This is a genomic window from Patescibacteria group bacterium, from assembly GCA_028710985.1.
Taxonomy (GTDB): Bacteria; Patescibacteriota; Patescibacteriia; order JAHJFT01; family JAHJFT01; genus JAQTTB01.
In genome coordinates this window covers 202,534-433,219 of the sequence record JAQTTB010000001.1, presented here as the reverse complement: position 1 = coordinate 433,219, position 230,686 = coordinate 202,534, and the positions used below count along the sequence as shown (strand labels likewise).

199 protein-coding genes, 19 tRNA genes, 3 rRNA genes and 1 other RNA gene (2 of these 222 running past the window's edge) are annotated in these 230,686 nt (G+C 49.9%); 98 read left to right on the top strand and 124 right to left on the bottom strand.

Annotated elements, in window-relative coordinates; genetic code table 11:
* The 6 genes from PHW53_02080 to trpS form a co-directional block, all read left to right on the top strand.
* Positions 1 to 1,248, top strand: the 3' portion of a protein-coding gene (locus PHW53_02080; GenBank protein ID MDD4995231.1) for an ABC transporter substrate-binding protein. The gene continues 642 nt to the left of window position 1, outside the view; 1,248 of the gene's 1,890 nt are visible here — the last part of the coding sequence; its start codon lies beyond the left edge, outside the window; it ends in the stop codon at positions 1,246 to 1,248.
* Positions 1,249 to 1,401: 153 nt separating this feature from the next.
* Positions 1,402 to 1,487: transfer RNA gene (locus PHW53_02075), tRNA-Leu, on the top strand.
* Positions 1,488 to 1,604: 117 nt separating this feature from the next.
* Positions 1,605 to 1,847, top strand: coding sequence for a GIY-YIG nuclease family protein (locus PHW53_02070; GenBank protein ID MDD4995230.1), 243 nt, complete (start codon positions 1,605 to 1,607; stop codon positions 1,845 to 1,847).
* Position 1,848: 1 nt separating this feature from the next.
* Complete coding sequence (locus PHW53_02065) at positions 1,849 to 2,445, top strand: hypothetical protein (protein ID MDD4995229.1); 597 nt, start codon at positions 1,849 to 1,851, stop codon at positions 2,443 to 2,445.
* A 50-nt stretch (positions 2,446 to 2,495) separates the two neighbouring features.
* The gene (locus tag PHW53_02060) at positions 2,496 to 4,226 is read left to right on the top strand and encodes a ribonuclease J (GenBank protein ID MDD4995228.1); all 1,731 of its coding nucleotides are present in this window, start codon (positions 2,496 to 2,498) and stop codon (positions 4,224 to 4,226) included.
* A 46-nt stretch (positions 4,227 to 4,272) separates the two neighbouring features.
* Positions 4,273 to 5,208, top strand: a complete 936-nt coding sequence (gene trpS / locus PHW53_02055) for a tryptophan--tRNA ligase (GenBank protein MDD4995227.1) — start codon at positions 4,273 to 4,275, stop codon at positions 5,206 to 5,208.
* Positions 5,209 to 5,243: 35 nt separating this feature from the next.
* On the opposite strand, the gene PHW53_02050 is transcribed toward trpS, so the two are convergent.
* Both PHW53_02050 and PHW53_02045 read right to left on the bottom strand, forming a co-directional pair.
* Positions 5,244 to 7,223, bottom strand: coding sequence for an adenylate/guanylate cyclase domain-containing protein (locus tag PHW53_02050; GenBank protein ID MDD4995226.1), 1,980 nt, complete (start codon positions 7,221 to 7,223; stop codon positions 5,244 to 5,246).
* Positions 7,224 to 9,305, bottom strand: coding sequence for a DUF5667 domain-containing protein (locus PHW53_02045; protein MDD4995225.1), 2,082 nt, complete (start codon positions 9,303 to 9,305; stop codon positions 7,224 to 7,226).
* An 81-nt stretch (positions 9,306 to 9,386) separates the two neighbouring features.
* Here PHW53_02045 and rnpB point away from each other — a divergent pair.
* From rnpB to PHW53_02025, 4 genes are all read left to right on the top strand, one after another.
* Positions 9,387 to 9,760: RNase P RNA component class A (gene rnpB / locus PHW53_02040), an RNA gene on the top strand.
* Between the two features lie 68 nt (positions 9,761 to 9,828).
* Positions 9,829 to 11,256, top strand: a complete 1,428-nt coding sequence (locus PHW53_02035) for a sugar transferase (GenBank protein ID MDD4995224.1) — start codon at positions 9,829 to 9,831, stop codon at positions 11,254 to 11,256.
* Between the two features lie 27 nt (positions 11,257 to 11,283).
* Positions 11,284 to 12,402 carry a glycosyltransferase gene (locus PHW53_02030; GenBank protein MDD4995223.1) on the top strand — a complete coding sequence of 373 codons (1,119 nt, stop codon included), beginning with the start codon at positions 11,284 to 11,286 and terminating at the stop codon, positions 12,400 to 12,402.
* The gene (locus PHW53_02025; GenBank protein MDD4995222.1) at positions 12,386 to 13,483 is read left to right on the top strand and encodes a glycosyltransferase family 1 protein; all 1,098 of its coding nucleotides are present in this window, start codon (positions 12,386 to 12,388) and stop codon (positions 13,481 to 13,483) included. The genes PHW53_02030 and PHW53_02025 overlap by 17 nt, the downstream gene beginning before the upstream one ends.
* Before the next feature lie 10 nt (positions 13,484 to 13,493).
* On the opposite strand, the gene PHW53_02020 is transcribed toward PHW53_02025, so the two are convergent.
* The gene (locus PHW53_02020; GenBank protein ID MDD4995221.1) at positions 13,494 to 13,958 is read right to left on the bottom strand and encodes a hypothetical protein; all 465 of its coding nucleotides are present in this window, start codon (positions 13,956 to 13,958) and stop codon (positions 13,494 to 13,496) included.
* A gap of 85 nt (positions 13,959 to 14,043) precedes the next feature.
* Here PHW53_02020 and PHW53_02015 point away from each other — a divergent pair, with 85 nt between their 5' ends.
* The 6 genes from PHW53_02015 to PHW53_01990 all read left to right on the top strand — a co-directional run bounded on the left by PHW53_02015 (position 14,044) and on the right by PHW53_01990 (position 20,988).
* Positions 14,044 to 15,186, top strand: a complete 1,143-nt coding sequence (locus PHW53_02015) for a glycosyltransferase family 1 protein (protein MDD4995220.1) — start codon at positions 14,044 to 14,046, stop codon at positions 15,184 to 15,186.
* Positions 15,187 to 15,188: 2 nt separating this feature from the next.
* On the top strand, positions 15,189 to 15,665 hold the full coding sequence (locus tag PHW53_02010; protein MDD4995219.1) for a WxcM-like domain-containing protein: 477 nt from the start codon (positions 15,189 to 15,191) through the stop codon (positions 15,663 to 15,665).
* 119 nt (positions 15,666 to 15,784) lie between these two features.
* Complete coding sequence (locus PHW53_02005) at positions 15,785 to 18,439, top strand: DUF4012 domain-containing protein (protein MDD4995218.1); 2,655 nt, start codon at positions 15,785 to 15,787, stop codon at positions 18,437 to 18,439.
* Position 18,440: 1 nt separating this feature from the next.
* Positions 18,441 to 20,411: a hypothetical protein gene (locus tag PHW53_02000; protein MDD4995217.1), complete on the top strand. Its 1,971-nt coding sequence runs from the start codon at positions 18,441 to 18,443 to the stop codon at positions 20,409 to 20,411.
* 112 nt (positions 20,412 to 20,523) lie between these two features.
* Positions 20,524 to 20,670, top strand: a complete 147-nt coding sequence (locus tag PHW53_01995; GenBank protein ID MDD4995216.1) for a hypothetical protein — start codon at positions 20,524 to 20,526, stop codon at positions 20,668 to 20,670.
* A 21-nt stretch (positions 20,671 to 20,691) separates the two neighbouring features.
* Positions 20,692 to 20,988: a hypothetical protein gene (locus PHW53_01990; GenBank protein ID MDD4995215.1), complete on the top strand. Its 297-nt coding sequence runs from the start codon at positions 20,692 to 20,694 to the stop codon at positions 20,986 to 20,988.
* 108 nt (positions 20,989 to 21,096) lie between these two features.
* On the opposite strand, the gene PHW53_01985 is transcribed toward PHW53_01990, so the two are convergent.
* Together PHW53_01985 and PHW53_01980 are read right to left on the bottom strand one after the other, a co-directional pair.
* Complete coding sequence (locus tag PHW53_01985; protein MDD4995214.1) at positions 21,097 to 21,393, bottom strand: hypothetical protein; 297 nt, start codon at positions 21,391 to 21,393, stop codon at positions 21,097 to 21,099.
* Between the two features lie 216 nt (positions 21,394 to 21,609).
* Positions 21,610 to 21,681, bottom strand: a tRNA-Arg gene (locus tag PHW53_01980).
* A gap of 119 nt (positions 21,682 to 21,800) precedes the next feature.
* Here PHW53_01980 and PHW53_01975 point away from each other — a divergent pair.
* Positions 21,801 to 22,235, top strand: coding sequence for a hypothetical protein (locus PHW53_01975; GenBank protein ID MDD4995213.1), 435 nt, complete (start codon positions 21,801 to 21,803; stop codon positions 22,233 to 22,235).
* Between the two features lie 120 nt (positions 22,236 to 22,355).
* On the opposite strand, the gene PHW53_01970 is transcribed toward PHW53_01975, so the two are convergent.
* The 8 genes from PHW53_01970 to PHW53_01935 form a co-directional block, all read right to left on the bottom strand.
* Positions 22,356 to 23,405 carry a PilT/PilU family type 4a pilus ATPase gene (locus PHW53_01970; GenBank protein ID MDD4995212.1) on the bottom strand — a complete coding sequence of 350 codons (1,050 nt, stop codon included), beginning with the start codon at positions 23,403 to 23,405 and terminating at the stop codon, positions 22,356 to 22,358.
* A gap of 24 nt (positions 23,406 to 23,429) precedes the next feature.
* The gene (rnc, locus tag PHW53_01965) at positions 23,430 to 24,125 is read right to left on the bottom strand and encodes a ribonuclease III (protein ID MDD4995211.1); all 696 of its coding nucleotides are present in this window, start codon (positions 24,123 to 24,125) and stop codon (positions 23,430 to 23,432) included.
* 19 nt (positions 24,126 to 24,144) lie between these two features.
* On the bottom strand, positions 24,145 to 24,633 hold the full coding sequence (gene nusB / locus PHW53_01960; GenBank protein ID MDD4995210.1) for a transcription antitermination factor NusB: 489 nt from the start codon (positions 24,631 to 24,633) through the stop codon (positions 24,145 to 24,147).
* A 21-nt stretch (positions 24,634 to 24,654) separates the two neighbouring features.
* Positions 24,655 to 24,921 (bottom strand): 50S ribosomal protein L32, encoded by a 267-nt coding sequence (rpmF, locus tag PHW53_01955; GenBank protein ID MDD4995209.1) that lies wholly within the window; start codon positions 24,919 to 24,921, stop codon positions 24,655 to 24,657.
* Between the two features lie 117 nt (positions 24,922 to 25,038).
* Positions 25,039 to 27,483: a DNA gyrase subunit A gene (gene gyrA, locus PHW53_01950; protein ID MDD4995208.1), complete on the bottom strand. Its 2,445-nt coding sequence runs from the start codon at positions 27,481 to 27,483 to the stop codon at positions 25,039 to 25,041.
* 57 nt (positions 27,484 to 27,540) lie between these two features.
* Entirely contained in the window at positions 27,541 to 28,215 is a 675-nt protein-coding gene (locus tag PHW53_01945; protein MDD4995207.1) for a hypothetical protein, read from the bottom strand.
* A gap of 1 nt (position 28,216) precedes the next feature.
* The gene (locus PHW53_01940) at positions 28,217 to 28,870 is read right to left on the bottom strand and encodes an MBL fold metallo-hydrolase (protein MDD4995206.1); all 654 of its coding nucleotides are present in this window, start codon (positions 28,868 to 28,870) and stop codon (positions 28,217 to 28,219) included.
* 86 nt (positions 28,871 to 28,956) lie between these two features.
* Positions 28,957 to 29,631, bottom strand: a complete 675-nt coding sequence (locus PHW53_01935) for a hypothetical protein (protein MDD4995205.1) — start codon at positions 29,629 to 29,631, stop codon at positions 28,957 to 28,959.
* A 141-nt stretch (positions 29,632 to 29,772) separates the two neighbouring features.
* Between PHW53_01935 and PHW53_01930 the strand changes: the two genes are divergently transcribed.
* The 4 genes from PHW53_01930 (at position 29,773) to PHW53_01915 (ending at position 35,691) form a co-directional block, all read left to right on the top strand.
* Positions 29,773 to 30,963, top strand: a complete 1,191-nt coding sequence (locus PHW53_01930) for a S1 RNA-binding domain-containing protein (GenBank protein ID MDD4995204.1) — start codon at positions 29,773 to 29,775, stop codon at positions 30,961 to 30,963.
* A gap of 82 nt (positions 30,964 to 31,045) precedes the next feature.
* Positions 31,046 to 32,893, top strand: a complete 1,848-nt coding sequence (gene ftsH / locus PHW53_01925) for an ATP-dependent zinc metalloprotease FtsH (GenBank protein MDD4995203.1) — start codon at positions 31,046 to 31,048, stop codon at positions 32,891 to 32,893.
* 54 nt (positions 32,894 to 32,947) lie between these two features.
* Positions 32,948 to 33,976, top strand: a complete 1,029-nt coding sequence (locus PHW53_01920) for a hypothetical protein (GenBank protein MDD4995202.1) — start codon at positions 32,948 to 32,950, stop codon at positions 33,974 to 33,976.
* Positions 33,977 to 33,978: 2 nt separating this feature from the next.
* On the top strand, positions 33,979 to 35,691 hold the full coding sequence (locus PHW53_01915; GenBank protein MDD4995201.1) for a GspE/PulE family protein: 1,713 nt from the start codon (positions 33,979 to 33,981) through the stop codon (positions 35,689 to 35,691).
* Here the strand turns inward: PHW53_01915 and tsaE are convergent.
* A complete protein-coding gene (gene tsaE, locus PHW53_01910) occupies positions 35,681 to 36,121 on the bottom strand; it encodes a tRNA (adenosine(37)-N6)-threonylcarbamoyltransferase complex ATPase subunit type 1 TsaE (protein MDD4995200.1) in 441 nt (146 codons plus the stop codon). The two genes, PHW53_01915 and tsaE, sit on opposite strands and share 11 nt — an antisense overlap.
* Entirely contained in the window at positions 36,118 to 37,164 is a 1,047-nt protein-coding gene (gene tsaD / locus PHW53_01905) for a tRNA (adenosine(37)-N6)-threonylcarbamoyltransferase complex transferase subunit TsaD (protein ID MDD4995199.1), read from the bottom strand. The genes tsaE and tsaD overlap by 4 nt, the downstream gene beginning before the upstream one ends.
* Before the next feature lie 231 nt (positions 37,165 to 37,395).
* Here tsaD and PHW53_01900 point away from each other — a divergent pair.
* The 8 genes from PHW53_01900 to PHW53_01865 all read left to right on the top strand — a co-directional run bounded on the left by PHW53_01900 (position 37,396) and on the right by PHW53_01865 (position 43,030).
* Positions 37,396 to 37,470 (top strand) — tRNA-Glu (locus tag PHW53_01900).
* Between the two features lie 351 nt (positions 37,471 to 37,821).
* On the top strand, positions 37,822 to 38,313 hold the full coding sequence (locus PHW53_01895; GenBank protein ID MDD4995198.1) for a hypothetical protein: 492 nt from the start codon (positions 37,822 to 37,824) through the stop codon (positions 38,311 to 38,313).
* Between the two features lie 134 nt (positions 38,314 to 38,447).
* Positions 38,448 to 39,215, top strand: a complete 768-nt coding sequence (locus tag PHW53_01890) for a hypothetical protein (protein ID MDD4995197.1) — start codon at positions 38,448 to 38,450, stop codon at positions 39,213 to 39,215.
* Between the two features lie 156 nt (positions 39,216 to 39,371).
* Positions 39,372 to 39,779, top strand: coding sequence for an Hsp20/alpha crystallin family protein (locus PHW53_01885; protein ID MDD4995196.1), 408 nt, complete (start codon positions 39,372 to 39,374; stop codon positions 39,777 to 39,779).
* On the top strand, positions 39,772 to 40,008 hold the full coding sequence (locus PHW53_01880; GenBank protein ID MDD4995195.1) for a DUF3006 domain-containing protein: 237 nt from the start codon (positions 39,772 to 39,774) through the stop codon (positions 40,006 to 40,008). The genes PHW53_01885 and PHW53_01880 overlap by 8 nt, the downstream gene beginning before the upstream one ends.
* Positions 39,992 to 41,932 carry a VanW family protein gene (locus PHW53_01875; GenBank protein MDD4995194.1) on the top strand — a complete coding sequence of 647 codons (1,941 nt, stop codon included), beginning with the start codon at positions 39,992 to 39,994 and terminating at the stop codon, positions 41,930 to 41,932. Before PHW53_01880 ends, PHW53_01875 begins: the two co-directional genes overlap by 17 nt.
* Positions 41,933 to 41,951: 19 nt before the next feature.
* Positions 41,952 to 42,644, top strand: coding sequence for a hypothetical protein (locus PHW53_01870; GenBank protein ID MDD4995193.1), 693 nt, complete (start codon positions 41,952 to 41,954; stop codon positions 42,642 to 42,644).
* Positions 42,645 to 42,673: 29 nt separating this feature from the next.
* Positions 42,674 to 43,030 carry a hypothetical protein gene (locus tag PHW53_01865; protein MDD4995192.1) on the top strand — a complete coding sequence of 119 codons (357 nt, stop codon included), beginning with the start codon at positions 42,674 to 42,676 and terminating at the stop codon, positions 43,028 to 43,030.
* Between the two features lie 466 nt (positions 43,031 to 43,496).
* Here the strand turns inward: PHW53_01865 and PHW53_01860 are convergent, their stop codons facing one another.
* The 4 genes from PHW53_01860 to PHW53_01845 are packed head-to-tail and all read right to left on the bottom strand — an operon-like array spanning position 43,497 to position 46,481.
* Positions 43,497 to 43,796, bottom strand: coding sequence for a hypothetical protein (locus PHW53_01860; protein ID MDD4995191.1), 300 nt, complete (start codon positions 43,794 to 43,796; stop codon positions 43,497 to 43,499).
* A gap of 45 nt (positions 43,797 to 43,841) precedes the next feature.
* Positions 43,842 to 44,858 carry a hypothetical protein gene (locus PHW53_01855; protein ID MDD4995190.1) on the bottom strand — a complete coding sequence of 339 codons (1,017 nt, stop codon included), beginning with the start codon at positions 44,856 to 44,858 and terminating at the stop codon, positions 43,842 to 43,844.
* 9 nt (positions 44,859 to 44,867) lie between these two features.
* Complete coding sequence (clpP, locus tag PHW53_01850; protein MDD4995189.1) at positions 44,868 to 45,476, bottom strand: ATP-dependent Clp endopeptidase proteolytic subunit ClpP; 609 nt, start codon at positions 45,474 to 45,476, stop codon at positions 44,868 to 44,870.
* 42 nt (positions 45,477 to 45,518) lie between these two features.
* Positions 45,519 to 46,481, bottom strand: coding sequence for a DHH family phosphoesterase (locus PHW53_01845; protein ID MDD4995188.1), 963 nt, complete (start codon positions 46,479 to 46,481; stop codon positions 45,519 to 45,521).
* 81 nt (positions 46,482 to 46,562) lie between these two features.
* On the opposite strand from PHW53_01845, the gene PHW53_01840 reads away from it, so the two are divergent.
* From PHW53_01840 to PHW53_01820, 5 genes are all read left to right on the top strand, one after another.
* Entirely contained in the window at positions 46,563 to 48,806 is a 2,244-nt protein-coding gene (locus PHW53_01840; protein MDD4995187.1) for an AAA family ATPase, read from the top strand.
* 76 nt (positions 48,807 to 48,882) lie between these two features.
* On the top strand, positions 48,883 to 49,392 hold the full coding sequence (gene rpsP, locus PHW53_01835; GenBank protein ID MDD4995186.1) for a 30S ribosomal protein S16: 510 nt from the start codon (positions 48,883 to 48,885) through the stop codon (positions 49,390 to 49,392).
* A 141-nt stretch (positions 49,393 to 49,533) separates the two neighbouring features.
* A complete protein-coding gene (locus PHW53_01830) occupies positions 49,534 to 49,857 on the top strand; it encodes a KH domain-containing protein (protein ID MDD4995185.1) in 324 nt (107 codons plus the stop codon).
* Positions 49,858 to 49,929: 72 nt separating this feature from the next.
* A complete protein-coding gene (gene trmD / locus PHW53_01825) occupies positions 49,930 to 50,583 on the top strand; it encodes a tRNA (guanosine(37)-N1)-methyltransferase TrmD (GenBank protein ID MDD4995184.1) in 654 nt (217 codons plus the stop codon).
* Between the two features lie 443 nt (positions 50,584 to 51,026).
* The gene (locus PHW53_01820; GenBank protein MDD4995183.1) at positions 51,027 to 51,377 is read left to right on the top strand and encodes a hypothetical protein; all 351 of its coding nucleotides are present in this window, start codon (positions 51,027 to 51,029) and stop codon (positions 51,375 to 51,377) included.
* Between the two features lie 424 nt (positions 51,378 to 51,801).
* Here the strand turns inward: PHW53_01820 and PHW53_01815 are convergent, their stop codons facing one another.
* Positions 51,802 to 52,047, bottom strand: coding sequence for a hypothetical protein (locus tag PHW53_01815; protein MDD4995182.1), 246 nt, complete (start codon positions 52,045 to 52,047; stop codon positions 51,802 to 51,804).
* Between the two features lie 721 nt (positions 52,048 to 52,768).
* Between PHW53_01815 and PHW53_01810 the strand changes: the two genes are divergently transcribed.
* From PHW53_01810 to PHW53_01750, 13 genes are all read left to right on the top strand, one after another.
* Positions 52,769 to 54,736, top strand: a complete 1,968-nt coding sequence (locus PHW53_01810; GenBank protein ID MDD4995181.1) for a MopE-related protein — start codon at positions 52,769 to 52,771, stop codon at positions 54,734 to 54,736.
* Positions 54,737 to 54,849: 113 nt separating this feature from the next.
* Positions 54,850 to 55,086, top strand: coding sequence for a hypothetical protein (locus tag PHW53_01805; protein ID MDD4995180.1), 237 nt, complete (start codon positions 54,850 to 54,852; stop codon positions 55,084 to 55,086).
* Positions 55,087 to 55,170: 84 nt separating this feature from the next.
* Entirely contained in the window at positions 55,171 to 55,611 is a 441-nt protein-coding gene (locus PHW53_01800) for a hypothetical protein (protein MDD4995179.1), read from the top strand.
* A 257-nt stretch (positions 55,612 to 55,868) separates the two neighbouring features.
* Positions 55,869 to 56,348, top strand: a complete 480-nt coding sequence (locus PHW53_01795; GenBank protein MDD4995178.1) for a hypothetical protein — start codon at positions 55,869 to 55,871, stop codon at positions 56,346 to 56,348.
* 301 nt (positions 56,349 to 56,649) lie between these two features.
* Positions 56,650 to 58,147 (top strand): 16S ribosomal RNA (locus PHW53_01790).
* A gap of 188 nt (positions 58,148 to 58,335) precedes the next feature.
* The gene (gene speD, locus PHW53_01785; protein ID MDD4995177.1) at positions 58,336 to 58,716 is read left to right on the top strand and encodes an adenosylmethionine decarboxylase; all 381 of its coding nucleotides are present in this window, start codon (positions 58,336 to 58,338) and stop codon (positions 58,714 to 58,716) included.
* A gap of 15 nt (positions 58,717 to 58,731) precedes the next feature.
* Entirely contained in the window at positions 58,732 to 58,989 is a 258-nt protein-coding gene (locus PHW53_01780; GenBank protein ID MDD4995176.1) for a GIY-YIG nuclease family protein, read from the top strand.
* Positions 58,980 to 59,056, top strand: a tRNA-Ile gene (locus PHW53_01775). Before PHW53_01780 ends, PHW53_01775 begins: the two co-directional genes overlap by 10 nt.
* Positions 59,057 to 59,076: 20 nt before the next feature.
* Positions 59,077 to 59,148, top strand: a tRNA-Phe gene (locus tag PHW53_01770).
* Between the two features lie 187 nt (positions 59,149 to 59,335).
* Positions 59,336 to 59,411 (top strand) — tRNA-Pro (locus PHW53_01765).
* A 143-nt stretch (positions 59,412 to 59,554) separates the two neighbouring features.
* On the top strand, positions 59,555 to 60,544 hold the full coding sequence (locus PHW53_01760; GenBank protein MDD4995175.1) for a D-alanine--D-alanine ligase: 990 nt from the start codon (positions 59,555 to 59,557) through the stop codon (positions 60,542 to 60,544).
* Positions 60,545 to 60,676: 132 nt separating this feature from the next.
* Positions 60,677 to 60,748, top strand: a tRNA-Gly gene (locus PHW53_01755).
* Positions 60,749 to 60,926: 178 nt separating this feature from the next.
* Positions 60,927 to 61,616, top strand: coding sequence for an AAA family ATPase (locus PHW53_01750; GenBank protein ID MDD4995174.1), 690 nt, complete (start codon positions 60,927 to 60,929; stop codon positions 61,614 to 61,616).
* 75 nt (positions 61,617 to 61,691) lie between these two features.
* Here the strand turns inward: PHW53_01750 and galT are convergent, their stop codons facing one another.
* The 5 genes from galT to PHW53_01725 form a co-directional block, all read right to left on the bottom strand.
* On the bottom strand, positions 61,692 to 62,615 hold the full coding sequence (gene galT / locus PHW53_01745) for a galactose-1-phosphate uridylyltransferase (protein MDD4995173.1): 924 nt from the start codon (positions 62,613 to 62,615) through the stop codon (positions 61,692 to 61,694).
* Positions 62,616 to 62,620: 5 nt separating this feature from the next.
* Entirely contained in the window at positions 62,621 to 63,109 is a 489-nt protein-coding gene (ruvC, locus tag PHW53_01740; protein ID MDD4995172.1) for a crossover junction endodeoxyribonuclease RuvC, read from the bottom strand.
* Entirely contained in the window at positions 63,099 to 63,806 is a 708-nt protein-coding gene (locus PHW53_01735) for a YebC/PmpR family DNA-binding transcriptional regulator (protein MDD4995171.1), read from the bottom strand. The genes ruvC and PHW53_01735 overlap by 11 nt, the downstream gene beginning before the upstream one ends.
* A 107-nt stretch (positions 63,807 to 63,913) precedes the next feature.
* Positions 63,914 to 67,795: a DNA-directed RNA polymerase subunit beta' gene (gene rpoC / locus PHW53_01730; protein MDD4995170.1), complete on the bottom strand. Its 3,882-nt coding sequence runs from the start codon at positions 67,793 to 67,795 to the stop codon at positions 63,914 to 63,916.
* Positions 67,796 to 67,806: 11 nt separating this feature from the next.
* Positions 67,807 to 71,217, bottom strand: a complete 3,411-nt coding sequence (locus PHW53_01725) for a DNA-directed RNA polymerase subunit beta (protein MDD4995169.1) — start codon at positions 71,215 to 71,217, stop codon at positions 67,807 to 67,809.
* 1,273 nt (positions 71,218 to 72,490) lie between these two features.
* Between PHW53_01725 and PHW53_01720 the strand changes: the two genes are divergently transcribed.
* From PHW53_01720 to recA, 6 genes are all read left to right on the top strand, one after another.
* Entirely contained in the window at positions 72,491 to 72,880 is a 390-nt protein-coding gene (locus PHW53_01720; GenBank protein ID MDD4995168.1) for a hypothetical protein, read from the top strand.
* A gap of 165 nt (positions 72,881 to 73,045) precedes the next feature.
* Positions 73,046 to 74,017 (top strand): hypothetical protein, encoded by a 972-nt coding sequence (locus PHW53_01715; GenBank protein ID MDD4995167.1) that lies wholly within the window; start codon positions 73,046 to 73,048, stop codon positions 74,015 to 74,017.
* Positions 74,018 to 74,270: 253 nt separating this feature from the next.
* The gene (locus PHW53_01710) at positions 74,271 to 74,561 is read left to right on the top strand and encodes a hypothetical protein (GenBank protein ID MDD4995166.1); all 291 of its coding nucleotides are present in this window, start codon (positions 74,271 to 74,273) and stop codon (positions 74,559 to 74,561) included.
* 515 nt (positions 74,562 to 75,076) lie between these two features.
* Positions 75,077 to 77,563: a DNA translocase FtsK 4TM domain-containing protein gene (locus tag PHW53_01705; GenBank protein ID MDD4995165.1), complete on the top strand. Its 2,487-nt coding sequence runs from the start codon at positions 75,077 to 75,079 to the stop codon at positions 77,561 to 77,563.
* A gap of 42 nt (positions 77,564 to 77,605) precedes the next feature.
* A complete protein-coding gene (locus PHW53_01700; protein MDD4995164.1) occupies positions 77,606 to 78,292 on the top strand; it encodes a helix-turn-helix domain-containing protein in 687 nt (228 codons plus the stop codon).
* A 16-nt stretch (positions 78,293 to 78,308) separates the two neighbouring features.
* Positions 78,309 to 79,337 (top strand): recombinase RecA, encoded by a 1,029-nt coding sequence (gene recA, locus PHW53_01695; GenBank protein MDD4995163.1) that lies wholly within the window; start codon positions 78,309 to 78,311, stop codon positions 79,335 to 79,337.
* 74 nt (positions 79,338 to 79,411) lie between these two features.
* On the opposite strand, the gene efp is transcribed toward recA, so the two are convergent.
* The 6 genes from efp to rpsF form a co-directional block, all read right to left on the bottom strand.
* A complete protein-coding gene (gene efp, locus PHW53_01690) occupies positions 79,412 to 79,978 on the bottom strand; it encodes an elongation factor P (protein MDD4995162.1) in 567 nt (188 codons plus the stop codon).
* Between the two features lie 132 nt (positions 79,979 to 80,110).
* Complete coding sequence (locus PHW53_01685) at positions 80,111 to 80,479, bottom strand: four helix bundle protein (protein MDD4995161.1); 369 nt, start codon at positions 80,477 to 80,479, stop codon at positions 80,111 to 80,113.
* 7 nt (positions 80,480 to 80,486) lie between these two features.
* Positions 80,487 to 81,563 carry an EF-P lysine aminoacylase EpmA gene (gene epmA / locus PHW53_01680; protein ID MDD4995160.1) on the bottom strand — a complete coding sequence of 359 codons (1,077 nt, stop codon included), beginning with the start codon at positions 81,561 to 81,563 and terminating at the stop codon, positions 80,487 to 80,489.
* A 49-nt stretch (positions 81,564 to 81,612) separates the two neighbouring features.
* Positions 81,613 to 81,840: a 30S ribosomal protein S18 gene (gene rpsR, locus PHW53_01675; protein MDD4995159.1), complete on the bottom strand. Its 228-nt coding sequence runs from the start codon at positions 81,838 to 81,840 to the stop codon at positions 81,613 to 81,615.
* 6 nt (positions 81,841 to 81,846) lie between these two features.
* Positions 81,847 to 82,260, bottom strand: a complete 414-nt coding sequence (locus PHW53_01670) for a single-stranded DNA-binding protein (protein ID MDD4995158.1) — start codon at positions 82,258 to 82,260, stop codon at positions 81,847 to 81,849.
* Between the two features lie 17 nt (positions 82,261 to 82,277).
* Complete coding sequence (gene rpsF, locus PHW53_01665; protein MDD4995157.1) at positions 82,278 to 82,766, bottom strand: 30S ribosomal protein S6; 489 nt, start codon at positions 82,764 to 82,766, stop codon at positions 82,278 to 82,280.
* 338 nt (positions 82,767 to 83,104) lie between these two features.
* Between rpsF and PHW53_01660 the strand changes: the two genes are divergently transcribed.
* Positions 83,105 to 84,292, top strand: coding sequence for a DNA methyltransferase (locus PHW53_01660; protein MDD4995156.1), 1,188 nt, complete (start codon positions 83,105 to 83,107; stop codon positions 84,290 to 84,292).
* Between the two features lies 1 nt (position 84,293).
* Here the strand turns inward: PHW53_01660 and ychF are convergent, their stop codons facing one another.
* From ychF to PHW53_01635, 5 genes are all read right to left on the bottom strand, one after another.
* Entirely contained in the window at positions 84,294 to 85,373 is a 1,080-nt protein-coding gene (gene ychF, locus PHW53_01655; protein ID MDD4995155.1) for a redox-regulated ATPase YchF, read from the bottom strand.
* An 88-nt stretch (positions 85,374 to 85,461) separates the two neighbouring features.
* Positions 85,462 to 86,049 carry a transposase gene (locus PHW53_01650; protein ID MDD4995154.1) on the bottom strand — a complete coding sequence of 196 codons (588 nt, stop codon included), beginning with the start codon at positions 86,047 to 86,049 and terminating at the stop codon, positions 85,462 to 85,464.
* Between the two features lie 134 nt (positions 86,050 to 86,183).
* Positions 86,184 to 86,256 (bottom strand) — tRNA-Ala (locus PHW53_01645).
* A gap of 190 nt (positions 86,257 to 86,446) precedes the next feature.
* Positions 86,447 to 88,954: a tetratricopeptide repeat protein gene (locus PHW53_01640; GenBank protein MDD4995153.1), complete on the bottom strand. Its 2,508-nt coding sequence runs from the start codon at positions 88,952 to 88,954 to the stop codon at positions 86,447 to 86,449.
* A gap of 122 nt (positions 88,955 to 89,076) precedes the next feature.
* Positions 89,077 to 89,445, bottom strand: a complete 369-nt coding sequence (locus tag PHW53_01635; protein ID MDD4995152.1) for a four helix bundle protein — start codon at positions 89,443 to 89,445, stop codon at positions 89,077 to 89,079.
* Between the two features lie 130 nt (positions 89,446 to 89,575).
* Between PHW53_01635 and PHW53_01630 the strand changes: the two genes are divergently transcribed.
* From PHW53_01630 to PHW53_01615, 4 genes are all read left to right on the top strand, one after another.
* A complete protein-coding gene (locus tag PHW53_01630) occupies positions 89,576 to 89,920 on the top strand; it encodes a hypothetical protein (GenBank protein ID MDD4995151.1) in 345 nt (114 codons plus the stop codon).
* Positions 89,921 to 90,163: 243 nt separating this feature from the next.
* Positions 90,164 to 91,270: a hypothetical protein gene (locus PHW53_01625; GenBank protein MDD4995150.1), complete on the top strand. Its 1,107-nt coding sequence runs from the start codon at positions 90,164 to 90,166 to the stop codon at positions 91,268 to 91,270.
* A gap of 126 nt (positions 91,271 to 91,396) precedes the next feature.
* A complete protein-coding gene (locus tag PHW53_01620) occupies positions 91,397 to 92,623 on the top strand; it encodes a hypothetical protein (GenBank protein MDD4995149.1) in 1,227 nt (408 codons plus the stop codon).
* Between the two features lie 230 nt (positions 92,624 to 92,853).
* Positions 92,854 to 93,912: a hypothetical protein gene (locus PHW53_01615; GenBank protein MDD4995148.1), complete on the top strand. Its 1,059-nt coding sequence runs from the start codon at positions 92,854 to 92,856 to the stop codon at positions 93,910 to 93,912.
* A gap of 141 nt (positions 93,913 to 94,053) precedes the next feature.
* Here PHW53_01615 and PHW53_01610 read toward each other — a convergent pair whose 3' ends face one another.
* The 7 genes from PHW53_01610 to PHW53_01580 form a co-directional block, all read right to left on the bottom strand.
* Entirely contained in the window at positions 94,054 to 110,484 is a 16,431-nt protein-coding gene (locus tag PHW53_01610) for a hypothetical protein (GenBank protein ID MDD4995147.1), read from the bottom strand.
* Between the two features lie 227 nt (positions 110,485 to 110,711).
* A complete protein-coding gene (locus tag PHW53_01605) occupies positions 110,712 to 113,450 on the bottom strand; it encodes an Ig-like domain-containing protein (protein ID MDD4995146.1) in 2,739 nt (912 codons plus the stop codon).
* A gap of 31 nt (positions 113,451 to 113,481) precedes the next feature.
* A complete protein-coding gene (locus tag PHW53_01600; protein ID MDD4995145.1) occupies positions 113,482 to 113,826 on the bottom strand; it encodes a four helix bundle protein in 345 nt (114 codons plus the stop codon).
* Positions 113,827 to 113,925: 99 nt separating this feature from the next.
* Positions 113,926 to 116,241 carry a hypothetical protein gene (locus PHW53_01595; protein ID MDD4995144.1) on the bottom strand — a complete coding sequence of 772 codons (2,316 nt, stop codon included), beginning with the start codon at positions 116,239 to 116,241 and terminating at the stop codon, positions 113,926 to 113,928.
* Between the two features lie 13 nt (positions 116,242 to 116,254).
* Positions 116,255 to 117,211 carry a hypothetical protein gene (locus PHW53_01590; GenBank protein MDD4995143.1) on the bottom strand — a complete coding sequence of 319 codons (957 nt, stop codon included), beginning with the start codon at positions 117,209 to 117,211 and terminating at the stop codon, positions 116,255 to 116,257.
* A gap of 80 nt (positions 117,212 to 117,291) precedes the next feature.
* Complete coding sequence (locus PHW53_01585; GenBank protein MDD4995142.1) at positions 117,292 to 118,338, bottom strand: hypothetical protein; 1,047 nt, start codon at positions 118,336 to 118,338, stop codon at positions 117,292 to 117,294.
* A gap of 278 nt (positions 118,339 to 118,616) precedes the next feature.
* A complete protein-coding gene (locus tag PHW53_01580) occupies positions 118,617 to 119,540 on the bottom strand; it encodes a hypothetical protein (protein MDD4995141.1) in 924 nt (307 codons plus the stop codon).
* 721 nt (positions 119,541 to 120,261) lie between these two features.
* Here PHW53_01580 and PHW53_01575 point away from each other — a divergent pair.
* Together PHW53_01575 and rpsT are read left to right on the top strand one after the other, a co-directional pair.
* Complete coding sequence (locus tag PHW53_01575) at positions 120,262 to 121,302, top strand: DNA recombination protein RmuC (protein MDD4995140.1); 1,041 nt, start codon at positions 120,262 to 120,264, stop codon at positions 121,300 to 121,302.
* Positions 121,303 to 121,340: 38 nt separating this feature from the next.
* Complete coding sequence (rpsT, locus tag PHW53_01570; protein ID MDD4995139.1) at positions 121,341 to 121,613, top strand: 30S ribosomal protein S20; 273 nt, start codon at positions 121,341 to 121,343, stop codon at positions 121,611 to 121,613.
* Positions 121,614 to 121,705: 92 nt separating this feature from the next.
* Here rpsT and PHW53_01565 read toward each other — a convergent pair whose 3' ends face one another.
* The 4 genes from PHW53_01565 to polA form a co-directional block, all read right to left on the bottom strand.
* Positions 121,706 to 122,080, bottom strand: coding sequence for a four helix bundle protein (locus PHW53_01565; GenBank protein MDD4995138.1), 375 nt, complete (start codon positions 122,078 to 122,080; stop codon positions 121,706 to 121,708).
* A gap of 39 nt (positions 122,081 to 122,119) precedes the next feature.
* Positions 122,120 to 123,061: a DNA polymerase III subunit delta gene (holA, locus tag PHW53_01560; GenBank protein MDD4995137.1), complete on the bottom strand. Its 942-nt coding sequence runs from the start codon at positions 123,059 to 123,061 to the stop codon at positions 122,120 to 122,122.
* A 94-nt stretch (positions 123,062 to 123,155) separates the two neighbouring features.
* On the bottom strand, positions 123,156 to 125,237 hold the full coding sequence (locus tag PHW53_01555) for an O-antigen ligase family protein (protein ID MDD4995136.1): 2,082 nt from the start codon (positions 125,235 to 125,237) through the stop codon (positions 123,156 to 123,158).
* 21 nt (positions 125,238 to 125,258) lie between these two features.
* Positions 125,259 to 127,925, bottom strand: a complete 2,667-nt coding sequence (polA, locus tag PHW53_01550) for a DNA polymerase I (protein MDD4995135.1) — start codon at positions 127,923 to 127,925, stop codon at positions 125,259 to 125,261.
* A gap of 298 nt (positions 127,926 to 128,223) precedes the next feature.
* Between polA and PHW53_01545 the strand changes: the two genes are divergently transcribed.
* Positions 128,224 to 128,295: transfer RNA gene (locus tag PHW53_01545), tRNA-Cys, on the top strand.
* 192 nt (positions 128,296 to 128,487) lie between these two features.
* On the top strand, positions 128,488 to 131,307 hold the full coding sequence (locus tag PHW53_01540; GenBank protein MDD4995134.1) for a transglycosylase domain-containing protein: 2,820 nt from the start codon (positions 128,488 to 128,490) through the stop codon (positions 131,305 to 131,307).
* 335 nt (positions 131,308 to 131,642) lie between these two features.
* On the opposite strand, the gene dnaN is transcribed toward PHW53_01540, so the two are convergent.
* The gene (gene dnaN / locus PHW53_01535; GenBank protein ID MDD4995133.1) at positions 131,643 to 132,779 is read right to left on the bottom strand and encodes a DNA polymerase III subunit beta; all 1,137 of its coding nucleotides are present in this window, start codon (positions 132,777 to 132,779) and stop codon (positions 131,643 to 131,645) included.
* Between the two features lie 241 nt (positions 132,780 to 133,020).
* Positions 133,021 to 134,397, bottom strand: coding sequence for a chromosomal replication initiator protein DnaA (dnaA, locus tag PHW53_01530; GenBank protein ID MDD4995132.1), 1,377 nt, complete (start codon positions 134,395 to 134,397; stop codon positions 133,021 to 133,023).
* Positions 134,398 to 134,741: 344 nt separating this feature from the next.
* Here dnaA and rpmH point away from each other — a divergent pair, with 344 nt between their 5' ends.
* Genes rpmH through yidD form a run of 3 tightly spaced genes read left to right on the top strand, consistent with a single transcriptional unit; the run spans position 134,742 to position 135,470 of the window.
* Positions 134,742 to 134,879, top strand: a complete 138-nt coding sequence (gene rpmH, locus PHW53_01525) for a 50S ribosomal protein L34 (protein MDD4995131.1) — start codon at positions 134,742 to 134,744, stop codon at positions 134,877 to 134,879.
* Positions 134,880 to 134,883: 4 nt separating this feature from the next.
* Entirely contained in the window at positions 134,884 to 135,222 is a 339-nt protein-coding gene (rnpA, locus tag PHW53_01520; GenBank protein MDD4995130.1) for a ribonuclease P protein component, read from the top strand.
* The gene (yidD, locus tag PHW53_01515) at positions 135,219 to 135,470 is read left to right on the top strand and encodes a membrane protein insertion efficiency factor YidD (protein MDD4995129.1); all 252 of its coding nucleotides are present in this window, start codon (positions 135,219 to 135,221) and stop codon (positions 135,468 to 135,470) included. The genes rnpA and yidD overlap by 4 nt, the downstream gene beginning before the upstream one ends.
* 343 nt (positions 135,471 to 135,813) lie before the next feature.
* On the opposite strand, the gene PHW53_01510 is transcribed toward yidD, so the two are convergent.
* The 4 genes from PHW53_01510 to tig form a co-directional block, all read right to left on the bottom strand.
* On the bottom strand, positions 135,814 to 136,044 hold the full coding sequence (locus PHW53_01510) for a DUF167 domain-containing protein (GenBank protein ID MDD4995128.1): 231 nt from the start codon (positions 136,042 to 136,044) through the stop codon (positions 135,814 to 135,816).
* Positions 136,034 to 136,660: a hypothetical protein gene (locus tag PHW53_01505; protein ID MDD4995127.1), complete on the bottom strand. Its 627-nt coding sequence runs from the start codon at positions 136,658 to 136,660 to the stop codon at positions 136,034 to 136,036. The genes PHW53_01510 and PHW53_01505 overlap by 11 nt, the downstream gene beginning before the upstream one ends.
* An 82-nt stretch (positions 136,661 to 136,742) precedes the next feature.
* Entirely contained in the window at positions 136,743 to 137,531 is a 789-nt protein-coding gene (locus tag PHW53_01500) for an inositol monophosphatase family protein (GenBank protein MDD4995126.1), read from the bottom strand.
* A 48-nt stretch (positions 137,532 to 137,579) separates the two neighbouring features.
* Positions 137,580 to 138,863: a trigger factor gene (gene tig, locus PHW53_01495; GenBank protein ID MDD4995125.1), complete on the bottom strand. Its 1,284-nt coding sequence runs from the start codon at positions 138,861 to 138,863 to the stop codon at positions 137,580 to 137,582.
* Between the two features lie 80 nt (positions 138,864 to 138,943).
* On the opposite strand from tig, the gene PHW53_01490 reads away from it, so the two are divergent.
* Positions 138,944 to 139,135 carry a hypothetical protein gene (locus tag PHW53_01490; protein ID MDD4995124.1) on the top strand — a complete coding sequence of 64 codons (192 nt, stop codon included), beginning with the start codon at positions 138,944 to 138,946 and terminating at the stop codon, positions 139,133 to 139,135.
* 54 nt (positions 139,136 to 139,189) lie between these two features.
* On the opposite strand, the gene PHW53_01485 is transcribed toward PHW53_01490, so the two are convergent.
* The 4 genes from PHW53_01485 to PHW53_01470 all read right to left on the bottom strand — a co-directional run bounded on the left by PHW53_01485 (position 139,190) and on the right by PHW53_01470 (position 144,029).
* Positions 139,190 to 140,695 carry a hypothetical protein gene (locus tag PHW53_01485; protein ID MDD4995123.1) on the bottom strand — a complete coding sequence of 502 codons (1,506 nt, stop codon included), beginning with the start codon at positions 140,693 to 140,695 and terminating at the stop codon, positions 139,190 to 139,192.
* Positions 140,696 to 140,998: 303 nt separating this feature from the next.
* On the bottom strand, positions 140,999 to 141,685 hold the full coding sequence (locus tag PHW53_01480) for an HD domain-containing protein (protein MDD4995122.1): 687 nt from the start codon (positions 141,683 to 141,685) through the stop codon (positions 140,999 to 141,001).
* Positions 141,673 to 141,912 carry a hypothetical protein gene (locus PHW53_01475; protein ID MDD4995121.1) on the bottom strand — a complete coding sequence of 80 codons (240 nt, stop codon included), beginning with the start codon at positions 141,910 to 141,912 and terminating at the stop codon, positions 141,673 to 141,675. Before PHW53_01475 ends, PHW53_01480 begins: the two co-directional genes overlap by 13 nt.
* A gap of 113 nt (positions 141,913 to 142,025) precedes the next feature.
* Complete coding sequence (locus PHW53_01470; protein MDD4995120.1) at positions 142,026 to 144,029, bottom strand: sodium-translocating pyrophosphatase; 2,004 nt, start codon at positions 144,027 to 144,029, stop codon at positions 142,026 to 142,028.
* Positions 144,030 to 144,381: 352 nt separating this feature from the next.
* Between PHW53_01470 and PHW53_01465 the strand changes: the two genes are divergently transcribed.
* Positions 144,382 to 145,629, top strand: a complete 1,248-nt coding sequence (locus tag PHW53_01465; protein ID MDD4995119.1) for a peptidoglycan DD-metalloendopeptidase family protein — start codon at positions 144,382 to 144,384, stop codon at positions 145,627 to 145,629.
* Between the two features lie 86 nt (positions 145,630 to 145,715).
* Here PHW53_01465 and PHW53_01460 read toward each other — a convergent pair whose 3' ends face one another.
* The 13 genes from PHW53_01460 to PHW53_01400 form a co-directional block, all read right to left on the bottom strand.
* Positions 145,716 to 146,555: a hypothetical protein gene (locus tag PHW53_01460; protein ID MDD4995118.1), complete on the bottom strand. Its 840-nt coding sequence runs from the start codon at positions 146,553 to 146,555 to the stop codon at positions 145,716 to 145,718.
* A 4-nt stretch (positions 146,556 to 146,559) separates the two neighbouring features.
* Complete coding sequence (locus tag PHW53_01455) at positions 146,560 to 147,378, bottom strand: glycosyltransferase (GenBank protein ID MDD4995117.1); 819 nt, start codon at positions 147,376 to 147,378, stop codon at positions 146,560 to 146,562.
* Positions 147,379 to 147,395: 17 nt separating this feature from the next.
* Positions 147,396 to 147,785, bottom strand: a complete 390-nt coding sequence (locus tag PHW53_01450; GenBank protein ID MDD4995116.1) for a four helix bundle protein — start codon at positions 147,783 to 147,785, stop codon at positions 147,396 to 147,398.
* A 59-nt stretch (positions 147,786 to 147,844) separates the two neighbouring features.
* Positions 147,845 to 149,368, bottom strand: a complete 1,524-nt coding sequence (locus PHW53_01445; GenBank protein MDD4995115.1) for a YifB family Mg chelatase-like AAA ATPase — start codon at positions 149,366 to 149,368, stop codon at positions 147,845 to 147,847.
* Positions 149,358 to 149,870: a signal peptidase II gene (locus PHW53_01440; GenBank protein MDD4995114.1), complete on the bottom strand. Its 513-nt coding sequence runs from the start codon at positions 149,868 to 149,870 to the stop codon at positions 149,358 to 149,360. The genes PHW53_01445 and PHW53_01440 overlap by 11 nt, the downstream gene beginning before the upstream one ends.
* Positions 149,840 to 150,211 (bottom strand): TraR/DksA C4-type zinc finger protein, encoded by a 372-nt coding sequence (locus tag PHW53_01435; protein ID MDD4995113.1) that lies wholly within the window; start codon positions 150,209 to 150,211, stop codon positions 149,840 to 149,842. Before PHW53_01435 ends, PHW53_01440 begins: the two co-directional genes overlap by 31 nt.
* Positions 150,212 to 150,817: 606 nt before the next feature.
* Positions 150,818 to 152,200 (bottom strand): hypothetical protein, encoded by a 1,383-nt coding sequence (locus PHW53_01430; GenBank protein MDD4995112.1) that lies wholly within the window; start codon positions 152,198 to 152,200, stop codon positions 150,818 to 150,820.
* Between the two features lie 11 nt (positions 152,201 to 152,211).
* Positions 152,212 to 154,473, bottom strand: a complete 2,262-nt coding sequence (gene pnp / locus PHW53_01425; protein ID MDD4995111.1) for a polyribonucleotide nucleotidyltransferase — start codon at positions 154,471 to 154,473, stop codon at positions 152,212 to 152,214.
* Between the two features lie 3 nt (positions 154,474 to 154,476).
* Complete coding sequence (locus PHW53_01420) at positions 154,477 to 155,067, bottom strand: NYN domain-containing protein (GenBank protein MDD4995110.1); 591 nt, start codon at positions 155,065 to 155,067, stop codon at positions 154,477 to 154,479.
* Between the two features lie 136 nt (positions 155,068 to 155,203).
* Complete coding sequence (gene rpsO / locus PHW53_01415; protein MDD4995109.1) at positions 155,204 to 155,464, bottom strand: 30S ribosomal protein S15; 261 nt, start codon at positions 155,462 to 155,464, stop codon at positions 155,204 to 155,206.
* 225 nt (positions 155,465 to 155,689) lie between these two features.
* Positions 155,690 to 156,034, bottom strand: coding sequence for a hypothetical protein (locus PHW53_01410; GenBank protein MDD4995108.1), 345 nt, complete (start codon positions 156,032 to 156,034; stop codon positions 155,690 to 155,692).
* Positions 156,035 to 156,240: 206 nt separating this feature from the next.
* Entirely contained in the window at positions 156,241 to 156,954 is a 714-nt protein-coding gene (locus tag PHW53_01405; GenBank protein MDD4995107.1) for a lytic murein transglycosylase, read from the bottom strand.
* Positions 156,955 to 157,174: 220 nt separating this feature from the next.
* The gene (locus PHW53_01400; GenBank protein MDD4995106.1) at positions 157,175 to 157,603 is read right to left on the bottom strand and encodes a hypothetical protein; all 429 of its coding nucleotides are present in this window, start codon (positions 157,601 to 157,603) and stop codon (positions 157,175 to 157,177) included.
* 41 nt (positions 157,604 to 157,644) lie between these two features.
* Here PHW53_01400 and PHW53_01395 point away from each other — a divergent pair, with 41 nt between their 5' ends.
* The 5 genes from PHW53_01395 to PHW53_01375 all read left to right on the top strand — a co-directional run bounded on the left by PHW53_01395 (position 157,645) and on the right by PHW53_01375 (position 160,273).
* On the top strand, positions 157,645 to 158,595 hold the full coding sequence (locus PHW53_01395; GenBank protein MDD4995105.1) for a tyrosine-type recombinase/integrase: 951 nt from the start codon (positions 157,645 to 157,647) through the stop codon (positions 158,593 to 158,595).
* Positions 158,596 to 158,993: 398 nt separating this feature from the next.
* A tRNA-Arg gene (locus tag PHW53_01390) sits at positions 158,994 to 159,065 on the top strand.
* Positions 159,066 to 159,130: 65 nt separating this feature from the next.
* A tRNA-Arg gene (locus tag PHW53_01385) sits at positions 159,131 to 159,202 on the top strand.
* Between the two features lie 204 nt (positions 159,203 to 159,406).
* Entirely contained in the window at positions 159,407 to 160,168 is a 762-nt protein-coding gene (locus PHW53_01380; protein ID MDD4995104.1) for a slipin family protein, read from the top strand.
* 31 nt (positions 160,169 to 160,199) lie between these two features.
* A tRNA-His gene (locus PHW53_01375) sits at positions 160,200 to 160,273 on the top strand.
* A 216-nt stretch (positions 160,274 to 160,489) separates the two neighbouring features.
* Here the strand turns inward: PHW53_01375 and PHW53_01370 are convergent.
* Positions 160,490 to 161,194 carry a hypothetical protein gene (locus PHW53_01370; GenBank protein MDD4995103.1) on the bottom strand — a complete coding sequence of 235 codons (705 nt, stop codon included), beginning with the start codon at positions 161,192 to 161,194 and terminating at the stop codon, positions 160,490 to 160,492.
* Between the two features lie 67 nt (positions 161,195 to 161,261).
* Here PHW53_01370 and PHW53_01365 point away from each other — a divergent pair, with 67 nt between their 5' ends.
* On the top strand, positions 161,262 to 161,483 hold the full coding sequence (locus tag PHW53_01365) for a hypothetical protein (protein MDD4995102.1): 222 nt from the start codon (positions 161,262 to 161,264) through the stop codon (positions 161,481 to 161,483).
* Positions 161,484 to 161,551: 68 nt separating this feature from the next.
* Here the strand turns inward: PHW53_01365 and PHW53_01360 are convergent, their stop codons facing one another.
* On the bottom strand, positions 161,552 to 162,016 hold the full coding sequence (locus PHW53_01360; protein ID MDD4995101.1) for a host attachment protein: 465 nt from the start codon (positions 162,014 to 162,016) through the stop codon (positions 161,552 to 161,554).
* 66 nt (positions 162,017 to 162,082) lie between these two features.
* Here PHW53_01360 and PHW53_01355 point away from each other — a divergent pair, with 66 nt between their 5' ends.
* Entirely contained in the window at positions 162,083 to 162,640 is a 558-nt protein-coding gene (locus tag PHW53_01355) for a VIT1/CCC1 transporter family protein (protein ID MDD4995100.1), read from the top strand.
* Positions 162,641 to 162,702: 62 nt separating this feature from the next.
* Here the strand turns inward: PHW53_01355 and PHW53_01350 are convergent, their stop codons facing one another.
* Complete coding sequence (locus PHW53_01350) at positions 162,703 to 163,683, bottom strand: NAD(P)-binding domain-containing protein (protein ID MDD4995099.1); 981 nt, start codon at positions 163,681 to 163,683, stop codon at positions 162,703 to 162,705.
* A 54-nt stretch (positions 163,684 to 163,737) separates the two neighbouring features.
* Between PHW53_01350 and PHW53_01345 the strand changes: the two genes are divergently transcribed.
* Genes PHW53_01345 through PHW53_01325 form a run of 5 tightly spaced genes read left to right on the top strand, consistent with a single transcriptional unit; the run spans position 163,738 to position 167,937 of the window.
* The gene (locus PHW53_01345) at positions 163,738 to 164,934 is read left to right on the top strand and encodes a cysteine desulfurase family protein (GenBank protein ID MDD4995098.1); all 1,197 of its coding nucleotides are present in this window, start codon (positions 163,738 to 163,740) and stop codon (positions 164,932 to 164,934) included.
* Complete coding sequence (locus tag PHW53_01340) at positions 164,921 to 165,364, top strand: iron-sulfur cluster assembly scaffold protein (protein MDD4995097.1); 444 nt, start codon at positions 164,921 to 164,923, stop codon at positions 165,362 to 165,364. Before PHW53_01345 ends, PHW53_01340 begins: the two co-directional genes overlap by 14 nt.
* Positions 165,365 to 165,366: 2 nt before the next feature.
* Positions 165,367 to 166,515: an FAD-dependent oxidoreductase gene (locus tag PHW53_01335; protein MDD4995096.1), complete on the top strand. Its 1,149-nt coding sequence runs from the start codon at positions 165,367 to 165,369 to the stop codon at positions 166,513 to 166,515.
* Entirely contained in the window at positions 166,505 to 167,560 is a 1,056-nt protein-coding gene (locus tag PHW53_01330) for an SIS domain-containing protein (protein ID MDD4995095.1), read from the top strand. Before PHW53_01335 ends, PHW53_01330 begins: the two co-directional genes overlap by 11 nt.
* Positions 167,561 to 167,571: 11 nt before the next feature.
* Positions 167,572 to 167,937, top strand: coding sequence for a hypothetical protein (locus PHW53_01325; protein ID MDD4995094.1), 366 nt, complete (start codon positions 167,572 to 167,574; stop codon positions 167,935 to 167,937).
* A gap of 55 nt (positions 167,938 to 167,992) precedes the next feature.
* On the opposite strand, the gene PHW53_01320 is transcribed toward PHW53_01325, so the two are convergent.
* A complete protein-coding gene (locus PHW53_01320; GenBank protein ID MDD4995093.1) occupies positions 167,993 to 168,430 on the bottom strand; it encodes a hypothetical protein in 438 nt (145 codons plus the stop codon).
* A 277-nt stretch (positions 168,431 to 168,707) separates the two neighbouring features.
* On the opposite strand from PHW53_01320, the gene PHW53_01315 reads away from it, so the two are divergent.
* Together PHW53_01315 and PHW53_01310 are read left to right on the top strand one after the other, a co-directional pair.
* Positions 168,708 to 169,856 (top strand): hypothetical protein, encoded by a 1,149-nt coding sequence (locus PHW53_01315; GenBank protein MDD4995092.1) that lies wholly within the window; start codon positions 168,708 to 168,710, stop codon positions 169,854 to 169,856.
* 13 nt (positions 169,857 to 169,869) lie between these two features.
* Entirely contained in the window at positions 169,870 to 171,285 is a 1,416-nt protein-coding gene (locus PHW53_01310; protein MDD4995091.1) for a hypothetical protein, read from the top strand.
* Positions 171,286 to 171,521: 236 nt separating this feature from the next.
* Here the strand turns inward: PHW53_01310 and PHW53_01305 are convergent, their stop codons facing one another.
* Positions 171,522 to 171,821, bottom strand: coding sequence for a DUF5698 domain-containing protein (locus tag PHW53_01305; protein ID MDD4995090.1), 300 nt, complete (start codon positions 171,819 to 171,821; stop codon positions 171,522 to 171,524).
* 367 nt (positions 171,822 to 172,188) lie between these two features.
* Here PHW53_01305 and PHW53_01300 point away from each other — a divergent pair, with 367 nt between their 5' ends.
* Positions 172,189 to 172,851: a hypothetical protein gene (locus PHW53_01300; GenBank protein MDD4995089.1), complete on the top strand. Its 663-nt coding sequence runs from the start codon at positions 172,189 to 172,191 to the stop codon at positions 172,849 to 172,851.
* A gap of 120 nt (positions 172,852 to 172,971) precedes the next feature.
* Positions 172,972 to 173,838 (top strand): hypothetical protein, encoded by an 867-nt coding sequence (locus PHW53_01295; GenBank protein MDD4995088.1) that lies wholly within the window; start codon positions 172,972 to 172,974, stop codon positions 173,836 to 173,838.
* A 131-nt stretch (positions 173,839 to 173,969) separates the two neighbouring features.
* Here PHW53_01295 and PHW53_01290 read toward each other — a convergent pair whose 3' ends face one another.
* The 22 genes from PHW53_01290 to PHW53_01185 all read right to left on the bottom strand — a co-directional run bounded on the left by PHW53_01290 (position 173,970) and on the right by PHW53_01185 (position 190,684).
* A complete protein-coding gene (locus PHW53_01290) occupies positions 173,970 to 174,371 on the bottom strand; it encodes a pilin (GenBank protein ID MDD4995087.1) in 402 nt (133 codons plus the stop codon).
* A gap of 28 nt (positions 174,372 to 174,399) precedes the next feature.
* Positions 174,400 to 174,801 (bottom strand): hypothetical protein, encoded by a 402-nt coding sequence (locus PHW53_01285; GenBank protein MDD4995086.1) that lies wholly within the window; start codon positions 174,799 to 174,801, stop codon positions 174,400 to 174,402.
* A 7-nt stretch (positions 174,802 to 174,808) separates the two neighbouring features.
* A complete protein-coding gene (locus PHW53_01280; GenBank protein ID MDD4995085.1) occupies positions 174,809 to 175,192 on the bottom strand; it encodes a pilin in 384 nt (127 codons plus the stop codon).
* Between the two features lie 29 nt (positions 175,193 to 175,221).
* Positions 175,222 to 175,608: a hypothetical protein gene (locus tag PHW53_01275; GenBank protein MDD4995084.1), complete on the bottom strand. Its 387-nt coding sequence runs from the start codon at positions 175,606 to 175,608 to the stop codon at positions 175,222 to 175,224.
* A gap of 1 nt (position 175,609) precedes the next feature.
* Complete coding sequence (locus PHW53_01270) at positions 175,610 to 176,245, bottom strand: pilin (GenBank protein MDD4995083.1); 636 nt, start codon at positions 176,243 to 176,245, stop codon at positions 175,610 to 175,612.
* A 2-nt stretch (positions 176,246 to 176,247) separates the two neighbouring features.
* Positions 176,248 to 177,126: a pilin gene (locus tag PHW53_01265; protein MDD4995082.1), complete on the bottom strand. Its 879-nt coding sequence runs from the start codon at positions 177,124 to 177,126 to the stop codon at positions 176,248 to 176,250.
* A complete protein-coding gene (locus PHW53_01260) occupies positions 177,123 to 178,517 on the bottom strand; it encodes an extracellular solute-binding protein (protein ID MDD4995081.1) in 1,395 nt (464 codons plus the stop codon). The genes PHW53_01265 and PHW53_01260 overlap by 4 nt, the downstream gene beginning before the upstream one ends.
* Positions 178,514 to 179,383, bottom strand: coding sequence for a UTP--glucose-1-phosphate uridylyltransferase (locus tag PHW53_01255; protein ID MDD4995080.1), 870 nt, complete (start codon positions 179,381 to 179,383; stop codon positions 178,514 to 178,516). The genes PHW53_01260 and PHW53_01255 overlap by 4 nt, the downstream gene beginning before the upstream one ends.
* Before the next feature lie 93 nt (positions 179,384 to 179,476).
* Positions 179,477 to 180,811, bottom strand: coding sequence for a TIGR00730 family Rossman fold protein (locus PHW53_01250; protein MDD4995079.1), 1,335 nt, complete (start codon positions 180,809 to 180,811; stop codon positions 179,477 to 179,479).
* A 132-nt stretch (positions 180,812 to 180,943) separates the two neighbouring features.
* Positions 180,944 to 182,080: a hypothetical protein gene (locus tag PHW53_01245; GenBank protein MDD4995078.1), complete on the bottom strand. Its 1,137-nt coding sequence runs from the start codon at positions 182,078 to 182,080 to the stop codon at positions 180,944 to 180,946.
* A 100-nt stretch (positions 182,081 to 182,180) separates the two neighbouring features.
* Positions 182,181 to 182,978 carry a hypothetical protein gene (locus PHW53_01240; protein MDD4995077.1) on the bottom strand — a complete coding sequence of 266 codons (798 nt, stop codon included), beginning with the start codon at positions 182,976 to 182,978 and terminating at the stop codon, positions 182,181 to 182,183.
* Between the two features lie 27 nt (positions 182,979 to 183,005).
* Positions 183,006 to 183,206 (bottom strand): helix-turn-helix transcriptional regulator, encoded by a 201-nt coding sequence (locus tag PHW53_01235; GenBank protein ID MDD4995076.1) that lies wholly within the window; start codon positions 183,204 to 183,206, stop codon positions 183,006 to 183,008.
* Positions 183,184 to 183,585, bottom strand: a complete 402-nt coding sequence (locus tag PHW53_01230) for a DUF2178 domain-containing protein (GenBank protein ID MDD4995075.1) — start codon at positions 183,583 to 183,585, stop codon at positions 183,184 to 183,186. Before PHW53_01230 ends, PHW53_01235 begins: the two co-directional genes overlap by 23 nt.
* 137 nt (positions 183,586 to 183,722) lie before the next feature.
* On the bottom strand, positions 183,723 to 184,208 hold the full coding sequence (locus PHW53_01225) for a hypothetical protein (GenBank protein ID MDD4995074.1): 486 nt from the start codon (positions 184,206 to 184,208) through the stop codon (positions 183,723 to 183,725).
* Positions 184,209 to 184,492: 284 nt separating this feature from the next.
* Positions 184,493 to 186,967, bottom strand: coding sequence for an AAA family ATPase (locus PHW53_01220; protein ID MDD4995073.1), 2,475 nt, complete (start codon positions 186,965 to 186,967; stop codon positions 184,493 to 184,495).
* Positions 186,964 to 187,158 carry a hypothetical protein gene (locus tag PHW53_01215; GenBank protein ID MDD4995072.1) on the bottom strand — a complete coding sequence of 65 codons (195 nt, stop codon included), beginning with the start codon at positions 187,156 to 187,158 and terminating at the stop codon, positions 186,964 to 186,966. The genes PHW53_01220 and PHW53_01215 overlap by 4 nt, the downstream gene beginning before the upstream one ends.
* A gap of 6 nt (positions 187,159 to 187,164) precedes the next feature.
* Entirely contained in the window at positions 187,165 to 188,334 is a 1,170-nt protein-coding gene (locus tag PHW53_01210; protein ID MDD4995071.1) for a DUF262 domain-containing protein, read from the bottom strand.
* 1 nt (position 188,335) lies between these two features.
* The gene (locus PHW53_01205; protein ID MDD4995070.1) at positions 188,336 to 189,454 is read right to left on the bottom strand and encodes an adenine-specific methyltransferase EcoRI family protein; all 1,119 of its coding nucleotides are present in this window, start codon (positions 189,452 to 189,454) and stop codon (positions 188,336 to 188,338) included.
* Between the two features lie 4 nt (positions 189,455 to 189,458).
* Complete coding sequence (locus tag PHW53_01200) at positions 189,459 to 189,656, bottom strand: helix-turn-helix transcriptional regulator (protein ID MDD4995069.1); 198 nt, start codon at positions 189,654 to 189,656, stop codon at positions 189,459 to 189,461.
* Positions 189,657 to 189,892: 236 nt separating this feature from the next.
* A complete protein-coding gene (locus PHW53_01195; GenBank protein MDD4995068.1) occupies positions 189,893 to 190,336 on the bottom strand; it encodes a hypothetical protein in 444 nt (147 codons plus the stop codon).
* A gap of 11 nt (positions 190,337 to 190,347) precedes the next feature.
* Positions 190,348 to 190,437 (bottom strand) — tRNA-Ser (locus PHW53_01190).
* Position 190,438: 1 nt separating this feature from the next.
* The gene (locus PHW53_01185; protein ID MDD4995067.1) at positions 190,439 to 190,684 is read right to left on the bottom strand and encodes a GIY-YIG nuclease family protein; all 246 of its coding nucleotides are present in this window, start codon (positions 190,682 to 190,684) and stop codon (positions 190,439 to 190,441) included.
* A 248-nt stretch (positions 190,685 to 190,932) separates the two neighbouring features.
* On the opposite strand from PHW53_01185, the gene PHW53_01180 reads away from it, so the two are divergent.
* Positions 190,933 to 191,229, top strand: coding sequence for a hypothetical protein (locus PHW53_01180; GenBank protein MDD4995066.1), 297 nt, complete (start codon positions 190,933 to 190,935; stop codon positions 191,227 to 191,229).
* A 9-nt stretch (positions 191,230 to 191,238) separates the two neighbouring features.
* Here PHW53_01180 and PHW53_01175 read toward each other — a convergent pair whose 3' ends face one another.
* Together PHW53_01175 and PHW53_01170 are read right to left on the bottom strand one after the other, a co-directional pair.
* Complete coding sequence (locus tag PHW53_01175) at positions 191,239 to 192,486, bottom strand: O-antigen ligase family protein (protein MDD4995065.1); 1,248 nt, start codon at positions 192,484 to 192,486, stop codon at positions 191,239 to 191,241.
* Positions 192,483 to 193,925, bottom strand: a complete 1,443-nt coding sequence (locus PHW53_01170) for a flippase (GenBank protein MDD4995064.1) — start codon at positions 193,923 to 193,925, stop codon at positions 192,483 to 192,485. Before PHW53_01170 ends, PHW53_01175 begins: the two co-directional genes overlap by 4 nt.
* Before the next feature lie 154 nt (positions 193,926 to 194,079).
* On the opposite strand from PHW53_01170, the gene PHW53_01165 reads away from it, so the two are divergent.
* Complete coding sequence (locus PHW53_01165) at positions 194,080 to 196,011, top strand: SpoIID/LytB domain-containing protein (protein ID MDD4995063.1); 1,932 nt, start codon at positions 194,080 to 194,082, stop codon at positions 196,009 to 196,011.
* Positions 196,012 to 196,057: 46 nt separating this feature from the next.
* On the opposite strand, the gene PHW53_01160 is transcribed toward PHW53_01165, so the two are convergent.
* Positions 196,058 to 196,597, bottom strand: a complete 540-nt coding sequence (locus tag PHW53_01160) for a hypothetical protein (GenBank protein MDD4995062.1) — start codon at positions 196,595 to 196,597, stop codon at positions 196,058 to 196,060.
* A 12-nt stretch (positions 196,598 to 196,609) separates the two neighbouring features.
* On the bottom strand, positions 196,610 to 197,740 hold the full coding sequence (locus PHW53_01155) for an RpiB/LacA/LacB family sugar-phosphate isomerase (GenBank protein MDD4995061.1): 1,131 nt from the start codon (positions 197,738 to 197,740) through the stop codon (positions 196,610 to 196,612).
* Positions 197,741 to 197,833: 93 nt separating this feature from the next.
* On the opposite strand from PHW53_01155, the gene ileS reads away from it, so the two are divergent.
* From ileS to PHW53_01130, 5 genes are all read left to right on the top strand, one after another.
* Positions 197,834 to 200,752, top strand: coding sequence for an isoleucine--tRNA ligase (gene ileS, locus PHW53_01150; protein ID MDD4995060.1), 2,919 nt, complete (start codon positions 197,834 to 197,836; stop codon positions 200,750 to 200,752).
* 180 nt (positions 200,753 to 200,932) lie between these two features.
* Positions 200,933 to 202,483, top strand: coding sequence for a protein kinase (locus PHW53_01145; GenBank protein MDD4995059.1), 1,551 nt, complete (start codon positions 200,933 to 200,935; stop codon positions 202,481 to 202,483).
* A gap of 125 nt (positions 202,484 to 202,608) precedes the next feature.
* The gene (ruvA, locus tag PHW53_01140; protein ID MDD4995058.1) at positions 202,609 to 203,163 is read left to right on the top strand and encodes a Holliday junction branch migration protein RuvA; all 555 of its coding nucleotides are present in this window, start codon (positions 202,609 to 202,611) and stop codon (positions 203,161 to 203,163) included.
* Position 203,164: 1 nt separating this feature from the next.
* Positions 203,165 to 204,142: a peptidoglycan bridge formation glycyltransferase FemA/FemB family protein gene (locus PHW53_01135; protein MDD4995057.1), complete on the top strand. Its 978-nt coding sequence runs from the start codon at positions 203,165 to 203,167 to the stop codon at positions 204,140 to 204,142.
* Positions 204,143 to 204,148: 6 nt separating this feature from the next.
* Positions 204,149 to 204,220: transfer RNA gene (locus tag PHW53_01130), tRNA-Arg, on the top strand.
* Between the two features lie 119 nt (positions 204,221 to 204,339).
* On the opposite strand, the gene PHW53_01125 is transcribed toward PHW53_01130, so the two are convergent.
* From PHW53_01125 to PHW53_01085, 9 genes are all read right to left on the bottom strand, one after another.
* Positions 204,340 to 204,672, bottom strand: coding sequence for a hypothetical protein (locus PHW53_01125; GenBank protein ID MDD4995056.1), 333 nt, complete (start codon positions 204,670 to 204,672; stop codon positions 204,340 to 204,342).
* Complete coding sequence (locus PHW53_01120; protein ID MDD4995055.1) at positions 204,669 to 205,307, bottom strand: hypothetical protein; 639 nt, start codon at positions 205,305 to 205,307, stop codon at positions 204,669 to 204,671. The genes PHW53_01125 and PHW53_01120 overlap by 4 nt, the downstream gene beginning before the upstream one ends.
* 22 nt (positions 205,308 to 205,329) lie before the next feature.
* A tRNA-Leu gene (locus PHW53_01115) sits at positions 205,330 to 205,415 on the bottom strand.
* 26 nt (positions 205,416 to 205,441) lie between these two features.
* Positions 205,442 to 207,196, bottom strand: coding sequence for a DNA polymerase/3'-5' exonuclease PolX (gene polX, locus PHW53_01110; protein ID MDD4995054.1), 1,755 nt, complete (start codon positions 207,194 to 207,196; stop codon positions 205,442 to 205,444).
* Positions 207,197 to 207,251: 55 nt separating this feature from the next.
* Positions 207,252 to 208,208, bottom strand: coding sequence for a permease (locus PHW53_01105; protein ID MDD4995053.1), 957 nt, complete (start codon positions 208,206 to 208,208; stop codon positions 207,252 to 207,254).
* A gap of 70 nt (positions 208,209 to 208,278) precedes the next feature.
* A tRNA-Gly gene (locus PHW53_01100) sits at positions 208,279 to 208,354 on the bottom strand.
* 109 nt (positions 208,355 to 208,463) lie between these two features.
* Positions 208,464 to 208,853 carry a four helix bundle protein gene (locus PHW53_01095; GenBank protein MDD4995052.1) on the bottom strand — a complete coding sequence of 130 codons (390 nt, stop codon included), beginning with the start codon at positions 208,851 to 208,853 and terminating at the stop codon, positions 208,464 to 208,466.
* A gap of 61 nt (positions 208,854 to 208,914) precedes the next feature.
* Positions 208,915 to 209,403 carry a transposase gene (locus PHW53_01090; GenBank protein MDD4995051.1) on the bottom strand — a complete coding sequence of 163 codons (489 nt, stop codon included), beginning with the start codon at positions 209,401 to 209,403 and terminating at the stop codon, positions 208,915 to 208,917.
* A complete protein-coding gene (locus PHW53_01085; GenBank protein ID MDD4995050.1) occupies positions 209,400 to 211,823 on the bottom strand; it encodes a lamin tail domain-containing protein in 2,424 nt (807 codons plus the stop codon). Before PHW53_01085 ends, PHW53_01090 begins: the two co-directional genes overlap by 4 nt.
* Before the next feature lie 287 nt (positions 211,824 to 212,110).
* On the opposite strand from PHW53_01085, the gene PHW53_01080 reads away from it, so the two are divergent.
* The 7 genes from PHW53_01080 to PHW53_01050 all read left to right on the top strand — a co-directional run bounded on the left by PHW53_01080 (position 212,111) and on the right by PHW53_01050 (position 219,507).
* Positions 212,111 to 212,196: transfer RNA gene (locus PHW53_01080), tRNA-Leu, on the top strand.
* A gap of 37 nt (positions 212,197 to 212,233) precedes the next feature.
* Positions 212,234 to 212,307, top strand: a tRNA-Ala gene (locus PHW53_01075).
* Between the two features lie 17 nt (positions 212,308 to 212,324).
* Entirely contained in the window at positions 212,325 to 212,948 is a 624-nt protein-coding gene (locus PHW53_01070) for a class I SAM-dependent methyltransferase (protein MDD4995049.1), read from the top strand.
* A 333-nt stretch (positions 212,949 to 213,281) separates the two neighbouring features.
* Positions 213,282 to 217,095 (top strand): 23S ribosomal RNA (locus tag PHW53_01065).
* A 245-nt stretch (positions 217,096 to 217,340) separates the two neighbouring features.
* Positions 217,341 to 217,456 (top strand): 5S ribosomal RNA (rrf, locus tag PHW53_01060).
* Between the two features lie 319 nt (positions 217,457 to 217,775).
* Entirely contained in the window at positions 217,776 to 218,249 is a 474-nt protein-coding gene (locus PHW53_01055) for a GNAT family N-acetyltransferase (protein MDD4995048.1), read from the top strand.
* Position 218,250: 1 nt separating this feature from the next.
* Positions 218,251 to 219,507 (top strand): endonuclease Q family protein, encoded by a 1,257-nt coding sequence (locus PHW53_01050; GenBank protein ID MDD4995047.1) that lies wholly within the window; start codon positions 218,251 to 218,253, stop codon positions 219,505 to 219,507.
* Between the two features lie 525 nt (positions 219,508 to 220,032).
* Here PHW53_01050 and PHW53_01045 read toward each other — a convergent pair.
* Together PHW53_01045 and PHW53_01040 are read right to left on the bottom strand one after the other, a co-directional pair.
* Positions 220,033 to 220,620 carry an alpha/beta hydrolase gene (locus PHW53_01045; protein ID MDD4995046.1) on the bottom strand — a complete coding sequence of 196 codons (588 nt, stop codon included), beginning with the start codon at positions 220,618 to 220,620 and terminating at the stop codon, positions 220,033 to 220,035.
* A 72-nt stretch (positions 220,621 to 220,692) separates the two neighbouring features.
* Positions 220,693 to 220,765 (bottom strand) — tRNA-Ala (locus PHW53_01040).
* Positions 220,766 to 220,931: 166 nt separating this feature from the next.
* Between PHW53_01040 and PHW53_01035 the strand changes: the two genes are divergently transcribed.
* Entirely contained in the window at positions 220,932 to 221,696 is a 765-nt protein-coding gene (locus tag PHW53_01035; GenBank protein MDD4995045.1) for an MBL fold metallo-hydrolase, read from the top strand.
* 263 nt (positions 221,697 to 221,959) lie between these two features.
* On the opposite strand, the gene PHW53_01030 is transcribed toward PHW53_01035, so the two are convergent.
* From PHW53_01030 to PHW53_00975, 12 genes are all read right to left on the bottom strand, one after another.
* Positions 221,960 to 222,949 (bottom strand): D-glycerate dehydrogenase, encoded by a 990-nt coding sequence (locus PHW53_01030; protein MDD4995044.1) that lies wholly within the window; start codon positions 222,947 to 222,949, stop codon positions 221,960 to 221,962.
* 3 nt (positions 222,950 to 222,952) lie between these two features.
* The gene (locus tag PHW53_01025) at positions 222,953 to 223,930 is read right to left on the bottom strand and encodes a carbohydrate kinase family protein (protein ID MDD4995043.1); all 978 of its coding nucleotides are present in this window, start codon (positions 223,928 to 223,930) and stop codon (positions 222,953 to 222,955) included.
* Positions 223,931 to 224,027: 97 nt separating this feature from the next.
* Positions 224,028 to 224,945 (bottom strand): class II fructose-1,6-bisphosphate aldolase, encoded by a 918-nt coding sequence (fba, locus tag PHW53_01020; protein ID MDD4995042.1) that lies wholly within the window; start codon positions 224,943 to 224,945, stop codon positions 224,028 to 224,030.
* Positions 224,946 to 224,947: 2 nt separating this feature from the next.
* Positions 224,948 to 225,922 (bottom strand): transketolase C-terminal domain-containing protein, encoded by a 975-nt coding sequence (locus PHW53_01015; protein ID MDD4995041.1) that lies wholly within the window; start codon positions 225,920 to 225,922, stop codon positions 224,948 to 224,950.
* Complete coding sequence (locus tag PHW53_01010) at positions 225,922 to 226,887, bottom strand: DUF4349 domain-containing protein (protein MDD4995040.1); 966 nt, start codon at positions 226,885 to 226,887, stop codon at positions 225,922 to 225,924. Before PHW53_01010 ends, PHW53_01015 begins: the two co-directional genes overlap by 1 nt.
* A gap of 10 nt (positions 226,888 to 226,897) precedes the next feature.
* Positions 226,898 to 227,728: a transketolase gene (locus PHW53_01005; GenBank protein MDD4995039.1), complete on the bottom strand. Its 831-nt coding sequence runs from the start codon at positions 227,726 to 227,728 to the stop codon at positions 226,898 to 226,900.
* A gap of 81 nt (positions 227,729 to 227,809) precedes the next feature.
* On the bottom strand, positions 227,810 to 228,031 hold the full coding sequence (locus PHW53_01000) for a DUF1232 domain-containing protein (GenBank protein MDD4995038.1): 222 nt from the start codon (positions 228,029 to 228,031) through the stop codon (positions 227,810 to 227,812).
* Positions 228,028 to 228,594 (bottom strand): PH domain-containing protein, encoded by a 567-nt coding sequence (locus PHW53_00995; protein MDD4995037.1) that lies wholly within the window; start codon positions 228,592 to 228,594, stop codon positions 228,028 to 228,030. Before PHW53_00995 ends, PHW53_01000 begins: the two co-directional genes overlap by 4 nt.
* 3 nt (positions 228,595 to 228,597) lie before the next feature.
* The gene (locus tag PHW53_00990; protein MDD4995036.1) at positions 228,598 to 228,852 is read right to left on the bottom strand and encodes a hypothetical protein; all 255 of its coding nucleotides are present in this window, start codon (positions 228,850 to 228,852) and stop codon (positions 228,598 to 228,600) included.
* Positions 228,849 to 229,883, bottom strand: a complete 1,035-nt coding sequence (ruvB, locus tag PHW53_00985) for a Holliday junction branch migration DNA helicase RuvB (GenBank protein ID MDD4995035.1) — start codon at positions 229,881 to 229,883, stop codon at positions 228,849 to 228,851. Before ruvB ends, PHW53_00990 begins: the two co-directional genes overlap by 4 nt.
* A gap of 75 nt (positions 229,884 to 229,958) precedes the next feature.
* Positions 229,959 to 230,267 carry a hypothetical protein gene (locus PHW53_00980; GenBank protein ID MDD4995034.1) on the bottom strand — a complete coding sequence of 103 codons (309 nt, stop codon included), beginning with the start codon at positions 230,265 to 230,267 and terminating at the stop codon, positions 229,959 to 229,961.
* Between the two features lie 16 nt (positions 230,268 to 230,283).
* On the bottom strand, positions 230,284 to 230,686 hold the end of the coding sequence (locus tag PHW53_00975) for a DUF262 domain-containing protein (GenBank protein ID MDD4995033.1). The gene runs 1,310 nt beyond the window's last position; the window shows 403 of its 1,713 coding nt (coding positions 1,311-1,713); its start codon lies beyond the right edge, outside the window; it ends in the stop codon at positions 230,284 to 230,286.

Genomic DNA, 230,686 nt, shown 5'->3' with positions numbered 1-230,686 from the left:
GTGGAAAAAGTTGATGATCTCACCGTCAAATTCATGCTGGATGAGCCGTTCGCTCCGTTCCTCGTTACTCTCGCCGTTGGAATTTTGCCGCGCCATCTCTGGGAGGACGTACCGACCTCGAGTTTTCAGCTCGCCGAATACAATAAAAAACCGATTGGCTCGGGTCCGTATAAATTCAAATCATTTACCAAGGATAAAAAGGGTCTGATTCATTCATTTAATCTGGAACGGAACGATAATTATTATGGCAAGCTTCCGTATATAGATAAAATTATTTTTAAACTTTATCCGACTTTCGAGGAGGGCGTGAACGCGCTGAACAACAAAAACATCCAGGGCTTGAGCTACCTTCCGAGTGATTCAAGGGATAAAATCCGCGGACGCGGCGATCTCGCCTACTATCATCCTTCGGTGCCGCAATATACCGCTCTGTTCTTCAATCAAAAAAAACGCACCGAACTGAAAGACATTAATTTCCGCCAGGCGCTCGCTCTCGCGACCGACAAAGGAAAAATCGTTTCCGAGGTGCTCAAGAGCGATGCTAAGGTAATTGACGCGCCGATTATTGAAGGTTATCTCGGATATAACCCGGATATAAAAAAATATTCATTGAATATCGACGAAGCCAATAAACTCCTGGACAAAACCGGCTGGAAATTCCTGTCCGAGGGCGATACCTACCGCGCGGTCATGACAAAACAAAATAACGAAAGCGGCGAAGAGATTGAAGTACGGCAGGATCTTACGCTCACAATCACGACAATCGACACCGCCGAAAACACGGCCGTGGCTGAAGCAATTCGCGGCCAGTGGGAACGCATCGGCATCAAAGTTGAAATTGACGCACGCGACCGCACGGATCTTGAACGCGATATAATCAAAAATCAGGATTACGAGATTCTTCTTTTTGGCGAAATTCTCGGTCTCGATCCGGATCCTTACGCTTTTTGGCATTCATCGCAGATCAGCGCCGGGCTTAATCTCGCGCTTTTCGCAAATCGCGACGCCGATAAACTGTTAGAAGAAGCACGGGGTACCACGGACGTGGAAGCGCGCAAGGAAAAATATATTAAATTCCAGAATATTTTGGCCGAAACGCTGCCGGCAATTTTTCTCTACAGTCCAAATTACAATTATCCGGTGACAGACAAGGTCAGGGGCATCAATATCCAGAGAATGGCCAGCCCGGCGGACCGATTCTCCGGCATCCGCGACTGGTACATTAAAACAAAACGCGCGTGGAACTAGGAAGGGCCTATTTTATCCATTCCGAATAGTTGGATGGTAAATTATAATTAGCGATGTCCAAGTTGATTGAGAATCAGGAATCAAGAATCAGGAATAAGGATCTTTTTAAGCAGCGATTCATAATTCATGATTCATAATTCCTGATTCCCGTCTGGGCAAGTGGCGGAATGGTAGACGCGCTGGCTTCAGGAGCCAGTGGGCGCAAGCCCGTGGAGGTTCAACTCCTCTCTTGCCCACCATTCTTCGCTCGCTAAGCGAAGAATGTCCTCCGTAGCTTTAGCGAAGGAGGACTAATAAAAAACTTGGTTGAATAATCAACGGCGCGAGCTACGAATGGCACGGCCATAAAACAATAAATGTACTACGTTTATATCATCCAGAGTCTAAAATTTTCTAATCGGTATTACACTGGTTTTTCCGAAAATGTTCATAAAAGATTGGATGACCACAATAATGGAAAATCAGTCCATACAAATAAGTATGGACCATGGAAAATAATTTTCTACTGCGCATTTGATAACAAAAAGAAAGCCTTGGATTTTGAAAAGTATTTAAAAACAGCATCCGGGATAGCTTTTAGAAATAAAAGATTAAAATAATATGATGGAAAATTTCAAATTTATTCGTGATATCGGTTGGGATGAGGTATTTCAGCATTGGCATGAACGCGAGGGCAGCCGCGAAGAGTGGCAAAAAGTCGCGACCGAAGTCAAAGGCTATCCTGACTGGCAGAGCTGGCGCAAGGCTTCGGCGGACTTTATCGGAGCGGAGGGGCGCAATTGGAAACTTTATGAGATTTTAAATCCCAACGAAGTAATGCCGAAATTTTTAATCGGCCCGTGGCAGAATTGGCAGAAAAATTTCCAAGAAAAAAACAAGCATACTTTTGAAGATCTCATCAGAATGTGCCCGGACTGGGTCAATGCCAATGGAAAAATTCAACAGATAAAAAATAATTTTCCCGAGCAAAATGAATTTATTGGAATTTATTTTAAAGAAAGCGGAAAATTCGTTCTTTTTGAAGGAACACACCGTGCGTCAGCGATCGCCCAGGCCGTAGCCGAGGGCAAGCCGATTGAATTTAAAAATAATCCAATTATCGCAGTGACAGAATTTTCGGAAGAAGAGGCCGAGCTTTTGCGAAAAAAACTGGAACGCGGCACCCAAAATATCTCAAATATAAAATCTCAAATCTAAAAAATAAAAATTAACTACTAACTACTCACTACTAACTACAAACTAACCATATGGAGGTAAGAAAAACAAAACACTTTAAACGGTTCCGGCCGAGAAAGCCCCTGCCGCCCAAACGCGACGGCGGCGGCCGGCTTAAAATTATCTCCCTCGGCGGGCTTGAAGAGGTCGGCCGCAATTGCACGCTGATTGAATACGGCAATGACATTATTATGATTGATCTCGGCTTGCAGTTTCCGGAAGAAGACATGCCGGGCATTGATTATATTATTCCGAATATCACATACCTTCGCGGCAAGGAACGAAATATCCGCGGCGTAATTATCACGCATGGCCACTATGACCACATCGGCGGCATTCCCCACCTGATTCCGCGCCTCGGCAATCCCCCGATTTACGCCATGCCGATTACGAACGCCATCATCAAGAAGAGGCAGGAGGATTTCCAGAACGCCAAACTCAATCTGCATAATGTAACTCTGCAGGATACCCTGACGCTCGGAAAATTCCGCGTTGAATTTTTCCACGTGAACCACAACATCCCGGATTCAATGGGCGTAGTGATCACGACTCCGGTCGGCACGATTGTGCATACCGGCGACTGGAAATTTGACTTTACGCCGGTTGACAACCAGCCGATTGACCTTGGCCACATCGCCCTCGTCGGCCAGCGCGGCGTCTTGGCTTTGCTTTCGGACTCAACTAACGCGTCCCAGCTCGGCTCGCAGATATCGGAAATGGAAATCGGCCACAATCTGGAGCAGATCATCCAGCAGGCTCCGGGCCGGCTGATTATCGGCACTTTTGCTTCGCTCCTCGCGAGAATCAAACAGGTGATTGAATGCGCCGAGCGCCTTGACAAAAAAGTCGCGATTGACGGCTACGGCATGAAAACCAACGTGGAAATCGCCAAGCAAATGGGATACATAAAATTTAATCCCAGGACGATCATTGACGTAAGCCAGGTTGACCACTATCCCCCGGAAAAAATCATTATTCTCTGCACCGGCGCCCAGGGCGAAGAGCGCGCGAGCCTGATGCGCATCGCCAATAACGAGCATCGTTTTGTCCGCATCCGGCCGGGCGACACGATTGTATTTTCGTCGTCAGTGATTCCCGGAAATGAACGCACCATCCAGCGCCTTAAGGATACGCTGGCGCGCAAGGGCGCGGAAATCATCCATTACCAGATGATGGACGTGCACGCCGGCGGCCACGCCAAGGCCGACGACGTGAAGCTCATGGTCCGGCTGGTGAATCCAAAATATTTTATTCCGATTGAAGGCAACCATTATCTCCTGCGGCTCAACGCCAAGGTCGCGATGTCCGTGGGAATGAACCCGAAAAATATTTTGATTGCCGACAACGGCCAGGTTATGGAATTTACGCGCGACAACGGATACCTCACGCAAACCCGCGTGCCGACCGACTATGTGTTCGTTGACGGGCTCGGCGTGGGCGACATTTCGCAGGTGGTGCTCCGCGACCGCCAGGTCCTGGCCGAAGACGGAATGGTCGTGATTATCGCGACGGTTGACGCCAAGACCGGAAAACTTCTGGGCAATCCGGATATCATCTCCCGCGGATTTGTTTACATGAAAGAAAATAAACAATTGATTGAACAGACGCGGCACATGGTGAAAAAACTTGTTCAGGACCGCGATCCCAAGAGCGCGGCGGACAATGATTACATCAAAAATAAAATCCGCAATGAAGTCGGACAGTACCTCTTCAAAAAGACTGAACGCCGACCCATGATTTTGCCGGTGATTATCGAAGTCTAAAGTCAAAAGCCTGCCTGCCGGCAGGCAGGTCTAAAGTTAAAAGTTTATGACTAATCATAAAAAAATAATCGTTTCCGGCATTCAGCCGACCGGCGCGCTGCATCTCGGGAATTACCTAGGCGCGATTAAAAACTGGCTTGAGCTTCAGGAAAAATTTGACTGTTTCTTTTTTATCGCCGACTACCATTCCATCACCATCCCCTACGATCAGGCGGAAAAAGAACGCCAGACGCTTGAAACGGCCAAGGATCTCGTGGCGCTCGGCATCACCAAATCAAAACTTTTCGCGCAGTCGCAGATTCCCGAAGTGACCGAGCTTGCCTGGATTTTCAATTCCATCACGCCGATTGCCGAGCTTGAGCGCATGACCCAGTTCAAGGATAAGGCGAGCCAGCACAAAGAAAATATTAATGCCGGACTTTTTACCTATCCGGTTCTCCAGGCCGCGGATATCCTGATTTACGGCGGCGAGCTTGTGCCGGTCGGCGAAGACCAGATCCAGCACGTGGAACTCACGCGCGTCATCGCGAAAAAATTTGACAAACTTTTCGGCAAGACTTTTCCGGAAACCGAAGCCTATCTTACGAAGATTCCGCGCCTCAAGAGCCTGCAGGATCCGGCGAAAAAAATGAGCAAAAGCCTGGGCGACAAACATTGTTTGTATATTTTTGAAGACGAGGCGAACATCCGCGCAAAAATTGCCAAAGCCGTAACCACACCGGAAGGAATCGCGAATCTCAAACTCATGACCGAAATATTATCCGGCGCGAAAGAAAAATTCGACGAAAAAAACAACGCCAAGAGCAAAGAAAAACTCGCGGACCTGTTTCTCCGATATTTCGCCACGGCCCGGGCCAAACGAAAAATGATTCCGGATTCGGAAATCATTGAAACATTGCGGACGAACGCGGCGCTCGTCCGGCCGGTTGCGCAAAAAACAATTGCCGACGTGCGAAAAAAGATCGGATTGGCGAAAATTTAAAATAAAGTAGGGGTCGCATATATGCGACCCCTACTTTATTTCGTTTCCATTATCCACGTCCCGTCCCAATCATCGGGGGGCGGGAATTTTTTAAATTGTCCGCAGCGCGCGGCAAGATTTTTTGAAGCCGGGTCATCGAGCGCGCCGAGCAGGCCGATCGCCTCATCCCATTTTTTATTCCGATACAGGCCGAGGGCTTTTTCATATTCCGCGGCCGATTGTTTTTGCGCGGCCGGGAGATCGCCGGTAAAACCGACAAGCTCAAAAATTTTTACGCCTTCTTTTTTTCCCTTAACCGCCACCCGATCAATCTCGCGCGTGAAAAATCCTTCGGATAATGCGGCTTTGGTAAATTCGGTGATGATAATGCGCGTGCCGTACTCTTTATTCAGGCCCTCGGAGCGCGAGCCGAGGTTGACCGCGTCGCCAAGCACGGTGTAATCGAACCGCTCGGCTGAACCCATGTTGCCAACGACCATGCCGCCGGTGTTGATGCCGATGCCGATCGCGATTTCGCGGCCGCCGGGCCAGGCGGCGGAACGGTTCAGATCGTCAAGTTTTTTTATCATAAGAAGAGCGGTGCGGCAGGCGCGTTCCGCGTGGCGCGGTTCGGGAAGCGGCGCTCCCCAAAAAGCCATGAGCGCGTCGCCGATATATTTATCAAGCACGCCGTCGCTAGAGAGGACGAGCCGGGTCATCTCGGACAAGTATTTATTCATGAGGCGCGTCAGTTCTTCCGGGCTCAAGCCCTCGGACAGCGCGGTAAAGCCGCGAATGTCGGAAAAAAGCACGGTGAGCTCTTTTTTTTCACCGCCCAGGGAAAGTTTTTTCGGGTCTTTTAAAACCTCTTCAATGACATGCGGCGAAAGATAATAGCCGAACGCGCGGCGCACTTCCCGTTTTTCGCGCTCTTCATGAAGGTAGCGGTAAATTGAGAGCGTGGTAAAGACGGCGATGAGCGCGGCGAACGGATAAATTATGTTGAGAATCGTGCCGAGATCGAAACAAATCACCGCGGCGACGATATAAAAAATTCCGCCCGCCAGCGTAAGCAAGATGTGCCAGCGCAATCTCGCGAAAATTGACGAAAGCGCGAGAAGCAGAGCGAGCGCGAAAATTATTACGACTGTGAGAAACGGCGATGCGGCCGCCAGAAAATTCTTATCAATAATTGTCTGGATAAAACTCGCGTGTACTTCGATTCCGGGCATGGGCTCGGATTTGGCGGTCGGAGTGAGCCACGTATCATGCAAATCCGGCGCCGTCGCGCCGATAAGAACAATTTTATTTTCAAAAATTTTTGAATCAAACTCTTTTTTCAAAACTTCTCCAGCCGAAACTGACGCGAACAAACCTGGTCCGCCGGAAAAATTAACAATTGCCTGGTTATGTTCGTCAATCCTCACAACGCCGCGCTCGGCGCTCGCGAGTTCGGCGATCCGGGCGCCGAATGATTTTATAAAATTACCGTCCGCATCAACGACCTTAACCGGCAGGCGGCGGACGATGCCGTCGGAATCCGGCGGCGTGTTAGTGAGGCCGAGCTCGGCGGACGATGCAATTTCACTTACCGGCGCCAACAGCTTCGTGACGGTGATGGCCTGGCGCGCGCCGGCTTCGGGTATTTCAAGCACCCCCTCGACCGGCAATACGACGGGGAAATCCTGCACCAGAGCCGCCGCTAATACCTGATCTTGATTCGTGGGCTCGGAAAAATTGATATCAATACCCAGAACGCGCGGCCGGCCGGTGGCGATCCGCTCCACCAACCCAGCAACAACCGAGCGGTCCCAGGGCCAGCGTCCGATTGCCTGCAGACTCTGGTCATCAATCGCGACAATTAAAATATCCGAACGGATTTCTCCTTCAAGAAAAAGTTTATCTTCAAACCGTGACTCTAGACTCCCCAGGGCGCCAGTCCAAAAAAGCAGGGAGAGCAGCAAAGCCGCTAACCCCGCTATACCGAGGCTCGTAAATGCGAGCCGGGATTTTTTGTCCATTCCGACGTTAAACATTTATCTTAAATTATAGGAAACTTCAATTGTTTTGGCGTCGCTCTTCGTAACGCCGGCCTCGGTGTACGACGCAGTGATAACCGCGCTTCCGGAACTCGGATTGGCGTGAAAAACGCTTCCGGAAATGTAGCCGACGCTCGGATTTGAGTTGACGCAGCTCACAAGGCCGGTAACATCTTTATCCGAGCCGTCGGAATAATAGGCCCTGACATACAAATTCGCGGTTTCGTAATTATATATGGAGTAGCTACTCGCGGTAAGTTCAATGCGCGAGAGCGTGACCTCGGCGGGCGGCGGAGTTTTGACGGTCATGGTGAAGCTCGCGGTTTTCGTGACCCCGCCGGAGGTGAAGCTCGCTTCAAGGCGCGCCGAACCGGCCGTACTCCCAGCGATGAATGTACCGTTTGTAATTGTGCCGATCGCGCCATACATTGTCCAGGTGGCAACCGCAGCGACATCCTCGCTCGTACCATCGACATAACTCGCGCTAGCGAGAAGATCGGTGGCTCCCTCGGTATAAATCGGATTCGGCAGAGCGGAAACGGTGAGCGAACTCAATACTTTGGTGGAGGCCGGTTCCTCGGTTGCTGGGGGTTGGACCACGACCGGCGGAATAGTGGTTTCCGGTTCAGCCACCGGCGTGAGTTCGTCGCTTGCGAGATTATCCTCCCGGAGCTCTAGTTGAAGGTTGCTTTCAAGATCCGGAGCCACGGACTCCAAAAGCTTGACTTCTTCCTGGAGGATGCCAAATTTTTTGAGGTCATATTCAATTTTATCGGTCAGAATCTGCTTTCTCTCGGAATCGGGTATGGCGCCGACTTCGGTCTCAAGGTTTTCCAGACCCAATTTTGCCACTTCCAGAACATTGGAAATTGTTTCCTTTTCATTAAACTGCATCAATCTCTGCGCTTCGGAAAGGCGGCCTTCAATGGTGATGAGCTTCCAATAAAGTACCTTTTCGGGAATGATGTCACGCGACAAGCCGAGTTCTTCCATTTTTTGCTTCAACCGGTATGAGCGGTCCACGGGCAAAACATCGGCCCAGAATCCCTGATTGAAATACAGAAGGTTGGGAAGGATCATGCCAAGCTTGGCGCGGTTCCGCTCGCCATCATTTTTAATTAGGTTTTCAAAATTGATCAATTCCTGACTTGCGAGTCCGACCTTATCCTGATGCGCGAGTTCGGCGACTTCGGCGAGACGGCGCGACATGAAGAGTTTTTCCAGGGCGGCACGCTTGTCCGGATTGTTTGTAAGCGCCAGACCGGTCCGCTCGGCAAGGCGCTGCAAAACAAAGACCGGAGAATCCGGAAGCGCCTTGATATATTTTCGGAGTTTATCGCGCCGCAATCCCCAGACGCGTTCGGCAAAATCGTTGTCGTCGGTAAGATTCTTAAGAAACCAGTCGCTCTTCATGAGTTCGTCCGGGATCATTGAGGGCTCAGTCTGGAATACGTCCGCCGCTTTGTCAAACTTAATCAAGCTGCCAGCCTCAAGCTTGAGACGGCGCGGCTTGTCCTTGATGATTTCGCGGGTCGTGCTCGAGATACCGTACATCGTGACATCAACCAGGCTTTCGGTTACATCAATCTGGGTTTCACCGTCCTCGTCAACCGCGACCGCAAAGGCGGTACCGCGCACCGTGGCAACGACGGACGATGTTTTGACTTCGTATTTTGAATCAAGATCCAGGAGATTCAGAATTCTTGACCACACGCGTCCGGCAACGACTTCAATTCCAATGTTTTGTTCAAGAAAGTTTTCCTGATTTACATCCAACGCGCTTATGGTGATCTCGGTATTGGCGTCAAGGCGCATGATTGACGAGTCGTAAAAAATAATACTCGCCGCGGATTTATCAAGCGTGCGGACGCGGTCCCCGGCCGAGAGCTTTTCGCCGTCTTTGGCGCGCCGCCAGGTGCCGCCGGACGCCGGCCAGATTTCAACCCCGCCCTGATCGATTTCCAGAATCACTTCCGGAGTTCCCATTTCCGGCGTGGCGGTGACCGCCCGAACTCCCCAGACCGCAAAAGCCGCGGCCGCGATAAAAAGAATAATTGCGATAATTATAAGTTTTTTCATAATAAGGCTATTTTAGCATAAAAAATACCCAATGGACAGAGCCTTGACTTGGCGCCTAAAACATGGTATACTCCCCCTGTCCCAGCAAGCTGGATGACCGCTCCGACATTCCGTCGGAGAGGAAAGTCCGAACACCCCCTGCGCAAGCAGGGCCAAGGGCAGTTGGTAACGCCAACCGGAAGAGTTGAGGCAGCTAGAAGTTCTCGAGACTTTTGTTACTTCGGCGAATTCCAGGGAAAGTACAACAGAAAGTATACCGCCCCGACGCTTCGGTCGGGGTAAGGGTGAAATCGTGAGGTAAGAGCTCACGCGTTTCCCGGTGTGAACCGGGATCTGTGCAAACCCTGCCTGGTGCAAGCGCAAATTTGGTAGCGCGCAAGAGCCCGATAGCAATATCTGGCCCAGAGAGATGGTCATCTGAAAAACTAAATTCGGCTTACAGGCTCGCCGGGACATAAAAGACGCCCATAGATATGGGCGTCTTTTTATTGAAGACGAGCGGTTATTATGATAAAATATCAGTATGAAAAAATTCCAGCTATTCTTCTCCGCCCTGCTTTTGCCGCTTGATTTTTTGATGCTCGCCCTCGCGGCGGCAACCGCCTATTTTCTGCGCTTTCAATCCGCGGCCGTGACCGAACTCCGGCCGGTGATTTATGAACTGCCGTTCCGCGATTATTTCGGAGCGAGCATGATCATTGCCACGGCCTGGCTTTTGATTTTCGCCGCCGCCGGCCTGTATCAAATAAAACGCCGCAAGGTCTCAAACGAATTCGTCAGAATACTCCTCGCCTGCTCAACCGGAATACTCGCGGTGATTGTGCTTATATTTTTCCAGCGCGAACTTTTTTCTTCGCGTTTTTTGGTTATCGCCGCGTGGATTTTTAGCATCCTGTTCGTGGCGCTTGCCCGCCTCATCGTCCGGGTAATCCAGCATACACTCTACCGCGCCGGAGTCGGGCTTAACCGCGTGATCGTCATCGGTTCGGATAAAATCACGGATAATATCATCCATCTCTTGCGCGCCAATCCGGGCCTGGGTTTTGCGGTGGTCGCGAATTTTAACAGTTTTGACACGACGATTGAAAGGGAAATACTTAAAATCCACGGCCGCGAACGCATTGACGAAATTCTTCTTTCTGACCCCAGGGCCGCAAAAGGACTCGCACTTAAAATCCTGAGCTTTGCCGACGAGCACCACATTATTTTTAAATATACGGCCGATCTTTTTGCCACGCAAGCGACAAACATCACGTTTGAAACCCTGGCCGGCATTCCGATTATTGAAATGGCGCGCACGCCGCTCCGGGGCTGGGGCCGGATACTGAAACGCGCGTTTGACATCACCGGGTCTCTCTTTCTCATTGTCATAACTTCACCGCTCCTTACTCTAACTGCCATTATTATTCGCTTAGAATCAAGGGGGCCGATAATTTTTAAAAACGAACGGGTCGGTGTATTCGGAAAAAAATTTTTCACATATAAATTCCGGTCCATGTATAAAGAATACTGCATCGGCGCACAGTTCAAAAACCAGAATAAAGCCTTGGAATTGGAACAAAGACTAATTAAAGAACGCAGTATTAAGGAGGGTCCGGTCTACAAAATCGCCGACGACCCGCGCGTCACGCGTGTCGGCCGTTTTATCCGGCGCTTCAGCATTGACGAGCTGCCGCAATTTTTCAACGTTCTGGCGGGCAGTATGTCGCTTGTCGGACCACGGCCGCACCAGCCCCGCGAGGTAGAAAATTACGCGGCCGAACAGAAGCAGATTCACTTCATCCGTCCGGGCGTCACCGGCCTTGCCCAGATTTCCGGCCGTTCTGACCTTGAATTTGAAGAAGAAGCGCGACTGGACATATATTACATCGAGCACTGGTCTCTCTGGCTCGATATCTGGATTTTACTAAAGACTCCTTTTGTGGTAATACAAAGAAAAGGCGTCTACTAAATAAAATCCAGATACCAAATTTCAAACATGAAGATTGCATTAGTTCATGACTACTTGATCCAAGACGGGGGGGCGGAGAAAGTATTAAAATCATTCCAGCAAGTCTGGCCAGAATCCCCCACATACGTGCTGCTGCACGACCGGGAAAAATCAAACCCGGTGTTTTTGAATAAAGATATCCGCACTTCTTTTTTGCAAAACATGCCGGCGGGCATAAAAAAATATCAGTGGTATCTTCCGCTCATGCCCCTCGCCACCGAACAGCATAATCTAGAGGATTACGACATCGTACTCTCAAGTTCGTCCGCATTTTCCAAAGGCGCGATTACCAATCCGCGCACCCTCCACGTCTGCTACTGTCATACGCCGACGCGCTTCCTCTGGAGCGACATGCATCAGTACATCGAGGATCTGAACTATAATCGTTTTATAAAAAAAATTATTCCGTTCGTCTTAAAAAGCCTGCGTCAGTGGGACATGATGGCCGCCGGCCGCGTCGACCGGTTCGTGGCAAATTCGGCAACCGTGCGTGACCGCATCCAAAAATACTACCGCCGGCCCAGCGATATCATCTATCCACCCGTGGAAACAAAACTCTTTTCAATTTCGCGTCCGGAAAATTATTTCCTGGCGGGCGGTCGGCTGGTCGGATACAAAAGGTTTGACATCGCCATCCGCGCCTTCAATAAACTCGGCATACCACTCAAAATTTTTGGCGTCGGACCAGCGATGAACAAACTCCGCGCTCTTGCAAAGTCGAACATTGAATTTTTGGGCCACGTTTCGGACGAAGAGAGGGCCGGGCTTTATTCAAAATGCATCGCCTACATTCATCCGCAGATTGAAGATTTTGGCATTACAGCCGTGGAGGCAATGGCCTCAGGCCGGCCGGTTATCGCATACGCGGCCGGCGGCGCCATGGAAACCGTGGTGCCCGGACAAACCGGGGAATTCATGGATGAACAGTCCTGGGAAGAGCTTGGCGCGCTCATCATCCGCTTCCAGCCGGAAAAATACAATCCCCAAACCATTAAAGAATACGCGGCGCAGTTCGACGAAGAGAGATTTAAGGCGCAAATCCGAGATTACGTGAATAATAAATGGACCGAATTCGGCCAAAAAAGATTTTATGAAAATCGGTATTGATGCGCGGCCACTCCAGGAACGGAAGAGAAGCGGCGTCGGAGAATACACCTGGCATCTCTTGGACGCCATTTTTAAGATTGATCGGGAAAACGATTATTACATTTTCTCCAATGCGAAAAATCTTGCTGCCGTCCCCCTGCCCGAGGGCGGCAGCAATATTCACGACAAGCATTTTCGTTTTCCGAACAAGACTCTCAATTTGTATTTCAAATCTTTTTGCGCGCCGCGAATTGACAGCCTGATCGGCGAAAAATTGGACGCGTTCATTTTTCCAAATCTGAATTTTTATGCGCTTTCCGCGGGGATCAAAAAAATACTCGTGGTCCATGATTTAAGCTTTTCGATTAATCCGGGGTTTTTTTCACCAAAGAGCCGGGCCTGGCACTGGGCGGTAAATGCCAAAAAAATGTGCCACGCCGCCGACGCGATTACCGCGGTTTCGGAGAACACCAAGCGGGATTTAATCAGTATTTTTGGCATACCGGAGGAAAAAATTTCCGTAATCTATCCGGGCGTGGCGCGCATGGTATACGACCGGGCGTCGCTTGATCGCGTGCGCGAAAAATACAACCTGCCGGAAAAATTTATTCTCTATCTCGGCGCGGTTGAATCGCGCAAGAACCTTCCGGCCCTGATCCGGGCTTTTAAAATAATGAAAAAAAATTCCGGCCTGACTCACGAGCTCGTGGTTGCCGGGCCGCGCGGCTGGGGAGCGGATAAAATCCGCACAATTGACTACGTGGATCCGAACGACAAAGCCGCGCTCTACGCGCTTGCCGGACTTTTTGCCTATCCGAGCTTTTACGAAGGCTTCGGTTTTCCGCCGCTTGAAGCAATGTCCGCCGGAACGCCAGTGGTGGCAAGTCACGCCGGTTCTCTTCCCGAGGTGCTCGAAGACGCGGCCGTTTTTGCGAATCCGGACAATCCGGCTGAACTCGCCGCGGCGATGGAAACGGCGCTCACCGACGAGACACTGCGACAGAATCTCCGGAACCGCAGCGCAGAGATTCTCAAAAAATATTCCTGGGACAAAGCCGGGCAGGAAATGCTCGCGCTTATAAAAAAACGATCCGCTGCATGAGACAGACGGATCAGTTTTGCCGGGAGCAGATGTAGGATAGCGGACGTTCGCGGCGTGGCGACGACGCGACCAGAACTGCCTCGGTCAATATGGCAACAAGACGCTGCCAGACGAACTCGATGGACTCCTCGCGCATGTGCAGACCGTCCTCGGTCCGGGGATCGCCGGCGGTCTTAAAACGGACAATCGCCTTCCAGCGCATCCAGCCCTTATCCGGTGACCTTGGCTGAATCGACTCCTTGTCTACGTAAGTGTTCTCTTGGAGTGCTCGGCGCACCCGTTCACCAACGTTTGGACGCACCAATATTTCCATCCGGAAACATGGTTCAAGCATCCGATAGGCGGGGTTGCCGGTATCTTCTCTGATCTGGAAATCGGCGCGACCGGCCAAATTGGCGGAACGCCTGAATTTTACGCCCAAAATCTCAATGAAAGAACCATCGGGAATGGAAGTGGATGACTCATCAGACGACATAACATCCTCCTATCATGAATCATGAAAGCTTAACACGGAGAGGACGGTTTGTCAAGGGACGAATTTTTAGTTAAAATAGCCGCGTATGAAAATCGGCATTGACGCAAGGCTTTTGGGGCCAAAAACCGCCGGCGGCGGACTGGGCCGCTATATCAAAGAGCTGGTCATCAATCTTCAGCGGATTGACCGCGAGAATGACTATTTTTTATTTTTGCGTAAAAGCAACTGGCACGAGGCGTCAGAAACCGCGAACTTCCATAAGATACTGGCCGATATCCCCTGGTACTCATTCAAAGAACAAACCGAGATGCCGCGGCTCGTCCGAGAGACTGGCTGCGAGCTTGTGCATTATCCGCATTTTAATGTTCCGCTTTTTGACAAAACCCCGTTCGTGGTGACAATCCACGACCTGATCCTGCTTGAACATCCGAGCACGCGCGCGACCACGCTCGGTCCGCTCATCTACGGAATTAAATATGCGGCGTACCGACAAATACTCGGCCACGCGGTTTCGCGCTCGCAGAGTATTATTGTGCCGTCAGAATATGTAAAAGCGAGCATATTGAAATATTTTCCCAAAACCGTGGCGCAAAAAATCAAAGTTGTTTACGAAGGCATGACGCGGCTCGATGAAGCCAGCCTCGGACTGGAGCAGGACGCCGCATTTTTAGCGGAACGCAAAATCCGTGAGCCGTTTATCCTGTATCTTGGCAACGCTTATCCGCACAAGAATCTGGAAATGCTCATCCAAGCTTTTTTACGGCTCCGCGAAACCAAGCCCGAACTCCAGCTCGTGCTCGCCGGGCAAAAAAACTTTTTTTACGAACGTCTGGAGCGCGAAACCCGCGGCCGGGGAATTAAAGTGCCCGAAGAAGTAAATTTTACCGGATTCATTGACGACCGCGACCTGCCGCGGCTCTACCGGCGAGCGAGCCTTTATGTATTTCCTTCGCTCTCCGAGGGATTCGGCCTGCCGCCGCTCGAGGCCGCGAGCTTCAATCTGCCGGTCGCGAGCTCGAACGCGTCGTGTCTCCCCGAGATTCTCGGTCCGGGCGCGATCTATTTTAATCCGCGCGACCCAGATGACATGGCCCGCGCCATTGCCGAAGGCCTGGACAACAAGATATTGCGCCGGACCATCCTGAACGCCGGAAAATTGCATATGCAAAAATACGACTGGCAAAAAATGGCAAGAGAAATATTAGAAATTTATTCTAAAGCACTCTAAGCATGGAAAATATTATCCCCCGCCAGGAAGATCCCATGGATCAATTCTCTCATCCGACAGATAAAAAGGATTATAAACTCGGAACGTTATTTTATATGACGCCGCGACGAAATCCGGCGAAGCCTGGCCGTGAGCTTGTGGTAAATTTCGATGACCGATTTCCAATAATTCCGAGCTTTAAGGCGCACTATTCTTACTATGTCCGATTTCTGGAAGACGGCAATTCGGCCGGCAACCACTATCATCAAAAGAAAAAAGAGCTCTTTATTCCGATCTGCGGAAGTTTTACCGTCACCCTGGAAGACATTGACACAAAAGAACGCGTCCAACTCGATTTGCGCTCGGCTGAAGGTGCGGTGTTTTTCGTGCCTTCGCTCATCAGCCATCGCGTAACCGCAAAAAAGGCCGGCGCGGTTCTCCTAGTAATCGCGACCAGTCCGAACACAGATGACGACGAATTTCATTACGAAATGGCTTAAACAATTAACGCCTTGTCGCATTCGCCGGGCCCGTTGGCCCGGTTTTTAAATTGTGGTTAAAAAGTTTTGTTTTAATGCCCTAAAAATGATATAATTCAAGAACATTTTATTGCAATATCATGGCTCAAGAGAGGAAAAAAATCAAGAAAACATTGGCCGGCAAAAAATCCGCAAAAAAGACAAAAAAACCGGTGAAAAAGACTCTGAAAAAACCGCTTAAGAAAAAGCGGATTTTGCCGATTCGGTCAAAAAAGGCGGCAAAAAAAATATCACGCCGAAAAAAAACGACCCGAAGACCAGCCGCCCGAATGAATATTGAAGTTAAGGCGGCCACGCCTCAAGCCGAAACCGTCCGCATAACCGCAAAAAAACCAACGCATAAAATAATCCCCGTGAAACTCGAAAAAACCGCAAGATCGCCTTTTGTGGTTGATTTGTATTACGAAGATGAACGGCCACCCCGGCTCGAGCGCATGGATTTGACCTCGCCCGAATCGGCGCTCACGGTTGAACAGACGTTCGCCGAACTTCGGGACGGCGGCCCGAATGCCGGACTCAATATCACTGACTCAGAAATCAATATCGAAGAGCTGATGGATGATTTTAAAAAAGAAGATGCCACACCAGTCGGCGAACTCGCGCTTTTTGGCGTGGCGGAAATCGCCGGGCTTGTCCTCTGCAAGCTGGAACGCGGGCTCAATTGGCCATTTTCATTCCTGCGGCCGGCGGCGGATCGCTTCCGCGAAGATTTTATCGAAACTCCCCTTGAGCATCTTGCCGCGCCGATTATTTTTGAGCCGCCCCAGGGCTGGATGCGGGCCATCGTATCGCTCGCCGGGCTCGTGCTTGTCGTCGTGCTCCCGTTCGAGGGATATGCTTATTATAAAAACGTCCGCGACACAAAAGATACGATCGAGCGTTATGGCCGTGATGCCGTGGCCGAGCTCTCGGCCGCAGCCAAAGGCGGAGAAGATCTGACGCGCGCGCTGTTTTCTATCGAACAGGCAAACCGCTCTTTCCGCGAAGCCGGGCAAGAACTCAGCCGCGTGAATCGCCTGCTCATTGAAATCGCGGAACTTACCCCGAGCGCCGGAAAAAAAGTCCAGACCGGAGAAGCGCTTATCGCCATGGGGGATAATCTGACCGCCGCGGCGGTGCTTCTCGCCAAAGGAGCGCAGGGGCTTCTCGCCGAAGACAGCATTAATCTCGTGACAAAACTTGACGCAATGCTTGCTTATGTCCGTCAGGCCGAACCGCTCATAACACTGGCCGAAGAACAGGCCCGGGCCGTGGACCTCGGCGCGCTTCCGGAAGAATATCAAAAAAATTTCTCACTCGCCTACGGCAATCTTACCCTTATCCAACAAAGCCTGAACGACTTTATAAATCTCGGCGAAACCATGGAACTCTTTCTTGGAAAGGAACAAAACCAGCGATATTTATTTATTTTTGAAAATAATACCGAGATCCGGCCGACCGGCGGATTCATGGGATCCTTCGCTCTTATCGACATGGACCGCGGCGAAATTAAAAACATCGAGGTTCCGGGCGGCGGCACCTACGATATGCAAGGCAGCCTGGACACGGATGTCATTCCGCCCGAACCCCTGCGCCTGATTGCCGACCGCTGGGAATTTCAGGACGCGAATTGGTTTGCCGATTTTCCGACCTCGGCCAAAAAAATAATCTGGTTCTATGAGCATTCAGGCGGCCCGACGCCGGACGGCGTGGTGGTCATTACGGCCACGGTGATGGAGCGGCTCCTTGAAATTTACGGGCCCATTGAAATGCCGGCCTACGGCCGAACGTTTACCGCGGAAAATTTTATTGAAGAAACCCAAAAAATCGTTGAACTTGAATATGACAAAACTGAAAACAAGCCCAAGAAAGTCATCGGCGATCTCGCGCCAATCCTTCTTGACCGCATGATGCACGCAAACCGCGAACAATTCATTGAAACCCTCGAGGCTCTGGGTTCGAGCCTCACCGAACGGCAGATTATGATTTATCACCAGAACGCGGCGATTGAGCGGGGCCTTTCGGAGCATGGCTGGACCGGCGAAATCAAAAAAGCGGATCAGGATTATCTTATGCTCGTGAACGCAAATATTGCCGGAGGCAAAACCGACGGCGTCATTTCGCAGAACGTTGATTTAAAAACCGAAATTTCGGAAAACGGCGACATCGTCAATACACTGACGGTGGCAAGAGCGCATGATGGAATAAAAAATCAGGGATTTTCCGGCGTGAACAATGTAAATTATCTACGGGTCTATGTACCGCAAGGCGCCGAGCTTCTTAACGCATCGGGGTTCAATCCACCGGCACCAGAACTTTTTGACGAACCGCGAAAGGGCGCGGGGGTTGATTCGGATCTTGCCGAAATTGAGGGAACATGGAGCTTTCATAATTCCGGCGCCAAGATCAATAACGAATTTGGTAAAACGGTTTTTGGCGGTTGGACACAAACCAAGCCCGGCGAATCAACCCTAATTACCTTTAAATACCGCCTGCCGTTCCGCATCTCATCCGCGGAACCAACCGGACTTTTGGCCACGGCTAAAGAAAAGCTTGGTTTTCCAATCACGCAAACTTACTCCATGCTTTTGCAGAGACAACCGGGCGCCGAAAAAATTGATTTCAGCCAGTCGATTATTTATCCAGCGCGTTATCAGGCGCTCTGGTCCAATGTTCCGGAACTGATGATGGGAAAGCTTGAACAGAAACTGACAACCGATGCTTTTTTTGCAATTCTTCTCGAAAAAAAATTCTGAGATGAAGAATAAAAATAAAAAAGAAAAGAAGATCGCCGGACCGGTTGAGGAGCCGAAAGAAATTGAAATTGTAAAAATTCCCGAGCCGAAAGAAGAGCGTATTATAAAAAAATCCATAAAGCGCTCGGCGGTAAAAACCGACAAAATCACCGCAGAGCTCAAGGAAATCTACGAAGCCGAAGGTGATATGCCGGACATGAGCCGGCTTGAACGCCGGCCAAGGCGATTATGGCTTGCCGGTCTTTTTGTTTTGCTATTCTTGGGAGCCGTGGCGGCGGCAATTTATGCAGGCTGGGTTTTTTGGAAACCGTGGGAACGACCAGACAGGGGCGGCGTCGGGCTTGAAATTGCCGGCCCGAGTCAGGTAATAAACGGCGAACGCGTGATTTACCAAATTGAATATGAAAACCGGAATACGGTTCCGCTCGCCGCGGTGGAGGTTCAGACAAATCTACCGTCCGGTTTCATGGTTATTTCAACCGAACCGGCGCCCACGGACGAGGGAAATGTCTGGCAGCTCGGCAGTATGGACGTCGGCGGCAAAGGGACAATAAAATTTGAAGGATATTTTCGCGATGAAGTTAAGACTTCGCTCAATATCCAAGCTATCATCACCTACCGGCCGGCGAACTTCAGTTCGGATTTCCAGGATATAAAAACTCTTTCCGTTCTCTTGAGCGACAGCCGCGTTGATATGGCGGCCGAGGGGCCGGCCAAGGCAGTGCCCGGCGACGAGGTTGAATATACCGTTAAATACAAAAATACGAGTGAATTTGCCTATGGCGAGACCGAGATTGCGGCCGTATTCCCAGAAAATTTTATTTTTGCAAGCAGTGAACCCGCCGCGACATCGGATGGCGGTGACCGCTGGCGAATCACGGAACTCGCGAGCGGTACCGAAGGAATTATTAAAATAAAGGGCAATTTCACCGCCCAGGGCCAGGGACTCCAAGATATGGTTTTTAAATTCGGATTTATCAACAATAATGAATTCCGCCTGCAAAAAGAAGCAAGGGTTCAGACCGAGGTGCTGGCCGGCGATCTGGTCACCCATCTTTTTATAAATGGCACCGAAGCCAGCCAGAATCTTAATTTTGGCGAAAATCTGCGACTCTCACTCTCGTACGACAATAAGAGTGGCGAAACAATGGAAAATGTTGAGTTTACGGTTCATGTTGAATCTGATCCAAAAATAAACAATGAAACTTTGGTAATCTGGAAGGATTTGAACATGCCGGATGATAAAACCGGGGAAGTAAGAGATCAGACCATCGTTTGGAAAAAAGAAAACTATGATGCCCTGGGTAAAATCGAAAAAGACGCCGGGGAAGCAATTGATTTTTCTATTCCGCTCGTCGCCGAACCGCTTTCTTCCCTTTCCGGAAAATACGAGGTGAAAATCTGGGCGGAATCAAAGGTGGCGAAAATCGGCGATCTCGAAACCAACCGCCTGATTCAGACAACGCCAGTCGTAATCGCCATAAATACCGACCTTGACTTTACGGCAAGCGGCCGGTATTTTAATCCAGATGGAGAGACTCTGGGGTTTGGCCCGATTCCGCCGCGCGTCAATGAGACCACGGGCTATCATGTCTTTTGGACGATTACGAATTCTTTGCACGAAATCCAAGATATCCGCGCCACCGCCACTCTGCCGCAGAATGTTACCTGGACGGGTCGCAAAAATGTGGAAGCCGGTGACATTACTTTTAACGAATCGACAAATATGGTGACCTGGACAATCAACCGCCTACCAACCTCAATGAAGCAAATTTCGGCAAGCTTTGAAGTAAGCGTCAAGCCGCGCGAGGAAGATGTCGGCACATTTATAAAACTCGCGACCGAAAGCAAGCTTGAGGCGCTTGATCAAAAAACAACCGACACGCTAATAATTACGACCGATCCGATTTCCACGGACATTCCGGAAGATGAAACGGCCCGCGGCAAAGGCGTGGTCGTGGCCGGAGAGTAGCTTGACTTTTTGCGCTTTACCTATTAAGTTTTCGTAACTTACAAAGGAGGAAACCGTGCCGAACGACCAAGAGAAAACGGGCGAGCTGCACTGTCAGCCACTTGAAGCAGGGATGGATCGAGCGGGTCATGATCACCGCGAAGCCAATGAGTTCCTGCTCCGAGAACTGGGTCCGGAAGTTTATCACGACCTGCGTTTCAAGCGCGGAAAGATTTCCATGCATGACGCCGAATTGATTCTGAGGCGTAACCGCCGCTGATAAATTAAGGAGGAGGAAACCGTGCCGAACGACCAAGAGAAACGCTATCGGCCGACCGAAGAAGAACTGCGCCGTCCGCTCTCTCCCCTAGAAGATATGAGCCCCGCCGAACGCCGCTTTCTAGAGCGAGCCGGTCCGGTCAGTTTCCACAAGAATCCCTACATCTCCATGTACCCGTTCTCTGGCAAGAACGGGGTGCCGCAAGATGAAGCCGCACTCTCCGCCGAGTTCGAGGGGCACTGGAAGGCGGCCGAAGAGGAGCGCCGTGAGCACCCCGATGCCCCGTCGCACTCCGACAGGGAAGAGGAGATAATGTAGCACCAACCCTTGGTGCACCCCTACGACTACCGAGACTTAACGGTGGTCGTTTTTTTTATATAAAAAATGCAATAAAAAAGCTGGCGGCTAAGAGCCGCCAGCCAGGGATCAGGGGTCAGTCGGTGGTTCGTCGGATGGCGACCCAATCTTCTCAATGACCCTGTTGAGTGCCTCGATCGTCATCCGTTCCTCCGGTCCGGGAATACGGCGAATGTCTTTCATCTTCTTGCGCTGTTCAACTCGCTTTTCCAAGCGCGGAAGGAAAATAAAAATAACGATTGCCCAGACAATTAAAGTCACGACGATTACGATACTCATGTGCACCCACTGCATGCCTGTGACTGCATGCTCCGGCATCGCGACCTCCTTTTTTCTTATTATTTCCAAGGAACGTTTTGCGGACATATTAGCATAGCCGGAGCGGAATGTAAATAAAAAACATCCGCGCTCTTGCCCCGCCAGGATTCGTCCCGACGTTTCGCTTCGCGAAAGTCGGGACGCCCCCGACCGAAGCGTCGGGGCGAACCACGTCAATTACAAAATGCGCCCAGAGGGAATCCTCGCCGAAGGCGAGTGCGCCTCGGGCGCAGAACCCAAAATATTAAAAAACACCCGCGCTCTTGCCCCCGCCAGGATTCGAACCTGAAATTGCAGTTCCGAAGACTGCCGTGATGTCCATTTCACTACAGGGGCACGAGCCTGGATGTTTTGACGTATAATAGCATAAATAAATCAAATATTCAAGGCATTGACAATATACTTTGCGAGAAGTAAGATAGAGAAAAATCGTTTTTTTACAAAGGAGGAGGCGCATGAGTAACTTCCGTCTGGACCTCGCGGAGGCATTCTACTATTTACTGATCGGCGCGGTTCTCGCAGTATGCTACGCATGCTGCGCCGGCGGACCACTCTGGGTCGCGGCGCCGCTGACGCTCGTCGCTCCGATCGTCGCGGGAATAATTATCATTTCCATCATGGTGAGCATCCATGATCGGCACTCTATCCCGGGCAGATTGCCGAAAGTCATTGCGCTCAACGCGGCGGCACTCATACTCGTCAGTCTGCCGGTCATACTGAACGGCACTTCCAGGCTCTGCACACTACTCGGCCATGAAGTAATCGGCAGCGTATTCTATGCGCTGCGCTGGTGGAGCCTGCTCGTTCTTCCGATCCCCGCGGCTGTCTTCATTCTCGTGCTCCGGAAACGCGAACGGCGTGAATCTGCGGAAGAAATTGCCCAAACCTGACCTTGTCTCGTCCCAACCCTGTCCCACCTACCAACTGGCAGGTCGGGACCTTTTTTTATATAAAAAAAGTACGGCCGCAAAATATTGCGGCCGTACGTAAGGGCGATTCATGAATCGCCCTTACTTCAAACTTTCTTCCAGCACGTATGTTTCGGCAATCTCCTGAGTAATGGCTTTTTCCTGAATCAATCTTTTCAGATCCTGGACCAGAGTAACCATGCCCTGCGCCGCGCTAGTTTGAATCACGGATTTTATCTGCGGTACTTTGTTTTCACGAACAAGATTGGCAATGGCCGGATTCATGATCATAATTTCGCGCGCCGCGACGCGACCGCCGCCGATGCGCGGCAGGAGCTGCTGGGAAATTACGCCGCGAAGCGTGAGAGCGACCTGCAGACGAATCTGCATCTGCTGGTGTGGTGGAAAAACATCAATCAGGCGGTCAACGGTCTGCGCGGCCGAATAGGTATGGAGAGTGGCAAGCACAAGATGGCCGGTCTCGGCGAGTGTCAGGGCCGTGGCGATGGACTCAAGGTCGCGCATTTCGCCGACCATGACCACGTTCGGGTCCTGGCGCAAAACGTGCTTCAGACCTTCGCTAAAACTCACCATATCAGAGTGAAGCTGGCGCTGCTCGACGACGCAGTTTTTGGATTCAAACAAAAATTCAATCGGATCTTCAAGCGTAATCACGTGGCCGGTGCGCTCCTCGTTAATGAGATTGAGCATGGCCGCTAGGGTAGTTGATTTTCCCGAGCCGGTCGGACCAGTGACAAGAATAATGCCGTGCGGCAGACGCGTGAGTTCATAGGCAATCTCCGGAAGCGCCACATCCTCCATGGTCGGAATCTGCTCCGGAATGGCGCGCGCCGCAAGCGCCACGTTGCCGCGTTCATAATGTAGATTCATTCTGAAACGCGCGGAATCAATCTGATAAGCAAAATCCAAATCTTTATTGGTTTCAAAATAATCCTTCTGCTCTTTTGTAAGAATTGAATATGTTTCGCTAGCCACATCCGCGGGTGTAAGTACTGGTTCGCCTTCAATTTTCCGCAAAGCTCCGTCAACTCGGATGACTGGCGGATTATTGGCGACGAGATGCAGATCCGAGGCGCTCTCGGAAATCACGAATTTAAGCCATTTTTTTATTCCTGTTCCTTCTTCAGCCATATAATTAATTTTGAATTTTAATTTTTACGACCAGCCTTTTTCCTCAAGAGCGTTTCTCGCGGCTTCAATCTGCGCCTCCTGCTTTGAAGAGCCGTCGCCTTCGGCGACAATATCTTCGCCAATCAGCACGGCAATGCGAAAATGCTTGTCGTGGTCCGGACCGGTTTCGGAAACGACTCGGTAGGTCGGCGTAGTGCCGAATTGCTCCTGCGCCGCTTCCTGAAAACGGCTCTTTGGATCAAGATATAATTTTAATTTTAATATTTCCGGAAGCTTAATCATCAGGCTCTTCATGATAAATTCGTCCGAAGCGTCCCAGCCTTGATCGAGATAAATCGCGCCGATCAAAGCCTCAAAAGCGTTCGCCAAAATATACTGCCGAGCCTTTGACTCGTTGTCTTTTTCCTCACCGCGCGAAAGATAAAGAAACTCTTCGATATTGAGTTCACGCGCCAGAGTCGCGAGCATATGCGCGTTCACCAGTGCAGCCCGCCAATTGGTAAGCTCCCCCTCGGGATTTTGATATGATTCGTAAAGATGTTTTGTAACCACGAGTTCAAGAACCGCGTCTCCTAAAAACTCAAGACGCTCGTTGTGGCCAAGCGGAAAATCCGGATGCTCATTTAAATATGAACGATGCACCATGGCCTGGCGCAAAAAATCTTCGTTTTTAAACTTTATCCCCAGACGCTCCTGCAATTCCGATAAATTCTCATTCATAACACAGACATTCAATTAATTATTGGACCGCCTCCTCGGACTTTTTTTCTTCGGGTTTTGCGGTATCAATTTCTTTCAGTTCGCCCCGGGCCACCATGTCGCGGTAAATCGCGCCGAGTACGCCGTTTACAAATTTGCCCGACGATTCGCCGCCAAATGATTTGGCGAGTTCGATTGCTTCATTGATCGCTACTTTTGACGGAATATTCGGAGAAAACTTCAGCTCAAACACCCCGAGCCGCAAGATATTCCGATCGACAGTGGTAATCTGTTCGAGCGGCCACTCGGGCGCGTATTTGGTAATAAGCGTGTTTATTTCGTCCACATGCTTAACCACGCCTTCAATGAGTTCATCAATAAATCCCTTATCATCAAAATTCGGCGCGAATTCCTCACGATTATGACCGGTTATTTCCTGAATATTTTTTTCCTGGCCAGCGGCTTTCAGAAAATCCCACTGATAAAGTGACTGCATGGCGATGGCACGGGCGAGATGACGATTTGACATAAAGAGCTATTTATTAAAATATTATTTTTTTTCTTTTTTCTCCTCTTTTTTCTCTTCCTTCTTTTCTTCTTTCTCGCGCTTGGCTTTTTCTTTTTCCATTTTCTTGAGGAGCTTGGCTTCAACTTCCAAAACCACGCGTCCACGGTAATATCCGCAATACTGACAGGCGCGATGCGGAAGCACTGCCTTGCCGCAGTGGCTGCATTTGGTAAAACTCGTGCGCTTCAGGGCGAAGTGCGACGCTCTCCTTCTTTTCTGGGACCTTGTCCTCCGTTTCATTTGCACCATATGAAATTCTTTTCTTATTTATAATTATATCAAACTTGTGGAAATTATAACAAAAGAGCGTAAATTAGGCAAGAAAAAGAGGCGGATGCGGTCCGCCTCTTTGAAATATCATATTTTTTAGATCAGGCTCACATTCGCGACCCGGTCTTTGGCTTCTTTAAAGCGCATGATGTGCACCCCTTGGGTGGCGCGGCCGATTGCCGGCACGCTCGCGAACGGCAGGCGGATGACCTGGCCCTTGGCGGAAATAACAATCAAGTCTTTTTCTTCATCGCTTTCTGAAATAAAGCCGCTCACGATTTTGCCGTTTTTGGGAGTAATTTTCGCGGTTTTGACGCCCGAACCGCCGCGACTCTGAACGCGGTATTCCTTAAGATTGCTGCGCTTGCCGTAACCCTGCTCCATGATGGTCGCGATTTCAAGCTTGCCCTTGCGCACAAGTTCGGCATTAACAATATCCATGCCGCGAACCTCGTCCGCTTTTTTGAGGCGGATGCCGCGCACGCCGGCGGCATTGCGGCCCATGGCGCGCACGTGCTTCTCCGGGAACTGAATGGATTGGCCGTTCGCGGTAATGATAACGATGTTATCTTTACCGGTTGAAGGCTTGACCCACTTGAGATTGTCGTCGGGCTTGATTTTTAAAGCAATGAGACCGGAACGGCGGACCTTTTCAAATTCTTTGATATCGGTTTTTTTGACGAGGCCCTTGCTTGTCACCATGACCAGGAATTTCGCGTCGCCGAGATTATCAAGCGGCAGGCAGACCGAGACAAGCTCTCCGGGCGCGAGCTGAAGGAAATTCACCAATGCCTGGCCCTTGGCCGTGCGCGTCGCCGCCGGGACATCGTAGGCCTTAAGCTGGAACACGCGGCCTTTGGTGGTAAAGAAAAGCAAATCCGAATGAGTAGTGGTGGTAAAGAAAAGCTCAACCTCGTCTTCCTCTTTGGTGGTGAGGCCGATGATGCCCTTGCCGCCGCGCCCCTGGGTGCGGAAGGTCTCCGGGGGCAGGCGCTTGATATAGCCGTCGCGCGTAATCATGACCAGCGTCGGCTCTTTGGGAATCAGATCCTCCACTTTGAATTCTTCAACGCCGTGGGGCACGATCTTCGTGCGGCGTTCATCGCCGTATTTTTCTTTTATTGCCAAAAGCTCGCTCTTAATGAGCGCCATAACTTTCTTTTTTGATTTCAAAAGTTCTTCCAGCTCTTTGATAATCTTTTGCTTTTCTTTGAGCTCCTGCTCAACCTTGAGGCGTTCCAAACCGGCAAGCTGCTGGAGCTTCATTTCCAGAATCGCGAGCGCCTGGACTTCGGTGAGGCGGAATTTTTTTATGAGATTGACCTTGGCCTCTTCGCGGTCTTTTGATTTTTTGATGGTGGCAATAACCTGGTCAATTTTCGCAAGGGCAATTTTTAGGCCCTCCAAAATATGAGCGCGTTCGCGGGCGCGCGCCAGATCAAATTCGGCGCGGCGGCGCACCACCTGCTCACGGTGTTTGATGTACTCTTCAAGAATCATCTTCAGAGTGAGAACGCGAGGCTGGATGCCGTCAACCAGGGCAAGCATGTTCACATGGAATGTTTCCTGCAGTTGAGTGAGTTTAAAAAGGCGATTTAAAACTTTTTTGGGGAAAGCTTCTCGTTTGAGTTCAATCACGATCCGAACGCCTTCTTTGGAAGATTCGTCGCGGATATCCTTGATGCCATCAATTTTCTTTTCCTGAACCAATTCGGCGATTTTCTCAAGAAGCGTGGCCTTGTTCACCTGAAACGGAACTTCGTGGACGATGATGCGGAAATAGCCGCTCTTTTCCTCAATGATTTCGGTCTGGGCGCGCATCACGATATGACCCTTGCCGGTGGCATAAGCCTGCTTTATTTCTTTGACATCATAGATAAGTCCGCCGGTCGGAAAATCCGGACCCTTCACGTGCTCGCAGAGTTCGTCGACCGAGACATCGGGATTATCAATAAGAAGAGCAATACCGTCGCAGAGCTCGGTAAGATTGTGGGGCGGAATATTGGTCGCCATGCCGACCGCGATGCCGAGCGTGCCGTTCAAGAGCAGGTTCGGGAGCCGGGCCGGAAGAACTTTGGGTTCTTTCTGCGTACCGTCATAATTCGGCATGAAATCAACGGTTTCTTTTTCAATATCAGTGAGCATTTCTTCGGAGATGGCCGAGAGCTTGGCCTCGGTGTAGCGCATGGCGGCCGCCGAGTCGCCGTCCATGGAGCCAAAGTTGCCCTGACCGGCAATCAGCGGATAGCGCGAAGCAAAATCTTGCGCCAGACGCACCATGGAATCATAGACCGCGGCATCGCCGTGCGGATGGTATTTGCCCAAAACTTCACCGACTACGGTCGCGGATTTGCGGAATTTACCGCTTGATTTCAAACCCACATTCCACATGGCGTATAGAATGCGACGATGAACCGGCTTTAAGCCGTCGCGCACATCCGGCAGGGCGCGGGAAATAATTACGCTCATGGCGTAATCCAAATACGAAGTCTCCATCTCCTCGACGATGGGGAGATTCTCGACTTTGCCGATTGGATTCAAATTTTTTTCTTTGTCAGGCATCTCAACAATTAAAAATTAAAAATGCAAAATTAAAAATTATTCCGTTGTGCTGGACGGGGGTGAAAATATATCGCGCTCCCCGGTCGCGACTTCGCCGGTACTTGAAGAATTTTTTACTTCTTCAATGATCTTTTCAAGAGTATTGTCCTCGATCATAGCCTTAGCAGCATCTTCATCCACCGCGGCCTTTATATCTTCGAGATTGGAATTGACTTCGCGATTTATTTCTTCCATGGTCATGGGTTCATATTCAGCCGCGCTGGACTGGGATTTAAGCCCCAAACTGCCGCCGATGGTTAGAATCCAACCAAAACCGATGACCGCGGCGCAAAGGCTGACCGAAGACCAGAGCAGGACCCGGCGGTAAAGGCTCACTGGTTCGCCCGGGCTGACAAAAATCGTGCCATCTTCATCCGGCTCAAACTCAGCCGGCTCTTCAATGGTATTAAAAATGCTTTCCTCGGGTTTTGTTTCTTCGCCCATCGAAAAAACAGGCTGGTCTTTTACCGCCTCCTGGACAATGAGGCGATCGAGTTCAGCGCGGCCGGCCTCCCCGCTCTCAACCGGAAAATTCGCAACTTCGGCAAGCGGCGCCAGTTTCTCGGACGCGGCTTTCCGGACTTTCAAAATGCGTTTTTTTGGCCGGGGTTTTGCCGCGGGCTTTGCCTCGGCAACGATCTTTATTGATTTTGCTTTTTCTTTCTTGGGCATATTAAGCTTTTTCCAATATAATTACCCGCATGTCTTCCTGGGGCAGATCTTTTTTTGAAATTTTAAATTTATTCGGCCGTTCGGTCTGACAGACGCCGATTTCTTTACAAAACTTGTCAATCTTTTCCAATTTTTCTTTGAGGTTAGGCGAGCCATAATACATGGGCAGCACAATGCGCGGCTCAATCTGGCTCACGAGATTATCGGCCTGTTCGGGTGAGATTACTGGACCGCCGCCGACCGGCAAGGTAAGAATATCGATTTGCCGGAGCTTGGCCAATTCATCGTCCGAAAGCTCGCGATACATGGTGCCGAGATGGGCAATGGTAATGCCTTCCATTTCGATGCGGTAAATGAGCGGGCGCCGGCCCTCTTTTACTCCATTATCGTTTTTGAAGATGTTTATTCCGTAAATAAAAACGCCCCCGATTTCATATTCACCCGGGTGCTTGATGATAAATGGATTGCCGGCAATGGATTCCACGTTATTCTGTTCGGGACGGTTTTCGGAAACGAGCACAGTATCCGCCGACAGGGTTCGTGGGAAACGCAATCCGGTAGAATTTTGATAGGGGTCGGTAACCAGGGTAACATCCTCACCGCCGATCTTAGCCGTGATTTCAAAGCAGGCCAAGCCGTGCCAAGAGATTTGCATAACTTAAAATTGACCTTATTTAATGGAATAATTTTACCATAAAAAAACGGGCGTGTAAAGAGAAAATCAGCCACAAAAACGCCCGATTACTCAAGTCCGATCACTCCCTGCCAATACTCTATCTCATGTTTCAATTGGTCTTCATCAAAGTCGCGTTCAATCGCACTCCAGCCCTCTTCAAATTTTCGCACCTTGGCCATGATTTCTGGTGCCCATTTTTCCGAGGTGCGAGCGATTTCCTTCAGGCTCTCAATCATATTGGCGCAGTCGCGCTGTTTGGACTCGTACCGTTTGACGGATTCATTGTATTCGTCGGAGTTTTCGGCGATCACGGTTTCCATGTATGAATCCAGAAATTTGCGCGCTTCAAAAATCGCATCTTCTAGCCGAGTATACTCTTCCGGCGTAAAGGCCTGTTCCATTTCACGGGTGCGGCGGTAATCGTGCAGGCTGCCGCCGGCGCGGGTAAAATTTTCATATTTGACGCGAAGATCATCATCCAGATTGTTGATAAACTGCTCTTCGTATTTTTCTTTGGCATAAGCGGCAAACATGCCCTCGTAGGCCTTGCGATGCGGCCAGGTCGCCTTGCCGACTTCAACAATCACGGTTTCAATCTCGTCGCGTTTTGTTTCTGGATTAGCCTCAAGCGCGGCCAGGCGGGTTTCAAATTTCGAGCGTTCATCGCGCGAAAAAGAGAACGGCGTCTTTTCAATCGCTATTCTGAGGAGATTAAGTTCGTTTTGGTATTTTTGCGGCATATATTCTATATATATTATATCAACGCGGCCGCCTCTTGCCAAGATATTTAATATAGTATATACTTTTTTTACTTATTTAATATCCCCGTCCCGGGCGACGGGGGCTCATCCCAGCCAAAATGAGCTAAGCTAATTAATAATATGGCAAAAAAGAAGAAAATTGCCGAACCAAAAGACGGCGAACTCAATAAACTTCTCTCCGAGAAGCAATTTTTAAATATACCAAAACCCGGCGACGTGGTGCGCGGCACCGTAATTTCGGCCTCAAAAAACGAAGTTAAAATCGATATCCCGGGATATAACATCGGCGTGGTGCGCGGCCGCGAACTTTTTGAGGACGCGGCGGAATTTGAAAAACTGGTTCCGGGCGCGGAAGTGGAAGCCACGGTCATTGACCTCGAAAACGAGAATGGCGAGGTAGAACTCTCATTCCGTTCCGCCGGCCATCAAAAGGCCTGGCAGACACTCGCTGATCTGCTCTCGAGCCGCGAAATCATCCATGTGAAAGTACTTGACGCCAACAAGGGCGGATTGATCATAAAGCACGCGGGCGTAATCGGCTTTTTGCCGGTTTCCCAGCTTTCTCCGGAGAATTATCCGCGCGTCGCGGGCGGAGACAAAGCCAAGATTCTGGAAAAACTCAAAGAATTTATCGGCAAAGAATCCGAGGTGCGCGTCATTGACGTTGATAAAAAAACCGAAAAGCTCATCGTCTCCGAAAAGGCAGTCTGGGAAGAGCAGCAGAAAGGGCTGATTGACCGCTACAAAATCGGCGATGTGGTTGAGGGAACGATCACGGCGGTTGCCGATTTCGGCGCGTTCGTGAAATTCGACAACCTCGAGGGCCTGGTCCATATTTCGGAAATCGCCTGGCAGCGCATCGATAATCCGCGCGACTTCGTGAAAGTCGGCGACAATGTCAAGGCGGAAATCATTTCAGTCGAGGGTTCAAAAATATTCTTATCCATGAGAAAACTCCTGGCGGATCCGTGGAGCAATGTTAAGGAAAAATACGCTCTCGGCCAGAAGGTCAAGGGCAAGGTCTTGAAAATCAATCCGTTCGGGCTCTTCGTGGAGCTTGACCCGGACATCCACGGCCTGGCCCATATTTCCGAACTTTCGGACAAACCGGTAAAGGATACCAGCGAGCTCGCAAAAGTCGGCGACACCCTGGAATTCACCATTATCTCAATCGAACCGGAACATCATCGCCTGGGCTTGAGCCTGAAACGCTCAGCCAAACCGGCAAAAGAAGAAAAGAAAAAAGATGAGAAGCAGGATGAAAAACAGGAAGAGAAAAAAGAAGAAAAAAAAGAGGCCGTGGCCGAGTAGGGAATGAAAAAACACAGATGGGGACGGTTTAATCCGTCCCCATTTCATTTTTCCGCGAAAACAACTATAATATAAGGTATATATGAAAAAAATTCTAACAAAAAATCTGCTGTGGCTGGCACTCGCCGCTTTGATTATCGCGCTCGTGATGAGCAATATCAATTTTGAATCCGCGAAGAAAATGGATATTTCTGAATTTGTCGCCAAGATCAAGGCCGGTGAAATTACGGGCGTTGAGGTTAAGGGCCAGGAGCTTATCGCGACATTCCAGGATCAGAGCACCGCGGAGATTTATAAAGAATCCGGCGAATCGTTTTCTGAAATGCTTAAAAATTACGATGTTCCGGCCGAACGACTCGCGGCAATTAATGTAAAAGTCAGCGAACCGCAAAGTGACTGGCTCGCCCTGCTTCTCCCCAGCCTGCTGCCGCTTATCATTTTTGGCGTTATCATTTATTTCTTTTTTCGCCAGGTCCAGGGCCAGAACGCCAAGGCGATATCTTTCGGCGAATCGCGCGTGCGCGAAACCGGCAAAAACGCGAAAAACAAAATCACATTCAAGGATGTGGCCGGAGTCACCGAAGCCAAAGACGAATTGCAGGAAATTGTTGAATTTTTGAAAAATCCGAAAAAATTCGTCGCCCTCGGCGCCAAGATTCCCAAAGGCGTTCTCCTCATGGGCGCCCCGGGCACGGGCAAAACCCTGCTCGCGCGCGCCGTGGCCGGAGAGGCCAATGTGCCGTTTTTCCATATTTCGGGCAGTGAGTTCGTGGAGATGTTCGTGGGCGTGGGCGCGGCGCGCGTCCGTGATCTGTTCCAAAAAGCGAAAAAGAACGCGCCCTGCATCGTGTTCGTGGATGAAATCGACGCGGTCGGGCGCCAGCGCGGCGCGGGCTTGGGCGGCTCGCATGACGAGCGCGAACAGACGCTGAACCAGATACTCGTTGAAATGGACGGATTCGATCCGCACATCGGCGTCATCGTGATCGCGGCGACAAACCGGCCGGACGTGCTTGATCCGGCGCTTCTGCGGCCGGGACGTTTCGACCGGCGAGTGATCCTGGATCTTCCGGACATCCGCGACCGCGAAGCAATTTTAAAAATTCATGCGCGCAATAAACCACTTGAGGCGGGCATTGACCTCCGACGCGTTGCCGAGCGCACTCCGGGATTTTCCGGAGCCGATCTCGCCAACCTCCTGAACGAGGCGGCGATTCTCACGGCGCGGCGCAATAAAAATAAAATCGGCCTGGACGAAGTGTTTGAAAGCATTGAAAAAGTTATGCTCGGACCGGAGCGCCGGAGCCATATTTTGAGCGACCGCGAACGCCGCGTCACGGCGTACCATGAAGCCGGGCACGCGCTTACTGCCGAAATGCTCCCGGACGCGGATCCGGTTCACAAAGTTTCAATAATTTCACGCGGACCGGCAGCCGGATACACCCTCAAGCTCCCGACCGAAGACAAATATCTGCATACCAAGGCTGAATTTTCCGCCGACATCGCGGTAATGGTGGCCGGATATCTCACAGAAAAAATGATTTTTGGCGATGTCACGACCGGCGCCTCCAATGACCTGAAACAAGCGACCAAACTCGCCGAGCAAATGGTCAAAACCTATGCAATGGGTTCTGATCTCAGAACCTTCGGACGAAAAGACGAGCTCGTGTTTCTTGGCCGCGATTTCCACGAAGAAAAGGATTATAGCGAAAAAACCGCGGAAAAAATCGACAAGGAAATGGCCGCGTTAATTGAAGACGCGCGCGGCCTGGCGGAAAAAATTCTGACCGAGCATAAAGACAAACTAGAACTCATCGTCAAAAATCTCATGGAAAAAGAAACCCTGGAGCAGGAGGAATTCGAAGCGCTGTTCCGGGATATCGAGGTTCCGAAAAAATCCCACCAACAAAACAAAAAAATTAAAAAATAAGGAGTCTGCCTTCGTCCCGACTGCGGTCGGGGCTTCGGCAAGACAGGGAGGAATATGCATCAACCAATATACCGTGAAGTGCTTCGTGAAGCCTGGTTCTTCGCCTGGCGCAATAAAGTACTCTGGGTCTTCGGATTTTTTGCCGGACTCATGATGAGCGGCGGAATCTACGACCTGGGTGTTAAAATGTTCGGCCGCGTTACCAATCTCGGTTCGGCGTGGCAGGCGGTTAGCCAGGGCATGCCATTTGAATCCGCTCTTGGATTGCCGGATAAATTGAGCGGCATAAAGCAATTATTCACTCTGGAAAACGTTTGGCTGATTACCGCGGTCCTCGTGGCTCTTGCCATCGGACTCGGGCTCATCTGGCTTTCAGTCGCTTCACAGGGCGCGCTCATTACGGCGGCCGCCGGAAAGGCAAAAAATAAGTTAATGCCGGCCGGCGACGCGTTCACGCTGGGGATGCATAAATTCTGGCCGCTTCTCGGCATCAATGTGTCACTCAAGGTTGCGATCGCGCTTCTCGTGATGTTCACCACATTTCCCCTGTTCCTGCTGCTCTCCGCGAATATCGCCCTGAATGCCGCGCTTTATCTTGTATCATTTCTGATATTTATACCGGCGGCGGTAATCGTTTATTTTATCGCCATGCTCGCTTCATGCTATGTGATGCTCCGCAACAAGGGTTACGGCTCGGCCCTGTACCATGCCTGGGAACTTTTCAAACGCCACTGGCTCATCTGCATGGAACTTGGATTTTTGCTTTTCGTTATCTCTTTTCTCATTGGACTTGCGATCGTGCTTATCTTCCTCGTGATCTCACTCCCCATTATGCTGCTCGTTCTCGCGGCTGTAGCACTCGCCTCAAACGCAGCATTCCTCGTGATACTCATCCTCTCGGTGCTGATTTTTGCGGGAGTCATGATTTTCGGAAGTGCGTTTACGGTCACCTTCCAGTACACGGCGTGGGTCATGCTTTTTGAGCGGCTCGCGTCGCGTGGCGGACTTTCGCGACTTGCCCGCTGGGTCCACGGACTCGCGAATTTGCACGAACATAAAAAAATCAGTAAACGAAAAAAATAATTATGGCCAATCAGGGCCCACAATCAATCGAAGACCTCATTCCTTCAAGGCAAAAGAAGGGGGCGACTTCGGCGACCGGAGAAAAACTCAAGGAAAAGATGGGCGAGGTCCGCGAGGCGGAATTGGAGCGCCTTGCCGAGAGCAAGGCCCAGTCTTTGGGCGTTCCGTATATCAACCTCAAGGGCTTTGCCATAAGCCCGGAGGCGCTGGCGCTCATTCCCCGCGAGCAGGCGGAGAAGCTCAAGATTTTATGTTTTCTCTACACCGGACCCGAGCTCCGGCTCGCCGCGCTTGAACCGGCAGACGAAAAAATCAAAGAGGTTCTCTTCCAGCTTGAAGAACGCCTGCACACGGACGGAAAAATTTATCTGGTCACCGAGCAGAGCCTGAACCGGTCGATGAAGCTTTACGATGTATTGCCCGAACCGCGGAAAATCATCAAAGGCGTGGAAATTTCGGCGGATGACCTCTTAAAATTCCAGGAGACGGTGGCTGATTTTAAATCTCTTCAGGCGCAAATCAACAAAGTCTCCACCACCGAAATACTCGCCCTCGCCATCGCGGCCGCGCTCCGGCTCGGCGCCTCCGACATCCATGTTGAAGCCGAAGAACATGCCATAAAACTGCGTCTCAGAATCGACGGCGTGCTCCAGGATGCGGCCGACATTGACCAGAAAAAATGGAAACAAATTATTTCACGCATCAAACTCGTGGCCGGGCTCAAGATTAACGTAACCGACAAGCCGCAAGACGGGAGATTTACCATTTTCATGAAAGACGAAGAGGTTGACGTGCGCGTCTCCGCGATTCCCACGAATTACGGCGAGTCGGTGGTCATGAGAATACTCTCCAAAAAAGCCATTGCCCTTGAGTTTGACGCGCTCGGCATCCGCGGACGGGCGCTTGAGATTCTTTCGGCCCAGATCACGCGGCCGAACGGCATGATCCTCACCACCGGCCCGACCGGATCCGGCAAAACCACCACGCTTTACGCGATTTTGAAAAAAATAAAAAATCCGGAACTCAAAATCATCACTCTTGAGGATCCGATTGAGTACCGGCTTGAGGGAATCAGCCAGAGCCAGATTGATCCGTCCCATGATTACACATTTGCCAAGGGCCTGCGGTCAATTCTGCGCCAGGACCCGGATATCATCATGGTCGGCGAAATCCGGGATCTGGAAACCGCGGATATCGCCATCAACGCGGCACTCACCGGGCACCTGGTGATTTCCACCATCCACACGAATAACGCGGCAGGCGCGATTCCCCGGTTCCTTGCCATGGGCGCCAAGGGGTTTTTGCTCGCGCCGGCCTTAAACGCGGTCATCGGCCAGCGCCTTTGCCGGAAAATTTGTTCAAAATGCAAAGCGGAAATCAAACTCGACGCAGCAACGCAAACGCGCATCCTGGAAGTCATCTCTAAGATTCCGGAGAAAAGCGGCGTCAAGGTTGATATGAAAAATTTAAAATTCTGGAAAGGTGCGGGCTGCGACGCATGCAACGGACTCGGCTACAAGGGGCGGGTCGGCATTTATGAAATTTTCACCATGAATAAGGATATAGAAAAAGCCATCCTCGCCGAAGAGGTGGCTGAATACAAGATGGAGGAACTCGCCGCCGCGCAGGGCATGATTACCATGGTGCAGGACGGCGTCCTCAAAGCCCTGGACGGCATGACTTCGGTTGACGAAGTGTTTCGGGTTACGGAATAACAACAATCCGCTGGTTTGGATTTGCGCCCAGAGAAAATTTAATCCATTTGGTTCTGCCGCGAGGCAGAATTTTTTTAACTTTGTCCGCCCACTCAATCACCGTGACTGTGTCCGGACTCTCAAAAAATTCATCGAGCCCAACGAAAATAAGCTCCTCGCCTTTCTCTATCCGATACGCATCAACGTGGATTAAATTTTGGATTTTGGATTTTGGATTTTGGATTTTTGTCTGGTATGGCTTGAGCAAAACAAAAGTCGGGCTGGTCACGGTTTCTTTAACGCCGAGCGCCCGCGCCAGGCCTTTCACGAATGTGGTTTTTCCGGAGCCCAGATCGCCGGCCAATGCCAAAACATCGCCGGCTCTTAATTTTTTGGCGATATTGCCCGCGAAAGCGTGCATCTCTTGTTCGGAATTAATTATTTTTTTCATAGAGACAGATTGGGATCTACCTCAATCTTCCGCCAATCAATAAAATCTTTCTTAATCGCATGGAGATATCCGGCGGCCGCGATCATGGCCGCGTTGTCGCCGGTATATTTGATTTCCGGAAGTACGAGACCGACGTTAGGCAAAAATTTTGTCACTCCCATCTCGAGCTCGCGCCGGAGCCACGCATTTGCCGAAACGCCGCCGCCGAGCATAATAATCTTGACGCCGGACGCTTGCGCGGCTTTGATGGTTTTTCCGACCAGGGTATCAACAACCGCCTCCTGAAACGAGGCGCAGACATCGGCCATATATTTTTGATTCTTGGTTTTAGATTTATTTTTCATGACTTGGTAAAGCACCGCGGTCTTGAGTCCGGAAAATGAAAAATTGAAATCCGGACGGTCAAGCATGGGCCGCGGAAAGTCAAATGCATCCGTTCTTCCGGATTCAGCCCACCGCGCGACCGCCGGTCCGCCGGGATAGCCGATGTCTAAAATCTTCGCGACCTTGTCAAAGGCTTCGCCGGCCGCGTCGTCCAGTGTCTGGCCGATTTTTTTATACTCCCCAAGGCGGGGCATAAGAAAAAGCTCGGTATGCCCGCCGGATACCACGAGCGCAATCGCCGGAAATCTAATATTTTGGAATTTGTTATTTGGATTTTGGATTTTGCGAATTGGCGCCAGCCAATTCGCCATGATGTGGCCCTCAATGTGGTTGATCCCGACAAGTGGTTTTTTCCAGAGCCAGGCGAGCGTTTTGGCGGTTTCCACGCCCACGCGGAGCGAAGTAACGAGTCCCGGACCGTGAGTGACGGCAATGGCGTCAATTCCCTTCCCATCGCGGCTTCCGAGAGACATCAATAGCTCGGGCATTTTTTCCACGTGCGCCCGCGCCGCTACCTCGGGCACCACGCCGCCGTATTTCTCATGAATCGGGATCTGCGAATAAACCAGGTTTTTAATAACCTTAAAATCCCGGCCGTCGGTCTCCACGACCGCGAGCGCGGTTTCGTCGCAAGAAGTTTCAATGCCCAGAATTTTCATGAGATTATTCTATCATTATAGCCTAAAATAAAAAAGCCCGGTTCATGAATCTTGACTTTTATTCAATTTCCTGATAATATGGCCATAAATTTACGGCCCGTTCGTCTAATGGCTAGCCTGCCTGCCGGTAGGCAGGGACACCACGCTTTTGCGCCTCCGCCAGAGGCGGACAGGCGAGGCGCATCCGCCTTTGGCGGACAATGTGGTAACATATTTAAAAACATATTTCATGGCCCGTTCGTCTAATGGCTAGGACACCACGCTTTCAATGTGGTAATAGGGGTTCGATTCCCCTACGGGCTACCAAGAAACCTCAGACGCGGATAAATGTCTGAGATTTTTTGTATGTTTAATAATATTAAATTTAGGGAATCGAACGGGCGCGAGAGGTCCCGATATACATCGAGATAAACTCCGCGCCCCGGTACCCCGACTTTCGCGAAGCGAAACGTCGGGGCGATTCCCCTACGGGCTACCAGCCCTTCGGGCAATTTTAAATTTTAAGTTTTACCTGCCTGCCGGCAGGCAGGAATTTTAATTCAATTTTAAATTTAAATTTGAGCAATTACGGAATTCCCCACGAGAACCGGGGGATTTTTTGTTTATTGACATTCTAGCAATATTCAGTAAAATGCAGATACTTAAAAGGAGGAAAACATGTCGGCTGAGAATAAGGAACCCGAAGGTCAGCCCTCGGAACAGGACCTTGCATTTGAACTTACACTCATTGATTCGCGGCTCAAGGAAATCCCGATTATCCTCAAAGAGCCGGGCATTCCCGAGAACAAGCTCGAGGAGCTGCGCCGGGAGAAGTCGCGGCTCGAGGCGCAGCAAAACGAAATCAATGAAGCCCGTGTCCGGGCGCGGGAAAAAGAGGCACAGGAGTGGATACATCCTGACTCCGATCCCCGCTCTCACGAGCCGGATGCGCCGTGGGTGTGCGAAAGTTGTAAGTGCGAATTTGCTTACAGGGACCGAAAGACAATCCCCGTGGCCGATGCCGAGGCGCATGTTTGCCCAACATGCGGGTCCGAAGATATCTTCCCCAACCATCCGGCGGCGCAGGCATGGTATGAAGCGGAAAGGCGAGAGAGGGAGGAGGAAGTTTGCTCTCTGCGCCCCCAATACGTGGAAGAGGATGATATATAGTTTAATGACTTATGACCCGAGCAAGTCTTAAAACTGCTCTTTTTTTATTATAAAGGCTTTTTCCTTGACTTTTTAGCATAAATAGGATAGGATTTTTTAATACAAAATGTCCTTTTAAACGAAAGGGGTACGCAATGAACCCATACATCGGCATTACTGATTTTACAAAATTCGAGCAAGTTCAAAGCATGTCCAGGATATTCGCCGCTCATCTGCCAATTGGATCAACGCGCAAGTTGCATGTCGGCGTTATGATGAGCTACAAGACGCTTCACGGCATTCCGAGCAAGTGGCAGAATACTTTTCCGCCGAAGGAAACAGTCGCCGACATCTTCTCTTCGGATGAAGCATACAACTGCCTGCACTACGTGGACTATGGCAACAACTCCGGCCTCTGGAAAAGCCTTGCCGACGCCATCTCTTGCGGTGGTGCCGGCCTGCACGCTCTGCAACTCGACATGACTTGGCCCGATCCGAATCAGATCATAGATGGTGTCCATGCCTCACGCAAGCACATCGAAGTCGTCCTCCAGATTGGAAAAAATGCTTTGAAGGAAGTCAATAATAATCCGCAAGCTGTTATCAAGAAACTTGGCGACTACAAAGGTGCGATACACCGCGTTCTACTCGACAAGAGTATGGGAAAGGGTCTCGGCATGAATGCCGTTGATCTAATACCATTCGCTCGAGCGATCAGGGAACGCTTTCCGATGTTTGGCATCGGGGCTGCGGGCGGACTTGGGCCGGAAACCATTCATTTGGTCGAACCGCTCATCAAAGTATTTCCCGATTTGAGCATTGACGCACAGGCACGACTTCGTCCAAGCGGTAACGCTTTGGATCCAATCGACTGGCATATGGCCGAGGCATACCTCATCAAAGCTCTTCAGCTCTTCACTTAAATCGTGCACACGCGGCTCCTACTTATTATGAGTAGGAGTTTTTTTGCTTTTCACGCGCTACCAAGAAACCTCAGAGCAACAAAAACGTTCTGAGGTTTTTTTGTCAATATCATCTCTTTACAGCCCGGTAAATTACCTCTATAATTAAATAAAATTATGCCAACGCCGATTATCCAACAATTCGGAACGCCGAACGAACAGGAAACATACTTTACCCCGACCGAGGAGGGCCAGCTTGCGGTTGATGTTTTTGAGCAGGGCGACAATATCATCATCCGCTCAACCATCGCCGGGGTTAAGCCCGAGGATCTGGACATTTCCGTTGAAAACGACATGATTACCATCCGCGGCCGCCGCCACGAAGAAGACATGGCCCGCGGACGGAATTATTTTTTTCAGGAATGCTACTGGGGAAGTTTTTCCCGCACCATCATCCTGCCGGTGCATATCAAGGGAGATGAAGCCGAAGCGATTTTAAAAAACGGCGTTCTGACCATTGTCATACCCAGGGCGCACAAAACCGCGCGCGTGGCGGTGCAGGGGCTTGATGAGGTATATGAATAAAGAGCTTTTCAGAAAAGGCGTGATTGACCGGTTTGAAGGCGACAAGGCCGTCATCCGGCTCGATGACGGACAGAATATTATCTGGCCGGTTTCCGACCTGCCGGAGGGCTTAGCCGAAGGCGCGGCCGTGCGGCTCGTGCTCTACACGAGCGAAACCGACGAAGCCGAGCGCGAGAAACTCGCCAAAACAATTCTCAATGAAATTTTAAAAGATGGGGAAAACGAATAAGAAAAACAAACCGGAAATAAAGCGCAATAAATCCTTGCTGCCCCCGGCTTTAGCAAGGATTTTTTCGCATTGGGCCGTGCTCGGCGCGCTGGCCGCGGTTTTGATTTGCGGAATTATCTACGGCACGTCCTGGGCATACGCCAAAAATTATGAAAATAAAATTTTTCCGGGCGTAAAAATCGGATCAGTTGATATCGGCGGTTTAACCCGCGATCAGGCGTCCGAAAAACTGTCGCAGGCGATCCAAGATTTTCTGGACAATGGCTTCACTCTCAAGCACGCGGACAAACAGGTCGCGCTTATGACAAACGAGATTAATGAGCAGAATCCGGAAGCAAGCCGCGAACTGGTAAATTATAATATTGACAGCATGATTTCCGCGGCCTGGAATCTGGGCCGTGAAGCATCCTGGCTCAGTAGAATAAGCAGCCAGGCACGCGCCCGAACGCTTGGCGTTGAGCTTGCGGCAGAATTCGGCATTGAAGAAAATTCGGTTGTCGCATTTATGAAAAACATCTTCAAGGAATACGATTCCCCGGCCGCGAACGCGCGCATTATGATCACCATGGCTGATAATTCCACGAATCCGATTCTCACGGTTGAACCCGAACATTCGGGCCAGACCCTTGATTATGCAGCCGCGCTTTCGGAAATTGAAAAACAGCTCTTGCTTATTGAGTCCGCGCCGATTGAACTTGAATCCGTGGCCGATGAGCCGGAGATTAGTGCCGCGGAAGCCGAAGAGATGCTCCCTGCGATAAGCCAGGCCATGGCGCTCGCGCCGGTCAAAATAAAATACTCGACTGATTTTGAAAATTTCAGCTGGAACATCGCGTCCGAGGATTTTGCCGCGTGGCTCACTCTCAAAAAAGCGGCTGACGGAAATATCCTGATCGGCTTTTTGGAAGAAGGGGTTAAAACAACCCTCGCCGAGGCCGCGAATTTGATTGAGGTTGAACCGCAGAATGCAAAATTTAAAATGGAAAACAACCGCGTTATTGAATTTGCCGGCAGTAACGACGGAATCACCATCGATTGGCCGGCGACAATCGCAAATTTTGAGCAATTACTGCTCACCGACAAACAAAAGGACGCCGCAATCATTGTAAAAATTACCGAACCGGAAATTAAAATCGCGGACTTAAATGATTTGGGCATCAAAGAGCTCATCGGCGTCGGCCGTTCCAATTTCAAGGGCTCGCCGGTCAACCGGCGCCACAATATCCGCGTGGGCAGCGAAAAACTGAACGGACTCTTGGTACCGGCGGATGAGGAATTCTCAACCATCACGAATCTCGCCCCGGTCAACGCGGAAAACGGCTATTTGCCTGAACTTGTAATTAAAGAAAATAAAACCCTACCCGAATACGGCGGCGGCCTTTGTCAGATCGGCACGACCATGTTCCGCGTCGCAATTTCGGCCGGCCTGCCAATTACCGAACGCAATCCACATTCATACCGCGTGGTTTATTACGAACCCGCGGGAAAAGACGCGGCAGTCTATGAAATGCATCCGGACTTGAGATTTTTAAACGATACGGAAAATTATATTTTAATCCAGACGCGCATTGAGGGCGATGAATTGGTTTTTGAATTTTGGGGCACACCCGACAACCGCGAGATTTATCAGTCCGATTCGCGCATCACTAATATCACTTCTCCTCCGGCACTTAAAGAGGTGGAAACTTTAGATCTCGCGCCGGGCGAAAAAAAGTGCACCGAAAGCGCCCATGCCGGAGCCGATGCGGAATTTGATTACAAAGTAACCTATCCGGACGGCAAAGTGAAAGAAACCACGTTTACCTCCCATTACCGCCCCTGGGGCGCGGTGTGCCTTATCGGCGTGGCCGAGCTCTCCACCCCGCCGGTTGATGAAGCGAGCACGCCGGGCGACAATCCGGCCGAACCAGTCATTCCGGAATGAGTAACTAATTTGTTATTTTATGAAAAAGCCGTTAATGATTATAATGCCATTTGTTTTGCTCATAGTGATTTTAGGCATATTGGCGTCATTGAAATACCCGAATAACCAAACCTGCCCGTGGCCCCATAATAAAAACACAACTGAGGAAAACATCGCCTTGATGCGAGCCAACCTTGAAAGAATATCCGGGAGTAACCCAGATTTAGTTGAAAATGGGCATATCTTTCTTAAGGACGATATGCCAGTTGAACGATTCGTGTCAATGACCAAGGATTATGAATTCATTATTCCTGATCGGGAACATGACTACAGACATAAAGAAAGCATCCGGGTTTATTCCGAGCCTCCCGATGACCCTTTAGGTGCCGGCATCGCTGCGGTAAGTCTGGAACCGGAACATTTTGAAATCAATAGTTTTTACGAATGGGCGGAGAATAGTGAATACATGAGGAATACTTCTTTGTCAAGTATTAAAGTTAGGAGTTTTCATGTTCGGGCAACCCTAAAAAATTTTAATAAGCTTTGGAAAGAAAATGACGATGTCATTCGTGGCATTGGTGTTGGCTGTACAGATGTTAATTACTTAGTTAATCCAACCGATCCAGTTATAATGTCTGTGATGTCTTCGTTTGATAGAAAAGTATTTTCGGTAAAATTATTGCTTTCACTGATTATTACACTCGGAGGGGAGATAAAAGAATTTTTTGAATAAAAAATTATAATTAATTAATAATTTATATTATGAAATCACCTGAACGAATGGGGGGATTCCCCGGCTTTCCGGGGGCAAAAGAGACAGAAAAAAAGGAACGGAATTTGAGAGTGTCCATTTCTAAGGACACGACATTCGCCGATCTTTTTAACGCTATCGACGCCGTCGAAAAAAAAGAAGGGATGGGCGAACTACATTTCGAGGAAGAGCTATGGGATAACTTCAGTGCGCAGATCATGGATGATGTTCTTGCTTTTCGAGACGCGAAGGCGAGCGAAGCGGCGACGACCAAAATTCTTGATTTCTTCAAGGAACAAGGTTACTCGCCGAGCGATGTATCCGCGTTTCTTCCAATCGAATTTAAACAAGAACCAAAGAATAAATAGTAAAAAAAAGACACCCCCGCCCGCTATCGGCTACGCCTCAGGCGTGGCGGGCGGGCTCTGTCCCCCTCCTTTACAAAGGAGGGGGAACATCAATTGGCTGAAATACAAAATAAAAAACACCCGCAAAAGTAATCCGCGCTCAAGAAGATCTTATTAAGGCGAGTTCGAGCTTGCGCCAGAAGCTGCCTTGGAAAGATCCCCATGCTTGTCGTGAGAGCGGATTACCCAAATGGGCGTTTTTTTGTATAAAACAAGAGGAAAAAGCATTTTCCCTCCTTCATTAACTCTATATAATAACAGAGTCTGTAACTCTTGTCAAGGGGCTGACAAATTCATTTTTCCACCCCTCTTCCGGACTCTCCTTTATACACCCGGGCCAAAGGCGTGTCAAGCTAAGGATAACGGCAAGAAAAAACAGGCGACCATCAAAAGTATCACCTGTTTTTTAAATTTAATCGATAACCGGCTATTCCTTAGCCAGCAATTCATTGATTATTTTCTTGACGCTCTTGCTATCCGGCGCCGCACCGATTTCTCTAAGATATTCATCAAGCCGATCCGGATCTTCTTGGTTCAATTCATTGAAAACTTCCTTAGTCAGACCGGCCTTTTGCAGCAAGGTGATTCCAAATTTTTCAATTATATAGTCGTACTTGTTGTCATTCAGATGCTGCTGTAAAGCCTTTTCCAACTCCGGACTAAGGCTGACATCTTCGGCGTCTTCTTCTTTTTCTTCGGGAGGCTCGCGCCAGGTTTCTTTTTCCATATTATTTTTTAATAATCGTGCTATGTTTAGCGATGCCTGGCATAATTATCCCGTCACTTCATCAATCAAGTCAGCATCTTCTTCGAAATCCATTATCCCCAAGGCTAAATAGCTTTCTAGGGTTTGATTCAATTTCGACCATACATAACGGTGGAGGGTACCGTGGATGGTTCCCGATCGCTCTTTTGCTTCATCGATCATTTTTTTAATACGCACTCTTGCACCTTCGTGCATGCTAGCCCAAAGTTCAGCATCGGCTGTTTTTAAATCAATCGGATGCTCGGACAAGATGTTCATGGCACTATAAAAAGCCTCTTCGATTTTTGATTTCTTAACTCGACCAATGAAACAATTTCGCAATTCATAAAGCAAAAGATCGTGTTTGAGCTCCTCTACTTTTTGCATCTTGGCATCATCTCCGCTTATCTTCGCCAATTCAGTGGCGTAAGGGCGGACAATATATCCTTTCATTTCGACACTTTTTTCGCTCGCGAATTCCTTGATCAGAATTTCGAATAATTGATCATTGAAATCCTTAATTTTTCCTTCATAGTCTTTTCCCAGATCTGGCTGACCAGATTTCTCAAGATAAGCTTTGATTATTTCATATATTTCAAGAATGTTATTATTCTTTACCTCTTTATCCAGCCTGCTTACCAGACTATCAAAATGTGCGCGGTTAATCTTTCCTTCCTCATCCCACATCTCTAGCAGCTGCGCAACCTCCCGCGCCCTTTTGAACATATTATGCTGCATTGCGAACTGCATTGTTTCCTTTATCGCGGACAAAAGATCTTTTGGTTCATCCCCGTTTTCCCACGCAACTAAACCGCTGAGCGCTCGCTCCGTTTCATCCTCATTCCAGGTTGTACGGTCTTTACTATCCGCAAACGCCTCGAGCTGCCCTCCCAATTTTCGAAAATTTCTCCGACCGAGATCTCCATAGCCCTTCGCCTCATTTGTCGCAGTTTGCCATTTGGTGATTAATTCAAGTGCGCGGGCATCGTCGGATGAAGCCTCTTTTTCAACAACTGGTAATTCTCCGCGCGATTCACTTTCCATAAATATATATTATTTCTTAATCACCTTATCCGCGATGCCATATTTTACCGACTCTTCCGGGGTCATAAAATAATCGCGGTCCGTGTCTTTTTCAACTTTGGCTATAGGCTGGCCGGTGTGCTCGGCAAGGATTTCATTCAGGCGGTCTTTGATGCGCAGAATCCGTTCGGCGCGGATTTTGATGTCCGCGGCCTGGCCTTCCATGCCGCCCATGACCTGATGGATCATAATCTCCGAGTTCGGCAATACGAAGCGCTTGCCCTTGGCGCCGGCGGCCATCAAGACCGCGGCCATTGAAGCGGCCATGCCGACGCAGATGGTGGAAACATCGGGTTTTACAAGCTGCATGGTGTCGTAGACCGCAAGCCCGGCGGTCACCGAACCGCCCGGAGAATTAATATAGAGCTTGATGTCTTTTTTCGGATCCTGTGATTCCAAAAACAGAAGCTGGGCGATAATAATGTTCGCGACATTGTCGTCAACCGGCATGCCTAAAAAGATAATCCGGTCTTTGAGGAGGCGCGAATAAATATCATAGGCGCGCTCGCCATAGGTTGTTTTTTCGATGACGGTCGGTATCAGAATCTGGGATTCGGGTTCACGGTTATTTTTTGTCATACTAAATTTATTAATATTTTATATATAGAATGTAGCATTTTTTTATACGACTGTCCATTGCCCATTAATTTTATCAAGCCGGCCGCGGACCGAAAAACCGGCGGCTTTTTTGTGACCGCCGCCGCCCATGGCTTTGGCAAGGAGCGAAACATCGGCATCGGTGGAGCGCATGCTGCCTTTGACATATCCGTCCTCGGTTTCGCGGAGAACCATGACGAGTTTGACATTCAAAAGCGCGTTCAAAAAATTCGCCACGCCTTCAACCGCTTCGGCTTCGGCCTCAATGCCGGCAAGGTCTTCGCGCTTGATGACCGCAATCGCCATGTTGAACCGCTTGTTTTCTTCAAGCCGCGCGAGCGCCCGTCCCCAGAGGCGGAGCGCATCAATTGATTTGTTCTTAAGCAGATATTTTGAAATATCGTTTGCACGCGCGCCCAAACCCACAAGATCCGAAGCCGCGCTCATTGAACTTACCGTGGTGGCGGGATTGGTGAAATTCGTGGTATCGGTCAGAATGCCGGAAAGCAGGGCGGTCGCCATGTACTTATCAACGCGCACGCCGTTATGCACAAAAAAATTATAAATCACTTCGGCGGTTGACGAAGCGCCGGCATCAACCAGATTGAGCTCGCCGTAATGCTGATTGGTCGGGTGGTGATCAATGTTTATAACCGTAATCTCCGGCGAGAGGCGCGCGAAAATTTCCTGCACGCCGGCGTACATGGCGTCTCCGGAATCCAGGACCACAATGAGATCAACGCCGGGCTGGAAAAAAATTTCCTCATCCGCGGTAATATTTCCGAAACGCGGCAAAAAATCATAATGTCCGGGGGCAGGATCGCGGCAAAACACGGGCGCCGGCCGGCCCGATTCCTCCAGCCAGTGCGCGAGCGCGAGCGCCGAACCGATGGCATCGCCGTCCGGTTTTTTGTGAATCACAAAAAGCGGGCTTTTGGCCCCCATAATGCGGCTAAAAATGCGCTGGCTTGTGATTTCTTGCGTCATATGGCTGAATATTCAATCCGGCATTATAACGCTGGATATTTTCCTTGTCAATAGAGCGGATTTTCGCTATAATCTATCAATATGTTTTTAGAGAGACTGGAGCTCCAAGGCTTTAAAACCTTTGCGCTCAAAACCACCCTGGAATTCCTAGCGCCCGCCGGCGACAAAAAGGGCACCACCGCGATTGTCGGGCCGAACGGCTCGGGCAAATCCAACATCGCGGACGCGGTGCGCTGGGCAATGGGCGAGCAGAGCCTCAAGCTTCTTCGCGGCAAGAAAAGCGAAGACGTGATTTTTTCGGGCACGCCGAAGCGCAGCCGCGCCGGCTTTGCCGAGGTTTCGCTGTATCTCAATAACGAAGACCGCGCCGCGGATATTGATTATTCCGAACTCGTGATCACGCGGCGGCTCTACCGCGACGGCGTGACCGAATACTACCTCAACAACAACAAGGCGCGTCTCCAGGACATCCAGCTCTTGCTCGCGCAGGCAAACTTCGGCCAGCGGAGCTACGCGGTCATCGGCCAGGGCATGGTTGATCATATCCTGGTCGCTACCCCGCAGGAGCGCAAAGAATTTTTTGATGAAGCGGCCGGGGTCAAACAATATCAAATAAAAAGACAGTCGTCGGTTAATAAACTTGAAGCAAGCCGCGAAAATCTGAACCAGGCATTGCTTGTGATGCAGGAAATCGAGCCGCGGCTCCGCTCGCTCACCCGGCTCGCGAAAAGGCTGGAACGGCGCGAAGAAACCGAGGCCGAGCTCGGCGAACTCCAGAAAAAATATTACGGCACATTATGGAAAGATATTTCCGAAAAAATCGTAATCCAGGAACGGAATTACAAAGTGATTGACGAGGAACTCATTGACGCCAAAAGCCGGCTTGAGACCCTGCAGTCCGAATTTTCCAAAATGGAGCGCGAAGAGCCGCGGGGCGACGTGTTCTCCGGCCTGCAGAACGACTACCAGCAGCTCATGAACGAGAAATCCGCTCTGCGCGAAAAGCAGTTTGATCTGCAGAGAAAAATCGAACTCGCGAGCCTCAAGGAAAAAAAGGCGCCGCCCGTGCCCGTGGCCATGATCCTGTCCGAACTTGAAGAGATTGACGCCCTGGGCGAAGAGGCGATGCGCGCGATTGAAGCAGGCGGAGATGCGCCGGAAAAAATCCGGACCCTGGCAAAAAAAATCAAAGACCTGCTCGCCAAACTAAAACAGCCTGACCAGGCGATGGCGCTCGACCCGGGCATGGAAAAAGATCTAAAAGAGATTGCCAAGGGACTCATTGCGATTGACAACAAAATTTCCGCGGTCCAGCAAAAAATTACCAATTTCAATAAAGACGAAGAGGCAAAACGCGGCCGATTTTTTTCCATTCAGCGCGAACTGCAGGAAAAAGGCGTACGCGTGCACGATCTGGAGTCGCGGCTGAACGACGTGAAGATAGAACAAGCCCGCTTTGAGACAAAACGAGAATCGCTTGAACAGGAAATGCGGCAGGATCTGGCCGAGCGCGCCGAAGAAATGAAATCTTACGTGCCGACCGAATCGGTTTCACCCGAAGCGATCTATCCGGAGATGGCGCGGCTCAAACATCAGCTTGACCTCATCGGCGCGATTGATCCCGAGACACTCGCCGAATACAACGAGACGCAGGAACGATTTACATATCTCGAAGGCCAAACCAAGGATCTCTCCGGAGCGATTGATTCGCTCGAGCAAATCATCGGCGAGCTTGACCAAAAAATAAAAGCCCAGAGCGAAAGCGCGTTCCGCAACCTGAACCGCGAATTTGAAAAATATTTTAAACTCCTATTCGGCGGCGGCGAAGCGCGACTTATCCAGGTGAATGAAGAAATAACCGACGAGGAGCCGGAAGAGGCCGAGGCCCCGACTTCCGCGGAGCGGAACGTCGGGGAAGAGGCGCCCGAAGAAATGCCGTTTGAGGAAAAGCCCGCGGCCAAGAAAAAAATCATCACCGGCGTGGAGATTCAGGCCACTCCCCCGGGCAAGCGCCTGAAATCCATCAACGCGCTCTCCGGCGGCGAGCGCGCGCTTACTTCGATTGCCCTGATTTGCGCGATAATGACCAACAATCCGTCGCCGTTTATCGTCTTAGACGAGGTTGACGCCGCGCTGGATGAGTCCAACTCAATAAAATTCTCAAAAATCATTGATGAGCTTTCAAAGAAGACCCAGTTCATCGTGATCTCGCATAACCGCGCGACCATGGACGTGGCGCGCGTTCTTTACGGCGTCACCATGGGCGATGACGGGGTTTCAAAAATGCTTTCCGTGAAGCTCGAGGAAGCCGCGGCCAAGGCTTGACGAAAAACCGGGTTTTATCTATAATAGCCCTGCTGCATAAGTGCTCAAAATAATCAATAAATTTTCATCTTAAATTATGCTTCATATCCGACTTGCGCGAGTTGGCAAGGTAAAACAGCCGACCTACCGCCTGGTTATTTCGGAAAAAAGCCGCGATCCCTGGGGCCGGGTTCTTGAAAATCTGGGAAACTATAATCCCCGCGCCAAAGAAAAAGTCATTAATTTCAATATTGAACGCATCAAATATTACATTGAGCGGGGCGCCCAGACTTCAAACACGGTGCACAATTTGCTCGTGAGCCAGGGAATTATTTCCGGCAAAAAACGCAAGAGCGTTAAAGTATCGGACCGGCGCCGCGCCCGAATTGCCGAAGCCAAAACCAAGGCTGAAGCCGATAAAGCCAAGGCTGAAGCCGCCGCCGCCGCGGCAGTCCCGACAGCGGTCGGGACTCCGGAACCCGAACCGCCCGCTCCGGCAGAGACCCCGGCACCAGTACCGGAAACTCCGACTCCGGCTGCAGAAACGCCCGCTCCGGCAGAAACTCCGGCCCCGGCAGAAGCACCCGCCGAGGAGCCAAAGGCGTAACATTACAAACCAAAACCGGCCAATTGACACAGCGGCCGGTTTTTGATATATTTTTTATAACGGGGCTTGATTCCGCTCAAAATAGCGGAAAAACCGGTCGAAAGTCTCGAACCTTAAAATGCTTACACATAAATTAATGATATGGCGAAATACGACGATCAAGAATTTGTTGAAACAATTGTAAGATGCATCGTCAATAACCCCAAGGATGTTAAGACCGAGCGCACGGTCGACGAGCGCGGCGTCTTAATCACCCTTTTCCTGAATCCGGCCGACATGGGCTATGTTATTGGCAAGCAGGGCCAGACCGCCCGCTCAATCCGCACGCTCCTCAAGATCGTTGGCGCGAAAAACAACGCTCGCGTTAACCTCAAGATCAACGAGCCGGAAGGCGGCCGCGGACCCAGACCAAGGCCAGAAAACGCCGACATCGACACTTCGGCTGTTGACGACCTCAGCATATAATTTCAAACATTTCCCCTTAGTATTGGGGCAAAAACGTGGTATCATGTAGATACCGCGTTTTTTGTTAAAAATATGAAGAAAAAAACAATACAATTTGATTTTATATCGATTTTTCCCGAAGTGTTTGAGCCTTATTTCGAGGTTGGTGTTTTGGGCAAGGCGGTTAAGAATAAATTGATTACAATCAAGGTGCACAATCTTAGAAAATGGACCAGTGACAGGCACCGGTCGGTTGACGATCAGCCTTACGGCGGCGGCGCCGGCATGGTAATGATGGTTGAACCGTTTGACCGGGCGGTTAAAGCAGTAAAAAAACGCGGTAAAAAAACCCGCGTAATATTGCTCTCTCCCCGGGGTAATATTTTTTCGCAAAAAGATGTGCCGCGGCTCATAAATTATGATCAGCTGATATTTTTGTGCGGGCGTTATTCATCGGTCGATGAACGGGTCAGCGAACTCGTGGCGGATGAAGAGCTTAGCGTCGGCGAATATATTATTACCGGCGGAGAGCTGGCTGCCATGATTATTGCCGATGCGGTCGGCCGGCACATTCCCGGGACAATCGGATGCGAGATATCGCTTGAAGGAGAAACCTATTCCAAGAAAGGATATAAAGAGTTTCCCCAATATACCCGGCCGGAAAATTATAAGGGCAAAAAAGTGCCCAAAATCCTGCTTTCCGGCGATCACGCAAAAATCAAGAAATGGCGGGAAAAATCAGCGTGATTTTAATTTTAAATTTTAAGTTTTAAATTTTAATTCAATTTTAAATGAAAAATTTTGAATGCTTTAATGGCGAAGCGACCCGACATTAAGTAATTTATCATTTAAAATTGGGATTTGAGTTAAAATTTAAAATTTACAACTTAAAATTGCCGCCGGCTCGGCCGGCGGCCACTCTTGACAAAATCGCAAAAATATGATATTATACCCCGTTAACAATCAAATATCGGGGAGAGAGAAATATCATAAATAATCGCAAAATATAGCCGGATTTGGCTATATGGGCGAAGTTAGACTGGAAATACTCTTCCCAAGCTGACTTCGCCTTTTTGTTTGAGGCGGGTCTCCCCCTTTGGCCGATGGCAATAAAAAATACTCTCTCCCAGAGTCGTTCTTTACAAGCCATTTGCCAAAGAGGGAGGCATTGCCTCTAGGAAAGGAAGAGCATGCGCGCTTTCTATAGAATTCTCACCATCGCCGCCCTCGTCACCCCACCATGGAACATCATCTGCTGGACCATCGGCGCGTTCTGCATGGGACGCGAGACGACCGACATCCTCGACCGGATATTCCTCGTGTTCCTCGCCCCGGCCGTATTGCCGGTCATGGCCTACAACCGGATTGTAAAACAGTCCCGCCGGCCCAAGCTTCCCAGGCCGAAGAAGTTCGACCCCGAGACCGGCCTTTTCCCCGGCGGTCGGCCATTGCCCAACCCGGGCGAGAGCTACGACGAGCGGCACGTCCAGTGGGCATACAACCGGATTCGCTACGACCGTCTCCGCCGCGGAGACGACTAGTTCTTTCACACCAACTTGCGCGACATAATGATTCATCCCCTGAATCAGTCGCGCACTCACACGAGTCCGCCATCATTGGGATGGTGGGTTCATGAAGAGTACATTCGACAACAAAATCTAACCACAGAAAGGTAGGTATGCCGTGTGCGAGAATCACACTGAAACGCACGGGCATATTTGCCCGGTTTGTGGAGACGAAGACTGCGTGCGCATGCACGAGCCAACACGACGCGAGGGCCAAGGCCAGCCAAAGCCCCGGAGCAAATGTCCGGACTGCAATAATCTGCGAGCGCTAAAATATTTCAATCAAACCGGCGCGCTCGTCTGTCGGCAATGCGCCGGCCTGGAGTCCCACAGGAAAATTGATATTTGCTGCGTCTGCAACGAAAGGAGCGAAATTAATTTTCAACGCATGGACGGCGGCCTAGTCTGCGGCAAGTGTTACCATACGGCCCTTGAAGAATGCGTTCGCTGTCACAGTGTAAGGCCGGTTTTGCAGCGCACGAGCGATGGCCCCATTTGCGCAAGCTGCTACAATAAAACCTACCAACGCCCGGAAGAAGAATGCATTTGTTGCCATAGGGTAAGGCCCGTGGTTCAGCGCACGGACGAGGGTCCAATCTGTGACTGTTGCTATAAATGCCCGGAAGAAGAATGCATTTGTTGCCATAGGGTAAGGCCCGTGGTTCAGCGCACGGACGAGGGTCCAATCTGTGATGCCTGCTACAGAAAGACTCACCTACGCCCTAAAGAAAAGTGCATACTCTGCCATCGGGTAAGAACAGTTAGGAAGCGCTTAGATGACGGCCCTGTCTGTGATAGATGCTACCGAGCGCCTGAAGAAGAATGCGTTCGTTGCCATAAAGAGCAGCCTGTTCATAAACGTACTGATGACGGCCCCATATGCGCAAGTTGCTATTATAAGGCCTACCAACCACCTGAGGAAGAATGCATTTGCTGCCACAAGGTAAGGCCGGTGAATCAGCGGACTGACCAAGGACCTGTCTGCGTAAACTGCTACAAGCGGCCTGAGGAAGAATGCATTTGCTGCCACAAGGTAAGGCCGGTTAATCAGCGGACTGACCAAGGACCTGTCTGCGTAAACTGCTACAAGCGGTCTGAGGAAGAATGCATTTGCTGCCACAAGGTAAGGCCGGTGAAAATACGGAATGACCAAGGACCTGTCTGCGGCACCTGCTACGCGCGTGAACGCCGTGCTAAGAAAAAGGCAGCACAGAATAAATAGATTGCTCTTTCACACCAACTTGCGCGACATAATGATTCATCCCCTGAATCAGTCGCGCACTCACATGAGTCCGCCATCATTGGGATGGTGGGTTCATGAAGAGTACATTGAAACAGCAAGATAGCAACATAGGAGAAAGAAGATCATGAAGAAGACGCTTTGGACGATCGCGACGATCTGGATGCTCACTGGCTGCACCAACGAGCCAATGGGCTGGCCCCCGGAGATCTGCGACGGCGTGGACAACGACGGCAACGGACTCGTGGACGAGATCTGCGATGCCGGAACCGATTCCGACGCACCCGCCCCCGAGATCTGCGGCAACGGCTGGGACGACGACATCGACGGGTTCGTGGACGAGGAGGACTGCATCGGCGGTACGGACGCGGCAACTGATTCTGACACGGCCGCGGACACGACGACCGACACAGGGACCGACGATGCGGCCACCGAGCCGGATACGACCTGCGACACGGCGACTGACACGGCAACCGATACGACCACGGACACGGTTCCGGACACAACTCCGGACACGGCCGTGGACACCGCGACCGATGATTCCCCGCATGGCGGGGAAATCCCCGGCCCGCCTGCCCCAATCGGCACGATCTATGCCGAGTTCCGCGACTGGGTTTCAAACCCCGGCGACGCGGTGGAGTCGCGAATCTACGGAGACATGCTCTCCGGAACGTTCGCCACACTCCCCGGCCGGCCGAGCGCGCTCTGCGCCTTCGGCAGCTGGAACAGCTGGTCAACCACGACCGGTCGGATCTGCAAGACGTGGTCGGAAACGGCCACACCGGGCAGCCTCTGGTACACCCGGGGCGGCGACACGGGCTGGTTCTTCCAGCTCGGTTCGGCGACGTACGAGCTCGATCTTTCCAAGTTCGACTTCGTGAGCACGGAGCCCTGCTACCGTGCGGCCGCCTCGGATGGCGGCACGACCCGGCTCGCACTGCGCTGCCCGGCCCTCCCGGAGATGGATGTCTGCACCGACGGTGCGGATAACGATCACGACGGAGTGACGGACGACGACGACCCGGACTGCGATACGTTCTGGGAGCCGCCGGCCACGCCGGACCAGATAAGCCGGCTCTCCGGGGTCGCAATCGGGTCATGCGTCAACTTCTCCGGCACGTTCTACTTGGACTCGCGCGACGGCTACGGGCTGGTGCGGCCCTTGAATCCGGGCGAGTACATCGACCGGGTCACGGCCTACCATGACGCCACAACGGGCTGCCTGGACAGCGCGTGCTTCTCGCTCGACTACCCGGGCGACGGCGAGCCCATGGGCTTCACGCTCTGCGGGTTCACGCAGGTGAAACCCGCGGTCATCACCTCCTGGGGAGCAATCCTCAAGATGGATGTGACACAGCTCGTGCTCGCCGGCGATCTCTGCCGCACCGCGTCAAACACCGCGCTTACGGCGTGGGGACTCGGCTCCTGCGGAGGTGCAACGCCTCCAATATCCGGAACCGAAATCTGCGACGGCAGCGACAACGATTCCGACGGGCTCACGGACGAGACGTTCACCTGCGTCCGCTACTCAACCCGCACCTGCACGAGTTCGTGCTCAACGACCGGCACCCAGACCTGCGATACTTCGTGCAGCTGGGGGACCTGCGTTCCGCCGGGCGAGTCCTGCAACTCGGCAGATGATGACTGCGACGGTACCGTGGACGAGGGCTGTTCAAGCTCAACGACCTCGGGCACGTACAGCATCACCGGCCGGACCATGTCGGGCTACCGCGAGATTGAGATCCGCGGCACGCTCGAGGCTCATCACGCGGCCGCGTTCAGCGACAACCCCTTTGCCCTGGAAGGGACAGAGGAAATCGGCGCGCTCTGCGTGACCTACGGGTCCGAAGACTGGGACGACCAGGTCTGGGATCCGGACACCTACCACACCGACCCCGCGTTCCCAGTGTGCACGAGCTATGCGAACGACAGCTCGTCATACTTCATCCGGATTCCGGACTGGAATGACGAGTTCCTGGTCTTCGCCATTGGCACACGCGGCACACCGCGGCATCGCGCGTGGATCAACCTCTATGACTCCGGCTGGACATTCACCGGCGTCACGAGAACCTCCACGGGCATCCTGTCGTTCTGACAATCCGCTCTTTCCTACCCACCTAACTGGCATGACATTCTTACGTCATGCCTCCACATGAGACGCTGATGCAAATCGGCGGCTGATGCGGACATAATAACAAGGAGGATTTCATGGAGCTCGTAATCTACGTTGCCATCCTGATCTTTTCGGTCTGGTACACGATCGGCGCCATGGTCATCATCGGCCTGGAGCTCAAGGTCGGCGGCATCCGGCTGCGCGATCTCCCGAACCGGCCGAAGAAGGACAACCTGTTCTTCAAGAGCCTGGGCGCGGCCATGCTGTTCACCCTGCTCTGGCCGATTTCCATCGGCATCGCCCTGGCGAGCCGGCCAAGGCCCGAAGCCTGACCGAACCCGGCGCCCTTGTGCAATTTGGCAATTCGTGCTAGGATTGCTTGATTGCGCTCCAATGCAAGTATCGAGGAGGACAACATGGATATCGAAGTCAGAAGATGCCCACACCGTCTCAGCAATCGGCGGAAGCAGATAGACCATCTCTTCGCTGAGTGGAAGCGGAGAAACTATCTCTTCACTGAAGAGAAGAGCAACGCCGGGCGGAAAAAGTTACACGCGATTCGAAACCGCTACTTCCGCGCCGACCGTCAGTCCGCGCGCGTGGAACTCAAGATGACTGGCCGCGTGGCCCTGGAACAGATGAGCGACGAGGGGGATGAGGATTTCTACGAGTGGTGCGAGAGCATGGAGCCCCACGAGGACAAGGACAAGATCGAAGAGTGCCTGGCATACGAAGAGTACCTGCGTTCTGCTGGCCGTGACACGTCCATTCTGGAGGACACATACAGGGACTGGCAAAAAGAGATGCACATCAAAGACATGTCCGAAGACATGCTCGTCGATGTCTCCGATATCTAGGACATTCCCCGCCACCTCAACCCCAAGCTCCTTCCCACTGGCATGATCGCTTGATCGTGCCTCCACATGAGACGCGAATTAATAATTATCGGTATTGGATGAACAAGTAATTCCGATGGTACAGATGATTCACGGCTCATGCGGAAAAACAGCCAAATGCGGCTGTTTTATTTTTCCATTGACAATAATAAAATATTATATTATACTATTCGGCATCTTGGTTCTTTTCGGGGGGAAACATTTCGCAAGGAGGAGTGATGAGCGAAGAATTCACAGGCGAAATAAACACCGAGGGTTTCAAGCAAGAGGCGATCAAGTGGCGGACGCGCCATCCGACGAACGGGTTCGAGTTCAAGCGCTTTCTCTTTCACCTCGGCATCGACCGCAACCGCTATGAAATGACCTGGTGGAATATTCTGGGACTCACCAATATTCTGCTAATGAATATCCGGGTTCTCGAGAAAACGGGAGACTGGGGACGCCTCGTTGCGCTCGGCGATCGCTGGCAGTTCGGATCGATCGTGGATCAGTGGGCCGAACGCGCCATCGCTTCAGCGATTGACGGCGGACTGCCATCGCAGGCGGCGAAGCTCGTCACGAGCCACCGCGTCAGTCCAACTGCCTACGCCAGCGCCCTCTCAGCCTACGAGATTGACTGCGCGAAACGCAAGTCGCCCTCGGAACTCAGGGTGTTCTGCACTCGGCTCATCTCGGGACTCGGAGCGCGCTTCATCTGACCTTCCGCCCTCCCCCTGTCCTCCGCCCCGCGGAGGACTTTTTTTGCATGGCTCGCATATATGCGACCCATACCATTTTTTGGCTAAAATACGCCTTGGACTTGACCATTTTAAGCTCTTGACATACAATTGCGCTTGGTATATCATATTGGAGCAATTAAAAAAAGCTAAGTTTAGCTCTTTTCCAATTTAGAAAGTGATAGGATTCCTCGAATCTGCCTGACGGCAGATTCACATCACAACAAAATATCATCACTTTGAGCCCAACGAGAATTTCCCCGTAAGCTCAAAGTAACAACATTATCATGAGAGTTTGATCCTAGCTCAGGATGAACGTTGGCGGCGTGTCTAAGGCATGCAAGTCGAACGATTCTTGTTTAGCAATAAGTGAGAATAGTGGCAAACGGGTGCGTAACACGTCGGTAATCTGCCTCGAAGACGGGTATAACTCCGCGAAAGCGGGACTAATCCCCGATGGTAATGGGGGGACATAAGTCATTCCCATTTAAAGATTTATCGCTTCGAGAGGAACCGGCGGCCTATCAGCTAGTTGGTGAGGTAACGGCCCACCAAGGCTATAACGGGTAGCGGGTGTGAGAGCACGACCCGCCTCACTGGGACTGAGACACTGCCCAGACTCCTACGGGAGGCTGCAGTCAAGAATATTCCCCAATGCCCGAAAGGGTGAGGGAGCGACGCCGCGTGATTGAAGAAGCCCTTCGGGGTGTAAAGATCTTTTGCAGGGGACGAATTTGTGACGGTACCCTGCGAATAAGAGGTTGCTAACTCTGTGCCAGCAGCAGCGGTAATACAGAGACCTCAAACGTTATCCGGATTTATTGGGCGTAAAGCGTCCGCAGGTGGCTTGAAAAGTCGCCGGTCAAATCCCGATGCTCAACATCGGAACTGCCGGCGAAACTTTTAAGCTAGAGGACGGGAAAGGTAAGCGGAATTGCCGGTGTAGCGGTAAAATGCGTTAATATCGGCAAGAACACCAAATGCGAAGGCAGCTTACTGGAACGTTCCTGACACTCATTGGACGAAAGCGTGGGTAGCGAAAGGGATTAGATACCCCTGTAGTCCACGCCCTAAACTTTGGACACTAGGTATTGGAAGTATCGACCCTTCCAGTGCCGACGAATCAAGCTAACGCGTTAAGTGTCCCGCCTGGGGAGTACGGCCGCAAGGCTAAAACTCAAAGGAATAGACGGGGACCCGCACAAGCGGTGGAGCATGTGGTTTAATTCGATGGTAAGCGAGGAACCTTACCAGGGCTTGAAATGGCGCTGCACGCTCCGAGAAATCGGAGAAGCCTTCGAGGGTGCGTCATAGGTGCTGCATGGTTGCCGTCAGCTCGTGCCGTGAGGTGTACCGTTAAGTCGGGTAACGAGCGCAACCCCCATTCTGTGTTATATTTTCACAGAAGACCGCCTCGGTTAACGAGGAGGAAGGTGGGGATGACGTCAAATCAGCATGGCTCTTACGTCCTGGGCGACACACGTGCTACAATGGCCAGTACAACGGGTTGCCAAACCGCAAGGTGGAGCTAATCCCTTAAAACTGGTCTCAGTTCGGATCGAGGGCTGCAACTCGCCCTCGTGAAGTCGGAATCGCTAGTAAACGCGCATCAGCCACGGCGCGTTGAATACGTTCTCGGGTCTTGTACTCACCGCCCGTCACGTCAAGAGAGTCGGTAATACCCGAAGTTCGATGTAGGTCGTTCGAAGGTAGGACCGATGATAGGGACGAAGTCGTAACAAGGCATCCGTAGCGGAAGCTGTGGATGGATCACCTCCTTTCTAGGGAGTAAATATCCCAAAGAAGGAAATCCTATCACTTTCTAAGTTGAGAAGGCTTTAAATTATGTATCCACAGGGACAAAGTCTCTTGCGATCCTTACAGAAAATTAATATACTGTAGCTACATAATTTATAGTCTTTTTTATATTGACGGGCCTTTCCGCCGCGCCAATATTGAGGATAAAGAAATGGAACAACTCTATACGCCTCGGCTCTATCATCTTTACGCCGAGTTCTATGGGGTCAACGAACAATTGCTCAATGACCGAAATCTAATCAAAGAAACTCTGACATCTGCCATAAGCAAAGCCGGCTTACATTTGGTAAATTTTGTTGACTACCATCACAAAATTTTCAACGGCGAGCTGACTAAACACCAGGGGGTCTCGGCAGTCGCGATACTGGAAGAATCCCACGCCGCGATTTATACCTGGCCAGAATACGGCTACTGCTCAATCGACATTCTGACCTGCGGCAGCTCGGATACTCCGAATAAAATCAAAGAATACATACAGGACAAATTCAATCCATCCAATATCAATGTCACCCTGGAAACCAAGGGTGCATAGGAGGACTCGCGAATAATGTTTTTTACCTACGTTTTATTAAGTTTAAAAGATAAGAAATTTTATATCGGTTTTACGGATGATTTAAAAAAACGCTGCCAAGAGCATGCGTTGGGCAAAGTGGACTCAACGCGAATACGCCGTCCATTGAAACTGGTATATTATGAAGCCTGCCTGAGCAAAGAACTTGCCCTTAAGCGAGAAAAATATTTTAAGACCGGATTTGGGAGGCGCTTTTTACAAGCAAGAATCAGCCATGACATATTGGGCGCATAGCTCAGCTGGTTAGAGCGCGTCACTGATAATGACGAGGTCCGTGGTTCGAGTCCACGTGCGCCCACCATCAATTTTATAAAGCCCTGGGCCTGGGTAGCTCAGTGGTAGAGCAGTGGACTGAAAATCCACGTGTCGACAGTTCAATTCTGTCCCCAGGCATTTACGGATTTTCAAAAAACCGTTCCGGCAAATTGTCGGAACGGTTTTAAAATGGCTTATCTTAGCAAAAAAATCCAGCCGGGCATCTTGATTTATTTAGTGATTTCTGCTATTATTAGAATAAATTTATCCGGGGCGTGGCCTAGCGGCTAAGGCGCATGCTTTGCCTGCCCGCCATGGCCTGAGCCGGGGATTAGCGCAGTTGGTAGCGCGCCTGCTTTGGGAGCAGGAGGTCGAGAGTTCGAGTCTCTCATCCCCGACCAAGGCGACGGCAGGCGGGGGAGCATGAGATCGTGAGTTCAAATCTCACCGCCCCGACCATCTGTAATAAATAATTCGTAGCGCGTCCCGACGTTGGGTCGGGAAGGTCGAGAGTTCGAGTCTCTCATCCCCGACCAAAGTTTATATGAAAAAAAGAATAGGTTTAATCCTTGGCGGTCCGGGGAATGAATCGGATATATCCATAATTTCCGCGAAGAATATTGCCGAGAACTTTGATTTTAAAAAATACTCACTGGTGTTAATGTATTGGCGGAAAAATGGAGAATTCAATATTGTAAAAAATTTCAATAACCTTTCACGTCTTGGTTTGAAAAAAATTGAATTAAAAGATTTTAAAAAAATTATTGATATTGCATTTCCCATAACGCATGGCCGTTTTGGCGAGGATGGGATATTGCAGGCCATGCTCGAAAATTGCGGCATCAAATATTGCGGCTGCCGCGTTCTGTCTTCGGCTCTTTGCATGGATAAATCTTTTTTTAAAAATTTTATTAAATATAATCGTATCCCTCAAGTCAGATTCGCATCAATTGATTATTCTACTCTTTCAAAAAAAGAAATTGATATTAAATTAAAAAAAATTAAAAAAACCTTTAACTTGCCAATTTTTGTAAAACCTTCAAACTCCGGATCTTCAATCGGAATTTCGAGAGTTAATAGTTTTTCTCAACTGCCAGCGGCGATAAACAAAGCCCGACGGCATGATCAGAAAATATTGATTGAGCAGGGGCTTAAAAATCCGCAAGAAATTGAAGTAGCGGTTATAGGCAATCATGACCCGCTGATTTCTAAACCCGGCGAAATAGTGCCGGTAAATGAATTTTACGATTTTGATGACAAATATAAACTCAATAAAACGCAAATTAATATTCCAGCAAAATTGACTACCTCTCAAGCCTCCATAATTCTAAATTACGCCTCACGCGCTTATCGGCTTTGCGACTGCCGCGGCTTTGCGCGAATCGATTTTTTTATAAATAACAATCGTGTTTATATAAATGAAATTAACACGCTTCCAGGTTTTACAGACATTTCGATGTTCCCACGACTGTTAATCAATGAGGGATTATCATATAAGCAAATCCTTAATCGCATTATTGGATCAGCATTTTAATCGCGAGTGTCGCCTGCCTGCCGGCAGGCAGGTATAATGGCTATTACGTTAGCCTTCTCCCGAAAATTCCCGAAGCGAAGCGAGGTTGAATTTTCGAGGATCCCGCCCGTAAGAGTCCTTAAAAAATTATCAGCGGGCGTCGTATAATGGCTATTATGTTAGCCTTCCAAGCTGAAGATGCCGGTTCGATTCCGGTCGCCCGCTGATAATTTTTTAAACAACCCGATCGGGATCCTCGAAATAGAATGCCGGTTTCCTGCCTGCCGTAGCCCCGAGCTTATCGAGGGGCGAAGGCAGGGATTCCGGTCGCCCGCTTTTGTCCGCCTTTGGCGGGCTCCAAATTAAAATCGACAACTCAAATATTTTACTTAAGATTTACAGTATGGTTCACGAACACAAAAAATTTACACAAAGAGAGCAACGCGCCCAAGAATCTTTCTTGTCAATGCTTAGCGTCAAGAAACGCAAGTCTAAAAAGCCGACCATCGTGGCCATTATCGGCCTCGTCGGTTCTGGCAAGAGCACGGTGGCGCAAGAACTTGCCAAGCACATCGGTGCGACGATTATCAAGGGCGACGACATTCGTATTGAACTTCGCAAACAAAACGAATGCTATGAGCGAGTCCGTGCTATCGGTGAAAATGCCGCGCTTGAAGTTTTAAAACGAGGCGGTAATGTTATCCTCGATTCGGACTTCGTGGATGCGAAGAATCGCGCCAGTGCTCGCGAAAAAGCGCAAAAAGCAGGCGTTCGCCTTGTTTTCGTTCGTACTCATTGCGACATTGATGTCATAGTTGGACGCGTAATTACCGCAACCTACCACGATAGTGCTGACGACTTCTTTGGCGGCGCGAAGTCCAGGTGGCAAGGAAGCGAACAATCGAAGGGCGCTGCCGTGAAGATTCGCGAGATGTGGCGCCGCACTCCCCATCATTATCGTTGGGTTAATCAAGAGGGCGGTAAGTGGATTATTAAAAAGTTTCCATTCCCGATTTTTGCTGAAATTGATACCACGGATTCGAATTCATGGAAGCGAGAAGTGAGAAGGTACGCGAAACTGCTTATAAAATAAACCCTAATCAGAGGCGATCCAGTTTACGCTATATCAAAAAATCCCCCCGCGAACGGGAGGATTTTTCAATTGATTTTAGAATGCTTTTCGGTAGAATTTAGCCGCTTCTTCAGGCGCGACCGGATTGATGATGAGCCCGGAGCCGATTTCCACGCCGGCCCAGACGCTCCCCCGCGGCGTAATCTTCATGTAAAGATGCTGGTCCTCGTCGTAGACAACCTGATGAAAATAAAAATTATATGGTAAGCCGAGTTTGGAAATCTGGCGCAATATTTTCTTGAGGACGCGCGCCCATTCAAGGCGCTCCTTGTCGTTTAGATCGGAAATGTTATCAATGTGGCGGCGGGGCAGTATCCAGACTTCGTAATTGTGCATTGAAGCGTACGGCGCAAAAGCGACAACGTGCCGGCCATGGAAGACGCGGCGCGGTCCGCGCGATTCTTTGCGGATCACGTCACAGAAGACGCACCGGCCATGGCGAAGCTTGTAGTCCTGGACCTTTTGGCATTTGTCTCCGAGGTGCGGCGGCAAAAATTGCGTGGCAAAAATCTGCGAATGGGAGTGCGCGAGCGACGCGCCGGCTATACCGCCGTTATTTTTAAAAATCAGGATGTATTCAATTTTTTTATTCTTGGAAATCGCCTCGGTGCGGTCGGAATAGACCCGGAAAATATCGGCAATCTGGCGTTCGCTCAAGTCCTCAAGCTCAAGTCCGTGGTCCGGCGTTTCGACGATAATCTCCTGTTTGCCGTAGGCGCGGGGATTCGTGAGCGTTACCGCGGGAAATTTATTTTCCAGAACTTTAATCCTCCATTTCCGGCCGCCAACCGTCTGAAAAGCTTTTTCTTTCTCTATCCGCGGCGAACAAAAAGCGCATGTTTTTTTCTTCTGGCTGGAAAGACACTCGGGCGGCGCGATTTCGTGCGGCCGCTTGCCGCGGCGCGGCGCGATAATCACGTATTTTTCCTGGATGTAATCTTTGCGGATTTCTGGTTTCATATTTTTTAATTGAATTTCTTGGTCGTAGCGGCGCAAATCGCGATCGCCAGAGCGTCGGCCGCATCATCGGGCCGCGGAATCTCGGTGAGATTCAGAATGGTTTTCACCATGCGCTGAATCTGAATCTTATCGGCGCTCCCCCATCCGGCGGCGGCCTGTTTAATCTGCGCGGGCGTGAATTCAAGCGGTGTAATTCCGGCGCTCGCGAGGGTGAGCAAAATCGCGCCGCGCGCTTCGCCGACCTGAATTGCGGTTTTTACGTTTTTTGAAAAAAATAATTTTTCCATTCCCGCGATATCGGGCTTATATTTTTTTATAATTTTATCGAGCCTTTGAGATATTTCTAGAAGCCGGCCGGCATGCTCGTCCCGAGAGGATGTTTCGATGCAGCCGTAATCAATTGCCGCAAGTTTACCACTGTCCTCAATCACGGCCCAGCCAAGGCGAGCAAAACCCGGATCGATGCCCAGGATTATTTTTGAATTACGCTTCATTGGAGTACCATTCGTTGACATCATCGTCTTCATCGAGCGAATTATACAATTCTTCAAGTTTTTGCTTGACCGCCGGGTCGCTCACCGCGATACGCTCTTTGGCAATCCATTCCAGGCCCGAATATTCAACCGCGAGATCGCCGAGCGCGGCGAGAATGTTTTTGAGTTTGTCCGGCGCGGAATATATCACGAAAAGCCCGTCTTCCTCGGCAATGTCTTCGGCCCCACCATCAATGAGCTTGAGCTCCGTGGCTTCGCGGTCCGAACCGAGCGAGGCGACACGCGCCACGCCCTTGCGGTCAAATAAGTATTTTACCGATCCGGCGCCGGCGAGCGAACCGCCGTAGTTTGAAAAAATATGTTTGAGATTGGAAACCGTGCGGTTGCGGTTATCGGTCAATGCCTGAATCAAAATCGCGATACCGAACGGGCCGTAAGCCTCATAGAGCACTTCTTCGAGCTGTTCTTTGCCTTCACCCGTGGCGCGGGCAATGGCGCGGTCAACGTTTTCGCGGGGCATGTTGGCCGCGCGCGCCTGCGAAATCGCGAGGCGCAATTGAAAATTCGATGCCGTATCGGCGCCGCCGCGCGCCGCGACCGTGATGGTGCGCGCGATTTTAGTGAAAACCTTGGCCTTTTTGGCGTCCTCGGATTGTTTTCGGTTTTTTATGTTTGCCCACTTGGAGTGTCCGGACATAGAGTATTGTTTAGGATTGACTTAATAGTATCAAAAATCCAGGTAATTTTCAACAAAAAATCGTCCCGACTGAACGAAGTGAACGTCGGGACGATTTTTATGATTTTCTATTGCTTGTGGAATCCGGTGCCGGCCGGAATGAGGCGGCCGATGATAACATTTTCCTTGAGGCCTTCAAGCTTATCAATCTTTCCGGTGACCGCGGCGTTAATTAAGACGCGGGCGGTCTCTTGGAAGGAGGCGGCCGAGAGGAATGATTCGGTGGAAAGCGAAACCTTACTCACGCCGAGAAAAAGCTCATGGGCTTCGGCCGGACGTCCCTTGGTTTTTTCGGCCTTCTCGTTTTCATCAAGCCATTTTGCTTTTTCCACTATATCGCCGGGCAAGAGATCGGTGTCGCCGGCATCTTTGACATAAACGCGCGAGAACATTTGGCGAATGATGAGCTCAATGTGTTTGGAATTGAGCTTCTGTCCCTGCGAAGCGTAAATAAAGAGAATTTCTTTGAGCAGATATTTCTTGACCGATTCGCCGCCGCGGAGGGTATAAAGCTGCTGGAGATCCAGGTCGCCTTCGGTGAGCTGGTCGCCGGCCTGCACTTCGTCGCCATCCTTTACCCAGATGACAACGCCAGGCGGTATTACGTATTCGTGAGTGCTCTTTGTTGAAAAGACAACCCGAACAATATTTTTTTCCACCTTTACCGTGCCTTCACGGCGCGCCGGAATCGCGGCGCCGTCTTTACGCACAATAAGTTCATCGCCTTCAAAAACCTTGGTGCCATCCTTCACCTTGATTTCATCGCCTTCGTCGGCGCGGAATTTTTCTTCGTCCACGCCTTCGTATTCAATTTTGATAATGCGCTGGCCGGGCTGATTCAGGTCAAGATATTTCTGGCCGGTCGGAGATTCAATAATTTTGCGCTCAATGGTTTCAATCCGAATCTTGCCGGTGAAATCCGCGATGATAGCGCGGCGCTTGGGCGGACGCGCCTCAAAGAGCTCTTCAACGCGCGGCAAACCCTGGGTGATATCCTGACCAGCCACACCGCCGGTGTGAAATGTTCTCATAGTAAGCTGGGTACCCGGCTCGCCGATTGACTGCGCAGCCATAATGCCGACCGCGGTGCCGAATTCCACCAGTTTATTATAAGCGAGATCGTAACCATAGCACTTCTGGCAGATACCTCGGTGCAATTTGCAGGTCGCGACGCTCCGGACGCGCACTTCTTCAATCTCAATGCCCTCGAGTTTACGAAGGTGCTCTTCGGTAATCAAGGTATCGCGTTTAATGACAACCTTGCCGGTTTTTGGATTCTTAATATCCGAAAGAGTAAATCGGCCGAGGATACGGGTATTGACGGCTTCACCAATTTCTTCCTGTTCTTTTTTGGTAATCAGAATGCCCTCCGATTCACCGCAATCTTCTTGAGTGACAACGATATCCTGCGCCACATCAACCAGGCGACGAGTAAGATAACCCGCACTCGCGGTACGAAGAGCGGTATCGGAAAGACCTTTTCTCGCGCCATGGGTGGAGATAAAAAATTCAAGCACGTCAAAACCTTCGCGAAAATTCGCCTTGACCGGCAGCTCAATAATGTCGCCAACCGGATTGGACACCAGGCCTTTCATGCCGACCATCTGGGTGAGCTGGCCCCAGGAACCGCGGGCGCCGGATTCAATCATGGAAAATACCGAGCCGTCTTTAGGCAACGATTCGCGAGAGAGCTTGGTAACCCGTTCCTTAATATCCGTCCAGACTTTGATAATCTGGCTGTGGCGTTCCGCCTGCGTGAGTAAGCCCTGATCATATTGTCCCTGAATAAGATTAACCTGATTGTTTCCTTCGGTAATAAGTTCTTTCTTTTTTTCCAAAATCGGCAGATCGCTCATGCCCCAGGAATATCCGGAAAGTGTGATGTGCTTAAAGCCGAGTTCCTTCAAATCATCTAAAAGCTGGGCAGTGCGCTCGTTGCCGTAATATTCAAGGCACAGGCGAACGACTTCGCCAAGTTTTTTTACGCCCATTGTCTCATTGATGTAGGGGATCTTTTCCGGGAAGCAGCGATTAATGAGAAGCCGCCCGACATTAGTTTCAATAAGCTCACCGCCTTGCCTTAACGGAACGCGGATTTTTTCACGAATGCTGATTTTTTTGGAATTGTAAGCGAACAGCGCTTCTTCAATGCCATACAAAGCCCTGGGCTCGCGTCCCTCGGGAGCAACCAGCGTACTCATATAATAACAGCCCCAGGCAACATCCTTATTCGCGGTCGCGACCGGATGTCCGGTGGCCGGCTTCAGGAGGTTGACTGACGAAAGCATAATTTCGCGGGCTTCACGCTTTGATTCAACGGTGAGCGGCACGTGCACAGCCATTTGGTCGCCGTCAAAGTCGGCATTAAAGGCCGAGCAGACCATGGGATGAACCTGAATCGCTTTTCCTTCAATCAAAATCGGGCAGAATGCCTGAATGCCGAGGCGGTGCAGGGTCGGCGCGCGGTTTAGGAGAACCACGGCGTCTTTGATAATTTCTTCAAGAATATCCCAGACTTCGGGACGATCGGATTCAATAAAACGGTTCGCGCTTCTTATATTATGAACGTATTCACGCTCAATGAGTTTGGAAATCACAAACGGCTTGAAGAGCTCAAGCGCCATTTTCTTCGGAAGTCCGCACTGGTGGATCTTGAGCGACGGGCCGACTACGATGACCGAACGGCCGGAGTAATCGATTCTTTTACCCAGCAGGTTCTGGCGGAAGCGTCCCTGCTTTCCCTTGAGTGTGTCGGCGAGCGACTTGAGCTGGCGCTTTTTGCCGGTCGCGGCAATTACGGTTTTGGAATGGCGCGCGCTGTTGTCGATCAGGGCGTCGGCGGCTTCCTGCAGCATTCTTTTCTCGTTGCGCGTGATAACCTCCGGCGCGTTCAGCTCCTTGAGCCTTTTGAGGCGGTTATTGCGGTTGATGACACGGCGATATAAATCATTCAAGTCCGAGGTAGCGAACCGACCGCCGTCCAGGGCGACCATGGGGCGCAAATCCGGCGGAATGACCGGAACAACCGTGAGAATCATCCAGTCGGGCTTGATCCCATTTTTTTCAAGACTCTTCATGAGCTTGATGCGGCGGACAATGCGGTCCTGCTTTGCGGCCTTGGAATTCGCGAGCTCTTCTTCGAGCGCCTTGATGGTCGCCGGAAGATCGATTTTGGACAGGAGATAGTGAACCGCCTCGGCGCCGATGCCGGCCTTAAAGATGTGGCCGAATTTTAGGGAATAATCCTGGTACTCGGCTTCGGAAATAATTTTTAAAACCTTGAGCTCCTTGAGCTCCTTATCCGTAGAGCTGTAATCCTTATCAAGTTCCTTGAGTTTATTTTCTTTAATGCTGTAAAGTTTTTCCAATTCGGTTTGCAGTTCTTTTTCGCCGATATTTTTCTCGGTGGCGTTTTTCTGAGCGCGTTCATAATCGCGCTTATGCTCGTTTTCAATCATCTTGCGCTTGCTCTTGTATTCGGATTTGAGCTGTTCCAGAGTGGCGCGCTTTGCTCCTTCATCAACCCCGGTTATGATAAATGATCCAAAATAAATTACTTTTTCAAGCGCCTGCGCCGACATATCAAGCACGGTGCCGATTTTGGACGGCACGCCGCGTAAAAACCAAATGTGCGATACCGGCGCAGCAAGTTCAATGTGGCCCATGCGTTCGCGGCGCACGATGGAATGCGTGACCTCAACGCCGCATTTATCGCAGACAATTCCTTTATAACGGATTTTTTTATACTTACCGCAATAGCATTCCCAGTCTTTGGACGGCCCAAAAATTTCTTCGGCGAAAAGGCCGCTCTTTTCCGGTTTCTGGGTGCGGTAATTAATGGTCTCGGGTTTTGTAACTTCGCCGTAAGACCAGGAGCGGATCGCTTCCGGAGAAGCGAGCCGAAGCCGCATGGCGTCAAAGTCGGCAATTTTCGTGATTGGTTCTGGCATATGTTTCAATATTATTTTTGAAATGAGTCAGGCCGTTTCGTCACTTCTCCAGAATCAATGATGCTGTCAACCCGCTCACCGTCTTTCAGGAGTTCCACATCCAGACAAAGGCCCTTGAGCTCGCGCACCAATACATTGAATGATTCCGGAATATTGAGTTTTTTGATTTCCTCACCCTTGATAATTGATTCATATGCCTTGCTGCGGCCGGGCACGTCGTCGGATTTGATGGTGAGTATTTCCTGCAGGGTATGCGCCGCGCCGTAAGCCTCGAGCGCCCAGACTTCCATTTCACCGAACCTCTGGCCGCCGAACTGGGCTTTGCCCCCAAGGGGCTGCTGAGTGATGAGCGAGTATGGCCCAATGGAGCGCTGATGAATTTTATCTTCAACCATATGGTTGAGCTTCATCATATATATGTAGCCAACTGTCGGTTTGTTTTCAAATGCGTCGCCGGTGCGGCCGTCAAATACCTTGATTTTTCCGTCGGACGGAAAACCGGCGCGCTTGAGTTCGCTGTGAATAGTTTCTTCCGAGACGCCATCCAAAACCGGAGTCGCAACCTGATAGCCAAGGGCGTTGGCCGCAAGGCCAAGATGAGTTTCCAGAATCTGGCCGAGGTTCATGCGGGAGACAACGCCGAGCGGCGAAAGAATCATGTCAACCGGCGTGCCGTCTTCGAGAAACGGCATGTCTTCAATCGGAACCACCTTGGAAATAACGCCTTTGTTGCCGTGACGGCCGGCGAGCTTGTCGCCAACCTGCACCTTGCGGAGATCGGCCACGGAAACCTGAATTGATTTAATAACGCCGGGCGGCAGTTTGTCGCCGTCCTCGCGTGAAAAAATTTTAATATCCACTACCTTGCCATGTTCACCGTGCTCAAGATAAAGCGAACTGTCGCGCACGTCGCGGGCCTTCTCGCCGAAAATGGCACGCAGGAGTTTTTCTTCGGCCGAAAGTTCGGTTTCGCCCTTGGGAGTAATTTTGCCGACCAAAATATCGCCGGATGTGACTTCGGCGCCGACGCGTACAATGCCGTTCTCATCTAAATTGCGGAGTTTTTCTTCGCCGATATTCGGAATATCCGAAGTAACCACTTCCGGCCCGAGTTTGGTATCGCGCACATCAACCACGCAGTGTTCAATATTCACTGATGTATAACGGTCGTCCTGCACAAGGCGCTCGGAAATAATAACCGCGTCCTCGTAGTTGTACCCTTCCCAGGCCATGAAAGCCACGAAAACATTCTGGCCCAGGGCAAGTTCGCCCTGATCGATGCCCGAACCGTCGGCGAGAACATCTCCAATCTTAATTTTTTGGCCGGGTGAAACAACCGGAGTCTGGTTGATGCAGGTGGAAGCATTGGAGCGCAGAAATTTTTTCATCACATATTCATGCGCGTCGCCGTCTTTCTTCTCAATAATAATGCGGGCGGCGTCAATATATTTCACCACACCGTCTTCTTCGGCCGATATCATATGCCCGGAATCGCGCGCCGCGCGCTCCTCCACGCCGGTGCCAACAATCGGAGCATCGGCTTTAACACACGGCACTGCCTGGCGCTGCATGTTCGTGCCCATCAAGGCGCGGACAGTGTCATCATGTTCCAGGAACGGGATCAAGGCAGTGGCGATACTCACAATCTGCTTTGAAGCAACGTCCATGTAATCAATGGAGTGAACGTCTTCAACGCTCGGCTCGCCGCGTTTGCGGACGCCGACCTGCGTTTCCAGAAAGAATCCTTTTTCGTCGATTGCAGTGGTGGCCGAAGCGCAGATTGATTTTTCTTCGTGAAACGCGTTCAAATATTCAATATCATTGGTGACGCGCGGCTTGAGCGGAATGGTTTCCGTTCCGTTGCCTATAAGTTTCGCAGCGATTTCTTTGGTAATCTTTTCTTCGGCGGAAACAACAATTTTGCCTTCAGCGTCTTTCAAATCATGGCGGGCATATTCCCCGACCGCGGACTTGCCGTCGTTCGGCACATCATGCACCACGCGACGGTAAGGAGATTCAATAAAACCGTATTCATTAACAAGCGCGTAGCAGGAAAGATGGCCCACCAAGCCGATGTTCGGTCCTTCGGGAGTGGCAATCGGGCAGATGCGGCCGTAGTGAGTCGGGTGGACGTCACGGACTTCAAATCCGGCGCGTTCGCGCGATAAGCCGCCCGGGCCCATGGCCGAGAGCCGGCGCTTGTGCTCAAGTTCGGCCAGAGGATTGGTCTGATCCATGAACTGCGAAAGCTGGGATGACATAAAAAATTCGCGCACCGCGCCGATAACCGGGCGGGCGTTGACCAATTTTCCGGAAGTCAGGGCCGAAACATCAATGGTGCTCATGCGGTCTTTGACAATGCGCTCCATGCGCGCGAGGCCGACGCGGAAACGCGCCTGCACCAGTTCTCCGACCGCGCGAACGCGGCGGTTGCCGAGATGATCGACATCATCGGCGTCTCCCTGGCTAATATTCAGCCGGATAATTTCACGGACAATCATGACAATGTCTTCGGGTCGGAGAATGCGATTCTTTTCATCTTCAACGTGTTTTTTTGCCGTATCCAGTCCGAAACGCAGATTGAATTTATAACGACCGACTTTACCCAAATCATAACGATCGTAATTAAAAAACATGGCGTGTATCAAGCTTTTGGCATTATCTGGAGTTGCAAGATCGCCAGGACGAATTCTTTTGTACACCTCGATCAAGCCGCCGTCCTGATCATGCGAAACATCTTTCGCGATGGTTGATTCAATGTAACGATTGGTCGGGTGAATATCCACGTCCTTAAACTCTTTGATAATTTCCTCATCCGTGGAATATCCGAACGAACGCATGAGCGCCGTAACCACGACTTTTCTTTTACGATCAATCTTCACCCAGATGACATTGCTCGCGTCGGTTTCAAATTCAAGCCAGGCGCCGCGGTTGGGAATCAGTTTCGCTCCGTAATACTTGCGTCCGCGGTTGAATTCGGAAGTAAAAAAAGCGCCGGCCGAACGCACGAGCTGGGTGACAACCGCGCGCTCGATACCATTGATGATAAAAGTGCCGCGGTCAGTCATTACCGGCAAGTCGCCGAGATAAATATCCTGCTCGCGCTCTTCTTCGGTGCGGCGGTTCATGAGCTTGGCGCGCACACGGAGCGGCGCTTCGTAAGTAATATTTTTTTCGCGCGATGTCGGCTCGTCAAACTTGGGCTCGTCGAAATAATAATCTTCAAAATATAACTCAAGATCACGGCCGATAAAATCCTTAATCGGCGAAATCTCGTTAAAAAGCTCGCGAATACCGTTTTCAAGAAACCAGCGATATGAGTCCAGCTGGACCTGAATTAGGTTCGGGAGCGGAATCGCCTCGCGCAAGCGGGTAAAATATTTTCTGCCCGGCTCGGTCGGCGCCATTCTTTTAAATATCATAGGGTGTTAATAAATATCTTGCGGAAATTATTTTATTAAGAAATTTTGATAAATTTTTAGGGTCTAAAAATAAAAAATCCCCGCGCCAATAAATGGCTAGGGCAGCCAAAAAAAATTTTGCTACTGATGTGTCATGTTTGAGACTTGTTCCACTCTTAGAAAGTATGACTTTATAGCGGAAAATAAGCCAAAAATCAAACAGCGTGCCCTAATTTTAACAAGACTTCTCAAAACTGTCAAGTTTTGTGGGTATAACTTTGAGCTTGTCAAGAGATGCGATAATATGGCTAAAATAAGCCATTTTTTAATATTTTTTGCTTCGTCAAGCCGGATATTTAAAAAATTATCCCCAAGATTATCCACAGTCACATTAAAATTCGCTTGTTTGCCCTTATATTTTAGTTTTTGACATATTTTGGCTAATCTATGCATAAAAGGCTTAATTTAGCTAAAATATCTGTCAGCAGGTCTTGACAAATCCCTTAGCCTATGGTATAGTTACTTGTTAAAAATCAAAAATCAATAAGTATTTGAACCATACAATTTAATACGAGGAGAGAGAAAATAGGGTCCCGATTACCATTTTGTTATTCGGGATCAAGAAAGAGATTATTTGTTTTGAGATTATACTCTCCGCGACTAAATAATCTCTTTTTTGTTCATCACAATTCAATCGCGGACGCAGATTTGGAGGAGGTCCCGATAACACCTGCCTACCGGCAGGCAGATCGGGATATACAGCAACTGTTTCGCGCCGCCCGTTGAGGAGCGGGCAATGCGAACTGCGGCATCTTCAAGGATCAATCGAGGAGCAATCTTCGTGAATCCTTGTCACAGGGATGCCATTTGCTCGGGAAGACCAATTTATTGGCCATGCCCGGGCGCTGCCTCCAATTCCGCGTCCGCGATTTTTTCCAAGAAAGAAATGGAGGGGTCAACCAACGGCGAGCCCAGTCCCTTTGGGACAAAGCAAGTCGGAGGCGGTTCCAAGGATGTCCGTTTTGGTCTCCGCAAGGAGTTTACTAAAACATGTACATTCGCAGAACCTATATTTGCGGCGCGCCTCGTGCGCAACCCGCAAATAGACACGCCTCCAGTTCTTTCCCGGAAAAATTACCGCCTGCCACATGGAGGGGGTTTAACCAGGCATTCAAATAATTAAGAGCATTTTAGCTCGCCAATTAGTGCCACGGTTCTCCTCCAGCTGGGAAGCGGTGATATAACCCCAAGCAAATCCTCGACCGAGTGTCGAGGTATATAGAAGGAGCTCTGCATGTCGAGCATCATCATGGCCCCCGGTCTGATCCAGATCGTTCCGGTTCTCCCCGCGCCCGAGCCCGCCGGCACGCCGATCACCCGCGAGGGCGTAGCGGTCATCCGACAGAGCATCGTGCTCCGCCGCGCCGCCAAGTGCGACCTGCTCCAGGCCGCGACACCCCAGGCCGTCTCCGCCGCCATCCGCCGGATGGGCGCAGCGTCCGAGGTCATCCGGACCTTCGAGCAGATTCCCGCGGCCAAGGCGGATTACGCCAAGGCGTCGATCGCTGTGGTCCGCGCCCGTTCAGCCTCCGAGATCCTCGCCGCGATCGAGACCGCGAAGCGCGCTTCGGAGCGCCAGCGCGCCGCCGAGGCACTGCTTCGCAAGCACGGCTGCATCCTGTAGCCACTCACCTTTCACAGTTCCAATCCGCTTTTCTCACACCACACGGCACGAACTTTCGTGCCATCACACTAGCCGCGAATCACAATTGGCGGCTGATGCGAAACTTAGTTCCTTAAACCCAAGCCAAGTCCCCCCGCAGTGCGGGAGGCAATAAGGAGTTCAGTCATGAAGGGAAAGAGCATAAGGACCATAGTAAAGATGAGGATCGGCGAGGTCAAGGCTTCGGACGGCTGCTGGTACACGGTCGTGCTCGCGCTTCGCTCGCTCCTCGAGCCCGTGCTCGAGGCGCTCCAGATCCAGGTTAATCTGGACCCCATGACCGAGGGAGAGAAGATACGGGCGCGCTCGGTATTCATCTCGTTCGCCCTGCTCCTTGCCGCCTACCGCGGTAAGGAGAAGATCGCGGTGAACACCAAGGACGGCGGCAAGATCGAGGTTCTCTACAAGGAAGCCGACGAGGAAACCAGAGTGACTCACTACGCCCCGCCCGATGAAAGCGGAACGCCACTCGCTCCGGAGATAACTTTTTATCTCTCGGACGACGTGCTCAAGCGGGCCATGGAGCTTCGCGACCTGCTGCTAGCCCTCCGCGACAAGTCGGTGAAGCTGGGGTTCAACGCCCTGGTAACCATGGCCGAAGTCCGGGGCAGGGTTCCCAAGACCGAAGCCCCCGCTACCAAGAAGTGCCCCAACACCCCGGACGAGAAGAGGGCGGTCCTCAGAGGCCTTTACGAGGGCGGCGTCATCTCGAGAGGATCGTTCGAGGATGAGATGGCGCGAGTCGACGCGGAGGCTGCCAAGGCCCCCAAGGCCGCGCCGGCCGAGGCCATGCCCGCCCCCGAGGCTCCCAAGGCCGCGCCGCGCGAGCCCCTTCTGCCGCCCGAAAAGGTGGCCGAGCTCCGCCCCCAGGTGGAAGCGGACATGGCAAAGAATAGAGCCAACCGCGATGCAACCAAGGCGGCAAAAAAGGCGGCAAAGGCGGAACGCGTAGCCAAGGCGCTCGCCAAGGCCGAGCTCGACAGGACCTCCGGAGGGAACCCGCGCCAGCCGCGACCGAACGGAAAGAAGGCCCGCAAGGCGGCCGCAGGCGCCCAGGGGGAGATCGAGGAGCCCGAAACCGCCAGCTCGGCGGCCTGATCCGGTTCTTCCCACCGTTCACAGTTCTTCCACTTCAACTTGGCACAACATAATGATTCATCCCCTGAATCAGTTGTGCCCGATCATTAGACGCTGATGAAAATCGGCGGCTGATGTGAACTTTTCAAGGTCAAATGTCAAATGTTATATGTCAAAGATGAATCTTAAATCTACAATTTAAGCTTTGACATTTAACATAAGATTTGACATCTAACATCTGACATTTGGCATATAGAAGTAGGAGGTACTAGCCATGTGCGACGAACTCATATATTGCACCTGCGAGACGCACGATCTCGCGGTTGAGGATGAACGGAAGAAAAACCCGGACTTCTCCGAGCCGGTGATTCGCAAGGCCTACCTAGTTCGCTACAACGGAAAGAAACTGTCCTTGCGACCGGTCTGCGAGCTCTGCGAGAACGTGGAGAGGGACAAGGGGCTGATGGACCTGGAGATGGCCATCAAGCACCGGGATCTTTCCCGCGGATATCGGCCAAAACCGCGGCTGGCGATTAGCGATTCAGATCTCGCAAGCCCGGAGTGAGAGCAAGGCTCGTTGGCGAACTCTGCCGACTTTGAGCCTCGCTGGCCTGGTTGAGCGGACGGTTCGGCCATTGTGACCTTGAGCCGTCCGCTCCCGGGCCGCACCCTTTCTCGGCCTGTTGAACCTAAAAAATTCATCAGGCCGGCTATATCCAGCATTCAAAAATCTTGAATCCTGAATATAGCTTGTCGTGAGAATATTCCGCGGTTGACAGAGACCAAAATCTGTATTAAATTAATATTACTAACCGCAGTCCGAGTTCTGCCTTTAAAGCTGCGAAGCGGGGTAAGCTTCTGTCAGATCGGAGTGTTAGAAGCGTTATCCTGACTTTGTCGGGATAAATCTCTCTCCTCTACGCTTTCCAACCTTTGACTCGACAAAACTTGCTTGGCCCCGTGACGCAGCTTCAAATGCAGAACCGCAAAAAACCAGATAGATTATCTGGTTTTTTGTTTATCGTTGACCGAGGGTTGAAAAAATGGTATAATTTATGGGTAAATTAGGCGAAAAATAACATGAAAAAAAGAAAAAAAATCAACGGAAACCGGGGCGAAAAGCACCAAAAATTTCATTGGCATCTGACGCCGGAGACCCGACGCGGCATCGCGATTATCGCGCTCCTTGCAACCACTCTGATTATCGCCCTGAGCATCTTCAACTTAGCGGGCTCTTTTGGGGTAAAAATCAATGATTTTCTGCGTGACGCCTTTGGCTGGGATCGGATTTTAATACCCGTGATCATGGCCGTGATCGCCTATGTGATATTTGCGCCCGGAAAACTCCGCGTCAACGCCACCAACTGGGTGGGCGTTGTTTTATTTTTCCTATTTTTCAACGCACTTGTGCATGTGCTGGTTTTTGGAAACGAAGATTTTACGGCCGAGGAACTCGCCACGGCCGGCGGCATGATCGGACTTTTAGTTGCGAGCCCGTTTCTCGGACTCACCGGCTTTTGGGGCGCGCTCGTACTAACCGTCGCCTTGACCGGGGTTTCAATTCTTTTCCTTTTGAATACCTACATCCAGCATCTCATGGCCGCAGGCACAATCGTGGGCCGGATGTTCACCGCAATTTTCTCAATCTTCAAACCAATCGGTTTTCTTTTCAAACGCTCCGAACGCACGGCTAAATTTTCGGATGAAACCGAATCGGAAATCGGCGCGCCCGAAGTCATCAATGACCAGGGCGAATACGATCCCGGATTCGCGAAAAAAATTATTAAAAATAGAATTGAAAGAATAATAAAGCCCCCGGAAGAGCACTTGCCTTCGGCCGCGCCGACGCGCGTGCGCGCCAAGATCGATATTCCGTTCGATCTTCTTTCGGCCGAAGCCGGCAAACCCACGGCCGGGGACATCAAGGCACGGCAGGAAATTATCCGCAAAACGCTCGCCGACTTTGGCGTGCAGGTTGAAATGGGCGACATCGCGATCGGACCGACGGTGACACAATATACGCTGAAACCGACGGAGGGTGTAAAGCTCACCCGAATTACCGCGCTCACTAATGATCTCGCGCTCGCCTTAGCGGCGCACCCAATCCGCATCGAGGCGCCGATTCCGGGCAAATCACTTGTCGGCATTGAAGTTCCGAACCAAAGCATCGCCACCGTGCGGCTCCGGCAGATTCTTGATACACGCGAATTTCGCGGACGAAAAAGCAACACCTATATCGCCCTCGGCAAGGACGTTTCCGGCGCGCCGCACCTGGCCGACATCGCGCGCATGCCCCATCTTCTAGTCGCCGGCTCAACCGGTTCGGGCAAAACCGTCTGCCTTAACGCCATCATCATGAGCCTCCTCTTTCAGAACAGCCCGGATGAATTAAAATTCATTTTGATCGACCCAAAGCGCGTTGAGCTTCCGGTTTATAACGGATTGCCGCACCTCTTGACGCCGGTTGTCACCGATGTCCATAAAACCGTGAATGCATTCAAATGGGCGATCCGCGAAATGGAAAAACGCTTTGATATTCTTTCCAAGTGCGGCGCGCGCGACATCGGAACTTATAATTCCGGGCATCAGGAAAAACTGCCGTATATTATAATCGTCATTGACGAACTCGCGGATCTTATGACCGCGGCAGCCTCGGAGGTTGAGGCGAGCATCATCCGCTTGGCCCAGATGGCGCGCGCGGTCGGCATCCACCTCATTCTCGCGACCCAGCGTCCGTCGGTTGATGTTATCACCGGCCTCATCAAGGCCAACTTTCCGGCGCGCATCGCGTTTGCCGTAGCATCGCTCATGGATTCACGCACCATTCTGGACACCTCGGGCGCGGAAAAACTTCTCGGCCGCGGCGACATGCTTTTTACATCCGCAGAAATATCAAAGCCGCGTCGGCTCCAGGGCGCGTTTGTTACGGACCAGGAAATCAGGAACGTAGTGTCGTTTATCAAAGAAAAATATGCGCCCGCGTCTTATGATGAAACCGTAACCGAAAAAGGCACCGCCGGCGGCACGATTTTTTCAAGCGACGGCGACGGTGATCCGCTTATGCCAGAAGCGGTTGAAGCGATTTTCCAGGCCAAGAAGGCTTCGGCCTCGCTCCTGCAGCGCCGGCTCAAAGTCGGTTACGCACGCGCGGCAAGACTTTTGGATCTCATGGAAGAGCAGGGCATTATCGGCCCGGGCGACGGCGCAAAACCGCGCGAACTTTTGATTAACTCCCTAGACGATCTTGAAGACTTAGGCGGCGCGCCGCTGGATTCGGAAGAAGTTTCCGAGGAGACGGCGGAAGATGAGCCAACGAAAGAACAAGAGAACAATATAGCAACCGAACAACAGAACAATGGAACAACGGAACAAGCCGAAGAAGAAGAGGCGGAAGAAGAAGAGGTGGAGGAAGAGGAAAGTGAGGAAAAAGAAGTGGAAGAAGAAGCCGAGAATGAGCCGGGAGAATCCGAGGAGGATGCTGAGGAGGATGAGGCTAAAGAAGAACCGAGCGCCTATGTGCCATCAGATGACGAGACGGGCTGGGGACGAAAAAACGATCAGGATTAAATATTTTTGAGATTTGAGATTTGATTTTTTATTTTTTTGCCCATGCCGGCTTTTCGCATCAAAACTATTGACGTTATGCCGACGCTCGGCCAGGAGCTCGCGTCATGGCGTGAACGGCGCGGACTCTCGACGGCCGAAGCCGCCGAACGCGCCGGCCTTCAGGAAAAATTTATTGTCGCGTTTGAAAAAAATGATTTTTCCGAACTTCCGGAAATACTTTATTCAAAAAATTATTTGCGCGCCTATCTCCGCGCTCTCGGCCTTAAGGAAGCAAAATTCATACCATTATTTGAACACGAGTGGAATCTCGCGGCAAAGGTGCAGGGAAAAACGGGGCATCGGCCGGCATCTGGCACGCTGCGGCCGAGCCATCTGATTGTGGCGCCGCGACTCATAAAAATATTTTTGGTAAGCATCGCCGGCCTCGCGATTATCGGATATCTCGGCTGGCAGATCAACGCGCTTCTCCGCCCGCCTTCCCTTATCGTTACCGCTCCGCCGGATGATTTTGTCACGGTTCGCGCGCAGGCGGAAATTCAGGGCAAAACCGACGCCGAGGCATTGGTAAAAATCAACGACCAGGCGGTGGTCACGGACAGCGAAGGCCGCTTCAACCATACCCTGGATTTGCAAAGGGGCCTCAATATTGTTACCATTGAAGCCTGGAAACGGCATAGCCGCGCCGTAACCGTATACAAAAAAATAATAATGGAATCAAACGAAGATTAATTAATTATAAATTAGTATGGCTAAAGACAAGGAACGGGAGGGGCAGGATGAAAAACAAAACGCCGCTTCGGAGGCGGTAAGCCAGATCAAGAGCCGTTTCGGCGAAGGCTCGATCATGAAGCTTGGTGAGGCCAAGAGCATGCAGGTGGAAACCGTGCCCACGGGCAGCATTTCGCTCGATATCGCGCTCGGTGTCGGCGGCGTGCCGCATGGCCGCATTATCGAGATCTTTGGACCCGAGGCATCGGGTAAAACCACACTCGCGCAGCACATTGTCGCCGAAGTGCAGAAGCGCGGCGGAATTGCCGCGTTCGTGGATGCCGAGCACGCGCTGGATCCGGATTATGCAAAACGCATCGGCGTAAAAATTAATGATCTTTTGATTTCACAGCCCGACACCGGCGAACAGGCGCTTGAGATTGTTGAGACGCTCGTGCGTTCAAACGCGGTTGATGTAATAGTGATTGATTCCGTGGCGGCGCTCACTCCGCGAGCGGAAATAGAAGGAGACATGGGCGATCAACACATCGGACTGCAGGCCCGCCTCATGAGCCAGGCCCTCCGGAAGCTTGCCGGCATTGTTTCAAAGAGCCGGACAATCGTAATTTTTATAAACCAGATCCGCCACAAAATCGGCGTCATGTTCGGCAATCCGGAAACCACGACCGGCGGCAACGCGCTTAAGTTTTACAGCTCGGTGCGCATTGAAGTGCGGCGCGCCGCGCAGATCAAGCAGGGCGAAACAATCATCGGCAACCGCGTCAAAGCAAAAATCGTCAAGAACAAAGTCGCGCCGCCGTTTCGCGCCACGGAATTTGATATCATGTACAACGAAGGTATTTCAATTCCCGGAGATCTCTTGGACACAGGCATTGCCTACGGCATTATTCAAAAATCCGGCAACTCCTACGCCTACGGCGAAATCAAGCTTGGCGTTGGCCGCGAAACGGCCAAACTGTTTCTCAAGGGCGACCCGAAACTTATGGATAAAATTGGAAAAGATATTTGGGAGCAGGTGAAAGCAAAGGCACCGGAAAAGGACTAGTGACAATAAAATAAAAAACACCCCGGGTAACCTGCCTACCGGCAGGCAGGCCAGGGTGTTTTTGTTATATTGAATTACGACTTAGCCCGTTCAACGTATTCACCGGTGTCGGTATTTATCACAATGCTTTCTCCCTGATTGATGAAAAGCGGCGCCTGGACATTGAGCCCGTTTTCCAAAACAACTTCCTTGGTAACATTTCCCGAAGCGGTATCGCCCTTCACGGCCGGCATGGCCTCAACTATCTTATAGGTAATTTTTTTGGGAATCTCAACCGTGACCGGAGCGTCGTTATGGTAGAGAATCATGACCTCGAGATTTTCCTTGAGAAAGCGCGCCGTATCCCCGAGTACATCGGCGCCCAAAGAAATCTGTTCATAGGATACCGGGTCCATGAAATTATATTGTCCGGCATCGGCATAAAGATAATTCATGTTTTTTCGCGTGAGCTCCTCGATATCGACCGATTCGGAGACTTTAAAAGTATTCTCCAGGCTTTTTCCGGTTTTAATATTTTTGAGCCGCGTGCGCACAAACGCGCTTCCCTTGCCCGGATTGATATGCTGGAATTCGGTAACAAGCCAAAGGTCGTCTTTGAATTTGAGAACCGCGCCTTTTTTTATTTCCGAGGTTGAAGCCATACGATAAAAATATAGAAATATTATTAATTTAAGAAAGTTATACAATCAATCATGTGCAAAGTCAAGCCGACCCGTTTAGTCTAAAGTCAAAAGTTAAAAATCTTAAGTCAAGTTTAAAGTTTATTAGTCCAATCACTTTACTCTCAATGTCCGGATACTGGAACCGAGCATGTTTGATATTTCCATGATTTCTTTTAAGAGCTTGTTTATTTCATCGGTGCTTCCCCGATTGGAATCCCGTAAGAGAGCAAGCCAAAATTTTGTTTCGTTTGCTGATTTCAGCGAAATTGATAAAAAGTTGGTGAATTCTTTTCTTGAGGCGCTCGCGATGGCTTCTATATAGTTAGCGCCGACGCTTGTTCCGCATCGCAGTAGCTGGTTGGTCGCGACGCGGCAGAGTGAATTATCTTGCGCTAGGGTATCGGTATATTTTATTAAGTCCAGAATAAACTTATATATTCTTCTTTTGAACTGGTCGCTAAATTCCTTATTGCTTGCCATATTGGATTTAAGATTGAACTCGATGACTTTGGACTTGACTTTTAACTTTAGACTTTTGACTAAATATGTCTCCGGCCCCGAAAGCGATCACGTCATTGATATCCGCGGCGTCAAGAAGCAGCATAACCAGCCGGTCGACGCCGAGAGCGATGCCGGCGGACGGCGGAAGGGTTGCAAGCGCGGAAAGGAAGTCTTCGTCAATCGGATAAACCGGGAGATTGTTGCGCCCACGCTCTTCCTGTTCCGCCAAGAATCTCTGCCTCTGTTCAACCGGATCGGTGAGCTCGGAAAAGGCGTTCGCAAGCTCCATGCCGGCGATGTACACTTCAAACCGCTCGGCAAAACGCGGGTCATCACTGCGCCGACGCGCCAGAGCACCCAAGGCCGTGGGATAATCATACAGAATCAATGGCGCGTCCTTGGGAAACTCGGTTTCAATGCGCGATAAGAATATTTTGAAAAAAATGTCACTAAGGCTGTCGCTCTCGGTTACCTCAATTCCGATTTCGCGGGCGCGCTCGGCGAGCCGATTGGCTTCAAGATTCGCCGCAAGATCAATACTGGTCCATTTCTTAAACGCTTCGGCCACGCTCATCCGGGTCCAGGGCCGCGCGAGATTCACGGTCCGTCCCTGATATTGAATTTTCTCGGAATTATTGATTTTCTGATTAACGGCGCAAACCAGCTCTTCGGTTTCATCCATGAGTCCCCGGTAATCCATACCGCACGCGTACCACTCGAGCATGGTAAATTCCGGATTGTGATCACCACCCCAGGGCTCGCCGTTGCGGAAGCATTTTCCCATTTCAAAAACCTTGGTAAAACCTGCCGAAAGCATTTTCTTTATGGAAAACTCGGGTGAGGTGATAAGATATCCAGAGAAACTTTTTCCACGTTCGTCCAGAACCGCGGTTTCAAACGAAACAAGATTTGGCTCCTGGCCGGGGAACGCAACGACCTTGGGTGTTTCCACCTCAAGATAGCCGCGACCTTTAAAAAAGGCGCGGATTGCGTCAATGATCTCGGCGCGGCACTCGAATTTCGCGCGGACTGATTCATTTTTCATGGAATTTGAGTTTGCCATAGATAACAGCAAAACCCCGCCTCGTTAGAAGCGGGGTTTTGGGAAAAAATTACTTAGGGACAAAAGGCAAGAGCGCCATTATCCTCGCCCGTTTAATCGCCGTGGCCAGCTGGCGCTGGTGCTTGGAGCAAGCTCCACTCTTGCGGCGCGGCACAATCTTGCCATATGACGAAATAAAACGGCGCAGGAGCTGCGTATCCTTATAATCAATTTCCGGAAAATTGTTGGCGCAGAAATAGCAGCGCCGGTCTTCTTTTGGTTTTTGTGAGATTGCCATATTGTTTTAAAACGGAATGTCTTCTTTTTTAACCTCTTCTTCGGGCATGGCCGGCGCTTCACTCTGAACTTCGCCCGGCGCGCGCGGACCCTGGCCGCGGTCAAGCATAATCATGTTCTCGGCCACGATTTCGGTGCGGTAGCGTTTGACGCCGTCCTGGCCTTCCCAGTCGCGGGTCTGCAGGCGCCCCTCGATATAAACCTTGCGCCCCTTGGCAAGATACTGCGAGCAGATTTCGGCGAGCTTGCCCCAGGCGACAATGTTGTGGTATTCAGCCTTTTCCTGGCGGTTGCCCTGCTGGTCAGTCCAGGTATGGTTGGTGGCGACGCCGAAGGAAGTGACCGAAGCGCCGCTCGGAGTGGTGCGAAGTTCGGGATCGCGGGTAAGATTCCCGATAATCATTGCTTTATTTAAATTCATATATTTGGGTTGATTTCTTAGATTTTCACGTCGCTCTCAAGAATTTCATCAAGCTTTTTGTCCAACTCCTCGAGATTTACTTTCTTCGGAGCGGGGCGCGGAGCGGTTCTCGGCCCTCCCGATTGCGATCGGGATCGGGGCGCCGGCTCACGCACGGCATCCGGCTCCGGCTCTTCGTAGGAAATCATTCTAATGGCCTTTCTCGCCTCATCGCTCGGACGCTTTGCGCCGAGACTAATAAGCTGATGGCGGAGCACTTCGGGCATCAGGCGGATTTCGCGCTCAAGGCCGCGGACCGCGGCGGGTTCGGTTTCAAACTCAACTAAAATATAAAACCCGTGGCGCGCGTGCTTGATTGGATATGCAAGCTTGAGCTTCCCCAGGTTCTCGTTGGTTAATATATTAATCGGCGATTTCTGGAGCGCCGCGGTGACCTTGTCTTTGAGACCGGCCACTTCGTCGTCCGTATACTGCGCAGATATAATATAAAGTAGTTCGTAGTTCATAGTGTTTGTTCCGCGTATCCCGATCCCGATCGCAATCGGGAGAACCGCGAAAAGAGTCTTTTGGACCCTATGGACTTAAGAATTAATAAAGTAACCTTATTTTAGCGGGGAAATGTCCGGCCGTCAAGAGCCGGCCGGACAAAAGCTCGTGAAATTCTTGTCAAAGAACGCTTGTTCGGAATTGGCCAATTCCTAATTATATTATAAATTTAGCTAAAATAAGCGTCAAATTTCAAATGTTGAAGACTATTCCCGACACCCGGACCCACGGATTTTTGACGCATTTTGGCAAAAAACTCGCAAAACACTCGGATTTGATGTAGAATTTTTATAACAGTATGAAAACGACCAATGCATATTTCTTTATGCTCGGACGGAACGCGGCCTTATCCACCGCGGAAATCGAATCCGTACTTGCCGGCCGGATTACCGGACGGCGGCACGGCCCGGGATTTTTTATTGTTGAAACCCAATCCCCGCTTGACCCGGCCGGCCTGCAGAAGCAGCTTGGCGGTACGGTAAAAATCGGCCAAGTTGTTTTGGAATCAAATCCGGCCTCACTGCCGCAGGATCTCACGCGGTTACTCTCCGATTCGTCGGGCATCAAAAAATTAAATTTTGGCGTCAATAATTACGGCTTTAAATTTGACGCGCTAGCTGTCAAAAAAGCGCTCCGGTCCGCGGGCGTGAGCGCGCGACTCGTTGCCTCGCGCGAACCCGCGCTTTCAAGCGTCATCGCCCAAAAAGAAATCTTGAACAAGAGTGGCGTTGAATTGAATTGTTTTAAATTTGATGATTCAATCCTCGTCGGCAAAACCGTGACCTGCCAGCCGTTTGAAGAATTATCCCGGCGCGACTGGGACCGGCCGGCAAAAGACGAGCTCGCGGGCATGATGCCGCCAAAGCTTGCGAAAATCATGATTAATCTCGCAGCCGCGGACAAGTCCGGCGTACTGCTTGATCCATTCTGCGGATCCGGCACGATTCTCATGGAAGCCGCGCTCATGGGGTTTAATGTAATCGGTTCGGACGTGAGCGAAAAAGCCATAGAAGACACGCGCAAAAATTTTAACTGGCTCAAAGACCAGGATATGCTCGCCCGCGACGCGAAGATCCAGCTTTTTTCGTGCGACGCGCGGCTTCTTGAAAAACAAATCGCGCCAAATTCCGTCAGCGCTATTGTAACCGAGCCTTATCTCGGCCCCCCGCTTCGCCGGAGCGTGCGGGAAAACGACGCCCGCAAAATAAAAAACGAACTTGAAAAGCTTTATGCCAAAATGTTCTCGGTTTTTGCCAAAATATTAAAAAAATCCGGGCGCGCGGTCATAGTTGCGCCGGTCTTTATGCTAAAAACCAATATTTTTATTAATATTCTGTGGGAAATAAAAAAATCGGGCTTTGAAATCGTGAACCCGATCGTGGAAAATGGACAAATTTTTCCGGAACAGACCATCCGCCACACTATTCTGTACTCTCGCCCCGGACAAATCGTGGGGCGGGAGATACTGATACTCAAAAAAATTTAATTTATTTGTTGCAGAGAAAATAACACACGTCGCCGTCCTGGATGATATAGTCTCTGCCTTCGGTGCGCACCCAGCCCGAGGCTTTGGCTGCGGCCTCGCTCCCGGCTTCAACATATTTTTTCCAATCGCAGACTTCGGCGCGGATGAATCCTTTTTCAAAATCCGTGTGAATCACTCCGGCGGCTTCCGGTGCCTTGGCCCCTGCGCGGACCGTCCAGGCGCGGGTTTCATCCGGCCCGGTGGTAAGAAATGTAATGAGATCCAAAATTTTGTAGCAGGAAACAATCAATGAATCCAGGCAGCCGTGTTCCCACCCCAGGGCAGTGACGAAATCCCCGGCTTCGGCGGGCGGAAGATCGGCGATTTCGGCCTCAAGCTTGGCGCAAAATGGAACGTATTCAAGCCCCGCTGGCAGTCCATGCTGCCAGTTTTTATTTTTAATCTGCTCCTCGTCGCAATTTACGGCATAGACAAACGGCTTGGCGGTGAGAAGGTGCAGGTCGTAGACGGATTCGCGCTCTTCTTCGTCAAGCTCCAGTGAATTCGCAAGCTCGCCGCGTTCAAGCGCGGAGATTATTTTTTTAATAGTACCGATACTTTTTTCCAGCGCCGGATTCAAGCCGGCTTTGGCTTTTGCGGCCAAGGTTTCGTCGCGGCGCTTTATTGTCTCCAGATCCGCCATGATTAGCTCGGTATTGATGATTTCAATGTCGTTCTTGGGATCGATTTTATCATGCACGTGCGTGACGTTGGGATCGCGGAAAACGCGCACCACCTGGCAGACGGCGTCAACCTCGCGGATATGCGAAAGAAATTTATTGCCCAGGCCTTCGCCCCGGCTCGCGCCGGCCACGAGCCCGGCAATATCAACGAATTCAATCACGGCCGGCACGATGCGCGCCGGCTTGGAAACCGCGGCAAGGCGAGCGAGCCGCTCGTCCGGCACCTCAACCACCCCGACATTGGGTTCAATGGTGCAGAACGGATAATTCGCAATATCAACGCTCTTGCGCGTGAGCGCTTTGAAAAGGGTTGATTTTCCGACATTTGGCAATCCGACGATGCCGACCTTGAGAGACATATTATGGGGTGATTATAAATAAATTGACGCAATGTTTTTATCTGGGCGACCGCGCTATACGGGGCGACCGCAAGGGTCGCCCCTACGGTTATTTTTTAAAATTGTCCGGATGATTGTCATCCGCCTGCCATTTTATAGGATTTTCTTGAATATATTTGCGTGTTTCTGATAATTCGGCTAACGTACGGATAATGCGTTCGTAATAATTGCGCTGCCAAATATTTGCGGCCTGGCGAATCGGGTCATTCGCATTATTCTTTATCCATTCATTGACGCACAATGATTTGAATGACCCTATAATATCTCCCAAACTTATATCGTGCGCTGTAGGGGCAGGCCTTGCGCCTGCCCTGACCCATGCGCCTGAACGGTCCGCCCTATTCGGGGCGACCGCAAGGGTCGCCCCTACATTAATTTGAATAATTCCATGAATATGATTTGGCATTATAATATATTTATCCAAAGCGACTTCGCTGTATCGCTTATGAATATTGCGCCATTCATCAATTATGATTTTACCAAGCCTGTTCAAAATCATCTGATCATCCACTATTTCGCCAAACAAACACACTCTCTGAAACGTGCAAAGCGTCACAAAATAAAATCCGGGTCGGGAATAATCATATCCTTTTAACCGGATGGAACGGCGGCCGAGTTCGCGCGATGGAATGGGCATAGTATTATTTTGGTCCCGACCCCGACGTTATGTCGGGGTGACCTCTTCTCCGCCTACGTCCCGATTGCTATCGGTACTTCGGCGGACAGGCATGCCTACTTCAGCGAATATTGAATAAAAAATAATTTAATCAGTGGACCCGAGGAGTCTCGAACTCCTGACCTCCTCCATGCCATGGAGGCGCTCTACCAACTGAGCTACGAGCCCACTGATTAAACTATAATTAATAGCATATGCTTCAAGACGAACACCAGCTGCCTGTCCGCCGTAGCTCGAGTAAAACGAGAGCGAAGGCGGAAGCTAACGGCCCGTGATGTATGGTATTTTAGGGTAAAGCGCCTTGATTGTCAATACAAAAAGAGAGGCAATATTTGGTAAAGCCTCTCTTTTTTTATTTTTATCGCTGCGGCGCGGCCGTGCCTTCTTTCACGGGTTCGGGAATGGACGGCGGTTGAGAAGTACCGTATTGCTTCAGGTTATCCAGACGCTGTTTGATGGTGGCGTTATCCGGATTGAGCTCAAGCACTTTTTCCACCTGCTCAATGGCCTTGGGTATATCCTTCAGATTTTCGTAAACCGTGGCCAGGAACCAGCGGGCATTGGAATAACTCGGCACAAGCTTGACCGCGTATTCAAGGGCGTTCCGCGCCTTGTCGTTATCGTTATTGCGGAGATAAAGCATGCCAAGCTGGAAAGCCACGCCAACGTCATCGGTATTAGCGGCCGCAACTTGCTCCATTTTTACAATCGCCTCAGCGAGTTTTCCCTGACGGTCATAGACAAGCGCGAGTTGATAATGAGCCGGTGCGTAATCCTGTTTCAGTTCAATCGCTTTATTCAGGAGTTCTTCGGCCCTGGCGAGATTTTCGGTAACAATGGTTTTTGCTTCAGCCGCAATCTTTTCATCCTCGGACTGGGTGAGGGCCAAATTCAAATCCGCGACCGCGATATGCGTCATGGCAAGATCAATGTAAGACACCGGGTTGGTCGGCGCGAGTTCAACTACTTTTTCTTCGGCAACCTTGGCCGCGTCGCCCGAGCCCTGAACATACGGCACGAGACTACGGTAAGTTGCGCCGAGATTCGCCCAGTTGGCGCTGTTCGCGGGATTCAAATCGGCCGCGGCCTTGGCGATACTTACCATATCATTAATGAGGGATTGCACGTAGGTGGCTTTTTCCTGCGGTACCTGCCCGCTCACTTCGTTTGCAAATTTTGCCGTAACCGCGCTGGACAGATTCCGGAGATACGTGTCCTCGTAGCGGTTGAGACGCACGGCGGAATTCAGTTTTGTGATTACATCATCAATCGAACCGCGGTTTTGATCAAGTTTAATTGCCTGAACAAATATAACTTCGGCGGCGTAGCGCTGACAAGCGAGGTATATCAACGAGACCGACCCCACAATGAGAATAATAAACACAAAGCTCATGGTGAGCGCGGCGCGCGGCGAAATCTTGAAATCGGCGCGAAACCACTCGCGCGAAATCAGGGCGCCGACGAGGCCGAGGAACAGCCAAAATATGAATTCACCGACGAAGTTTGAAGAATAAAGGAAGCGCGACACAATCACCGTGATAAATACTGAACCGATAACTAAAATATATCGCCAGATTTCCGCACGGTTGTCGCGGAACAAATTGATAATTGCGCGCACCGCCGCCACGGCAATCAAAACGAGCCAGAGCATCAGACCAATGAGACCGGTGGTCGCAAGGAGTGTAAGCGCATGGGAGTTGGCACGGTCAAAAATCACATTCCAAAAAATCGTGGCATTAACGGCCGACGAGTGAAATTTGGTATAGTCATAACCAAACGTGCCGGGGCCCGAACCAACGAGCGGCGATTCCTGAAGCGCGGATTTGGCAATTTCAAAACTCGCGCCGGTTGATGGGCTGATTTCAGCAGGAAGATTGATGCCGAGCGGAAGATTAACGATTAGAAGCAAGACTGCGATCACAAGCGTCAGCATGGGCAGCATGAACGGCGCGCCGGGCCGGAATTCGCCGGCGCGGACAATTGCAAACGCGAGTACGATTATTGATCCCACAATCAGAAGAACCCAAACAATCCAGAAATCAAGCAGTATTAAACCAATGAGATTTAAGACCGCGGCAATAATTAAAAGCACTTTGCTCGCGATGCCGCAGCGCCCAGCCGGACAAAAGACCGCGCCGCCGCCGGACATTACGAGAATCAGGGCATTGATCACGAGGAGTCCAATAACTTGGAAAATGCCCAGGGCATAGATCGTGCCGATTGTATTGAATGTAACGACGCGCGCGAAATCCCAGGGCAAAATATACGCGCCGAGCATCTGCAGAATGCCGAAGAACGAGGTTAGGGTTAACGCACCAGCCAGTGTGTACAGAATATTGCGCACGAACTTAAGGTCGCGTACGTTGTTTGAAATAACAAAGTACATGACGGCAAAGGCAAGAACCGACAAGAAACTGAACTGCTCAAGGGTACCGGTGCCAACAAAACTTAAATACCGGTCGCTGGAAAACCAGGCGACAATGCCGTAACCCAAAACATAAAGAGCAACGATGAGATTCAGGACGGTCCGCTTAAACTCAACCTGGCGCAAGGCCATCATGCGGCCGAACCAGGCAAGAAGCGCGATAACCGAGAGAATTACAAGCAGGGTCTGCTTGTTTATCTCAAGGGCATCCTGAGTGAACGGTAAAAACCAGAGCGGAATTAAAAAAACCGCCAGGTAGATTGACCAGCGGATGACAAAATCGCAAAATCGGATAAGCCTTGAAGCTTCTCCTAACGTGCGCTTTTGCCCCGCTGGCTTGACTTTGCCGATTCCGACAGAGGCATGCGCCTGAGCCGAAAATGGCTTGTCCGGAGCGGCAGAGGATGGATCCTGAACCGCCGGGGTATATGGGAATGCCATATTATTTCTCTTATGAATTAGCAAGCTCTGTTAATAGAGCTTTTTTTATTATTTTAAAGAACTGACTTTCTAAACTCCAAATAACAAGCACCAAATTACAAATAAATGCCAAAATCCAAATTTCAAACTTTTTTTGTTTTCTCTGCGATTGATGAAAATATCTTTTTTAATTCAATGGCTTCTTCATATAGTCGCTTGGCGTTTTCGAGGTCTGCGTCGTTTGTCGCAATAATTAGGCCAATCCAATATGCGGTTTCCTTTGCCTCCTTGCGGCAAATCTTAATTCTCATCAAGAAATCTTTGCTGCTTAACGCTTCGTTGGCTTCAATGTAATTCGCACCAACCGATCCGGAAGATCGAATAACCTGTCTGGTATACTCATAATTGCTTTGAGTTTTGGGTAAATTCTTGCAAAAAACAGCTACTTGCTTTGAAAATTCAAAGGTTCTTTCTTCCAGATTATAGGGTTTGGATTTTGGGATTTCGCCCATTGAAATTTATTTGGAGCTTGGTGTTTGGAATTTGGAGCTTCTCGGACGTTGGGGATAACCTTTCCCCTTGATAAGGCAATTATAACACATAATTTGACGACATGGAATATTGCGTTTATAATTGTTTTATATGTTAGATGACCAAGATTTAAAGAAAATCGGGACAGAATTTGGCAATTTTTACGAGCAAACCATTGCTCCGCAGTTTGATGAATTGCGAGAAGAGATTGGCGGTATTAAGGGAGAAATCAAAGAAATACGTTCAACCATGGCAACTAAAAAGGATATTATGGATACCCGAGATTATTTGGCCGATAAAATCGCTGATTTATCTGGCGAAACCGTGGTCCGGGACAAAAAATTAGAAGAAAAAATAGACACACAAACTAGCATAATGGCAAGCCACGGGCTAATTGACCAAGCCGATCTGGAGCGCCTGGGGCAGATTAAGATTTTTCCCAAACCGGCAGAATAGATATATTAATCATAAAAATTATCAAAACCGCCTTTGGGCGGTTTTTTGTATGCGCCTCGGTATAGTTAACCTTAGTCACCCTTAGAGATTAACTGTACAGAGCCTTGACAAAACCGCTTAAATATGCTATAATTTCAGGCTACAATGGTAGCATGGGACATTGAAATCCAACCATAAAACACAAGGAGAGGACCGATGAGAAACCTGATAATCGCAACGGCGCTTTTTGCGACCGGCTGCTATATGAGCGAAGCGCGATATGCCGAATCCGACTGCCCGGACGGCGGCTGTGAGCCAATGTGCATACCCGTGACCCATGCCTTCTCGTTCGCAGAAGGCGTGGAAGACTATGACGTGGCGAGCCGCAACGGCCTGGCCACGCTTGTCTGGCGCGATCGTGGCTGCGACATGGGCAAGGGTCACATCGCGGTATTCGAACTCGAGAACCCTCCCGCCGAACTCACTCCCATTCCCCTCGAGACCGATGAGGATCTCGCGGTGTGGAATCCGCGAGTTCTCTGGCACGATGGCAATCCGCAGATCTTCTGGACCCGCTATCACGCCTCGGACTCGCGCGGCACTCTCGTCATGGCCGAGTACGACCTAGAAACGGGAAGCTTGGGCGAGCCAAAGATTCTCTTTGACCAGGGCTACTACTCGAGCCTGGGCGAGGCGGTTTTCCACCCGTCGGGCGAATACGGCTTGGTCTGGGCATACCACGATGAAGTCGTAGGTTACCAGCAGGCAATGTTCGCTCGGTTCTCGCTCGATGGCGAGCTCAAGACGATCCAGGAACTCGGCGACGCGCCGTTCACGACTCATGGAGTTGTTGACACGGTAGCGGATGGTTACTCGCTCGCCTACACCGTTCATCCGGAGCTTGATCCGGCTTACGGCGATGTCTGGACCGTGGACTATTCACTAGTTCATGGGCTGGGCGAAGCCGTCCTCATCAGCCCGGAAAGCGGACGATACTCATCGGCGGCGATCGCGCCGACTCTGGCCGACGACTTCCTGCTCGTTAACCGGGACCGCGGTGATTACAGTGAACTCTACTTCGCCGCCTCCGGAAGCGACGGTCTTGAACTGCTGGATAGCAACGCGAGCGGAAGCCATGGCTTGGGCGCACTCTGGGATGACCGGGCGCTATTGAGCTGGTGCGGTTCCGAAGATGACGCCGACTCGCTTCACGTCCAGCTGGTTGGTCCGGCTCCAAGACGAAGCATCCTAGACATCAGCCTTCCGGGCGGATGCCAGATGACTCACCTGCTTGGCACGGAAACCAACGACTGGATCTTCTGGCTCGATTCCACGAGCAAGAACCTCTCCTACCGCAAGATCTGCAATTGATCTTTCACTAAAGGCTTCCGGGAGCCGCCAACTTACTAAAGCGCTCCCATTTCATCTTGATTGCCTCATTGGTATGGGGCAATAAAGTAGAAATCGGACTTTGAAAAAACCAAGGAGGGTTTTGAAATGAAGAAGCTGATTCTGGCGCTTTGCGCCATGTGTTTCGTGAGCTGCTACCGCGTTGACCTCGACGGCCAGACTGAATGCAACTCGGACAACGAGTGCGAGGACGGCGTGGAGTGCACGCTGGACTACTGCGGAGCCGACAACCTCTGCCACGTGATCGACGAGTGCGTGGAACCGATGTGCGATCCCGAGATCAGAACCATCAACCTGCCGACCCTGGGCTGCGGCCTGGATGCCGCAAGCGACGACGAGAGAATCATCCTCGCATGGATCGGCTGCGATAGCGGAGAGCGAGGAAATATCTCTCTCTTCAATCCGCTCGAACCGCCCGAGGAACTCACGGCTACTCCAATCGAGGAGCCGGGCAATGAACTGCGCAAGCCGTTCGTGTTCTGGTTCGCCGGCGAGAATCCCCGCCTGTTCTGGACTGCAACTTCCAGCGACAGCGCCATCATGTTGACCGGCGAATACGGCATCTCCGAGAGCGCAGTGATAAACCGCGGCGAAATCTGGGACTCCCCATCACCAGCCACGACCACGCTCAACGATGTTAAGCTCGGCCTGGATGGTGAATACGGTCTGGCCCTTGAAGTTCGTGATCCGGAAATCGCCACCGCCTGGTTCGGCCGCTGGTCCGCAAGCACGGGTTTCAACGACTATCACCGGCTCATCAGCGCCGACAGCCGCAGCCCGGTACTTTCACCAACCGAAACCGGCTGGTCTCTCGCCTACACGGTACGCGGAGAATCCAACAACTCGGTTTATCTCACCGAGTTCGTGGCGCCTGACGCATTCGGCGAAGTAACCACCATCGTACTTGAGCCGACCATGTTCGCCACGCGAGCCATGGTCAATGCCGGCGGTACGGCGATGGTGCTCTACGAACGGTACATGGCGGACGACATAAACCAGCTTTCTGCGGGCTGGGTCCTTCCTGACGATACGGTCATGGCGCTGGATCTGGACCGGGACATCGCGGGCGTAGCCGGCATTGATTCGTCAGATGATGATCCGGCACGCGCCAGTTGGTGCGGTGTGGATCTAGAAACCGGCATTTCCAGCATCCACGTCATCCGGCTCACGACCGACCTCGCGGAAACCGAACTCTGGGTTGATCTCGATCTCACCGGATGCGCCGACACCGAACTCATCCGCGTGGGCGACGACGTCTATGCGCTCTGGCTGACCAATGCCGGCCTGTCATTTAAGAATCTCAACTGCCACTAACACACCTTCCTAGGTTTCTGGGAGCCGCCTCCACAAAGCGCTCCCTTTTTTCTTATCAAATTTTGGCTAATATTATATTATTTTGCTTATTTTAGATAAAAAATCACCTTATTACCCTTGACAAAACTCTTAATATCTGCTATAATTTAATGTTAAAATGTAATTGAAGGACAATTCCGTCTTTCATGACTGAACAAACAAGCTCCTTACAATATTGAGAGGAAACCCACATGAAGCGAACGGCCGCGATCGTCCTCGTGGCGATCATGATTCCCGCCTGCTACCAAGAGCCGGCCGGAATCAATCCGGTCGCGCTCGCCAACCCGCCGGTTTCGGCGGAGTTCAACCCGCCATTCTGCGGCTCGCACGACGACTGCAACGACGGCTCCATCTGCACGAACGACCTCTGCCTCATCAACCGGACATGCAGCAACCTCACCAAGTACAACTGGTGCGGCGACAATGTCTATTCGGATGGCGGCACCTGCCCGGCCGAGATTGACGAGACGCCGATTTCTTCCTGCACCACCGGTACGGAACTTCGCGCGGCCTGCGCCGGCTGTACGGTCAGCGACGAGGTACTTGCCCAGGTTCAGACCGAGATTCTGCCCTATTACGCGGAACTCGTCAGCTGGACCGGATACCGGCCTCCCACGGCAGTGGACCGCTACTACGACTCCGGCTACCGCACGCTCAACCTCGCTCTGTTTGCCATGGGTTCGGGACAGACGGTTCATGCCGACTGGTCCGGCGCGCTGGTAAACGAGGACAGTTTCGTGAACGAGCCCACGGTCTCTTACCTCGACGACGAGGGCGTTCCGCGAACTTTCGAAGCCGCGGCCACGCACGAGCTCGCCCATGCCTTCCTCTGGTCACCCTTCTGCGGCGGAATCTGGAATCACGGACTGGTTGAATTCCTTGAGGACATCATCGTTTTTGACCGCATCTACATCGCCATCTACAAGACGGCGGTTGAAGCGGTCAACAGCGGCGCTGAACTCACCGAAGTCGCCACGCCGAGTTCGCAACCCGACCGGCAGATCGGGTACGCGCTTTTTGGCACGCTGTGGGCCTACCACGGCTGCGGCCAAGAGTGCGTGCGCCAAATCCTCGCCGATGTGTACGATTCCTGGTTCCTAACCGATGGCGAAGCGGTTTGCTACGGACCCGAGTTCATCGGGATCGTGAATGCGGCGGTTGGACACGACGTGTCCGGCGTAGTCGCGCTAAGCGGTCTTGATAGCTCGGAACACTTCGAAGCAACCTACGACGCCATTTACCAGGAGTAACTCCACTTCTCTGGCTTCTGGGAGCCGCCAACTTACTAAAGCGCTCCCATTCCTTCTTAATTACCCCAAAAAAAATTGAGATAATTAAGCAGTTAAAAAATCCCCCTTCGACTTCGTTCAGGGGATTTTTTGTTTTGATTATTACGGAATTATTGGTTCAGTTGAAGAACCAGATTCTTCCGGAGGTATAATCGGTTCGGTTGATGAACCCGACTCTTCCGGAGGCACGACTGGTTCGGTTGAAGAAGATTCTTCCAGTGGCGCCGCGCTTGCCGGATTTACAATGTAATCTTCAAGCGTTCTTTCGTATCCGGCGCGCGGAGCCATGAGCATCCAATCAAACGTCACCGCGTTAGTACCGGAATTGAGTTCGGTCACCGTGAATCCGGCCGATGATTTGGCCGTTACTGCAAGACCGGCCGTATTTGCCGAGGTCGGCGTAACGATTACTTTAACATTTAAATTGGAGGATGAGAGCAGGGCAACAACTTCGGCGCTGAATTCAACCGTTGCGGCGCCATTTTCCGTAATGCCCGAACCGCTCACAATAATTTCGGCCTGGGTGGCGGTGACGCCAAAGACTTCTTTTTGTCCGCCGCCGGTTTCCACGCGCGAAATAACCACGCCATTTTCGTCAATCTCCCATTTGTAACCATTGCCGTAAATCTTTTTCACGCCATAGAGATCATGGCCGGTGATATCCAGATCGCCGTTAATATATGTAACCTCGCCCGGAACCGCCGGGAATCCGGAAGCGCCCCCTTCGGCGCCCGGAATGGCGCTCGTTGTACCGCCGTTCCACCAACCCGGATTAACATATAGAATAATTTCATCAGCCGCCGAATCTGATGCTTCAAGCGCATAGCCCACGATCGGTCCGTTTGCCGTGGCTTTCATGCCCACGCCCGGAATGTCAGAACTCGTAATCGGATCGCCGATGGCGATAGCGCCATTCACGTTCGTCACACGGGTCGGAACGCGGCCGGAGAGCGCCACTGGATGAGTTGAAGTGGCAAATTCACCGGCAATGAATCCCGGCTTGGTTGAGACGATGCCGAGCAGCGGATTTTGGTAAGCGCTCGCGCTGCGCGCCACGGTTTCGTCAGCCGTGCCAACGGTCACGATTTCACCAGCCGTGAGGCCGTCATCGGAATAGAACATTTCGGCATAATCATAGCTACCGGTTGCCCAGCCGTCGGCATTGGTGCGCATGTAGTCGCCCAATCCGCCGCTTGTATCCAAGAAAATATATTTGTCGCTCTGCATGACGCCGCGGTCGGACGGATACAGCCGGCCGGAAATCATCAAGTCACCATTATTTGAAACATAGGCGACTTTTTCGTCATCACTATTATTAATAGCTAAACCGAATTCATCAGTGGATGAAACTTCATTCAAAATTGTCATGCTCAAAATTCTTTCGGTACTGGAAACCGTATCCCAACCCGAACCGCGGAACGAGAGGCCGAATGAATCAATGGCCGGAGTTGAGGAAGTTGCAAACAAGGCTGGCTCAAAAGAGAAATTGTCAACAAATGTTGATTTGTCCCCATTATTTTGTATCGCTCCACCCGAATACCACATCGGGTTAACAAATACCATGATGGTTGTTTCTCCGGACCCGCTCCAATCTTCGAGCGCCGTGCCCACGACCATGCCCGGCTTGGTGGATTTCATTCCAACGCCCCTAATATCAGAGGAAGTTATTTGATCACCGGCTTTAATGGGACCATTGGCATCCGAAACCCTTGTCGGCACGCGGCCGATGAGTGCAATCACTGCGGTGCTTGATGACACTTCACGGACATTCTCTCCAAATCTCTGAACCGGGCTCGTTGAAACGATGCCAATTATTCTTGAGTCGTAGGGTTTAGAAGCGCGGTCAACCACGGATGTATTATACGTTCCCGTACTGCTGGTTGAGAGGCCTGATACTGGATCAAATAATACTTCCGAGTATGTAATCGTACTGCTTGCCGCATAGACTATGTCACCGGCAACCGCATCTTCAACGATCGGATACCACTCGGCAATATCTCCCGGCGTGCCGCTGCAATCATATAGCTCTGTACTACCCACTGCGGCATTGGATCCGCAAATACCATTCGTGGACTGTGTGTCAGTAATAATATATACTTGGCCGGTAATCTCAAACCTATCGTCTACTGACTCATCATAAACAATCCATTCTGCGGCTTGATCAAAATAAACATAATCATCGTCAACCTGGCTGCTATTGCCGACATACACATTGCCATCCGCGACCAAATCGTCGCTAAATCTAAATCGGGCGTTTGCATTATCCCATACAAGATACTCGGTTGAGCCACCGTCAAAATACACATAATCATCATCCCCGGCATTTCCATATCCGACATAGATATCGCCGCCAAAGGCCGAATCAGTTACTCCTCCGCCGTAGAATGCCCAGTTAGTGTCGCCGCTCGCGGCGTTCGCATAAACGCCAATTGACGATGATGCATCGCTGCTTGTTATGTCAAAATATCCGGCATATATTTCACCGTCAGCGCTATTGTTGTCTCCGGTTGTAATAGATCTGATGCCATACACATTAACTGAACTAGTTGAATTTGAATTTGTATCCACATCTATGCCAAAAATATCACCGACTCCACCCAGCTTATTGGCAGCTACATCAATACCAGTAACTTTCCGTGTGTTTCCGGGATAACCGCTGACACTTACTATCAGACCTTCCCTTGAAACATCTGACATATTTAATGAGGCAAGATTATTTATTGTCACACCCACGGCTTCATTACTGGCTGCCCAATGAGCAAGATAAACCGAGTGATTATTTATATCATTACTATCTTCAGCAGCAAGGGCAATCTTTGGCGATTGCGCTCTCACGCCCATACTGTAAAGAGCATCACCGGCAACACCCATTACGCCAACTTGCAATCCAACACCGGGTCCATCGATTGCTTCACCGTAAAGTCCATAACTGGTGCTTCCCTCGGATGTGTTTGCTGCCTTTCCATAAACGCCATAGGTAGTTGAAGCGGTGACCGTGTTGTAAAAATATCCGCCATAGGCAAGTGAATCCGCATCATAAACTGTGCCCAATGTTTGCACCTTCGCACCGTATAAATCACCTGGATTTGCTCCGGTGCCGGTGACGCCGATGTCGAGGCCATGCGCTTCGGCCGCATTATTGTGCTGAATGTCAACCCTAACTCCATGAATTGTGCCGCCGTCCACATACATGAGCTTGGTATAGTCGCTCGCATCGGCCGGGTTTTCCGCAAATACGCCGGCGCTTGTACCCTTTGCGAAGACGCCAACGCTTTGCTGCGTCCCTCCGGATGCATTAGCATAAATGCCATAGGTGCTAGATGCTGTTACTGCCGCGCTGAAATACCCGCCATAGGCGTATGAACTCGGATCATAGGCGACTCCGGTCAAGGTAGCGCTTACTCCCTGCAAATCTCCAGCGTTGCCCGCAGAACCCGTTACTGTAATTTTACTGCCGTAAGCAGTGGCTGCGTCATTATGAATTATTTGTGTATTTACCCCATTCACCGTGCCGCCGCTAACATTTAAGAGCTGAGTATAATCATTGGCATCGGCGGGATTTTCCGCATAAACCCCGGCGGTCGTGCCTTTTGCAAATACGCCATAACTTGCGGTTGTGCCGTTACTCGCATTTGCATACACGCCATACGTGGTCGAAGCGACTGCTAGGCCCGTAAAGTAACCCCCATAAGAAGTTGAGCCTACTGAATAAATACCTCCGGTCGTTCTGCCATATACTGCATATGATTCCGAGTCGGCACTACCAACCACTGTGTACACCCCATAATTTTTATCACCACCCGCTACATCGATTTTTACTCCATAGGTCGAATCGCCCGTTGATCCAGTTGCTACAAAATTGCCACCGATCTGATGCTGGCCGTCTTCCGCAGAGGCATATATACCATAATTATCCGTAGCTGTGCCCTCGGCGCTAAAGTAGCCGCCGTATGCATAATCCACCAGACCACCACTGTTGTTGCTCGTACCATAAACGCCATAGGTACTACTCACATAGCCATCCGAAACCCGGGAATATCCATAGAATGCTCTGGCATCTTCCAAAGTTTTACCGCCGGTTGTTGTTACATAAATTTGCGCCGCATTGCCAATTAGCATATCGTTCGCGTCGCCGGCGGTTCCGCTCCATGTCGCCACATCGCTTTGCGCGCCAAAATAGTAATTTCCGGCGCCAACGCTGCCGGTAAATGCAACTGTGGTGCTCACGCCGGTCTGCAAGCCAGTGATGCCGGCGCCGGAGAATGTTTCCAAAATACCAAGCGCGTAATTATCCGAAACCGCCGCATCCTCAATTGCCACGTGGTCGCCGAAGTAGGAGTAGCCGCCGGCGTCTGGCGAATAAAATGCATAATTTGTCGCGCTTCCTGAAACGGTCGCATAAACGCCATAGTTGGTCGTGCCCGCGCCTGATGCCGTTACATGGACACCGTAGTTACTAACTCCCGTGCCAGCTTGAATAACATATACTGTACCCGCGTCGGTTCCGCATCCATCACCGCCGACGCAAATATATCCATTTGTATATAAAGCCACCGCCGCGCCAATCATGCCTGAATCATAGAAATCATCACCGGCCATACTAAAAGTCGTATCCGTAATCGTCTCCGTGGTTGCGCCAACATACATATTGCCATTAAGGACCGCGACATTACCGGCACCGAAATAGGCGGCCCAATTCGCCGCGGCTCCTCCTGTAGCGGTTGCGTAAATGGCATAATTGTTCGTGCCCGCGCCCGATGCTGTCACATTGATGCCATAGTTACTAACTCCCGTGCCGGCTTGAATAATGTTCAACATCCGCGTACCCAATATAGTTGTGCCAATTGCAACCTTACCGTCAACCGTGAGATTGCCATCGGTGCTAATTTCACCGTCGTCAGCTATTTTCATGCCGGTTCCGCCGTAATCGCCGGCCACGGTCGGATAAATATAACCCGCGGCATCGGTCCATTTTGAACCGGCCGAAACGATGGCAAGGTCAAAATCCTCAAGCACAAACTGGACATTGGTTGAAGCCGATTGAGTAATATTGGCTGAATCAACGCCGACGAAATATGCGCCAGAATGCAGACGGTCGGTTGAGCTTGCGATAGCCGTACCCGATGCGTCAAAGATAAGATTGGTTGATGAAACAGCAAGACTGCCGTCAAAGCCGCTCGTGCCAACAACATGCAGCTTGTAACCGGGATCGGTGGTGTTGATGCCGACCCGACCGGCTTCATCCACCATGAACAGGTCGCCGTTATTACCCGAAACTGAAGAAACCGCCAGAAAACCGCTCGCGGTTGAAGTGGCGACCTCTAAGCCAAAATCCGGCGTAGTGTCACCCATGCCGACACTGCCGTTTGCTAAGACAGTCAGCAGTTCGCCGTTAAGATTTCCGGAATAAACTGCCAGAACTCTGTCGGTTCCATAAAGAGCATTCTCATTACCAATTCTAAAGGCCGTATTTCCGCTTCCCGTAGTGATTGCTCCCAAAACATTTAATTGGCTATTCGTTGCCGGAGCTTTCCAGTTTATATAATTTAATATACCCGAAGCCTTCGCGGTGAAGGATTCGGTTCCTCCGGCGTAAAAAGTTAGTTGATTCGCGGTTATGGACCCGAAACCCGTGTCCGGATCATCGGAAAAAGTCAGGGATGGAATTGGATACGCTTGCTTTGGAACATAAATTTTAGTCGTGGTTGAGGCCGGATATATATATGAAGCATTTGCTTTCCAAAGGTTGGCTGAAGATGAGGCGTTGGTGATCGCGAGATCCAAATCCTCCAGCACGAACTGGACATTGGTTGAGGCGGACCAGGAGAAGTTGTCGGCAACACCAATGACATAAGCGCCCGAGGTTGTCCGGGAAGCGCTGGTTTGAACATCAATACTATCAATAAATAACTGCGTGGTAGAGACATAACCCAGGACCGTGGCATTGCCCGAGAGATTCGCGTTCGCGAGGAAGGCCGTGCCGGAGGCGAAGATATCTTTCCAGGCATAGCCGTATGCGCCCAAATCCTGTGTTCCCTGGTTGTATGGATAAATTTTTCCACCGATCCAGCCCTGAAGGGTATTTCCGATATTTATGTAATTGGTTGAAGCCGTGCTTGTGGCATTATCAACGTCATAGCCAATAAGCAAATTGCCAGATCCCGTTGTTATACTATCTCCGGCTTGATAACCAATCATTATATTGTTATTTGACCCTGTCTGAGCCGCATACCCGGCATTGTAACCAATGTACACGCCGTTTTGGTTGCTGTATGCCGCGGTTCCTCGTGCCGCTTGATAACCAATTGCCACCGTACTTGTGGCCGATGAGTTATAGAGTGAAGAATAATAACCGATCGCGGTGTTATATGAGCCGGTGGTGTTAGCGCTTAAGGCATATAAACCGATGGCGGTGTTATTCGTACCGGTGGTGTTGGCGTATAGAGTATAAGAACCAACCCCGGTGTTACCCGCACCAGTGGTATTGGTGTATAAAGCGGCATAACCAACCCCGGTATTATTCGCGCCGGTGGTGTAGCGTAAAGCAGCATTACCAATCGCGGTATTATTCGCGCTAGTGGAATTGGTATATAAAGCAGCCGAACCGATTGCGATGTTACCCGCGCCGGTGGTGTTGGATTGGCCGGCGGCATTACCGATAAAGGTATTATTCGCACCAATGGTATTGGAAAAACCAGCGGCATAGCCAATAAAGGAGTTATAATTACCAATAGTATTGGCATAGCCGGCGTAAGCACCAACGAAGGCATTATAATCCGTTGAAGTGGCAACATTTCCGGCGCCATGACCGATAAAAGTATTGTCCGTGCCGTCTGAATTAAGCGCTGCTCCCGCGCCTTGCCCAAGAAGTGTATTGCGGGTGTAGGGATTTCTTAAAATTATGTTCCCGCCGATTTTATATCCGACGGTCGCGTCGGAAACATTAACATAATTTGCCGCCGTTACGTTGGTTAAATACGCTGTGCCTGAAGCGTAAATATCTTTCCAGGCACTACCAAACGCTCCTAGGCTTTGCGCATTGTTTGATGAAGGGAAAACATTGGCCGTGGTTGAGGCCGGATATATATAAGAAGCGTTTGCTTTCCAGATATTGGCCGACGATGAGGCGTTGGTGATGGCAAGGTCCAAATCTTCCAGCACAAACTGGACATTGGTTGAAGCCGACCAGGAGAAATTGTCGGCCACGCCGACGTTGTAGGCGCCGGAATCGTCTCTTGCCGTTGATTCGGAAAGATAAGTGCTGGTATTGATAAATAATTCAGATGACGAGACGTACATATTATCCATGAACGCGCTCGTGCCGGAGACATGCAGGAGATAATTTGGCGCGGTTGTGCCAATGCCGACGTTGCCGCCGCCTGGTAACAACAAAACCCTGCTACCCGCAGGTGTTGCAAAGTCATTGTAAAAAGAGGCCGTAACAGAATCATCAAATCCGGTAATTTCAAAATATTTCTGCCCGCTGAGGTCTTTAAGTTGCAGTTTCGCCGCTCCCCCCACGCCACTCTGGCGGAATGTCCATGCTCTTTCCGTGGAAAATCTCAAAGCTTCAGTCCCGTCACCAGAAACACTAATATTCAATTTCGCCACTGGCCCGGTCGTCCCGATGCCCAGATAACCGGTATCGTAGTCCCAATATGTACCCGGGGCTCCGCCGGTTGCCTGGAAATGCACATCTCCGCCCGTGACCTGAAGAGTGGAAGTCGGCGACGCGGTATTGATACCCACATAGCCATTAGAGCCCAGGATGGTAAATCTTAATGTCTCACCCGCGGCGGTTCCGCGGTTGGCATATGGCTGGCTGCTGATATTAAAATTTTCCGTGCTCGTAAAGAAAATCTTGCTGTCGGCACGGAGTGCGGTAAATTTTGAGATGGAACTGCCTTCGACCAGTACAAAAGGATATGACGTTCCAACGATGTGCAGAGTGGTTGAAGGCGTGGCCGTGCCAATGCCCACGTAGTTCGAGGTGCCGCTGACAAAGAAAGTATTCCATGACTGGCCGAAGAGCACGGCGCCGTTATCATAGAAGCGGTTCTTGTCCCCGGCCGGAGTGTTGTATATATATGTACCCGCATCGGTCCAAAGCATGGCCGAGGTGGAAACCGTGGTCAGAGTGGCATCCAAATCTTCCAGCACGAACTGGACATTGGTTGAGGCGGACCAGGAGAAATTGTCGGCCACGCCGACGTTGTAGGCGCCGGAATCAAGGCGGTCGGTTGATTCGGAGAGAGCGGTATCCGTACCGATAAAAAGCTCTGAGCTTGAAACAAATAATTTATTTTCCACATAAACATCCCCGGCGCCAAACCAGCCGGCCCAGTTTGTTGTAGCGGCGGATGACGACGCGAAGATGCCATAGTTCACGACCGGAGTTGAAGCACCGTCCGTGGCCACGGCATAGACACCGTAGTTAGTAGAATCGGCGCCGCCGACCGCATATGAATACACGCCGTAACTTGTGGCCGAATCTCCGGTATTGGTTCTTGAATAAAGGCCATAGGTAGCATCCGAAGTGTCACCAACCGCTTCAAGATAAGCGCCATATTGAGAGATGCCGCCCGTGGCTTTACCGACCATGCCAAAAATACTATTGTCGCCACCGTTGCCCGTACCCAAACCGTAAACTCCAACCACATCCGCGGTGTCAGAAGCCGCCATGCCGCGCACACCGAAATTTTTTAAACTTTTTCCCGCCAAGTAGACCACGGGGCTATAGCTGGCGCCGTCAACTGATACATTGACGCCATAGCCATAGTTATGAATGTTATCAATATCAATATCAAGGCCGTAAATAGTACCGCCATATTGGGCAACGATCTTATTGCCGTAAATAGTACCGGCATAGCCTGCTGCGTTGCCCTTCACACTCATACTTGAGCCATAAAGGTTGGTACTGACTCCGGTTAAATCATCCAGTGTCAAATATATACCGTAGGACTCCGAAGCGGCTTGCACATCAACATTGGCCCAAAAACCATAGGCTTTTTCACCCGACGGAGCCGAGGTGGTTGTTTTATAACCCCAGTTAGCATCCGCGCCGCCAACCTTGGTTTCCATGCCGACGTGATCAGACGTACCACCATTTGCCGTTGTATTCACTTCAAGATATCCACCCCAGGCATCAACGGTCGTGCCATAGCTCGGATTCAAGCCATAAACAACATAGGAATTTGTGCCGCTCGCGGTGCCAAAATACGCGAAATTATAATTTGTCGCATTATACGCATGGCTAACATTGCCGGAATTAAATAATGCAACGCCCACCGCCCGGCTCATAATTCCGGTATTTGTACGAACGCCACCGTAGCTGCCATCGGCCAGGAAATATCCGGCCGCGCCCGAAGGTACTTGATACCAGTCGCCCGGAATAAGAGAAGTGGATGTGGTATGAGAATACAAACCGTATTTATCCGTGGCGGTGTTTTCAATATTCACGATTTTTGAGGTGTCAGTTGCCGTGCCGAAAGCGGCATAGCCATCAACCACGAGATTTGAATCGGTGTTGATTTCGCCGTTGTCGTATATGCGCGCGCCGGTGTCGTAATAATCGCCGGCCGCGGTCGGATAAATATAACCTTCTGCGTCGGTCCAGATGCCTCCAGCGGCGGTAATTGCCGCGTCCAAATCTTCAAGCACGAACTGGACATTGGTTGAGGCCGACCAGGCAAAATTGTCGGCAACACCCACATTGTAGGCGCCGGAATCAAGGCGGCCGGTTGATTCGGAGAGAGCGGTATCAGTGCCGATAAAAAGCTCCGAGCTTGAAACAAATAATTTATTTTCCACATAAACGTCGCCTCCCGCAAACCAGCCGGCCCAGTTAGCCGCCGCGCCGGTCACATTAGCATAAACACCATAGTTCGTATCACCAACACCGAATCCGGTTACTTCGGCATCAATGCCGTAATTTGTATCACCTGCCGCGCCCCCGACAGTGAATTGGCCGCCGTATTGCACTGTGCCACCGGCTGAACCCGAAACACTGGCGGAAATACCGTAGTTAGAACCCAGGCCGTCCGAGACCATAAGATTGACGCCGTAGTTTGATCCGGCCGCGCCGTCGGTTACCGAGGCACTGAAACCATAATTGGATGTGCCGCCGGTTACTGTTGAATATACGCCATAAGCGCGGCTTATGCCGTCGCCTTGAGCATCGGAAAATGTGCCATAAACGCCGGTATTTGTTGACCCAGCGGAAATTGCCCGATTATATGCGCCGTAAACCGTATCCGCGGTCGCGCCGGCTTCCTGAAGACCATAATTATACGCGCCGTAAATATACATGGTATTAGTCGCGGACCGGCCTTCAGAGTATGAACCAGTAACCGTAATCGAGCCGCCTGAGCCGGAATCATAAGTGCCGGCGAATTCGGCTTGGCTATAGGCGCCATACATTTGATAAATTTGATCCGCCACATCAACCGTGCTTGAAACCTGGGCGTGCAGACCATAGTTGGCTGCGCCGGCGGCGAGCGTGCCGCCATATACTTTATACAGCTGAAGTAATCTGTCGCCGCCGGCAATATCAACATAGAACGGCGAGACACCGTCCGGAGTTGCGGCGCCGGCCAGGATATCGGCCGTGGTGGATGCCGGATATATATATGAAGCCCCGAGTTTCCAGATATTGGCGGATGAGGAGGCGTTGGTGATCGCAAGGTCCAAATCTTCCAGCACGAACTGGACATTGGTTGAGGCGGACCAGGAGAAATTGTCGGCCACACCAATGACATAAGCGCCCGAGGTTGTCCGGGAAGCGCTGGTTTGAACATCAATACTATCAATAAATAACTGCGTGGTAGAGACATAACCCAGGACCGTGGCATTGCCGGAGAGATTTGCATCCGCGAGGAAGGCTGTACCGGACGCGAAGATATCATTCCAGGCATTTCCAAAGTAGCCGATGTCCCGTGAATTATTTGCGTCCGAATAGACAGTTCCGGTTACTTGTGCGCCAGTTGCGGTTACCTGGAATCGTTGAGCACCATTTACAGCGATCGCAACCGCATCGGATAATGGACTGTAGATTCCTGTGTTTGTATCTCCGGCAAAACTGTAGCTTGGCGTGCCGACGGCTCCGACTGAATTTTGAATACCGGTTAAGAATGCCGTGCCGGAGGCATAGATATTGCGCCAGGCATAAGAGAAAGCGCCTAAATCTCGGGTATTATTGGCGGTTGGCAGAATTGAACCGCCGACATCCACTTCAGAATTGCCCATGGTCACTATGCTCGCTCCGTTTGAAGAGAAACGAACATTGCCCGTACCCGCCCAAAACATACCTGTATCAGAATCTGCGGCGAAAGAGTAGCTTGGCGCGCCAAGAGCTCCGTCAGAATTCAATACGCCGGTGAGATATGAAGTTCCGGAGGCATAAAAATCTTTCCAGGCGCTGCTAAACGCACCCAGGCTTTGCGCATTGTTTGATGAGGGGAAAGCATTGGCCGTGGTGGAGGCCGGATATATATATGAAGCGCCGGTTGACCAGATACCCGCTCCGGCCGCGATTGTGTCAAATGGTGTATACGTCGCTGAATCCTCATCGCGATACTCCATTTCGCCGGTAGAGGAATTCAAGCGGAAGCCGGAATAGTTAGTCATGGTTGATGAAACGAAATATAGTATGGGTTGTGCATCAACCGTCGCAAATCGGGAATAATTGTTGGAATCACCGTTTGGCTGGATATTTAAAATTCCATCCGTTAGACTTCCATAAATCCGATTGCCAATGTTTAAGTAGTTAGATGTGGTTGCGAGCGGTGTATCAACATCATAACCAATCAATATATTATTAGCGCCGGTTGTGATACTGTTTCCGGCTTGAAAACCGATCATTATATTGTTATCCGACCCTGTTTGAACAACATACCCCGCTCTGTAACCAATATACACGCCATTTTGGTTGCTATATGCCGCGGTTCCTCGCGCCGCCTGATAACCAATTGTCACCGTGCTTGTGGCCGATGAGTTATAGAATAGAGCGGAATAACCAACCGCGGTGTTATTCACGCCGGTGGTGTTGGAGTATAAAGCGGAATAACCAACCCCGGTGTTATTCGCGCCGGTGGTGTTGGTTTGGCCGGCGGCATTGCCGATAAAGGAGTTGTAAGAGCCGGTGGTGTTGGCATAGCCGGCGGCATAGCCGATGGAGGAGTTATAATTGCCAATGGTATTGGCATAGCCGGCGACATAACCGATGAAGGAGTTGCCACTGCCAGTAGTGTTGTCTTTGCCAGCGGCATAGCCGATAAAGGAATTATTAGCGCCGGCAGCATTGTTCTGGCCGGCGTAAGGACCGATAAAAACGTTATAATCTGTTGAAGTGGCTGTGTACCCAGCGAAATAACCAATAAAAGTATTATCCGTGCCATCTGAATTGATGTTTGCCCCTGCGTTTTGCCCGATAAGTGTATTGTGAGTATAGGGATTTCTTAAAATAATGTTCCCGCCGATTTTATATCCGACGGTCGCGTCGGAAACATTAACATAATTTGCCGCCGTTACGTTGGTTAAATACGCTGTGCCTGAAGCGTAAATATCTTTCCAGGCGCTGCCAAACGCACCCAGGCTTTGCGCATTGTTTGATGAGGGGAAAACATTGGCCGTGGTTGAGGCCGGATATATATATGAAGCGTTTGCTTTCCAGATATTGGCCGATGATGAGGCGTTGGTGATGGCGAGGTCCAAATCTTCCAGCACAAACTGGACATTGGTTGAAGCCGACCACGAGAAGTTGTCGGCCACGCCCACATTGTAGGCGCCGGAATCAAGGCGGTCGGTTGATTCGGCGAGAGTTGTGTCACTTCCAACAAATAATTTTGAAGATGAGGTGTAAAGATTACCGTAAGAAAAAATATTTCCATTAAATATAACTGCGGTCAACCCGTCACTGGTTCGGAAAATTTCTGTTCCCGCATGAGTCTGCCAAGTATGAGCATATGCCTTATACGTAATACGACCGTTATTGGTTTCCTGAATTAGCGTACCAGAAGAGAGGGTGGAGATGGTCAATTGCCCGGTCTTGCCGCCGGTTGTATCTTGCTGACGGAAACTCCCGTCGTACACATGGAGCATCACTTGCGGAGTTGAAGTGGCAATACCCACATATCCATTGGAGCCCTGAATGGTAAATCTCACTGTATCGCCCGTGGCCGTGCCGCGGTTTGCATAAGCCTGGCTAGCGATCCTGTAGTTGGAGGCATTGTTGAAGAAGATATTGGCATCACCCCTCAAAGACAGGAAGCTCGGAACCGAACTGTCATTAATTAATAACTGCGGGTAGCTGCCAAGAATATGGAAAACGCTTAAAGCGTTATTCGTGCCGACACCAACGCGATTGTTCATGGCGTCAACATAAAGCGTGGTGTTGGTGGCATCAAAGTTGACACTGCCGGTATCATAAAACCGGTTAATGTCTCCGGCCGGGGTATTATATATATATGTACCCGCGTCGGTCCAAAGCATGGCCGAGGTAGAAACCGTGGTCAGAGTGGCGTCCAGGTCATCAAGCACATCCTGCACATTGGTGCTTGCGGACCAGTCAAATTCGTCATAAGTGCCGATTTTGTAGGCGCCGGCCGTGGTATTGCCCGTACCCTGGCCTTCTATATCTATACTATCTATATAAACTTGGGTGGTTGAGACATAGCCCAGGACAGTAGCATTGCCGGAGAGATTCGCGTTCGCGAGGAAGGCCGTGCCTGAAGCCCAGATGTCTTTCCAGGCATAACCGTATGCGCCCAAATCCTGTGTTCCATGATTGTATGGATAGATTTTTCCACCGATCCAGCCCTGGATGGTATTTCCGATATTTATGTAATTGGTTGAAGCCGTGCTTGTGGCATTATCAACATCATAGCCAATAAGCAAATTGCCAGATCCCGTTGTTATACTGTCTCCGGCTTGATAACCAATCATTATATTGTTATCCGACCCTGTTTGAGCCGCATACCCGGCATTGTAACCAATGTACACGCCGTTTTGGTTGCTGTATGCCGCGGTTCCTCGAGCCGCCTGATAACCGATTGCCACTGTGCTCGTGGCCGATGAGTTGTAAAATGAAGCAAAATAACCAATCACGCTGTTATTCGCGCCAGTGGTGTTGGCGCTTAAGGCGTAAAAACCGATCGCGCTATTATTCGCGCCTGTGGTGTTGGCGTATAAAACATAAGAACCGATCGCGGTGTTATTCGCGCCGGTGGTGTTATAGTAGCCAGCACCATAGCCGATGAAAGCATTGGCAGCACCGGTGGTGTTTGAATAGCCGGCGGCATTACCAATAAAGGAGTTGTAGGAGCCGGTAGTGCTGTAGCGGCCAGCGGCATAACCGATGAAGGAGTTATTTGCGCCGATGGTGTTGGTATAGCCGGCGTAAGAGCCGATGAAAATATTATTAGCGCCGGTGGTGTTGGCATAGCCGGCGACATAGCCAATGAAGGCATTGGCAGTACCGGCAGTGTTGGCATAGCCGGCGTAAGAGCCGATGAAAGTATTGTAATCTGAAGAAGTGGCTGCAGCTCCGGCCAAATAACCGAGAAACATATTGTCCGTGCCATCTGAATTAAGAGCCGCTCCCGCGCTTTGACCAAGAAGTATATTGCGGGTATAGGGATTTCTTAAAATTATGTTCCCGCCGATTTTATAGCCGACTGTCGCGTCGGAAACATTAACATAATTTGCCGCCGTTACGTTGGTTAAATATGACGTGCCCGAAGCATAAATATCTTTCCAGGCACTACCAAACGCTCCTAGGCTTTGCGCATTGTTTGATGAAGGGAAAACATTGGCCGTGGTTGAGGCCGGATATATATATGAAGCGTTTGCTTTCCAAAGATTGGCCGATGATGAGGCGTTGGTGATCGCAAGGTCCAAATCTTCCAGCACGAACTGGACATTGGTTGAAGCCGACCAGGAGAAATTGTCGGCAACACCCAAGTAGTAAGCGCCGGAGTGAGTTCGGTCGGTTGAACTTGCGAAGGCTGTACCGGCGGCGTCAAAAATGAGATTGGTTGATGAAACAGCAAGGCTGCCATCAAAACCGCTCGTGCCAACAACATGCAGCTTGTAGCCGGGGCTGTTGGTGCCGATGCCGACCCTGTAGGCAGTAGATGTATATGCCAGATAAGCATTGGTGCTAACACTTAGAACTGCGCTTACACTTACGCTATTATAAAAAGTGCCATTATATGCCGCTAAAGATGCATATCCGCTATCAAAAGGAGCGGTAAAAATAATACCAGTTCTATAACTTGATTCACCGCCCAATTTATACTGAAAATATAAATCTGAGGTCGCCTGTCGACCAGCGTATTGATGAGGTAGGACATACACTTGCCAATCCACTTCTTGAGATGCACTTTCTGCAAGTGACCAACCTTGACTTCTAAAATTTAATGCAGGCGAAACCTGTTGTGCACCAGCGCCGGCGGCGGTTGTGTTTGCTAAAATTATTTTGTTTGCCGTAGTTGTTCCAAGTGAATTTGCATCAACCTCAAGTGCCGCGGCCGTAGGAGAAGTTGTAAAGATACCAATACTGTGCGCGCTTTGATCAATAAATAATGTATCACTCACTTGGTCAAACTTAATATCGCCGTTGTCATAGAATCGGTTAATGTCACCGGCCGGGGTGTTATATATATATGTACCTGCATCGGTCCAAAGGTTGGCTGAAGATGAGGCGTTAGTGATTGCGAGATCCAAATCCTCAAGCACGAACTGGACATTGGTTGAGGCCGACCACGAGAAGTTGTCGGCAACACCAATGATATACGCGCCTGAGGTTGTCCGGGAAGCGCTGGTTTGAACATCAATACTATCAATAAATAATTGTGTGGTTGAGACATATCCGGCGACCGTCAGATCGCCTTCCGCATCCAAAAGCAGCCGCTGCGAGCCGTTATTTGCGATACCCAAAAGCGTTTCATCGGCTGCCGGAGCGGCTGGATTAATATATAGGGAACCCTGTGTAACCGCGCCGCCTTGGGGATCGCCGGTAATGGTGAGATTGCCGTTGGCAGTCAGCGCGACCACGGCCGAAGAAATTGCGCCGGTAGTCGTGGCATGCAATCCGTCCAATAAATCCGAGTTGAATGCATAAGCCGCGGCGCCAATTTCTTTGCGCGGCGTCATTTCGCCATCAGCCTCAACATTAACACCCAGCCAGTAGCCGGCTTCATCTTCAAAATTCAAGTCAAGCGTGCCGCTTGAACCCAGCAAAATGCTGAATAGACCGTCATCAACAGCAACATCAAAGGAATCTGACCAGAGTTCACTGCCGGCAGTGACGGCATCGTAAATCTTGAATTCAATGCCATAGGTTCCGTCCGCCACCGGGATTTTGGAAGAATCAAGCAGTTTTCCCTGATAGTTGATGTATTTATTAATCGCAGCATGGGCTTTTTCCGGAGTCACGAACGCACCGAACCAGACAAGCAACATCAAAACTGCCATTTGCAAAACAATGGTTTTCTTTAAAGTCCGCTTGAATTGTCTTCCTCCGATTGAGTTCATACTTTCGGACTCAGGTTAGGGCTCATTTTGCGCAAGAGCACTGACTTCAGTCCGAGAGCGGAAAAGATAGAATCTAGAATCTAGAAGCTAGAATCTAGTCTTTTCGGAGAATCTAGGAGCTAGAATCTAGAATCTAGTCTTTACGGAGAATCTAGAAGCTAGAATCTAGAATCTAGTCTTTTTATAGATTGATAAACTTTTAACGCCTAGATTCTAGATACTAGATTCTAGATTCTATTCTCGTTCTTCCACTCTTCTCCGCCTCCGACTTGCACTGACCCACTGGCCGCATTTTTCTGCTCTGATGCCGCAATGTCCTTGGCCCGCTCCAGCCCCACATCATAAGCCACCATGGTTCTTTCTTTCATTTTTGAATAATCAATTGGCGCTAATTTCTTTACCACGAAACCGGGCTTTTCGTAGGTGGTGAAATACCGATTACTGCCGACCAGGAATGAATACTTGCCCTGTCCGTCCGTGACCTGGGTTTCCAAAAGACGGCTGAATTCAAGGTCAAAGATACGCACAATGGCATTGGCAATCGGCCGGCGGGTTTTTTTGTCGTAAACTATGCCCCAGCCCTTTGGCTTGGCAGGCTGAGCCAGGCGACGGAAAAGCAGAAGAAGAGCGATTTGCAGAATAAGATACCCGAGCATAAACCATGAGGGGTTGACGACCAAGAGTCCGATGGCCACCATAACCGAAAGTGAAGCCGCGTACTGTTGCGCCTTCTTTAAGTATGAACGAACAATAAGCCATTTTGATTTCTCGGCGCCGGCGATCGGATCAAGCGGAATATTAGCCGTAATTTGGCGACTTTCTTCGCGAACCTGAATAATCTCACCGTGATAAACATCCAGATACTGAAAATCCTCCTTGGCATCGCGTAAATTTATCGTGGGAAACAGAAAACCCGGCTTTTTTACTTCAATGCGGTAAATTCCCAGTTTGGCCATGAAGAAATATCGGCCCTCACGGTCGGTGATGCGAGTGCGAATTATTTTTCCGGTCCGGGCTTCAATCAGGCGGACGATAGCGAGATCAATCGGTATCTTGGTGAGTGAATTGTAAACCACTCCCCATCTTTTTCTTTTGCCCCGGCCGAGCAAGAGCAGCGGTTGGGTAAAGAGCCCCCACAAGAACGGAATCAGATTAGCGAATGAAATCGCGGTACCGAGATTCAGGAATGCGAGGCCGATGGCGGCGGGCGCGATAATACCGACGGCTGAATCAATCTGTTCCTGAGTTGCCGGAATGGCGGCGACAATCGCGGACTGTGTCCGCGCGGCCATATCGGCCACGGTTTCGCCGACCAGTACTGCGGTCTGTGTAATCGCGTCAATCGGAGTAACCGGTCCGGGAATTTTCGTAAGAAGCATGGGATTATTAACAATGGAACTGCGCGCATAGAACGAGAGCGACCGCGCCAGATCATATCCCGGCTTTTGCACCTCAATGTAGTAATAGCCCTGCGGCACATAAAAGCCGAACTGGCCGTCATTTGAAGTCCATACCGGATTTATCTGATTGTAGGTTCCGGCATTCCAGATTCCAGGCGTGGTGCCGGCTTGATAAATCGTCACCCTGGCGCCGGAAACCATGGATTCATTTTCGCCGATTTGTTCGTACACATTGCCTCGCGGCACGGTCCGCACCGTAAAGTCGCGCACATCAATGGTGCCATCTGCGTAATTTATAATGATGTGTGAAGGAACCGCGGTGATTGAAGCATAGGCGCCGATGTCGGTCCAGAAATCACCCGCCGCACTTTGCGCGAGTTGATATGTTGACGCACCCGAATACCACCAGATTGAGCCCACTTCTTTGGCGAGATTTTCATGGCTGATTTGCACGCTGTACGAAGTACCCACAAGTACGCGCACGGCATTGACTCCGTCGGGATACAAACGAACCGTGCGGTTCGCAGCCAAGAATTCAATGGCATCAATACTTATCTGCTCTCCGGGCGGCACAGTGGGTTCGGGGATGGGCAAAACCTCGGGTTCTTCACACGCCGGAAGTTCTTCCGGCGGAGCACATTCATCAGGTTCCGGGCAACCGAGCTCGGTACAGGTTGGCGGGACCGGCGGCGGAATCGGCGGTTCGTTAAAATACCAGCGATAAGGTGACATGGTGTTGCCGTCAAGATCGCGGCCGTTTACTTCGACGCGCACCATAACGCCGTCCGGAAAATCGGCAATCGGATCAATCGTGATTGCGTAATCGAGCGCCGTGCCAGAATAGCTGAAACGGTTGACGCCGTCATAATTATATTCAATTCCCTGGACATTGATGCGGAGCGACGAGAGGTCAACTCCGGACATGTTATCCAGAATGTGAAAAGTAGTGTTGCTTGAAAGCGGCACGCCGGTTGAACCAGGCGCGGGCTGAGGATTCGTAACCCAGGGCGGTGTTACATCGCTCACGCACTCGCCAACCGCGAATGTATAAGATCCGTTTCGCACGCCGGTGAGAAGATCGTCGCTTGTGATGTATTCAGCAATATTTGAATCAAGCGTGCTCCCAGCCTCATAAAAAATTGTGAAAGTGGCTGCCGCAATCCCGGGCCGGCTCTTGAATGGAATCGAACCAAAGACTCCGTACAATAAGCCGCTGTTGTAGGCATGGCCGATGGAAAATCCGGTCAACCGAATCTGGCCGATTGCCGGATCGACAATATTATCGGCGTATATATCATAGGCATTGCCCTGGCCAATCTGGATTCCCGGAATGGCCGGGTTTGTGTCCGTAATTTCCACTTCAGCCGGATTGTATTGGATAATGACATTAGCGGCATCGGATTCGCTTCCTTCGGTACTAAGCACGATGTTCACCACCGAGTCGCAACCCTGATTCAGGGCCGCACTCGCAGGCGATAATTCAAATCGCGCGGCGTGGACGGCCGTGGCAATTGCGAGCCCTGCCATTATGGCAAGCAGTATTATTGTTGTGCGTGCGTATTTCATACGGTGAATCTAGAATCTAGAATCTAGTCTTTTATCGGTTGATAAATTTATTTAGGATCTTTAGTACTTCGAGTAATAAACTTTCTGATAACTTATAACTTAACTTTGGATATATAATCTTTGCGACTTCGATCTGGCTTTCTAATTCCGATCCTGAACCATAGGCGATGCGCATAAACTGCCTCTTCTCTATCGGATGCGCGCGATTATATCCTTCGGCGATATTGGACGATATGGAGATCGCCGCCCTTCTCATCTGACTCACCATGCCGTAGAGTTCCTCTTTGGGCATACTCTTTGTCAACTTGTATATCTCAACCCCCAAATCGCGCGACTTCTGCCAAACAATCAAATCTCTAAATGATTTCGTCTGCATATATAAGTATTTTCGTTTTTGATCTTCTAGATTCTAGATACTAGATACTAGATTCTTCGCCCCCAAGCAGTAATTCCTTCCTCTCCAAGCCTCCGCCCCCTAATCATCCCCCAGGTCCTTCATAAGATTGGCCATCTGAATAGTAATATCAAGCGAATTCACCTGGCTATCATTATTCAGATCGCTAACCCGTTCCGAAGCCATTAGGTCATTAATTAAAGTGGAAATGTCTAACGAATTTACAAAATTGTCTTTTGACGGATGGCAGTCACCGGCATAGAGGTTAAAGATGTTTCCAAAAGTGAAGTCCAGCATAGTGCTGGTTTCGGTGATGGTCGCGGAACTCATTTTTTTCCGCAGGTGAGAAAAACCCTTTGCCGTAAAGTCGTACGCTTCTCCGTATTCCAACAGATTCATGGTAGAGGTGCCATAGCCAAGCGAATTGGTGTCAAATAAAATTGTTTCAAGCGAGGCCAGGGAACCGGGTTCGCGAAGCTCCATTTCAATAGTCGTGCTCCAGTTGCCGGTCCGCGGCCAGCGCTTTTCCGGATGCCCAAGAAAAGTCACAGTAACCGGCAACGGAACCCGGGCCGAAGCGATTGCGCCGGAAGCGAAATTATTGGATGTGTCAAAAGCAAAGTTGGTGTAATAGTACGTCACGCCTGCCTCCACGTCGGTGTCAATAAAACTCGTGCCCGCGCCTTCAAAAATAATATCGCAGGTCAACGGATCGGTCGGGTACGCGACCGTACTGCGGCAAATGCGCACGCCGGCGAAGTCCGCGTCGGTCGGATTGATCCAGGTCAGAGTAATCTCCAGCGGTCCGGTTACTGTTGCCGTGAAGTCTGTCACATTAGCCGGCGGGGTGGTATCCGGCAGAGTGGTAAAGGTGTAGTCGCCAGTAACCGATTCATTGGATTCCGGATCGGTGCTGTGTACGCGGATATGATAAAGCGTGTTCGGTAAAAGGTTGTTCAGGTCAATTGAATGATCAACCACAAACGCGCCGTCAACCACGGTGCCGACCTCGTAGCTTAGGGTCGTGCCGTAATCAACTTCGGAATCGGCAATCTCGTTGGTCTGCCAAATAACCCGTGCCGAAGTTTCCGTGATGTCAACAATCTGCACATCGGTAATAATCGGCGAATCCACGCTCGTGAGCGTGTGAAAAATATTGTCACCGGAAACCGCGCCATTCCCCGCGATATCATAACTGCGAACCAGAAAATGATAATCCGTGTTCGGGGTCAAACCCGTGAGAATAACGTGATGCTCGGTAACATAGGCGAAATCTGTCGGTGTTTCCGTACCATAGACATCGGTCAGACCGTAATCAACCTGCGACGTGGCTGGCTCATTGGTGTCCCAAACAACTTCCGCGCTCGTGGCCGTGATATTTATCACGCGGATATTGCTGATAACCGGCGCTTCGGTGTCGCCCAAAGTGGCGCAGGAATAATCATCGCTAATTGAGGTGTTGAAATATTCGTCGCGGGAAATCACACGGAAATGGTAATTCGTAAGCTGGGCCAAACCAACAAACGGCACGGAATGCGACCAGACGAGCGACATATTGCAGAGCATGCCGAGTTCGTAAAACGAAGTTTCCCCGTATTCGGAGCAGGAGGTTGCGGCTTCGTTGGTTTCCCAGACCACGGAAAACGAGGTTGGGGTAATATCCATGCAGTTTACATTGGTGATAGCCGGCGGGGTGGTATCACCGCCGCCGCCGGGCGGCACGCAATAAGAATTGCCGGCGCAGTCCGGATCATAGCAGTCAATTAATGTGTCACCGTCATCGTCAAGTCCGTTGTCGCAAATTGTTTCAATATCGCCAAGCACAGTGCCGGTGATGGCAACCGTGTTGTTATCCGCAACGTAGACAGCCGGATTTTTAGTATCGCCAAACGTGCCGCTAATGGTGTAATTATAACTTCCGGCAGTCGCCGCATTCACCACCTGGTTGGCACCGGCACCGCCGAATGATGCGTGCGTACCGACCTCGAGCACCACGTAATCGTTGACTCCGATTTCGCCGGCCGCAGCGTCGGTCGGCGCAGCCAAGGTCAGAGTATGCCCGACCCACGAAGCGCCCCAGATGCCGGCGCCGGCAACGGCCGCCAGGGTAAGATCGGTTTCATAGCCCGAGACCGCGCCATGTGATAAATCCATATCCGTAAGAACAATACCCGCGACATTAAATTCCGCCGGCCAGGCAATGACAATCGTATCGGTTGAACTGTCCACGCCGGTTGGCGTACGAAAACGAATCGTGGTATTGGCCGCTTCGCCAATCATCTGGGCAGACAAGGACACCGAGACGTGCGTCATATCCGCAGCAAATGTAAAAGAGTTTGCTAGAATGGTTCCTACCAAAACCGCGATGAAAATTATTTTATAAATGCATTTTCCCATACTCGATGTCAAACTAGAGTTTGCCGCTTTTGCGGGCGGTTGCGATAACCATCTTGTTATAGAGAATGATGGCAACAATTGTCCCGATCAGAATTAGCAAAGCCGCTAAGCAAACATGCCATGGAAATACCCAGAAAGCCGTCTCGGTAGTCAAATTTTTTCCTTCGACGCCATAAGACAAATCTAGCGCGGCTGTATATTTTCCAATGGCGAAATTGTTCCATTCGTTTTTGAGTTCAGTCAGAAAGCCTCCGGATCGGATTGCTCCTGAATCTTTTACCCAGGTCGCTTCAATGCGACGGATGGATGACGGCAGAATGCGATTTTCCTTGGGATTGGCGTCAATGTCGGTTTTACCCAACCAGCCGCTCATCATAATTCTTCCGGTTGGCTTGGCATGAACCGTTCCGCGATTTTCTATGCGGTATTCAAAATTAACCGGCAGGTGACTAAACAGCGCCTGGTCCCCCTTGGTATGGAAACTCAACAAACGCACGTCATCAATGATGTCGCCGGACACGCGCACGAACACCAGAGTACCGACATTGGCAGAGAGGCCAACTCCTTGTTCCACATCCGGCGGATTGGTGGAAGCAAACACTGCGGCGAAATGGCCACCGGCGTCGGCATTCGGCGGAATTATGATGGTAAATTCAATCTCCCGGTTTTCGCTGGATGGAATGGTTATCGAAGTGAAGGGAAACTCAATCCAAGTGGCAAGACCGAATTTTTCTTCGGTAATCACGACCTCTCCCTCCTCACCCCGGGTGGTAAAATTTCGCGTCACGAAATAATACGTCTGCTCGCTCTCGGTATTGTTGTATACAGTGAAAGTCCGAGTGGCCATTTCGCCGGGTGCGATGTTCACATCCTCCACAATGAACGGCAAGATGCCGATTGCCTGCGCCCCGGACGCGAGAGTCATGGCCATGAGCAAGGCAATACACCCCATAATAAACATTTTCTTCATATTCTTTGATTAATTTTTAGTCGATTAATGGCGCTGGTTGGGCCCCGAAATTTTTTCGAGGCCCTGGAGCACCAATAACCCTAGAATTGCGCGGTCACGTAATAGGTAACAATCTGATCATAACTACCCGCTGGAGTAGCCGGATCAATTGCCGCCTGGTGATCCATGTTGTGAATATATGTCGTTGCGCCGGTTGCGGCTGGCAAGTTGGCCTTGTTGCAGACCACCAGACTCTGCGCCGTGGTGGAAACCGGGTCATCGTAGGCAGCTGTCCAGATATTTTGCGCCGTACAAGTACCGCCGTCGGTGTTAGCGCCCGGGGTGAACGTTACGCCATAACCTTCAACACCGACCGCAACCGCCGTGTTCATGGCGATTGCATCAATGGTCGCAGTACCACTTCGGTCAAGTTCGCCGTCCGAGGTCCAGGAAATGGTATATCCAATTGTGGCCGTGGTGCGAACCTTTAGTGCATAGTTGCACGTTGATACCGACGTGGTATTAAGCGTTCCCAGAGCGCAAGCGTTGGTGTCCGCTGTATCCGCCGCATTCCGGATCCAGAACTCAAGTTCCTGGCTCGTAACTGTCGCGGTTACATAAACATCGTTGGCCGCTCCCCCAGGTGTACCGATGTACAGGAATGCTCCGCCGAAATCACCGAGGTCGTCAGCCATGATGAACGAATAATTGCCAGCAGTTGCGATACTGTTATCGACATTGATGCACAGGGTGATTGAAGCGGCGGCTTGAGTAGTGGGGGCATAGAAGGTGTAGGTATAGTTGTCTCCGGAAACTGCACCGGTGCCATCCGGAGTTCCGTCCTGGTCAGCATCGGTTGTTGGTGCGACGCAAGACGCGATAACCAATGGCGTAGTTGCCACGATGCTAATCGTCTGACCTACTGCAAAGTTGCCTGCCGCTACGTACTGAAAATAAAGATCCGCGGCCGTTGAAAGCGCTAATTCGGCAGACGACTGGTTTTCAATAGGGTATGTGCTGTCAAAGATATCAACCTTGCTATCCACGCCGAGATTTAACGCCACATTGGCCGCGTAAACCGGCGTAAACAATCCAAGACTCATGGTGAATACCATGACGAACACCAGGAATTTAATTAAGTTGTTCATAATTTCTCCTTCCCCTGAGAAGAGCCTTATCCGTTTCTTGTCTTCCCCTTTGCCGCCGCACAGGCGGAAAGGAGTCGGATAAGAACGCGAAATAAATTTCGTCCTCTCAAGTAATTTTTAGTTTTTAAAATTTTGTCTCAGGCGTAAAACCTTAGCTCTAAACCTTCAAAGACAAGTTCTTGAAGGTAGGAAGCCAAGTTAAAATCGCATGAAACTATCGACCTTTTGAAGGAACTAATCACTGTCCACGAAATGGACAATCATCAATCCCCTGCTTACTAAAAATTTGCTGTCACATAATACGAAACAATGTGTGAATATGATCCGCCCTGCGTCGCATAATTTATTCCGGCTTTATAAATTACACCGATGCGGTCTCTGTTCCAGGGAGCGGTCGATACTTGTATCGACTGGCCCAATGCAGATTCTAAAGCGAAATCATTGGTGCCGGACGCGTTTGTCCCAACTGTTTCAATGCCATATTCTTCAATGCCGGCCGTGACTGCGCCGTCAATCACGTCGTCAATGTCTTTTAATCCGTCCCGCAAATTTCCGTCATCTTTTACCGAAACCGTGTACCCATTGTCCGCGTTGGTACTAACTTCGTTGAAGCTCACGCCGACACCCACCGTGGCAGTGAGCAGTGTCCCGAGATCTACGGTATTCCCGGATAATTCATACACCCAATCGTTGCCTCCTGCTGGAACCGCGCTCATGGCCGCATTATCGCCGTCCCACTTATCAACCGTGAGGCTGTTTCCCAGAATGCTGGAAATTTTACCGATGGCAATCATCTGGCTTGCTCCGGCATTTTCCACGGCCACGATATAATCCCCCACCGAATAGCCAACCGCACTCGAAACCGTCACTTGCTTACCCGCATTGCTGAAAGCCGAATAATCAATTTTCGAAGCGTTTGCCTGGGCGCCAATGTCAAAGCTGATAAATCGGATGTCCGTAACGCCTTGACGATAACCGGCGTAAATCCAGTAGTTGGTACTTGAACTGCGGCCGGTTGACATCTCGCCAAGGGTGTCACTCATGAAGTAGTTGGTTGAAGAACTGAAGTCCGTGCCGCCAATGTTTAAGGAATCCCAGTTGATGATGTAGTTTGTGGAGGACATAGCCTGAATACACCCGGTGAATAACAGGGTAATACAAAAAACAATCAAGAAACCAAAAATTTTTTCTTCTTTAGTCATGTTTGTTAGATTTTCACTCTATATTATAGCATGAATTAGGGCTATTTTCAATTCTAAATTTCGCTAAAATTAGCTAAAAAATAGCTATCTGTGGATAAATAAATTGTTCATTGTTTTTAAATCACCTGATTTTAAGCTATTTTTTGATTTTTCAGACAACTTATCCACAGATTTATGGGTTAAAAAGTCTTTGTCTAGTCTTACTTAGACATCTAGTATGTTTATCTTTAAAATAGTTTCATGTGGAACTTTTTCTTCGTTAGCCCTGTTAACGATCCCATAGACGGTTTTTTGACCATTTTCAAGGAACTATTTTTTCCTCTTTGCACCCACTCCACGAGTTGAAGAGACGGACACGACCGGCCAATGTACTCGCGATTTTTCAATCAATTGTTTTAAATTCCACGCAGCTCCTCAACTTCGTCTTCCTTGCGATAGCCTCCACTCTCACCTCCTTTTACTCATCGGCTGAGCAGATAAGCGATATTTCCTCTATAAATACAACGAACTGCATCAAATTGTGATACAGTTTAACGGAATTTCGTAGCATATTTAGTCAAACCGGCTCTGACGCGCATAATCTGCGATAAATCAACTAGTTTCACGACAAGCGAGGATATGAATACTAATATATTGTGTAATTTTACTTTAAAATAAGATTCGCAAAATATGGTCATTTGTGACTTGCCTGCCTTGCTTTATCGTGCTAAAATACTGTTATATGCAAAACTATCTATCAATGTTTTTACTATTACTGCTTATTGCCTTGATCATTTTGCTGGCTTATTTTGTTTTTTCAAAACGCAATACTGACACGAATCAGGACCGTGGGCTTAAAGATCTGCAAACCCAGGTCAAGGAAATCCAAAGCGAACTTAAATCTTCACTTGAGAAGAACCTGGATTTTTTGCAAAAGCAATCCGGCGACTCCAGCCGCTTAATCCAGTCTGTTACTGCCCGACTTGAACAACTTGATGCCACAAACAAACAGGTGGTTAATTTTGCATCACAATTGCAGAGCCTGGAAAATATTCTAAAAAACCCCAAACATCGTGGTATTTTGGGGGAATACTTTCTTGAATCGGTTTTATCCAACGTTTTGCCCCCCAATCACTTCACCATGCAGTACGCTTTCAAAAACGGCGAAATTGTTGATGCCGCAATATTTGTCCGCGACAAAATCATCCCCATTGACGCAAAATTTTCTCTGGAAAAATATAATCTAATCCAGGAAGAAAATGACAAAGTGCGCCGAAATTTGCTTGAACGCGAATTTAAACAAGACTTAAAACTACGCATTGACGAAACAAGCAAATACATCCGGCCAAATGAAAACACCACTGATTTCGCACTCATGTTTATTCCGGCCGAAGGCGTATATTACAGTTTGCTCATTGCGACCGTCGGCGCGGTTGACGTCAGTTCCCAGAACCTGATTGAATATGCCAACAGCAAAAAGGTTGTCATTGTTTCACCGACCACGTTTATCGCTTATCTGCAGACGATTTTGCAGGCTTTAAAGGCTTTGAAGGTTGAAGAAAATATTAAAGAGGTTATCGCCGGTCTGCAAAAACTTAACAAGCACTATCTAAATTTTGATAATTATTTAATTAAACTTGGCGATCAATTTGGCACTGTGGTGAATACTTATAATTCTGCCTACAAGGAATTTGCCAAAATTAACAAGGACATGAATAAACTAACCGGCAGCGAGGACTTGGTTGAACCCAAGCAACTTGACAAGCCGGCGGATTTATCGTAAGATACGATTAATCAATTTATTTTTATCAAATTTTATTTATGCCAATCAAAAAATCCGCGGCCAAGGAGCTCCGGAAAAGCAAGGTCCGAACCGCGAAAAATGCCGCCTTGACCGGTGAATTGGATACAATTAAAAAGCATCTCCTTAAGGCGATTGCCTCCGACAAAAAGGATGATGCAAAAAAACTTCTCTTACAATTACAGACGAGGTCTGCCAAGGCCGCCAAGTCTCATGCCATTCCGGCTAACACTAGCCGGCGCAATGTTTCGCGGCTCACCAAGGCGTACAATCGGAAATTCGCAGCCAAGTAAGAGTATATTTAAAAAACCGGCCCAAGATAATCTAGGCTGGTTTTTGTTTTCTTGCGGTATTTCAACAATAGAACAACAGAACAAAGAACAAGTCAATTTTTGTCTCGCTTTTTACTGCCTTGCGCTATTTCAGACCAGAGCATGGCCCCGATATTGTCGGCAAGTCCGATTAGGGTCTGGTAATCTTCTTTGAATATATACCCTTCCTTCATTGAGAAATATATCAAATATTTTGATTCTTTGAGTGAGCCATAAGCGATTTCAAGAAAATTTAATTTTACATTTAATCTTATGCGAGCGAATCCCTCAATATAGTTCAAAATTACCGATAAAGCCGACCGACGCAACTGCGACGCTGAACCGAATCTTTCTTCAGCCGGAAAATTTCTAGTGACTTTATAAACAAGATGGACATATTCGTCCATCTTTTGCTTTAAAGTTTCTCTGTAGGCATTCTTATCCGCCATATTTTTGTTCCATTGTTCTTTTGCTCTGATGTTCTATTGCTATATCGCCGCCACGAGCATCTCCAGCCCGAGAGTCGGTTCAACGCGGCCAGTCTTGAGGCTGATCTCCAATTCCAGAGCTTTTCTATACAGAGCAGTAAGTTCGGCGGATTTAAAATTTTTGACAATCGCGCTATTTTTATTCGCCACGAACGGGTGAAGCCCCAAATCTTTAGCCGCGCGAGCCGAATTGGCCGACGGATCATCATCAAAATATGAACGCATCTTGAGTAATATCCTAAACTGCCAAATGAGCTTACCCAAGAGTTCAAACTCATTGACCCCGGAGCGCATTAATCGCTCAAGCAAATCCAGCGCCAACTTGGTGTTTTTCTGCGCCAACGCGTCGCAAAAAAGAAATATATTATCTTCAAGCCGCGTGTCAACCAACTCGTCAATGTGCTGTTTTGTGATTTCCTTGCCTGCGGCGCGCGCCGAAAGCTTATCAAGTTCGGAATCCAGCCGCCAAAGATCAAATCCGACTTTTTCGGTCAGGAGGTCAAGCACGGCCGGCCGGATGGAAATCTTTTTTTCGCGGCAGCGGTCCACGAGCCAGCGCCGCGTTTCGGCCGGCGAGAGTGGGGAATATTCATAAAAAAATACATCTTTCTTCGGCAAGCCCGCAAAGGCCTTGCTCAGACTTTTCTCTTCCGCCTCTTCCCAAAGCACGAGAATAGTCTCATCCGGAACACGCTTCCAGAGCGGAGCGATGACGTCCCAGTCCTTTACCCGCTGGCTTATATTCTCGGCAATGACCATTTTTTTGGGCGCGAGAAATGGGGCCGTGGCCGCGGCCTGAAAAAGTTCGTCGGTGGTAGAACTCTCTTTAAAAGAAATCAAATTCAAACCATTGGTATCAAATTTTTGCTTAAAACTCAAAATAAGCTCGCGTAGTTTCTGCCGTGAGCGGAAGGTGTCTTGACCGTGAATTAGTATTATCATAACTTAGAATCTAGAATCTAGAATCTAGTCTTTTATTGAGGGGTAAACCTGCTTTAAACGGCTAGATTCTAGATTCTAGCTACTAGATTCTCGTTTAGAGTGGATCGCTCTCATCGCCGGTGTAACCAAGCTCAATTGCTTTATCGAACGCTTCCCGCGCTTTTTCCGGCTCGCTCGTATCGCGGTATGCCTTGCCCAGTTCAAAATACGACCGGCCGATCAAAGGATCCATATCGATCGCGTGCTGATATTTAATAATGCCTTTATCCCAAAGTTTGATGTTGATTAAAGCGCGGCCCCAGTCCCAATATATTGATTGACGACCGGGACTTAGAGAGACCGATTTTTCAAATAGTATGTTTGCCTGATCCCGCCTCTCCTGAGCCACGGCCTCATCGGTGGTAAATTTGCTCCAAATCATGAAAACCTGCGCTTCTTCCTGAAAAATTTGGTAGCGCCAGGGATCTTTTTCCGCGGCCTCATTGTACCAGTTAATGCTTTTTTCAAAACTGACATCGCGTGTTTCGTCTTTTATATTCTGTGCATAAATAAAACAGTCAGCGCCCATTCTCTGATAATAAACAGCGGACCGGTAATCCGGAATATAGTACATGGCTTTTTCTAATTCAACTTCCCGCATATTTTTATCCGCCAGACTGCCGAAACTCAACGCCCTATTATAGAAAAAGTCTCCGGAAATTGGAAAGATGTGAAATTTTACCGAATAAGCCAGGGCCGCAATCAGTATGGCGTAATAAATAATTTTGTATTCCGGGGATGCCCAGAATTTAATTTTTTCCGTCGGCCTGATCGGCTCAGCTGGCACGGCAGCAATTTTACGTTCACGTTGGATCGCAAGCGGAATCGCCGCAGCCACGGCAAAATATGAAAAAAGGAAGTATCGCGTTGCCGCGTTTTCAAACATAAACTGGTTGTGAGCCACAAAACCTATGAGCGCCACGCAGATTCCCCAGCTGAGATATGAGAACCATTGATTTTTCTCTCTGAAAAAAATCTTCAAGCTCTGAAATATGGCCAAGCCAAAGATGGCAAGATATATAACGAAGCCGACCAGCCCAACATTAAATGCGGTATCCAGAAATAAATTGTGGGCGCGGTCAAAAATCGTTTCCGGCATTGCGGTAAAAGACGGCGGATATTGGGCATTAAATACATAACCAAAAGTTTCCACGCCGTGGCCGATGATCGGGCGATCCATAATAAAACCGACCGCAAGCTGCCAAACCGCTAAACGCTCTTTGATTGTAATGTCTTCAAAATTAAAAATGCTCGCGACTCTCCGCAGATAGGGTGTATTCTGGACCAGGCCTGATTGCGATAGGGTGTTGAAATTGAAAGCGAGCATCAGAACCGCGGCAAGCCCAACCGCGCCAACGGCGATGGCAATTGACCGGCGCCAACGCCAGAGCAAAAGGAATCCGCCGATTGCCGCCATGACGACGAGAGCAACAAAGCCCGAACGCTTACCGGTGAGCACCAGGGCATATATATCCGTAAATACAAGCGCGAGCCAAGCGGCGCGGCAATACCAGCGTTTCGCGATCAGTGCCAGGGCAAAGGCGAGCGGCAGTACCATGATCAGATAATCGGAGAGATAAAGCGAATTTCCCAGAGTAGAAATGATTTCCGAAAAACCGGACGCGTCCTCTGTAAATTTCAAAAAGTCATAGCCATAGTATTGAAAAAAGCCATAAATCGAAACCGGCAAAGAGGCGAGCGCTGCCACCATAAAAAACCGATAGGCCTGCGTCAAAGTCCGGAGATGCCAGAAAATTAAATAAAAAGCGGAAAAATAAAACAGATAGGTAATCATGCCTTCAAAACGGATGTAAGTGCCCCACCAGCTGGCCGCAGGGTAGAAACTAAAAATCGTGGACAAGGCCATGACGCCGAAATAAGCGGTCATGAGCCAGAGCATGGCTCCGCCGCGTACAGTAAAACGGCGCCCCTCAATACTTTTTATAATCCAGATGGCAATCATGAACGCGACCGTAATGCACATGAGCTGGATTTTTGGCATGTTAAACGACTGATGTGAACGGTAATAAAACAGCGGCAGGGCCACGAGCAAAAATAACCACAGCATTTCAATCGCGTGGGTACAGAATATGGAGACCCTGCTTCTTGTCACGCTAGCGTTGATTGTATCTTTCATAAATATTACAAAAGAAATATTCTATATAATCTTATCCATGCTCCCCCAATTTTTACCGGACTCGACTTCAACGACGATGGGCACCGCGAGTTTGGCCGCGCTCTCCATTTCTTCCTGCGCGAAAGCCGCAACTTTTTTCGCCTCAGTCTCCGGCACCTCAAACACCAGTTCGTCATGCACCTGCAGAATCATTTTTGACTTCGGGGAAATCTTGGACAAGCCGGCGTGGATCTTAATCATGGCGATTTTCATGATATCCGCGGCCGCGCCTTGCACCGGCATGTTGATGGCCATGCGTTCGGCCGCGGCCTGAAGCTGGGCCACGTGGGAATTAATTTCCGGAAGATAACGCCGCCGGCCAAAAATTGTTTCAACATAACCAAACTCCCGCGCCAGAGCGCGGGTACGCTCCATGTACTCGGCCACGCCGGAGTAAACCTCAAAATATTTGCGAATAAATTCTTCGGCTTGGGCGTAACTTATGCCCGCCGACTGCGCGAGACCGCGCGGCCCCTGGCCGTAAATGATGCCGAAATTTATGGCTTTCGCGGATCGGCGCATATCTTTATCAACTTTGTCTTCCGGAACGCCCCAGATGGCCGCCGCCGTGGCGGTATGAATGTCGCGTTTCTCGCGGAACGCCTGGATCATGCGCTCATCGCCGGCCAAGGCGGAAACAATGCGAAGTTCAATCTGCGAGTAATCGGCCGCAACCAAAAGATTCTTCGGCTCGGCGATAAAAGCCTTGCGGATTTCACGGCCAAGTTCGGAGCGGATGGGAATGTTTTGCAGGTTGGGGTTTGAAGAGGAGAGCCGGCCGGTTGAAGTTACGGTCTGATTGAAACTCGTATGTACGCGGCCGGACGCGTTATCAACCAGCCGGGGCAGGGCGTCAATATAGGTGCTTTTGAGCTTAGCGAGTTCGCGGTGCTCAAAAATCAAATCAATAATCTCATGCTGACCACGCATTTTTTCAAGTTCCGGCGCGGCGGTGGAAAGCCCGGTCTTGCCGCGGCGGATGCCGGCCGGGGAAATGGCAAGTTTTTCGAAAAGCACTTCCTTGAGCTGGGTCGGAGAATTGATATTGAATTCACCGCCGGCCATTTTATAAATTTTCTTGCTGAGCTTTTCAATGCTCTCATCTACTTTTACTGCCATTTTATTTAAAAAACCGGAATCAATCTTCACGCCGATCTGCTCCATGGCGGCAAGGACGGGCACGAGCGGCATTTCGATCTCCTGAAACAATTTGGCCATGCCGGCCTCGCTAAGACGCGGCTCAAGCGCGTCCCGAAGATCCCAGATGCGCTTTATCTTATTTGCCGCCGAGTCCGCGGTTCCGATTTTCATCTCCTCGCCGAATTCCTGCAGTATGACGGACTCAAGGTCATAACTCCGCGTGCCGGATGACAGGAGATAGGCGGCAATCATGACATCAAAATCAAAACCAGCCAAGCGGATGCCCTGCCCTGCGAGCAATGCGGCTTCGCGCTTCAGGTCATGGCCGATTTTTTTTATATTTTCATTTTCAAGAACCGGCGCCGCGAGATCGACGAATTTTTTTAAATCGGTTTTTGATAATCTTGCAAGATCAAAAAACTGCGCGCCCGATTCCGGAAAATAAACCGCCAGACCGGCAAGGCTCGCACCGAAAAGCCCGGCCGCCCCAATCTCCGCAGCCACGGCGATTTGTTTTTCTCTGGCAATTCCGGCCAATGCTTTTTCCATCTCCCGGATAGAGCCTACCCGCCCGCTTGTTCTATTGTTCCCTTGTTCCATCGTTCCCTTATTTTCCGATTCCGCGCCGGGCAATTTCGCAATAAGTGACTTGAATCCAAATTCACCAAGCGCGGCAACCATTTCGTCGCGGTTCCACTTGCCAAGCTCGCATTTTTCCAACGCGAACTTAATGGGCACGTCAATAATAATCTTGGACAGTTTTTGACTTAATTTGGCCATTTTTTCACCTTTTTGTAATTTTTCCAAAGTGCCTTTTTTAAACTTTTCCGGATGGACTTTAACCTCGTGATACACATTCTCCAGACTGTCAAATTCGCGAATCAAATCACCGGCGCCCTTTGGACCAATGCCCGGCACGCCGGGAATATTGTCGGACGCGTCGCCGGCAATTGCTTTGTAATCAATGAGATGATCGGGCGGGAGGCCGTAGCGCTCGCGCACCTCAGACTCGCCATAGAGGGTGGCCTGGCTCAAACCCTTCACGAAAGCCAGAACCCGGGTGTTCCGGTCAACGAGCTGAAGAGTATCCATGTCGCCGGTGACAATGACTGAATCAACGTCCATACGCGGATCAAGAATGCGGGAAAGCGTACCGATGACGTCGTCGGCTTCATAACCCGCGGCTTCAAATACCGGAATATTAAAAACACGCAAAATATCCTTGACCATGGGGATTTGCGCGTAAAGCTCGTCCGGCTGTTTAACGCGGGTGGCTTTATATTCTTTAAATTCTTCATGCCGGAAAGTCGGGCCGGCTTTATCGAAAGTCACGGCCATGTATTCGGGCGCCTGTTCCTTAATCATCTTCAAGAGCACGGAAATAAAACCGTAAACCGCGTTAACGATCCGGCCCTTGGGGTCGGTTAGGGGCGGCAAGGCGTGCCAGGCGCGATGCAACAGGGCATTGCCGTCCAAAATAAGCAGGGTTTTCTTTTTTTGCTCTTTCATGGAGATATTTATGTATATTCTACCTGATTTTCAAAGTTTTGCCAAATGCATTTTTGGCTAAATTTAGATGTTTTTTCCCCATTTAATCAACAGTTTGGCGGATAATTTAGCTATGCCCAAGCCGATAAAGTGCCGGACTGAATATTTTCTTGAAAACATGGCGTAATTTTGCTACAATACAAGCAAATTTTAACGAATGGCCATCCTCCTTCGTCCCGATTGCTATCGGGGCTACGGCGGGTAAATCTGCAAAACTAAAACTTTTCTTTAAAAGCTAAAAGTACATCGTAGATAATCAGGCCACGTAGCCAAGCAGTAAGGCGGGAGTCTGCAAAACTCCTATGCGCGAGTGCAATTCTCGCCGTGGCCTGATTATCTATGATGATCTAAGTTTCGCGAATCGTCCCGATTTCCGCGCAGCGGAACATCGGGACGATTCCCACCGACACGTCGCTCGCGAGCGACGTGTCACCGCCCGCCTTGCCGAAGCTCAAGCCTGCCTGCCGGCAGGCAGGCGCAGCGAGAGCGTAGGCAGGTGGCCTCCAAAAAAATAATTCTAAACATGCCACTACCGCAATTAATACAAAAAAACGGATTTTTCGCGAAAAAGCTTTATCCGAACAAAAAACCCAAACTAAAAACAAAGGGGTTGCTGCGAAAAATTTTTTACGGCGCCGGCGCCGGCGTTCTTTTGCTATTTATTGTAACCGCCGTGCTTTTTGCCTGGTATTCGCGCGAGCTGCCGAATCCGGACAATCTGCAGGAGCGGACCGTGGCGCAGAGTACGAAAATTTATGATCGCACCGGGGAAATTTTATTGTATGAAATTCACGGAGAAGAAAACCGCACGCTTATAAAAATTGAGGACATCCCTGAATACGCCATCTGGGCGACCATCGTGCTCGAAGACCGCGATTTTTACAAACACCATGGCTTTAATCTCCGGGGCATTCTCCGATCGGTTTTATCCAATTTCATTAAAGGCACGCGCGTCGGCGGATCCACCATCACCCAGCAATTCGTGAAGAATTCGATCTTGAGTCCGGAAAAAACAATGACCCGAAAATTAAAGGAGTTAATTCTTTCCATTGAACTTGAACAAAGATTTTCCAAAGACCAGATTCTCCAGCTTTATTTTAATGAGATTCCCTACGGCTCAACCAACTACGGCATTGAAGCCGCTAGCCAGAATTATTTCGGAAAGAACGTAAAAGACATCACGCTCTCTGAAGCCGCGGTGCTCGCCGCTCTGCCGCAGGCGCCGACAAAATATCTGAACGACCAGGAACTTTTGCGCGGCCGGCGTGACTACGCCCTTGATCAGATGGCCGAACTCGGCTACATCACGCGCGAAGAAGCCGATACGGCCAAGGCCGAAGAAGTTAAAATACGGCCGCGGATTGACAACATCAAGGCGCCGCATTTTGTTTTTTATGTAAAGCAGCTACTCTCGGAAAAATACGGCGAGCGCACGGTTGAACAGGGCGGGCTTAAGGTAATTTCAACGCTCGATATTACAAAACAGGAGATTGCTGATCGTGCAGTGCGCGAGCACATTGAACAAAACGGCGAGAGCCAAAAATTTTCCAATGGTTCGCTTGTCGCAATCGATCCAAAAACCGGACAGGTGCTCGCAATGGTCGGCTCAAAAGATTTTTTTGACGATACCATCGACGGACAGGTGAATGTATCCCTCATGCCGCGCCAACCGGGCTCATCTTTTAAACCGGTTGTTTATACTATGGGGTTCATGAAAGGCTACACCGCGGAAACGATTCTTTGGGACGTACTCACTACTTTCAAGACCGCGACCACGCCGTACATTCCGCATAATTACGACCTCAGGGAGCGGGGGGCAGTGACCGTGCGGACCGCGCTTCAAGGTTCGCTTAATATCCCGGCCGTAAAAATGATTTATCTTGCGGGCATTGATAATGTGCTAGATTTAGCGGAAAAAATGGGTTACACCACATTTTCTGACCGCTCGCGTTTCGGACTTTCACTGGTTCTTGGCGGTGGGGAAGTAAAACTCCTGGAGCACACCGGAGCGTACGCGATTTTCGCGGCCGAAGGAAAAAAATATCCCATAAACCCAATTCTCAAAGTGGAAGACCCGTGGGGAAAAACACTTGAGGAATGGCAACAGCCCGAGGGCGAGCAGGTGATTCCGGCCGAGGCAGCGCGGCTCACGAGCAATATATTATCCGATAACGCAGCGCGCGCTTATGTTTTTGGCACCGGGTCGTATCTCCAACTCGGTGCACGCCCGGTGGCGGCCAAGACCGGCACGACCAATGATTATCGCGACGGCTGGACAATCGGCTACACGCCGAGCCTCGCGGCCGGGGTGTGGATCGGCAATAATGACAATTCCGAAATGTCGCGCGTCGGCGGCTCACTTGGCGCCGCACCGATCTGGAATCGATTTATGCGCGAAGCGCTGGAAGGAACCGAAATTGAAAAATTTACCGCGCCGCCGGCAAATGACGCGGCTAAGCCGGTGCTCGCGGGCAAATCAGCCGAAGAATTAAAAGTAAATGTTGACCGCGCGTCCGGCAAACTCGCGACCGAATACACGCCAGCTTCGTATACCGAAGAACGGACTTACCGCGAGGCGCACTGCATTTTATATTACGTTGACCGCGACAATCCACGCGGCCCGGCGCCAACAAATCCCGGGGTTGATCCGCAATTTGCGGGCTGGGAAGCCGCGGTGCAGGAATGGGTAAAGAAAAACGACCCCGGCTTTGTCGCGACCGCGCCGCCAACCGAATATGACGACCTGCACGTACCCGCGAACCGGCCGTTTGTGCAGATGACGGCGCCGGAAAATAACGCGACCGTAACCGAGCGCCGCGTTCATGTCGCGGCAACCGCGAGCGCGCTGCGCGGCGTCGCGAGAATTGAATATTATATCGATGAAACAAAAATCGGCACGACTTGGGGAAGCGGATCGGACGCCGTATTTTTCATACCGAACAGCGTGGACAAAGGATTTCACGCATTGCGCGCCCGGGCATTTGACGACATCGACAACAGCGAGGTTGATGAAATCACAATCAACCTGCTTGCCGAAAAGATTCCGCTTGAAATCCTTTTCACAAATCCCGAAGCCGGGGATGTGGTTCTGCAAAATGAATTTCCGCTACCGGTCACGGCCGAGCTTTCGGATATTTCAAACATCAAAAAAATCGATTTCTACTGGGGTGAGAATGAATTTTACGGCACTCTCATCGGCTCAGTGGTGGCGCCGAGCGAAAACGTAATGACTGTCTCCTGGGGAATCGCGCCGCGGCCGGGCAGCTACCGGCTCTGGCTTGAAGCCGAGGACTTGAACGGGCAGAGAACAAAAAGCGAGGTGATCGTGGTCCGAGTTGAATAAGCGCAACAAAAAAACCGGCGTTGAAAAATTCCGGTTTTTTGTTTTCTAGCGATCGCGGGGCGCATGCCTGGGTGACGATAATTTTTCTAGATACTCCGTTGTTTGCTTTCAGCAGGACCTACTTTTGTAACCAAAAGTATGCAAAAGTTTCGGGGTGGCTGACCTGCCTGCCGGCAGGCAGGTGCGCTCTCAATTTCATTAGGCGACTCTTTGCATTTCTAAACGGCGCTTAGCAGCCACCCCGAACCCCAGGTACTAACAAAAACGTTTTTTCGATAGGGAAAGGATTTATAAAAAAACAGGTGCTTTATTCAATCGCGCCTGCTTTTTAATTTTTATTGTTTTATGGGCATTACGATGTAGAAGTATTCCTTTTCATTGCCAATTGAACGGATGAGGCAGGGGTTGGCGGCATCGACCAGGCTGAAGCTCACTTCGCTGCCCGGAAGCGCGTTTAAGCCCTCCAGAAGATAGCGGTAATTTAATGTAATTTTATTCTCCGCGCCGCTTACTTCGCCGGCGAGTTCAACTTTGTTTTCACCGGTCTGCAAATCAATTGACCTTATGATAATACCCCGAGGCGGTACAAATTCAAGCGTGACATCAAAGAGCCCTGTCTTAGAGAAAAGGCTCGTGGTTTTGATGGCTTTTGCAAGCTCGTCCCTTGAGAGTTTGGCCGTGACCTTAAAATCGGCGGGCACGATCTGACGGTAGTCGGGATATTGGCCCTCGATAACGCGCGAAATAAGCTCAGCGTTCCCCAGGGTAAAAACAATCTGGCTCTCGGAAAAGGCAATTTCCAGGTTTTCCGGCGCTTCGGCATCGTCCTTAAACGCAGAGAGAATGCGCAGAACTTCGGCCATAGTGCGGACCGGCACGATTGCGGAAGCGTTTTCCGCCCCTGAACCCTTCTCCAGGGCAAGCGATGCCTCGCCCAGGCGATAGGTGTCGGTTGCGGCGAGGACCAGCCGTCCAGACTCATTCTCGCGGTTTATTTCCATGCAGATGCCGGCGAATTCCGGCTTTGACTCATTCGGCGAAACCGCAAAAATTACCTGGGAAAGCGCACGTTTAAATTCCGAAGCCGAACAGCTGTATACTTTCTTTTTCACTACCTGCGGAATAAGCGGAAACTCGGAGGCCGGCAGGCCTTTGATTTTGGTTTCGTAATTGCCGCACTTTATGCCGAGGTTCGTGTCCGTGGTTTCAATTTCCACGGCTTCGGCCGGCAGGAGATTCACATAGTCGCTAAAAAGCCGCGACGGCAGGGTAAATTCTCCGGGCTCGTCAATTTTGCCGCGAAGCGTACAATTAATGGCCACCTCAAGATTGGTGGTGGAGAGCCGGACACTCTTGTCCTCAATTTTAACGAGTACGTTATTTAAAATCGGCAAATTAATATTTTTGCTGGTAATGTGACTTACGATATTCAGCCCCCTCGCGAGATTTTCCTGCGTGCACACGAGTTTCATAATTATTGTTATTAGTTATTTTATATATTTATATATAGTAATAGTAGTAGGGCGGTGGACAGGGTGCAAAACCGGGAAACGCAGCAAGAAATGGCGAAAAAGTTAGGGGGTCAGAAGGTGGACAAGGTTTGCGTTACGCGGTGGAGGATTTTTAGGGAAATTGCCAGGAGAGAGAATCGAGTTTTTTTTGCACCGGCAGAGCGCAAGCAGAGCACAGGCGGAGTGGGGTTTTTTGCACTGCTTATACACCGTAAAGTTTTTCGCGGATCAATTCAAGGTCCTGTTTGAGCTGCTCGTCTATCTTCAAAAGATTGGAAATTTTTTCGTACGCATGCATGGCAGTGGTGTGGTCGCGGCCGCCGAGTTCGTCGCCGATGGACGGATACGAGGCTTTCATTTCTTCACGCAGCAAAAACATGATAATTTGGCGTGGGAAAGCCAGCTTTTTTTCGCGGCTTTTGCCTAAAATATCCGGTGTTTTTATCTCAAAATAATTTCCAACCACTTCAATGAGCTGGCGCGGGGAAATGGATTTGCGCCTGTGGATGGGAGAAAAGCTTTCAAGCACGGATTCAATGGTTTCCATGCTGGGCGCCAGACTTTTGAACTGGTGATAGGCAATGATTTTATTTAAGGCGCCTTCTAGCTCGCGGACATTGCTTTGAATCAAATTGGCGATGTGCTCTAAAAATTCGCGGTCAAGGTCGTAGTTTTTTTCGTGGCACTTGTTTTGCAAAATGGCAATGCGGGTTTCGAAATCAGGGCTGGAAATATCGGCAATCATGCCCCACTCAAAGCGGGTGAGGAGCCGGTGCTCAAGTGACGGAATCGCTTTGGGCGGCCGATCGGAGCTGATGATGATTTGTTTATTGAATTGGTGCAGGGTGTTAAAGGTGTGAAAAAATTCTTCCTGCGTGCCTTCTTTACCGGTGATGAACTGGATATCGTCAATCAAAAGAAGATCCACGTTGCGATAAGTGTCTTTGAATTCTTTGGCATGACCGGAGCGCACGGCCTGTATAAAATCATTGGTAAAGCGTTCACAGGTAACATAGAGTACGCGAAGATGGGGGGCGGTAGTCAGGGTTTCGTGACCGATGGCCTGCAAGAGGTGGGTTTTGCCGAGTCCGGCACCGCCATAAATAAAAAGAGGGTTGTACACCTCTCCGGGTTTGGCCGCCACGGCCTGAGCCGCGGCATGGGCGAGTTCATTGCCCTTGCCGACCACAAAATTTTTGAAGGTATAGCGTGAATTTAAGCCAATTTCGCACCAGTGATCGCGCTGGGGAAGCTGGGGGCGGATCGGTTCGGTGGCGACCGGGGCGACCGGCGCTTCGTCGGCGTATTCCTGCACCACTTCGTTCTGGGGCCGGATTTCAACCTTGTAGATTATTTCTTTGACCGGATGATTGGTGACATTGCGCAGGGTTTGAATAATCGCGGGATTGTATTTTTTTTCAAGCCACGCCTTGGAAAAGGTATTTGGCACGCAAATAATCACCTTGTCGTTTTCAATGCCGGCAATAAAAGTATTTTTAAACCAGGTGCGGAAATTTACCTTGCTAAGATTAAGCTCCAGTTCGCCAAGAGCGGCTTGCCAAATTTCGTGGACGTTCATAGGTTTATTTTTTATTTTTTTTATGCCCGGGGGGCGATTCGTTTTTCCGGGCGCTGCTACCCAATATTATCACAAAGCCGGGGATTTGAAAATTGGCTAAAATAAGCCAAAAAGTTAATAAATTGTTGATAAACTGTGGACAGTGTGCATTACTCGTATTCCAAGTGTAATGCGTCTTGAAAAAATAATCAAGGTATAGTATGATTGGCTTGCTAAATACCATAAACCCGTCCCTGCGGCAATGCCGCAGGGCATCTGGGCGGGTTTTTTAGACAAAGTGTCGGCTCCGCCGACCTTATTAAGCATAAATGCCCCGATAGCCATCGGGGCCACTAATAAAATATATGCCAAAGAGAACATTTCAGCCGAAAAAGAGCTATATCCGCAAAAAAGAAGGCTTCCGCAGCCGCATGAAAACCAAAGGCGGCCGCAAGGTGCTAGCCCGGCGACGGGCGCGAGGCCGAAAGAAATTGAGCCATTAATCATATGCTTCCGGCCCAATACCGACTACGAAAAAAGCTGGACATTGAGGCGGTTTTGAAGAGGGGAAGAAGCGCGTATACTCCAAATATTTCCGTAAGATTAGCGAAAAATCAGCTTGGAGTATCGCGTTTTGCTTTTGTGGCCGGGCTTAAGGTATCAAAAAGCGCGGTTAAGAGAAACCGGGTGCGGCGCCAGCTCCGGGAGATCGTGCGCAAGCACCTTGGGGCAATCGCTGCCGGTTATGACGTCATGGTCATGACCAAACCCGCGATTTTACAGCTTAAGTTCGGGGAAATGGAAAAAGAACTGCTCGGACTTTTTAAAAAGCAGGGGATTGTATGAGTTTTTTTACGGCCATGGCGCGCCAGGCGGCGCTTTTCGCCATCCGGGGGTATCAGAAAACATTGAGTTTTGACCATGGGATTTTTCGTTTCATGTTTCCGGGCGGATATTGCCGGTTTCAGCCGACCTGCTCGGACTATACTTATGAGTCAATAAAAAAATACGGCATCATCCGGGGCGGGTTCAAGGGACTCTGGCGGGTGATGAGGTGCAATCCGTTTTCAAAAGGCGGATTGGACCTGCCGTAACAATTAAAAATTCAAAACCTGCCTACCGGCAGGCAGGTGTAAAATTAAAAGTTGTTGTATCCGCGCGGCGGATATTTTTTATCTCGGTTAAGTTTGACGCGCTCATTATTGTCATCCTGAGCCCGAGCCTGCCTGCCGAAGCTTTAGCGAAGGCAGGCGAAGCGAGAGGCGAAGGATCTCACATATTGGATAAACCAATGTGGCGCCATGGATAGCCATTCCGAGACTGCGAGATCCTTCGCCCCGACATTCCGCTTTGCGGAAGTCGTGGCTCAGGATGACAATCAATGGAAGTTTGATTATAAAAACAACCATCATGTTTGGTTGTCTATTTTTTATGAAATTATTTTTTAATTTCCACGATTTTGTTGCGCGATTTTTTTCCGGAGGCGATAATGATTTTTGATTTCGGAACATCGAAATATTTGGACAGGGTTTCAATCAGCTCTTGGTTCGCGCGATTATCAAGCGGCGGAGATTTGAGTTTGACTTTGAGCGAACCGTCGTCAAGTTCAACGATTTCCGGCCGTTTGGCGCGCGGGATGACGCGGATTTTAATTATTTTATTGCTCATGTGTCGCGAGTTCAAACTTTTCTTCAAGCGGTTGAAGAATTTTTTCTTCTAGTTTTTTCAGAACCGATTTTTGGTAGATCGTATCCGGCCGCTGCGAAAAATTTGTATCGATTATCACGACTCGGCCGGTTATCTCGTTATTATCATCGATTTCGGCCATGATATTGTCGCTTTCCAGGCTATGCCAGGTGTAGGCAGCGCGCGGTTCCTGCGCGTGGAATTCCCGTAGCCCGTGAACGAGCGTTTGCACCGAGTGCTGAAGGAGGGGGTAATTAGGGTGGCTCTTAAGTTCCGGACTGGAAAGAACTCTTGAAAACGTCGTGCCGTGAATACGTTCCTGAATAACCGCGCCAGTAAATTTTTTGTCCTTAAATTTTTCAATTTCCTTGCCCAGCTGGCTAATAATTTTATTGAAGGGTTTATTTTCTTGATTTTTATGGCGCTCATCTAGGCCGTAGCGTCCAGCCAAGCGGCGGTTGGCCTGAATTAGCCAAAATTTATGATAAGGATAAATATTTTTCGTATCGAGTTTTGCTTTTTCAAAGGTTGATTCAAGACGATTGGGAACAACGAATACAGATTCAGCGATCATGCCCGGAGGAAAATATTTTTTCATTGTCTCGTATTCTTCCTCTTGCTTTGAAAAAAGTTCGACCGCGCCCTTTTCGCTAAAAAGTAAGTCGAGGTGAAAATCTTTATTATTTTAAGTGGTTAATAATTTGCGCGTGGATTTTTTTATTCGTGGCAACAAGGTCGCGGCTCGCCGCGGTCCATTCGATACCGCGCGAATCGGTAACGCGGCCGCCGGCTTCGCGGATGAGTACGCTGCCGGCTAAGTTGTCCCAGGATTTTGAGCCGGCGATCACGATGGCGTCGGCGCGGCCGGCGGCAACATTCGCGTGTTCAAGGCCGGCGCAGCCCAGGCGGCGGTAGACGCGGCTGTGCGCGGCGATTTGATTGGCAATCCGCCGGCCGCGCCGGATCTCGGCCGGGCTGTAGCCGTGGCAGAATTGAATGAATGAATCCGCGAGGCGCGCGGTTCTGGAAACATGAAGGCGTTGATTTTCAAAAAATGCCCCTGCGCCGGCAACGGCAGAATACATTTCATTTGCGGCCGGAAGATAAATTACACCGAGAATGGGTTTGTTTTTGTAGGCAAGGCCGATGTTTACGGCGAAAAGCGGCAGGCCGGCATCGTAATTCACCGTACCGTCAAGCGGATCAACGTACCAGCAAAAATCCGAGTGATTGATTGGGTATTTGCCTTCTTCGCTCACGATATTGTGATGCGGAAAGCGCTTTTTTAGCAGTTTAATTATAATCGCGTTGGCGCGGATGTCGGCCGTGGTGACCAGTTCATGGTCTTTTTTATATTTGCGGCCGTTGCCGGCGTGGCGGAAGTGGCCCATAAGTTCGCGGCCGGCCGAGAGGGCGGCGGTTTTGGCCGCCTCGAGCATGGACAGCATTTGTTTTTCGTCGGTTTTCATATACGGCATTATATCACAAAAGGACAGGTCTCGGCCCGTCCTTTTGTATTACCTGATCATGTTTTTTTTCAGCATTTCGATTACCTTGCGGTTGCGCAGGGCGCCGAAAATGTAATCGCGGTATTCGGGAGAAAAGATTTGTTTGCGCGCGTCATCATTATCCTTGTAGGTTTCAGCCTGGCGGTCAATCTCCTGGTCAACGTCTTTCTCTTCGACGTCAATTTTTTCTTTTTGGCTGATAACGCGGAGCAGGAGAGCGGCTTTGATGCGGCGCATGGCTTCGGCCGCGAAATCAATTTTGAGGTCGGCGACGGTTTTTTTGATGCTCGCGAGATAGTCTTCAAACTTCATGCCCTGGTGCTCGGCATTGTGTTCAAGCTCGTGAAGCATTTTGTTGATTTCCTCGTTCACCAGCAAGTCGGGCATGTCGCCGAAGCGGCTCGCGGAGATCAGATCGTCAAAGATGGCGCGTTCAAGCCGGCGCTCTTCTTCTTCCGCGGCTTCGTTCACGAGATTCTCGCGGATGAGTTTTTTCATTGCCGCGAGATCGGGCTGGCCCATGGTTTTTGCGAATTCGTCGTTAATCTCCGGGGGTTCGAGTTCGTATACTCCAGTCGCTTTGACGCGGAAATCAACATTTTTTCCCTGCATGCTTTTTTGAAAATGCTGGTCCGGAAATTTTAAGGTGAATTTTTTTTCATCGCCGGATTTTAATCCCACAAGTTCCCGGGTCAGGCCGGGTATGTAATTTTCCTCGGCGAGGTAGACCTGGAAATTCGGGCTCTTGCCGCCCTCCATAATGACGCCGTTCTGCGTCATTTCCATTTCAATCACGACTTTGTCGGCGGCGGTGGCCGGGCGGTCAACCAATTTTTCCTTGGTCTGCATTTTACGGACGTCTTCAATCACTTTATCAATTTTTTTGTCCTCAATCTCCGGGGTTTTGCGGTCAAATTTTTTTACGGAATAGTCCGCGAGCTTATCAATCTCCGGGACGAGGGAAGTTTTAATTTTGAAGGCAAGCGGATTGCCGGGCGCGAGCTTTTCCACGTTGATTTCCGGCGAACCGATGGTCTCCAGGCTTTCGGCCGCGAGCGCGTTGGCGTAATGTTTGCGCACGATGTGTTCAAGCGCCTCTTCCCAGATCGCCATTTCGCCAAAGCGCTTCATGATCATGTCGTAGGGCGCTTTGCCCGGGCGGAAGCCGGGGATGGTTGATTTTTGCGAGAGCCGTTCGGCCGCCTGTATTAAAAACGGCTGGATTTCGTCAACCGGAATGGTGAATGAAAATTCAGCGCATGATTTTGGAAGTTTTTGAAATGTGTATGGCATATTGGGTGGAGTATAGCCGAAAATACGAAAACCGTCAATTGCTGTCCGGAAATTCGGAAAATATGATATACTAGGCGTATATGGCAAAAATGACCGCGAAAAAACGCGAAGAATACCGCAAAAGACTTCTAGGAATAGAGACGGAGTTAATCTCGCTTCAGGCAAAGTTACGCGACCTCAAGAAAAGATCGCGAAAAGTGAGGGAAGACGGTATGGCAAGCCGCGACCAGCGGGAGATTGAAAAGATCAGGAAGCAGATCGGCCTGACATAACTATATTAAAAAAACTTAGAAAAATTCTTCTAAGTTTTTTTAATATTTTAGTTATTATGCCGTTCCATTCTTCGCTTTTATTTCGTTCAGAGTTTTTCGGACCCTATCTATCGCTTGTTTATTCATTTCATCTTCTTCGGTACCGCCGCGGTCTAGCGAGCGAAAAAGAAAAGGATCAGTTAGAAATTCGGATGTGCCTTTAACTTTTGCCCATTTTCCGCTTTGAGGAAATTTTACCTCTTCAATCTTGTCGCTAGCCTCTAATATTGGTAGGAGTTGCGCGATAGCTTTTTCAAGATCCGGTGAAAATCCCTCCCCTTTATCCATGCGCTTAAGCAAAGTGCCAAGTTCTTCTACGACCGAATCCCTATCTCCTCGAGCGAATAAATCTACGCGCACCTCGGCCGGCTTTTTGTCTTTTAACGAATCCACTAAGCCATTAACAAAAAATTCATGATACTTATCAGCTTTTTGTGGGTCCACGGTTTCAATGGCCGCGGCTAATTTTGGGATGTCATGGAATCCTTCAGTTTGAAAATAGTCAACCTTGGGAAGCGCTTCCCCTCGTATTTTAGACACTTCGTCGCGCTGTTTTTGTTTTTCTGTTTTCTTTTCCTTGACTATGTCAAGAGGTTGCGTTTCGAGCGCTTCGGTCAAACGCGCCATTGCTACCGGTCCGACGGCTTGAGAATCATCAATAAGTCTACTTAGATTTCTACGACCATCGCGCTGCATAGATACATTCCCGGTCTTCATTTTTTCAATAACAATCTGCGCCGCTTCCTTTAAATATTTGGGATTGTCCCGCAGGTTCAAGTAATGTTCCATTCCGTTGATAACCTCGCTAAGCCGTTTACTCTGTTCTTGAAATTTTGGATTCTCTGCCATTTTGGCCTGTACATTCTGCAACTCCGTAAGACCTTCAGTCGTTATTTTAGCCTTTTGTTTTTTGGGTATATTCTCTAATCCTCGCGCCATGGATTCAACACCGTAGACTTCATCAAGCGAAAATTTTGCGAGGTATTCTTTAATATCATCTGCACCAAAAAATTTTTCCGTTTTTTGCGCTTCAGCGGGTGTTTCCAAGGGTTTTTCTGCGGCTGGCGCTTCGACCGGTGCCTCGACGGATGCTTCGGCGGCTGGGGTTTCGGTCACGGTTTCGGCCGGTACGGGTTCGCCGCTTTCAAGCGTCGAAAGTTCGGCGTCAATCCGCGCAGCTTCGGCTTTGAGATTTTCAAATTTTTCTTTGGCCGCGGCGGCTTCTTGCTTGATGGCGTCAATTTCCGCCTTGGCTTCGGCATCCAAGTTCTCGCCCTGCTCGGCGGCAAATGTTTCGGCTTCAGCCACGGCGGTGTCAGCTCCTTGGGCTTCGACTTCGGCACTCGCAAGTTCGGCGCCAACGCGTTCACGATCGGCCGAGAGTTCGCCCTTTTTTGATTCTTTTTCCGCTTGAGCGGCGCGTTCGGCCTCCTGTTTTTTAGCCTGTTCGGCTTCCGCCTTGGCTTGATCGGCGGCTTCTTGTTTGGATTTCATGGCGGCAAGTCGTTCTGAAAATGCCATATATTTGGTTAAATTTAGCTTTGTTATGCTAATAATATATCAACTATTCTTATTGAGCGTCAAGCCATAAACCCGACCCTGCGCTTTTAGTGCAGGGCATCTGGGCGGGTTTTTTAGAAGAAGAGTCGCCTGCCTGCCGGCAGGCAGGGCTCCGCCGACATATTTATTCATATTGCCCGCTTACCCCGAGACAAGATTACAGGGTAAGCGGGCTTCTAATAAAATAAAACCCGCGGCTTTTCCGCCGGAGGCGGATCCATTGGAGGAGGCGCGGGTAGAAATGTTGTTAGCGAAACAATATTTCTACAGCTCGCCGTTTATTTCACGTTCCAGGCGGCCATAAAAATTTTTCATATATGTTATTCTCTCACTGCAGATATTTTTCGCGGTTTGAGTGAATAGTTTGTCAATTAAAAATTTATGTTTTGTTTCAAATTCAATCTGCGGACTGTGTTTGGTTTTGTCATGAATCCGGCCGTTTATTTTGCCGCCCATGTTTTCTTTAATATATTCGTTGATATCAACTTTTTTAAAAATATTTGCATTATTTTTTCCAACCCAGGTAAATCCGCGCGCCATGCCGATCGCGCCGGTGGCATCAAGTTTGTCGGCGTCAAATAGTATTTTGGCTTCAATGGTTTGGGGTTTGTGTTCGGTTTTGTAGCGATGGGAAATAATGCAGTCCTGCGCATGCTTGATTTTTTCGGCGGAAAAACTCAGGTTTTTTAGAATCGGTACGGCCATTTCCGCGCTGACTATTGCGTGATCGGTATTGCCGCTCGGGTCGTTGAGCTCTTTGTATCCGCCGATATCGTGCAGGAGCGCCGCGGCTTGCAAAACGTCCAAGTCAACCGCACTTTCATTTTTCGCGATAGTCAGGGCGAGATTATATACTCGCAGGACATGGCCCATGTCGTGCGAAGGGTCCGTCATATTTGAGATTTCTTTTTCCGCCGCGTCTTTTAATTTTTGAAAAATTATTTCTTCCATATTTTATTTTTTTTGATTGAAAATAATAAATAAACAATAATTCCGCCGATGGCGAATAAAATAAAGCCAAGAAAGTAAACCGCATAAACACCCTTAATGATCGGGAAATCATTTTGCAGCTCGGGTTTTGTAATCATTTCATATTCTCCCTGAATGAGAAAAAACCATATCAGGGAAAGAAATGCTGATAAAACCAGTTTAATTATGAATATAAGTCTGTTTTTCATTTGTATTAATTTATGGAATACAGCCATATTTTAACACTAAAAGCTTGTTTTATGAAAGTACACGATTAACAAAAAACCGCCCCGGTATTATGGAGCGGTTATTTTTATTATTTTTATTTCACCATGAATCCGATGATGAGAAGCGCGACGATGTTCAGTATCTTAATCATCGGGTTGATGGCCGGGCCGGCGGTGTCTTTGTACGGGTCGCCGACCGTGTCGCCGGTGACGGCCGCCTGATGGGCGAGCGAGCCTTTGCCGCCGTAGTTTCCTTTTTCAATATATTTTTTTGCGTTGTCCCAGGCCGCGCCGCCGGTGGTCATGGAAATGGCGATAAAAAGGCCGGTGACGATTGAGCCGATCAAGAGTCCGCCCAAGGCTTCGGGTCCGAGAACAAATCCGATGACAATCGGCGCGAGAACCGGAATCAGAGCCGGCACAATCATCTGGCGCAGGGCGCCGCGGGTCACGATATCAACGCATTTTGCGTAATCGGGTTTGGCCGTTCCTTCCATAATGCCTTTGATTTCGCGGAACTGGCGGCGAACTTCTTCAACTACCTTGCCCGCGGTTTTACCCACGGCCTCCATGGCAAAGGCGCCGAAAAGATACGGCAGGAGTCCGCCGATAAAGAGGCCGATGATCACGCGGTAATCGGAGAGCTGGAACAGGAATTCGCGTCCGCCGGTGGTGAGCTCTTCGGCGTATGCGGCAAAGAGCACGAGCGCGGCCAGTCCGGCCGAACCAATGGCGTATCCCTTGGTCACGGCCTTGGTGGTGTTGCCGACCGCATCAAGCGGATCGGTGATATTGCGAACCTCTTCCGGCAGTTCGGCCATTTCGGCGATGCCGCCGGCATTATCCGTAATCGGGCCGTAGGCATCAATTGCAATAATAATTCCGGTGAGGGAAAGCATGCTCATCGCGGCAATGGCGATGCCGTAGAGCCCGGCAAAGGCAAAAGCAGCCCAGATGCCCAGGGCGATGACAATCACCGGCAGGGCGGTTGATTTCATGCCGATGCCGAGTCCGGCGATGATGTTTGTGCCATGGCCGGTCTCGCTTGCCTTGGCGATTTTTTTCACGGGATTATATTTTGTTGATGTGTAATAATCGGTAATGATAACCATGAGCGCGGTCACTGCAAGCCCGATGAGCGAAGCGAAAAATATATTATTGATTTCCGCCGGATCGTTGAAGCTTGAGGCAAGCATCCAGCGGGTGACCGGGTAGAAAGCAGCGGCGGCAACGACTCCGGCAACCGCGAGCCCGCGATAAAGCGCGGCCATGATGTTCTGGCTTTTGCCGAGGCGGATGGCGAATGTGCCGATGATTGAGGCGATGATGGAAACCGCGCCGATCACAAGCGGATAGAGAACAATGTTCGGCGAGGTGGGGAAAAGCAAGGAGCCGAGAAGCATGGCGGCAACCGCGGTAACGGCGTAAGTTTCAAAAAGATCGGCCGCCATGCCGGCGCAGTCGCCGACATTATCGCCGACGTTGTCGGCAATCACGGCCGGATTTCGGGGATCGTCTTCCGGTATGCCGGCTTCAACTTTTCCCACTAAGTCGGCGCCCACATCCGCGGCTTTTGTATAGATGCCGCCGCCGAGGCGGGCAAACACGGAAATTAAACTGCCGCCAAATCCGAGCCCAATCAGGGCCTTGAGATCGCCGGTTGCGGCAAAAAATACGGCAACGCCCAAAAGCGCGAGCCCGACTACGAGAAGGCCGGTGACTGAGCCACCGCGGACCGCTACCTGAAGGGCGGCGGACATGCCGCGCTTCGCGGCTTCGGCGGTGCGGACATTGGCGCGAACCGAAACGTTCATGCCGATATAGCCGGCAGCGGCCGAAAGCGCGGCGCCGACCATGAAGCCGAGCGCGACCTTGGCGCCGAGCCCGATCCAGAGCAGGACAAAAATCACCGCGCCAATGGCGGCGATTACCTTATATTGGCGGTTTAAATAGGCGCGGGCGCCTTCCTGGATTGCCAGGGCAATACCCTTCATTTTACCGTCGCCTTGGGGGAGTTTAAGGATCCAGCCGATGAGAATGCAGCCGTAGATAATGGCGACAATTGGCGCGAGAATCGAAACTAGGAGTGGGACAGACATAGGTGTATAATTAAAGAGAAATTTATTAAATCTTAGCGAAATATATCATAGTTTTTTGGTGCGGTTTTGTCAATCCGGCGTTTGCACAGAAGTCGGCCGGAGGGTTGACAATTTTCCCAAAATATGGTATTATCTTGAACGTCAAATAAGGTTTTTGAATGTAAGAATAATTAAGCTCATTTGAGCTAATTTTCCGGCTTTTAGAGCAATTTTTACGATTTTTTGGCTAATTCTAGGGAAAATTGCTTGGAGTGCGGAAAAATTCGAGGTCCATATAAAAATAGCAATAAAAAAATTCACTGTTCAGACATTCCTGGGGTTGTACAAGGTTGTCGGAATCGCGCTTTGCGGCATGGGAGGCATTGCAAGAGCCGCGTTCGCGCCGATTCGCATCATTGGACAAAAAATCCTCAGGGTTTTTATTTTGCTCGGTTTTCGCGCATTTCGGCAGTCGCGTTCTTTTGCCGGCGGACTGGCGCTTCCGGCCAAGAATACCTTCATGTATATTTTTACCAATCGCTATACAATCCATATAGCGGTGGCGCTTATTGCGATTTTTACGAGCGTGAGTAGCCTGAACGCGTATGAGGTTCGTACCGAAACATTCGGCGAGGGCAGCCTATTATATTCTATTGTTGGCAATGAGGATTTGGAGCTTACCGAAGAAACCCTGGATCTCGAGCTCATACAGCAGGAAAAAAGTTACGGCGCCGGCGATGCGCTTGCGGTTCTGCCGCAGGTTGATTATAACGAAGAGCCGGACTACGGCTTGATTCAGACCGTGGGCGAAGGCAACGCGGTGATTCAGCCGTCAATTCCAGAGGGCGGAGAATCGGTCGCGCCGCGCACGAGTGTGGAAGAATATATAGTTGAAGATGGAGACACCCTGAATTTGATTGCCGAAAAGTTTAACATCAGTTTGAATACCCTGCTTTGGGCGAACAGCCTTTCGGCCGGCAGCTTCATTCATCCGGGCGGCAAGTTAACGATCTTGCCGACGTCCGGCGTTTTGCATACCGTGAAGAGCGGGGAGACGGTCGCCGGCATCGCGAAGAAATATAAATCCGAGTCCGAGAAGATTATTGAATTCAATAAGCTCGCGAGCGCGAGTGATTTGCGCGTGAGTGAAAAGATTGTGGTGCCCGGCGGAATCATGCCGGCTGCTCCGCGGCCGAGCTATACCGCGCCGGTCAGCACGATTTTTGGCAGCAACCCGCCGCCCGGGAGCACTTCGCAATCAAGGACGCGCCTGCTCTGGCCGACGATCGGCCACCGCATCTCGCAATATTATCATTGGGGCCACAGCGGCTTGGATATCGCGGTGCCGCTCGGCGAACCGATTTACGCGGCTGAAGCTGGTACCGTAACGCGCGCCGGCTGGTATGTTGGTTATGGCAATTGCATTGACATTAATCACGGCAACGGCATGATGACGCGCTACGGCCACGCGTCCAAAATATATGTAAAGCCGGGCGACAAGGTTTCGCGCGGCCAGACCGTCGGGCTTGTTGGTTCAACCGGCCGGTCAACCGGTCCGCATATTCATCTTGAGGTAATCATCAACGGCGCGAAATACAATCCGCTCTCGTATATCAGATAATCAATGGAACAATGGAGCAAGAGAACAATAGAACAAAAAACGTCCGCGAGTAATGCGGACGTTTTTGATTTATTGGTACAAACGGTTTATTTAATAGTTTTTACCAGTGAATTTATGTAGTCAAAAGTTTCGTCGCCTTGAAGAATGATGTCAAAATATTTTTTAAATTCTTCCTCTGAATTATATTCGCAATTTTGAAATCCGATCTTGAGAAGATTGGCATAATTGAAACCTTCAATCATGCCAAGATCACCAGGACTGTCGCCGAGCAAAATAACGTTTTTTCTGTTTTTGATGGCGCGATAAACTTCGGGTATATTTTGAAGGATTGTTTCGTCCTTGTTCATGCAATTAATAATTGGCTGTTTGGCGGAAATGGCCTTGCCGGCTTCATCCCAAACAAATTGGTTTGTCACGTAAAATATATTTTCATAATCGCTTTTGTTTTTTTCAAAATACATCCGGATTGCATCGCCACAGCCGCTTGACGAGATGATTACGAGGGGGATGTTGTTTTTTTGCAGAATGTCCAGAAATTCGGTAACGCCCCGCCTTAGTTTTACGGGTCCATTCTGCACGATGTCTTCTAGATCGGCCTTTGACAGTCCGGATTGGATAAGCAGTTCGGTGTGTTGCGCCCACCACTCCCTCATCGATATTTTCTTTTCCTCAATCGGAATGTCGGGGTCAATCTCAATGGTATGATATTTATCGGCGAACGATCGTGCTTTTTCCGTATATTCCGGGGTCAGATGATTTCCGTCTCGGAGCATGGCAATAATTGAAGGCGTTTTAATTCCATCTATGCAACCGTAGGTTAAAGTGCGGTCGAAATCGGTTAAAATATGCAAGTTCCCATAGCCGGATTTTTTAATTTCCTGCATTATTCTTTCAAATTTTTGTGGATCCGGGATGATTGGTTTCATGTCATTATTCCTCTTCAACGAATTGCTTCATTTTGTCGGCGAATTTTTTGAACGCCTTGGAGAGTTTTTGCGCGCCGGTGATGGTTTGTTCCAGGGTTTTTTCCACGGCATTCAATCCTTTGACTTTGTGAAAATCGCCAAATTCGTATTGGACCATTTGCTTGTCGACTTTTTTATTTATAAAGCGGTAGACATCGAGCAAAAAATATTTTCTTAAAAGATTCAGACGGCCTTCATGGTCGAGTCGGCGGACACTTAAGAAGAGGTAGGCATTTTTGAGCACGCCGTATTTGGCGAATTCGCGCGCGCGCTCGACATAATCGTGGTCTTCGGACATTTTAAGAGTTTCATTGAAGCCGCGAATGCGCTCGTGGAGGCGGCGGGTAACCAGAATCCCGGCGCCCGGGGCGAAGGAATAAAAATCCTGCGTCGATTCAATGATGAGATTTGCGAAAAAGAAAATTATTTTATCAATATTCAGATCAGAGATGGGGAAGAGGGTCGGTGTGGCGATTTCAAAATAATTTGTATTGAATTCAGAAAGAGCGGTGCGCAGGAAATTTACGGGCAGAATAACGTCGGCGTCCAGGAATAAGAGATACTGCCCGCGGGCCGCGCGGGCGCCGGCATTTCGTCCGGCGGCCGGCGTGCCGCCTTCGACCACGCGTGCGCCCCAGGCTTCCGCAATCTCGTGGGTGCGGTCGCGGGAGGCGGCATCGGCAACGATCACTTCATAATCGCGATAAGTCTGCCGCTTGATTGAATCAAGCAGCTTGGGGAGAAGACGCTCTTCGTTGAATGTTGGAATGATTATTGAAATCATACGGGGCGGGTTAGGTGCTAGGTTTTAGGTACTAGGTATTGGGTTTTGAGGGTGTGGATTGCCCGATTTAGCATTCTGACGATCTCATTTAGAAGTTTTTCCGAATGCTCGAAATTTATTTCCTTTCCAAAAGCTAATTTTTTTACAATAATAATTTGCGTTTCCATCTCAGCGGCTGATCCGTATGCAATTATTAAAAATTGACGAAAGTCTTTTCTTGTTCCGCGGCTGCGTCCCTCGGCAATATTGGAAGGAATAGAAACCGCGTTTCTGCGCATTTGCGATACGAGCCCAAAAGTTTCATTTTTGGGAAAACTGGCGGTTATTTTATATATCTCAACGACTAGTTCAATCGATTTTTGCCAAATAATCAGATCTTTATATGATACTATTTTATTTTCCTCCATAATAAAAATTTTACGATTTTATACCAAGTACCTAATACCTGATACCTAAAACCTAACACCTATTCAACTCTTGGTCTATATTGCAACGCTTCGGCGACGTGGCGGCTTGTGATTGCTTCCGCGGCTTCGAGGTCGGCGATAGTGCGGCTGATTTTTAGCATGCGGAAATAACCGCGTGCCGAAAGATGAATTTGTTCAACCGCCTGGCGCATGAGCTCGCGCGATTCTTGATCCAATTGGCAGAATGATTTTATCATTTGGTTGTTCATTTCCGCGTTGGTCAGGATATTCAGTCCGCGGAAGCGCTTGGCCTGGATGTCGCGAGCGGCCTGTACGCGCGCTTTGATTATCGATGACGGTTCGGAGAGAGTGTCGGTTTCCAATTTTTCAAATTTAATTTTCGGCACGTCGACATGAAGATCGATGCGATCAAGCAATGGGCCGGATATTTTTTTATTATAATTTATGATGTTGATCGGACTGCAGGAGCAGGCGGTCAGTGGGTCGCTCGCATAGCCGCAGGGGCAGGGATTGCGCGCGGCCACGAGCATGAATTTTGCCGGAAACTGGAGAGTGCCGGCGGCGCGCGAAACGGTGATTGAGCCGTCTTCCAGGGGCTGGCGTAGATTTTCCAGAACCTGGCGCGTAAATTCCGGAAATTCATCCAGGAAAAGAACGCCGCGGTGGGCAAGGCTCACCTCGCCGGGCTTGGGCCAGGCGCCGCCGCCCACGAGGGAGACGCCGCTCGCGGTATGGTGCGGCGAGCGGAACGGACGCTCGGAAATGATTGGTTTATCGGTGGGGAGCTGGCCGGCAACGCTGTAGATTTTGGTAATTTCCAGGGCTTCCTCAATCGTGAGGTCGGGCAGGATGCTCGGCAGGGCGCGCGCGAGGAGCGTTTTACCCGAGCCGGGCGGACCGGACATGAGAACATTGTGCGCTCCGGCGGCGGCGATTTCTAGAGCGCGCTTTACATGCTCTTGCCCTTTGACGTAGGCAAAGTCATAAGCCGTTTCCGCGCTCGGCGGCGGCAGGGAATTAAAAGTTTTTTCATAAGGTTCAATAATCTGTTCGCCGCGCAGGTGGCGCGCGAGTTGTTCAAGATTTTCCACGGCAAAAATTTTTGGGCCGGGCACGAGCGCCGCCTCGGCGGCATTGGCCGCGGGCACATAAAAAGATTCGGCGCCGAGCGCCTTGGCGGAAATTGCCATGGCGAGCACGCCGGTGATGGGGCGAAGGCCACCTTCAAGAGAAAGTTCTCCGGCGAAGATCTCCTTGGGCGATTCGGCAAAGGTATCGGGAATCTGGCCGGTTTTTTTAAGAATGCTCACGGCGATCGGAAGATCAAAGCTCGGGCCTTGTTTTTTGATGTCTGCGGGCGCGAGATTAACCACGACCTTGCCGCGCGGAAATTCAAATCCAGAATTTTTGATGGCCGAGCGCACGCGCTCTTTCGATTCCTGAACCGCGGTATCCGGCAGGCCGACAATTAAAAAATGAATGCCTTGCGAGGTGTCGGCTTCAACTTCAACGGGTTCGGATTCCAGGCCGATGACGGCCATGGAGTAAATTTTATTGGACATGTAATTTTTTGCCATTATGCAGAGCCCGCCTGCCATGCCTGGCAAGGCCTGGCGGGCAGGCGGCAATAGAAATGAGGCAGCCGCCCACGATCATTATATCTGCGATATTGATAAAAGAGTACGGCCGGAGGTAGAGATAGTCAATAGTCGCGTCACAGAGAGCGCGGTCAATGAAGTTGCTTAAGCCGCCAGCGAAGATGGCGCACGAAGCGTAGAGCCAGATCGAGCGGTTCATTTTTACAGAATAAATAATCATGGCAAAGAGAAGGACGAGAAGTACGGCGCCGGTGGCGACGAGCGGCAGATGTGGCACCGCGATGCCGAATGCCATGCCGCGGTTTTCATAAAGAGTAAAGCTCAAGATTTTTGGGATAATAAAAAGCTCCTCTTGTGGGAGCCCTCGCATTGCCAGATATTTTAATGCCCGATCGAGCAAAAAACCCAGACCAAGGAAAGCGGCATAGATTAGCCTTAGAGTTCTTGGGTCAGGACTTTTTTGCATTCGATGCATGCGCTAGAAGTCGGCCGGGCGAGCAGCCGCTCTTTAGATATTTCCTTGCCGCAGTATTTGCAGATGCCGTATTCGCCCTTTTCAATGCGTTCCAGGGACTTAACAACGTCGCGGAGCGACTTTTCCAAAGTGCGTTCCAGCGTCAAATTATCGCTGTATAGAGCGACTTCGTTCGCGTTTTCATCTTCCTTGTCGCCGAGCTGGGGAAATTCAGCGTTATAATCCTCGGGATTGTGCTTGTTCTTGGTGGTGAATTCCTTGAGCTCTTCTTCGAGACGGGTGCGCTCGGTTTCAAGGTTTTTCTTGATTTGTTTTATAAATTCCTGGTCCATATTCTAATTTATATTATACAGGAAATTATACAAGCCCGGGTTTGATTAGTCAAGGCACGGGATGAGGCTTTTTTTGGTAATTTTGGCAAAATAAAACGGAGCATGGTGAGGCCCTATTATCAATGTTGAATGATTTGTAGTGGCTCCATGCTCCGGAGACGACGATATACCTCCGGTTCGGGAGCCACTTTTTAGCGCAAACAGGCATTGGCGCCAAAAACCGACTCCCGACGGAGGATAATCAACCGACGTCTAGAAAGAACTCTATTGCCGATCTAGAGGCATTGCCCCGGAAATACCCCAGGGTTACCACGAAAGGCTTCTTTTATTTTTGTTTTATTGTGCGTTATAGATCAGCTATAGAGAGGAGACTATCCTGTCTCGAGACAGATTTACCTCCAGGGATAGATGGTAAAGTACTATTCTGTACTATTATTGTATCACATTTTTGTTCAGTTGTCAAGCGCTTAACTTAGCCAAAAAATGGCATTTTTGCGTTGTCAGGGTTTTGGCAAAATCCTGGGGGTGTGGATAAGCCTGTTTATATACACAGAGTTATCCACTGCGCCTATATTTTTAGCGAAAAAAAGTTGTTTTGCCTTTGGATTACTCAAAATGGCAGAGGTCACCCGAGGCATTGACGAGCCAGGGGCCGAAAAGTGGGAAAAATTCGCTAAAATTAGCTATATCTTCCCGAGGAGAAAACAGGGAAGCTAGTTGATTTTGGTTAAAATTGCACCGTTCGGCAAGCGCCGGGAGGTTGGTCCAGCCGGCCATGTCTTTGGCATAGAGAAAATCGATCAGATTACCGTAGTTATTGCTTAAAATTACGCTATCCGGGGTTTCAAAGTATCCAAGCAGAAAATCGTGGTCTTTGTTCTCGATCCAGCGCAGACTCTCATCGTCCATACGCTGTTCTTTCCAGGTGAGAGAAGAGTTTTTCACGATTTCGGCGGCAGTACTTCCGTCAGGCAGGCGGCGTGCGATGCGCTCAGGCGCGGATTCGCTTAAATAGTCCATCCAGTATTTCTCAAAATTATTACGCCAGAGCGGATTCTCATCCGTGGATTTTTCCAATTTTAATATAAATGAATAATCTTCTTTTTGTACGATGAAAAGATCAAAAGCCGCGGCAAGGAGCGGCTGGAATGTTTCGTCGGGCTGGTTGATGTTTTCAAATTCGCGCTTGAGCGCCGTGGCGGCCGCGGTAAGCGAGTTTTTGCCCGAGGGGATTGCCGAAAGGCTTTCCTGCCAGGATTTTTGCCAGCTATCGCCGTGGGTCCAGAATATGGCATTCTGCGGCAGGGCGGAGGTTTTGAGTCCAACGGTTGGCGTGATCACGGGCGAGGTCAGATTCTTCCAGATAATGGCATCTGATTTTAGGTCGAGCGACCAAGCAGACGGCTGAGTGGCTATTTCGGAATAATCGCTCCAGCCGTCGGCCAGGGGAACGTAGCTCGGAAGAGAGGGCTGATTCAGAAAAATATACCCCGGATTCATGAGCGGCTCTTCGGGAGCGTTATTGCGGCGCGCGAGGTTTTGATTTTCGTTTTTTGTAAATTCACCGAAATCGACGGATGAAATAATGAAAATATTTTCGTCAATTTTTTTAATCAATAAATTTTCAACGGCTGGTGGATTATTTTTGGAGAAAATCAGAACTCCGACGCGGTTGCTATTTTGGAAGATGCCAATTTGCTCGGCATTCGGCGGAATAACTCGGCTGAGAGAAATTCCATTATCACCGAACGGTTCAAGGGAGCCGATTTTGTTAAGAATTTTTTCGGCGGCCGGGAGGCGGAGATGCAAATATATTTCAGAATTAGGCGGAACCCAGTCAATGAGCCGGTCGCCGGGCGCAAGCGCGCGGATGCTCAGTATTCCGATCAGGGCGATAATTAAAAAACTCCCTACGGCAAATTGATGCCTCGGATTTTTGTTTTTCAAATATCCAATGGCAAGCAAGAGGGAGTTTTTTAATTTTTGCATTTTGGGAATGCTTATCTTCGCTTGAAGAAGCCGCGTCCGCCGCTTCGTCCGTTGCGGTCACGACTGCCGCGATCCGGTCGGTCACTGCGGTGGGAGAATCCGCCGGTTGGGTGATCGATCGCGCCTTCGGGTTTGGGCGGAGCAGTATAGCCCTCAGCCTGGCGGAGCGAAAGATTCACGCGTCCCTGGTCATCGATTTCAATTACTTTTACTGTTACTTCGTCGCCGATGTTCACTACGTCGGTGACCCGTTCTACGCGCCACGGCGCGAGTTCAGAAACATGAATCAAGCCGTCGGTGTTGGGCATAAACTGGACAAAGGCGCCGAAATCAAGCAGGCGCACGACTTTGCCTTTGTAGGTTTTGCCGATTTCCGGTTCGGCGGTGAGGCCTTCAATCCATTCAATCGCGCGCCTGGCGCCGTCTTCGTCGGCCGAGGTGATAAATACCGAGCCGTCCTGTTCAATATCAATCTGGACGCCGGTTTTGTCAATGATTTCATTGATGATTTTTCCGCCCGGACCGATGACGTCGCGGATTTTATCCGGGTTGATATGGATTGTGATAATGCGCGGCGCAAACGGCGAGAGCTCTTTACGCGGTTCGGGAATGGCGGCAAGCATGACATCAAGAATCTTGAGGCGGGCGTCGCGGGCCTGCGTGATTGTCTTACGGATAATGTCGGGTGACAAGCCTTTGGTCTTGGTATCCATCTGAATTGCGGTGATGCCGTTACGCGTGCCGGCGATTTTAAAGTCCATGCCGCCGGGCGAATCTTCCAGGTCCTGAAGATCGGTAAGGATTTTAAAGTCTCCGTTTTCGTTTGCCGCAAGGCCCATGGCGATTCCGGCGACGGGTTCTTTAAGCGGAACGCCGGCGTCCATCAAAGCGAGCGTTGAGCCGCAGGTCGCGGCCATGGAGCTCGAGCCGTTGGATGAAAGGGTTTCGGAGACCACGCGGATGGTGTAAGGAAATTCTTCGCGGGTCGGCAGAACCGGCACCAGGGCTTTTTCCGCGAGTGCGCCATGGCCGATTTCGCGGCGACCCGGCGAACCCATGCGGCCGGTTTCACCGACGCAATAGGGCGGAAAATTATAATGGTGCATGTAGTGTTTTTTTCCGTTTATTTCCATGCCTTCAAGGGTTTGTTCATCGCCCGGAGCGCCGAGAGTGACAACCGAAAGCGACTGGGTCGCGCCGCGCTGGAAAAGCGCCGAGCCATGAGTGCGCGGCAGAATGGAGACTTCGGCGGAAAGCGGTCGGATTTCAGTGAGCGTGCGGCCGTCAACGCGTTTTTCCTGCTCCAGAATGGCGCGCGACACTTCTTGTTCCACGAATTCGTACACATGCGCGAGTCCGATTTTTCTCTTGTCTTTGCCGATTTGCTGGGCCTTGAGATGCTCGTCCAGCTCATCCTCAAGAATTTTTATGGATTCTTTGCGCTCGACTTTACTTGCTTTTGGAATATCAAACAGCGCGGTTTGAATTTTTTCTTTCAGAAATTCTTCAGCTAAGCTGATGATTTTTTTCTGTTCTTCAAGGGCGAGCCGGGCTTCTTCGTCTTCCGGCTCTTGGGAAATTTTAATTTTCGGTTTGCCCACGGCTTCGGCGACTTTGGAAATCAGGCCGATGACGTCTTTAAGATGCTTCTGCCCGAATTCAATAGCCTTAATCGCGGTTTCTTCGTCAACCTGATTGGCGCCGGCCTCAAGCATGATGACCCGCTCCGGCGTGCCGGCGACGGCGAGATCCAGAAGGCTTTTTTCGCGCGCTTCGTAGGTCGGGTTCAAAACCCATTCGCCTTCAATCTGTCCGACGCGGATAAAGGCAACCGGACCATTCCAGGGAATGTCGGAAATCATGAGCGCGGTGGAGGCGGCAACCATGGCCGGGACATCAGGGTCGTTCTCTCCGTCAACCGAAAGCACGGTCACGATGACCTGGATTTCATTGCGTATTTTTTTATCAAAAAGCGGCCGGATGGCGCGGTCAATAAAACGGCCGGTGAGAACCGCCTCGTCGGACGGACGGCCTTCGCGCTTGATGAAGCGCGAGCCTTTGATTTTGCCGGCGGCATAAAGGCGTTCTTCGTATTCAACCGTGAGGGGCAAAAAATCAATGCCCTCGCGCGGCTGATGCGCCATGACGGCGGTGCCGAGCACGACCGCGTCGCCGTAGCGCACGGTGCAGCTGCCGTTGGCTTGTCCTGCTAATCGGCCGATCTCAATTTCCATATTGTGTCCGGCCCAATCGATGTTGAACTTTTGCGACATAGATTAATATTTATTATTAAATTTTGGATTTTGGACCTTGCCTGCCGGCAGGCAGGTTTTGGATTTTGGATTTTGATTGCGACGATTTGCGGATTTCGGGCGGATCAGGAAGTTGCCGGGGTCTTTGCTCAAGTCAATGAATTCGTCGGCCATTTCTTTGAGGCGGGATGAAGTTGTTTCGCCGAAAGCCGCGATTTCAACCTGGCGGCCGCGGCCCTTGAGATATTCCACGAGCGGGCAGTAATCGCCGTCGCCGGAAACCAGCACCACGACGTCAAGAAGTTCGGCGATGCGGATGGCGTCAACCGCGAGGCCGACATCCCAGTCGGCTTTTTTCGCGCCGCCGAAAAATTCCTGCAATTCTTTTTCGCGGGTTTCAATGCCCAGATGATATAAGGCTTCAAAGAATGGTTTTTCTTCGCCGGACGGCGTGCTCACCACATAGGCGATTGCCCGGATGAGTTTGCGTCCGCCGACCGCGGTGGTAACGATATTTCCAAAATTCACTTTGGCGCCGAAAAGATTGCGCGCCGAGTAATAAAGATTCTGCACATCAATGAAAACGCCGATTCGCTGATCTGGTCGTATAATCATATGTTTAATGTTAATCAGTGAATCAGGTAATCGGTTAATCAGGTTTATATTAAGGCGTTTTGCCCGATTCACTGATTAACTGATTCACCGATAGTTTATTATCTAAAACAAAAGCCCCGACAATTCGGGGCCTTTACTATATTTTTAACGCTTCAGCTAATTTTTCGTATGCTTTCGGGTCTTCGCGGTGAAGATATTTGAGAAGTCTCCGGCGCTCGCCGACCTTGCGGATCAGGCCGCGGCGGGAAGAAAAATCCTTCTTATGGTCCCGGAGATGCTCGGTGAGCTCGCTGATTTCCTCGGTGAGGATGGCGATTTGCACCTGCGGAGAACCGGTGTCGGTCTCATGAGTTTTAAATTTCTCAATGATTTTCTCTTTTTTCTTTTTATCAAGCATATTTATTTTCTCGAGCCGGTTTATGGGCCCCAAAAATTTTGGGTTTTGTGAAGCTTCTAAACCAGCTCGCTGCACGACAAAGGGGAGCCGAGGCCGCCCTAAGCGCATTAATTGTTAAGGGAATTGATGAGAGTGTATCAAATAGGCTCGGGTTTGTCAAATGATAGGGCTTGAAAAATAAAAAAGCGCCGGATCAGAGATCGGGCGCGAGCGGAGGGGGGGGGGCTACTTGTTGTCCTTGGGACAGGCTGGAAGGATCTTGGTACCGGTGCGGCCGGTGAGGGTGTTGTGAAAGGTGGCAAGCCAAGTGCCGTTTGGCCCGGCCTTGATTGAGGTGAGGCGTTCGAACATATTGCCCTTGCTGCCGACACGAATGGCGCGCGGCGTGTAGATGATGGCGTCTGATACGTCCATCTGCATGGTAAAGACCAGGGTATCTTGATTCGCGACGCACGCCCTTGCGCCATTATCCGGACCGGGCGACCGAATGAACGTGCTTGCGGCAATCAGGACAAAGAGCCCGCCCCAAAAGAACAGGCCGTATTTCCACGCATCGTTGTTTGGGTCCATGGTGTCCTCCTCTAATTTGATAGTATCATATATTCGTTTCTAGTCAAAAATTCAAAAGTGTCGTAAAATGAAATCAGGCGCAACGACGCCTGATTTCATCCCGAGTCCCCCGCAGTGCGGGGGCGAGGGATCTCTTACCGTAATATATGAAGAACCCCGGCCAATGCAGAGCAGTGGTCGGGGCGAGGTAGGTTTTTGTGGTGGGTTTAGAGGCCGGCGCAGGCGAGAATGTTACGGATGTTCTTCTTGACCTGCGGACTGTGGCTCCGGTTCCAGCCGTGGAGCACCTTGGCCCAGTTGCCGCGTTTGGCATGGGCTTGGGCAAGATGATTCGCGGTGGTGAACGTCGCATCCGCCAGATCGTAGGGGCTCGCGATGCCGTCGCGGTCGCCGTCGGCCGCGTAAGCGAGCCAGGTGGCGGGAACGAATTGGAACGGGCCCATGGCGCCGACGCGGTTGGAGCGCATGTCTTCGATCGGAACACCGATGTGAGTCGCGATCTTGGCGAGCGCTTGAGCGTTCGTTACGGGCCGGGGGAGATTCTTGACGGCCGTCACTGCCTGATAGCCGCCTTCTACTAGGCCGCCGGTGCCGCAACGGGTCTCCGCGTAGTGCATGCATCCGAGGAGCGGCTCGGGGACGCCGAATGCGTCGGCGGCGGGCTGGCTCCAGGGGTTGCCGATGCAACGGGAATCCTGGAAAGCACTGGTGGCGGTCGAGGCGGGGGGAGCGATGGCGATCCGGGGAGCCGCGGTCTGCTGACGGGTCGGGGTCTTGAATGAGTGCTTCCACTCCTGGGAGGCGGCGTATAGGCTGCCGACACCCCAGACGATGCCGAGGAGAATCACGAGCCCGATGATACCGAGTCCGGTCGCAAGACCAAGGTTTTCGGCGCGGGCGTGCTCTTCGGTGTAGGCCATTATATCCTCTCCTTGTGGAAGTTAATAAAAAAGGGCGAATTAAAGATTGGAAGAAGGCTTCAAATCTTTAATCTGCCCAGGTAAAGCACTCCTCCAATTTAACGGGAAATTATATCATAAATTAGCACTTTTGTCAAGACTGGCCCTTTAAAACAGATAAAAAAATCTCACTCCCGAGGCGGGGGCGAGATAGGCAGGGCAGGGGGAAACCGGCAGGTAATCAACTGTCGATCAGGATGAGCAGCTTGTCGAGCAGCTTGCTGCTCGCGCCTTTGTGCGCCATTCGATCGTAGATGGCGCGGGCGCGCTTTTTGGTGAGGCGGCCTTTGCCGTTCATAACTCTTGAAAGAAACCCGGGATCGATGTTCAAGGCTTGAGCGAGAACCTTGTTAGTGGGCTCGGTTATTCCGGCGCTTTTCGCGATCTGGATGAGCAGATCCCGAAGAGCCGACGGATCGTAGGGGAGCTCGAGAGCACGTCTTGCTCCGATCGGACCGGGGGTGAGGGTGATGGTCACGGTTTCCTCGGAATCCCCGAGGTCGGAAAGCAGGGCATCAATCGCGCTCGCGATCATGAGCCTAAGCTGTGCCGGGGTCGCGCTCACGGAGATGCTTTTCTCATTGGCCATGGCTTCTCCTTTTTCAATCAAAGGGACCAGGAACAATACAATAAAAAACGATTTTTGTCAATATGGCAAAGCCGACAACAAAAATTCAGCAGCTGCTTGGTGATTTTCTTGATTATCTTGAAATTGAAAAAGGCCGGAGCCGGCGGACGCGGGCGAATTACGAATTTTATCTTCAGAGATTTTTGGATTGGGCCAAGATCGCCAAGCCCGAGGAGATCACCGCCGACCGGGTGCGCGATTTCCGGCTTTATCTCAACCGGATGGAAGACAAATTTAAACAGCCGCTTTCCAAATCAACGCAGAATTATCATCTCATCGCGCTCCGCGCCTGGCTCAAGTATCTGGCCAAGCGGGACATCAAGACCATGCCGGCGGAAAAGATTGAGCTCGCGAAAATGCCGGACCGGCAGGTTGATTTTTTGGAAGGCGGAGATTTGGACCGCCTGATTGAGCAGCCGCAGAAATTAAAACAGCCGGAGATCATCGCCAAACGCGACCGCGCCATTCTTGAACTTTTATTTTCAACCGGCATGCGCGTTTCCGAGCTCGTGGGCCTGGATATTGAAGACGTGAATCTTGACCGCGATGAATTCACGGTTCGCGGCAAGGGTTCAAAGACGCGCGTGGTGTTTTTATCCAATCAGGCGAAATTTTGGCTCCATGAATATCTGAAAAAACGAAATGACGCGCATCCGGCGTTTTTTGTGCGTCACGACCGGGCCAAGGGCGCAGCGGCCGCGTCCGAAAAAGACGCGCGGCTCACGCCGCGGAGCATCCAGCGACTGATTGAGCGCTACAGCAAAGCCGCCGGCATTACCAAGCATGTATCGCCGCATACTCTGCGCCATTCGTTCGCCACGGATCTCTTGATGAACGGAGCGGACATCCGTTCGGTGCAGTCAATGCTCGGGCATTCGTCAATCACCACGACGCAGATATATACCCATATCACGAATAAGCAGCTCCGCGAGGTCCATCAGGCATTCCACGGAAAACAGCGGCGCGATGATTGACAGTGTATTAATTTTGTGCTATATTTAGAGCGTTTTTTCGCCCCTGTAGTCCCGACGCCCCGACGCCCGCGGGGTCGGGGGGTCGGGATCCCGACTTCCGCCTGCGGCGGAACGTCGGGATTCAATGGATACAATAGAGGTCTTCTAATATTTTAAAGATGCATTTTCTATATATTCTAGAAAGTTTAAAAAATGGCAGTTATTATGTTGGAGTTACAAATAATATAAAAAGAAGATTGGCTCAGCATAATAATGGATTATCCCGATATACTTCGGCATTTAAGCCATGGAAGATTGCCAGAATCGAAGAATTTGATAGTATTGAAGAGGCCTATCGCAGAGAAAGGTTTATTAAAAAAAGAAAAGTAAAAAGATTGTCAAGGCGATAGTTGAATCATGCCCCTGTAGTTCAACGGATAGAACGGGAGACTCCTAAGCTCTAAATAGAGGTTCAATTCCTCTCGGGGGCAAAAAAATTTATGCGCCCATAGTTCAATGGATAGAACACCAGCCTTCCCCGCCTGCCATGGCCTGTGCCCCTATAGTTCAATGGATAGAACACCAGCCTTCTAAGCTGGATATGTAGGTTCGATTCCTACTGGGGGTAGAGGCACTGGCGGGCAGGTAAGCTGGATATGTAGGTTCGATTCCTACTGGGGGTAGAGGCACTGGCGGGCAGGTAAGCTGGATATGTAGGTTCGATTCCTACTGGGCGTACCAGCCCTTCGGGCAATTTTTGCGCCAGAGGCGCATCCGCCTCGGGCGGAAAATTTTTCAATAATATTTTAATTCAATTTTAAATTTTAAATGTATGGATATATTATATTGGATAGTCGGCGTAGTTCTTTTCGTGATTCTGATTTCAATCCGGCAGATAAAGCAGTATGAGCGCGGAGTGAAATTTCAGCTTGGCAAGTATAAAAAAGTCCTGGAGCCGGGATGGCGGCTGGTTTTTCCGATTTTTCAGGGCATGCAAAAAGTCGATATCCGCGTCAAAGCCACGGACGTGCCTTTTCAGGAAGCCATTACCCGTGATAATGTATCCACCAAGATAAACGCGGTTATATATTACAAAGTTAAAGAAGCGCAAAAGGCCATTATTGAAGTTGAAGATTTCCGCTACGCCACGTCGCAGCTCGCGCAGACCACGATGAGAAATGTCTGCGGCCAGATGGATTTGGACGAGCTTCTTTCAAAGCGCGAAGAGGCATCGCAAAAAATCAGGGACATTGTTGAAAAGCTAACTGATCCGTGGGGCATTGAAGTGCAGTCGGTCGATCTCAAAGATATCACCCTGCCGGAGAACATGCAGAGAGTGATCGCCAAGCAAGCCGAAGCCGAACGGGAGCGGCGCGCGGTGGTCATCAAGGCCGAGGGTGAAGTATCCGCCTCGGAGAATCTGCGCAAGGCGGCGGAGACGCTCGCCAAAAGTCCGGGCGCGCTTCATCTCCGGACGCTTTCCACGATCAACGATGTTTCTTCGGACCAGTCAAACACAATTGTCTTTGCGATTCCGCTTGAAGTCCTGCGTGCGTTTGAAACATACAACGATAAAAATAAAAAAGCGGAGTAAACTAATTAAAAATAAAAACGTCCGTGGTTGGGTGGCCATAGCTCAATGGTAGAGCATCGGATTGTGGCTCCGATGACGAGGGTTCAATTCCCTCTGGTCACCCCATCTGCGGGCGTTTTTTATTTTGCGAAATATTTTTTTGTCGAGAAGGTGCACTTTCGGAATGGGAATTGAACCAGGGGATGGTAAGGGGGCGGAGCCCTCTTACATTCGGAGGAGGGCCTGCGGGAACCTGAAGGTTCCCGCAAGAGTCCCCCGCGGTGCGGGGGACGATGTGAAATTCCCTCTGGTCACCCCATCTGCGGGCGTTTTTTAATTCTTTTATTGTCCAAGACCTTCAAGCGTCTTGAGGGCGTCGGCATCAAGGTTGCCCTGCATAAGCGCACCCATGTCGATTATTTGTACGCCAGCCGGAAGTTCGAACAGGGCGTCGGACTGGTTGCCGATTTCAATATTTTTGTATTCCGTGGTGGTTACTTGATTTCCGCTCGTGCTTACGATTTTAATCGGCATGTCATACTTTTCCCAAATCCACATTTTTTTGATAATCAGATTTTCGCCGACCCCGGTTTTGGTTTCAGTGACAACGCATTTTTTGTTATCAATGGTTTCGTGGCCGATAATGGTCGTTGAATCCGCGGATTCATCAATATATTCATAGGGATTATTTTTGGTTTTATCTTGGCTTTCACTGAGATCCGTTTTGATTGCGGTATTTTTGTCCGGATAATACATATAAAGCGCGGTTGCCATATCACCGAGCATAACGATTTTTTGTCCCTGGAGTTCAAATTCTTGGCGCATGCGCGTGCCCTTCATATACATTTTTGCGGTATATTCCGGCTCTTCGCCACTGGTTACCACGAGGTCGCAACTCATTTCTTGGATTTTTTCGGCCTTGGAAGTGATTTCCTCAAGTGAGTCGGATGGAGTCGGAGATGTTTCGGTCGTGCCAGAATCTTTGCCACAGCCGGCGCCAAGGAGCAGGAGCGCGAATATTATTGGCAGGATGAAAAATTTTTTCATAAAATTTTTTACTTGATTTATTTTTAACGTTGATTTATAATCGTTTTAGGTTTTCGACAAGGAGGAGATGATGCAGATCAGGTGCACACATTGCGGCAATTATTTTGACGAGGGAGGTATTTGTCCCTGCGGCATGGGTGATGACGGCGTGGACTATCGCGGTCTCGAGCGCGAGTTGCCACTGCGCCCAATCGATCCGACCCAGGTCCGGCTGAACCTCGGGGGAGAGAGGCAGATGTCTCTCGTTTTGCCCGAGCCGAAGGACAAGGTTTCGTCGTCCATCAGCTGACGCGCTAAGGTTCTTGCCCTGAGTCTGGTTCTCGCCCCGCCCGGTTCATCCGGTCGCCGGGGCTTTTTTTATTTTTCACGAATTTTTTTTAGGATTTCAAGGGCACCGCGCCGCACCAGATTTTGCGGAAGAGTTTTTGAAAGCGATTTTTTAAGATACGGATGCATCTGGTTTTTGACGATTTTTATTATATAATCCGGCGCGACAAGATACCATTTTTCAAATTCTTTATTTTTGAAGCGGGTAAAGAGCTCATTGTCCAGGGTTTTGCAGAGATGGTCGATGAGTAGGTGATCGTCATCGGCGATGGGTGCGACGTTGTCGAGTCCCTGGATTTGACGGCCGCCGCTCGGGCCGCGGGCAGACCTCATCGCGCAGCCTTCTTTATCGCTCGCGCGTTCTTTTTCAAAAAATATTTTTTTGGCGAGCACGATGTTTTCGCCGTCATTCGCGTATATTAAAGCTGTCTGCGTGTTGGCAACGACCAGAAGGGTGTTCTCGCCGGGCTGCTGCAGGTCTTGAGGAATGCGCATAGATAAAATTCTAATTCTTAATATCTACACTATATTATACTTGAAATTTCTGATAAACTAAAATATATGGCCGAGTCATCCAAAAAAATACGCGAAATCGTTGGGAGGTACATTTATCAGGTTGTATTCGGTTTTCAGGACAGTCTGGTCTCAACGCTTGGCGCAATAATTGGCATCGCTGAAGGAAGCCGTGATCGGTTCGTGGTAATCCTCTCCGGTCTGGTGATTATTTTTGTGGAATCCCTTTCTATGGGTCTTGGGACTTATATTTCTTCAAAATCCGAACGCGAGGTAAAAGAGGGCATGTATCCGCGCCGCCGGTTTTTTGCGCGGACCGAGCAATCGGCCGAGGCGCTTGACGCGAGGCGCGGGCTCGTGATGTTTGTGTCTTATGTCATCGGCGGTTTCCTGCCTCTTCTGCCGTTTTTTTTCATGCCGGTCATGGCGGCAATTTTTCCGTCCATTCTGTTCACAATTGTTGCGCTTTTTTTGCTCGGCGCGCTGAAGACGAAATTCACGGGCAAATTGTGGTGGAAGAGCGGGTTGGAGATTGCGGTGCTTTGTTTTGCGGCAATCGTAGTGGGTTATGCCGTTGGCCGGATGGCGGGAGAATATTTGAAATAAATGTACGGGTCGCATATATGCGCCCCGTACATTTCGCATATATGCGCCCCGTACATGAAATATTATATTTTTTGCAGCCCCTTTTTCGGGCTGATTTTGTTTTGCAGGATGTCGTTTACCAGGATCGCGAGCGGGGCGCGGATTTTTTTCTTCCGGAAAAGTTTGGCAAAAAGCGGGGCGGCGAAGTAGCCTTCGGCGGTTTGTTTCATGCCGAGCGCGGCCGGGGAGAGGATTCTCCGCCGTCCGACCGCCAGCCGGCCGTAGGTGACGTTGCGGCTTTTTGAACTCATGACTGTCACCAGAAGATCGCCTAGACCGGAGAGCGAGAGGGCGGTTTTGGATTTGCCGCCGAGCGGAGGGAGAATGCGGCGCATCTCCTCAATAATTTGTTTCAAAAGTTCGGATTTGGCGTTGAGCTCTTGGCCGAGCGCGCCGGCCATGCCGAAAAGGATGGCATAAACATTTTTGAGTGAAGCGCAGAGCGCGGCGCCGCGTAGGTCGCGGATAATGTGCACTTTGAATTCCGGAGTTTGAAGAATTTTTTTCGCTTCGTGGCTGGATGCCGGACTCAATGATGCGATTTCCACGGTGGTCGGAAATCCGCGGGCGATTTCACCGGCCATGGCCGGACCAGTCATGCTTACAAAGTTATTTTTTAAATCCTTGGGAAGGAAGTGCAGGATTTCTTCGGCAACCGGGCGCAGGCTTTTAGGATCAAGGCCCTTGATGACAGAAATGATTAAGGTTTTTTTGCCGATGGATCGGAGAGCGCGATGAAGAACGTCCAAAACAACCCGGGATGGGACGGCCAAGAGAACGGCGTCGGCGCCTCTCTGCGCTGCGGAGAGGCTTGAAGCCGGCCAAATCTTGCGGTCAAGTTTTACGTCGGGGAGATATTTCTTATTTTGTCTTTTTTTGCCGATTTCCCGAAGAACGGCGGGTTCAACGCACCAAATCGCGACGCGATGTCCGCCCTTTGCGAGCATCTGCGCCATGGCGGTGCCCATATTGCCGCAGCCGATGATGGTAATTTGTTTAGACATAAGTTTGATGCGTATATTATAGCAAATTTTAGGGTTTTCTGATATTCTATTATTATGAAAAAAATATACTTGGACAATGCGGCAACGACCCGGCTTGACCGGCGTGTCATGGCCGAAATGATGCCATATCTGGGTGAACGTTTTGGCAATCCTTCAAGTTTCCATTCCGTGGGTAAAGAAGCCCAGAATGCAGTTGAGGCGGCACGGCGGAGCGCGGCCGGATTTTTAAATTGCCGCCCCCGGGAGATTATTTTTTGCTCGGGCGGTACGGAGTCGGATAACATGGCGGTTTTGGGCGCGGCGCGGGCGAACCGGGCGGCCGGCAACCATCTTGTGGCCTCGGCGATTGAACACCATGCCGTGCTTGAGCCAATGCACCATCTCCGCGAAAAAGAAGGTTTCCGCGTCACCGAAGCCGGGGTTGATAAGTTTGGAATCGTTGATCCGGACGAAGTGGAGAGGTTAATTACCAAAAATACGATTTTGGTTTCCGTGATGGCGGCGAACAATGAAATCGGCACCATTCAGCCAATCGCGGAAATCGGCAAGCGAATTTTAAAATGGCGCAAGGCGCACGGTACGGGGTATCCGCTTTTTCATACCGATGCGTGCCAGGCGGCCGGCGCCGTGGATTTAAATGTGGAAAAATTACACGTTGATTTTTTAACATTAAACGGCAGCAAGGTTTACGGGCCCAAGGGCGCGGGGCTGCTCTACACGCGGGCCGGGGCAAAATTTGAATCCCTTACCTTCGGCGGCGGGCAAGAAGCGGGTCGCCGCCCGGGCACGGAAAATGTTTCGGCAATCGTCGGCCTCGCCAAGGCGTTGGAAATTGCTTCGGCCGGGCGCGCGCGGGAAAATAAGCGGCTCGTGGCGCTCAGAGATTATTTTATAAAAAAAGTTCTAAAAATAATTCCGGACGCTTATCTCAACGGCCATGCGACGGAGAGGTTGCCAAACAATATAAATTTTTCTTTCTTGAACGCCGAGGGGGAGGCGATGATTTTGTACCTTGATGCCAAAGGCGTGTCGGTTTCATCCGGGTCGGCGTGCACTTCGCGGTCGCTTGATCCCTCGCACGTGATACTTGCCTGCGGCGCGCCGCACGAAGTGGCACATTCTTCGGTGCGCTTTACGCTCGGCCGGGAGACAAAAAAGGCGGATCTTGATTATGTGCTCAAGATTTTGCCGTCGGTTGTCCAAAAAATACGATCAATGTCACCAACTAAGTTTATTTATGAAAAAAAATAATAATAAATCGGATCTCGTGCGCGGCGAAGAAGTGTGGCTTTACTCCGAACGAGTAAAGGATCATTTTTTTAATCCCCGCAACGTGATGACCGAGGATTTGCTAAATAATTATCAGGCCGATGGAATCGGGGAAGTCGGGTCACCGGCGTGCGGCGACATGATGCGCGTTTGGATAAAGGTTGATCCCGTAACCCGCAAGATTACGGACTGCAAGTGGCGCACTTTCGGATGCGCTTCGGCGATCGCCTCAACCTCGGCGCTCTCGGAAATGGCCATCGGCATGACGGTGGATGAAGCGAAAAAAATAACACCGGAGGATATTATCAAGCAGCTTGGCGGACTGCCGCAAATCAAAGTTCACTGCTCAGTGCTCGGCGACCAGGCGCTCCGGGCGGCGATCGCGGATTGGGAAAAGAGGAAAAATCATTGATTATGAAAAGACAGGCCGAATATTTAATTGTGGGCGCGAGCGCCGCGGGCATGGCCGCGGCCGAAGAGCTGAGGCAACGCGACGCGAATGCCGGAATTGCGGTTTTGAGTGACGAGAAAGAGCCGGGTTACTCGCGTATTTTACTTACAAAATATTTAGAAGGCGGGATTGAAAAACAAAAGTTGTTTTTGCGTGATAAAAAATGGTTTGATGAACAGAAAATAATATTCGTGACGGAATCGCGCGCGGAATTGCTTGATGCGGAGAAAAAAATTGTCACAACCGAGTCCGGAGACGAAATTGAATACGGAAAATTGTTAATCGCGTCCGGCGTGCGGCCTCGTTTGCTGTCAGCCCGTGAGAATGGAGCTGATATTTTTTATCTTTGGAACCTTGAAGATGCGGAAAAAATTCTGCAGGCCTTTCGGGAAATAAAACCGCGGCGAGCCGCGGTTGTGGGCGGCGGATTTATCGGCCAGGCATTTCTTAAGATTTGCCGGGCGAGGGGACTGGAGACGCATCTTTATATGCGGGGCGAATACTACTGGTCAAAGATATTGGGAAAAGTCGCCGGCGAATTAATCAATAAAAAATTTATTGAGCAGGGCATTATTTTGCATAAGAGTTTTGAGGCGGCGGGAGAAGAAATAAAAGGGGATATTGTTTTCGCGGGCGTGGGCATGAAACCGAATATTGAATGGCTTGCCGGTTCGGGTGTGGAGACGGACGACGGAGTCAGGGTGAATGAGCGCATGGAGACGAGTGCCCGGGACGTATATGCGGCCGGTGATGTGGTGAAATTTTTTGACGCGGCGGCTGAAGAATATCGCCGGCAGGGCAACTGGGCGAACGCGGCGCGCCAGGGCCGGATCGCCGGAGCGAATATGGCCGGCGCGAACGAAGAATTTTGCGAAGTGACGGTGAACGCTTTGGATATTTTTGGATTGCCGGTGGTTTTTTTAGGAGACACGCGGCGCGAGGCGGCGGACGAAGTGGTTGAGAAGATGTCCGGCGCGGACGCGGTGAAAGAAATATTTGTAAAAGACGGTAAAATCCGCGGGGCGGCGCTCGCGGGCGACGCTTCGGAGCGGGGCTTGCTTGAGGCCGCAATTAAAGATAAAATGGGTATATCAAAAATTTATGGAAATTAGTGTAAAAATCATGAAAAAACTTGATTCACGCGATGTTTTTGGTTCAATCGGCTTTATTCCCAAACAGGCGGCTCAGGCCTGGAGCGAAGCGCGGCGGATTAAGATCCCGAAAAATTATTCGAGGGTTTCGCGTATTTTGGTTTGCGGCATGGGCGGTTCGGCAATCGGACCGCACGCGGTGCGTTCAATTTTTTACGACAAGATTGATGCGCCGATGCAGATTATAAACAGTTATAATCTGCCGGCTTACGTGGATGAAAATACTTTGGTTTTATTATCTTCATATTCGGGCACGACCGAAGAAGTAATTTCGTGTGCGCGCGAGGCCCGGGCAAAGCGCGCGAAAATTATGGTAATTGCCGCAGGCGGTGTGCTTGCGGAGATGGCAAAAAAATATTCCTGGCCGATGTATGAATTTACGCCGAAGTGGAATCCGTGCGGCCAGCCGCGGCTCGGGCTTGGATACGCGATATTCGGGACACTCGCGCTTCTCTCGCGCGCCGGTCTGGCGCGCGTTTCGGAGAGCGAAGGCGAGGCAATGATCCGCGCGCTTGCTCGGCAGGCAAAGCGGTTTGCCGCAAACGGCACAAATCCGGCAAAGAATTTGGCGCGCCAGCTCAAGGGGAAACAGGTGATTTTAATTGGTTCGGAATTTTTGGAAGGCAACATGCACATCGCGGCAAATCAAATCAACGAAACATCAAAGCAGTTCGCGACATATTTTCTGATTCCGGAAATCAACCATCATTTGCTTGAGGGGCTTTCTTTTCCCGAGCGGCCGAAGCGCGATATGAGATTCGTATTTTTTGAATCCAAAAAGTATCATCCCCAAGTCCAGCGGCGGTACGCGCTCACGCGGCAGATTATTGAAAGAAATAAGATTAAAACCCTGACTTATCGTTTTTCCGAAACCGCGAAGCTCGCGCAGGCGTCCGAGGCGCTGATGCTCGGAGCATATTTGAGTTTTTATCTCGGCATCATGAATGGCAAAGATCCTTCGGATATCCCATGGGTTAATTTTCTTAAGAAAAAACTGAGTAATTAATTATAAATAATATGATACCAGAAAAATCTATACCAATGGAGAAGTTGTCGGAGGCCGAGCGCGAAATGCTGGAGGGCGCGACGGTTGACGCGAGTAAAGGGAAACCAAAAAAGGGGGATTATACACTCGAACAGCAGGAGGTAATTGACGCGTTCGAAAAAGTAGCTTCGCAGGACAAGGCGCATCGCGCGATTGTTGAGAATATCAAGTCGCACGGAATTTTTGAGGGTAGGGGCGACTCCTTTGAGCAGATTTTTGCATCAATCAAAAATCTTAAGAAAACCGGCGTGCCTCCGGATGAGCTTCAGGCCGCTCTGAATAAACAGGTTGGTCAAATGTTGACGCGCTACGGCAAGACGATAGGTCCGGCGGCATAAAACAGTTAATAAAAAAAGTTGCACCTGGCGCAAGGAAGAGCGTCAGGTGCCTTTTTTAGTGTGGAGATCGCCGCAGGCAGGCGAAGACTCCCCAGAAGAATCTGCTTAGAACCTCGAGAACTTTATCGTTCTCGGTAATGACGAGCGAAGCGGTGACTTCCTGGCAGATGACCAGCTCGCCCCATTCCTTGACGGCCGGGTCGTCGCTCGTGGAGGCAAGCGCCGCTTCCCGCTTGCGCATCTCGTTCGGCGTTTTGGCGATTTCGTCAGCCACGGCGCGCGCAATCTTATCCGAGACGCGGGGGAATAGCTGAATTTTCCGGTCGATGAAATCAATCATCAGATTGAAGGCGCGAAGCAGCTCCTCAATTGTGGGATTCGTCTGGCGCAGGGCGCGGTCGGCCGGGCGGAAAATGTGCTCAAGAATGGCCGGATTGTTGTGTTCCAAATATTCCACGAACATAATGCCGCGATTCGTAGGGGGTTCCTTCATGGTTTCCTCCCTTCAGAAAACATTCAATCATAGAGCATTTTTGGGTTTTTGTCAAGGGTCGGGCAAAATTTGTCCGCGCGCCTTGACATTTTGCATTTTTTGTGCTAAAATGCGCTGTTACCTGGGTTGCGCTCGGGTGGCGTTTTCTTAGGTTCGTTAACAATTAAACAGCGGAAAAAAATAGAAAGAGAGGATAGGAAACATGGCGAACAGTAGGAAAGAGTCGGTAGCCAATCCGGCTCAGGTTTCTGTTTCAGGAGCGACACCAACTGACGATATGAATGCGGTCATGAGGACGCTAAAGCCGCATTTAGAGAGACAAGCGGAACGGCTGGGCAAGCTCTTGATTCACAACTCCTACGTCAAGCCCATGACCGATCAGTTGGATGAAGGAGTGCGAAACTTCTTAGAGCTCGGCGTGCGAAGCCTAGGCGGCTACATTCTGCTTCAGAGAAGCTGGTTCAAGAAGGAATCAAGTTATCGCCTGGCAAACGAGCTCGTGGATGCCCTGTTCTCCGGAATCGGCGAGGGGCTCACTGAGCCATGGGAGGACGGGAAAGGTAAATTCGACGAGAAGAAATTCCAGCACGCATTCAACGCACGCATGAACGGGATCAACTGTGAGGTGGCACTCGATCGTAACGGTCTGCATTATCATCAGCCCATGTGTCCGATCGCGAGACAGATACAACGCGGAGGGCGTGGAAAACAGCAACAGCAGTCGCAGGTGCTTATGGGTGAACGATTGGATGCGGAAATCGCCGGTCGTTCTCCGGCTGACTGTTGCTGGAGATGGTTCGCGACGAAGGACGAGGAAGCGCGTGCGGAACATACCGGCACCCTCGCGACGGTCCTGATGGATGTCGATCCGATCGAGGCCGAGGAGTTCCAGCGGTGGCTTTCCGAGCTGGACGCGGGGCGCGCCAAGCGCATCAAGCCGTATGTGATGGCAATCACCAGGACGGCAGAGCTGAGGCTTTTGATGCGTAAGATTCGGCGCCAGCGCGACGAGTACCGGGAACTCCACAATCAGATAACTACGAGGCTCACGGCCGGTGAAGAAGTGGATCCGGACGCGGAAGCCGCGGCGCTTCTTGATTCACAAACCGAGGAGATGGTGCTCGCGCTCGGTACGATCATCAAGCTTTCGGAGCCGAAGAAGGAGAAGTTCTTCTCCAAGAAACACGTTTCTGGTTTGTATAAGCGGGCGAAGAAATGCGTGGAAGACAAGGAGGAGGGCATCGCCACGGGTCTGGAGCAGATCGACGAGGGTCTGGAGCAGAGAGTGAGCACGCCACTGCGCGACGTAGCAAATCGAGCGAGCGAGGGCTGCTACGCAGCCTACGCGCGCGCGAGGGCGCGTCTTGCGCCTCCACCGCCGAGGCGTGGCTTCGTAGGCATTCTCCGTAACCTGCTGGGAATATAGAAAGGAGTCTGGCATGAAAAAGTCCTCTAGCATATGGACATCCATAACCAAGCTCGTAACACACTTCTTCACCGATGCGAGCGCTCTCTTCACGATTCTTCACGACGACGTGGAGACCATTGTCGTGGAACTCGTTTCGCGCGGCATCGCCGAGGCGCGCGAGCTCCGTCGCGTGCTTTTCCGCACGGTGTGGAGGCTCGTGATTCTCTGGACGCTCGGCGTGGTCACGGGTTACCTCGGTCACGTTTGGGGCGTGATCTGGCTCATGAATCTGGGCCGGATCATCATCGCGTTCGGCAGTCTTGGCTTCGCCGCCATGCTCGCCTACCTCTGGTTCAGAACCGCGATATTCGCGGAGGTGCTGGTGATACTCGCCGGCGCCATCGAGAAGATCCCGCTCCCCAAGCTTTCTTTCCCCGGCATCAAGCTGTCGAGAGAAGGCGATAAGCTGCTCATCTGCTCCAGCGAGCGGTTTACCTTCGACTGGACGCATGTGCAGACCGGGATCGGTCAGGCCAAAGCCGGGAAACTGTTGCGTCAGCTCATGAGCGTCATGGCCTGGCTCGCAGTGCTCGGCATTTACGCAAGCGTGTTTCCGGTCTACACCAATCCGTTCGCTTTCCTCGTGGTACTGCTCATTGCGTTGTTCATCGGGTTTGCGACGGTTGGGTGGGAGCTCAAGAGCCCGTGGTCAAGGCGCGTCGCGCTTGCCTTTGTCGGGTTCGTGCTCCTTGCAACAACCATCAATTTCGGCCAGAGCCTGCTTCGTGGCAAGCAGTACAACCATCATCTGCGGACCCAGATCGTTTATGCGGACTTGTACGACAAGTACGCGATGGCGGTCGAGGGGTACGTGGACAGGTGGGGCATCGGCATCGAAGACCAGCCGTCGCCGGTCGTGCGGCAGGATCCTTCAACGCGCTGTGACCAGTGCGTCGACGGGATGCGCAACATCGTCTGCGACTGCAAGCTCCCGATTCCAGGAATGACATTTAGCTCTTCCTGCACGACCCGAGAGTGCCTCAAGGCGCGCGACGAGCTCTACCTCAACAATGCGCGGCTGGACTACCGCGAAGAGCTCGGACGACTCGCCAAGCTTGACGCCAAGCTCCGTCCCGGGACGCCGATCGAGTTCTGGAACTACGGGATGAGCGTCATGGGCGTGGGCTATGCCAAAGCCAAGGCCGAGCTTAAGGAGCTGAGAACCAGGAAAGGTTTCGCGGTCGTGGCGAAAACGCCAACCGTGCCGACAACGACGTCCGCACTCGTCACTCCCGCCGCGCCTGCCAAGACTCAGTCTACACTGATCATTTCGGCAGCTGATCCGGTCGAGCCACCGCCCGCGCTCTCGGACGAGGGGCGGGCCAAGCTCGAGGCCAAGCTCGCCGAGCTCCGGGCACTCAAGGTCCGGGTTCAGGCGATCGAGTAGTTCTTTCATTGTTCTTCCGACGCTCGTTGACAGGTTCACTGTTGACGGGCGTCTTTTTTTACGCGAATTAGGAATCATGAATCAGGAGAAGTCGCTTTAAAAGACCCTGATTCCTGATTCATAATTCTTGATTCTCGATTTAAGCATTTGGATTTTTTAAAAACAAAAGCATCCTCTATTTGTATAAAGGATGCTTTTAGTAATCACGGGGGACGGGCTCTGTATCTTGTGCCATATTATTTATTCTCCTGAAGAACGGGCTGGGCTGACCGTACTTTATTTTTGCGCCGGCATATTTTGTCAAAATAATGAAAATACGCGGTGCAGAACATGGTGCCGATGGCGCATCCGAGCGCGTAGATAACAATCAGCTGGGTGTTGCTGATATCGGAAATTATGCGCTGGAGCACGTAGTACCAGATAAAGATATTGACCAGGGTGACAAACCCGCTTGCCATGATTTGCGCCTTGGTGACCACGCGGGTCCAGGCAGTGGCGATAATCATTTCCAGGAAACCGATGAAAAAGAGAATCATGGGCAATGGTTTAGGTTAATTAAGCGCTTTTTGGTAAAAAGACCGACTTTTACGCAAAAATGCGCCTCTTTTCGGGAAAACGCATTTTTCGTCTTTTTAGTGGCTTAATCATGCCAAAAATTGGCGGCTTTGTCAAGGGTGGCACCGTTAGAGCGAAGCGGGTAGGGGCAGACCCCCGTGTCTGCCCGGATAAGGATTATGCCCCGTGTCTGCCCGGATAAGGATTATGCCAGCCCCCAGCCAACCGTGACGGGGCGGACACAGGGGTCCGCCCCTACATCCGATATTCACGGCCGGATATTTTGTCATAATTATGATGATTTTTAGCCAAAAAATTGCCCATGGGCATTGACAAAATCGTGAAAATATGGTATATTTGAGAGTTCAAAATCAGCCAATCACCAAGGAGGAAATAGCCATGAAGAAGCTGGTTTGCGTTCTTTTCGCGTTCGCGCTCGCTGGTTGCTACCATGCATCCGTGCAGTCCCCGGGCATGACGGCCGACGGCGTCAGCCCCTATCTGCCGAGTCCGGCTTACGGTTCGCTCGTGCTCCAAGATAAACAGATGGCCTACCAGTACTCCATGCAGGCCGAGCTCGTGAACTACCAGTTCAAGCTCCAGCAGGCGTGGGAAGCATGTCTGGGATCGTACGACGCTGAGACCTGCCGTGAGATTCACGGCGGATACCCCTACTACATGGGTATGGGCATGGGCTACGGCGGCGGCTACGGCATGTCTGGCTGGGGTTCTCCCATGATGGGATATCCCGGCTGTCCGTACATGAGCGCCAACTGGTGCGACACCTGGGTCAAGACCCAGGCCGGCATCCAAATGGCGCAGGTCATGACCGCGCAGCAACAGGCGTACAGCCAGTACGCATCTGCAGCTGCGAGTGTCTGGTCAACGCCGTCAGCGAGTCCGGATTACTCGGCCAAGATCGCGGAACTCAAGGCGATCGCCGAAAAGATCCTGGACTTGGAGATCGAGGAGACCGAGGAAGCGCTCGCCGCGACGACGCCCTCGCCCTGACGCTCTTTCAGTTCTCGCGCAGAGGTGCTTCTCATCTCTGCGCGGATCTATCAAGAAGATAAAATAATTTGTCTTTTGGATTGATCCTTTGAACAACAATCAACAGCGGAGGATAACGAGATGAAGACGTACCTAACTCTGTTCGTGATGGTGGTTCTTGCGGCGTGCGCCGCGGCTCCCAAGTGTCCGGTGAGTTCCGACGACTTCGCGAGCGCGACGAGCGACCTCGCGAGTCTGCAGTCCGAGGTGAATGACCTGGAGGCCGAGCTCGCGGACGCCCAGGCGCGGGGCGACGAGATGTACGATCTCGCGCTCAGCTACGAGACCAAGAACGCCGAGCTCGAGAGCATGCTCGGAAGCGAGCCGGCCGCGGTTTCCAAGACCGTGGTCGCGGAAGTGGAAATGGAATCCATCTCCGAGAACGAAGCGATCAACGAGAAGAAGGTCGCTGAGCTCACGGACCTCATCGCCCAGGCCGAGGCAATCAACGCCAAGTTGGAGGCCGAGGCCAAGCCGACGCTACTCCCGCCCCCGCCCAAGCCGGTTCTCCAGCCGGTCCCGCCCATCTACGGCTACGGCATCTCGCCCGCGCCGTTCGGCGCATCCATGATGCCGTACCAGCCATTCCCGGCCGGAATCACGGGTTATACCTATGCTCCGCCGGCTGGCTCTAACCTCAACATCCACATCTCGGGCGAAGACGTCAAGGATGGCGCCTACTTCCGGGTCTGGGTGAACGGCAAGGAGGTGATCTGGGCTGGAGAGATGGTGCTGCCGGTTCTGGAAGATGGCGGCATCGTTATGCTCCCATTGCTTCCGCCCCAGGCCGATGGCTACGTTCCGGTTGAGTCTTTCGGCCCCTTCGAGGTGCTTGTCCAGGTCTGCTACATGACCGGCGGCAAGTGCGTGCTCAAGGGCGACAAGAAAAAGGCCGCGTCCATCAAAGACGTGTCCAATCGGACCGTCATCCTCCACGAGTACGACTGACCGCTGGGCGACCGCGAGGGTCGCTCCTACAGCACGGCCCGTCAAGGTTATCGAGAAATCGAAACTTTGGCGGGCTCATTTTTTTTATAAAAAAACCACCCCGATAGCGAACGGGGTGGTTTTTAAATTGTTTAATCCAGTGTCGCGGTGACCAAAGCGTCGATAACGAATGCGGAAATCGCGTAAGCCGCGAGGATGATAACTAAGCCGATAATTGCGTCGGTAATTAATTGCTTGGCTTTTTTCACTGTTTCTTCCTTGCCTTGGGAGGTCATCCAGAGGAAGCCGCCGTAGATTAAGAGCACAAAGAAGATGACGCCGAGGAGTGAGAGAAGCACGGTGATAATATTTCCGACGATTTCCAGGAACTGTTCTTGGCCTGTGCCGGCGCTGAATCCCGCGCTTTCACCGGCTTGCTGAAGCAGGGTTTCCGGATTCGGATCGGTGCCTTCTGCAAGCGCGAGGCAAGGAGCGAATACAAGCGAAACAAGCGTGATGACGCTTAGCGTAAAGAATATTTTATTCTTGAACATAATTTATTAATTAAGGATTATGTGATTTTTATGGGGTTGGGGCAGTGGGCTGGACTTCGGCGCCGAGAAGCATGGAAATCACGAACTGGGCGATGGCGTAGGCGGCAAAGATAATAATCAGGCCGAGAATGGCGCTCGTGATCAGATTCTTTGCGCGCTTGACGGTTTCTTCATTTCCCATGGCAGTCATCCAGAGGATTCCGCCGTAAATTAGGAGGACAAAGAAGATTACACCAACGAGCGAGAGAAAAATGGAGATGACGCGTCCGACAGTGGCGGTAAGTTCGCCCTTGGGAAGCTCGGAGGCTTCGGCCGTGGTTTCAAGGCCGGTTTCGGAAACCGTGAGCGCGAGAACCGCGTTTGCGGAAATTAAAACCCACGCAAGAAGCGGCAGAATCAATAACAATTTGCGCGCCCGGGTGAGTTTCATAATTTATTTAGTCCTGAGTTGCGGTAACCAGGCTCTCGAGCACGAAGCGGGCGATTGCCCATGAAGCCAAAATGATGGCAAGTCCGATAATGCCCTGAATAATTCTTTGTTTTGCTTTAGTTACGTTTTCCTCGTTGCCGCCGGCGGTCATCCACTGAAAGCCGCCGATGAGGATTATGCCCACGGCGACGATGCCGAGGAGGCCCATGGCCACGTTGATGATTGAAGCGACGGTGGCGCGGATATCGCGTTTGCCGAGCTCAATCTCGGACTCAACCTCTTCAATGCCGACTTCCAGGGCCAAAGCGGCTGAAAGCGGAACGAAGATGAGGGAGAGAATTGCGAAAGCGCAGATATTGCGCGCAACAGTATTCTTCATTAAATTACGCATACTTTTTATTAAGTAATTAATTATTAAATTCAGCCCAATAGGGCGGTTAAAATAAATTTTGTAATTGCGTAGGCGGAAAAAATTACCGCGAGGCCGATTACCGCCCAAACAATCATGTTTTTGCCTGACTTAATTCTATCAGCATTGCCGGCTGAGGTCAACCAAATAAAGCCGCCGGCCACGAATATAAGAAGCGCAATTGAGCCGACAATGCCCAGGGCGTACTGGATGATGCGGCCGATCATGGTCTGGATAAAGACATCCGGCGCCGCTGCCGCTTGGCCGAACGGCGGATTGAGCTCAACTTTTTGCGGAACGCCGGTATCGGTGGAAGTGGGGGTCGTAATAGCTAAAGCGGTTGGGATAAGCAGGGTGAGCGCGAAGAGAGCGATTGAAACAATAAAAAATGATTTCATATTATTCCAGTAAGGCGGTTAAGATATAGCGCGTGACGGCATAGGCCGAGAAGATGACGACGAGGCCGAGGGTTGACCAGATCAGGATATTTTTTCCGAGCTTGACGCGCTCTTCGTTTCCGGCAGCGGTCATCCAGACGAATCCGCCGGCTACGAACATGAGAAGCGCGATACTGCCGACAATGCCGGTGACGGCGCGGATGATATAGCCGATGAGCTCATTCACGTCCGTGGTGCCGAGGGGCGGCTCAAATTCCAGGCGCGGCGGAGTGCCGGCGCCGGTTGAAGGAGTTTCGCCGGTTTCTTCACCGGTCGAAGGCGCAGGGGTCCAGGAGCAGGATCCGGTAATTATATAGGTGGGAGAGGTGATACCATAGGTTGCGCTAATCATGCCGGCGGCGTCGGGAAAACAATCTTCTTGCGTGACACTGCGGCGAATTTCGCCCATGCATCCGCAATTTGAAGCGCCGCTGTTCCAGTTGCATTGCGCTTCGGGAATCCCGGAGCAGCCGGTCGGGCCGGTAATAAGAATCCCGCTCATGGTAAAGTCGCAGACGCAGGAGCCAACATCCTCGGCCAAAGCCGGAACGGCGGCAAAGATGAGAATGGCGATTGTAATAATTGAAAAAATTTTCATATTTATATCCCTCTTCGAGAAAGCGCTTCCTCGCAGCCCGGGTCTTCGGTGCGCTCAATGCCGGGCGTTATTTCAGGAATCGTGGTTGCTCCTATGAGATCGCGCGCCGATTCGCAGGCAGTGATGCAGTCAGCGCCCGAATCGGACGGAAAATAATAAGTAGTGGCAGAGGCATCGTTGATTTCACACTTGCAGCAGGTGGTGGCGGCTTCGTGCGCCGGGCAGCAGAGGGTGTCCCAATCGCCGGGGCAGAGATTTAATTTGCAGCTGTAGGATTCGGCGTAAAGGCTTGCCGAGGCTTTGTCTTTGCTCGCGAGCGGAACGGTCTGACAGGCGTAGCCGCGGCTCGCGAGATTTTGGTCGGCTTCACAGCGGGTGACGCATTTTCGCGCCTCGTACGAGCAGACATAGTTTTTTTCCGTGCCGCAGGTTTTGCCGTCATTTTCCTGCTTGCGGCAGTCCATGCCGCCTTCCTGGCCCTCGGCCGCGCCGTATATATTAAGCTGGCGGAGGCATGATTGGTCGCCGCCGCAGAGAAAAGTGCCGACCGAATAAATTACGGTCGCGGCGGCAAGCATGATCACAAGCCCGATGGTCGTGTTCACCATGATGTCTTTGCCTTTTTTTATTTTATCCGAAGCCCCGCCCGAAGTGAGCCAGACAAAACCGCCATAGATGAACATGAGCAGCGTGACCGAGCCGGCGATGCTAAGGAGAAAGTTCGCGAAATTAATGAACGTCTGAAAAATTTCCGTAAGACCGCAGTTTTGGGTCGTGACATTCTGCCCGGTACAGCCGGAAGGAATAAGCTGAAACGCCAAAACCGGAATCGGAGCAAGCACGATGATTATCGCGAGAATAATTGTTATGTATTTTTTCATTGAATGGTCTGATTTACTTTACTCACCGCAAGATTAATTGCGTCTTTAAGCTCCATGGTGCCGTAGACCTGTGAATCAATCATGTCGGCAAAGGTCTGCTCAACCGCGGCCCAGTTTTTGCCGCGGTACCAGTCTTTGGCCGTGAGAAGCTGGGAAGCGAAAACCGAAAGGTCCACATCTTCAAGCTGGCTGTCGCGGAGCGAGCGCAGAGCGGTCGGGCGCTTGGCGGCGTCAAGATAGGCCTTGACGTTGGCTTCGCTTGCGGCAAACTGCACAAAGTCCCAGGCGTAATTTGAACTCTTGCTCTTTGCGGAAACCGAGTTCAGCCAGTAGTTGGCATAATTTACTTCCGGATTGCCCTCAAGCTGGGGGAGCCGGGCGATGCCGAGATTGAGCTTGGGCGCCTTGGTGCGGATTTGGGAAAGATGATACGAGTAGCCAAAAAAGAACGCGGTCTGGCCGGTGGAAAAAGCGTCCAGTGAATTCGGAAAGTCGTCATTCCAGGTGTAGACTTCTTTTCCGGAGTTGGCAAAGTCGGTGTAAAAACGGACCGCGCCGAATCCCGGGGGTTCGCTGCGGCCGGTAAGGGCTTTGGGGATTTTATTGAACGTGGCGAATCCGGATTCATTGGTCATTTCGGTGCCGTTTTGCATCATGAGCGCGGAAACGATGTCGCTGAACCGTTCAATGTTGGAAGATGTGCCGATCGCGGCCGCGGACTGGGCGATGCCGCCGTCGGCGTTGAGTTTGGTGATGGTTTTTACCTGTTCCAGAAAATCGGTCCAGGTGGTCGGCGGCTCGGCGATGCCGGCGGCGTTCAAAATGTCGCGGTTATAATAAAGCGCGAGCGTGTCCACGGAAAGCGGCAGTCCGACGATTTTATTTTCATTCACTTCGTCGGTCGCGTTCCAGACCGGCGCCACGGCGTCATCGGCCACGACCTGCACAAAGCTGTCCTGAAGCGCGCGCAGGGTCATGGTTTTTTCTTTTGCCAGGGTGGCTTTGGTTTCGCTTCCCAGAGCGCCTCCGGACTGCGTGACATAGGCGATGGTGAGTTCGGCCGGAAGGGGCAGGATTTTGGCGAGATAGCCGCGCATCCAGTGGTTGTGCACCATAAAGATATCCGGTCCGCGGTCTTCGGCCAGGGCGTTCAGCAGCTCGTCTTCGTATTCGTCAAACCGGTACATCTTGTAGTTGATGGTGACATTGGGATGCTTGGCGCGGTAGGCGGTGATAAGCGGCTGGATGGCGTCGGATTCGTCAAAAACTCCCCAAAAATTCAGAGTGACAGGTTTGGTGGCTTCTTTTTCGGCTTCAGATTGGGTTTTGCAGCCGAAGCCGGCGGTGGCGATCAGAGAAAGGATGACAAAAGAAAAAAATATTTTTTTCATATTTTCAAAGATTTGAGATATTTGATAAAATCTTTTTTTAGATCCGGCCGGCGCAGGGCAAAATCAACATTTGCCTTGAGATAGCCGAGCTTGGAGCCGGTGTCGTAATACGTCGCGTCACTCACCTCGCAGGCGTAAAGAGGCCGGCGCTTGGAAAGATTATGAATCGCGTCGGTGAGCCAGAGCTCGCCGCCTTTTCCGCGCTTGGTATTGCGGAGCGCGTGAAAGATGTCCGGAGTCAGGATAAAGCCGCCGAGGGAGGCGAGGAGAGAGGGCGATTTTTTCGGTCCGGGTTTTTCAATGATTTTTTTTACCTGGTAAATGTTTTTTTCAATCTTAACCGCGTCAAGCATGCCGTATCGCACGGTGTCCGCGGATTTTACTCCGTAGGCGGTGAGAACGGGGTCGCCGTATTTCTCAAAAACGCGGATAAGCTGGGACAGGCGGTTTTTTTTGCCGTAAAAAAATTCATCTCCCCAGAGAACGGCGAACGGCTCGTCGCCGATTATCTTCTCGGCGCAGAGGATCGGCGTACCGTTGCCGTACGGTCCCTTCTGCCGGATATAAATAAAATTTGCCATGTCGGCAATTTTTTTTATTTCCTCCCGCAGATCGTTTTTTCCCTGTTTCTTGAGCCAGTTCTGCAATTCGTGGTTGTAATCAAAATGATCCTCAACCGCGCGCTTTGAGGCGCCGGTGACCAGAATTACATCGGTGATGCCCGCGGCGACGGCTTCCTCCACCACGTACTGAATTACGGGTTTATCTACCACGGTAAGCATCTCTTTGGGCATTGCCTTGGTGGCGGGCAGAAAGCGCGTGCCGAAACCGGCGACCGGGATGACGACTTTTGTTATCTTGTTCATAAAAATACACTACTATTATAATAAAAAAACATGATTCCAGCAACACGAGAATCAGGAATCATGAATAATGGAACCTGCCTGCCGGCAGGCAGGTCAGGATTTTGTTTTTGGGACTTTCTTGATGATAAGAACGGCTTCTTCCACCGAATCCACGATATCAAACAGTTTGAGATCCCCGGGATCCAGGGCGCTATAGAGCCGGCAGGCGACTCGGCCGAGGTAATCGGCAAGCGGCTTCCAGAATTCCCGGCCGAAAAGAATGATGGGCATGCGGCCCATTTTGCCGGTTTGCATGAGCACGAGGAGCTCAAAAAGCTGGTGCAGGGTGCCGAAGCCGCCGGGGAAGCAGACAAAGGCAAGCGACGGCGCGGTGATAATGAGCTTGCGGGTGAAGGGAAAGAAGAAGCCCATGGAGCGCTTGACGTAGGGGTTGGCGCGCACCGTGCCGTCAAAACTGATATTCAGGCCCACGGAATCGGCGCCGGCCTCAAAAGCGCCTTTGTTCGCGGCCTCCATGATGCCGGGCCCGCCGCCGGTCACAATGGTGTAGCCGTCATGGCCAAGCACGCGGCCGAGTTCTTCGGCGGCCTGGTAATAGGGAGTTCCGGGCCCGAGTTTGCCGGTGCCGAGAATGGTAACGTCGTTTTTTAGGCGGTTTACGAATTCAAAGCCCTCTACCAGTTCGGCCATGATGCGGAAGACTTTCCAGTCAATGTTTGACGGATTGCCGGTCGGATTAATATCTCCAAAGAACGGCCGTTCTTTGACGCCGCGCGCGAACTCGGCGGCCTCCTCGGCCGTGTCAACGATATGGATGCATTCAAGGTTTTTCGGTTTGATGGCACCGATGCGTTTTAGCGAATATTCGCTCAGAAAATTATAAAGTTCTTTCCAAAAATCGCTCATCATGGCCACCACGGGCACGGGGGGCATGCGGTTGATTTCGATGAGGTCAATAACTTCAAAGAATTCATCCAGGGTGCCAAAGCCGCCGGGCAGAAAGAAAAATGCCTGCGACGGGGAGGTGAGCATGACCTTGCGGGTGAAGAAATAATAAAAACCCTGGGATTTTTTGCAGTAGGGGTTTAGAATCTGTTCGCTTGGCAACTGGATGTTGAGGCCAATGGATTCGGCGCCGACCGCGGCCGCGCCCTTGTTCGCGGCCTCCATGATGCCGGGTCCGCCGCCGGTGATAATGGCGTGGCCATTTTTTCCAAGTATTTTTGCCAATTTTTCGGTTTCGCGGTAATGCCGGCTTGAGGGTTTGGCGCGCGCCGAGCCGAAGAATGTGACTTCGCGCTTCAGGCCGGAGAGCAGGTGGTATCCTTCAACGAACTCGGACATGATTTTAAAAATGCGCCAGGTGTTCCGGAAATCAACCGGCTGATGGTATTTGTAAAATGATTTTTGGATGTCGCGTTTGGGCATAACGATATTATTATACCATCATTGGCGTATAACTAAAAAAGCGGGGGAGGCCCGCTATTTGGTGCTTATTTTATCTAATATCAAAGCGCCTTGTCAGGTATTATTTTTTTGAATATGGCACATGCGGAAAATTTATTTCCAAAAAATAAACTTAGCCACCTTGTCTCCGGGCTCAGTGAATTTTATCGCCATAATTAGCTTGTCGCTAGTCAAGGTGAAATCAATATTTTTGCCGGCGGGGAAAACCAAGCCGTAAGGATCGCTTGTATCTTTCTGGCAATTCAAACACTGTATTCGAGAGTCGGTTGTAAAATTAATTTTTTCACCGTCGGTTTCAACCGCCGTGAATTCAATAGACGCGGAAAGCGGATCCGCAAGATTCAAGCGATAGATATATTTTTTCGTGGCCGGATCAAAACGGGCCGTGTAATACCGCCGGGCGAGAGCACTACTACTAGAGCCGCTCTTTCCCGGTTCTATTTTAAGTTCTTGTTTTGTCAGGGCATAGGACAATTGGCTACTACCATCATCATCTTCCATTGCTCGTTCACGTAATTTAATACTGCTTAGCAACGGATAGGCCAGGATTACTATTATCGCGGTTATTAGAGAAAGGAAAAATAAAAGATTACGCCAGCGTGTGTTTGGCTTAAAAAATGACAGGATATTTCCTAAAATATTTCTGGCAGAAAGAGAAATAAAAATTAATGGGGAAAGGTAAAAAAAGATAATGATTGGGTGAAAAACAAAACCGCCCATCCGCCATTCTTTTAGGCCGAGAAAAAATCCCCAATCGATCGGCAAGGGAATAAAATATACGCCGAGGGCGATTAGCGCGAAGATGGCGTTGATTACCGGATGGTATCTTTTAGCGAAAAAAAGAAACAAGGCAAACACGACAAAGATCACCACCGTCGGGACAGTGAAAGGATTAAATAACAACAACGGGGCGGAGAGGATTAACAAGACCGCAAAAATTCGATTAAATACAATTTCCAATGTGGTTAAAGAGAATCGGCTTTTTTCCGGCGCGATCGCTGGCGGAGCGGCCGCGGTGGTTGCCTTGCGCGACCTTTTCCCTTTAAAGATCAGCCTAAATATTGCCCACGCGGTCCCCGCGATAAAAGTTAATGCGCAGCCAAAGACGATAACTGTTGCAATTCCTTTCGGTTCACGGTTTGGAAAAATAGTGTCATTGGCTAAGGTTAAAAAATCCAATATAAACAAAACTATTGAACCAATAATGAGATGTGCAGGGCGAATTTTCATGCGTTAATTAATTATTATTAATATGGCTGAAAAAGCTCTGCAGTGATTATATCATAAAAAAAAGGAGTCGTTTTCACGAACTCCCTTGAGCAAGCGTGTCTTATGGGGCGTGGCTGTTGCGATAGGCTTCGAGTTGATTCCGCCATGCTTTAAGAATTCTGAGTTGCGCCAGTTCGGTAATAAACAGTTCATCCGTAAGTTGTTGTTGGTAGGGGTGCGGGGTGGGGCTGAAAACACCATCCTGCCGACTGAGGTTTTCGATAGCGACGTTCCGATTCGTGAACTCGTGGAAGAGCTCAGTGAGCCGACGAATGCCCCCGAGACCAAGATCGCTCCAGGTGACGATTAGGCCGCTCGCGTTTCCGGCGATTTCTTTAGCGATGGCTGGTGCGTCCCTGTCGCTTTCGACCAGCGCTTGGAACATGCGGAGGTTTGGCAAGTGGTCTGCCGGAGAAAGGACAGTTCCAATCGCTAGGGGCAAAAGGATAATGCCCTGTTTTTTGGTGCTGACTTCGTAGCGGACGCTCAGACTGATCAGGAGATCATAGTTGTAGTTACTGCCCTTGAGTAGCTTAAAGCTCCAGTAGTTGCTCGGGCGGTGTCCGGGAGTTATCTCCTGGGGGTTCTGGTCGACCAAGGTGAAGGAAAGATCGGGGCGGGGCTCTCGCTTGATGTTGCGCGATTCAAGAATATCGAGGAGCCGGTCATCGAGCGTATATTTTTTGATCGGCTTGAAAAAGGTTTTTGAAGCGTTCCACCAAAGCTCGAGGCCCTTATGACGTGCGGCTAACTTTAAAAGGTCAAGCAGGGTATAGGTGTCGATGCCGGGGATAAGAACAAGATTTGCGGACGTTGTCATGGCATCCTCCTTCTCTACGGGGATGTTATCAGAGGGCAAAAAATTTTTCAATAGAGGTAAGAATACTTAACGTTGAAAGACGTTCTCAATCGTCTCGCCAAAAACTCCGGCGATTTTAAATGCCAGCTCCAGGGACGGAACGTATTTATTTTTTTCAATCGCGATTATGGTTTGACGAGTAACGCCAACTTTATCAGCCAGTTGTTCCTGAGTCATTTCGCGCATTGCTCGGAAAACTTTAATTTTATTCGTCGTCTGTTTCTCCATATTTTTTGCTGAAATATTTGTATGAAAGCGAATAAAGGGCAAGGCTGAACAGGGTAATATAACTTAATATTATTCCCAGGGTTTCGTAATTTGCCTCGCCGATCCGCCGGCCGATCACGATGAAAATCAAAGAAAGAAAAGCAGTGGCGAGGGTTAAAGTCGTGTAAGTAAGGCGAGCCGCGCGGTCGCCAATTTTTTGAATTCTCTCGTCAATTATAACCGCATTTGTTTTTTTTCTGACCAGGAGGAGAAAAAGCAGGCCGATTACGACTCCGGCCAGGGCCAAGACAATGTTATTATAAACAACCGCAATCGCCACCGTGGCCGAAACAAACGAGGCGGTTAATAGGCGCATTCTTTTGAATTGTTTGTAGTTCATATTGATTAAGTTAAGTTTACATTACTTATTGTAATGTATACCTTACATATTGTCAAGGGCGTGGTTTAGCGCAAATAAAAAATCGTCCGATAAAAGACGAATAAATTCCTGCATTTGCATGCTGTCCTGTATGTTCTTTAGTCAATCTGCGCGAAGAGCACCACGTAGTTTTTGCCGTAAGCCTTGGCGCACTTTGGGCAGGTGGTGTAAGAAAAATATAATTTTTTAATTTCTTTGTCTTTGTTTTTCACATATTCATTCATTTCAACCGCCCATTTGCCGGCGTTTTGATACGGACCTTCAAAAACTTTCGTTAGGAAAGTGCCGGAAATTTTTGCCATCTGCGCGCCGGGGACATCTTTCGCAACATCAATATAAATGTCAGAACCCCAAAGAGATTTTTCGTCGCAGAGCATGAGCTGATACGGGGATTTAGCGCCGGCTTTTTCAATCAGCGCTATATTTTTTATGATTTTTTTCCCCATATTGAGCGGAATGTGCAAAAAACTCGTAACATAGTCTTTGACAAAAATTTTATCTTTCCAGACAATTTCTTTTTCATGCCACGGTTCGGGATTGAACGGCTCGCAACAGCCGGTTGATTTAATTTCTTGATCTGACATATTTGGTAATTAGTTTTTTATAATTTGGCGGGCACGATCTCCGGAACTTTGAACCAAGAAAATGGCTCAAATTCGAGGATCTTGATAAAAGTATACAGGAATTAAGGGCTATCTACGAAGTTCATCCGGAGTGGTTTGAGACGCCTAAACCTAAGTCGGTCAAAGGCAAAGATGAGGTGGATTATTCTATATAAAATCCCTATTAGCGCGCATACAAGCCCGTCCGCTGACGCGGGCGGCTCTCTTTTTAGTAAACAACAATTGCTAGGTTTATCCGAGCAGATTTAATCTTTCTGCGCCGGTTTCTTTAGGTTTATATTTATCAATCCACAATTACAGCGAACTGCATCCGGCGTTTTTGGTGGCGTCGTAGTTAAATATACAAAACTACTACACTCTGGCTTTTCACAAAAGAATTTTTGCACCAAATTACGAAAAGTAGCAACCACGGGATTAAAATCATTAACCGAAAGATTCGCCCATTCGTTATAGTGAATAGCCGGATTAACCTGCCATTGTTCAGCGTTGGTCGCGACTAAAGAATCTGCAAGGTTCTTTTCTTGCAATTGGAGAGCTTTTGCAACATCAGTTTGGCTCCGTGATTCCGCAACCTCTTTACCTTCAACCATAAGCTTACGAAAGCGTGCCACGGCCGGAGCTAGGGTATCCCCAAGCCCATAGCGTCCATCACCCTTAAACTCAACTTGTGCTCGCAAGCTGTCACATACTTCTCTAAAAACATACTCCAGATAATACCGAAGGCGACTGGCCGCTGATTGAACATCGTTTGCATTCAAAGCAGTGTCTATTTCAGTCCACACGTCGCGCGTTTTCCATTCCGCAGGACCATGGTCGGGAGTCCAATTGCTAAAGCGTGTTGCGTTTCCTGATGCGATAAGCCCAACAGTCGTCATTTGTTTTAACCATACTTCATCATGCGTTGTAAGGATAAATTGAGTGTCTTGAAATTGTTGCTTAAGAAGATTACACACTTCTCGGCGGTGATTCGAATCAACAGACATGAGCACATCGTCGAGTACGGCAAATCTGAAATTAGTGCCTTGGAGTTTTCTCATTAGTGCTAGATACAAACAAAGCCCCATCGCGTCTTGGTGTCCCTCACTGTGATACGCGCCAGGAGGGAAATGCCCTCGTCCATAAAAATCAACATCAAAACCTAATTTGCCAATAGACGGAACCAGCTTTGCTGTAAAACTATTCTCGTCTTCGCCGTTCACCGAGCGATACAGTTTAGAGAACTCGCCTTCTACATCTTTATAAACACCCTCCAACGCTTTGGTGCTGATATCTACATATGTGTCGTAAACCTTCTTTGATAAATCAGCCCGCTGCTTTGCCTTATCTGCTTCGCGAGCTACTTTTCTGTATGCCTCAAGGCGATCTTGTGCTCGCACAATAAAATCTCGTGCCGCATCTTGTTGTGTTGGCTCTGGAATAATTGCGACAGCTTTTTCTATCGCTTCAATTGCAGATGTTACGTCAGCAGGAATTTCTGTGATATTTACAATTGCTGGTATAGCTTCCGTCAATGGCAAAAAATCTTTCAATGCCTTGCGGTATGACGATAATGTTGCTCGATAAGCTGCAAGACCTGCCGTATGTTCAGTTGTCAAGACTTTCGTTAATTTTTCAGCTAAAGCGGTTGCGTTATCAAGCGAGTCGACAAGAGTTATAATTGGTTCCAACCGATTTTCAAGGCTAGCGCGCATCTTTGTGATTTCTTCAAATCCTTCAAGTTTCGAGCGGATAATACCCTGCAATGTAGATATGTCCCATTTTGTATCACAAACGGGACAAGCTTCTTCCGTTACAAAATCTATCGCCGAGCGTAAAAATTTCTCGCGCGTTACACTCTCAGTAACAATAGGATTACTACTCAAAACAGTTAATTGATCTTTCAACTCTGAACACTCCGACCGCACACTTTCAGCCGTCATTTTTTGCGATACCTCTCGCCAAGTCTTTAGATCAGCTGTTGCCGAAACCTTATTCACTTTCGGCACAGCCGGAGATTTTACACTTGTTTCTAATCCATCATTTAAAGCTGTCGTGGCTGTTAAATCCGTAAGTGACGTTAAGCCGAGAACAGTGCGTCTTGTATTTACCGCTTCTAAAATCTTTGCTTTAACCAAATCAGTTATTTCCAAACCTTGTGCTAAACTTTCGCTTGCTTGATCCTGAACTTTTTTTGAATCCTTTGACTCTTTGCTGTATGTGTTTGATATGGTCAGTAGACTGCTCCGTAAATCGCCAATTTTATCGAGACGCAATAGTGCCTGAACTTCCGCTGATCTGTCGCCCGGTTTTGAAATGACATACCGAATAATCTCGCGTCGAGATAATACAAACTCAGGATGCCCATCAAATTGTGAAAGTATCTCAAGTATTTCCGGTGATGATGGATTTATACTTGGCGTTGTAGAATTTTTGACTGTCCTCGCGAGCGTCACTTGCTTATTTTCAAGTGTTGGTATTTTAAATGTAATGTTTATGCGAGCTTTTTCGGGATTATTTTTACTATCGACATGTGGTGCGTGTTCTTTGACGGAAACATTACCCATACCTTCGCCAGACAAGCGCGATATATTCCCTGTAAGAGCAAACTCTAGAGCATCGACCACTCCACTTTTACCTGTTCCGTTTGGTCCGCATACAGCGTAATTTTTTCCGTTAAACTCCAGTGTCAAGTTGCGTATGCCACGAAACTCTTCAATTTTTATTGTGTCAATCTTAATCATACATCTGTGCTATCACTGTAAAACAATGCTTGTTTGAGAGCATCAACCGAGATCTGCCCATTGTCTACAAGAGTTTTTCTTAAGCGAGCGATAACTTCTTCCGGTATTTTTTGTTCTCCCAATTCCGTTAGAAACTGGTCGAATATTTGCTCTGGCACACTCATTATTTTATTGTCTGTTTGATTTGCCATATTATTTTATCGATTTCCCTTCGCTCGATTGTGGGTTTTGCACAACATCTCACAATTCTTCGCTGAAGTCGCGCCACTCTTGCTCCACGCTGATACATGATCCGCTTCCATTTCGCCGAAACTCCAAATCTTTTCCTTATTAGCGTCGTGCCCAATAGCGCAATGTGGACAGTTTGATTTCTCTTTGGTTTCAGCTTCCTTAGTTTGTTTTGCGTAAATAGCTCTTTTAGTTGGTTCGTCAAAAATGTGAATATTAAGCAATTTTGTATCGTTTTTACCACCTAAAATGTACTCAAAAATTCCCTTTTTATCTTTAACAAAAAAGTCACCATAGAGCTCACGCACCTCAGCGGATACTTTGGTTGGATTATATTTCTCTTTGTGATATTCCTCGTACAATCGTCCCCATTTAAGCCCGCGCATTTCGCTTTCTACATCGGTAAATACGCTAGATACCCAATGAATGACTGTGTTGAAATATTTTTTCAACACATCGATGTTTTTGTCTTTGCGATGCTTGCTCATGTAGTCGCCGATATTGCCTCTGCTTACCCAATCAAGAGCACATTCCAAAAATTCCTGCCTGTTTGCACTACCCGATACATATGCACTCCATTTTTGAATATTGGCGTTTTGGCTATTACTGAATTCCTCTTTAGCCCTAGTCACGAATGGGCCAGAATACACGGCATTGAGTAATTCTTGATTATTGAGCGGAACGCCGGCAATATTTATGGTCCTAAACCATTCTTTTATCTGGCTTTCTGTGCCCTCGCACTCGTAAATGAGAAGTTTCGTTTCCAAAATTTTGGTTTGCTTGTCTTTTGCCATACCGCCAAAATATTGCTCCATGCCATTTTCGTCCTTGATGGCAAATTTGTCGGTGATAAATCGTCCGAGACTTGTGATGCGTTGCTGTCCGTCTAAAACTTCTAGGTTTTCGGTAGAAACTTTATTGAAATAAATCAATCCTATTGGATATTCTTTTAGGACTGATTCAATTACAGCCATCTCTCTTTTGCCGCCATCGGATGCATAAATATAATTTCGCTGATATTCCGGCTGAATAGTGAGCTTGCCAGACAAGCCAAACAAACCCTTGCCTTCAAGTTCGTTATAGACAAAGCCGTCGCAGATTTCTTTAACAGTGATATTGGTTTTTAAAGTTGTATTCATATTATTTTTTCTTATGCCTGATGATAACTCTTCTATAAGCGGGCTTTCCATTCAAGTCAGGGCCTCTGCCTCTCCAATTAGGATATTGCATCCTGTGATCGTCCATTCCTAATATCTCAAATTGTTCAGGATTGTACTTATCCAAAAAACTTATTGGCACACCCATTGCACCTTTATAATCGCTTGGAATCGCATCGGTAAAAGATACTTCTATCGCATCATAATTATCGTATTTTTCATACGCTTTTTTGCCTTTGATTTCTTTGTGTCTGCTGTATTTCAAATTTTCTTTCATTGTCATAAGTGGCAACGGTTGGTGACGGCGACCATGGTCAAGATTGGTAAGCCACAAACAATTATTGGTGGCAACAATTCTATTTCCATCTTCATCTATCCGAGCCTCCGTTCCGTACAAGTTGTAGGATTCAGGTACAATAAAACCAGAAATCCATCTTCCCATTCCATTACCAAGCCATATTTCATTATTTTTAATTTTTTGAAATACCTCCTTGTAAGTTATGCAATTAATATTGCCAATAATCAAAAACTTTTTTTGGTAATCAAAAAGTTGTTTAACATACTCACGAAACAAACTAAACGGCGGATTGGTTACCGCGATATCAGACTGTTCCAGTAATGCTATGCATTCGGGACTTCTGAAGTCACCATCTTTCTCAAGGGGCATCCATTCGTTGTTTTTGTTTGCCTTTAACTGTTTGGCAACATCTTTTAGATTGAACTCTCCATCGCCGTCTATATCTTTCACTTCATTGATAATAAATTTATTGGCAGTTACCTTTGAACGGCCTTTTGTTTTTGCAAGTGTTTTGTCATCACCGAATAATCCCAGTTGCGTGTTGGCGACGGGCGATGGTTTGTAGCTCGTTGTAATTAGCTGTTGCAATCCAAGCTTGTTGAAATTGAGTACAAAATAACGAAAAAAATTGCTCTCGAACGGATCGTCGCAGTTGCAATACACCACCTTAGCTCGGAATGTATTAGGGTTGTAATCTAAATACTTTTCAATTTCTTTCTGAATATCGATGTACTGAGTATAAAACTCATCGTTCTTTGCCCTTTTCGCATTTGTAAGATTTTTAATTGATGCTTCTCTGGCCATAAATTTATTTTATTAAATCCTCAACTTTGACATCTAGGGCTTTTGCAATTTTCTGCAAAGTTTCAATGGTTGGATTTTGAGTTTCGTCGAGTTCCAGTTTTGCGATTGTATTCAAAGAGATATTTGCCAGTTTTGAAAGCCTATCTTGCGATATACCTTTTTGTTCTCTTAATTTGCGAATGTTTTTACTGATTGTAGGCATAATTTATCTTTACTAAAATATATTGATTATATTGTACACCCTGTTAAAAAATAATACAAAAAACCGACTTCCTGACGAAATCGGCTTTTCGCTGTCCAAATACCCTTATTTTACTTAGGTTCTAACTTGTTAATTTGGCGGAGGAGGTGAGAGCGACTTCGCTCCGCTACGTCGACTTAAAATTTTGAATATTTTGGTTGGCGGAGGAGGTGAAAGCGATTTTGTCCCCGTCGTCTTTAATTGAAATTAGCATAGATCAGAAGTGAAATGATGATAAGTATTGCGTAAGGCAATCCAACGTGTAGAAGAAACATGCTTCGAACGACATTTTTTTCGTCATGAATCGGAAGGTTGGGGGATAAAAAATCCGTGGGTAAGGGACGGCCGAAAAAAAGAATTTGTAAGCCATTTTGGATTTCGTCACGGCGTTTCTTGTAGTTGGTACGATAAACTTTATTGTAGCTGTCAAAGAACCAGAAGATGAGTACTAGCAGCGCTCCTAAGAGGGCGACCTGTTTCGTTTCCGTTTGGAACACCCAGCCGGACGCGGCTACCCACAGCGTAACTGCCCAGGTTTTAATGGTAGTTGAAAGCTGGTCGTATTTGTCCATTTGCCGCTGTGCAAGCAAAAATTCTTCATTCAATATATTGTATTGGACATCATTTTTTGAAATTTGCATAATATTTTGGTTGGCGGAGGAGGTGAGATTTGAACTCACGATACCCTTTCGGGCATACCGCTTTTCGAGAGCGGCGCCTTCAACCACTCGGCCACTCCTCCGTTAAATGAGTTTGAAAAGTTTTTTAAATAATATCCCGCCTTTATAACTCTTTATTTCAAATTCCCGACGATTAGCTTCCGATTTTGTTTTAAATATTTCTGAATAAATTAATTCCCAGGGGCGTCCATTTTTTGTTGACTTAACCCTTCCCTGGTTATGCCGTTCTAATCGCGCCGGCATATCATTAGTATGCCCAATGTAATGTTTACCATTTTTTAAACTTTTTAAGATATAGGTTGTGAACATTTTTATAATTGCGGCGCTTTCAGCCACCCCCGCGAAGCAGGGCCCCGCTGCGCGGGGTCGGCCACTCCTCCAAATTAAAAATTTTAAATTTTAAGTTTTACCTGCCTGCCGGCAGGCAGGAATTTTAATTCAATTTTAAATGATAAATTTTTAATGATTAAAACAGAGTTTAACATGATTGGGGGTGCTTGACAAGGACGGGGAAATCAGCTAAATTTTTAGCAGGTCTTTTTTTAGGAGGTGGCGAGATGTCGGAAACCAGGAGGGCGAGGCTTTTGGCCGTGAAGTATCCGATGGGACACGCGATGGGAAAAGGGATAACTCCACTTATGTTCATCGCCGAGAGCGACTGGGAGACTTTTCTCCATTTCATCAAGCCGGACTGCGATGAATTTGGCGTGGTGAACAACAAGGAAGAATTCCTGGAGAATCTTAAGTCCTATAAGCCGGGCATTGTCCGCGCGATCCGCGACTGCGGCGGGTCGGCGGTGGATGTGCAAATCTGGAACGAGTGGATTTGCTTTTTTCCAAACAGTCCGCTCTGACAGCTCATCTTAGAGGCGCGAAAGCGTCTCGTTTTTTTTCTCTAAAATAAAGGCCACTGCGAGAAAGAGCCAGAACATCATTGATAAATCATTTTTAAAATAGGGTACGTCAACCAAACCGTGGATCAGGATGGCAAAAAATATGCAGAGCATGGCGAGCGCGAGGCTAGACTGGCGCGCTTTTTTTAATGACGCGACAATGCCGAGCGCCATGAGCCAGAGAAACGCAATGAGCCCAACCGGGCCGGTTTCGGACCAGAAATTCAAAACAATATTATGAGGATATTGGAAGATTTCCAGATATTCGGCTTGATGGAATTTGATCATTTTTAAAGGATAGCCAGAGAGTCCGGCGCCGAAGATCGCGTTGGATTTCAGCATTTCAAGCGATTCACTCCAGGTGACAAGGCGGACATGGCCGGACCAGTCCTGAAGCGTGATTTTTTCAATCACCGGACTTCGGAGCGCGGGCGTGAGACCGATCAAGAGGATCAGAATCGCGGCTGCGGCAATGGCCGGGACGCGGAGATTTTTTTTGAAAACGCAAAAAATAAAAATTCCGGCCGCCGCGGCAATCCAGCCGGCTTCGGTTTTGGAAAAAAATATGGCAAGCGCGGAAGAGGCGAGCGAGAGAAAATATAATGTTGAGTAAATATATTTTTTCTCACGTAGCGAATCGTAGAATAAAGAAAAAGCCAGGATAATGAGCGGCGCAAGGTACAAGCCGACGGCGTTCGGGTAGCCGAAAACCGAAGTGACGCGGCGCTCGGCGAGCCAGGCCGGGGGAATGGCGACGCCGGTTGCTTTCTGGAAAATCGCGAAAAGCGATATCGCGGCCGCCGAAGCAAGAAGGGCATTCAAGATTAATTTCCAGTCTTCCCGTGTCTTGAGGCTGGAGATGAGAATCAAGAAAAATAATATGGGCTCAATAAAATATGCTTTCCAGATGCCGAGAGCGGCGGTTTTATCCGGAGAAACAATGACGCCGATTGTCGCGGCCGCTAAGAAAAGAAAAATCGGCAGCCGCCATTTTATCAAATTTTGATTGCGGTAGGAGAGGCCGCGCTCTTTGGTTATCCAGATCAAGGCAATGACGACAAAGTAGAGTTCAAGAAGCGTGGTTGGCAATGGGCCGATCTGGAAACGGATGAAGTAAGTAGGTAAAAGAAAAACAAGAAGCGCAAGTCCAAGACGGAAGTTGCGCCAGGCGAGGTATCCGAACAGGCCGAGGAAAATTATCAGAATAAAATAATTCATGGGTTGCGGGGGATTTTAAATATTTCCATGATCAATTCTTTTTTTACGCCGCCAAGGGCATAGAGTATTGCGGCATATATTGCGGCACCACCAGTAATCAGAACAAGAAGATTTGAGAAATACGGTTCAATAAAATAAATCGCGGCAGCCATGAGAAGGCTCGCGGCTAAGGCGCGGTTGCAGACGCCAAGCGCCGGTCGCCATCGGATTGCGCGGTAAACAACAATAAAGGTGAGAAGCGCGATCATTGCTTCGGAGGCGACTGTGCCCCAGGCGGCGGCCGGCATGCCGAAGCGGGGAATAAAAACCAGATAAAATATGAGAGCGGCCACGGCGGTCGCGACATAGCCCCAGATCATCCGGCGCTGGCAGCCGATCGCAACAATGAGGTGCGAAAAAAGAACAGAAAGATAAATTACACCGGTCGCGATAATCAAGATTTGGAGAATTGGACCCGAGGCGCTAAAATCCGGGCCGGCGATAAATACCATGATTGGAGTCGCAAGGATCAGGGCGCCAAAAACCATGGGCCAGGCGATAATAGCGAGAAAATCAAAACCGCGCTGGGCGAGGCGGGTAAAATCTTCAAGCTTTTTTTCCGCAAACCAGCGGGCAAAAAACGGCATCAGCACGCCGATGAACATAAACGGTAGAGTAATGAGTACCTCAAGCACGCGATAAGGCGCGCCGTAAAGCCCGACTTCGGCCTGAGAGCGGAATACGGACAAAATTACGGTATCGGCTTTAAAATAAAGAAGATTGAAAGCGATGGAGATGCCGATCGGCCAGGAGCGCGCCAGGGCTTCGCGCCAGAGGGGCCATTCAAAAGAAAGGCGGATCGCGGCGAACGGCTTGGCAAAAATCCAGTTGGCGACAAAATTCGCAAAGCTTCCGAGAACCACGGCAAGCATGATCCAAAGCAAGTTGAGATTAAGAAAAATAAAGCCAGCGACGCCGCTAAGGAGAACTAGCCGGCCGATAATCTCGGAAATTACCACGCGTTCCATGCGAAGATGCTTTTGGAAGACGCCGGTAAGAAGTTGATTTAAGGATATGAATAAAAATGAAAAAGTAGTAAGTGCGATGCCCCACTTCAACATTGCCGGATAGGGGAATAAAAGCGCGATGAGCGGCGCGGCGCCCAAAAATAAAATTGCGGAAACAAGCCGCAATGTAAAAATATTACTTAATATTTTATCGTTTAATTTTCGGTCGTCGCCGTGTTCGGAAATCATCTGCACGGTCATGAGCGTCAAGCCGAAATCAACCAAAATGCCAAAGACCTGCAAAAAAGCAGTGATGGTTGTGTAGCCGCCAAAACCATCCCGGCCAAGGTAGCGGGTCATCAAAGCAACGGTAACAAGACCGACAACGGTGCTTAAAATTTTTCCGGAAACCTGCGAAATCGTATTCCAGGCAATGGCGCGAGTGAGTGACATATTTTAATTAAGTATATATTTTTTTTTCAGACTTGACAAACGGCGTTTTTTATGTTATTATATATAGTGTAAATGAGACTATCCGCCAACGTTCTAACTTAGGAAGAAAGGACAAGGCGGTTTTATTGTCTTCGGGCGAAAAAATAAAAAGAAAATGCCAAATTACGGCTTAAAAATCGATAATTGTGATTTAAAGCCCACGGAAAGCTGGGGCAGCGTTTTTGCAAGCGTTTCCGTGGTTTTTTTAATCGTGGTCGTGTTTTCCTGGATGCTTTCACTCGTGGAAACGCAAATTTTTGCAGTGCACGAGGCTCGAGCGGCAGAGTGGGAAGCCGTGAAGATGATTGAGACCGCGAAAACCCTCACCATGCGGCCGGGTGAAACAAAAGAATTCACCGTCGGTTTCAAGAATACGGGAAGCAATACCTGGACAAACACGGAAAAAAATTATATTTCAATTTATACCTGGTCGCCGAAATACCGCACCAGCCGTTTCCAGGATACGACCTGGAAGCTGCGCGAACAGCCGGCGGCGATGAAAGACAGTCGCGTTGCGCCCGGCCAAGTCGGATACGTTGTTTTTAAATTGCGCGCGCCGGCGGATATCGCATCCGGAGTTTATGAAGAAAAATTTTATTTAGCCGCGGAAGATCTTTTGTGGATACCGGGCGGCGAATTTACCGTATCGATTTTAATCGATACATCCGGAAGCACGACCCCGATATCAACGCCGGTGGCAACATCGATTCCGACTCCAACCGCGGCCTCAATTCCAACGGCATCGGCGGGCTATGAGGCAAAGCTTCTTCTGCGCAGCCACCAGCAAATTACAATGCGCGCCGGCGAGGCGATAAAATTTACAGCTGGTTTTAAGAATTACGGCAGAGCGACTTGGTTAAGTGCAAAAATAGTTTTGCCGGATGTGGCAGCCGCATCAACCGGTTTGGATAATTTTTATGATATTTCCTGGAAATCACGGTCCGTGCTTGCTGAATCGGCGTCTCCGACTGCGCCCGGAGCACTGCAATTTTTTACCTTTACTCTTAAGGCCGCGTCGGCTGGTGTTTATCAGGTGAATTTAAAATTGCAAACTGACGGAACTGACATTTCGGGCGGCGAATTAGATATTCCGATTACCGTAACTGACGATTCAGGAGATATTCCGTCCGAAGGAACTAGTCCGGCGCCGACAATTGGATTGATGCAGGAATCGCTGATGCGCATCGGGCTTTACGATCTCGAAGGAGATTTGACGCTTACGGCGGATAAATCGTTTGTGGTTAAAACATCCTGTGGCCAGGATTTGGGTACATACGCGGCCGGGGTAGTAGTGACCGCGAGTTATAATAAATCAACGTATCAGTATTCTTTTTTCAAAGACGCGAAAAATTATACCGGCGCGTGCTATCTGCGTTTTGAGCCGGCCGGGGCGGGACAGAATATTTTTGAACTTACAAGTCTTGAGCAGCGGCCGGCATGGAACCGCGCCTATAACGACAATCGCTTTCGCGGAGTGATTGAACTTCGGGTATCGGAAACAAATTATCCCTGGGTAATCAACGAACTTCCGATGGAGGATTATCTCAAGGGTTTGGCTGAGACTTCAAATTATTCGCCGACTGAATTTCAGAAAGCGCTTGTGACTGCGGCGCGTTCGTACGCATATTTTCATTATTCATATCCGACCAAGCATGCAAAAGGGCATTTTATTCTTGATGCGACCTATGATCAGGTTTACCGCGGATACGGAAACGAAATCCGCGTGCCGCGGCTCGCGAACGCGGTGGAGCAGACGCGCGGCATGATTGTGCATTATGACAATGAGCCGGTTTTCACCCCATATTACTCGCGTTCCGACGGACGGACGCGGAGCTACAAAGAAGTCTGGGGCGGTTCAAATGGCATTGATTATGGCTGGCTGCAGTCGGTTCCGGCACCATATGACGCCGCGGCGAATAACACTCTTTGGGGCCATGGAGTCGGCATGGCCTGTACCGATGCTATTGGCATGGCAAATGCAGGACGTGGCTGGGATGAGATAGTGAAATATTATTACAGCGGCATTGTATTGAAAAAACTTTGGTAAAATTAAAAAAGTACGGGTCGCAGATCTGCGACCCGTACTTTTGTTTTTAATAGACGAATCCTTTGTCGTGGTTGATGGTGTAATACAGAGTTGACTGCTGGGTCTTGCTGTAATCCGAGGCGAATTCGATTGACTGGCCTTCGCGGTAGTTGGTGAAAAATCCGTCCGGTACGTCGTCAATCCAGTCGTTCCAGTTGAGTCCGTAAAGGGTTTCGGCCGCTTCCTCGGTTTTGACCCAGCGGATAACTCCACCGCCTTCAACGGCATAGACCTTGTCCGCGGTAGTGATTTTAATCATTTTGTATCCCGGCTTGTAGGTGACATTGCCGCCAATTTGAATCGCGGCGAGCTCGGCATCGGTGATTATTTTAACTTCGCTAAAATCCGTATACCAGGTAAAATATGTCTTTTCGTTGGGGAAGACATAGCGTTTGCCGTTTTCGGCATAGTAGTAGACCGAGGAGAAGCTTTGTCCTTTAATGAGATCGCCGGAAACGAGAGTTGCCGCGTCGCCGGGCAGGGCAATCGCGCCGGTCATGGCGAGCGTCATGGCGAACAATATTCCGGCAAAAATAAATTTGCGCATAGTTGGATATTATTAATTAATTTTTTTAAATTCGTTAATTATTTTTTTGGGTTTAGCGGTTTTGTAAATCGCGTTTGCGGCGCAGAGAGTATCGGCGCCGGCTCTCAATATCTCGCGCGCGTTTTTAAGATTTACGCCGCCGTCAACCTGGATTGTAACCCGCGGGGCGATTTTTTTCAAGTTCCGCATTTTTTTTAAAATGCGCGGCTGGAATTTTTGGCCCGAACGGCCAGGGGTGACGCCAAGAAAAAGAACAGTGTTGATTTTTTGAATAACCGGCCGGAGGCGGGTAATTGGTGTCGCGGGATTCAGGGCCGTGCCGGCCTGCCAGCCGAACCGCTTGATTGCTTTAATGATGCTCGCGGGATTTCGTTTCACTTCAATGTGAAAAATAACTTTTTTTACATTTTTTATTTTTTTCCATTTTTTAATTTCCGCCGCCGGATCGGCAACCATGAGATGGAGTTCGTATTTTATGGGCGTGGGTATGGTTTTAATAATTTCCGGATCAGCCCAGTTTTTTGGCGAAACAAATTTGCCGTCAATCACGTCAATCTGCACGCGCGAAGCCGCGCCTTCAACCAAGCGCAGCTTTTGCGCGAAATCAATCGCGTTTTTCGCGAGGATAGCGGGGATTATTTTCGGCCCGCCTTTGTCCCGACGCTCGCTTCGCTCGGTCGGAGCTTCGGCGAGGCAGGCATTTTTTTCTAATTTTTTAATTTGCTTAATGCGGCGTGCGTGGCGCTTTGCGTCGGAGAATTTTGTCTTGAGAAAAGCGGCCGTAATTTTTTTCGCTTCCGCGGATTTCAGGACGCGCCCGGCGAGGCAGAGCACGTTGGCGTCGTCGTCGGTACGGGAGGTTTTTGCCGCGTAGGTTGAATAGCCCAGGGCGGCGCGCACGCCGCGGATTTTATTCGCCGTGATGCAGACGCCTTCGGCGTTGCCGCAAAGCACAAGGCCGCGCGACGCGGGGTCGCGGCGCGCCGCCCGGCCGACGCGCGCGGCATAAGCGGGGTAATCATCATTCTTTTCCAGCTTAAAGGCGCCGAGGTCATGGACATCGTATTTGGCGCGGGATAAATATTTTTTAATCTCCTCTTTGAGGCGGAAGCCGGCGTGGTCGGCACCAAGGAAAATTTTCATAGTGTTATTATTATAGCAGATACGCGGCTGACTTTACAGAAAGAGGGGATTTTGTTAAAATCCCTGTATAAATCAGGTAAAATTTTGCTAGTTATGGACAAGAAGTCAAAGTTCGCGGAAATGGAGGAAGCGACCCTGGATTTTTGGGATAAGGGAAAATTTTTTGAGCGTTCAGTCAACGAGCGGCCGGAAGACCGCCAGTTTGTTTTTTACGACGGTCCGCCGTTTGCCACGGGTTTGCCGCACTACGGCAATCTGCTCGCCGGCCTGATCAAGGATGTTTTTCCGCGGTACAAGACCATGCGCGGATTTCGCGTGCGCCGCGTCTGGGGCTGGGACTGCCATGGCCTGCCGATTGAGACAATGATTGAAAAAGAACTGGGTTTGAATTCCAAAGACGAGATTGAAAGTCTGGGAATTGATAAATTCTGCAAGGCGTGCCGCGATTCGGTGATGCGCTATGCCGAAGAATGGAAGCGCATCGTGCGCCGCACCGGCCGCTGGGTTGATATGGAAAATACCTACCGGACAATGGATAATCCATTTATTGAATCCGTGTGGTGGGTTTTTTCGGAATTAAACAAAAAAGAACTGGTGTACAAGGATCGGCGCGTGTCGCATTATTGCCCGCGCTGCGCCACGCCGCTCTCCAATACCGAAGTCGGAGTTGATACGTATAAGGACGTTGAGGATCCGGCGATTATTGTAAAGTTTAAACTTAAAAATGAATCTAATACGTATCTTCTTGCTTGGACGACGACGCCGTGGACGTTGCCGGCAAACGCCGCTCTCGCGGTTGATCCGGAGATGAATTATCTCCGGGTAAGAATCAAATCAAACAATGAAACATATATTTTTTCTGAATCGCGAAAAAATGAAGTTCTGAAAGACATTGTTTATCCGATTGAAGATGAGGATGAAGAAGAAATGAAAGTTGAATTTTTGGGAATCGTGAAGGGCAAAAAATTATTGGGCTTAGAGTATGAGCCTCTTTATAATTTTATTAAACTTGATAAAAAGGCACATTTCGTGATTGCCGGCGATTTCGTGACCGCAGATGAAGGTACGGGCATTGTGCATGTGGCGCCCGGATTCGGTGAAGTAGATATGGAAGCCGGTAAAAAAGCGGATCTTCCGGTGATTGTAACAGTCGATGATCAGGCAAAATTCTTGCCAGAAATTACGCCGTGGGCCGGACGGTTCGTTAAAGACGCGGACGAAGATATCATGAAAGAGCTTGAAACGCGCGGCGCGCTTTTTAAGCGCGAGACATGTGTGCACAGTTATCCACATTGCTGGCGCTGTAAAACACCGCTTATTTATAAAGCCCAAAATGCCTGGTTCGTGAATGTGACGAGCCTAAAAGCCAAGCTTCTTAAAAATAACGAGCATATAAACTGGCGGCCGGAGCATATTAAGAAGGGTCGTTTCGGAAAGACGCTCGAGACTTCGCCGGACTGGTGCGTTTCACGGACGCGTTACTGGGGCGCGCCGATTCCGGTCTGGGAATGCGCGGCCTGCGGAGCGCGCGAGGTAATCGGGAGCGTGGCCGAACTCGGCGAAAAGGCGGAGAATTTTCGCGAAGGTACGGATTTGCACCGGCCGTTTATTGATGAAATAAAAATTAAATGTTCCTGCGGCGGAGAAATGAATCGTATCCGCGAAGTTTTTGACTGTTGGTTTGAATCCGGCTCAATGCCTTACGGCCAGGCGCATTATCCTTTTGAAAATAAAAAATGGTTTGATGATAATTTTCCGGCGGATTTCATCGCCGAGGGGCAGGATCAGACGCGCGGCTGGTTTAACAAACTGCACGTGCTCGCGACCGCGCTTTTTAATAAAAATGCTTTCAAGAACGTGATCGTGAACGGCATTGTGCTTGCCGAGGACGGTAAAAAGATGAGCAAGAGCCTTAAAAATTATCCGGACCCGTGGATTCTCTTTAATTCGTATGGCGTTGATTCAATGCGCTATTATCTTTTTTCTTCTCCGGCGATTGAAGCGGAAAATTTGAATTTTTGCGAAAGAGATGTGGCGGAAATTGAACGCAAGGTCTTGATGCTCATCTGGAATGTCTATAAGTTTTATGAACTTTATGCGGCCGAAGATACTCAAGGCGTAGATGAGCCTTCTGACAATGTGCTTGACCGCTGGATTATTGCGCGTCTTGAAAATTTAATTGCCGAGGTCACGACGTCATTAGACAATTTTAGTTTAATAGAGGCGAGTCGTCCGATTGTCGGATTCATTGATGAGCTTTCAACCTGGTTTGTGCGCAGGAGCCGCGACCGTTTCAAGAGCGAAGACAGGGATGAAAAGAAAAAAGCGGTTGCCACGCTCGGCGAAGTGCTCGTGCGGCTCGCGCTCGTCATGGCGCCGTTTACTCCGTTTATCGCTGAAGAGGTTTGGAGAAGTGTGACCGGACGCGCCGCCGATTCCGTGCATCTTGAGGCATGGCCCGAATCGCGTAAGAATTTAATTGATAAAAAATTGCTCGCTGAAATGGAAGTCGTGCGCGCGATCGCGAGCCGGGGCCTGGAGGCGCGCGCCGTGGCCGGCATTCCGGTGCGCCAGATTCTGGCAAGCGTTAAGGTAAGCCTTAATGACGCGAAGCTCGCGGACATATTAAAAAAGAAAATCGAACTTCTTGATCTCGTGCGCGACGAACTCAATGTTGAAGCGGTTGAAATCGCAGCCGGAGGAAAGGACGATATCGCGGTTGAACTCGATACCGTGATTACCCCGGAGCTTGCCAAAAAGGGACTGGCGCGCGAAATCGTGCGGCATGTAAATTCGCTCCGGAAGAAAGCCGGGCTCACCATCAACGACCGGATCACTTTATATTACGACACAGAATTCGCCATGGCGCTTGATGTTTTGCGCGATATGAAAAATGAAGTTATGGCCGATGTTCTGGCCGACGATATTCGCGCCGAGAAAAAAGAGCTGGCGCACGCCGAAATCTGGCAGAAAGACGGGGAGGATATCTGGATTGGAATAAAGAAGAAGTAAGAATTCGGACAAGAGAACGTTTAAGGTGGAGACGTCAGCCGCGGCTGGCGTCTCCGCTTTTTGGCTAAACCCTTGACAAATTCGCGATTTTGTGGTTAAATATAGGGTCTTGCGGATTAGTTTTGTCCGCCAGATTTAGCATAAAATGAACCTTACAACATAAGAAATAGGAGGAACGCCATGTTCGTACCGGATAAGGACGAGAAGGAAGACTATGAGATTGCCAAGCAGTTCGTCGGTAAGATAATAGAAAAGAGATACGAGATGGCCGAGGTCCTGGGAATCGGCGGCATGGGATACGTGCTGCGCGGCCGCGATACGCGCCTGCAGCGCGACGTGGCGATTAAGATACTCCGCCGGGAACTTTGCGGAAGCGACGTGCTCATCCAGCGCTTCGCGAACGAGGCATACGCCATCACGCGGGTGAAAAACCACCCCAATATAATCGAGGTCTACGACCGCGGCGAGTACGTGATGGCCGGGTCAAAATGGTTCTATCTCGTAATGGAGTACCTCACCGGGCTGACGCTTGACGATCTCATGAATGAGCAAGCGTCATTTCCGGCGAAAGAGGCCTACGCTTACATCTCTCAGGTTCTCTTGGGGCTAGCCGCGGCGCACGCGGTCGGCGTGGTGCACCGGGACCTGAAACCCGGCAACATGATGATCGTTGATCCGGCCGGCCAGCCGCCGCGGCTCAAGATTCTGGACTTCGGCATCTCGCGGCTCTTCGGCATCGACGGGATGGAGGACTCCAAGCTTACGCGTGCCGGCATAGTGTTCGGTTCACCGCACTACATGTCGCCCGAGCAGGCGCGCGGGGACATCGAGGCCATGGGCGCCTGTTCGGATATTTATTCCGCGGGCATTATCATGTTCCAGTTCCTGACCGGTGATGTTCCCTTTGATTCAAAGCTGGGGTGGCAGAGGATCGTGGCCATGCACCTCGAAAATCTGCCGCCCGTGCCAAGCTCGATCCGGAGCGACATCTCGCCCGAGCTGGACGCGGTGATCCTGAAGGCGCTCGCCAAACGTCCGGAGGACCGCTGGCAGTCGGCTGAGGAATTCCGCCGCGCGCTGCGTCTGGCAATCTTCGGAGAGCAGGAGCATGCGCCGCGCACCACGATTCCGCCGAAGATCAAGCTTCGGAATGGGGACAAGATTTTGCCGGCCGAGGAGGGGCTGCACATGGAGAAGACCAGGCCTTCGGGCATGATGCCATTGCCCGAACCGCCGACAGGAGTGTTCTCCGTTCCGGAGCCGCCGGTGCCGGCGCCCAAGCTCATCATCACCGAAGGCGGCAGCGTGAGAGCGATGAAGCCGGAACGAACCAAGGGTCTGTGGTACGCGATGATCGGATTCGTGGCCATGATCGTGCTCGCTGGTGCCATGATACTTTTCGTTCGCAGCATGAGCAGCGAGTCCATGAATCCGAAATCGCCAACCGTGGAGGCGCCGCTGCCCAAGATCGCGTCTGAGGAAGCGCCACCGCCTGCGCCATCGGTCGAGGCGGCTTCGGAGGAGACGGCGCCGGTTCCAATCCCGGCAGTAAAGACCAGCCTCTCGCCGCTCGATAAGGTAGTGTGGAACGGCATTAAGCCGCAGCTCGCGCATGGCACGGCCGGTTGCCGCAAAGCACTGCCGTCGCTCCGCAAGCTCGCGGGCGACAATCCCGACTTTTCCGAAGCGCAGGAAGCACTCAAGAAGTGCAACGCGCTCGTCGGAAAGTGACCTTTTCCCGCTTGAGACATCTGTCTCGAGCGGGAATTTTTTTATTTATCGTGTAGGGTTCGCATTTATGCGAACCCTACACTTCAATTTGATTTTGATGACGTTTTTTGATAAGATGAACGCGTATGATTACGTATGTTGACGGCATAATTAAAGCGAAAGGCGCGAATTATGTGATTTTGGAAAACGCGGGAATCGGGTATCAGATTTTTTTACCGGTGAAATACGCGGCCCTGATTGCCGAAGGCGAAAAAAAGACTTTTTTCACGCATGAATATCTGCGCGAGAACAGCCGTGAACTTTACGGATTCGCGACGCGTGGGGAACTGGAATTTTTTTGGAAGCTTTTGGATATTTCCGGCGTGGGCCCCAAAATGGCAATGAACGTGCTCGCGCTCGGGAGCCTCACGGATCTTGTCAAAAATATTGAAAAGGGCAACGTTGATTACGTGAGCCAGGTTTCGGGCGTGGGAAAAAAGACGGCGCAAAAAATTATCATTGAGCTTAAGGGCAAGTTGGATCTTTCGGCCGAGGGCGAGGAGGAGCATGAAGTGGTTCAGGCGCTTAAGAATCTTGGGTACACGAGCGCGCAGGCGCGCGACGCGGTGCGCAAAATTTCCGAGGAAGTGACGGACACGGGCGACAAGGTGCGCGAGGCGCTCCGTTATTTAAGCAAATAGAATGGAAATTGAGTTTATTGAAAAAAAAGAAACATGGGACGGATTGGTTGGGGAGATTAAACCCAGCCAATTTTTGCAAATCTGGCAGTGGGGCGAATTTCAGAGGGCACTCGGCCGCGGGGTTTGGCGTGTTAAAATTTCGCGCGGAGGTGAGACGCTCGCCCTCGGACAGGCGGTGCGGCACGCATTGCCGTTTGGCAAGTGTTATGTATATTTTCCGCGCGGGCCGCTTCTTACGCCGGCCGGCCGCAATCACGCGCCGGAAATCATTGCGGAATTAATTAAAAAAATTCGCGGGTTCGCGCCGGGCGCGATTTTCGCGCGGTTTGAAACCCCGGACTATGCTTATCCCGGACTGGCGCTCCGGAGATCGCGCGATGTCCAGCCGAGCCATACCACAATGCTGGATCTTGAAAAATCCGAAGACGAGATCTTAGCGGCCATGCATCAGAAGACCCGTTATAATATCCGGGTCGCGGAAAAGCACGGCGTTGCGGTGCGGGCGATGAGGGAGGATGAGTTTGAAAAATTTTGGGAGCTCATAGCCGCGACGGCGGAGCGCGACGAGTTCCGCACGCATCTCAAAGATTATTATAAAAAAATGCTAGAGATTCTTGGCGAGGAAATGTGCGATGTTTATTTTGCCGAACTTGGGGGCAAGATACTCGCGGCGAATTTCATGATTCGTTCAGGCGAAATCACAACCTATCTGCACGGCGCGTCATCGAGCGAGGACCGCAACACAATGGCGCCGTATCTTCTGCACTGGGAAATGATAAAGCGGGCAAAAGCGGACGGATATAGATATTATGATTTTTGGGGAATCGCGCCAGAGGGGGCGCCGGCAAATCATCCCTGGGCCGGGATTACGAGATTTAAAAAAGGTTTTGGCGGAGTTGAAGTTTCATACAGCGGTACGTTCGATCTGCCGCTTGATAAATTTTGGTATTTTTTGTATAAATTGAAAACAGGAAAATAGATTTACGCGCCCGTAGTTCAACGGATAGAATGTCAGCTTCCGGAGCTGATGATAGAGGTTCGATTCCTCTCGGGCGCATATAAAAAATCCCAAAATATGTTTGGGGTTTTTTTTGTTATTTTTTAAAAAAAGAGCCCCGGGTAGAATTGGATTCTATGGGGCCATTAGTGTCATGTTCGTATTGACGAGATTGTGAGTCAATGATGACTCTGGTCGGAGTCGAGCGTCGCCCGGCTTCCGCCGATGAACAGAACGTGGAAGTAGCTGCCCCGGAGTTTCTCCAAGATTTCGTCCAGGTCGGGTGCGTCTCCGTAGCCTTGTGGCGTCGGGATGACGCGCTGATCGTTCACCGGCTTGCCCTGGAAAAGGTGATTTCCGTCCTTCAGGCCCACGTACCAGCCGCGGTTGAACTCGCACTCCTCCAGCGCACAGGTGTTGGGACCGCCAGTGGGAAACGCCGTCGCCTTGACTGGAGGATCGAAGCGGTAGTACTTCCCAGGAACGAGGTCCTGTGCTTCTTTAATCTTCAATCTAATTTTTTCAAATTAAAACTGCTAGCAATATCGGAGAATGTTTCCTGATACTCTGCCCAACTGCCCTGGAGAGTATTGAAGGATATTACCCAAACATCATCACCGACGCCTTTAATTGCTACCATTAAAATTTTAAAATCCACTCCCTGCTGAGTCAGGTTCACCTCAACCGCCCGAGCCGCTTTTCCATTTATCGTCGTATCATGCTCTTGAGCAAAAACAGCATTGGAAATGGTTTGCCGCAGCTGACTTTCGACGTTTTGCAAATATTCGTTTAAATTTTTTCCCTGCAACGTATCATAACTTACGGCAAAATAACTTCTAAAATTAATCTTCTGAGCCGCAGGATCGTTGAGTTGCTCGTCGGCATTAACGGCCATTGCCGAAGCCCCAATCGCAGGAGCAGTTTGCCGCCAGCCCGTAGGGAGGTTGATTTCAAAGTCATCAGTTACCAATTTATTTTGTTGCTGTTCGGGATTCGCTTGATTGTTTACTTCAGATTGACTTGATGGCACAGTATTTTCGATAGAGTTGATTGATGATTTATTTTTTTGAACAAAATAAAAACCAATTATTATTGCTATGGTGATAACGATGATGATTAAAATGAGAATTACGATTTTATTTTTCATAGTTTCATGATTATTTATTTACTGGTGCCCGGGGAGGGAGTCGAACCCTCATGGAATTTCTTCCAGCGGATTTTAAGTCCGCCGTGTCTACCGTTTCACCACCCGGGCAAAATGACAATTAACTTCATTGAAGTCTAGCGGTTTTTTCTTAATCTGTCAATCCTTGCCTTTTTAAAGTATTCAATCAATTTCGCGGCGGTCATGGTGTTTAGAACGTCGCTTGATTTGGCCCAGCCGCGGCGGGCGGTGGCTTCGCCGAGGGCGATGTATTTTAAGTGGTCGGTTTGATGCGCGTCGGTATCAATCACAAGTTTTACGCCGGCTTCAACGGCCGCTTTCACATAAATATCTTTAAGATCCATGCGGTCGGGATAGGCATCGATCTCCAGGGCAATGTTGTATTTTTTCGCGGCTTTGATAATTTCATCAATATTCACGGCATATTCGGGCCGGCGGCCGATGATGCGGCCGGTCGGATGAAAGAAAATATTAACATAAGGATTCTGCATGGCGGCGACGATGCGTTCGGTCATTTCTTTTTCGTTTGAGCTAAATCCGGAGTGCACGGCCACGGAAACGATATCAAGTTTTTTTAGAGCCTCGTCGCTGATATCCAGCCTGCCGTCTTTTAAGATATTAATTTCCGCGGATTTCAAGATGCGGAAGTTTTTTATTTTTTTGTTGAGCCGGTCGATTTCGCGCGCCTGCCGCGCGAGCCCGCGTTCATTAAGCCCGCCGGTCATGGCGAGTGTTTTGGTGTGGTCGGTGACGGCGATGTACTCGCGTCCCAGGCGTTTGGCGGCTAATGAGATTTCCTCAATCGAGTTTACACCATCGGTCCAGTCGGTCTGGGTCTGGAGATCCCCGCGCACCGCGCCATATGGCAGGAGGCGGGGGAGACGGTGGGTGCGGGCGGCTTCAATCTCGCCCAAGTCTTCGCGAAGTTCGGGCGGAATCCATTCCAGGCCGAATTTTTTGTAGACTTCCTCCTCGGTGCGGGAGGCGAGATTTTTTTTACCCTTGAAGATGCCGTATTCATTCATTGTCCAGCCATGTTCAACCGCCATGCGCCGGAGATGCACATTATGGTATTTACTGCCCGTGAAATGGAGAAGTGCGGCGCCCCAGGACTGGCGCGGCACGACGAGCAGATCGGCGTCAATTTTTTGTTTGAGCCGGACAAAAGCGCGGTTTTTTCCGAGCTCAAGCACGCGCGCGACATCGGGCAGATGGATGAATTTATTAAGAAGTTTTTTTGGATTTTCGGTCACGGCGACCATGTCAAAATCCTTGATAGTATCCTTGCGGCGGCGGATTGAGCCGGCAAGTTCAAAATGCGTGACTCCGGGCACCTGGAGCATCTCGCGCTTGATTTTTTCCGCGAGCGCTAGGTAGTGGCCGAGCACGACGCGGCCGCGGCTTTTTTTCAGAAATTCCAGGCCAGCTAAGATATTCTGTTCGGTTTTTTCGCCGAAGCCCGGTATTTTCGCGATGCGGTGCGCCCGCGCGGCGCGCTCAAGGCCATCGAGGTTCCTGATTTTTAGTTTTTGATAAAGAGTTTTGATGATTTTCGGACCCACGCCTTCGATCGCGGTGAGTGCCACGACATCAACCGGGAATTTGCGCCGAAGATCAGCAAGATATTTCAGACGGCCGGTTTTCAGCAGTTCAACGATTCGCAGAGTCATGCCGGCGCCGACGCCAGGAATGGCATCGAGCGCTTTTTCGCCGCCTTTCTTATATATATCGGCGACTTCATCGCTCAAAGAATCAATTACCTGCGCGGCATTTTCATAAGCGCGCGGCTTAAAAGGCACGTCTTCCATGGTAAGGCGTTCGGAAATTTCTATAAATATATCGGCGATTTGTTTGTTGGTGATATTCGGCATGGCTATATTGTATCAAAAAAACAGCCTTTTTTATATGGCCGTTTGGATGGGCAATCTATTTTAGTATAAGATTAAACAAATATCCGGTAAAGATAATTCCTAGCCCGACAATTGAAGCGTAAATGAAAATTAGTTTTGTTTTCATGATGCGCTTCAGTATCATGAATTCGGGAAGCGATAATGCGGTCACAGCCATCATGAATGCCAAGGTCGTACCAACCGCAACTCCCTTTTCGGCCAGAGCATTAACGACTGGGACCACTCCGGCCGCATTGGAATATAGGGGGATGCCGATCAGGGTTGCGAGTGGTACGGCATACCATTTATCGGCACCAGCGTATTGCGTTAAAAAATTTGTCGGAACATATCCGTGGATCCAGGCGCCCAGCCCAATGCCGATAATAACATAGAACCAAATTTTTTTTATGATTCTCCGGGTATAGCCGCATGCGTACCGAATTCTTTTCCGCCAATCTATCCCCGTTGGATTTATTTTATTTTTTTCTTCAACTGCCATATTTTCCAGCAAATGTTCGACCGGCAGTTTACCGATTATTATTCCGGAAATAATAGAAATAAGTAAGCCGCTTAAGACATATAGCCCGGCGATTTTCCAGCCGAAGGTGCCGAATAGCAGAATAAGCGCCACCTCATTAATCATGGGTGATGCCACTAAAAAGGAAAATGTTACTCCGAGCGGTACGCCGGCTTCAATGAAACCCAAAAATAGTGGTACGGCGCTGCAGGAACAGAATGGAGTTATGATGCCGAACAGCGAGGCGAAGATATTACCGACAAATTGATTTTGGCGCGACAAAATATCTCGGATTTTTCTCGAGGGGAAAAATGAACGCAGTACAGAGACGGCGAATATAATGATTGCAAGCAGGATGAAAACCTTTATCGTATCGTAGACGAAAAAGTTTACGGCTAGGCCGGCATGAGATTCCGGCGCGAGGCGCAGAACAGCGAAAGAGAGCCAGTCGGAGAAAAGTTTTATCGGATAGAACATAGTATTTATATTATAATGCGTTGCTTGTAAACAAGCAAAAACGGCCATCTCTGGCCGCTTGGAATATTTTTGGAGCGGGCGACCGGATTCGAACCGGCGACCTTTTCCTTGGCAAGGAAACGTTCTACCAACTGAACTACACCCGCCCGCAAGATTATTGTATGGAAATTATATATCAAGACTCTTTTGTTGGCAAGAGGGGGGTGACGCCGCCCAGGGCGGCGAATTTTTGATTTTTTATTTTTGAATTTTTAATTAATTTTGATTTTGGAGTTTCGAATTTACCCTATTTTTTATAGTTGCAATTATTCTCCCAAATATTAATATTAATTCATGCATCTCTTGACGCAATTGTGAGATTTCTTTGCTTTTTTCTGGACAACATTCGCTGATCATGCGGAGCCAATGCATAGTTTCTTGCGATTCTTTTTTGCAAATGAAGATTTTATTTACAAAATCACGCTTAGAAGATGCGGAATTTGCTTCCATATAATTCGCACCAACGCTGGTAGCTGAACGTATGAGCTGTGATATTAGAGGATTTATTATTATATCGTGTTTAATATTTTTACACATTTTGATTGTGTCAATACCCATAACCGCCGTTCTTTCTTCCAAATTATATATTTTATTTTTATTAATCATAATTTATTATTCAAAATTGAATCAAAATTCGAAATTTGTAATTCAAAATTTGGTAGGTATTTTAGGCAATCGGCTCCATCTCTTGCCAGGCATCATAATCGCAGACATTCTGAGCGAACGAAGAATATGGCCAGTCTTCGGGATCGTCGACAAAGCCGTGCTTCACCGGATTATTAATAATGTAATTAATATGATACTGCAGCTCAGCGTCGCTTTGGATGACGTGCTCCCAGACGCGCGATTGCCAGGGATTGGCATTCGGCAGTTCGGCGGCGGGATGCAAAAGGCGCCAATTGTTAGAGAAACCCCATTCCAGAGAGTGAAGAATTTCCGGGACCGAGTAAAATTCGCAAGAGAGTATCAAGTGAATATGATCCGGCAAAATAACGTAAGAGATAATTTTTACATTTTTTATGGCCTGAACTTCTTTCATGGTTTGTTGAAAAAGAATAATATTTTTTCGTTCAGCAAGAAGTGGTTCGCGGCCCTTGGTTACGGCAGTAACAAAGCAGGTGTCACCAGGAAGCGATTGGCGTTTAAATTTTTTCATATTCCCTCCTTTTTATTTTTTATTAATTTTTTTAATTTTTTGATGTTTGCGGCGCCGGCGGCGACCAGGATGCCGAGGGGGATAAGGCCGGCGTAATTTGAGCGTTTGCGCTCGGATGTTGCGGCCGGACTATTCTCAGTCGCCGCCGGCGCCGGCTTATCTTCATTGAAAACCAGAATATCATTTAATTCGCGTGTTTCTAAGAAAAATCCGTCTTCGGTTGCAAGCAGAATTCCGGTCGCTGAAGCGCGCGCGCCAATTTCAAGAGTGGATGAGTTCTTTGTTCTATTTTTTGCCAGGCCAACTTTTATTTCGGCGCCGTCATCGAGATAAAAGTATGATTTTTTGGCTTCGGTAATTTCGCCGCTAATTTTTACTAGGCCGCCGATGTTCTCCGAGCCGATTTCCGAAATGCTGAGTTCAATTGCTTTGATTTGACCGGAATCGATTATCGCAATATCGTCTTTTGTTTTTATTTTGATGCGCCAAATATTCTTAAATTGCGATAGTTCGCCGTTAATCTCAATATAATCGCCGACTTTGAGTTCGGGAAAATCTTTGCGGTATGAATATATCTGAACGCCGTGGCCTTCTTCGTCGCCGGCAAAAAAATATTGTCCCGAGAAATGCCCGGGCGCGGTCGCAACGAATGCTTTAAGGATTATTTTGTCCCCGACTTGCCATTCGTAGGCTTCGTCAAATCCGGATTCTTGCGGCTGGACTGTCGCATTGAGTTTGGATTTGCCAGGCTCGGCCTTTTTTTCCGATTCGGCGGATTCTTCGGCCAGCGGGGCGGAGATGTTCTCACCGCCTGGAGTCGGCGCTTCGCTCACCTGCCAGACGCCCGGATCCATCCGGGCCAGGCTTGCGCCCTTGGGCGGAGAAGAGAGATCGGTAAGATAATCAACGCGGTCAATCAAACCGCCGGACGGATCAAATATGGAAATAATGTCGCCGTCATTATTCAGCCGGCCGCGCGGCGCAAAGATTGGCAAATATTCGAACGAATTTATTTCACCGCTAAGATTTGTGGGAGTGCCGCGTTCGTCAGTGATGTGCCAGCTATCCAAAATAATTTTTTGCGTGCTAGGATTATAGATTTCAATCCATTCCACGCCGCCGGAAGGGGGATTGCTCATGAATTCGGTGATGATCATGGTGCCGGAAGCGAAATTCAATGGTTGAGATATGGGCACTTCGATTGTTGCGGTTGAGGTTTCCGGAGTGATGATTGGCGTTTCGGGAGTAACAATCGTTGTTGTAGTCGGCTGAGGTTCGGGCTCGGATTCTGGTTCGGGCGCGCTGATTTGGTTTTCTCTCCCGGGCGTGGGCGCGGTGGTGATTTTAAAATCCTGAAAGTCATTATCCGTGTCCGCGGCCGCGGGAGACCGGGCCAGGGACTGGCCCCGGCCCGGGCATGGAGCATTGTCGCCTACATCCTCGTCTTGCCAATTTCCGTAAGCGACCCGATCAATGATTTGTTCATTATATTCGATATATATTTTATCGCCGCCGTTATTTAGTTTTGCTGAATTCAGGACGTATAGCCAGTAGCCGGGTTCAATCTCGCCGGAGAGACTTGCGATTCGTCCGGCGCCGTCCTCGAGTGACCAGCCGGCGAGATCGGCGGTTGAAGTTGTGGGATTAAAAAGTTCAATCCATTCACTACCTTCGGCTGGATTGGGTAAAATTTCATTGATTAAAATTTTTGGCGGTAGGACAAGAGGCGTCGTGGCGGGTGTATCAACTGGATTTGCCGGATCGACCGGGTCGACGGATGGCGGATCGGCCGGAGGATCGGCGGGTGGCTCGATGGGCGGTTCAACGTAAGCATTGTCAGCGCCCGGAGTCGCGAGATCGGTGTTTTCGGGCTTGATATTCGCTGAGGAAGTGGCTGTAAACCAACATTCCCCAGCGCCACCATTCCAGCAACCGGGACGACGGGCCATTGAGGCCTTGTTTTCATTGTCGCCAGAGAACGGCGCTCCCATGCCGTCATCCGCCGCGTCAACGGTTGCGCCATCGGGGCCGCGAAGGGCATAATACGCGTCCGAGTTGGCGAGCGATATCGAAGCGGAAAGATAATCCGCCTCAATATTTAAAATTGATTTTTCGTTGGCCGGTGAATAATTGGCGACAACAAAAAATCCCAGCGCCGAAATGGTGGAATTCACTGGAAGAATTAACGAATTTTTATTTGTGGCCGCGCCGGCAATTTCCCAGCCGCTTATATCAATCGGTTCATTCGTGGTATTGTAGAGCTCGATGAACTCATCGGCAATAGAAAGCGATGAGCCGCTCCAGAAAATCTCATTAATTATCACGCGCGGCGCTTCCTCGGCGCGCGCGGGAATATTTTGAATAAATAAAAATGTCGGCAGTGTGATAACGATGATTAGCGCGATTGTGATGGTTCTCATATTTCCTCCTACTTTTTTCTTCTGATTCAATCATAGCACGAGGTATAAAAAAATCGCGTTCGCGATTTTGTCAAGTTCTGTCAGAAGTCTTTGGCATTAAGAAGTCGGTGTAACTGACGGCCGACAAATTTACTGATTAAAATTCGCGGCTCTGTAAAATATATCCGACATGTCAGAGACTTCTGACTTTTTTTGTGGATATCCGACCCTTGACAGGATTGGGACTCTTGACTTTTTTGCGAAAATCGGCAATAATTAGTTAAAATTGCAGTAGCCGAAGAGGGTGCGCCGAGGTGGTGAAATGGTATACACGCAAGGCTTAGGACCTTGTGCCCGCAAGGGTGTGAGGGTTCGAGTCCCTCCCTCGGCACCAGCCTTCGCCAAGGCTTCGGCTGGCAGGCCATCATCATGGGCTTATAGTATAGTGGTAATACGCCGCATTCGCATTGCGGAGACAGCAGTTCGATTCTGCTTAAGTCCACCAAGGATTTTTTGATAAATATGCCTTCAGTAAACGAGGATTTTAAACAACGCTGGCGAACGGCGTATAATAATGGTTTTTACGTTGCCAGAACTACGCCAAGTTTGATTTGCCAAGACCTTTCGTATTATATGGAATTGCCCGGACATGTTCTGGATGTTGGTGCGGGCAATGGCCGGAATTCAGTTTTTTTTGCTCGCATGGGCTATGGAGTAGATGCCGTTGATGTTGTTGATATTTTTCCATCGGAATACAAAGAGCATGGTTTGATTACATTTACCGAAGCAGAGGCTGAGAAATTTGTTTTTGAAAAGGAAAAATATTTGGCCGTTGTGGCAACTCGTTTTTTGCAATATATTAGTTCCGACATTGCGAAAATACTACTTGAAAATTGGTATATGGCCCTGCGTCCGAAGGGCTACGTTGCATTGAGTTTTGTCGTGAACAATAGTTCGGTTCAAGGCGTAAAGGGGTATGATGTTCCATATTATTATCATGATCCGGAAAAAGTAATTGAAACAGCTGAAAAAGTCGGTTTTGGCGTTATTACAAAAAAAAGCGTGAATCAAATGCCGTTGGATGTTAATCGGATAAGAAAGAAATTGATTGATTCATTTGAGGTAATTTTTCAAAAATCTAATTAAATTTTATCCCCGCGCTATCCACAAAACCCCGCCTTGACAGGCATTATACATATATGTATAATATGGGCAGTTTAAAATAATTATCATAAAAAGAGCATTTTTTCGCTAAAATATGAGAGTTTCAAGCCAATCAAATACGTGTCCAATCAGTTGACGCAGTTTTAATGCTTGTTTTCGCACCGCTTGGACACGACCGGGCGGTTTTTTGACTCACTTGCGACCAGACGAACAGGGTTTGGCCACAAGGCCAAGTGAACATTGACAATTTAATAATGACGAGTAAATAGCATCATTAAAATCTTGTACGTGCCATTTGAACTAAAAAGTTTAAATGGTTGTAGAAGCACGAAGAGCGCACGGAGGATGACTCGACATAAGAAGACGATGAAGGACGTAGCAGCCTGCGAAAAGCCTCGGTTAGGTGGCAAGCAACCTTTGACCCGGGGATATCCGAATGGGGAAACCCATCCCATTGGAAGAATGGGATATTTTGCACTGAATACATAGGTGCAAGAAGGCAACCTGGCGAAGTGAAACATCTCAGTAGCCAGAGGAACAGAAAACAATGCTGGCCTTAAGTATTTGGCTCGTATCTTGCGAGCCGGATACTTATCGGTCAGCCCATTCCCTGAGTAGTGGCGAGCGAAAAGGGATCAGTCCAAACCTCGCAGACCAAGCGTGAACAAAGTGACACCTTCGGGTGAAATAGAGTTTGCGCCTAAGGTTGCAAGACCATATGTCTGCGGGGGGTTGCGGGTGTTTGCGTTCAAGGCGCTTGCAAGCCTTGGTAAATAAAGCGATCTTCCCTAGTAGAATCCGCTGGAAAGCGGAGCCAAAGAAGGTGATAGCCCTGTACGCGAAAGGGGATCTCTATTTATAGCATTCAACCTAGAGTACCACGGGACTCGTGAAATCCTGTGGGAATCAGCCACGACTATGTGGCAAGACTAAATACTTCTTGTGATCGATAGTGAACAAGTACCGCGAGGGAAAGTTGAAAAGCATCCCGGAAGGGAGATGAAACAGTATCTGAAACCGTGTGCTTACAAAAAGTCGGAGCCCCGACGCAAGTCGGGGTGACGGCATTCCTATTGAAGAATGAGCCAACGAGTTTGTCATGCGTTGCCGGTTAAGCCCCTGCGGGGGCGGAGCCATAGTGAAAGCGAGCCTTAACGGGCGTCTATGGTAGCGCATGCAAGACCCGAAACCGGGTGACCTATCCATGACCAGGGTGAAGTTCCGCGAAGGCGGAATGGAGGCCCGAACTCACGCGCCGTGCAACACGCGGGGATGAGTTGTGGATAGCGGAGAAATTCCAATCGAACTCGGTAATAGCTGGTTCTCCTCGAGATAGCTTTAGGGCTAGCGTCAGTTAATAGCTTTACGGGGGTAGAGCACTGAATGGGACGGAGGGAGAAATCTACTCCTCCTAACCAAACTCCGAATACCGTAAAGTGTTCCTGGCAGTCAGACTGTGGGGGCTAAGCTCCATTAGTCGAAAGGGAAAAAGCCCAGATCTCCGTCTAAGGTCCCAAAATCTAGGTTAAGTGTGAAAGGCTGTGGAGCGACTTATACAACCAGGAGGTTGGCTTAGAAGCAGCCATCCTTTAAAGATAGCGTAACAGCTCACTGGTCAAGTTGCTTTGCGCCGAAAATATTTCGGGGCTAAAACTTAGTACCGAAGACGAGAATTCGTTCCGATTTATCGGAGCGAGTGGTAGAGGAGCGTTCTCATTGCGTTGAAGTCGAACTGTGAGGTTCGGTGGAGCGATGAGAAGAGAGAATGTTGGCATTAGTAACAAAAAGAGAGGTGAGAATCCTCTCCGCCGTAAACCCAAGGTTTCCTGGGCAACGACCTTCGTCCCAGGGTTAGTCGGTCCTAAGGTGAGGCCGAAAGGCGTAACCGATGGATGAGCAGGTTAATATTCCTGCACTACCTAAGAGCGCGATGGGGGGACGCTTCCCGAAATCTCTAGCGTATTTTGGTTATATGCGTAGGGCGTTTGCGCGCCGGTCCGCAGGTAAATCCGCGGGCCATCAGGCCGCAGGCGATCTAAAGGCTGGTAATACCGGCCAATATGAGAAGACGTGGAGCCAAGAAAAGCCTCTAGCATTAAACTTTTAGGTATCCGTACTGTAAACCGACACAGGTGGGTGGGCATAAGTGTGCCAAGGCGTACGAGAGAACCCTCGTTTAGGAACTCTGCAAATAAGCGGCTGTAACTTCGGGATAAAGCCTCCCCAACCTCGTGTTGGGGCGCAGCTAAAGTATTCCTAGCGACTGTTTACCAAAAACACAGGTCCCTGCTAAACCGTAAGGTGATGTATAGGGGCTGATGCCTGGCCAGTGTCCGAACGTTAAGGGGAGAGGTTATCCTTCGGGAAAAGCCTTGATCTTAAGCGCGGATGAACGCCGGCCGTAACTATAACGGTCCTAAGGTAGCGAAATTCCTTGTCGGGCGAGTTCCGACCTGCACGAATGGCATAACGACTGGGGGACTGTCTCAACGAGGGACTCGGTGAAATTACAAGAGTCGTGAAGATGCGATTTACCCATGGCTGGACGAAAAGACCCCGTGAAGCTTTACTATAACTTGTTATTGGATACATGCTCCGCATGTTCAGAATAGGTGGGAGTCCTTCGGGACAACAGTGAGATACCACCCTTGTGTTGTGTGTATTCTAATCTCGAACCGTGAATCCGGTTTGGGAGACAGTAACTGGTGGGTAGTTTAACTGGGGCGGTTGCCTCCTAAAAAGTAACGGAGGCGTTTACAAAGGTCGACTTGGCCCGGATGGAAATCGGGCTGAAAGTGCAAACGCATAAGTCGGCTTTACTGCGAGACCTACAAGTCGAGCAGTTGCGAAAGCAGAAGTTAGTGATCCGACCGTTCGAAGTAGGACGGCGGGAGCTCAACGGATAAAAGCTACTCCGGGGATAACAGGCTGATTCCGTCCAAGAGTCCATATCGACGACGGAGATTGGCACCTCGATGTCGGCTCATCGCATCCTGGGGCTGGAGAAGGTCCCAAGGGTTTGGCTGTTCGCCAATTAAAGCGGTACGCGAGCTGGGTTCAGAACGTCGTGAGACAGTATGAAGATCGTGCTGTCTATAAATTCGGCTAAATGCTGGAAAGTCTGGAGAGCCTCAAAAAGGAGTGAGGCTTGTGAATCTCACACTACTTTGATATAATATATATATTAAAGTAAAAAAGTGATGAGTGCAGATAATCAGCAGGAAAGATCGAAGAATCTAAATCCATGGTATATTACCGGTTTCGTTGAAGGCGAAGGAACTTTTCATATTGCGATTTATAAAGACGCAAAAATGAAAACAGGTCTTAAATTCATTCCTGAATTCCACATAAATCAGAGTTATTTGCGTAAAGAAACTCTGGAAGCGATTAAAAATTATTTCGGTTGTGGCTATATCAAAAATAATCACGCTCGAAATAAAAAAGATGATACGCTGGTGTATGTGGTTAGAAATAGGAATGACTTAAGAAAGACGATAATTCCATTTTTCGAGAAGTATCCTTTAATTTCAAAGAAACATGACGCAATGGTAATTTTTAAGCGCATAGTGGATATGATGGAGAATGCAGATCACTCAACCATTGATGGCGCTAAAAGAATTATTTGCTTTGCTTACAGTATGAATTGCGCCGGTAAATACCGAAAAATTAATAAGAAAATTGTATTAGATTCCTTGAAATCCTCAGAGACTATATGCCGAAATTCCGAAATATATCGGGATAAGATATAGTCCGAACTGCATGGCGACATGCAGAGTTCCGACGAAAGTCGGAATCACCACAGAGCACCGGTTGAAAACGGATGTGGTTTGGCAAAGTAACAGAATGTCGGTCTCCTATCCACCATGGGCGTCGAAATTTGAAGGGTCTCGCCTCTAGTACGAGAGGACCGAGGTGAACGAACCTCTAGTGTACCAGCTGTCCTACCAAGGGCATCGCTGGGTAGCTACGTTCGGTTTGGATAAGCGCTGAAAGCATATAAGCGCGAAGCTGTCCCTAAGATTAGATTTCATTATAGACTCCTTCGAGATGAGGAGGTTGATAGGTTCCAGGTGTAAGTCCCGTAAGGGATTGAGCCGAGGAATACTAATCGGTCAATTTCTACAACCATTCAAGCTTTTTAGTGAGTTTATTCGTCATTGTTAAAGTCGTCAGGCGGATAAGTAAATTTATTTTACTTATTTATCCTGGTGATTTTCGCGGAGGGGCCACACCCGTTCCTCCGCCTACGCTTCGCTTCGGCGGACAGGCATATCGAAAGGGTCGGCACATTGAAAATCATCGGCTTTAAATACCCGCGTGAAAAATTATAAAGTCGCTTGGGTTGAATTATGGATGCTTAATCCATATCTCAACCCTGGTGATTTTCGCGGAGGGGCCACACCCGTTCCCATATCGAACACGGTAGTTAAGCCCTCCAGCGCCGATGTTACTGGACGCCTAGCGTCCGGAAAAGTAGGTCATTGCCGGGATTATCAAAAAATCATCCGTAAGGGTGATTTTTTGTATCTCAAAGATTCGTATGTAGGGGCGACCCTTGCGGTCGCCCTGTTAAATATCGCAGAGGATGTTGTCGGCGTGTAGGGGCGGACCCCCGCGTCCGCCCCGGCTAGGTAACCGTTGGGCGCGGTGGCTACCTGGGCCGACACAGGGGTCGGCCCCTACGATTCAAAATTTGGCCAAAATATATAATATCGGATTATGAGAATGTCCATAGGAGCGCATTGCAGTATGCCTCTACGGATTTTTTGATTGGCTTTTTTGGATATTTTGAGTTATTATAGTGGTAATATGAATATAAAAATAAGAAAAGTTAAAGCAAGCGATTGGCCGGCGATGAAGAAGTTGACCGCCGGAATTTGGGCTTTTCATCGGCCGCTTTTTAGAAAAATCGATCCGAGTTTTGTTGCTTTTTCAAGATCGACGTCAAGGAAAAAGTTTTTAAAGTGGGCGAGGCAGAGAAAGACTTATTTTATCGTGGCGGTAGACGACACCGCGCCGGTGGGGTATCTCTTGGCGGGAATCAGAAACTATCCTGACGATCGAAAGCTGCTAATCGGACATTTGGCGCAGATATTCGTTATTCCGAAATATCGCGGTAAGGGAGTTTCCGATCTTTTATGGAAGGATACCCTTAAGTGGTTTAAGATGGGAAGAGTCAAATTTTTGCAGCTTAATGTGGTTGCGAATAATGTCCATGCAATAAAATTTTATAAGAAATGGGGACTTAAGCCGTACATGCTTATGATGAACAAGAAATTGTAATATGCGCGTCATTGCCGATCTCCATATCCATTCAAAATACTCCCGCTCCTGCTCGCCGGAGCTGACGCTTGCGAACATTGCCGCCGGGTGCGAGAAAAAAGGGATTCAGGTTGTTTCAACCGCGGATTTTACTTATCCCGCGTGGATTGAATCAATCAAATCCGAACTCGCGGAATGCGGTCCGGGCATTTTTGAGTTAAAAAATAAAAAATCTTCGACCAAATTTATTTTGGGCACGGAAATATCCTGCATTTATAAAAAGTCAGGGGCCGTGCGGCGCGTGCATCACAATATTTATCTCCCGAGCATCGCGGCGATTGAGAAATTTATCGCGGCTCTTGAGAAACGCGGGTGCAACCTGCGCTCTGACGGCCGGCCGATTGTCGGCGTTACTTCTAAAGAGATATTGCAGATGCTCTTGGACATCACGGATGAAGCGATGCTCATTCCGGCTCATGCCTGGACGCCGTGGTTTGCGATTTTCGGATCAAAAAGCGGCTACGATTCCATCGAAGAGTGTTTTGACGAGCTCGCGCCGCATATCCACGCGATTGAAACCGGGCTTTCAAGCGACCCGGCAATGAACTGGCGGTGTTCAAAACTCGATAATATCATGCTGGTTTCCAATTCCGATGCGCATAGTCCGGGAAATCTGGGCCGCGAAGCCAATGTTTTTGAGCTTGATGACATAAATTATAATAATATCTTTGATATTCTGCGCAAACGCGATACAAAGAAATTTCTTTATACCATTGAGTTCTACCCGGAAGAGGGAAAATACCATTATGACGGCCATCGCGAGTGCGGCGTGCGCTTCAAGCCGGCCGAAACCAAGAAAAACAAAGAAATTTGTCCGAAATGCGGCAAGAAGCTGACGCTCGGAGTGTTGAACCGTGTGGATAACTTGGCGGACAATGCCGAGGGAAGGCGTCCGGAGGGCGCGGTTCCGTACCGGAGCATGGTGCCGCTCGCGGAGATTATTTCCGAAGCCGTGGATCAGGGCGCCAAGACAAAAAAGGTTTTGCAGATTTACAACGAGATGATTAATGAATTCGGTTCGGAGTTTGGGGTGCTCTTGGACACGGAAATCAAAAACATTGAAAAAAAATTCGGCGATATGATTGCCGAGGCGGTGGCGCGCGCGCGTGATGGAAGGCTCATCATCAATCCGGGATATGACGGTGAATACGGGACCGTGAAGCTCTTCAGCGATGAGGAGAAGTTGAGCAAGAAACCAAGCCAAAAAGCTTTATTTTAGCCAAATTTCAGCGGACGGCCGGAAAATATATATTACGCCCGGGCAGGGAAATTGCGGCGGGCGTTTTTTAAAGTAAAAAGACTCCCGCGGGCTGTTTGCCATACAAGCATTGATGGCAGACAGTCTTGGGAGCCTTTTCGATGTTTGGTAAAAGAAAAAAATTATCTTTTCTTTTTCTTTTTTGTCGCTTTTTTCTTCTTTGCGACTTTCTTTTTGGCTTTCTTCTTTGCCATAACCGTTCACCTCCTTTCTTTGTGGTTTTTTTGTCCTTTCGTAAGGAAAAAATTTTAAAAATCAATTACTAATTAAATTATAATATACTTTTTGGAATACATCAAGACAATTTGTCAAGAGTTTTGAATAAAAAAAGCGTCCCGGCGTTCAATTCGTTCAGTCGGGACGCTTTTTTATTATTTGCAGGAGCATTTGCAGCCCTTGCAGGCCTTTTTGGCGGCTTTCTTTTTTGTTTTTTTCATATTTTTCGTTATCCCTCCTCGGTTTGGAGAGAAGTTTAAATTTTTTATATCATTCGGCGATTTCCAGGAGCGCATTCAGGGTGGCGGGCAGCTCTTTTATTCCCGTGCTTCCGCTAAAATGCTCTTTTTCGTGTTCGATGATGATTTTTGCCCCCAGCTTACTTTCAAAAATTTTCGCATCGGAAATCGGTACAAGCGGGTCATCATCCGAAAAGATGCCGATGAATTTATTAGAATGAGATTTAATCTCATCCCAGTCTATGGGGGTTTCCAGCCAAGGCTTGGCAATGACTGGATCCTCGTCGGTTTCATAAGCTTCGTCCGTAAGATGGACCCATCCTGCCAGGAAAACTGCTCCGCCGATTTTTATATCCCTGGGCAGTGTTTCAATATACCTCAAAATAGTCTGAGCGCCGATTGAATGTCCAAAAAGAAACGTGTTTTCATCCGGCACGCCGATCTGTTCTTTGAGATATTGAACCCAGGTTTCGATTTGCGGTTTTAATGGGTCTGGCATGGATGGATTAAAGACCTCAAAACCCCGATCCTGCATTTCTTTTTTAAGCCAGGGGAAGATCCCTTCTTCCGGATAGCCATCCCAGCCATGAATGATGAAGACTCGTTTTGATGTTGCCATAACGTTTGTTTAATTTAATCTGGTGGACCCGACCCCGACGTTACGTCGGGGTGACTTCCCTCCCGAAACCTTTGGACTCGACCGGATTCGAACCGGTGACCTCCTCGTTGCAAACGAGGCGTTCTACCAACTGAACTACGAGCCCAAAGGTTTCGGGACAAACGAGGTGCCTGCCTACCGGCAGGCAGGTTCTACCAGCTGCTTGCCCGCCGTAGCTCGAGTGAAACGAGAGCGGAGGAGGGAACCACGGGCCCGTGATATTTTCAAAAACTATTTAGTAATATATACTTAGATTATTGATAAGTCAAGATATGAAAATTACGATCTTAGGGTCCGGACCGTGTACAGCGATTCCGAGAAGGGCATGCAAATGCCCGACTTGCCGCGACGCGCGGCGGTCCGGGAGCAAATCACGGCGGACAAGAAGTTCGCTGATAATTGAAAAGCGCGGATTCAATCTTTTGATTGACTGCGGGCCGGATTTTTTGCTGCAGCTCAAAAGAGAAAAAATAAAAAAGATTGACACCGTGATTCTGACTCATCTCCATGCTGACGCGGCCGGAGGTTTAAATAAACTTGGCGGGTGGTCAGAGGCCGCTGTGCCAGTCTATTCCGAGTCGATAAATTTTAAAAAAATTAAAAAAACAAAAAAATTGCTCCTCAGGGAAATTAAAATCGGAAGTCGCAAATCAATCGGTCCGTTTAAAGTCGTTGCGTATCGGGTGCGGCACGGGCTAACGCCCGGATTTCCCACGGTCGGTTATATAATCGATAACAAGCTCGGCTATATTTCCGATGTCGGCGAGATTCCAAAAAGCAATTTAAAGTATTTTAAAAATTTGGATGTCTTATTTCTTGACGCGGCGTTGTGGTTCGGAAAGGGGATGAAGGGGCATTTGAACGCCGGACAGGCGATCGCGCTTGGTAAAATATTGCGGCCGAAGAAATTAATCTTGACGCAGATCGGGCACGGGTATCCGCCATACGAGCGGGCGCGCCGGGAAATTGCGCGGCAGGCGCACACGACAGGATTTGCGGGTCAGGTGGTGCTGGGGTTTGATGGTCTTAGAGTGTGATTTTTATTTTTTTTGCTTTCAGCAGGACATACTTTTGTAACCAAAAGTATGCAAAAGTTTCGGGGTCGCAAATTCGCTCTCATGAAATAGGCAACTCTTTACAGATTAATATGACGCTCAGTTGCGCCCCCGAACCCCAGGGTTATTTCTAAGCGGCCAAAGACGGTTCTCTCCCTTTGAAAAAGGGAGAGACAGAGAGGGATTTTATATCAGCAATAAAATCGCCCAAGTAATTTTTACCGGGGCGATTTTTTGAGTTTGTATTACTTTACTAGTGTTGGCGCTTTTTTTCCGGTGAGAACGCCGATGATGTTTTGTGCCGCTAGCCGGGCCATGGCGTTGCGCGCTTCGATGGTGGCCGAGGCGGCATGGGGCGTGATGATGACATTCGGAAGTTTGCGCAGTTCGTAGCGGTCGGTAAGATCGCAGTCAATCGCGGGTTCGCATTCAAAAACATCAAGTGCGGCGCCGGCGATTTCATGGGCGTAGAGTGCTTTGAGCAGGGCCTTCTCGTGTACCATCGGGCCGCGGGCGGTATTGATAAGATAAGCGGTTTTCTTCATGAGTTTTAATTCGCGCATGGAAATCATATGGCGGGTGGAGGGGAGCAGGGGAACATGGAGGCTCACATAGTCGGATTTTTTGAGGAGCATCTCCATGGAGACTTTTTTGGCGTTAAACTCTTTTTCAAATTTTTTATCAGCCATACGGTCGCAATAAACCACCTTCATGCCGAATCCCTTGACCGCGCGTTGGCAGACGGCGCGGCCGATGCGGCCCAGGCCGATGATGCCCAGAGTTTTTCCGTGGATATCGCGGCCGAGCATAACGAGGGGCTTCCACTCGTCATAGTGCCCGGTGCGCGTGTATTTATCGGCTTCAACAATGCGGCGCGAGAGAGCGGTAAGGAGGGCGAATGTAAATTCCGCAACGGCTTCGGAAACTTCGTCGCACGGAGTAAAGCCGACTTTGATGCCGCGAGAAGCGGCGGCCGCGCAGTCAATGTTGTCGTAGCCAACCGCGTAGTTGGCGATGATTTTTAAATTTGGGCCGGCGGCATCCATGAGCTTGGCGTCGATCTTGTCGGTCAGGAGCGAGAGAATGCCGGAGCAGCCTTTAACCGCGCGGAGCAGGGCGGTGCGCGACAGGGTTTTGTCCGACCGGTTAATTTTTACGTCAAAATTTTTATTCGCTTTCAGCATCTTAATCGCGATTTCCGGTATTTCGCGCGTGATAAATATATTTTTTTTCATATATTATTTAATATTGCGGACTTTGACGCGGTCCAATTCTTTTTTTGAGGGGAGTTTTTCCAAAAGTCCGTTTTTCGCGCCCATCTTGGTGATGACCATATTGGAATTCAGGATGGCAAGGCGCAGGGCGTGCCGCAGATCGCGGCGGAGAATAAGCGATGAGATGAAGCCGGAGCCAAAGGCGTCGCCGGCGCCGGTGGTGTTGACGCGCTTCACGGCGAGCGACGGGGCATAAAGAGACGCGCCCCGCGAGTAAACATACGCGCCTTCGCGTCCGGCGGTAATCGCAAGGCAACGGCTGATTTTTTTCAGTTTTGCGGCAATCGATTTAACGTCGCCATCTTTCGTGCCGGCAAGTTTGGCGCCTTCTTCAATATTCACGGTGAAAAAATCGGTCTGGCGGATCAGGGGAGCGAGCCGGGAAAAGCCGAGGTCGAGTTCTTTTCCGCCCGGGTTCCAGGCGATTTTAATTTTATTCGCTTTGGCAAACTGCCAGATTTTTTTCGTAAGAGCGAGGTTGCCGGCAAGCGAAGTCACATAGAGCCATTTGGTTTTTATTTCTTTCCAGGGAACTTCACTCGCCGATATTTTTTCACTCGCGCCGCGGTAGACCAAAATGCTCCGTTCGCCCGAACCGGCGAGAAGAATCAGGGAATAGGCGGTGCGGAGTTTTTTATCATACTGGATGAATTTGCTTGAGATGCCGCGGTTTTTCAAAGCCTGAAGAATCTCAAGCCCGCCGTAATCTTTGCCGATGCGGCAGATTGCCGCGGCTTTGAGGCCAAGATTTCCGAAGGTCGCGGCCGCGTTGGTGGCGCCGCCGCCGGTGTCAAAAGTAATATCCTTGAGTTCAATCTTGGCGCCAAGCGGGATGCACTCGTCCAGCCCGGTCGGGGAGGTTTTGGATTTTTTTATTTTGATCTGGCCGCTCTCAAGAAAAACGTCGCGCGTGGCCGAACCGATAGTAATAATGTCAAACATATTTCGAGGAATTAGGAATCAGGAATTAGGAATCAGGAAAAAAATGGGATATTGGTTCAAAATTCCTGATTCATGCTTCATGCTTCCTGATTCCTATTCAGGCTTTGTTTTTTGATCCAAAAATATTTATTCGCTGCTTCACCACCCGCTGAATAATCTCGCGCGCCGGGCCGAGGATTTTTCGCGGATCAATTTCCTTGGGGTTTTCGGCCAGGGCGCTGCGAACACCGGCGGTAAAGGCAAGGCGCAGGTCGGTATCGGTGTTGATTTTGCAGATGCCGAGGCGGACGGCTTTTTTAATCAGAGTGTCGGAAACGCCGCGCGGATTGTTCAGCCGGGCGCCGAATTTTTCCGCCTGTCTCACGAGAGTCTGCGGCACGCCGCTTGCGCCGTGAAGCACCAGGGGAACGCTGACTTTTTTCCGGATTTCGGCAAGGCGGGCGAGATCCAGTTTGGCGGCGCCTTTGAACTTGTAGGCGCCGTGGGCCGTGCCGATGGCCACGGCGAGCGAGTCGCAGCCGGTCCGGCGGACAAAATCGCGCGCTTCTTCCGGACCTGTGAGATGCGCGTCGCGCGCCGAGACGGAAACAAAATCTTCAATGCCGGCAATGGCGCCGAGTTCGGCTTCAACCGAAACCCCGCGCCGGCGCGCCCAGGAGACAACCTGGCGCGTGAATTTGATATTTTTCGCGAGCGGAAGATGCGAGCCGTCAAACATGACCGATGTGTAACCCGAATCAATTGCTTTTTTAATAATTTTTAAATTTTTGCCGTGGTCAAGATGCAGAGCGACCGGAATGGGCGAAGAAGCGGCGAGGCGGGTCATGGCGATGAGATAATCCATGCCGGCGTAAGAAATCGCGCCTTCGGAGGTCTGGATGATGAGCGGTGATTTCATCCGGATTCCGGCGGCAATAACGGCCTGCAGGATTTCCATGTTATTGACATTGAACGCGCCGACCGCGTAGCGGCCGCGCCGGGCTGGGCCAAGGATTTTTTTAGTGGTGACGAGCATAGCTATTTTCTTTTTATGACTTTTCTCACGGCTTGAATAATCGCTTCAAGGCTCATGTGGTATTTTTTCAGAAGTTCGGCCGCTTCGCCGGATTCGCCGAAGGCATCGGGCATGCCGACGCGTATTGCCGGAACCGGATAATTTTCGGCAAGCATTTCAAGAACCGCGCTGCCGGCGCCGGCGGCAATCTGGTGCTCTTCCACGGTAACAAGGCAGCCGGTTTTTTTCACGGATTTCAAAATCGTTTTATTATCAAGCGGTTTGATGGTGTGATTGTCAATTATCTCCACGGAGATTTTTTCGCGCGCGAGCTCTTTTGCCGCGAGCAGGGCTTCGTAGAGAAGCGGACCCGAAGCGCAGATCGTGGCGTCGGTTCCGGCATGGAAAATTTCCGCCCGTCCGATTTTAAACGGAGTGCGTTTGGTGGTGATCACAGCCGAGGCGTGGCGCGCGAGGCGGATGTAGACCGGACCTGCGGTTTTTGCCGCCGCTAAGGTGGCTTTGCGCGCTTCAAGCGCATCGCAGGGCACGATAACCGTAAGATTCGGGAGAACGCGGGTCAGGGCGATGTCTTCAAGTGCCTGATGAGTCGCGCCGTCCGGACCGACCGAAATGCCGGCGTGCCCGCCGGATATTTTGACGGGCACGTCGTTATAGCAAACATTGACGCGGAGCTGGTCCCAGTTCCGGCCGGGCGAAAATACCGCATAGCCGGTGACGAAGGGAATTTTTCCTTCGCGCGCCAGTCCGGCGGCTACGCCCATCATGTTCTGTTCGGCCACGCCGCATTCAATAAATCTCTCGGGGAATTTCTCCTTGAAATCAAGCACGCGCGTGGATTCGGCCACGTCGCTGCAGAGAACAACGACATTGCGGTTGCGTTTTGCGGCGTCAATCACACCCTCGCCGTAGCCGTTTCGCACCGGCGCGAGTTCAATATTTTTTGCGTAGAGTTTTGGATTAAGTTTGGGATCCATTATTTTTTAGATTTTTTTCGGCGCAATTTTTTTACGACCATAACGATTAATTTAACGACAATCGCGATCGGGAGGACAATGAGGACGAGAAAGAATAAGAGCCAGATCGCGGCATCGGCAATGCGCTGAAGAGAGGCAATCATGGCGCGGAAAGCGAGGCGGATTGTTTCGAGCGGCTGCCATTTTTCAACCGGCAGTTCAATTTTTTCCGCCTCGGTGACAAAAACGGAAATGGTTGAAAGATCGGTCAGATTTTCAAGATATTTCATTTGTCCCTGGAGCTGTTCAATCTCCTGGCGCACCCAGCCGAGGCGTTCGGTAACGAGAAGTATGTCCTCAACCGTATATGCTTTATCCAGTATTTCCAGATATTGAGCCTCTTCCGCCTGCTTGCTCGTGAGGCGGGCCTTGAGATCCACATATTCCTGCGTGACATCCTGGCCGGAAACATTTTCCGAAATTACCATTTTGACGCCGTCTTTAATCTCCTGGAAAGCAACTTCAAATTCAGCGGCCGGGACGCGGATTACGACGTTGCCGCTTTTCGCGCCTTTTGGACTTTCATAAATATACGAGCTTTGGACAAAGCCCTTGTGGGCGGCGGCAATCTGAGTGATGCGAGCGGTCGAATCGGCGGCGCTTTCAACTTTGGCCTGAATATCACCGGTTTTGATAACACGATTTTCCGTCGCGATAAGATCGGCCGGAGCGGCGGACTCGGTCGCGATCGGAGCCGCGGCCGGCATTTTAAGAGAATCGGTAACTGCCATTTCACGGCTTACGGTGCCTTCTTCATTGGTTCCGAAAAACGCGACACCCTCGCCGGCGTCGGACGAAACAACATGCCCCATTTTGCCCTGCATATTAAATTGGGACGGATTCAGAGTCAGAAGATACGCCGTAAGTATGAGCAGTGCGACGATAATCAGCGCAACGATGAGCGTGATTTTGAACGGTTTTTTCATATTAATTAAATTAATTTTTAATTTTTGTTAATTCTTTTAAAGCCTGGCGCGTTTTATCTTTGTCCGGCGCTTTGCCGTGCCAGCGGTAGTCGTATTCCATGAATGAGACGCCCTTGCCCGGCACGGTGTGGGCGATAATCATGACCGGTTTTTCAGCAATGGTTTTGGCCTTGTTTGCGGCGGCGATGATTTCCTCCATGCGGTGGCCGTCGATTTCAATCACGTGCCAGTTGAAGGCTTCATATTTTTCACGGAGCGGCTCAAGGGGCATGATATCTTCGGTGTATCCGTCAATTTGGATATTATTGCGGTCAAGGATCGCAGTAATATTGGAAAGGTGATATTTGCCAGCGAACATCACCGCTTCCCAGGTCTGGCCTTCGTCATGCTCGCCGTCAGACATGAGGCAATAGACTTGATATTTTTTTTGATTTAAACGGCCGGCAAGCGCGGCGCCGCAGGCCTGGGAAAGCCCCTGGCCCAGAGGGCCGCTCGTGTTTTCAAGCCCGGGGAGCGAAGCGCGGTGCGGATGGCCCTGGAGGCGGCTTCCGAATTTACGCAGGGTCAGAAGTTCTTTGGCAGAAAAAAATCCGCGCCGCGCCATTGTCGCGTAAAGCACGGGGCAGATGTGGCCGTTTGAGAGGATAATGCGGTCGCGGTCCGGCCAGTTCGGCCGCCGGGGGTCGATTTTTGCGATATTGAAATAAAGCGCGGTAAAGATGTCGGCCATACCGAGCGCGCCAGCCGGATGGCCGGAGCCCGCCTCGTAGAGCATTTTAATAATATCCTGGCGGATAAGGTTGGCGGTGCGCTCAAGTTGTCTCACGCTCAAATTTTTCATAACATTATTATATATCATTTTACATAAATAAAAAATGCCCGTACTGACGGGGCATTTGTCGGGACGGGTCGCGACCTGTCCTTACGGTTTTTTTATCCGGTCGGGGATGAGGAGTAGGGCGATATACGCGGCAAGCGGGATTATGGCGAGGTCGTCCAAGAAGCCGAGGACGGGTACGACATCGGGAATCGCATCAATCGGAGAGATGATGTAAATAAGCACAACTAAAATAAAAATCGTTTTATAGTACCAGGCAATTTCTTTATCGCGGAGCGCGGAATAGAGAATATGAAGAATTTTCATATGGCGGTAATTTCATTGCGCATTTCCTCAAGATGCTTTTCGCGGTCTTGTTCTACGAGTTCAAGGATTTGTCGTGCGACTTTGTATGGCTTAGGCACTTGTTTGAACACGAAATGCGCTTCTTCGCCCGCGGTTTGAACTGTAATATCCCCGTAATCAAATACGGTGTGCATGACTCCGCGCACTTCGGCTTTGACATCCTGGACGCGATAAAGTTTTAGTTCGGCAACTGACCGTGAAAAAAGTCCGCGCTGTTCGATATTAATGATGCGCTCGTTGGTGACGATCCAAAAATCAAGATAATAATCAATTAGGCTATTGAAAAAAAAGAGCCAGATTGCGAGAGCGTAAATCGAGAGAGCGAGGACACTCACTGGGCCGCTGATGCGGCCGGTCAGGATTTCGGACTGGTTTTCTTGGGCAAAAAAATAAAAAAATACAGGCACGGCGGCAAGAAACGCATATAGAATGATAATTTTTATGGGTACGATAAAATGCCGGCGCAGGGCGAACATGGTTTTTTCAAATTCTTTTTGATTTGGAAGTCTTTTGATGTTCAACATACATTAATAATACGGCGTAACATCTGTGTATTTAAACATGGTTATTTCGTTTCCCCAGTCAATCGGGATGATTGCTTGGACCGAAGCAAAAAGGATGATTACCGAAACGCCGAGGAAGATAAACGCCAAAAAGAATGTTCCAAACGTAGTGAATCCAAATTTTAGGAGGTGATAAACCGAGAAGAAACCAAAAAAAGCGAATCCGATAAGAAAAAGCGCGTATATGATTAAAAAAATATAAAGCGGAAAGATGATCATAGGAGTGAGGTTTGATTTTTCGGGGGATTGAGGCCGAGGTGGCGGTAGGCGGCTTCGGTGACCGTGCGGCCGCGCGGTGTGCGCTGGAGAAATCCGATTTGCATGAGGAATGGTTCGTAAATTTCTTCAATGGTGGCGATTTCTTCACCGGTTGCGGCGGCGAGAGTGGAGAGGCCGACCGGTCCGCCGGCAAATTTGCTGATAATAATTTCCAGCATTTTGCGGTCAACCTGGTCAAGGCCGTATTCGTCAACCTCCATGAGCGCGAGGGCGCCCCGGGTCGCTTCATCATTTATTCTACCATCCGATTTGACCTGGGCAAAATCGCGCACGCGGCGGAGCAGGCGGTTGGCGACGCGCGGAGTGCGGCGGGAGCGCGACGCGATCTGGCCGACGGCCGCGGGGTCAATATCGATGCTCAAAATGCGGGCGTTCCGTCCGATAATTTTTTCGATATCCTCGGGTTCGTAATAATTTAGGTGGTAGGTGGCGCCGAAGCGGTCGCGGAGCGGCGCTGAAAGCAGAGAGATGCGAGTGGTCGCGCCGATGATGGTAAAGCGTTTGAGGTCGAGTCGCAGGGTGCGGGCGCTCGGGCCTTTGCCGATGATGATATCCAGGGCATAGTCTTCCATGGCCGGATAAAGAATTTCTTCAATGGTTTTGTTCATGCGGTGGATTTCATCAATGAAAAGAATGTCTCCTTCTTCAAGATTCGTGAGAATGGCGGCGAGGTCGCCGACGCGTTCAAGCGCCGGGCCGGAAGTAACCTTGATATCCGAATCCATTTCGCGCGCGATGATGTGCGCAAGAGTGGTTTTGCCGAGGCCGGGATTGCCGTAGAGGAGAACATGCTCGATGGGCTCGCTTCTTTGCCGCGCGGCCTGCATGAAAATATCCAGATTTTCCTTGATTTTATTCTGGCCGACAAAATCGGCGAGCGTCTTGGGCCGCAGGGAAATATCAAAACTCCGGTCTTCGCCGGTTTCTTTGGGATCGGTAAGGCGGTCGGATTTGAGATTGAATTCAGCCATACTATCTCAAAGGTTATCAAGAATATTCGGAAAGCGCAAGAAATAAAAAATTCCCCGTGGACGGGGGAATTTGTATTAACGCGTTTTTTGCTGTTCGAGTTCTTGCTTGGCTTTTTCCAGTTCTTGAATTTTTTTATTCAATTCTTCAATTTGAGTTTGGAGCTCGGCAATTTGTTCGGTTGACGAATTGGCGGCCAAGCCGAGATCGCTGATGGCCTGCTCTTTTTCTAGTACCTGGGTTCCGAGATTCGTGAGCCGGATTTGCTGTTCGGCAATCTGACCATTAAGCCCGTTGATTTGATTTTGATAATAAATCAGGCCGCCGCCGATTGTCGCGGCGAGGAGAAGAGAAATAATGATTAGAATGATGAGTGTGATTTTCATAGGATACTCGCTTTGTTTACTGGGTTTCTTTATCACATAATTCTATCTTGAAAACGTCAGGAAAATGTTTCAGCGCGGCTTCAAAGATAATTTGAAGGCGTGCATTTTGGAATAGACCACTATCATACGCTTCTTTGGTCCATAGATTCTCGTCTTCGGGGATAAAATGTAATTTTGCTCGATCTATGAGCTGTGGCAGGTAATCCTTAGGTGGCGTATCACCGATTGTAGAGTTTTTTTCTTTTAAAATAAAGGTAATGTTCGCGAGGTTGCTTACCTCAATTTCCGCCTCTGCGGGGTCCTCGACATCATCGAGCTCTAGTTCTTGTCTTAAATATTCTTTTGGAAAAATGTGATGTCGCTCTAACTCTTTCAGATCGCGTGAAGCGATTAAGCGCGTATCCCAATCGTCAGCATTA

Coding starts and splice junctions, on each gene's coding strand:
- PHW53_02070 (MDD4995230.1), top strand. CDS start 1,605: ATGTACTACGTTTATATCATCCAGAGTCTAAAATTTTCTAATCGGTAT.
- PHW53_02065 (MDD4995229.1), top strand. CDS start 1,849: ATGATGGAAAATTTCAAATTTATTCGTGATATCGGTTGGGATGAGGTA.
- PHW53_02060 (MDD4995228.1), top strand. CDS start 2,496: ATGGAGGTAAGAAAAACAAAACACTTTAAACGGTTCCGGCCGAGAAAG.
- trpS (MDD4995227.1), top strand. CDS start 4,273: ATGACTAATCATAAAAAAATAATCGTTTCCGGCATTCAGCCGACCGGC.
- PHW53_02050 (MDD4995226.1), bottom strand. CDS start 7,223: ATGTTTAACGTCGGAATGGACAAAAAATCCCGGCTCGCATTTACGAGC.
- PHW53_02045 (MDD4995225.1), bottom strand. CDS start 9,305: ATGAAAAAACTTATAATTATCGCAATTATTCTTTTTATCGCGGCCGCG.
- PHW53_02035 (MDD4995224.1), top strand. CDS start 9,829: ATGAAAAAATTCCAGCTATTCTTCTCCGCCCTGCTTTTGCCGCTTGAT.
- PHW53_02030 (MDD4995223.1), top strand. CDS start 11,284: ATGAAGATTGCATTAGTTCATGACTACTTGATCCAAGACGGGGGGGCG.
- PHW53_02025 (MDD4995222.1), top strand. CDS start 12,386: ATGAAAATCGGTATTGATGCGCGGCCACTCCAGGAACGGAAGAGAAGC.
- PHW53_02020 (MDD4995221.1), bottom strand. CDS start 13,958: ATGTCGTCTGATGAGTCATCCACTTCCATTCCCGATGGTTCTTTCATT.
- PHW53_02015 (MDD4995220.1), top strand. CDS start 14,044: ATGAAAATCGGCATTGACGCAAGGCTTTTGGGGCCAAAAACCGCCGGC.
- PHW53_02010 (MDD4995219.1), top strand. CDS start 15,189: ATGGAAAATATTATCCCCCGCCAGGAAGATCCCATGGATCAATTCTCT.
- PHW53_02005 (MDD4995218.1), top strand. CDS start 15,785: ATGGCTCAAGAGAGGAAAAAAATCAAGAAAACATTGGCCGGCAAAAAA.
- PHW53_02000 (MDD4995217.1), top strand. CDS start 18,441: ATGAAGAATAAAAATAAAAAAGAAAAGAAGATCGCCGGACCGGTTGAG.
- PHW53_01995 (MDD4995216.1), top strand. CDS start 20,524: ATGGATCGAGCGGGTCATGATCACCGCGAAGCCAATGAGTTCCTGCTC.
- PHW53_01985 (MDD4995214.1), bottom strand. CDS start 21,393: ATGTCCGCAAAACGTTCCTTGGAAATAATAAGAAAAAAGGAGGTCGCG.
- PHW53_01975 (MDD4995213.1), top strand. CDS start 21,801: ATGAGTAACTTCCGTCTGGACCTCGCGGAGGCATTCTACTATTTACTG.
- PHW53_01970 (MDD4995212.1), bottom strand. CDS start 23,405: ATGGCTGAAGAAGGAACAGGAATAAAAAAATGGCTTAAATTCGTGATT.
- rnc (MDD4995211.1), bottom strand. CDS start 24,125: ATGAATGAGAATTTATCGGAATTGCAGGAGCGTCTGGGGATAAAGTTT.
- nusB (MDD4995210.1), bottom strand. CDS start 24,633: ATGTCAAATCGTCATCTCGCCCGTGCCATCGCCATGCAGTCACTTTAT.
- rpmF (MDD4995209.1), bottom strand. CDS start 24,921: ATGGTGCAAATGAAACGGAGGACAAGGTCCCAGAAAAGAAGGAGAGCG.
- PHW53_01945 (MDD4995207.1), bottom strand. CDS start 28,215: ATGCCCAAGAAAGAAAAAGCAAAATCAATAAAGATCGTTGCCGAGGCA.
- PHW53_01940 (MDD4995206.1), bottom strand. CDS start 28,870: ATGCAAATCTCTTGGCACGGCTTGGCCTGCTTTGAAATCACGGCTAAG.
- PHW53_01935 (MDD4995205.1), bottom strand. CDS start 29,631: ATGCCGCAAAAATACCAAAACGAACTTAATCTCCTCAGAATAGCGATT.
- PHW53_01930 (MDD4995204.1), top strand. CDS start 29,773: ATGGCAAAAAAGAAGAAAATTGCCGAACCAAAAGACGGCGAACTCAAT.
- ftsH (MDD4995203.1), top strand. CDS start 31,046: ATGAAAAAAATTCTAACAAAAAATCTGCTGTGGCTGGCACTCGCCGCT.
- PHW53_01920 (MDD4995202.1), top strand. CDS start 32,948: ATGCATCAACCAATATACCGTGAAGTGCTTCGTGAAGCCTGGTTCTTC.
- PHW53_01915 (MDD4995201.1), top strand. CDS start 33,979: ATGGCCAATCAGGGCCCACAATCAATCGAAGACCTCATTCCTTCAAGG.
- tsaE (MDD4995200.1), bottom strand. CDS start 36,121: ATGAAAAAAATAATTAATTCCGAACAAGAGATGCACGCTTTCGCGGGC.
- tsaD (MDD4995199.1), bottom strand. CDS start 37,164: ATGAAAATTCTGGGCATTGAAACTTCTTGCGACGAAACCGCGCTCGCG.
- PHW53_01895 (MDD4995198.1), top strand. CDS start 37,822: ATGTCGGCTGAGAATAAGGAACCCGAAGGTCAGCCCTCGGAACAGGAC.
- PHW53_01890 (MDD4995197.1), top strand. CDS start 38,448: ATGAACCCATACATCGGCATTACTGATTTTACAAAATTCGAGCAAGTT.
- PHW53_01885 (MDD4995196.1), top strand. CDS start 39,372: ATGCCAACGCCGATTATCCAACAATTCGGAACGCCGAACGAACAGGAA.
- PHW53_01880 (MDD4995195.1), top strand. CDS start 39,772: ATGAATAAAGAGCTTTTCAGAAAAGGCGTGATTGACCGGTTTGAAGGC.
- PHW53_01875 (MDD4995194.1), top strand. CDS start 39,992: ATGGGGAAAACGAATAAGAAAAACAAACCGGAAATAAAGCGCAATAAA.
- PHW53_01870 (MDD4995193.1), top strand. CDS start 41,952: ATGAAAAAGCCGTTAATGATTATAATGCCATTTGTTTTGCTCATAGTG.
- PHW53_01865 (MDD4995192.1), top strand. CDS start 42,674: ATGAAATCACCTGAACGAATGGGGGGATTCCCCGGCTTTCCGGGGGCA.
- PHW53_01860 (MDD4995191.1), bottom strand. CDS start 43,796: ATGGAAAAAGAAACCTGGCGCGAGCCTCCCGAAGAAAAAGAAGAAGAC.
- PHW53_01855 (MDD4995190.1), bottom strand. CDS start 44,858: ATGGAAAGTGAATCGCGCGGAGAATTACCAGTTGTTGAAAAAGAGGCT.
- clpP (MDD4995189.1), bottom strand. CDS start 45,476: ATGACAAAAAATAACCGTGAACCCGAATCCCAGATTCTGATACCGACC.
- PHW53_01845 (MDD4995188.1), bottom strand. CDS start 46,481: ATGACGCAAGAAATCACAAGCCAGCGCATTTTTAGCCGCATTATGGGG.
- PHW53_01840 (MDD4995187.1), top strand. CDS start 46,563: ATGTTTTTAGAGAGACTGGAGCTCCAAGGCTTTAAAACCTTTGCGCTC.
- rpsP (MDD4995186.1), top strand. CDS start 48,883: ATGCTTCATATCCGACTTGCGCGAGTTGGCAAGGTAAAACAGCCGACC.
- PHW53_01830 (MDD4995185.1), top strand. CDS start 49,534: ATGGCGAAATACGACGATCAAGAATTTGTTGAAACAATTGTAAGATGC.
- trmD (MDD4995184.1), top strand. CDS start 49,930: ATGAAGAAAAAAACAATACAATTTGATTTTATATCGATTTTTCCCGAA.
- PHW53_01820 (MDD4995183.1), top strand. CDS start 51,027: ATGCGCGCTTTCTATAGAATTCTCACCATCGCCGCCCTCGTCACCCCA.
- PHW53_01815 (MDD4995182.1), bottom strand. CDS start 52,047: ATGGCAACAAATGCATTCTTCTTCCGGGCATTTATAGCAACAGTCACA.
- PHW53_01810 (MDD4995181.1), top strand. CDS start 52,769: ATGAAGAAGACGCTTTGGACGATCGCGACGATCTGGATGCTCACTGGC.
- PHW53_01805 (MDD4995180.1), top strand. CDS start 54,850: ATGGAGCTCGTAATCTACGTTGCCATCCTGATCTTTTCGGTCTGGTAC.
- PHW53_01800 (MDD4995179.1), top strand. CDS start 55,171: ATGGATATCGAAGTCAGAAGATGCCCACACCGTCTCAGCAATCGGCGG.
- PHW53_01795 (MDD4995178.1), top strand. CDS start 55,869: ATGAGCGAAGAATTCACAGGCGAAATAAACACCGAGGGTTTCAAGCAA.
- speD (MDD4995177.1), top strand. CDS start 58,336: ATGGAACAACTCTATACGCCTCGGCTCTATCATCTTTACGCCGAGTTC.
- PHW53_01780 (MDD4995176.1), top strand. CDS start 58,732: ATGTTTTTTACCTACGTTTTATTAAGTTTAAAAGATAAGAAATTTTAT.
- PHW53_01760 (MDD4995175.1), top strand. CDS start 59,555: ATGAAAAAAAGAATAGGTTTAATCCTTGGCGGTCCGGGGAATGAATCG.
- PHW53_01750 (MDD4995174.1), top strand. CDS start 60,927: ATGGTTCACGAACACAAAAAATTTACACAAAGAGAGCAACGCGCCCAA.
- galT (MDD4995173.1), bottom strand. CDS start 62,615: ATGAAACCAGAAATCCGCAAAGATTACATCCAGGAAAAATACGTGATT.
- ruvC (MDD4995172.1), bottom strand. CDS start 63,109: ATGAAGCGTAATTCAAAAATAATCCTGGGCATCGATCCGGGTTTTGCT.
- PHW53_01735 (MDD4995171.1), bottom strand. CDS start 63,806: ATGTCCGGACACTCCAAGTGGGCAAACATAAAAAACCGAAAACAATCC.
- rpoC (MDD4995170.1), bottom strand. CDS start 67,795: ATGCCAGAACCAATCACGAAAATTGCCGACTTTGACGCCATGCGGCTT.
- PHW53_01725 (MDD4995169.1), bottom strand. CDS start 71,217: ATGATATTTAAAAGAATGGCGCCGACCGAGCCGGGCAGAAAATATTTT.
- PHW53_01720 (MDD4995168.1), top strand. CDS start 72,491: ATGTCGAGCATCATCATGGCCCCCGGTCTGATCCAGATCGTTCCGGTT.
- PHW53_01715 (MDD4995167.1), top strand. CDS start 73,046: ATGAAGGGAAAGAGCATAAGGACCATAGTAAAGATGAGGATCGGCGAG.
- PHW53_01710 (MDD4995166.1), top strand. CDS start 74,271: ATGTGCGACGAACTCATATATTGCACCTGCGAGACGCACGATCTCGCG.
- PHW53_01705 (MDD4995165.1), top strand. CDS start 75,077: ATGAAAAAAAGAAAAAAAATCAACGGAAACCGGGGCGAAAAGCACCAA.
- PHW53_01700 (MDD4995164.1), top strand. CDS start 77,606: ATGCCGGCTTTTCGCATCAAAACTATTGACGTTATGCCGACGCTCGGC.
- recA (MDD4995163.1), top strand. CDS start 78,309: ATGGCTAAAGACAAGGAACGGGAGGGGCAGGATGAAAAACAAAACGCC.
- efp (MDD4995162.1), bottom strand. CDS start 79,978: ATGGCTTCAACCTCGGAAATAAAAAAAGGCGCGGTTCTCAAATTCAAA.
- PHW53_01685 (MDD4995161.1), bottom strand. CDS start 80,479: ATGGCAAGCAATAAGGAATTTAGCGACCAGTTCAAAAGAAGAATATAT.
- epmA (MDD4995160.1), bottom strand. CDS start 81,563: ATGGCAAACTCAAATTCCATGAAAAATGAATCAGTCCGCGCGAAATTC.
- rpsR (MDD4995159.1), bottom strand. CDS start 81,840: ATGGCAATCTCACAAAAACCAAAAGAAGACCGGCGCTGCTATTTCTGC.
- PHW53_01670 (MDD4995158.1), bottom strand. CDS start 82,260: ATGAATTTAAATAAAGCAATGATTATCGGGAATCTTACCCGCGATCCC.
- rpsF (MDD4995157.1), bottom strand. CDS start 82,766: ATGAACTACGAACTACTTTATATTATATCTGCGCAGTATACGGACGAC.
- PHW53_01660 (MDD4995156.1), top strand. CDS start 83,105: ATGAAAACGACCAATGCATATTTCTTTATGCTCGGACGGAACGCGGCC.
- ychF (MDD4995155.1), bottom strand. CDS start 85,373: ATGTCTCTCAAGGTCGGCATCGTCGGATTGCCAAATGTCGGAAAATCA.
- PHW53_01650 (MDD4995154.1), bottom strand. CDS start 86,049: ATGCCCATTCCATCGCGCGAACTCGGCCGCCGTTCCATCCGGTTAAAA.
- PHW53_01640 (MDD4995153.1), bottom strand. CDS start 88,954: ATGGCATTCCCATATACCCCGGCGGTTCAGGATCCATCCTCTGCCGCT.
- PHW53_01635 (MDD4995152.1), bottom strand. CDS start 89,445: ATGGGCGAAATCCCAAAATCCAAACCCTATAATCTGGAAGAAAGAACC.
- PHW53_01630 (MDD4995151.1), top strand. CDS start 89,576: ATGTTAGATGACCAAGATTTAAAGAAAATCGGGACAGAATTTGGCAAT.
- PHW53_01625 (MDD4995150.1), top strand. CDS start 90,164: ATGAGCGAAGCGCGATATGCCGAATCCGACTGCCCGGACGGCGGCTGT.
- PHW53_01620 (MDD4995149.1), top strand. CDS start 91,397: ATGAAGAAGCTGATTCTGGCGCTTTGCGCCATGTGTTTCGTGAGCTGC.
- PHW53_01615 (MDD4995148.1), top strand. CDS start 92,854: ATGAAGCGAACGGCCGCGATCGTCCTCGTGGCGATCATGATTCCCGCC.
- PHW53_01610 (MDD4995147.1), bottom strand. CDS start 110,484: ATGAACTCAATCGGAGGAAGACAATTCAAGCGGACTTTAAAGAAAACC.
- PHW53_01605 (MDD4995146.1), bottom strand. CDS start 113,450: ATGAAATACGCACGCACAACAATAATACTGCTTGCCATAATGGCAGGG.
- PHW53_01600 (MDD4995145.1), bottom strand. CDS start 113,826: ATGCAGACGAAATCATTTAGAGATTTGATTGTTTGGCAGAAGTCGCGC.
- PHW53_01595 (MDD4995144.1), bottom strand. CDS start 116,241: ATGGGAAAATGCATTTATAAAATAATTTTCATCGCGGTTTTGGTAGGA.
- PHW53_01590 (MDD4995143.1), bottom strand. CDS start 117,211: ATGAAGAAAATGTTTATTATGGGGTGTATTGCCTTGCTCATGGCCATG.
- PHW53_01585 (MDD4995142.1), bottom strand. CDS start 118,338: ATGAACAACTTAATTAAATTCCTGGTGTTCGTCATGGTATTCACCATG.
- PHW53_01580 (MDD4995141.1), bottom strand. CDS start 119,540: ATGACTAAAGAAGAAAAAATTTTTGGTTTCTTGATTGTTTTTTGTATT.
- PHW53_01575 (MDD4995140.1), top strand. CDS start 120,262: ATGCAAAACTATCTATCAATGTTTTTACTATTACTGCTTATTGCCTTG.
- rpsT (MDD4995139.1), top strand. CDS start 121,341: ATGCCAATCAAAAAATCCGCGGCCAAGGAGCTCCGGAAAAGCAAGGTC.
- PHW53_01565 (MDD4995138.1), bottom strand. CDS start 122,080: ATGGCGGATAAGAATGCCTACAGAGAAACTTTAAAGCAAAAGATGGAC.
- holA (MDD4995137.1), bottom strand. CDS start 123,061: ATGATAATACTAATTCACGGTCAAGACACCTTCCGCTCACGGCAGAAA.
- PHW53_01555 (MDD4995136.1), bottom strand. CDS start 125,237: ATGAAAGATACAATCAACGCTAGCGTGACAAGAAGCAGGGTCTCCATA.
- polA (MDD4995135.1), bottom strand. CDS start 127,925: ATGAAAGAGCAAAAAAAGAAAACCCTGCTTATTTTGGACGGCAATGCC.
- PHW53_01540 (MDD4995134.1), top strand. CDS start 128,488: ATGCCACTACCGCAATTAATACAAAAAAACGGATTTTTCGCGAAAAAG.
- dnaN (MDD4995133.1), bottom strand. CDS start 132,779: ATGAAACTCGTGTGCACGCAGGAAAATCTCGCGAGGGGGCTGAATATC.
- dnaA (MDD4995132.1), bottom strand. CDS start 134,397: ATGAACGTCCACGAAATTTGGCAAGCCGCTCTTGGCGAACTGGAGCTT.
- rpmH (MDD4995131.1), top strand. CDS start 134,742: ATGCCAAAGAGAACATTTCAGCCGAAAAAGAGCTATATCCGCAAAAAA.
- rnpA (MDD4995130.1), top strand. CDS start 134,884: ATGCTTCCGGCCCAATACCGACTACGAAAAAAGCTGGACATTGAGGCG.
- yidD (MDD4995129.1), top strand. CDS start 135,219: ATGAGTTTTTTTACGGCCATGGCGCGCCAGGCGGCGCTTTTCGCCATC.
- PHW53_01510 (MDD4995128.1), bottom strand. CDS start 136,044: ATGAGCAATAAAATAATTAAAATCCGCGTCATCCCGCGCGCCAAACGG.
- PHW53_01505 (MDD4995127.1), bottom strand. CDS start 136,660: ATGAAAAAATATTTTCCTCCGGGCATGATCGCTGAATCTGTATTCGTT.
- PHW53_01500 (MDD4995126.1), bottom strand. CDS start 137,531: ATGAAAACCGACGAAAAACAAATGCTGTCCATGCTCGAGGCGGCCAAA.
- tig (MDD4995125.1), bottom strand. CDS start 138,863: ATGCCATACACATTTCAAAAACTTCCAAAATCATGCGCTGAATTTTCA.
- PHW53_01490 (MDD4995124.1), top strand. CDS start 138,944: ATGGCAAAAATGACCGCGAAAAAACGCGAAGAATACCGCAAAAGACTT.
- PHW53_01485 (MDD4995123.1), bottom strand. CDS start 140,695: ATGGCATTTTCAGAACGACTTGCCGCCATGAAATCCAAACAAGAAGCC.
- PHW53_01480 (MDD4995122.1), bottom strand. CDS start 141,685: ATGGAAGAAATAATTTTTCAAAAATTAAAAGACGCGGCGGAAAAAGAA.
- PHW53_01475 (MDD4995121.1), bottom strand. CDS start 141,912: ATGAAAAACAGACTTATATTCATAATTAAACTGGTTTTATCAGCATTT.
- PHW53_01470 (MDD4995120.1), bottom strand. CDS start 144,029: ATGTCTGTCCCACTCCTAGTTTCGATTCTCGCGCCAATTGTCGCCATT.
- PHW53_01465 (MDD4995119.1), top strand. CDS start 144,382: ATGGGAGGCATTGCAAGAGCCGCGTTCGCGCCGATTCGCATCATTGGA.
- PHW53_01460 (MDD4995118.1), bottom strand. CDS start 146,555: ATGAAACCAATCATCCCGGATCCACAAAAATTTGAAAGAATAATGCAG.
- PHW53_01455 (MDD4995117.1), bottom strand. CDS start 147,378: ATGATTTCAATAATCATTCCAACATTCAACGAAGAGCGTCTTCTCCCC.
- PHW53_01450 (MDD4995116.1), bottom strand. CDS start 147,785: ATGGAGGAAAATAAAATAGTATCATATAAAGATCTGATTATTTGGCAA.
- PHW53_01445 (MDD4995115.1), bottom strand. CDS start 149,368: ATGTCCAATAAAATTTACTCCATGGCCGTCATCGGCCTGGAATCCGAA.
- PHW53_01440 (MDD4995114.1), bottom strand. CDS start 149,870: ATGCAAAAAAGTCCTGACCCAAGAACTCTAAGGCTAATCTATGCCGCT.
- PHW53_01435 (MDD4995113.1), bottom strand. CDS start 150,211: ATGGACCAGGAATTTATAAAACAAATCAAGAAAAACCTTGAAACCGAG.
- PHW53_01430 (MDD4995112.1), bottom strand. CDS start 152,200: ATGCAAAAATTAAAAAACTCCCTCTTGCTTGCCATTGGATATTTGAAA.
- pnp (MDD4995111.1), bottom strand. CDS start 154,473: ATGTCGCAAAAGTTCAACATCGATTGGGCCGGACACAATATGGAAATT.
- PHW53_01420 (MDD4995110.1), bottom strand. CDS start 155,067: ATGATTATACGACCAGATCAGCGAATCGGCGTTTTCATTGATGTGCAG.
- rpsO (MDD4995109.1), bottom strand. CDS start 155,464: ATGCTTGATAAAAAGAAAAAAGAGAAAATCATTGAGAAATTTAAAACT.
- PHW53_01410 (MDD4995108.1), bottom strand. CDS start 156,034: ATGGACCCAAACAACGATGCGTGGAAATACGGCCTGTTCTTTTGGGGC.
- PHW53_01405 (MDD4995107.1), bottom strand. CDS start 156,954: ATGGCCTACACCGAAGAGCACGCCCGCGCCGAAAACCTTGGTCTTGCG.
- PHW53_01395 (MDD4995105.1), top strand. CDS start 157,645: ATGGCAAAGCCGACAACAAAAATTCAGCAGCTGCTTGGTGATTTTCTT.
- PHW53_01380 (MDD4995104.1), top strand. CDS start 159,407: ATGGATATATTATATTGGATAGTCGGCGTAGTTCTTTTCGTGATTCTG.
- PHW53_01370 (MDD4995103.1), bottom strand. CDS start 161,194: ATGAAAAAATTTTTCATCCTGCCAATAATATTCGCGCTCCTGCTCCTT.
- PHW53_01365 (MDD4995102.1), top strand. CDS start 161,262: ATGATGCAGATCAGGTGCACACATTGCGGCAATTATTTTGACGAGGGA.
- PHW53_01360 (MDD4995101.1), bottom strand. CDS start 162,016: ATGCGCATTCCTCAAGACCTGCAGCAGCCCGGCGAGAACACCCTTCTG.
- PHW53_01355 (MDD4995100.1), top strand. CDS start 162,083: ATGGCCGAGTCATCCAAAAAAATACGCGAAATCGTTGGGAGGTACATT.
- PHW53_01350 (MDD4995099.1), bottom strand. CDS start 163,683: ATGTCTAAACAAATTACCATCATCGGCTGCGGCAATATGGGCACCGCC.
- PHW53_01345 (MDD4995098.1), top strand. CDS start 163,738: ATGAAAAAAATATACTTGGACAATGCGGCAACGACCCGGCTTGACCGG.
- PHW53_01340 (MDD4995097.1), top strand. CDS start 164,921: ATGAAAAAAAATAATAATAAATCGGATCTCGTGCGCGGCGAAGAAGTG.
- PHW53_01335 (MDD4995096.1), top strand. CDS start 165,367: ATGAAAAGACAGGCCGAATATTTAATTGTGGGCGCGAGCGCCGCGGGC.
- PHW53_01330 (MDD4995095.1), top strand. CDS start 166,505: ATGGAAATTAGTGTAAAAATCATGAAAAAACTTGATTCACGCGATGTT.
- PHW53_01325 (MDD4995094.1), top strand. CDS start 167,572: ATGATACCAGAAAAATCTATACCAATGGAGAAGTTGTCGGAGGCCGAG.
- PHW53_01320 (MDD4995093.1), bottom strand. CDS start 168,430: ATGAAGGAACCCCCTACGAATCGCGGCATTATGTTCGTGGAATATTTG.
- PHW53_01315 (MDD4995092.1), top strand. CDS start 168,708: ATGAATGCGGTCATGAGGACGCTAAAGCCGCATTTAGAGAGACAAGCG.
- PHW53_01310 (MDD4995091.1), top strand. CDS start 169,870: ATGAAAAAGTCCTCTAGCATATGGACATCCATAACCAAGCTCGTAACA.
- PHW53_01305 (MDD4995090.1), bottom strand. CDS start 171,821: ATGATTCTCTTTTTCATCGGTTTCCTGGAAATGATTATCGCCACTGCC.
- PHW53_01300 (MDD4995089.1), top strand. CDS start 172,189: ATGGTATATTTGAGAGTTCAAAATCAGCCAATCACCAAGGAGGAAATA.
- PHW53_01295 (MDD4995088.1), top strand. CDS start 172,972: ATGAAGACGTACCTAACTCTGTTCGTGATGGTGGTTCTTGCGGCGTGC.
- PHW53_01290 (MDD4995087.1), bottom strand. CDS start 174,371: ATGTTCAAGAATAAAATATTCTTTACGCTAAGCGTCATCACGCTTGTT.
- PHW53_01285 (MDD4995086.1), bottom strand. CDS start 174,801: ATGAAACTCACCCGGGCGCGCAAATTGTTATTGATTCTGCCGCTTCTT.
- PHW53_01280 (MDD4995085.1), bottom strand. CDS start 175,192: ATGCGTAATTTAATGAAGAATACTGTTGCGCGCAATATCTGCGCTTTC.
- PHW53_01275 (MDD4995084.1), bottom strand. CDS start 175,608: ATGAAATCATTTTTTATTGTTTCAATCGCTCTCTTCGCGCTCACCCTG.
- PHW53_01270 (MDD4995083.1), bottom strand. CDS start 176,245: ATGAAAATTTTTTCAATTATTACAATCGCCATTCTCATCTTTGCCGCC.
- PHW53_01265 (MDD4995082.1), bottom strand. CDS start 177,126: ATGAAAAAATACATAACAATTATTCTCGCGATAATCATCGTGCTTGCT.
- PHW53_01260 (MDD4995081.1), bottom strand. CDS start 178,517: ATGAAAAAAATATTTTTTTCTTTTGTCATCCTTTCTCTGATCGCCACC.
- PHW53_01255 (MDD4995080.1), bottom strand. CDS start 179,383: ATGAACAAGATAACAAAAGTCGTCATCCCGGTCGCCGGTTTCGGCACG.
- PHW53_01250 (MDD4995079.1), bottom strand. CDS start 180,811: ATGCCCAAACGCGACATCCAAAAATCATTTTACAAATACCATCAGCCG.
- PHW53_01245 (MDD4995078.1), bottom strand. CDS start 182,080: ATGAAAATTCGCCCTGCACATCTCATTATTGGTTCAATAGTTTTGTTT.
- PHW53_01235 (MDD4995076.1), bottom strand. CDS start 183,206: ATGGAGAAACAGACGACGAATAAAATTAAAGTTTTCCGAGCAATGCGC.
- PHW53_01230 (MDD4995075.1), bottom strand. CDS start 183,585: ATGAACTACAAACAATTCAAAAGAATGCGCCTATTAACCGCCTCGTTT.
- PHW53_01225 (MDD4995074.1), bottom strand. CDS start 184,208: ATGTCAGATCAAGAAATTAAATCAACCGGCTGTTGCGAGCCGTTCAAT.
- PHW53_01220 (MDD4995073.1), bottom strand. CDS start 186,967: ATGATTAAGATTGACACAATAAAAATTGAAGAGTTTCGTGGCATACGC.
- PHW53_01215 (MDD4995072.1), bottom strand. CDS start 187,158: ATGGCAAATCAAACAGACAATAAAATAATGAGTGTGCCAGAGCAAATA.
- PHW53_01210 (MDD4995071.1), bottom strand. CDS start 188,334: ATGAATACAACTTTAAAAACCAATATCACTGTTAAAGAAATCTGCGAC.
- PHW53_01205 (MDD4995070.1), bottom strand. CDS start 189,454: ATGGCCAGAGAAGCATCAATTAAAAATCTTACAAATGCGAAAAGGGCA.
- PHW53_01200 (MDD4995069.1), bottom strand. CDS start 189,656: ATGCCTACAATCAGTAAAAACATTCGCAAATTAAGAGAACAAAAAGGT.
- PHW53_01195 (MDD4995068.1), bottom strand. CDS start 190,336: ATGCAAATTTCAAAAAATGATGTCCAATACAATATATTGAATGAAGAA.
- PHW53_01185 (MDD4995067.1), bottom strand. CDS start 190,684: ATGTTCACAACCTATATCTTAAAAAGTTTAAAAAATGGTAAACATTAC.
- PHW53_01180 (MDD4995066.1), top strand. CDS start 190,933: ATGTCGGAAACCAGGAGGGCGAGGCTTTTGGCCGTGAAGTATCCGATG.
- PHW53_01175 (MDD4995065.1), bottom strand. CDS start 192,486: ATGAATTATTTTATTCTGATAATTTTCCTCGGCCTGTTCGGATACCTC.
- PHW53_01170 (MDD4995064.1), bottom strand. CDS start 193,925: ATGTCACTCACTCGCGCCATTGCCTGGAATACGATTTCGCAGGTTTCC.
- PHW53_01165 (MDD4995063.1), top strand. CDS start 194,080: ATGCCAAATTACGGCTTAAAAATCGATAATTGTGATTTAAAGCCCACG.
- PHW53_01160 (MDD4995062.1), bottom strand. CDS start 196,597: ATGCGCAAATTTATTTTTGCCGGAATATTGTTCGCCATGACGCTCGCC.
- PHW53_01155 (MDD4995061.1), bottom strand. CDS start 197,740: ATGAAAATTTTCCTTGGTGCCGACCACGCCGGCTTCCGCCTCAAAGAG.
- ileS (MDD4995060.1), top strand. CDS start 197,834: ATGGACAAGAAGTCAAAGTTCGCGGAAATGGAGGAAGCGACCCTGGAT.
- PHW53_01145 (MDD4995059.1), top strand. CDS start 200,933: ATGTTCGTACCGGATAAGGACGAGAAGGAAGACTATGAGATTGCCAAG.
- ruvA (MDD4995058.1), top strand. CDS start 202,609: ATGATTACGTATGTTGACGGCATAATTAAAGCGAAAGGCGCGAATTAT.
- PHW53_01135 (MDD4995057.1), top strand. CDS start 203,165: ATGGAAATTGAGTTTATTGAAAAAAAAGAAACATGGGACGGATTGGTT.
- PHW53_01120 (MDD4995055.1), bottom strand. CDS start 205,307: ATGAAAAATAAAATCGTAATTCTCATTTTAATCATCATCGTTATCACC.
- polX (MDD4995054.1), bottom strand. CDS start 207,196: ATGCCGAATATCACCAACAAACAAATCGCCGATATATTTATAGAAATT.
- PHW53_01105 (MDD4995053.1), bottom strand. CDS start 208,208: ATGTTCTATCCGATAAAACTTTTCTCCGACTGGCTCTCTTTCGCTGTT.
- PHW53_01095 (MDD4995052.1), bottom strand. CDS start 208,853: ATGATTAATAAAAATAAAATATATAATTTGGAAGAAAGAACGGCGGTT.
- PHW53_01090 (MDD4995051.1), bottom strand. CDS start 209,403: ATGAAAAAATTTAAACGCCAATCGCTTCCTGGTGACACCTGCTTTGTT.
- PHW53_01085 (MDD4995050.1), bottom strand. CDS start 211,823: ATGAGAACCATCACAATCGCGCTAATCATCGTTATCACACTGCCGACA.
- PHW53_01070 (MDD4995049.1), top strand. CDS start 212,325: ATGCCTTCAGTAAACGAGGATTTTAAACAACGCTGGCGAACGGCGTAT.
- PHW53_01055 (MDD4995048.1), top strand. CDS start 217,776: ATGAATATAAAAATAAGAAAAGTTAAAGCAAGCGATTGGCCGGCGATG.
- PHW53_01050 (MDD4995047.1), top strand. CDS start 218,251: ATGCGCGTCATTGCCGATCTCCATATCCATTCAAAATACTCCCGCTCC.
- PHW53_01045 (MDD4995046.1), bottom strand. CDS start 220,620: ATGGCAACATCAAAACGAGTCTTCATCATTCATGGCTGGGATGGCTAT.
- PHW53_01035 (MDD4995045.1), top strand. CDS start 220,932: ATGAAAATTACGATCTTAGGGTCCGGACCGTGTACAGCGATTCCGAGA.
- PHW53_01030 (MDD4995044.1), bottom strand. CDS start 222,949: ATGAAAAAAAATATATTTATCACGCGCGAAATACCGGAAATCGCGATT.
- PHW53_01025 (MDD4995043.1), bottom strand. CDS start 223,930: ATGTTTGACATTATTACTATCGGTTCGGCCACGCGCGACGTTTTTCTT.
- fba (MDD4995042.1), bottom strand. CDS start 224,945: ATGCTCGTCACCACTAAAAAAATCCTTGGCCCAGCCCGGCGCGGCCGC.
- PHW53_01015 (MDD4995041.1), bottom strand. CDS start 225,922: ATGGATCCCAAACTTAATCCAAAACTCTACGCAAAAAATATTGAACTC.
- PHW53_01010 (MDD4995040.1), bottom strand. CDS start 226,887: ATGAAAAAACCGTTCAAAATCACGCTCATCGTTGCGCTGATTATCGTC.
- PHW53_01005 (MDD4995039.1), bottom strand. CDS start 227,728: ATGAAAAATTTGAGCGTGAGACAACTTGAGCGCACCGCCAACCTTATC.
- PHW53_01000 (MDD4995038.1), bottom strand. CDS start 228,031: ATGAAAATTCTTCATATTCTCTATTCCGCGCTCCGCGATAAAGAAATT.
- PHW53_00995 (MDD4995037.1), bottom strand. CDS start 228,594: ATGTTGAACATCAAAAGACTTCCAAATCAAAAAGAATTTGAAAAAACC.
- PHW53_00990 (MDD4995036.1), bottom strand. CDS start 228,852: ATGATCATCTTTCCGCTTTATATTTTTTTAATCATATACGCGCTTTTT.
- ruvB (MDD4995035.1), bottom strand. CDS start 229,883: ATGGCTGAATTCAATCTCAAATCCGACCGCCTTACCGATCCCAAAGAA.
- PHW53_00980 (MDD4995034.1), bottom strand. CDS start 230,267: ATGAAAATCACACTCATCATTCTAATCATTATTTCTCTTCTCCTCGCC.